Annotated in this window: 194 protein-coding genes, 5 tRNA genes, 1 pseudogene, 1 riboswitch and 1 other annotated feature (1 of these 202 only partly in view); of the genes and pseudogenes, 121 read left to right on the plus strand and 79 right to left on the minus strand. The window is 44.7% G+C overall.

Annotated features, from left to right (window positions below):
• The 5 genes from rsxC to R7093_RS03250 form a co-directional block, all read right to left on the minus strand.
• Positions 1 to 2,147: electron transport complex subunit RsxC (rsxC, locus tag R7093_RS03230; protein ID WP_318146501.1), on the minus strand; the 2,147-nt coding region annotated here is incomplete at its 3' end.
• Positions 2,148 to 2,155: 8 nt separating this feature from the next.
• A complete protein-coding gene (gene rsxB / locus R7093_RS03235) occupies positions 2,156 to 2,752 on the minus strand; it encodes an electron transport complex subunit RsxB (RefSeq protein WP_005380760.1) in 597 nt (198 codons plus the stop codon).
• Between the two features lie 3 nt (positions 2,753 to 2,755).
• Positions 2,756 to 3,334, minus strand: coding sequence for an electron transport complex subunit RsxA (rsxA, locus tag R7093_RS03240; RefSeq protein ID WP_005380762.1), 579 nt, complete (start codon positions 3,332 to 3,334; stop codon positions 2,756 to 2,758).
• A gap of 305 nt (positions 3,335 to 3,639) precedes the next feature.
• Positions 3,640 to 5,937 carry a formate C-acetyltransferase gene (gene pflB, locus R7093_RS03245; RefSeq protein WP_047103457.1) on the minus strand — a complete coding sequence of 766 codons (2,298 nt, stop codon included), beginning with the start codon at positions 5,935 to 5,937 and terminating at the stop codon, positions 3,640 to 3,642.
• A 350-nt stretch (positions 5,938 to 6,287) separates the two neighbouring features.
• Positions 6,288 to 6,363 (minus strand) — tRNA-Asn (locus R7093_RS03250).
• Between the two features lie 559 nt (positions 6,364 to 6,922).
• On the opposite strand from R7093_RS03250, the gene uvrB reads away from it, so the two are divergent.
• The 3 genes from uvrB (at position 6,923) to luxU (ending at position 10,994) form a co-directional block, all read left to right on the plus strand.
• Positions 6,923 to 8,953 (plus strand): excinuclease ABC subunit UvrB, encoded by a 2,031-nt coding sequence (gene uvrB / locus R7093_RS03255; RefSeq protein ID WP_017636056.1) that lies wholly within the window; start codon positions 6,923 to 6,925, stop codon positions 8,951 to 8,953.
• Positions 8,954 to 9,246: 293 nt separating this feature from the next.
• Positions 9,247 to 10,653, plus strand: a complete 1,407-nt coding sequence (gene luxO, locus R7093_RS03260; RefSeq protein ID WP_005380768.1) for a quorum-sensing sigma-54 dependent transcriptional regulator LuxO — start codon at positions 9,247 to 9,249, stop codon at positions 10,651 to 10,653.
• Positions 10,650 to 10,994 carry a quorum-sensing phosphorelay protein LuxU gene (luxU, locus tag R7093_RS03265; protein WP_213866428.1) on the plus strand — a complete coding sequence of 115 codons (345 nt, stop codon included), beginning with the start codon at positions 10,650 to 10,652 and terminating at the stop codon, positions 10,992 to 10,994. The genes luxO and luxU overlap by 4 nt, the downstream gene beginning before the upstream one ends.
• 137 nt (positions 10,995 to 11,131) lie before the next feature.
• On the opposite strand, the gene R7093_RS03270 is transcribed toward luxU, so the two are convergent.
• Positions 11,132 to 12,028: a YvcK family protein gene (locus R7093_RS03270; protein WP_005388931.1), complete on the minus strand. Its 897-nt coding sequence runs from the start codon at positions 12,026 to 12,028 to the stop codon at positions 11,132 to 11,134.
• Between the two features lie 175 nt (positions 12,029 to 12,203).
• Positions 12,204 to 12,338, plus strand: a riboswitch (molybdenum cofactor riboswitch).
• On the opposite strand from R7093_RS03270, the gene moaA reads away from it, so the two are divergent.
• The 11 genes from moaA (at position 12,327) to R7093_RS03325 (ending at position 22,428) form a co-directional block, all read left to right on the plus strand.
• Positions 12,327 to 13,316: a GTP 3',8-cyclase MoaA gene (moaA, locus tag R7093_RS03275; protein WP_017636052.1), complete on the plus strand. Its 990-nt coding sequence runs from the start codon at positions 12,327 to 12,329 to the stop codon at positions 13,314 to 13,316. It overlaps the preceding riboswitch by 12 nt.
• A gap of 101 nt (positions 13,317 to 13,417) precedes the next feature.
• Positions 13,418 to 13,930: a molybdenum cofactor biosynthesis protein B gene (gene moaB, locus R7093_RS03280; RefSeq protein WP_042523114.1), complete on the plus strand. Its 513-nt coding sequence runs from the start codon at positions 13,418 to 13,420 to the stop codon at positions 13,928 to 13,930.
• Between the two features lie 26 nt (positions 13,931 to 13,956).
• Positions 13,957 to 14,436, plus strand: coding sequence for a cyclic pyranopterin monophosphate synthase MoaC (gene moaC, locus R7093_RS03285; protein WP_005380779.1), 480 nt, complete (start codon positions 13,957 to 13,959; stop codon positions 14,434 to 14,436).
• Positions 14,433 to 14,690 (plus strand): molybdopterin synthase sulfur carrier subunit, encoded by a 258-nt coding sequence (moaD, locus tag R7093_RS03290; protein ID WP_017636051.1) that lies wholly within the window; start codon positions 14,433 to 14,435, stop codon positions 14,688 to 14,690. Before moaC ends, moaD begins: the two co-directional genes overlap by 4 nt.
• Before the next feature lies 1 nt (position 14,691).
• The gene (gene moaE / locus R7093_RS03295) at positions 14,692 to 15,147 is read left to right on the plus strand and encodes a molybdopterin synthase catalytic subunit MoaE (RefSeq protein WP_017821374.1); all 456 of its coding nucleotides are present in this window, start codon (positions 14,692 to 14,694) and stop codon (positions 15,145 to 15,147) included.
• A gap of 531 nt (positions 15,148 to 15,678) precedes the next feature.
• Positions 15,679 to 17,355 carry an ABC transporter substrate-binding protein gene (locus R7093_RS03300; protein ID WP_017633862.1) on the plus strand — a complete coding sequence of 559 codons (1,677 nt, stop codon included), beginning with the start codon at positions 15,679 to 15,681 and terminating at the stop codon, positions 17,353 to 17,355.
• 128 nt (positions 17,356 to 17,483) lie between these two features.
• On the plus strand, positions 17,484 to 18,404 hold the full coding sequence (gene oppB / locus R7093_RS03305; protein WP_005380786.1) for an oligopeptide ABC transporter permease OppB: 921 nt from the start codon (positions 17,484 to 17,486) through the stop codon (positions 18,402 to 18,404).
• 15 nt (positions 18,405 to 18,419) lie between these two features.
• A complete protein-coding gene (gene oppC / locus R7093_RS03310) occupies positions 18,420 to 19,322 on the plus strand; it encodes an oligopeptide ABC transporter permease OppC (protein ID WP_017633861.1) in 903 nt (300 codons plus the stop codon).
• Positions 19,323 to 19,349: 27 nt separating this feature from the next.
• Positions 19,350 to 20,321: an ABC transporter ATP-binding protein gene (locus tag R7093_RS03315; protein ID WP_005380792.1), complete on the plus strand. Its 972-nt coding sequence runs from the start codon at positions 19,350 to 19,352 to the stop codon at positions 20,319 to 20,321.
• On the plus strand, positions 20,300 to 21,313 hold the full coding sequence (oppF, locus tag R7093_RS03320) for a murein tripeptide/oligopeptide ABC transporter ATP binding protein OppF (RefSeq protein ID WP_005387265.1): 1,014 nt from the start codon (positions 20,300 to 20,302) through the stop codon (positions 21,311 to 21,313). Before R7093_RS03315 ends, oppF begins: the two co-directional genes overlap by 22 nt.
• A gap of 167 nt (positions 21,314 to 21,480) precedes the next feature.
• On the plus strand, positions 21,481 to 22,428 hold the full coding sequence (locus R7093_RS03325; RefSeq protein WP_318146502.1) for a glutathione S-transferase family protein: 948 nt from the start codon (positions 21,481 to 21,483) through the stop codon (positions 22,426 to 22,428).
• A 114-nt stretch (positions 22,429 to 22,542) separates the two neighbouring features.
• On the opposite strand, the gene R7093_RS03330 is transcribed toward R7093_RS03325, so the two are convergent.
• The 3 genes from R7093_RS03330 to R7093_RS03340 all read right to left on the minus strand — a co-directional run bounded on the left by R7093_RS03330 (position 22,543) and on the right by R7093_RS03340 (position 26,785).
• Positions 22,543 to 22,965 (minus strand): hypothetical protein, encoded by a 423-nt coding sequence (locus R7093_RS03330; protein WP_054576225.1) that lies wholly within the window; start codon positions 22,963 to 22,965, stop codon positions 22,543 to 22,545.
• A gap of 342 nt (positions 22,966 to 23,307) precedes the next feature.
• Complete coding sequence (pta, locus tag R7093_RS03335) at positions 23,308 to 25,452, minus strand: phosphate acetyltransferase (RefSeq protein WP_033905765.1); 2,145 nt, start codon at positions 25,450 to 25,452, stop codon at positions 23,308 to 23,310.
• Positions 25,453 to 25,588: 136 nt separating this feature from the next.
• Entirely contained in the window at positions 25,589 to 26,785 is a 1,197-nt protein-coding gene (locus tag R7093_RS03340) for an acetate kinase (RefSeq protein WP_005380807.1), read from the minus strand.
• 347 nt (positions 26,786 to 27,132) lie between these two features.
• Here R7093_RS03340 and yfbV point away from each other — a divergent pair, with 347 nt between their 5' ends.
• From yfbV to R7093_RS03370, 6 genes are all read left to right on the plus strand, one after another.
• Positions 27,133 to 27,585: a terminus macrodomain insulation protein YfbV gene (gene yfbV, locus R7093_RS03345; RefSeq protein ID WP_005380809.1), complete on the plus strand. Its 453-nt coding sequence runs from the start codon at positions 27,133 to 27,135 to the stop codon at positions 27,583 to 27,585.
• A 330-nt stretch (positions 27,586 to 27,915) separates the two neighbouring features.
• Positions 27,916 to 28,881, plus strand: coding sequence for an ABC transporter substrate-binding protein (locus tag R7093_RS03350; RefSeq protein ID WP_017633858.1), 966 nt, complete (start codon positions 27,916 to 27,918; stop codon positions 28,879 to 28,881).
• Between the two features lie 174 nt (positions 28,882 to 29,055).
• Positions 29,056 to 29,991, plus strand: a complete 936-nt coding sequence (locus R7093_RS03355; RefSeq protein WP_012841584.1) for an ABC transporter permease — start codon at positions 29,056 to 29,058, stop codon at positions 29,989 to 29,991.
• Positions 29,988 to 30,782: an ABC transporter ATP-binding protein gene (locus R7093_RS03360; RefSeq protein WP_005387275.1), complete on the plus strand. Its 795-nt coding sequence runs from the start codon at positions 29,988 to 29,990 to the stop codon at positions 30,780 to 30,782. Before R7093_RS03355 ends, R7093_RS03360 begins: the two co-directional genes overlap by 4 nt.
• Before the next feature lie 141 nt (positions 30,783 to 30,923).
• The gene (gene malZ, locus R7093_RS03365) at positions 30,924 to 32,750 is read left to right on the plus strand and encodes a maltodextrin glucosidase (RefSeq protein ID WP_054576224.1); all 1,827 of its coding nucleotides are present in this window, start codon (positions 30,924 to 30,926) and stop codon (positions 32,748 to 32,750) included.
• 174 nt (positions 32,751 to 32,924) lie between these two features.
• On the plus strand, positions 32,925 to 34,385 hold the full coding sequence (locus R7093_RS03370) for a sensor domain-containing diguanylate cyclase (RefSeq protein ID WP_054576223.1): 1,461 nt from the start codon (positions 32,925 to 32,927) through the stop codon (positions 34,383 to 34,385).
• Positions 34,386 to 34,436: 51 nt separating this feature from the next.
• Here the strand turns inward: R7093_RS03370 and dusC are convergent, their stop codons facing one another.
• Positions 34,437 to 35,396, minus strand: a complete 960-nt coding sequence (dusC, locus tag R7093_RS03375; protein ID WP_017633856.1) for a tRNA dihydrouridine(16) synthase DusC — start codon at positions 35,394 to 35,396, stop codon at positions 34,437 to 34,439.
• A gap of 170 nt (positions 35,397 to 35,566) precedes the next feature.
• Here dusC and R7093_RS03380 point away from each other — a divergent pair, with 170 nt between their 5' ends.
• Positions 35,567 to 36,184, plus strand: coding sequence for a YecA family protein (locus R7093_RS03380; RefSeq protein WP_033905759.1), 618 nt, complete (start codon positions 35,567 to 35,569; stop codon positions 36,182 to 36,184).
• A gap of 79 nt (positions 36,185 to 36,263) precedes the next feature.
• On the opposite strand, the gene dsbB is transcribed toward R7093_RS03380, so the two are convergent.
• A complete protein-coding gene (gene dsbB / locus R7093_RS03385) occupies positions 36,264 to 36,800 on the minus strand; it encodes a disulfide bond formation protein DsbB (protein WP_031779052.1) in 537 nt (178 codons plus the stop codon).
• 83 nt (positions 36,801 to 36,883) lie between these two features.
• Positions 36,884 to 38,470 (minus strand): Na(+)/H(+) antiporter NhaB, encoded by a 1,587-nt coding sequence (nhaB, locus tag R7093_RS03390; protein ID WP_005380822.1) that lies wholly within the window; start codon positions 38,468 to 38,470, stop codon positions 36,884 to 36,886.
• 639 nt (positions 38,471 to 39,109) lie between these two features.
• Here nhaB and fadR point away from each other — a divergent pair.
• Positions 39,110 to 39,949 (plus strand): fatty acid metabolism transcriptional regulator FadR, encoded by an 840-nt coding sequence (gene fadR / locus R7093_RS03395; protein ID WP_005380824.1) that lies wholly within the window; start codon positions 39,110 to 39,112, stop codon positions 39,947 to 39,949.
• Positions 39,950 to 40,059: 110 nt separating this feature from the next.
• On the opposite strand, the gene R7093_RS03400 is transcribed toward fadR, so the two are convergent.
• Positions 40,060 to 40,869: a hypothetical protein gene (locus R7093_RS03400; protein WP_017821380.1), complete on the minus strand. Its 810-nt coding sequence runs from the start codon at positions 40,867 to 40,869 to the stop codon at positions 40,060 to 40,062.
• A 210-nt stretch (positions 40,870 to 41,079) separates the two neighbouring features.
• A complete protein-coding gene (metG, locus tag R7093_RS03405) occupies positions 41,080 to 43,155 on the minus strand; it encodes a methionine--tRNA ligase (RefSeq protein WP_005387290.1) in 2,076 nt (691 codons plus the stop codon).
• 162 nt (positions 43,156 to 43,317) lie between these two features.
• On the opposite strand from metG, the gene apbC reads away from it, so the two are divergent.
• The 3 genes from apbC (at position 43,318) to R7093_RS03420 (ending at position 47,493) form a co-directional block, all read left to right on the plus strand.
• On the plus strand, positions 43,318 to 44,394 hold the full coding sequence (apbC, locus tag R7093_RS03410) for an iron-sulfur cluster carrier protein ApbC (RefSeq protein ID WP_005380830.1): 1,077 nt from the start codon (positions 43,318 to 43,320) through the stop codon (positions 44,392 to 44,394).
• A 180-nt stretch (positions 44,395 to 44,574) separates the two neighbouring features.
• Complete coding sequence (udk, locus tag R7093_RS03415; RefSeq protein WP_005380833.1) at positions 44,575 to 45,216, plus strand: uridine kinase; 642 nt, start codon at positions 44,575 to 44,577, stop codon at positions 45,214 to 45,216.
• Positions 45,217 to 45,405: 189 nt separating this feature from the next.
• A complete protein-coding gene (locus R7093_RS03420) occupies positions 45,406 to 47,493 on the plus strand; it encodes an AsmA family protein (protein ID WP_047103439.1) in 2,088 nt (695 codons plus the stop codon).
• 62 nt (positions 47,494 to 47,555) lie between these two features.
• Here R7093_RS03420 and cobO read toward each other — a convergent pair whose 3' ends face one another.
• Positions 47,556 to 48,161 (minus strand): cob(I)yrinic acid a,c-diamide adenosyltransferase, encoded by a 606-nt coding sequence (cobO, locus tag R7093_RS03425; protein ID WP_005380837.1) that lies wholly within the window; start codon positions 48,159 to 48,161, stop codon positions 47,556 to 47,558.
• A gap of 117 nt (positions 48,162 to 48,278) precedes the next feature.
• On the opposite strand from cobO, the gene R7093_RS03430 reads away from it, so the two are divergent.
• Positions 48,279 to 48,728, plus strand: a complete 450-nt coding sequence (locus R7093_RS03430) for a low molecular weight protein-tyrosine-phosphatase (RefSeq protein WP_047103437.1) — start codon at positions 48,279 to 48,281, stop codon at positions 48,726 to 48,728.
• A 60-nt stretch (positions 48,729 to 48,788) separates the two neighbouring features.
• On the opposite strand, the gene R7093_RS03435 is transcribed toward R7093_RS03430, so the two are convergent.
• Both R7093_RS03435 and rne read right to left on the minus strand, forming a co-directional pair.
• The gene (locus R7093_RS03435) at positions 48,789 to 50,348 is read right to left on the minus strand and encodes a SulP family inorganic anion transporter (RefSeq protein WP_005380840.1); all 1,560 of its coding nucleotides are present in this window, start codon (positions 50,346 to 50,348) and stop codon (positions 48,789 to 48,791) included.
• A gap of 332 nt (positions 50,349 to 50,680) precedes the next feature.
• On the minus strand, positions 50,681 to 53,755 hold the full coding sequence (gene rne, locus R7093_RS03440; RefSeq protein ID WP_047103433.1) for a ribonuclease E: 3,075 nt from the start codon (positions 53,753 to 53,755) through the stop codon (positions 50,681 to 50,683).
• A gap of 639 nt (positions 53,756 to 54,394) precedes the next feature.
• On the opposite strand from rne, the gene rluC reads away from it, so the two are divergent.
• Positions 54,395 to 55,339 (plus strand): 23S rRNA pseudouridine(955/2504/2580) synthase RluC, encoded by a 945-nt coding sequence (rluC, locus tag R7093_RS03445; protein ID WP_021033985.1) that lies wholly within the window; start codon positions 54,395 to 54,397, stop codon positions 55,337 to 55,339.
• A gap of 58 nt (positions 55,340 to 55,397) precedes the next feature.
• On the opposite strand, the gene R7093_RS03450 is transcribed toward rluC, so the two are convergent.
• A complete protein-coding gene (locus R7093_RS03450; RefSeq protein ID WP_025767221.1) occupies positions 55,398 to 55,979 on the minus strand; it encodes a Maf family protein in 582 nt (193 codons plus the stop codon).
• Positions 55,980 to 56,128: 149 nt separating this feature from the next.
• On the opposite strand from R7093_RS03450, the gene yceD reads away from it, so the two are divergent.
• From yceD to R7093_RS03525, 15 genes are all read left to right on the plus strand, one after another.
• Entirely contained in the window at positions 56,129 to 56,653 is a 525-nt protein-coding gene (gene yceD, locus R7093_RS03455) for a 23S rRNA accumulation protein YceD (RefSeq protein ID WP_005387307.1), read from the plus strand.
• Between the two features lie 59 nt (positions 56,654 to 56,712).
• Positions 56,713 to 56,883: a 50S ribosomal protein L32 gene (gene rpmF, locus R7093_RS03460; protein WP_005396978.1), complete on the plus strand. Its 171-nt coding sequence runs from the start codon at positions 56,713 to 56,715 to the stop codon at positions 56,881 to 56,883.
• A 10-nt stretch (positions 56,884 to 56,893) separates the two neighbouring features.
• Positions 56,894 to 57,919, plus strand: a complete 1,026-nt coding sequence (gene plsX, locus R7093_RS03465) for a phosphate acyltransferase PlsX (protein WP_047103428.1) — start codon at positions 56,894 to 56,896, stop codon at positions 57,917 to 57,919.
• 5 nt (positions 57,920 to 57,924) lie between these two features.
• A complete protein-coding gene (locus tag R7093_RS03470; RefSeq protein ID WP_017821385.1) occupies positions 57,925 to 58,875 on the plus strand; it encodes a beta-ketoacyl-ACP synthase III in 951 nt (316 codons plus the stop codon).
• A 75-nt stretch (positions 58,876 to 58,950) separates the two neighbouring features.
• Positions 58,951 to 59,874, plus strand: coding sequence for an ACP S-malonyltransferase (gene fabD, locus R7093_RS03475; protein ID WP_005387313.1), 924 nt, complete (start codon positions 58,951 to 58,953; stop codon positions 59,872 to 59,874).
• Between the two features lie 45 nt (positions 59,875 to 59,919).
• The gene (fabG, locus tag R7093_RS03480) at positions 59,920 to 60,654 is read left to right on the plus strand and encodes a 3-oxoacyl-ACP reductase FabG (RefSeq protein WP_025767222.1); all 735 of its coding nucleotides are present in this window, start codon (positions 59,920 to 59,922) and stop codon (positions 60,652 to 60,654) included.
• Between the two features lie 246 nt (positions 60,655 to 60,900).
• Positions 60,901 to 61,134 (plus strand): acyl carrier protein, encoded by a 234-nt coding sequence (gene acpP, locus R7093_RS03485; RefSeq protein WP_004406112.1) that lies wholly within the window; start codon positions 60,901 to 60,903, stop codon positions 61,132 to 61,134.
• Between the two features lie 93 nt (positions 61,135 to 61,227).
• Positions 61,228 to 62,478 (plus strand): beta-ketoacyl-ACP synthase II, encoded by a 1,251-nt coding sequence (fabF, locus tag R7093_RS03490; RefSeq protein WP_005372948.1) that lies wholly within the window; start codon positions 61,228 to 61,230, stop codon positions 62,476 to 62,478.
• Between the two features lie 107 nt (positions 62,479 to 62,585).
• Complete coding sequence (gene pabC / locus R7093_RS03495; protein WP_042523095.1) at positions 62,586 to 63,401, plus strand: aminodeoxychorismate lyase; 816 nt, start codon at positions 62,586 to 62,588, stop codon at positions 63,399 to 63,401.
• Positions 63,398 to 64,414 (plus strand): endolytic transglycosylase MltG, encoded by a 1,017-nt coding sequence (gene mltG / locus R7093_RS03500; protein ID WP_025767224.1) that lies wholly within the window; start codon positions 63,398 to 63,400, stop codon positions 64,412 to 64,414. The genes pabC and mltG overlap by 4 nt, the downstream gene beginning before the upstream one ends.
• On the plus strand, positions 64,411 to 65,043 hold the full coding sequence (tmk, locus tag R7093_RS03505; RefSeq protein ID WP_005387350.1) for a dTMP kinase: 633 nt from the start codon (positions 64,411 to 64,413) through the stop codon (positions 65,041 to 65,043). The genes mltG and tmk overlap by 4 nt, the downstream gene beginning before the upstream one ends.
• 24 nt (positions 65,044 to 65,067) lie before the next feature.
• Entirely contained in the window at positions 65,068 to 66,030 is a 963-nt protein-coding gene (locus R7093_RS03510; protein WP_047103417.1) for a DNA polymerase III subunit delta', read from the plus strand.
• Positions 66,021 to 66,788: a TatD family hydrolase gene (locus tag R7093_RS03515; protein WP_005372957.1), complete on the plus strand. Its 768-nt coding sequence runs from the start codon at positions 66,021 to 66,023 to the stop codon at positions 66,786 to 66,788. Before R7093_RS03510 ends, R7093_RS03515 begins: the two co-directional genes overlap by 10 nt.
• Positions 66,789 to 67,232: 444 nt before the next feature.
• Complete coding sequence (gene ptsG, locus R7093_RS03520; protein ID WP_005372959.1) at positions 67,233 to 68,663, plus strand: PTS glucose transporter subunit IIBC; 1,431 nt, start codon at positions 67,233 to 67,235, stop codon at positions 68,661 to 68,663.
• Positions 68,664 to 68,875: 212 nt separating this feature from the next.
• Positions 68,876 to 69,277 carry a hypothetical protein gene (locus tag R7093_RS03525; RefSeq protein ID WP_005372960.1) on the plus strand — a complete coding sequence of 134 codons (402 nt, stop codon included), beginning with the start codon at positions 68,876 to 68,878 and terminating at the stop codon, positions 69,275 to 69,277.
• Positions 69,278 to 69,344: 67 nt separating this feature from the next.
• On the opposite strand, the gene R7093_RS03530 is transcribed toward R7093_RS03525, so the two are convergent.
• From R7093_RS03530 to R7093_RS03540, 3 genes are all read right to left on the minus strand, one after another.
• Complete coding sequence (locus R7093_RS03530) at positions 69,345 to 69,440, minus strand: MetS family NSS transporter small subunit (RefSeq protein ID WP_005372963.1); 96 nt, start codon at positions 69,438 to 69,440, stop codon at positions 69,345 to 69,347.
• Complete coding sequence (locus R7093_RS03535; protein WP_005372966.1) at positions 69,437 to 70,903, minus strand: sodium-dependent transporter; 1,467 nt, start codon at positions 70,901 to 70,903, stop codon at positions 69,437 to 69,439. Before R7093_RS03535 ends, R7093_RS03530 begins: the two co-directional genes overlap by 4 nt.
• Positions 70,904 to 71,472: 569 nt before the next feature.
• Positions 71,473 to 72,063 (minus strand): outer membrane protein, encoded by a 591-nt coding sequence (locus R7093_RS03540; RefSeq protein ID WP_047103413.1) that lies wholly within the window; start codon positions 72,061 to 72,063, stop codon positions 71,473 to 71,475.
• Between the two features lie 127 nt (positions 72,064 to 72,190).
• On the opposite strand from R7093_RS03540, the gene R7093_RS03545 reads away from it, so the two are divergent.
• Together R7093_RS03545 and R7093_RS03550 are read left to right on the plus strand one after the other, a co-directional pair.
• A complete protein-coding gene (locus R7093_RS03545) occupies positions 72,191 to 72,283 on the plus strand; it encodes a YnhF family membrane protein (RefSeq protein ID WP_005372970.1) in 93 nt (30 codons plus the stop codon).
• Positions 72,284 to 72,327: 44 nt separating this feature from the next.
• The gene (locus R7093_RS03550; protein WP_005372971.1) at positions 72,328 to 73,479 is read left to right on the plus strand and encodes a patatin family protein; all 1,152 of its coding nucleotides are present in this window, start codon (positions 72,328 to 72,330) and stop codon (positions 73,477 to 73,479) included.
• Positions 73,480 to 73,587: 108 nt separating this feature from the next.
• Here R7093_RS03550 and pyk read toward each other — a convergent pair whose 3' ends face one another.
• The gene (pyk, locus tag R7093_RS03555; RefSeq protein WP_005372972.1) at positions 73,588 to 75,030 is read right to left on the minus strand and encodes a pyruvate kinase; all 1,443 of its coding nucleotides are present in this window, start codon (positions 75,028 to 75,030) and stop codon (positions 73,588 to 73,590) included.
• A gap of 410 nt (positions 75,031 to 75,440) precedes the next feature.
• On the opposite strand from pyk, the gene R7093_RS03560 reads away from it, so the two are divergent.
• Both R7093_RS03560 and R7093_RS03565 read left to right on the plus strand, forming a co-directional pair.
• On the plus strand, positions 75,441 to 76,658 hold the full coding sequence (locus R7093_RS03560; protein WP_005385828.1) for an ROK family protein: 1,218 nt from the start codon (positions 75,441 to 75,443) through the stop codon (positions 76,656 to 76,658).
• A gap of 363 nt (positions 76,659 to 77,021) precedes the next feature.
• Complete coding sequence (locus R7093_RS03565; protein ID WP_005372976.1) at positions 77,022 to 77,975, plus strand: chemotaxis protein CheV; 954 nt, start codon at positions 77,022 to 77,024, stop codon at positions 77,973 to 77,975.
• Between the two features lie 72 nt (positions 77,976 to 78,047).
• On the opposite strand, the gene R7093_RS03570 is transcribed toward R7093_RS03565, so the two are convergent.
• The 4 genes from R7093_RS03570 to R7093_RS03585 form a co-directional block, all read right to left on the minus strand.
• On the minus strand, positions 78,048 to 81,122 hold the full coding sequence (locus tag R7093_RS03570; RefSeq protein ID WP_206970737.1) for an error-prone DNA polymerase: 3,075 nt from the start codon (positions 81,120 to 81,122) through the stop codon (positions 78,048 to 78,050).
• A 27-nt stretch (positions 81,123 to 81,149) separates the two neighbouring features.
• A complete protein-coding gene (locus R7093_RS03575; protein WP_206970736.1) occupies positions 81,150 to 82,553 on the minus strand; it encodes a Y-family DNA polymerase in 1,404 nt (467 codons plus the stop codon).
• Positions 82,554 to 82,557: 4 nt separating this feature from the next.
• Complete coding sequence (gene imuA, locus R7093_RS03580) at positions 82,558 to 83,250, minus strand: translesion DNA synthesis-associated protein ImuA (RefSeq protein ID WP_054577653.1); 693 nt, start codon at positions 83,248 to 83,250, stop codon at positions 82,558 to 82,560.
• Between the two features lie 129 nt (positions 83,251 to 83,379).
• A complete protein-coding gene (locus tag R7093_RS03585) occupies positions 83,380 to 84,126 on the minus strand; it encodes a YciK family oxidoreductase (RefSeq protein WP_005372980.1) in 747 nt (248 codons plus the stop codon).
• Between the two features lie 254 nt (positions 84,127 to 84,380).
• Here R7093_RS03585 and sohB point away from each other — a divergent pair, with 254 nt between their 5' ends.
• The 8 genes from sohB to R7093_RS03625 all read left to right on the plus strand — a co-directional run bounded on the left by sohB (position 84,381) and on the right by R7093_RS03625 (position 93,491).
• Positions 84,381 to 85,442 (plus strand): protease SohB, encoded by a 1,062-nt coding sequence (gene sohB / locus R7093_RS03590; RefSeq protein ID WP_005385819.1) that lies wholly within the window; start codon positions 84,381 to 84,383, stop codon positions 85,440 to 85,442.
• A 208-nt stretch (positions 85,443 to 85,650) separates the two neighbouring features.
• Complete coding sequence (gene cmk, locus R7093_RS03595; protein WP_021033981.1) at positions 85,651 to 86,331, plus strand: (d)CMP kinase; 681 nt, start codon at positions 85,651 to 85,653, stop codon at positions 86,329 to 86,331.
• A 110-nt stretch (positions 86,332 to 86,441) separates the two neighbouring features.
• Positions 86,442 to 88,112 (plus strand): 30S ribosomal protein S1, encoded by a 1,671-nt coding sequence (rpsA, locus tag R7093_RS03600; protein ID WP_005385817.1) that lies wholly within the window; start codon positions 86,442 to 86,444, stop codon positions 88,110 to 88,112.
• A 213-nt stretch (positions 88,113 to 88,325) separates the two neighbouring features.
• Positions 88,326 to 88,607, plus strand: coding sequence for an integration host factor subunit beta (ihfB, locus tag R7093_RS03605; RefSeq protein ID WP_005385816.1), 282 nt, complete (start codon positions 88,326 to 88,328; stop codon positions 88,605 to 88,607).
• Between the two features lie 269 nt (positions 88,608 to 88,876).
• The gene (locus R7093_RS03610) at positions 88,877 to 89,173 is read left to right on the plus strand and encodes a LapA family protein (RefSeq protein ID WP_053304243.1); all 297 of its coding nucleotides are present in this window, start codon (positions 88,877 to 88,879) and stop codon (positions 89,171 to 89,173) included.
• 18 nt (positions 89,174 to 89,191) lie between these two features.
• A complete protein-coding gene (gene lapB, locus R7093_RS03615) occupies positions 89,192 to 90,367 on the plus strand; it encodes a lipopolysaccharide assembly protein LapB (protein WP_005376665.1) in 1,176 nt (391 codons plus the stop codon).
• A gap of 84 nt (positions 90,368 to 90,451) precedes the next feature.
• Entirely contained in the window at positions 90,452 to 91,153 is a 702-nt protein-coding gene (gene pyrF / locus R7093_RS03620) for an orotidine-5'-phosphate decarboxylase (protein ID WP_318146503.1), read from the plus strand.
• Positions 91,154 to 91,652: 499 nt separating this feature from the next.
• Positions 91,653 to 93,491: an extracellular solute-binding protein gene (locus R7093_RS03625; RefSeq protein WP_318146504.1), complete on the plus strand. Its 1,839-nt coding sequence runs from the start codon at positions 91,653 to 91,655 to the stop codon at positions 93,489 to 93,491.
• A gap of 60 nt (positions 93,492 to 93,551) precedes the next feature.
• On the opposite strand, the gene R7093_RS03630 is transcribed toward R7093_RS03625, so the two are convergent.
• From R7093_RS03630 to dsrO, 10 genes are all read right to left on the minus strand, one after another.
• Complete coding sequence (locus tag R7093_RS03630) at positions 93,552 to 93,791, minus strand: hypothetical protein (RefSeq protein ID WP_033905728.1); 240 nt, start codon at positions 93,789 to 93,791, stop codon at positions 93,552 to 93,554.
• Between the two features lie 206 nt (positions 93,792 to 93,997).
• Complete coding sequence (locus tag R7093_RS03635) at positions 93,998 to 94,771, minus strand: hypothetical protein (protein ID WP_042523080.1); 774 nt, start codon at positions 94,769 to 94,771, stop codon at positions 93,998 to 94,000.
• A 102-nt stretch (positions 94,772 to 94,873) separates the two neighbouring features.
• On the minus strand, positions 94,874 to 95,452 hold the full coding sequence (locus tag R7093_RS03640) for a membrane integrity-associated transporter subunit PqiC (RefSeq protein WP_017821657.1): 579 nt from the start codon (positions 95,450 to 95,452) through the stop codon (positions 94,874 to 94,876).
• On the minus strand, positions 95,452 to 97,098 hold the full coding sequence (gene pqiB / locus R7093_RS03645; protein ID WP_017821656.1) for an intermembrane transport protein PqiB: 1,647 nt from the start codon (positions 97,096 to 97,098) through the stop codon (positions 95,452 to 95,454). Before pqiB ends, R7093_RS03640 begins: the two co-directional genes overlap by 1 nt.
• A complete protein-coding gene (locus R7093_RS03650) occupies positions 97,091 to 98,422 on the minus strand; it encodes a paraquat-inducible protein A (protein WP_137282256.1) in 1,332 nt (443 codons plus the stop codon). Before R7093_RS03650 ends, pqiB begins: the two co-directional genes overlap by 8 nt.
• A 303-nt stretch (positions 98,423 to 98,725) precedes the next feature.
• A complete protein-coding gene (locus R7093_RS03655; RefSeq protein ID WP_017633872.1) occupies positions 98,726 to 99,778 on the minus strand; it encodes a c-type cytochrome in 1,053 nt (350 codons plus the stop codon).
• Between the two features lie 8 nt (positions 99,779 to 99,786).
• Positions 99,787 to 100,350: a c-type cytochrome gene (locus R7093_RS03660; RefSeq protein ID WP_411913246.1), complete on the minus strand. Its 564-nt coding sequence runs from the start codon at positions 100,348 to 100,350 to the stop codon at positions 99,787 to 99,789.
• Positions 100,351 to 100,627: 277 nt separating this feature from the next.
• The gene (locus R7093_RS03665; RefSeq protein ID WP_318146505.1) at positions 100,628 to 103,720 is read right to left on the minus strand and encodes a tetrathionate reductase subunit A; all 3,093 of its coding nucleotides are present in this window, start codon (positions 103,718 to 103,720) and stop codon (positions 100,628 to 100,630) included.
• 17 nt (positions 103,721 to 103,737) lie between these two features.
• On the minus strand, positions 103,738 to 104,868 hold the full coding sequence (nrfD, locus tag R7093_RS03670; RefSeq protein WP_318146506.1) for an NrfD/PsrC family molybdoenzyme membrane anchor subunit: 1,131 nt from the start codon (positions 104,866 to 104,868) through the stop codon (positions 103,738 to 103,740).
• Positions 104,865 to 105,632, minus strand: coding sequence for a sulfate reduction electron transfer complex DsrMKJOP subunit DsrO (gene dsrO / locus R7093_RS03675; protein WP_158174056.1), 768 nt, complete (start codon positions 105,630 to 105,632; stop codon positions 104,865 to 104,867). Before dsrO ends, nrfD (R7093_RS03670) begins: the two co-directional genes overlap by 4 nt.
• Before the next feature lie 178 nt (positions 105,633 to 105,810).
• Here dsrO and R7093_RS03680 point away from each other — a divergent pair, with 178 nt between their 5' ends.
• From R7093_RS03680 to R7093_RS03745, 14 genes are all read left to right on the plus strand, one after another.
• A complete protein-coding gene (locus tag R7093_RS03680) occupies positions 105,811 to 107,643 on the plus strand; it encodes a sensor histidine kinase (protein ID WP_318146507.1) in 1,833 nt (610 codons plus the stop codon).
• 25 nt (positions 107,644 to 107,668) lie between these two features.
• On the plus strand, positions 107,669 to 108,271 hold the full coding sequence (locus R7093_RS03685) for a response regulator transcription factor (RefSeq protein ID WP_213911085.1): 603 nt from the start codon (positions 107,669 to 107,671) through the stop codon (positions 108,269 to 108,271).
• A gap of 102 nt (positions 108,272 to 108,373) precedes the next feature.
• A complete protein-coding gene (locus tag R7093_RS03690) occupies positions 108,374 to 108,772 on the plus strand; it encodes a hypothetical protein (protein ID WP_025767242.1) in 399 nt (132 codons plus the stop codon).
• A gap of 64 nt (positions 108,773 to 108,836) precedes the next feature.
• Complete coding sequence (locus R7093_RS03695) at positions 108,837 to 110,948, plus strand: protein-disulfide reductase DsbD family protein (protein ID WP_318146508.1); 2,112 nt, start codon at positions 108,837 to 108,839, stop codon at positions 110,946 to 110,948.
• Positions 110,945 to 111,460 carry a protein disulfide oxidoreductase gene (locus R7093_RS03700; RefSeq protein WP_171344323.1) on the plus strand — a complete coding sequence of 172 codons (516 nt, stop codon included), beginning with the start codon at positions 110,945 to 110,947 and terminating at the stop codon, positions 111,458 to 111,460. Before R7093_RS03695 ends, R7093_RS03700 begins: the two co-directional genes overlap by 4 nt.
• 161 nt (positions 111,461 to 111,621) lie before the next feature.
• A complete protein-coding gene (locus tag R7093_RS03705) occupies positions 111,622 to 112,254 on the plus strand; it encodes a class I SAM-dependent DNA methyltransferase (RefSeq protein ID WP_318146509.1) in 633 nt (210 codons plus the stop codon).
• 25 nt (positions 112,255 to 112,279) lie between these two features.
• Positions 112,280 to 113,035 carry a class I SAM-dependent methyltransferase gene (locus R7093_RS03710; RefSeq protein ID WP_318146510.1) on the plus strand — a complete coding sequence of 252 codons (756 nt, stop codon included), beginning with the start codon at positions 112,280 to 112,282 and terminating at the stop codon, positions 113,033 to 113,035.
• A 19-nt stretch (positions 113,036 to 113,054) separates the two neighbouring features.
• Positions 113,055 to 113,480: a GNAT family N-acetyltransferase gene (locus R7093_RS03715; RefSeq protein ID WP_170893497.1), complete on the plus strand. Its 426-nt coding sequence runs from the start codon at positions 113,055 to 113,057 to the stop codon at positions 113,478 to 113,480.
• Positions 113,481 to 113,483: 3 nt separating this feature from the next.
• On the plus strand, positions 113,484 to 114,044 hold the full coding sequence (locus R7093_RS03720) for a GNAT family N-acetyltransferase (protein WP_222712516.1): 561 nt from the start codon (positions 113,484 to 113,486) through the stop codon (positions 114,042 to 114,044).
• 227 nt (positions 114,045 to 114,271) lie between these two features.
• The gene (locus R7093_RS03725) at positions 114,272 to 115,405 is read left to right on the plus strand and encodes an efflux RND transporter periplasmic adaptor subunit (protein ID WP_005457947.1); all 1,134 of its coding nucleotides are present in this window, start codon (positions 114,272 to 114,274) and stop codon (positions 115,403 to 115,405) included.
• Positions 115,398 to 116,669: a TolC family protein gene (locus R7093_RS03730; protein WP_047103361.1), complete on the plus strand. Its 1,272-nt coding sequence runs from the start codon at positions 115,398 to 115,400 to the stop codon at positions 116,667 to 116,669. The genes R7093_RS03725 and R7093_RS03730 overlap by 8 nt, the downstream gene beginning before the upstream one ends.
• Positions 116,666 to 117,880 carry an ABC transporter permease gene (locus R7093_RS03735; protein ID WP_318146511.1) on the plus strand — a complete coding sequence of 405 codons (1,215 nt, stop codon included), beginning with the start codon at positions 116,666 to 116,668 and terminating at the stop codon, positions 117,878 to 117,880. Before R7093_RS03730 ends, R7093_RS03735 begins: the two co-directional genes overlap by 4 nt.
• Before the next feature lie 2 nt (positions 117,881 to 117,882).
• On the plus strand, positions 117,883 to 119,166 hold the full coding sequence (locus tag R7093_RS03740; RefSeq protein ID WP_047103357.1) for an ABC transporter permease: 1,284 nt from the start codon (positions 117,883 to 117,885) through the stop codon (positions 119,164 to 119,166).
• 22 nt (positions 119,167 to 119,188) lie between these two features.
• Positions 119,189 to 119,893 carry an ABC transporter ATP-binding protein gene (locus tag R7093_RS03745; protein ID WP_025767247.1) on the plus strand — a complete coding sequence of 235 codons (705 nt, stop codon included), beginning with the start codon at positions 119,189 to 119,191 and terminating at the stop codon, positions 119,891 to 119,893.
• Positions 119,894 to 119,958: 65 nt separating this feature from the next.
• On the opposite strand, the gene R7093_RS03750 is transcribed toward R7093_RS03745, so the two are convergent.
• Together R7093_RS03750 and R7093_RS03755 are read right to left on the minus strand one after the other, a co-directional pair.
• Complete coding sequence (locus R7093_RS03750; RefSeq protein ID WP_047103354.1) at positions 119,959 to 120,642, minus strand: hypothetical protein; 684 nt, start codon at positions 120,640 to 120,642, stop codon at positions 119,959 to 119,961.
• 75 nt (positions 120,643 to 120,717) lie between these two features.
• On the minus strand, positions 120,718 to 121,635 hold the full coding sequence (locus R7093_RS03755; RefSeq protein ID WP_318146512.1) for a leukocidin family pore-forming toxin: 918 nt from the start codon (positions 121,633 to 121,635) through the stop codon (positions 120,718 to 120,720).
• Positions 121,636 to 122,736: 1,101 nt separating this feature from the next.
• Here R7093_RS03755 and R7093_RS03760 point away from each other — a divergent pair.
• Together R7093_RS03760 and R7093_RS03765 are read left to right on the plus strand one after the other, a co-directional pair.
• Complete coding sequence (locus tag R7093_RS03760) at positions 122,737 to 123,711, plus strand: DUF1852 domain-containing protein (protein WP_005376733.1); 975 nt, start codon at positions 122,737 to 122,739, stop codon at positions 123,709 to 123,711.
• A gap of 30 nt (positions 123,712 to 123,741) precedes the next feature.
• Positions 123,742 to 124,770, plus strand: a complete 1,029-nt coding sequence (locus tag R7093_RS03765; RefSeq protein ID WP_047103352.1) for a methionine synthase — start codon at positions 123,742 to 123,744, stop codon at positions 124,768 to 124,770.
• A gap of 1,002 nt (positions 124,771 to 125,772) precedes the next feature.
• Here R7093_RS03765 and R7093_RS03770 read toward each other — a convergent pair.
• Together R7093_RS03770 and R7093_RS03775 are read right to left on the minus strand one after the other, a co-directional pair.
• Entirely contained in the window at positions 125,773 to 126,792 is a 1,020-nt protein-coding gene (locus R7093_RS03770; protein WP_047103350.1) for a DUF2955 domain-containing protein, read from the minus strand.
• Positions 126,793 to 126,801: 9 nt separating this feature from the next.
• Positions 126,802 to 127,866, minus strand: a complete 1,065-nt coding sequence (locus tag R7093_RS03775) for an HlyD family secretion protein (protein ID WP_047103347.1) — start codon at positions 127,864 to 127,866, stop codon at positions 126,802 to 126,804.
• Positions 127,867 to 127,965: 99 nt separating this feature from the next.
• On the opposite strand from R7093_RS03775, the gene R7093_RS03780 reads away from it, so the two are divergent.
• Positions 127,966 to 128,826, plus strand: coding sequence for a LysR family transcriptional regulator (locus tag R7093_RS03780; RefSeq protein ID WP_005494676.1), 861 nt, complete (start codon positions 127,966 to 127,968; stop codon positions 128,824 to 128,826).
• Positions 128,827 to 128,976: 150 nt separating this feature from the next.
• Positions 128,977 to 129,519 (plus strand): hydrolase, encoded by a 543-nt coding sequence (locus tag R7093_RS03785; protein WP_005457944.1) that lies wholly within the window; start codon positions 128,977 to 128,979, stop codon positions 129,517 to 129,519.
• Positions 129,520 to 129,558: 39 nt separating this feature from the next.
• On the opposite strand, the gene R7093_RS03790 is transcribed toward R7093_RS03785, so the two are convergent.
• The 3 genes from R7093_RS03790 to R7093_RS03800 form a co-directional block, all read right to left on the minus strand.
• The gene (locus R7093_RS03790; protein ID WP_031777262.1) at positions 129,559 to 130,455 is read right to left on the minus strand and encodes a 1-aminocyclopropane-1-carboxylate deaminase/D-cysteine desulfhydrase; all 897 of its coding nucleotides are present in this window, start codon (positions 130,453 to 130,455) and stop codon (positions 129,559 to 129,561) included.
• Positions 130,456 to 130,564: 109 nt separating this feature from the next.
• Positions 130,565 to 131,851, minus strand: coding sequence for a HAMP domain-containing sensor histidine kinase (locus R7093_RS03795; protein WP_318146513.1), 1,287 nt, complete (start codon positions 131,849 to 131,851; stop codon positions 130,565 to 130,567).
• A complete protein-coding gene (locus tag R7093_RS03800) occupies positions 131,848 to 132,525 on the minus strand; it encodes a response regulator transcription factor (protein WP_047103337.1) in 678 nt (225 codons plus the stop codon). Before R7093_RS03800 ends, R7093_RS03795 begins: the two co-directional genes overlap by 4 nt.
• A gap of 152 nt (positions 132,526 to 132,677) precedes the next feature.
• Here R7093_RS03800 and R7093_RS03805 point away from each other — a divergent pair, with 152 nt between their 5' ends.
• From R7093_RS03805 to R7093_RS03815, 3 genes are read left to right on the plus strand one after another with little or no spacing between them, the layout of a single operon-like run.
• On the plus strand, positions 132,678 to 133,718 hold the full coding sequence (locus tag R7093_RS03805) for a glycosyltransferase family 2 protein (RefSeq protein WP_080960111.1): 1,041 nt from the start codon (positions 132,678 to 132,680) through the stop codon (positions 133,716 to 133,718).
• Between the two features lie 2 nt (positions 133,719 to 133,720).
• Positions 133,721 to 135,127 carry an ArnT family glycosyltransferase gene (locus tag R7093_RS03810; RefSeq protein ID WP_047103335.1) on the plus strand — a complete coding sequence of 469 codons (1,407 nt, stop codon included), beginning with the start codon at positions 133,721 to 133,723 and terminating at the stop codon, positions 135,125 to 135,127.
• Between the two features lie 4 nt (positions 135,128 to 135,131).
• Positions 135,132 to 135,548 (plus strand): GtrA family protein, encoded by a 417-nt coding sequence (locus R7093_RS03815; protein WP_047103332.1) that lies wholly within the window; start codon positions 135,132 to 135,134, stop codon positions 135,546 to 135,548.
• Positions 135,549 to 135,681: 133 nt separating this feature from the next.
• Here R7093_RS03815 and R7093_RS03820 read toward each other — a convergent pair whose 3' ends face one another.
• From R7093_RS03820 to R7093_RS03835, 4 genes are all read right to left on the minus strand, one after another.
• Positions 135,682 to 136,626, minus strand: coding sequence for a hypothetical protein (locus R7093_RS03820; protein ID WP_262640099.1), 945 nt, complete (start codon positions 136,624 to 136,626; stop codon positions 135,682 to 135,684).
• Positions 136,627 to 136,629: 3 nt separating this feature from the next.
• Complete coding sequence (locus R7093_RS03825) at positions 136,630 to 137,580, minus strand: hypothetical protein (protein WP_047103328.1); 951 nt, start codon at positions 137,578 to 137,580, stop codon at positions 136,630 to 136,632.
• A 3-nt stretch (positions 137,581 to 137,583) separates the two neighbouring features.
• Positions 137,584 to 141,105, minus strand: a complete 3,522-nt coding sequence (locus R7093_RS03830) for a T6SS effector BTH_I2691 family protein (protein WP_047103326.1) — start codon at positions 141,103 to 141,105, stop codon at positions 137,584 to 137,586.
• Positions 141,106 to 141,367: 262 nt separating this feature from the next.
• Positions 141,368 to 143,701, minus strand: a complete 2,334-nt coding sequence (locus tag R7093_RS03835) for a YgiQ family radical SAM protein (RefSeq protein ID WP_318146514.1) — start codon at positions 143,699 to 143,701, stop codon at positions 141,368 to 141,370.
• A 425-nt stretch (positions 143,702 to 144,126) separates the two neighbouring features.
• Here R7093_RS03835 and R7093_RS03840 point away from each other — a divergent pair.
• The 3 genes and pseudogenes from R7093_RS03840 (at position 144,127) to R7093_RS03850 (ending at position 147,732) form a co-directional block, all read left to right on the plus strand.
• Positions 144,127 to 146,582, plus strand: a pseudogene (locus tag R7093_RS03840) (EAL domain-containing protein).
• Between the two features lie 86 nt (positions 146,583 to 146,668).
• Positions 146,669 to 147,379 (plus strand): hypothetical protein, encoded by a 711-nt coding sequence (locus R7093_RS03845; RefSeq protein ID WP_054574763.1) that lies wholly within the window; start codon positions 146,669 to 146,671, stop codon positions 147,377 to 147,379.
• Between the two features lie 152 nt (positions 147,380 to 147,531).
• Entirely contained in the window at positions 147,532 to 147,732 is a 201-nt protein-coding gene (locus R7093_RS03850) for a DUF4250 domain-containing protein (protein WP_005376762.1), read from the plus strand.
• Positions 147,733 to 147,753: 21 nt separating this feature from the next.
• Here R7093_RS03850 and metR read toward each other — a convergent pair whose 3' ends face one another.
• Complete coding sequence (gene metR, locus R7093_RS03855) at positions 147,754 to 148,665, minus strand: HTH-type transcriptional regulator MetR (protein WP_005386724.1); 912 nt, start codon at positions 148,663 to 148,665, stop codon at positions 147,754 to 147,756.
• 281 nt (positions 148,666 to 148,946) lie between these two features.
• Here metR and metE point away from each other — a divergent pair, with 281 nt between their 5' ends.
• Positions 148,947 to 151,229, plus strand: a complete 2,283-nt coding sequence (metE, locus tag R7093_RS03860; protein WP_054574762.1) for a 5-methyltetrahydropteroyltriglutamate--homocysteine S-methyltransferase — start codon at positions 148,947 to 148,949, stop codon at positions 151,227 to 151,229.
• A gap of 133 nt (positions 151,230 to 151,362) precedes the next feature.
• On the opposite strand, the gene R7093_RS03865 is transcribed toward metE, so the two are convergent.
• The 8 genes from R7093_RS03865 to R7093_RS03900 form a co-directional block, all read right to left on the minus strand.
• Positions 151,363 to 151,755 carry a GspS/AspS pilotin family protein gene (locus R7093_RS03865; protein ID WP_005386726.1) on the minus strand — a complete coding sequence of 131 codons (393 nt, stop codon included), beginning with the start codon at positions 151,753 to 151,755 and terminating at the stop codon, positions 151,363 to 151,365.
• A 3-nt stretch (positions 151,756 to 151,758) separates the two neighbouring features.
• Positions 151,759 to 152,055, minus strand: coding sequence for a YciI family protein (locus R7093_RS03870; RefSeq protein WP_318146515.1), 297 nt, complete (start codon positions 152,053 to 152,055; stop codon positions 151,759 to 151,761).
• Between the two features lie 115 nt (positions 152,056 to 152,170).
• Positions 152,171 to 152,566, minus strand: a complete 396-nt coding sequence (gene yciA, locus R7093_RS03875; protein ID WP_005376768.1) for an acyl-CoA thioester hydrolase YciA — start codon at positions 152,564 to 152,566, stop codon at positions 152,171 to 152,173.
• Positions 152,567 to 152,791: 225 nt separating this feature from the next.
• Positions 152,792 to 153,355 carry a septation protein A gene (locus tag R7093_RS03880; protein WP_318146516.1) on the minus strand — a complete coding sequence of 188 codons (564 nt, stop codon included), beginning with the start codon at positions 153,353 to 153,355 and terminating at the stop codon, positions 152,792 to 152,794.
• A 198-nt stretch (positions 153,356 to 153,553) separates the two neighbouring features.
• Positions 153,554 to 153,796 carry a hypothetical protein gene (locus tag R7093_RS03885; protein WP_017634694.1) on the minus strand — a complete coding sequence of 81 codons (243 nt, stop codon included), beginning with the start codon at positions 153,794 to 153,796 and terminating at the stop codon, positions 153,554 to 153,556.
• Between the two features lie 111 nt (positions 153,797 to 153,907).
• Positions 153,908 to 156,448 carry a hybrid sensor histidine kinase/response regulator gene (locus R7093_RS03890; RefSeq protein ID WP_115386165.1) on the minus strand — a complete coding sequence of 847 codons (2,541 nt, stop codon included), beginning with the start codon at positions 156,446 to 156,448 and terminating at the stop codon, positions 153,908 to 153,910.
• Positions 156,441 to 157,625, minus strand: a complete 1,185-nt coding sequence (locus R7093_RS03895) for an acyl-homoserine-lactone synthase (RefSeq protein ID WP_318146517.1) — start codon at positions 157,623 to 157,625, stop codon at positions 156,441 to 156,443. The genes R7093_RS03890 and R7093_RS03895 overlap by 8 nt, the downstream gene beginning before the upstream one ends.
• Positions 157,626 to 157,781: 156 nt before the next feature.
• Entirely contained in the window at positions 157,782 to 159,041 is a 1,260-nt protein-coding gene (locus R7093_RS03900) for a dicarboxylate/amino acid:cation symporter (protein WP_318146518.1), read from the minus strand.
• Positions 159,042 to 159,584: 543 nt separating this feature from the next.
• Here R7093_RS03900 and R7093_RS03905 point away from each other — a divergent pair.
• Positions 159,585 to 161,126, plus strand: coding sequence for a long-chain fatty acid--CoA ligase (locus tag R7093_RS03905; protein ID WP_318146519.1), 1,542 nt, complete (start codon positions 159,585 to 159,587; stop codon positions 161,124 to 161,126).
• Between the two features lie 126 nt (positions 161,127 to 161,252).
• Here the strand turns inward: R7093_RS03905 and R7093_RS03910 are convergent, their stop codons facing one another.
• The 8 genes from R7093_RS03910 to R7093_RS03945 form a co-directional block, all read right to left on the minus strand.
• On the minus strand, positions 161,253 to 161,948 hold the full coding sequence (locus tag R7093_RS03910) for a Crp/Fnr family transcriptional regulator (protein ID WP_005376777.1): 696 nt from the start codon (positions 161,946 to 161,948) through the stop codon (positions 161,253 to 161,255).
• Between the two features lie 196 nt (positions 161,949 to 162,144).
• Complete coding sequence (gene trpA / locus R7093_RS03915) at positions 162,145 to 162,951, minus strand: tryptophan synthase subunit alpha (RefSeq protein ID WP_047103302.1); 807 nt, start codon at positions 162,949 to 162,951, stop codon at positions 162,145 to 162,147.
• The gene (trpB, locus tag R7093_RS03920; RefSeq protein ID WP_005445041.1) at positions 162,951 to 164,141 is read right to left on the minus strand and encodes a tryptophan synthase subunit beta; all 1,191 of its coding nucleotides are present in this window, start codon (positions 164,139 to 164,141) and stop codon (positions 162,951 to 162,953) included. Before trpB ends, trpA begins: the two co-directional genes overlap by 1 nt.
• Positions 164,142 to 164,205: 64 nt before the next feature.
• Positions 164,206 to 165,645: a bifunctional indole-3-glycerol-phosphate synthase TrpC/phosphoribosylanthranilate isomerase TrpF gene (trpCF, locus tag R7093_RS03925; protein WP_047103299.1), complete on the minus strand. Its 1,440-nt coding sequence runs from the start codon at positions 165,643 to 165,645 to the stop codon at positions 164,206 to 164,208.
• Between the two features lie 13 nt (positions 165,646 to 165,658).
• A complete protein-coding gene (trpD, locus tag R7093_RS03930; protein WP_047103296.1) occupies positions 165,659 to 166,669 on the minus strand; it encodes an anthranilate phosphoribosyltransferase in 1,011 nt (336 codons plus the stop codon).
• Between the two features lie 37 nt (positions 166,670 to 166,706).
• The gene (locus R7093_RS03935) at positions 166,707 to 167,315 is read right to left on the minus strand and encodes an aminodeoxychorismate/anthranilate synthase component II (protein WP_047103294.1); all 609 of its coding nucleotides are present in this window, start codon (positions 167,313 to 167,315) and stop codon (positions 166,707 to 166,709) included.
• A 16-nt stretch (positions 167,316 to 167,331) separates the two neighbouring features.
• On the minus strand, positions 167,332 to 168,897 hold the full coding sequence (locus R7093_RS03940; protein WP_047103292.1) for an anthranilate synthase component 1: 1,566 nt from the start codon (positions 168,895 to 168,897) through the stop codon (positions 167,332 to 167,334).
• Between the two features lie 126 nt (positions 168,898 to 169,023).
• Positions 169,024 to 169,127, minus strand: a sequence feature (Trp leader region).
• On the minus strand, positions 169,074 to 169,199 hold the full coding sequence (locus R7093_RS03945) for a trp operon leader peptide (RefSeq protein WP_005376787.1): 126 nt from the start codon (positions 169,197 to 169,199) through the stop codon (positions 169,074 to 169,076). (Overlaps the previous feature by 54 nt.)
• A 95-nt stretch (positions 169,200 to 169,294) precedes the next feature.
• Here R7093_RS03945 and rnm point away from each other — a divergent pair, with 95 nt between their 5' ends.
• The gene (gene rnm / locus R7093_RS03950; RefSeq protein ID WP_005386777.1) at positions 169,295 to 170,152 is read left to right on the plus strand and encodes an RNase RNM; all 858 of its coding nucleotides are present in this window, start codon (positions 169,295 to 169,297) and stop codon (positions 170,150 to 170,152) included.
• A 59-nt stretch (positions 170,153 to 170,211) separates the two neighbouring features.
• Positions 170,212 to 170,832: an L-threonylcarbamoyladenylate synthase gene (locus tag R7093_RS03955; protein ID WP_005376791.1), complete on the plus strand. Its 621-nt coding sequence runs from the start codon at positions 170,212 to 170,214 to the stop codon at positions 170,830 to 170,832.
• Between the two features lie 91 nt (positions 170,833 to 170,923).
• Here R7093_RS03955 and R7093_RS03960 read toward each other — a convergent pair whose 3' ends face one another.
• Entirely contained in the window at positions 170,924 to 171,634 is a 711-nt protein-coding gene (locus R7093_RS03960) for a calcium-binding protein (RefSeq protein ID WP_005376796.1), read from the minus strand.
• A gap of 565 nt (positions 171,635 to 172,199) precedes the next feature.
• Here R7093_RS03960 and rluB point away from each other — a divergent pair.
• Positions 172,200 to 173,138 carry a 23S rRNA pseudouridine(2605) synthase RluB gene (gene rluB / locus R7093_RS03965; protein ID WP_005376798.1) on the plus strand — a complete coding sequence of 313 codons (939 nt, stop codon included), beginning with the start codon at positions 172,200 to 172,202 and terminating at the stop codon, positions 173,136 to 173,138.
• 187 nt (positions 173,139 to 173,325) lie between these two features.
• Here the strand turns inward: rluB and R7093_RS03970 are convergent, their stop codons facing one another.
• Entirely contained in the window at positions 173,326 to 173,646 is a 321-nt protein-coding gene (locus R7093_RS03970) for an HI1450 family dsDNA-mimic protein (RefSeq protein WP_005376800.1), read from the minus strand.
• Positions 173,647 to 173,648: 2 nt separating this feature from the next.
• Entirely contained in the window at positions 173,649 to 174,215 is a 567-nt protein-coding gene (yeiP, locus tag R7093_RS03975) for an elongation factor P-like protein YeiP (protein ID WP_005376801.1), read from the minus strand.
• Positions 174,216 to 174,409: 194 nt separating this feature from the next.
• Between yeiP and R7093_RS03980 the strand changes: the two genes are divergently transcribed.
• Positions 174,410 to 175,177: a nucleotidyltransferase gene (locus tag R7093_RS03980; RefSeq protein ID WP_047103288.1), complete on the plus strand. Its 768-nt coding sequence runs from the start codon at positions 174,410 to 174,412 to the stop codon at positions 175,175 to 175,177.
• Here R7093_RS03980 and R7093_RS03985 read toward each other — a convergent pair.
• Positions 175,174 to 177,537, minus strand: coding sequence for a DNA polymerase II (locus R7093_RS03985; protein WP_047103286.1), 2,364 nt, complete (start codon positions 177,535 to 177,537; stop codon positions 175,174 to 175,176). The genes R7093_RS03980 and R7093_RS03985 overlap by 4 nt on opposite strands.
• Before the next feature lie 427 nt (positions 177,538 to 177,964).
• On the opposite strand from R7093_RS03985, the gene uvrY reads away from it, so the two are divergent.
• From uvrY to nspC, 10 genes are all read left to right on the plus strand, one after another.
• Positions 177,965 to 178,609, plus strand: coding sequence for a UvrY/SirA/GacA family response regulator transcription factor (gene uvrY, locus R7093_RS03990; RefSeq protein ID WP_005386783.1), 645 nt, complete (start codon positions 177,965 to 177,967; stop codon positions 178,607 to 178,609).
• Position 178,610: 1 nt separating this feature from the next.
• Entirely contained in the window at positions 178,611 to 180,443 is a 1,833-nt protein-coding gene (gene uvrC / locus R7093_RS03995) for an excinuclease ABC subunit UvrC (protein WP_080960110.1), read from the plus strand.
• A gap of 46 nt (positions 180,444 to 180,489) precedes the next feature.
• Positions 180,490 to 181,047, plus strand: a complete 558-nt coding sequence (gene pgsA, locus R7093_RS04000) for a CDP-diacylglycerol--glycerol-3-phosphate 3-phosphatidyltransferase (RefSeq protein WP_005394805.1) — start codon at positions 180,490 to 180,492, stop codon at positions 181,045 to 181,047.
• Between the two features lie 463 nt (positions 181,048 to 181,510).
• Positions 181,511 to 181,584 (plus strand) — tRNA-Cys (locus R7093_RS04005).
• A gap of 37 nt (positions 181,585 to 181,621) precedes the next feature.
• Positions 181,622 to 181,697: transfer RNA gene (locus tag R7093_RS04010), tRNA-Gly, on the plus strand.
• Positions 181,698 to 181,775: 78 nt separating this feature from the next.
• Positions 181,776 to 181,862: transfer RNA gene (locus R7093_RS04015), tRNA-Leu, on the plus strand.
• Between the two features lie 13 nt (positions 181,863 to 181,875).
• Positions 181,876 to 181,951 (plus strand) — tRNA-Gly (locus R7093_RS04020).
• An 897-nt stretch (positions 181,952 to 182,848) separates the two neighbouring features.
• Positions 182,849 to 185,725 (plus strand): pyridoxal phosphate-dependent class III aminotransferase, encoded by a 2,877-nt coding sequence (locus R7093_RS04025; protein WP_104975453.1) that lies wholly within the window; start codon positions 182,849 to 182,851, stop codon positions 185,723 to 185,725.
• 18 nt (positions 185,726 to 185,743) lie between these two features.
• Positions 185,744 to 186,988 (plus strand): carboxynorspermidine synthase, encoded by a 1,245-nt coding sequence (locus R7093_RS04030; protein ID WP_012841628.1) that lies wholly within the window; start codon positions 185,744 to 185,746, stop codon positions 186,986 to 186,988.
• 103 nt (positions 186,989 to 187,091) lie between these two features.
• Complete coding sequence (gene nspC, locus R7093_RS04035; protein ID WP_053306579.1) at positions 187,092 to 188,225, plus strand: carboxynorspermidine decarboxylase; 1,134 nt, start codon at positions 187,092 to 187,094, stop codon at positions 188,223 to 188,225.
• Positions 188,226 to 188,302: 77 nt separating this feature from the next.
• Here the strand turns inward: nspC and R7093_RS04040 are convergent, their stop codons facing one another.
• Positions 188,303 to 188,815 carry a glycine cleavage system protein R gene (locus R7093_RS04040; RefSeq protein ID WP_005376814.1) on the minus strand — a complete coding sequence of 171 codons (513 nt, stop codon included), beginning with the start codon at positions 188,813 to 188,815 and terminating at the stop codon, positions 188,303 to 188,305.
• Between the two features lie 221 nt (positions 188,816 to 189,036).
• On the minus strand, positions 189,037 to 189,939 hold the full coding sequence (locus R7093_RS04045; protein ID WP_033905662.1) for a DUF3943 domain-containing protein: 903 nt from the start codon (positions 189,937 to 189,939) through the stop codon (positions 189,037 to 189,039).
• Between the two features lie 191 nt (positions 189,940 to 190,130).
• On the opposite strand from R7093_RS04045, the gene R7093_RS04050 reads away from it, so the two are divergent.
• The gene (locus R7093_RS04050) at positions 190,131 to 191,363 is read left to right on the plus strand and encodes a CinA family nicotinamide mononucleotide deamidase-related protein (protein ID WP_258659025.1); all 1,233 of its coding nucleotides are present in this window, start codon (positions 190,131 to 190,133) and stop codon (positions 191,361 to 191,363) included.
• 97 nt (positions 191,364 to 191,460) lie between these two features.
• Here R7093_RS04050 and yfaE read toward each other — a convergent pair whose 3' ends face one another.
• From yfaE to ubiG, 4 genes are all read right to left on the minus strand, one after another.
• Positions 191,461 to 191,742: a class I ribonucleotide reductase maintenance protein YfaE gene (yfaE, locus tag R7093_RS04055; RefSeq protein ID WP_005376817.1), complete on the minus strand. Its 282-nt coding sequence runs from the start codon at positions 191,740 to 191,742 to the stop codon at positions 191,461 to 191,463.
• The gene (gene nrdB, locus R7093_RS04060) at positions 191,742 to 192,875 is read right to left on the minus strand and encodes a class Ia ribonucleoside-diphosphate reductase subunit beta (RefSeq protein ID WP_005376818.1); all 1,134 of its coding nucleotides are present in this window, start codon (positions 192,873 to 192,875) and stop codon (positions 191,742 to 191,744) included. The genes yfaE and nrdB overlap by 1 nt, the downstream gene beginning before the upstream one ends.
• A gap of 83 nt (positions 192,876 to 192,958) precedes the next feature.
• Complete coding sequence (nrdA, locus tag R7093_RS04065) at positions 192,959 to 195,241, minus strand: class 1a ribonucleoside-diphosphate reductase subunit alpha (RefSeq protein ID WP_005376819.1); 2,283 nt, start codon at positions 195,239 to 195,241, stop codon at positions 192,959 to 192,961.
• Between the two features lie 501 nt (positions 195,242 to 195,742).
• Positions 195,743 to 196,450 carry a bifunctional 2-polyprenyl-6-hydroxyphenol methylase/3-demethylubiquinol 3-O-methyltransferase UbiG gene (gene ubiG / locus R7093_RS04070; RefSeq protein ID WP_017636129.1) on the minus strand — a complete coding sequence of 236 codons (708 nt, stop codon included), beginning with the start codon at positions 196,448 to 196,450 and terminating at the stop codon, positions 195,743 to 195,745.
• 475 nt (positions 196,451 to 196,925) lie between these two features.
• Between ubiG and gyrA the strand changes: the two genes are divergently transcribed.
• The 3 genes from gyrA to R7093_RS04085 all read left to right on the plus strand — a co-directional run bounded on the left by gyrA (position 196,926) and on the right by R7093_RS04085 (position 200,981).
• Positions 196,926 to 199,637 carry a DNA topoisomerase (ATP-hydrolyzing) subunit A gene (gene gyrA, locus R7093_RS04075; protein ID WP_017636128.1) on the plus strand — a complete coding sequence of 904 codons (2,712 nt, stop codon included), beginning with the start codon at positions 196,926 to 196,928 and terminating at the stop codon, positions 199,635 to 199,637.
• Positions 199,638 to 199,760: 123 nt separating this feature from the next.
• Positions 199,761 to 200,384, plus strand: a complete 624-nt coding sequence (locus tag R7093_RS04080) for a tetratricopeptide repeat protein (RefSeq protein ID WP_169628538.1) — start codon at positions 199,761 to 199,763, stop codon at positions 200,382 to 200,384.
• Between the two features lie 42 nt (positions 200,385 to 200,426).
• A complete protein-coding gene (locus R7093_RS04085; RefSeq protein WP_017636126.1) occupies positions 200,427 to 200,981 on the plus strand; it encodes a hypothetical protein in 555 nt (184 codons plus the stop codon).
• Positions 200,982 to 201,099: 118 nt separating this feature from the next.
• Here the strand turns inward: R7093_RS04085 and nrfA are convergent, their stop codons facing one another.
• A complete protein-coding gene (nrfA, locus tag R7093_RS04090) occupies positions 201,100 to 202,527 on the minus strand; it encodes an ammonia-forming nitrite reductase cytochrome c552 subunit (protein ID WP_318146520.1) in 1,428 nt (475 codons plus the stop codon).
• A gap of 450 nt (positions 202,528 to 202,977) precedes the next feature.
• Here nrfA and nrfB point away from each other — a divergent pair, with 450 nt between their 5' ends.
• From nrfB to R7093_RS04165, 15 genes are all read left to right on the plus strand, one after another.
• Positions 202,978 to 203,580, plus strand: coding sequence for a cytochrome c nitrite reductase pentaheme subunit (gene nrfB, locus R7093_RS04095; RefSeq protein ID WP_009706898.1), 603 nt, complete (start codon positions 202,978 to 202,980; stop codon positions 203,578 to 203,580).
• A 1-nt stretch (position 203,581) separates the two neighbouring features.
• Complete coding sequence (nrfC, locus tag R7093_RS04100; protein WP_318146521.1) at positions 203,582 to 204,268, plus strand: cytochrome c nitrite reductase Fe-S protein; 687 nt, start codon at positions 203,582 to 203,584, stop codon at positions 204,266 to 204,268.
• Positions 204,265 to 205,236 carry a cytochrome c nitrite reductase subunit NrfD gene (gene nrfD, locus R7093_RS04105; protein WP_005443386.1) on the plus strand — a complete coding sequence of 324 codons (972 nt, stop codon included), beginning with the start codon at positions 204,265 to 204,267 and terminating at the stop codon, positions 205,234 to 205,236. Before nrfC ends, nrfD (R7093_RS04105) begins: the two co-directional genes overlap by 4 nt.
• 9 nt (positions 205,237 to 205,245) lie before the next feature.
• Positions 205,246 to 207,153, plus strand: a complete 1,908-nt coding sequence (locus R7093_RS04110) for a heme lyase NrfEFG subunit NrfE (RefSeq protein ID WP_318146522.1) — start codon at positions 205,246 to 205,248, stop codon at positions 207,151 to 207,153.
• On the plus strand, positions 207,131 to 207,664 hold the full coding sequence (locus R7093_RS04115; protein ID WP_199438083.1) for a DsbE family thiol:disulfide interchange protein: 534 nt from the start codon (positions 207,131 to 207,133) through the stop codon (positions 207,662 to 207,664). Before R7093_RS04110 ends, R7093_RS04115 begins: the two co-directional genes overlap by 23 nt.
• Entirely contained in the window at positions 207,651 to 208,061 is a 411-nt protein-coding gene (nrfF, locus tag R7093_RS04120; protein ID WP_318146523.1) for a heme lyase NrfEFG subunit NrfF, read from the plus strand. The genes R7093_RS04115 and nrfF overlap by 14 nt, the downstream gene beginning before the upstream one ends.
• Positions 208,062 to 208,207: 146 nt before the next feature.
• Positions 208,208 to 208,384: a hypothetical protein gene (locus R7093_RS04125; RefSeq protein WP_020480909.1), complete on the plus strand. Its 177-nt coding sequence runs from the start codon at positions 208,208 to 208,210 to the stop codon at positions 208,382 to 208,384.
• Positions 208,385 to 208,655: 271 nt separating this feature from the next.
• Positions 208,656 to 209,252 carry a GTP cyclohydrolase II gene (locus R7093_RS04130; RefSeq protein ID WP_025767283.1) on the plus strand — a complete coding sequence of 199 codons (597 nt, stop codon included), beginning with the start codon at positions 208,656 to 208,658 and terminating at the stop codon, positions 209,250 to 209,252.
• A 174-nt stretch (positions 209,253 to 209,426) separates the two neighbouring features.
• Positions 209,427 to 210,689: an imelysin family protein gene (locus R7093_RS04135; protein ID WP_053304295.1), complete on the plus strand. Its 1,263-nt coding sequence runs from the start codon at positions 209,427 to 209,429 to the stop codon at positions 210,687 to 210,689.
• A gap of 92 nt (positions 210,690 to 210,781) precedes the next feature.
• Positions 210,782 to 212,164, plus strand: a complete 1,383-nt coding sequence (locus R7093_RS04140) for a di-heme oxidoredictase family protein (protein WP_258489714.1) — start codon at positions 210,782 to 210,784, stop codon at positions 212,162 to 212,164.
• Positions 212,165 to 212,174: 10 nt separating this feature from the next.
• Positions 212,175 to 213,212, plus strand: coding sequence for an imelysin family protein (locus tag R7093_RS04145; RefSeq protein WP_151514963.1), 1,038 nt, complete (start codon positions 212,175 to 212,177; stop codon positions 213,210 to 213,212).
• Entirely contained in the window at positions 213,193 to 214,275 is a 1,083-nt protein-coding gene (locus R7093_RS04150; RefSeq protein ID WP_025998733.1) for a DUF1513 domain-containing protein, read from the plus strand. The genes R7093_RS04145 and R7093_RS04150 overlap by 20 nt, the downstream gene beginning before the upstream one ends.
• A gap of 153 nt (positions 214,276 to 214,428) precedes the next feature.
• The gene (locus tag R7093_RS04155) at positions 214,429 to 215,970 is read left to right on the plus strand and encodes a murein L,D-transpeptidase (protein WP_005376852.1); all 1,542 of its coding nucleotides are present in this window, start codon (positions 214,429 to 214,431) and stop codon (positions 215,968 to 215,970) included.
• 166 nt (positions 215,971 to 216,136) lie between these two features.
• Positions 216,137 to 216,685 (plus strand): DUF882 domain-containing protein, encoded by a 549-nt coding sequence (locus R7093_RS04160; protein WP_031778936.1) that lies wholly within the window; start codon positions 216,137 to 216,139, stop codon positions 216,683 to 216,685.
• A 129-nt stretch (positions 216,686 to 216,814) separates the two neighbouring features.
• On the plus strand, positions 216,815 to 217,471 hold the full coding sequence (locus R7093_RS04165; RefSeq protein ID WP_005376855.1) for an MBL fold metallo-hydrolase: 657 nt from the start codon (positions 216,815 to 216,817) through the stop codon (positions 217,469 to 217,471).
• A gap of 18 nt (positions 217,472 to 217,489) precedes the next feature.
• Here the strand turns inward: R7093_RS04165 and R7093_RS04170 are convergent, their stop codons facing one another.
• Positions 217,490 to 218,155, minus strand: a complete 666-nt coding sequence (locus R7093_RS04170; RefSeq protein ID WP_005376857.1) for a DUF2982 domain-containing protein — start codon at positions 218,153 to 218,155, stop codon at positions 217,490 to 217,492.
• Between the two features lie 273 nt (positions 218,156 to 218,428).
• On the opposite strand from R7093_RS04170, the gene R7093_RS04175 reads away from it, so the two are divergent.
• The 6 genes from R7093_RS04175 to R7093_RS04200 all read left to right on the plus strand — a co-directional run bounded on the left by R7093_RS04175 (position 218,429) and on the right by R7093_RS04200 (position 224,431).
• On the plus strand, positions 218,429 to 218,833 hold the full coding sequence (locus R7093_RS04175; protein WP_005376863.1) for a hypothetical protein: 405 nt from the start codon (positions 218,429 to 218,431) through the stop codon (positions 218,831 to 218,833).
• A 414-nt stretch (positions 218,834 to 219,247) separates the two neighbouring features.
• A complete protein-coding gene (locus R7093_RS04180) occupies positions 219,248 to 220,339 on the plus strand; it encodes a TRAP transporter substrate-binding protein (protein ID WP_158156641.1) in 1,092 nt (363 codons plus the stop codon).
• Positions 220,340 to 220,454: 115 nt separating this feature from the next.
• Positions 220,455 to 220,994 carry a TRAP transporter small permease subunit gene (locus R7093_RS04185; protein ID WP_053306570.1) on the plus strand — a complete coding sequence of 180 codons (540 nt, stop codon included), beginning with the start codon at positions 220,455 to 220,457 and terminating at the stop codon, positions 220,992 to 220,994.
• 12 nt (positions 220,995 to 221,006) lie between these two features.
• Complete coding sequence (locus R7093_RS04190; protein WP_017636111.1) at positions 221,007 to 222,293, plus strand: TRAP transporter large permease subunit; 1,287 nt, start codon at positions 221,007 to 221,009, stop codon at positions 222,291 to 222,293.
• A gap of 151 nt (positions 222,294 to 222,444) precedes the next feature.
• Positions 222,445 to 223,800 carry a cache domain-containing protein gene (locus tag R7093_RS04195; RefSeq protein WP_005376873.1) on the plus strand — a complete coding sequence of 452 codons (1,356 nt, stop codon included), beginning with the start codon at positions 222,445 to 222,447 and terminating at the stop codon, positions 223,798 to 223,800.
• Complete coding sequence (locus tag R7093_RS04200) at positions 223,793 to 224,431, plus strand: response regulator (RefSeq protein WP_017636110.1); 639 nt, start codon at positions 223,793 to 223,795, stop codon at positions 224,429 to 224,431. Before R7093_RS04195 ends, R7093_RS04200 begins: the two co-directional genes overlap by 8 nt.
• Positions 224,432 to 224,471: 40 nt before the next feature.
• Here R7093_RS04200 and R7093_RS04205 read toward each other — a convergent pair whose 3' ends face one another.
• A complete protein-coding gene (locus R7093_RS04205) occupies positions 224,472 to 224,948 on the minus strand; it encodes a MarR family winged helix-turn-helix transcriptional regulator (RefSeq protein ID WP_005376877.1) in 477 nt (158 codons plus the stop codon).
• A gap of 387 nt (positions 224,949 to 225,335) precedes the next feature.
• On the opposite strand from R7093_RS04205, the gene R7093_RS04210 reads away from it, so the two are divergent.
• Both R7093_RS04210 and R7093_RS04215 read left to right on the plus strand, forming a co-directional pair.
• Positions 225,336 to 226,907 carry a BCCT family transporter gene (locus R7093_RS04210; protein WP_047103228.1) on the plus strand — a complete coding sequence of 524 codons (1,572 nt, stop codon included), beginning with the start codon at positions 225,336 to 225,338 and terminating at the stop codon, positions 226,905 to 226,907.
• Positions 226,908 to 227,137: 230 nt separating this feature from the next.
• Positions 227,138 to 229,021, plus strand: a complete 1,884-nt coding sequence (locus R7093_RS04215) for a methyl-accepting chemotaxis protein (RefSeq protein ID WP_005376880.1) — start codon at positions 227,138 to 227,140, stop codon at positions 229,019 to 229,021.
• Positions 229,022 to 229,090: 69 nt separating this feature from the next.
• On the opposite strand, the gene R7093_RS04220 is transcribed toward R7093_RS04215, so the two are convergent.
• Complete coding sequence (locus R7093_RS04220; protein WP_005376881.1) at positions 229,091 to 229,810, minus strand: 3'-5' exonuclease; 720 nt, start codon at positions 229,808 to 229,810, stop codon at positions 229,091 to 229,093.
• A gap of 8 nt (positions 229,811 to 229,818) precedes the next feature.
• Positions 229,819 to 230,686: the 3' end of a DUF294 nucleotidyltransferase-like domain-containing protein gene (locus R7093_RS04225; protein WP_047103226.1), read on the minus strand. Its footprint extends 1,022 nt past the window's final position; 868 of the gene's 1,890 nt are visible here — the last part of the coding sequence; the start codon falls outside the window, past its right edge — the gene reads right to left on this strand; it ends in the stop codon at positions 229,819 to 229,821.

Here is a 230,686-nt window from a genome sequence, read left to right on the forward strand (position 1 = left end):
GCTTGCTTCGCTTTTCGTGCTTTGGCACGTGCAATCGCAGCAGCCACGGCGGCTTTTTTCGGATCGTCGGTTTGCTCAGTAGGTGCTTCAGCTTCTTCCGCTTCAGTTGAGTCTGCTTGCTTCGCTTTTCGTGCTTTGGCACGTGCAATCGCAGCAGCCACGGCGGCTTTTTTCGGATCGTCGGTTTGCTCGGCAGGTGCGTCAGCTTCTTCCGCTTCGGTTGAGTCTGCTTGCTTCGCTTTGCGCGCTTTGGCTCGAGCAATTGCAGCGGCAACTGCGGCTTTCTTCGGATCGCTGTCTTGCTGTGCAGACGTTTCCGATTCTACAGATTCAGTTGAATCTTCTTGTTGTGCTTTTTTCGCTTTAGCTCGGGCGATGGCGGCCGCAACTGCCGATTTTTTATCATCAGCGTTATTGTCTGGCGTTTCGCCTTGTTCTTTTTGCGCTTTACGTTCGCGAGCAAGACGTTTGCGTTCTTCGCGCAGTTTTGCCATTTCTGAGTTATCAGGTTCACTAGAGCCTGCTTTAGCTGCTGCCGCTTGTTTAGCCTTCGCTTTGGCAATGGCTGCCGCTACGGCTGGTTTTACTGCTGGCTCTGCTTTTTCAGTGGTTTCTGTCTTTTGAGCTTTCACTCGTGCGATTGCTGCTGCTATCGCATCATCGCCGCCAGAAGACTTCATCTCTTTACGGCGCTGATCGGCAGCTTTCTTGAAGCGATTTTCACGTTCTGCTTTTTCGCGTTCCATACGCGCTTTTTTCTCTTCAAAACGCAGTTTTGCTCGCTCTGCAGCTTCCGCTTCTTGTGTTCTAGTTCGAATTTCTGCTTTCGCTTGACGGTAGTACTGTACGAGCGGAATTTCACTTGGACATACAAACGCACAAGCGCCGCACTCGATACAATCCTTTAAGTTTAATTCTTCGAGTTTGTCATACTCTTCAGCTTTTGCATGCCATTGCAGTTGTTGAGGCAGCAGCGAAGCAGGGCACGCTTCTGCACATTGGCTACAGCGAATACATTCCATCTCATACTGGTGCGGAGAGATCTCACGACGAGTCGGAGCAAGGATACAGTTTGCTGTCTTGGTAATCGGCACTTGGGAGTGAGGAAGGGTAAAGCCCATCATTGGCCCACCCATAATTAAACGCTGTAACTTCTTATCTGCTTTATAGCCAAACTCATCCAACAGTGCTTGTACTGGTGTCCCTAACAATGCCCAAACGTTGCGTGGTTGTTTGAAGGTTTTACCAGTGAGAGTCACGATGCGCTTTATCATCGGTTCACCGTCGATGACTGCGCGTTTTATAGCGTAAAGAGAACCAACATTCTGAACCAAAATACCAATATCGGCTGGAATCGCGCCACTTGGCACCTCTTTATTGGTTAAAATTTTGATCAGCTGTTTTTCACCGCCAGAAGGGTATTTAGTTGGGATAACGCGAATAACGATATCTTTGTTTATAGCCGCAGCTTCTAGCGCTTTGATTGCTTCTGGTTTGTTGTCTTCAATGCCAATAATCGTGAGCTTTGGTGTCAGGATATGTTCGACAATTTCGATACCTTGAATAAGCTCTTCGGCATGTTCTTGCATGAGCTTGTCATCAGACGTGATGTATGGCTCGCACTCTGCTGCATTAACGATAAGAATCTCGGTACGAGCAAAACCTGATTGGATTTTTTTTGCAGTAGGGAAGCCTGCGCCACCCATACCAGAAATACCAGCGAGACGAATAATATCAATCAGTGCGTCAGGGGTTTCTTGTTGGTAATCTGCGACGGGGTTTCTTTCACACCATGTATCTTTCCCATCAGGCGTGATGACTGCGCACAACTCACTTAACCCAGAAGGGTGCGCGACAGTTCGTGGCTCAATCGCGGTGAGCGTACCTGATGTTGGAGCATGCACTGGAACCGTAAAGCCGGTCTCCGATTGCGTTAATGGCTGACCTTTTAATACGTAGTCACCTTCGGCAACCAGTAGGTTACCCGCTTTACCAATGTGCTGTTTTAGCGGCAATACAATTTCTGACGGGATAGCCGCATGAGCGAGTTCAGTTTTGTTGGACTGCTTTTTATTTTCTGCCGGATGCACACCACCTGGGAAATCCCAAAGCGCGCCTGTACGAATTTGTTCAATCAAAGACAACATGTGAAACCTTACTTAATTGAATCTTTCACGTTCGCTGCATTGTCGGCAGCATCCGTAATGTTAAGTACCGGAATGGAGTGAAGTTGCCACTTCCAGCTTTCTGTGGTCGTTGCCACAGGAATCATTTCAATACAATCAGTCGGACATGGGGCAACACACAAGTCACAGCCCGTACATTCGTCTTTGATTACGGTATGGACCGCCTTTGTTCCGCCTACAATTGCATCCACCGGACACGCCTGAATACACTTAGTGCAGCCAATACACATGTCTTCATGAATAAACGCAACGGTTGGAATTTTGCTGTCGAGATCGTGCGCAGATTCTTCTGGCTCAACACCCATTAAGTCGGCGAGCTTTTCGATTGTTGCCTGACCACCAGGTGGACATTTGTTGATGTGGTCGCCATTTGCAATTGCTTCAGCATAAGGGCGGCAACCAGGGTAGCCACATTGACCGCATTGAGTTTGCGGTAAAATGGCGTCGATTTGATCCACAATAGGGTCCGCTTCAACTTTAAAGCGAATAGAAGCAAAACCAAGTATCGCGCCGAAAATCGCAGCCAGAACCGCTAACGCGATAATCGCAATTAAAATCGTACTCATCGCTTACTTCACCAAACCTGTAAAGCCCATAAAGGCGAGTGACATTAAACCTGCTGTAATCATTGCTATTGATGCACCTTTAAAAGGTACAGGAACGTCGGCGGCGGCTATGCGCTCTCGCATGGATGCAAAAAGTATCAACACCAATGAGAAACCAACAGCGGCGCCGAAGCCGTAGATGATCGATTCAATAAAGTTATGGTTTTCATTAATGTTAAGAAGTGCCACGCCCAATACTGCGCAGTTTGTTGTGATCAGCGGTAAGAAAATGCCAAGCAAGCGATAAAGCGTCGGGCTGGTTTTGTGCACAACCATTTCGGTGAACTGCACCACAACGGCTATCACCAAAATAAAACTCATGGTTCGAAGGTACTCAATACCCAGTGGACGAAGGATGTAGCTTTCCACTAAATACGCACACACTGACGCGAGCGTTAGCACAAAAGTTGTCGCTAAGCCCATACCTATTGCTGTTTCCAGTTTTTTGGACACGCCCATGAAAGGACATAGGCCCAAAAACTTCACCAGTACAAAGTTGTTCACCAGCACAGTGCCGACCAACAACAAAACATATTCGGTCATAGTTATTACGTTCTTAAAATCCGATCTTGATATTATCGTGTTTTGTGACACCAATAACAACCAGTGAACGATGTGGTTTTACATACACGATGGAAAAATAGTCGTCTAATTGATGTATTTTGATGAATCAATAAGAAATTGAATCGTTTGCTGAATGTATTGTTAGCGAGAGGATACTACCTATTAATTTTCATCTAATGTGTGATTTTAAAAAAAGCCCGCCTCTCCCAGGTAGAAAAGAGAGGCGGGCAACGCATATTTACAAGCTAATTATTTAAACTTTCTGAGTGCTTGATGGACTGTGTTTATATCTTACTTGTGAAGGTACGAGTGATGACGTCTTGCTGTTGCTCTGTCGTTAGAGAGTTAAAACGTACCGCATAACCAGACACTCGAATCGTCAACTGAGGGTATTTCTCTGGATGTTCAACCGCATCCAATAACATCTCTCGGTCCAGAACGTTGACGTTAAGGTGTTGACCACCTTCAATCGCAATGCCCTCGTTGCTTGCTTCGTGATGGAAGTAACCATCCATTAGCGCAGCTAGGTTCTTCTTCTGACTCAAGTCATCTTTACCCAATGCGCTCGGCACAATTGAGAAAGTGTAAGAAATACCATCTTTAGCGTAAGCAAACGGTAATTTAGAAACCGATGCCAGAGACGCAACCGCCCCTTTTTCATCACGACCGTGCATTGGGTTTGCACCCGGTCCAAAAGGCATACCTGCGCGACGGCCATCAGGTGTATTACCCGTTTTTTTACCGTAAACCACGTTAGATGTGATTGTTAAAATCGATTGAGTTGGCACTGCTTCGCGGTAGGTGTGCATCTTCTGAATTTTCTTCATGAAGCGCTCAACTAGATCACAAGCGATGTCATCAACACGGGCATCGTTGTTACCAAATTTTGGATAATCACCTTCGATTTCAAAATCAACGGCGATGCCATCTTCATCACGAACAGGCTTCACGGTCGCGTATTTAATTGCCGCCAAAGAGTCAGCGACAACAGACAGACCTGCAATACCACACGCCATGGTGCGGTGCACGTCGCGATCCATCAATGCCATCAGTGATGCTTCGTAGCTGTAACGGTCATGTGAGTAATGGATGATGTTCAACGCTGTGACGTATTGCGTTGCTAGCCACTCCAACATATTGTCGAAACGAAGCATCAAAGCGTCAAAGTCGAGAATTTCATCTTGAACTTTGTCCACTACCGGACCCACTTGCGCTTTCGATTTTTCATCGATACCACCATTGATGGTGTAAAGCAGTGCTTTTGCAAGGTTGGCACGTGCACCAAAGAATTGCATGTGCTGACCAACAACCTGCGGGCTCACACAACAGGCAATCGCGTAGTCGTCATTGTCGAAATCAGGACGCATTAGATCGTCGTTTTCGTATTGAACCGAAGAGGTATCAATCGACACTTTTGCAGCATATTGTTTGAACGCTTCAGGTAATTGCTCTGACCAAAGAATCGTCATGTTTGGCTCAGGAGCAGGGCCCATAGTATGTAGTGTATGTAAGTACCGGAATGTCGTTTTAGATACTAGCGTACGGCCATCAACGCCCATACCAGCCATGGCTTCGGTTGCCCAGATTGGGTCGCCAGAGAACAATGAATCGTATTCTGGTGTGCGTAGGAAGCGAACCATGCGTAGCTTCATGATGAAGTGGTCAATCATTTCTTGCGCTTGTGATTCATCAATCAAACCGTTTGCTATATCGCGTTCTAGATAGACGTCTAGGAAAGTCGAAGTACGGCCCAGTGACATTGCTGCGCCGTTTTGCGATTTAACCGCCGCTAGGTAGCCAAAGTAGGTAAATTGGATCGCTTCTTGTGCAGTTTTTGCAGGTAGCGACATATCAATGCCGTATTTCAGACCCATTTGACGAATGTCTTCAAGCGCTTGAACTTGATCGGCTATTTCTTCGCGCAGACGAAGTGTTTTCTCAAGATCGTTGCCTTGTTCTAAGAACGTTTGTGTTGAGTTGTATTGCTCTTTTTTGTCTGCTTTTAAGAAGTCGATACCGTATAGGGCGAGACGACGATAGTCACCAATGATACGACCACGGCCATAGGCATCAGGAAGGCCCGTGATGATGCCTGATTTACGACACGCCAGAATTTCTTGGGTGTAAAGGTCGAAACACGCTTTGTTGTGAGTTTTACGGTATTCAGTGAAGATTTTTTCAACCGTTGGATCTAGCTCGCGGCCATAAACTTCGCACGAGTTTTTTACCATGCGAATCCCGCCATTGGCGATGATTGCACGTTTTAGCGGTTGATCAGTTTGTAAGCCAACGATCTTTTCCAGATCTTTGTTGATGTAGCCTGCATCGTGGGAAGTGATTGTTGAGGGCAAGTCTGTGTCAAAATCAATAGGGGCGTGTGTGCGGCTTTCTTGTTTTATGCCTTCAAGCACTTGGTTCCATAATGCTGAAGTGGATTCGCTAACTTCAGCTAAGAAAGTCTCGTCTCCCTCATAGGGTGTATAGTTTTTTTGGATGAAGTCACGAGTGTTGACAGAGTTTTGCCATTCACCAGCAGTAAATCCAGCCCATGCATCTAGCATGTCAGTTGTCGGAATAGTCATAAGTAAATCCCTAAGTTATTGATAATTAGAATGGAGGCGACGAGTAGGACGGAACCATTCTTAACCCTTTTAATCGTATGGATTTATTTATTATGAGTAAAATGAATGCTTTTCATTTTTTTAATGATTAAATTGCATTAATAATAGATTCAAATATTTACGATTGTGTTTTGCTAGAAAAGAGACAGAATTAAATGTGTGGTGCTGTGAGAACACTATCTATGACAATGTTATGAGTTCTGTAATTTGAACTTATTTCGGTGTGATTTTATGGCGCCTAGATTGGCTTAGATTTCATGGTGATTAAGATACAAAAAAGCCGTGTCTTGCGACACGGCTTTTCTATAATCTGGCTCCTCCTGCTGGGCTCGAACCAGCGACCTGCGGATTAACAGTCCGTCGCTCTACCAACTGAGCTAAGGAGGAATTGCTTTGCTTGAAAGCGGGAAGAATCTTACCGAGCACTCAAACTACTGTCAACAGTAAAAAAATACATTTTTAGCAAAAAATATTGATTTAAGGGCTTTACTTTTCTGTATGGCTTGCCAGTAAAGGCTCGAGGTTAGTTATCCACTAAATTTGTGGATAAGTATGTTGATGAGATCTGGGTAAAGAAAATTGATATGCAACTAGGTTTTTATTTAATGAATTTTTAGTCGGAGTTATGCGTAAAATAAGCAAATAAAACAGAGATTTATCGATGTTAATCAAAAGGTATTCAAAGTGGATAAAAATCAATCTTTTGGGGATAAGAAAGTTTTAAGCTAATTTTTGGGGAAAAGTTGTGGAAACTATAATGTGAAGAATGTGTGTGGCTCTTCAACTAGGGCGAAGTACTATATCAGAGTCACTTTTGTATGGCTATAGCATTCTAGACAAACAAGAAAATTTATTAACAATGATGGTTAAATTCTCGATAGACGTAGATTTCATTAGCTAAGGTGTATATATATACAGCCTTAGCGCAGTAAAATTGAGGAAGGGTATGAGTAAAGTCTATGAATTGGTTTCCGATTATCAGCCGTCGGGCGATCAACCAGGAGCGATCAATCAGTTGCTTGAGGGGCTCGATGCTGGGCTAGCACATCAAACATTGTTGGGGGTCACAGGCTCAGGTAAAACCTTCACACTAGCGAATGTGATTGCTCAAGCCCAACGACCTGCAATATTACTTGCGCCAAACAAAACGCTTGCTGCTCAGTTATATGGTGAGATGAAGTCATTCTTTCCTAATAATGCGGTTGAGTATTTTGTTTCTTACTATGATTACTACCAACCTGAAGCGTACGTTCCGACCACGGATACCTTTATAGAGAAAGACGCTTCAGTTAACGCGCATATAGAACAAATGCGTTTGTCTGCTACAAAAGCACTACTAGAACGTAAAGATGCCATTATTGTTGCATCGGTTTCAGCTATCTATGGTTTGGGTGATCCGGAATCCTACTTACAAATGATGCTTCATTTGCGACGTGGAGATGTGATTGATCAGCGTGATATGCTTCGTCGCCTAGCGGAGCTCCAATACTCGCGCAATGATGTTGCTTTTGAGCGAGGGCAGTTCCGTGTCCGTGGCGAGGTGATTGATATATTCCCTGCTGAATCAGACCAAGACGCTGTGCGCGTTGAGATGTTTGACGATGAGGTGGATTGCATCAGTGTGTTCGACCCATTGACAGGCGTGGTCAAACAACGAGACTTGCCGCGCTATACCATCTATCCCAAGACGCACTATGTGACGCCAAGAGATCGCATTCTTGAAGCGATTGAAAATATTAAAGTCGAACTAGAAGTGCGCAAAAAGCAGCTTCTAGATAACAACAAGCTACTGGAAGAGCAGCGAATTAGCCAGCGCACTCAATTCGATATCGAAATGATGAATGAGTTGGGCTTTTGCTCCGGTATCGAAAACTATTCTCGTTATCTCAGTGGACGCTCGGAAGGTGAGCCGCCACCAACCCTGTTTGACTACTTACCTCATGATGGCTTGTTGATCATCGATGAATCTCACGTGACAGTACCGCAGATAGGTGCCATGTATAAAGGCGACCGTTCGCGTAAAGAAACGCTGGTGGAGTTTGGTTTCCGGTTACCTTCAGCTTTGGATAATCGTCCACTGAAGTTTGAGGAGTTTGAAGCACTAGCGCCACAAACGATTTTCGTCTCTGCTACTCCTGGAAATTACGAACTAGAAAAATCGGCGGGTGATGTAGCGGATCAAGTCGTTCGTCCTACAGGCTTGCTTGACCCTGAGTTGGAGGTTCGCCCAGTAGCGACCCAAGTCGACGACCTATTGTCTGAGATTCGTATTCGCGCTGCTAAAGATGAGCGAGTTCTGGTTACAACACTCACCAAACGAATGGCTGAAGATCTCACCGAATACCTTCACGAACATGATGTTAAGGTACGTTATTTACACTCAGACATTGATACTGTTGAGCGTGTGGAAATTATCCGTGACCTTCGTCTTGGGGAATTTGACGTGTTGGTGGGAATAAACTTATTGAGAGAGGGCCTGGATATGCCAGAGGTCTCGTTAGTTGCAATTTTGGATGCGGATAAAGAGGGCTTCTTGCGGTCTGAACGCTCACTCATTCAGACCATTGGTCGTGCTGCACGAAACATCGAAGGTAAGGCGATTTTATACGCTGACCGAATCACCAACTCAATGAAAAAGGCGATGGATGAAACTAACCGTCGTCGCGAGAAGCAGGAAGCGTACAACGAAGAAATGGGTATTTCGCCACAAGCGCTCAAACGAAATATCAAAGACATCATGGAACTTGGCGATATCACTAAGTCTAAACGCCAGCGTAACACTAAACAGGTACCATTATCGAAAGTGGCGGAGCCTTCGCAAACTTACGAGGCACTGTCCCCTCAGCAGCTAGAAAAAGAAATCAGTCGACTGGAGGCGGCGATGTATCAGCATGCGCAAGATTTAGAATTTGAGTTAGCGGCACAAAAGCGTGACGAGATTGAAAAACTACGAGCGCAGTTCATCGCAAATAGTTGAACAAACTTACCGATTTAGCTATCCAAGCATTTTAGGTCGCTTGTAAAAAAAAAAGAAGCCAATAGGCAGTCGGGTCTATTGGCTTGTTTTGTGAACATATCGTTCACTAACAACGTCAGTTGGCTAGGTGACCCGAGGGGTCACTATCGTTACAGCATGGTTTGTGCCACTTTTTAAATAATTGATATTATTTTTGAATTTTTTCCTTTGCCCATAATTTAGCTAATGTTATTTGCAAAATGCAAAGCGTAATGCGATTATTGTTTAAAACACAACAAAATAATAGCTAGGTTATGCAACAAAAACCCGAAGGCCCAAAGTCTCGTTACCTTTTAATGGTCGAGGACACCGCATCTGTTGCGGCTCTGTACCGCTCATACCTGACACCGCTTGGCATAGATATCAATATTGTCGGCACAGGTAGGGATGCCATTGAGAGCCTAAATCATCGAATTCCAGATCTTATTTTACTCGATCTCCGTCTGCCAGATATGACGGGGATGGACGTTTTACATGCCGTTAAAAAGAGTCATCCCGACGTACCTATAATCTTTATGACAGCGCATGGTTCTATCGATACCGCGGTCGAGGCCATGCGTCATGGCTCACAAGACTTTCTAATTAAACCGTGTGAGGCAGACCGTTTACGTGTCACGGTTAACAATGCAATTCGTAAAGCGACCAAGCTAAAAAATGAAGCCGATAATCCAGGCAATCAGAGCTATCAGGGGTTTATCGGCAGTAGCCAAACCATGCAGCAGGTTTACCGTACGATAGATTCAGCGGCGAGCAGTAAAGCGAGTATTTTTATCACAGGTGAAAGTGGTACTGGTAAAGAGGTATGTGCTGAGGCTATTCACGCAGCAAGTAAACGTGGTGACAAACCTTTTATTGCAATTAACTGTGCTGCAATTCCAAAAGATTTGATTGAGAGTGAACTGTTTGGTCACGTAAAAGGGGCCTTTACTGGCGCTGCGAATGATCGTCAAGGGGCAGCTGAGTTAGCGGATGGCGGCACACTTTTTCTAGATGAGCTTTGTGAGATGGACTTGGATTTACAAACCAAGTTGCTACGATTTATTCAAACGGGCACATTCCAAAAAGTGGGTTCCTCAAAAATGAAGAGCGTGGATGTGCGCTTTGTGTGTGCCACTAACCGTGATCCCTGGAAAGAGGTACAAGAAGGTCGATTCCGTGAAGATTTGTACTATCGTTTGTATGTCATTCCTTTGCATTTACCGCCTTTACGCGAACGAGGCGAAGATGTTATTGAAATTGCATACTCACTGCTAGGTTACATGTCACACGAAGAAGGAAAAAGCTTCATACGTTTTGCGCCTGATGTCATCGAGCGATTCAACAGCTATGAGTGGCCGGGTAACGTTCGTCAGTTACAAAACGTGCTACGCAACATCGTTGTTCTAAACAACGGTAAAGAGATTACGTTGGACATGTTACCGCCACCGTTGAATCAACCGCTTGACCGTCCGTCGTCTGTGGCTAAATTAATTGAGCCGAAAGCGATGACCGCATCTGAGATTATGCCATTATGGATGACGGAAAAAATGGCAATCGAGCAAGCGATTGAAGCATGTGATGGCAATATTCCTCGAGCGGCGGGATACCTTGATGTCAGTCCGTCGACGATTTACCGCAAGTTACAGGCATGGAACGGCAAGGAAGAGCGGCAAAAAGTATGAGTGTAAATGTATTAAATCAGCAAAAAATAGATGAACTGTCGATGGAAATTGGCAGTGACAACGTACCTGTACTGTTCGATATCTTCCTAGGAGAAATGGATACCTATATCGAGAACTTATCCAAACTGCAGGGGGCAGAGCGATTAGCTTACTCAAAAGAAATCAGCCACGCGTTGAAAAGTAGTGCTGCGAGCTTTGGGGCAGATCGCCTTTGTGAACTGGCGATGTCCATAGACAAAAAAGCGAAAGCCGGTGAGTTGACTGCGGAGTCTGAGGAGTTAGAGGCTATGTTCGATCTTTTGCACGAAACTCGAGATGCTTATCGCTCTTGGCGACAGTAGCTATTTTTTCTATTAACCATTTTTTCTTAGTAAACATCTGTTTTTACTGGATGCCTGAACTAAAACCCTTCGATGACAGAAGGGTTTTCATTATCAATAAACACCTTAAAAGAGGGCGCTAGCCAGGTAACGTGCTCTTAAATAGAAAGTTGTAGCTGATTTTCAATCGCTAGTTTGAGCTTGTTTCTATCGTGACGCCAGTCTCGGTTAGAGGAGGCGAGTGACTCCGTCACTACATTCCATTGACTTAAGACGTCTTGCTCGGTTTTCTCTGCTAGAACCACGTCTATTTTTCTTCCTTGACAGGCACGTTCACACCATTCTAATTTTTGAGCCATCGTCATTCGTCCCGCTGGGCCGTATTCTGGACTCAGGTTAGCAACAAAAATGACTTTTGCTTTTGTGTTTGCTGCAATCGCTTTGCCGAGTTCAGGCAGCAATAAAGGAGGCATGATACTAGTTAAAAAACTGCCAGGGCCAAGAATAATCGCGTCCGCTTCCGCCAAAGCTGTGATGGCTTCTTTGGTAGCAGGTACTTCTGGTGAAAGATCCAAACGTCGCAAGTCTGCTTTCATTTCGTCGACATTTGTTTCTCCCGTAACCCACTTCCCATCTACGGATAACGCGGAAAGATCCGAAGGGTGTTCGGACATAGGAAGGATGTTAACGTCGACTTTTAACATATTGCGAATCAGATTAATGGCATCTAAAGGCCTGACCGATAAGTTATCGAGTGCAGTAAGCATCAAATTACCAAGATTATGACCATCAAGTTCGCCAGTGCCTTTGAAGCGATATTCAAACATCATCGAACTGATTGAAGGCTCTGTAATGAGCTGATTAATACAGTTACGTGTGTCTCCCCAAGCGATTCCTCCTTGGCAGTGACGAATTCTTCCTGTTGAACCACCATTGTCAGTCGTGGCAACAATCCCAGTTGCATTGCTGCCAAAATCTCGTAATGCGGCCAGCATTCGACCTAAGCCATGACCACCGCCAACAGCGACCACTTTTTTATCTGTGTAGATATTCATTATGTTCTTCTAATAATCTAATAAAAAACGGCTACAATTTATCTTAAGGAGTGTCTTAAAGGTACTCACTTAGCGGTAAATTGTGTCTCTAGAGAGTTTTTTATCACTCAAGTCTGGATTCCATTACAAATATTAAGTATTTTACACCGCAAAGCTATCAGAGATTTCATATCTCTGGTTGCCATAACTCCGAGCTCACTATTGCTAAGTCCTTGGATAAGCGTTTTGAGCCAGTGGCATACTGTCACAAGGGCATGATTGGAAATGGCCATGCCTCCCGTGTTTGGAAAGGTGTTCCGTGGCGCAACAATTCGAAGACAAATTTCATCGTAAGTTTTATTACTTGCGTCTGTCTGTGACCGACGTATGTAATTTCAAATGTACCTATTGCCTTCCTGATGGCTATAAGCCTTCGGGCAATAAAAACTCGTCTTTTTTATCTCTCCCTGAAATCAAACGGGTCGTAAAAGCATTCGCTGATTGTGGCACGTCAAAAGTGCGCATCACTGGTGGTGAGCCTAGCTTACGCAAAGATTTTACCGACATTATCCATTCAGTAGCGGCGACGCCTGGCATTCAAAAAGTTGCAACGACAACCAATGGCTATCGCATGGCAAAACAAGTCGCAGATTGGCGTGAAGCGGGTTTAACCCACATTAATGTCAGTGTGGATAGCCTTGACCCGCGTATGTTTCATCAAATCACAGGTGAAAATAAGTTTACTGAAGTCATGAATGGTATCGAACGTGCGTTCGAGGTCGGTTATGAGCAAGTAAAAGTTAATGTGGTGTTGATGAAAGATCTGAACCATCACGAGCTGCCAGCGTTTCTTAACTGGATAAAAGATCGTCCAATCCAACTGCGTTTCATTGAGTTGATGCAAACGGGTGAGATGGATGAGCTATTTAATAAGCACCATGTATCCGGAGTGGCAATTCGTAACCAGCTAATTGCAAATGGTTGGTTGCTGAAAGTGCGCTCGCATAATGATGGTCCTGCGCAAGTATTTGTTCATCCTGATTACAAGGGTGAAATAGGTCTTATCATGCCTTATGAAAAAGACTTTTGTGAAAGCTGCAACCGACTGCGCGTTTCTGCGATGGGTAAGCTGCACCTATGTCTGTTTGGAGACCACGGTGTAGAATTGCGTGATCTTTTGGAACGTGATGAGCAAGAAAGTGAGCTTATTGAACGTATCCAGGCGCAGTTACAAACCAAGTCGGTAAGCCATTTCTTGCATGATGGCAATACTGGTATGACGCCACACCTCGCGTCTATCGGCGGCTAACTTCATTCAATTTTTAGAGCGAGTTCACTGATAAGCTGGCTCTAACTTTTTCCGAATCGATACCAAGCGTATCAAAGCTAATTAAGAGAATAGGTGAACAAATGGGTCACGCTGAAAGCAAATTCCAACCTGCAAATATTGCCGTTCTAACGGTATCTGACACTCGTTCTGAAGAAAACGATACCTCTGGTCGTTACCTAGCTGAGCATGCTCAAGAAGCGGGTCACAACGTAGTAGACAAGCAAATTGTTATTGATGACATGTACAAGATCCGCGCGATTGTTTCTCAATGGATTGCTGATGAAAGCGTACAAGCGATCATGATTACTGGCGGTACAGGTTTCACCTCACGTGATAGCACGCCAGAAGCACTTAAGCCTCTATTTGATAAAGAAGTTGAAGGTTTTGGTGAGTTGTTCCGTATGGTGTCGTACGAAGAGATCGGTACGTCTACGATTCAGTCTCGTGCGATTGCTGGTTTTGCTAACCACACCGTGATCTTCGCAATGCCAGGTTCAACGGGTGCGTGTCGCACAGGCTGGACAAAAATTATTAAACAGCAGTTGGATGCAAGTCATCGCCCTTGTAACTTCATGCCACACCTATCTGTATAACCTTTCCTAAAAGCGAAGGAAAAACAATGACCCAATTTACACATATCAATGCTTCTGGCGAAGCAAACATGGTTGACGTGTCAGCAAAAACGGAGACGGTTCGTGAAGCTCGTGCTGAAGCATTTGTTCACATGGCCCCAGAAACACTTCAACTGATTGTCTCTGGCCAGCACCATAAAGGTGATGTATTTGCGACGGCTCGTATTGCTGGTATTCAAGCTGCGAAGAAAACCTGGGATTTGATTCCACTTTGTCATCCGCTACTACTCTCTAAAGTTGAAGTTCAACTGGAAGCTATCGAAGCAGAAAACAAAGTTCGCATCGAATCAGTATGTAAACTTGCGGGTAAAACTGGCGTGGAAATGGAAGCGCTCACGGCAGCTTCCGTTGCTGCTCTAACGATTTACGATATGTGTAAAGCAGTACAAAAAGACATGGTTATTGGTCAAGTTCGTCTATTAGAGAAAACGGGTGGTAAATCTGGTCACTTTAAGGTGGAATCATGATTAAAGTACTTTTCTTTGCTCAAACTCGCGAGCTGATTGGCATCGACAGTGTCGAGTTAGACGGGCCGTTTGAAACGGTTGAATCAATTCGTGCACATCTAGTGGAAGAAGGCACTGAGAAAGATGGCAAGTGGGATTTAGCGCTCGAGCCAGGAAAGCTACTTGCTGCAGTGAACCAATCCATCGTCCCTCTGGATACACAAGTAAAAGCAGGTGACGAAGTTGCGTTTTTCCCGCCGGTAACTGGGGGTTAAGATGGATTCTCGTGTTTCTGTACAAATTGAAGATTTTTCGGTCGAGCAAGAATATCAACGTCTATCTGAAGGGACGGCTGCCGGCGCTGTCGTTACATTCGTTGGTAAAGTTCGAGATATGAACCTTGGGGATAATGTCATTGGTTTACATCTAGAGCACTATCCGGGGATGACAGAGAAGAGCTTGAGCGACATTTGCGATCAAGCTGAGTCTCGCTGGCCACTATTAGGTGTACGCGTGATTCATCGTGTCGGAGACATGGATAGCGGTGATCAAATTGTATTTGTGGGCGTTTCCAGTGCGCACCGCGGCGCGGCATTTGATGCGTGCGAGTTCATCATGGATTATCTGAAAACCCAAGCACCATTTTGGAAAAAAGAGCGTACGACGAATGAAGATCGTTGGGTTGAGTCGCGCGACACCGATCATCAAGCTGCACAGCGTTGGGAAAAATAGAACTAACCCGCATTCTAGTGAAAAAAGCTAAGTGCTAATGGTACTTAGCTTTTTTTGTATTTATCTTCATTGTATTGCTCACTTTGTTTCAATATTTCCTATCTTTTGTCTGGTGATATTCTTCACAATAAAAGTTTTTTGCCCAATATATAAACAATTATTTGTTAGACTTGATTTGTCATAAATGTTAAATGATGTGTAAATATCTAGCATAAGATGCTAGTAAATGGTTTAAACTCAGATTAATCGAAAGTTTCGCCTGTTAAATGTCGCTTCTGGTCTTTATTTGGCTGGTGAATGCTTTGGGGTTAGAGTTTACTGCTAGATATGTGTGGTTTAGTCAGCATTATTGGTTTTTTTGCTACATTTTTATGGCAAATTACTTCAATGATTGCTAATGTGTGCCGCAGTCTTTGTAAGGTTTTAGACTTTTGTGCTCAGAAAGTGCACTAAAAAAATCTAAAACTCTGACCGTTCCAGGCCCTTACAAAGAAGTCATGGATGCTAACGAAAAAATTTGGAGTTTTACGCATGTATAAGAATAAAATCACGCGCGCTTTATTTATTGGTGCTGGTCTTTCTCTCGCTCTAGCTGGTTGTGGTGAAAAGCCTGCGGAGAAACAAGCTGCTGAGCCTGCTCCGGCTCCAGCCCCTGAAGCTAAATCTGATTCTAAAGAGCCAAAACTTGCTGCTGTTCAAGAATTGGTGCGTGGTAACGGTACAGAAGTTGCGACAATAGACCCTCATAAATCTCAAGGTGTTCCAGAATCCCACGTGATTCGCGATCTTCTTGAAGGCCTTGTAAACCAAGATGCGGACGGTAACACTATCCCTGGTGTTGCAGAATCTTGGGAAACTGAAGACAACAAAACATACACTTTCCACTTACGTGAAGACGCAAAATGGTCAAACGGTGATCCTGTCACTGCAGGTGATTTCGTTTACAGCTTCCAACGTGCAGTCGATCCAGCAACCGCCTCTCCATATGCTTGGTACATGGAATACACCAAGATGAAGAACGCAAAAGACATTGTTGCGGGTAAAAAAGATAAGAGCGAGTTAGGTGTTAAAGCGGTTGACGACCACACGTTAGTGGTTGAGTTAGATACTGCAGTACCATATTTTGTAATGATGATGGGCCACACGACAGTGAAACCTGTTCATCAAGCAACTGTTGAAAAGTTCGGCGATCAATGGACGAAGCCAGAGAACTTTGTAGGTAACGGTGCTTATGTTGTTGACAACTGGGTTGTAAACGAGCGTTTGGTTCTAAAACGTAACGAACAGTACTGGGACAACGAAAACACGACGCTTGACCAAGTGACTTTCTTACCAATCGAGAACCAAGTAGCGGAAATGAACCGCTTCCTAGCGGGTGAAATCGACTTCACGAACGAGCTGCCTACAGAGCACTTCAAGCGTCTGAAGAAAGAGCACCCACAAGAAGTGTCTGTAACCGGTAACTTATGTACTTACTACTACATCTTCAATACGAAGAAAAAGCCGTTTGATGATGTTCGTGTGCGTAAAGCGATTTCTTATGCGATTGACCGTAACATTGTGACTGATGCGATTTTAGGTCAAGGTCAAAAGCCAGCTTACTTCCTAACACCTGAAATTACGGCAGGTTTCAACCCAGAAATCCCTGCATACGGCAAAATGACGCAAGAAGAGCGTAACGCAGAAGCTGCGCGTCTATTGGAAGAAGCGGGTTACGGCGCAGACAACCCTCTTGAATTTAACCTTCTATACAATACATCAGAGAACCACAAGAAACTTGCGGTTGCACTGGGTTCAATGTGGAAGAAGACGCTTGGTCTAGACGTTACGCTAGAAAACCAAGAGTGGAAAACTTACCTATCTACCAAAGATTCTGGCAACTTTGAGGTTGCTCGTGCAGGTTGGTGTGGCGACTACAACGAAGCTTCATCTTTCCTAACGCTGATGATGAGTAATAACACTACTGGTGGTATTCACTACGACAGCAAAGAGTACGATGCGATCATGAACAAAGCATTTGCTTCAACCTCTGACGAAGAGCGCCAAGCACTTTACCTAGAAGCAGAGAAGTTGATGGCAAAAGATATGCCAATCGCACCTATCTACCAGTACGTGAAATCACGTCTACTATCACCGAAAGTTGGTGGCTTCCCAGTAAATAACGCGGAAGACAAGATTTACTCTAAAGATCTCTACATCACAGAGTAATTCGTAACTCGATAGAACTATAAAAATGAGGCTCTACATGTGAGAAATTGCATGTAGCGCCTATCTTTAGTCCAAAAGAATTGGACGACTTCTTTAATTTAACTGTCACAGACTGAAAGAGTGAGTTTATGCTTAAATTCATCGCAAAAAGGATATTTGAGGCGATCCCAACAATGTTGGTTTTGATCACCGTATCTTTCTTTCTTATGCGCTTTGCACCGGGAAACCCTTTCTCGACAGAGCGTCCATTGCCACCCGAAGTAATGGCAAATATCGAAGCTAAATATGGCTTGGATAAACCTGTATTTGAACAATACACCACGTATTTGACCAATGTTATCCAAGGTGATTTCGGACCGTCATTTAAATACCTTGATTACTCAGTAAACGAGCTGATCGCGGTTGCCTTACCTGTTTCGGCTAAAGTGGGCTTCATCGCCTTTATCTTTACTTTGATAATGGGGGTTACCGTCGGTACCATTGCTGCGCTCAAGCAAAATACTTGGATTGATTACACCATTATGTCGACTGCGATGCTTGGTGTCGTAATGCCATCCTTTGTATTGGCGCCTGCGCTTATCTACATATTCTCGCTTCACTGGAATATCTTCCCTGCGGGCGGTTGGCAAGATGGTAGCTGGCAGTATTTAGTGCTTCCTGTTATTGGTATGTCGCTACTGTATGTTGCTACCTTTGCTCGTATCACGCGTGGTTCGATGATCGAAACCCTAAACAGTAACTTTATTCGTACGGCACGTGCTAAAGGTCTAAGTTACCGTTACATCATTATCAAACACGCTCTTAAGCCGGCACTTCTCCCTGTTGTTTCTTACATGGGTCCAGCTTTCGTAGGTATCATCACCGGTTCCGTTGTTATCGAAACCATTTTTGGTCTGCCTGGTATTGGTAAACTATTCGTTAACGCTGCGTTTAACCGTGACTACTCGCTAGTAATGGGGGTAACCATTCTGATTGGTTTCCTATTTATTCTATTCAACGCGATTGTAGATATTTTACTTGCAATGATTGACCCGAAAATTCGCTACTAACAGGGACGTTTGGTTATGTTAACGAAAAAAGAAAACCTAGAAGCGATTGAGAAATTCTCCGAAAACTTGGAGATTGAAGGTCGCAGTCTTTGGCAAGATGCTCGTATCCGTTTCATGCGCAACAAAGCGGCGATGGTGAGCTTATTCCTTCTTGTTCTAATGACGTTGGCGGTTATTATCCTGCCAATGATCGCACCGTACACATTTGATGATACTGACTGGTACGCGATGCACGTTGCACCGAATGCTGACCATTGGTTTGGTACTGACAGCTTAGGCCGTGATTTATACGTGCGTACGCTAATTGGAGGTCGTATTTCGTTGATGGTAGGTGTTATGGGGGCATTTGTAGCGGTACTGATTGGTACGCTCTACGGCGCAGCATCTGGTTTCATCGGCGGTAAAGTTGACCGCGTAATGATGCGTATTCTAGAAATTTTATACGCGGTACCGTTTATGTTCCTGGTGATTGTACTGGTAACATTCTTCGGTCGTAACATCATGCTGATCTTCGTTGCGATTGGTGCTATCGCATGGCTAGATATGGCGCGTATCGTACGTGGTCAGACTCTTAGTCTACGCAGCAAGGAGTTTATCGAAGCGGCACATGTGTGTGGTGTAAGCAACTGGAAAATCATTACTCGTCATATCGTACCGAACGTACTGGGTATTGTAGCAGTATACTCTACGCTGCTTATCCCAAGTATGATTCTAACGGAATCATTCCTATCATTCCTTGGTCTTGGTGTTCAGGAACCAATGACAAGTTGGGGCGCTCTTCTACAAGAAGGTGCACAGACAATGGAAGTAGCAATCTGGCAGCTGGCATTCCCAGCAGTGTTCATGGTTGTGACGCTATTCTGCTTCAACTACGTTGGTGACGGCCTGCGCGATGCGCTGGATCCAAAAGACAGATAATTAAAAGATAAGATTAAGGAAGCAATGATGAGCTTATTAGATGTCAAAGATCTGCGCGTCGAATTCACCACGCAAGATGGTATCGTAACCGCAGTAAACGATTTGAACTTCTCTCTCAACCAAGGCGAAACCTTAGGTATCGTTGGAGAGTCGGGATCAGGTAAATCTCAAACCGTATTCGCAATCATGGGCCTTTTGGCTAAGAACGGTATTATTTCTGGTAGCGCAAAGTTTGAAGGCAAAGAAATCCTAAACTTACCAGAAAAAGAACTGAACAAAGTGCGTGCGGAACAGATCGCAATGATCTTCCAAGACCCAATGACATCACTGAACCCTTACATGAAAGTGAGTGATCAGTTGATGGAAGTGCTTATGCTGCACAAAGGCATGGGCAAAGCGGAAGCATTTGAAGAATCAGTACGCATGCTGGAAGCGGTAAAAATCCCTGAAGCGCGTAAGCGTATCACGATGTACCCGCATGAGTTTTCAGGCGGTATGCGTCAGCGTGTAATGATCGCGATGGCGTTGTTATGTCGTCCTAAACTGCTTATTGCCGATGAGCCAACAACAGCACTTGATGTGACGGTACAAGCACAGATCATGGACTTGTTGAATGAGCTGAAATCTGAGTTCAACACAGCGATCATCATGATCACGCACGACCTTGGTGTGGTTGCAGGTTCGTGTGACAAGGTACTGGTGATGTATGCAGGCCGTACCATGGAGTACGGCAACGTAAACGAAATTTTCTATAATCCAAGCCATCCTTATGCGGAGGGTCTGCTGAAGGCGATTCCTCGCCTCGATACTGAGGGTGAAATTCTGCCGACCATTCCTGGCAATCCACCAAACTTGCTTCGTTTACCGCCGGGCTGCCCTTATCAAGAGCGCTGTCACCGTGTGATGGATCGTTGTAAGCGCGAGGCGCCAATTCTGACACCATTTGGTGATGGTCGTCAGCGTGCATGTTTTTCTGAATGGGAGGCTTGGAACAAATGAACGCAGTAGACAAAAAACTAATTCTGGACATTTCTGAGCTGAAAGTTCACTTCAGCATTGCCTCAAAGTCGGCATGGCCGTGGTCAAAGCCTTCGAGCCTGAAAGCGGTAGATGGCGTGAATGTTCGACTATACGAAGGGGAAACGCTTGGTGTAGTAGGTGAATCAGGTTGTGGTAAATCGACGTTTGCTCGTGCCATCATTGGTCTGGTTGAAGCTACTGACGGCCAAGTAGTGTGGTTGGGTCAAGACCTTACTAAAATGAAAAGCGTTCAGCGCCGTGAGACGCGTAAAGAAATTCAGATGATTTTCCAAGACCCATTGGCATCGCTGAATCCGCGTATGACTGTTGGTGATATCATCGCTGAACCTCTTGAGACATTCTATCCAGAACTGTCTAAGCAGGAAGTGAAAGATCGCGTTAAAGAGATGATGGCGAAAGTTGGCCTATTACCTAACGTGATTAACCGTTACCCACACGAGTTCTCGGGTGGTCAGTGTCAGCGTATCGGGATAGCGCGTGCGCTTATCCTTAAGCCTAAGATGATCATTTGTGACGAGCCAGTATCGGCGCTTGATGTATCTATTCAAGCTCAGGTTGTTAACCTGCTTAAAGAGATTCAAAAAGAGTTAGGGCTTTCTCTGGTATTCATTGCGCATGACTTGTCTGTCGTTAAACACATTTCAGATCGCGTTTTAGTTATGTATTTAGGTAATGCCGTGGAACTTGGCGAGGCCGAGGCTCTGTTTGCTGATCCTAAGCACCCATATACGCGTGCGCTGATGTCTGCGGTTCCGATCCCGGACCCGGATATTGAGCGCAATAAGAAAATCCAAATGCTAGAGGGTGATCTTCCTTCACCTATCAACCCACCGTCGGGTTGTGTATTCCGCACTCGTTGCCCACAAGCAACCGAAGAGTGTGCGAAGACGAAGCCAACCATTTTAGGTAATGACGTTCACGCGGTATCTTGTTTACACGTTAGTGTATAAATTCAGCCTGTGACGGGCTTAAGCGCGACACCTTCATCGGGTCGCGCTTTTTTTATGTGTCTGATTTATACATTCGAATTTCTTGAACATGATGTCCTAAGTTCGATGATTCTCTGTTTGATAGGAAACGCTAATATAGACACAAACAGAACGAGAGGAGAGCAATCATGGGTAAGTTGGTTGAAGGTGTTTGGCAAGATGTCTGGTATGACACAAAATCAAATGGTGGCAAATTTGTGCGCGAAGATGCCGGATTCCGTAACTGGGTTAAAAACGACCCTGATGCGGAGTTTACACCAGAGTCCGGTCGATACCATTTGTATGTCTCTCTTGCTTGTCCTTGGGCACATCGAACCCTCATTTTCCGCAAGCTGAAAGGTTTAGAACCACATATTGATGTCACGGTCGTTTGCCCTGATATGCTCAGCCAAGGTTGGCAAATGGGGCTTCCTGAGCCATTGTTTGGTCACACGCGCATGTATCAAATTTACACGCAGGCCAAACCCGATTACACGGGCCGCGTAACCGTGCCTGTACTTTGGGATAAAAAGACCAATACTATTGTGTCAAACGAGTCGTCAGAGATCATTCGCATGTTTAACTCGGAGTTCAATGCGTTAACAGGGAATCACGACGACTACTATCCAGAACATCTAAAACACGTTATTGATGAGTGGAACGATTTTGTTTATCCGAATGTCAACAACGGAGTGTATCGTTGTGGCTTCGCGACTACGCAAGAGGCGTATGAAGAAGCGTTTGATTCTTTGTTTAATGCGTTAGATAAAATCGATGCTCACCTAGCGACGCATCGTTACTTAGCAGGGAACACAATTACTGAGGCGGATTGGCGTTTGTTTACGACTCTTATTCGTTTTGATGCGGTGTATGTGGGGCATTTCAAGTGTAACAAGCAGCGCGTCGCAGACTACGAAAATATACAAGGCTACTTAAAAGAGTTGTATCAAGTTGAAGGCGTCGAAGATACGACGGATTTCTATCACATTAAACGCCACTACTACTTCAGCCACACTGGGATTAATCCGACGCAAGTTGTACCAAAAGGGCCTGATTTAGACCTAAATACTCCTCATGGAAGAGAAAGGATTGGCTAGTTTGCTGCTTCCATCGCAAATGAAAAAGTACTTAACGGTTAGCAATGCCGTTAAGTACTTTTGTGTCATCTAAATACCGGGAGTAGGAAGTTTACTTTTTCATTCATCGCCACCTTACTTAGCGCGTACGATGTCCATCACTAGCTTTCCGTCCACTTTTACAGGACCGTCCTCTTTAACGCCGAGCGTATACTCAAACACACCAGTCTTCATGCCACCTTTCTCTCCGTGGACCATTAACATCAGCATATCGCCTGATTCTACTGGTTCCATCAAAATTGCATTTACGTTTTCATTCTTTCCCATTTTTAACGGAGCGTAGCCGATAACAGGACCAGGCTTCATTGATTCGTCTGTTCGGTGGACAACCATCCACCCATTGTCATCAGCATGAGCCATTTCAGCGGTCACCGTTCCTCCGGACATATCTTGATCGACGCCTTTAATACTCGGGGCGGAAAAGCTGAATGAAGAAAAACTAATCAGAAACGCAGCTAAACCAAACTTTATCAGTGATGTATTGATGAAATCCTTCATATATATTCCTTAGCAGTCAATGAGTTTGTGCATTGCAGTAGCTTTTACGTATTTCCTAGCAAAAAAGTTTAGCTAAAACGTAAATAATGTCGATAAATTGAACAGGGACCGTGCTGCTTTGGAGCCAATGCATTTTGGGGAGTGGGTCAATCGGTGTAAGAACAAGCACGAGCAATGTCGATTAGGTATGGGGGGCGATAGGAAGAAAAGCTTTGTGCACCAGTAATTATAGGTTGTGCAGTGATTGGTATAAAAAACAAATAAGTGTTCTGGCCAGCAATAGAAAAAGCCCTCGACGAATCGAGGGCTTTGTATCTATATCCAACTAGATGTTAGAAGCGATTATTTAGCTTCTTGGTCTGCTTGGATAGCTGTTAGAGCGATGGTGTACACGATGTCGTCTACTAGCGCGCCACGAGACAAGTCGTTTACAGGCTTACGCATACCTTGCAGCATTGGACCGATAGATACTAGGTCAGCTGAACGTTGTACCGCTTTGTAAGTTGTGTTACCCGTGTTTAGGTCTGGGAATACAAATACTGTCGCTTTACCTGCAACTGGAGAGTTTGGTGCTTTAGAAGCAGCAACGTTTTCCATAATAGCAGCGTCGTACTGTAGAGGACCGTCAATGATAAGATCAGGACGTTTCTCTTGAGCCAGTTTTGTTGCTTCACGTACTTTATCAACGTCTGCACCCTTACCAGATTCACCAGTAGAGTAAGAGATCATTGCAACGCGTGGTTCGATACCAAATGCTGCTGCAGAGTCAGCAGATTGGATAGCGATTTCAGCAAGCTGTTCAGCAGTTGGATCTGGGTTGATTGCACAGTCACCGTAAACCAGTACTTGATCAGGCAGAAGCATGAAGAATACTGAAGATACGATAGACGCATTTGGTGCCGTCTTGATGATTTGGAACGGAGGAACGATAGTGTTCGCCGTAGTGTGAACAGCACCAGAAACTAGGCCGTCAACTTCGTCGTTCTCAAGCATCATTGTGCCTAGGAATACTGAATCTTGTAGCTTCTCACGAGCCACAACTTCAGTCATGCCTTTCGCACCGCGCAACTCAACTAGGCGAGCAACGTAGTTTTCACGAACAGCATCTGCATCAATGATGGTTACACCAGTACCTAGCTCAACGCCTTGTTGAGCCGCTACGCGACGGATTTCATCTGGGTTACCTAGAAGTACACAGTCTGCAATGCCGCGTTCAGCACAGATTGCTGCTGCTTTAACAGTGCGTGGTTCGTCACCTTCTGGAAGAACGATACGCTTACCTGCTTTACGAGCAAGTTCAGTTAGCTGGTAACGGAACGCTGGTGGGCTTAGACGACGAGACTTCTGAGTGCCTTCAGTCATAGACTCGATCCAGTTACCGTCGATGTGGCCAGCAACGTGTTCGTTGATGAACTCGATACGCTCTTTATCGTCTGCAGGTACTTCGATGCTGAAGCTCTGTAGGTTTAGAGACGTTTGCCAAGTGTTACCTTGTGCTTTGAAGATAGGTAGACCAGTGTCGAATGCTGGTTTACATAGGCCTTCGATTTCGCTAGGGATATCGTAACCGCCAGTTAGCAGTACAGCACCAATATCCACACCGTTCATTGCAGCAAGAGAAGCAGCAACGATAACATCAGGACGGTCTGCAGAAGTAACAAGTAGAGAGCCCGGTTTGAAGTGCTCAATCATGTTTGGCAGAGAACGTGCACAGAAAGTGATGCTCTTGATGCGACGAGTGTTGATGTCACCTTCGTTGATGATATCTGCGTTCAGGTGTTTAGCCATGTCGATTGCACGAGTCGCAATCAGATCAATGCTCCATGGCACACAACCTAGTACACGAATTGGAGAAGTGTTGAAAATTTCCATCACTTTCAATTCGTTTTGTTTCGCGCTGTCTGCATCGTCAAAGATTTCAGATAGGTCAGGGCGAGTACGGCCAGCTTCGTCAACAGGAGCGTTTAGCTTGTTGATGATAACACCAGAGATGTTTTTGTTTTTAGTGCCGCCGAAGTTAGAACATGCTACTTCGATACGCTCTTTCAGTTGCGCAGGGTTATCAGTACCTGGAGTCGCAACTAGCACGATTTCTGCACCAAGTGTTGCCGCGATTTCCGCGTTTACTTGGTTTGCAAATGGGTGCTTACGAGTAGGTACAAGACCTTCGATTAGCGTAACGTCTGCGTCTTTGTTGATTTGGTTGTAACGTTCAACAACGGTTTCTAGCAGCTCGTCCATGTTGTCGTTACCGATTAGGCTTTCAGCAACAGACATCGCCATTGGTTCACCGATCTTCATATCGCTGTTACGACCAACGATAGTTGAAGTCAGATCTGGCTGATCACCACCTGAACGTGGCTGACAGATTGGCTTGTAGAAAGAAACTTTAACGCCTTTACGCTCCATAGCGCGAAGAACACCCATGCTAACGCTTGTTAGGCCAACGCCTGCGCTAGTAGGGATAAGCATAATAGTACGAGACATTCGTAGAGTACCTTTAGCTATTTGGGGGATAAAAGCTCAACTCTTATTCCATGAAGCTCGAAGAATAGGAGTTGAGCCCCTAAGAAATTCGTTTGAATGAAAATCTGGCTAGCCGAGTGGCTAGCCAGGAATTCAATTAAAGACCTGTCAGGCGAGCAGTGTCTTCAGCGATGACTAGCTCTTCGTTAGTAGAGATAACCATTGCAGGGATACGGCTGTTTTCAGTCGTGATAACGCCTTCGCCGCCGAAGCGAGCTTTAAGGTTAGCTTCGCTATCTACTTCGATACCGAAGATGCCAAGACGGTTTAGAACCATTTCACGGATAGGGCCAGAGTTCTCGCCGATACCGCCAGTGAAAGTGATTGCGTCTAGACGGCCTTCCATTGAAGCAGTGTAGCCAGCAACGTATTTAGCTAGACGGTGGCAGAACACGTCCATTGCGCGTGTTGCTTCTTCTTTTTGACCGTAGTTGTCTTCAACGAAACGACAGTCAGAAGTCACTTCAGTTAGACCTTGAAGACCAGACTCTTTAGTTAGCATCGTGTTGATTTGATCAACAGAGTAACCTAGAGCGTCGTGTAGGTGGAAGACGATAGCAGGGTCGATGTCGCCACAGCGAGTACCCATTACCAGACCTTCAAGTGGAGTAAGACCCATAGAAGTGTCTACAGATTGACCGTTCTTGATCGCACATACAGATGCGCCGTTACCTAGGTGACAGTTGATGATGTTTACTTCTTCAACTGGTTTGTTTAGTAGGCCTGCAACTTCACGAGTGATGAACAAGTGAGAAGTACCGTGCATGCCGTAACGACGGATACCGTGTTCTTTGTATAGGTTGTATGGAAGAGCGTATAGGTAAGACTCTTCAGGCATAGTTTGGTGGAACGCAGTGTCAAATACAGCAACGTTTTTCAGCTCTGGGAAGTTTTTCTTAGCCGCTTCGATACCGATGATGTGAGCAGGGTTATGAAGAGGTGCAAATGTTGCAGCGTCTTGAATACCTTTTAGAACTTCATCAGTAATTAGTGCAGATTGAGTGAACTGCTCGCCGCCGTGAACGATACGGTGACCGATTGCGCCTAGGTTAGCTTTAAGCTCTGGCTTAGAAGCAAGAATAGTTTCTACCATAAACGCTAGTGCTTCTTCGTGAGCTGCACCATTGCCTAGTTGAGCTTCGTGCTTGCCATCAAGTTTCCACTTGATGCGAGCTTCAGGAAGGTGAAGACACTCAGCAAGACCTGACAAGTGCTCGTCGCCGTTCTCGGCATCAACAACGGCAAATTTAAGAGAAGAACTACCGCAGTTTAAAACTAAAACTAGCTTAGACATGTATGACTACCTGTTATTCGTCTGATAAAAAAATCAGTTAAAGAATGAAAAATTAATCACAAGAATAGCCGATACCCAGAAGGCTGCGCACTAATCCTGGTCAAAAATTGTTCTAATTCCATATAAAGAAATAGTGATGAACCCTTCCATCACTATGATGCGATCCGTGCAGATAGATATCTCGGAGTTGCTTAAATTGTAAATAACAGCAACAATGAGATTGAGGGTCTGCAAAGGATAGCGATAATAAGCAATGATAACAAAAAAAATTTGAAAGAATATTAACTTTCATCAATTTTTTGTACCTTCAGTTGAAATGTTCAACTATTTTTTAGTGAGAGAGCGGTATGAGTAATAAAGTCGGATTGATCCATAGCCTGAAAGATGGCCAGAATTACATGGAGATCTGGCCAGTTCGTAAAGAGCTAAGCGCCATATTTCCGGAACAGCGTATCATTAAGGCGACTCGCTTTGGCATTAAAGTCATGCCGGCCGTTGCTGCGATCAGCGTACTCACTCAAATGGCATTCAACAATTACCACGCGTTACCTCAATCCATTGTTGTTGCCTTGTTTGCGATTAGCTTGCCACTTCAAGGCATTTGGTGGCTTGGTGCTCGATCCAACACGAAATTGCCGCCTTCTTTGGCCTCTTGGTATCGGGAGTTGCATCAAAAAATTGTGGAAACAGGTTTTGCATTAGAGCCTGTCAAAGCTCGCCCTCGTTACAAAGAGCTTGCGATAATACTGAACCGAGCGTTTCGCCAGCTCGATAAATCGTCATTAGAGCGTTGGTTCTAATTTAAATTGTTTGAAATGGAGTGTGCACTGGCCGCTCCATTTTTGATCCTGCCTCTATTACCTACTTTGACGGTCGTTGATGAAGCGAGCGAAGCTTTGTTTACCAAAGATTCTTTCCGGATGAAGAAGTCCCCCCGATCACAAATGTTGCTTTAGTGTTAAATCTTTCTTTTCTTTACTAAGACTTAGTAGTAATAATAAAAACAAGATGCGCAAGAAGTGCACAGTTATATGAACACAACAATACCGCCTTCAAACATTTGAATTCACGAGTCGATACACATATTGAAAGCTCGTGAAACAAGGACGAAGTCACATCAAGGAGTTATGATGAAAACGAAACGTTTATTAGCCACTGCCGTTCTATCAGCTACTGCTATTTTCTCTTCTACCAATGTACTGGCCGCCACTGCAACTGTCGCAGTTTCACAGATTGTCGAACACCCGGCGTTAGACGCGACGCGCCAAGGATTGCTTGATGGTTTGAAAGCGAAAGGCTACGAAGAAGGCAAAAATCTAGAATTTGATTATAAGACCGCACAGGGTAATCCAGCGATTGCGGTGCAAATTGCCCGTCAGTACGTCGGTGAAAATCCTGATGTGTTAGTTGGCATCGCGACACCTTCGGCACAAGCTTTGGTGTCGGCTACTCGCTCTATTCCTGTTGTCTTTACTGCGGTAACAGATCCGGTTGGTGCGAAATTGGTTAAGTCGATGGAACAACCAGGCAAAAACGTAACTGGCCTGTCTGATCTTTCACCCGTTGCTCAGCATGTCGATCTCATCCAAGAAATTCTTCCTCAGGTGAAAAGCATCGGGGTTGTATTTAATCCCGGTGAAGCTAATGCCGTGACTTTAGTTGAATTATTAAAAGAAAGCGCAAAAGCAAAAGGCATACAAGTGGTTGAAGCGACCGCACTAAAAAGTGCTGATGTTCAGTCTGCGACTCAAGCGATTGCAGCGAAATCAGACATTCTTTACGCCCCAACAGACAATACAGTTGCAAGTGCGATTGAAGGGATGATTGTGGCAGCGAATCAAGCGAAGAAACCTGTATTTGGTGGCGCGACGTCGTATGTCGAAAAGGGTGCTATTGCAGGCTTAGGTTTTGACTACTACCAGGTTGGTGTACAAACCGCGGATTACGTGGCGGCGATTCTTGATGGTCAAGAACCAGGCAAGCTGGATGTAAAAGTCGCGACGGGCTCTGACCTTGTAATTAATGAAAGCGCAGCATCTAAGCTCGGTATCAAGCTGCCAAGTTCTGTGGTTGAACGTGCGACAAGCATGCAATAAGTAACGCTTTTTGGGGTTAAGCCTGTCACGTTGGTTGGTAGACGCTTGCCCCAAAATTGATACTCGCCGGATTTCTCGTGTAGAGCATTCTGCTAGAGAAGAAGGGGAGTATACGTTAGAAGTCTTAAGTTCAGGTTGGTATTAGCCAGCCTGAGCATGCAGAAAGGAGCAGTTATGTCTGCATTTGCTTTTTTTGGTGCACTCGAAATTGGCTTGATTTATGGCCTAGTCGCTCTGGGTGTGTATCTTACGTTCCGTGTTCTCGATTTCCCCGATTTGAGTGTGGATGGCAGCTTTCCAATGGGAGCGGCGGTGGCTGCAACGGCGATTGTCGCAGGTATTAATCCTTGGCTTGCGACAATAATGGCGATGATAGCTGGTAGTATGACGGGGTGGGTAACCGCTTTTCTGGCTGTTCGGTGTGGTATTTTACACCTGTTAGCTTCCATTCTTACCATGATCGCTGCATTTTCAATTAATATTCGTATTATGGGCAAACCTAATATGGCGTTGCTTGGAGAGGATACGATTCTCACTCCGTTTGAAGCATTGGGCGATGCGATGTTTATTCGCCCTCTGGTTGTTGGGGTCTTAGTTCTTCTGTCCGCTTTCTTTGTCATTCGCCTGCTGAACAGCGACTTTGGTCTTGGTTTACGAGCCACGGGTGTGAATGCGCGTATGGTTTCTGCGCAAGGGGCGAGCACTGGCTTTTATACCTACTTTGGCTTGGCTTTATCCAACGGGTTTGTGGGATTCGCAGGCGCGTTGTTTGCACAAACGAACAGCTTTGCGGATGTGACCTCTGGCGTGGGCACCATTGTCGTTGGTTTGGCAGCTGTGATTTTGGGGCAGACCCTTATTCCCGGGCGCAAGATTTGGGTTGCGGTATTTGCGGTCATCATCGGTTCGGTACTTTATCGCCTTGCAGTGGCTTTCGCTTTGAGCTCTGGCATGTTTGGTTTACAAGCTTCAGACCTCAACCTGGTTACCGCAGTATTGGTGGCTGTGGCGCTTATTGCTCCAAAGCTAAAACAGAGCATGAGAGCGAAACAACGCGTTACTGATGCTAAACAAGCGGCATCAAAAAATGGTTCTGGGGAGGCATTATGATCGAACTAAATAATATTCAGGTCACGTTCAACCCTGGGACGATTTTGGAAAATCGTGCATTGAAAGGCGTCTCTTTAGAGGTTCCAGAGCATCAATTTCTTACCGTGATTGGTTCTAATGGCGCAGGAAAATCGACGTTGCTTGGTGCGGTGACAGGTGAGACGCCGATGATAGGTGGTCAGGTGATCATTGATGGCAAAGACGTCACCAAGCAGACGGTTGCCCAACGTGCGACGCAATGCGCCCGAGTGTTTCAAGATCCATTGGCCGGGACTTGTGGTGAACTGACGATAGAAGAGAACATGGCTCTAGCGCACATGCGTGGTAAAAAACGCAGCTGGGGGTTGGCGCTCTCTACCAAACGTCGCAAGCTGTTCCAAGAGCGAATTAGCATCCTCGGTCTTGGTTTAGAAGACCGCTTGGGCGATAGCATTGGGTTGCTGTCTGGTGGACAACGACAAGCCGTTAGCCTTGTGATGGCGACGTTATCGGAGAGTAAGTTGTTGTTGCTTGATGAACACACGGCTGCGCTTGATCCTCGTATGGCGGCGTTTGTTATCGACTTAACTAAACGTATTGTCGATGAGTTCGATTTAACCGTGATGATGGTGACGCATTCGATGAAAGACGCATTAGCATGTGGCGATAGGACCGTAATGCTTCACCAAGGTGAAATTGTGCTTGATGTGGCTGGAGAGCAGCGCGCTAACATGCAAGTACCAGACTTGTTGGATATGTTCTCCAAAGTGCGTGGTGAAGAGCTGGCAGATGACAGTCTTTTGTTGAACTAAGCGGTATCCGACAAGTCACTACGCCTACTAAGTGTGATCCTCCTTGCGAAAATTGGCTGATATGTCAACTCGCAGGGAGGATTTCTTGTCTCTAATTCTTCAATAAAATAGTGGCATATCCGATGACGAGGAGTGCCCATAATGAACCTGCCATTTATTTTTCATAGTCAAACTATTGATGGTTTAGCTTTTAATGACGAGCAAGTTACAGTCAGGCTGAAAACCGAGACATTGGATTTTGATTCCGTCTATGTGCGTATTGAGCCGGACAATGAAGAATATCTGGTCGACATGGCTCAAATTGGAACAGCTGGGGAATTGTTACTATGGGAGGCATCGTTTCGACCAAATCGAGATCGAGATGTCACACATTATGTGTTTAAGATCCTCAAAGACGGACAACAATACTGGCTCGATGCACGGGGTGTGCAAAAGCGTATTCCACCCAAAGAGTTCCACTTTAAGTTGAATGTAAACCATCAACCACCAAGCTGGGTCCAAGAGCAAGTTTTCTATCAAATCTTTCCTGACCGTTTTTCTGCTAGTAAAAGTGAGTCTGATATTCGCCACGCTTATGCGCAGTATGATTCTGCATCGATTGTCAAGGCGTGGGGAGACGCGGTAGGCTCTCACCAAAATACCGGGGCGCGTGAATTCTTTGGCGGCGACCTCAAAGGTGTAGAACAAAAGTTGGACTATCTTGAACAGCTCGGCGTTACTGCGCTTTATTTCAACCCGATCTTTTCTTCACCAAGTAATCATAAATATGACACCACCGATTACTTCACTGTTGACCCTATGCTCGGCACCAACGATCAGTTTGCTGAACTGTGTGAGAAAATCCGTGGTAAGAATATGAAGATTGTCTTAGACGCGGTGTTTAACCACACGTCAGTGCATCATCCTTGGTTTGATATCCAACAAAAAGGAGAAGGAGCGTATGGCAATCCGCAGTCAAAGTTCCGTGATTACTACTTTTTCGAAGGTGAAACCAATCACTACATTGGTTGGAAAGGCATTGGTAACTTACCGGTTCTGAACTTTGAAAATGAACAGGTGCGCGACTACATCTACCAAAGTGAAGATTCTGTCATCAAGTATTGGCTGAAGCCACCGTACTTGGTTGATGGCTGGCGGTTTGATGTAATCCATATGCTTGGCGAAGGAGACGGCGCGAAAAACAATGCTCATTATGTGGCAGCGTTTCGTAATGCGACTAAGTCAGTAAACCCGAATGCTTATGTGTTAGGTGAGCACTTTTTTGAAGCAACGCAGTGGTTGCAAGGTGATCAAGAGGATGGGGCGATGAACTACTACGGTTTTGCTCATCCAGTTCGAGCTTTTATCGCGCAGCAAGATATTATGTATGAACCAATCAACATTGATGGTTTGGAGTTTAAAGCATGGTTGGACGAAGCCAGAGCAAAAATTCCATTTTCGAATCAGCTATCGCAGCTAAATCAACTCGATAGTCATGATACTGCTCGTTTTATCACACTGGTTGATGGTGATAAGCGTAAAATGAACATCGCGCTAGCAATGCTTATGACTTACGTTGGCACGCCTTGTATTTACTACGGGAGTGAAGTCGGTCTAGAAGGAGGTCTAGACCCAGATAATCGTCGCTGTTTTCCTTGGAATGAAATTGAAAGTTCACAATGGCTATCGCTTTACCAACAATGGATCAAGATACGTAAACAATGTAAGCCTTTACAGTCGGGCTGTATTCAATGGCTTCATTGCACTAACAACCTGTTGGCGTACGCACGTGTACTGGGTCGTGAAGCAGTCGTTGTAATGATTAATCTCAGTGGTAATGAATGTTCAATCGATTTACCTATGTGGCAACTGGGCTTGGAGGTTAGCCAAGTTGTATCGTTGTTAGATGACACAGAACAGGTTGATTATAAAGGTCATATCTCTGTCAATATGTCTGCACAGAGCTGCAAATTATGGCGACTAAAGTGACACCACACTCTATATTGATTAAACTCCTTTAATATATAAACGGTCTCAAACAGCGCGCACACATTTGTTTGGTCTCTTGTTATCTGGTGCTGCATTGCATGCGTCACCAGATAACGAGTATCAATTTAATAGCAGTCATAAGAGACTATTGACCTTTCATATGTATGGTACTCAATGGTAAACCAAAGGCGATTTAGCCTCTCATTTGTCATCTTTTTTCCTCTGGCGTTATTTGTAGTGGTTTTACTCGTGACAACGAAAAATTACTATGATGCGGTTAACCGCTATATCGATTCTGAGTATTCGCGTATCGAGCGTGCAATGTCTCGCGGTATTAAAGTACTCACGGCTTTAGATTACAGCTTCACCAACTATACCAATTACGCTAACCCACTGTTTGAAGAACATAATTCTTTAGTCAAAGAAGGGCTTTGTTATCTTTGGCCTATAGATGTGTTATTACTCGATAGTGTTTATAGTGAAGGGTTACCTGCGGTTGACCTTGATTATATGATCGTAGGGGACGAAAGCTTATGCCAGCAAGGTTCAACGATTAACCAGTTAGCTGAACAAAAGGCGGGTTTTGCGCCGTCCTTGTCATTTCTGCACGATATTGAATCGCACATTGTTGGAATCCATTACATTGACAAGCGCGGTTACGTTATCTCCTCACCCGATACCTACGCAAAAAATTTCACAAGAGAGCTTTTGTCAACGCTAAAAGCCCGACCTTTTTGGCAAAAAACCGCGCAAGATAAAGTGAACATTACCTTGGCTGGACCAGGGCCTGTGTTGGACTCGATGGAAGGTCAAGTCATTAGTATGACGGTACCCGTCTATGAGAAAGGAGAACATCAAGGTGTTTTGTCTATTGATTTTGACATCAATACGCTCATGGCTTCGTCGCTAGGTCTTGTTGGTCAGTTTCATTTGGTTTCCAATTTACAATCCATTCCTTCAAACAGTACACGAATCAAACCAGTCGAATTAGAGCGATTGAGTGCGAATCACAGCATGTACTACGAGTACAACCTTTGGGATGAAGCTAAGAACCTAGCGGTTTTTGAAAAATACAGCCTTATTGTCGCACTATTTATTTACGTGCTGAGTACCGTCGTCTTGTTCTATGTGAATATGCATAGCGAGCGACGTTACTTTAAAGAACTGGCAGCAAGAGACCCAATGACCAGCTTATTGAATCGTCGAGGTATGCAAACCGTGTGGCGTAATAAGATGACAAAAAAACAGGTTGCTTTGGCAGTGTTCGATATTGATAACTTCAAGAAGATCAACGACACCTATGGTCATGATGTCGGTGATTCTGCAATTCAGCTTGTTGCAAAATGTATACGTGAAAATATTCGCCATACCGATGTTGCCTCAAGGTTTGGTGGCGAAGAATTCGTTTTAGCGATTTATGACGAAGATTCAGAAGGCATTAAACTCATTTTAGACAGAGTAAAAAAAGCCATAGATGAGCGCTCGACACGCGTAACGAAAGAAGGCTTTACGATCTCTGGCGGTGTGGTGTTTAGTAAAGAGAGCCGAGTAGAAAACTTTGATGAATTGTTTAAAGCGGCGGATGAAAAGTTATATCAAGCCAAAAGTACCGGCAAAAATAAGATCTGTTACTAGGATTTAGGTACAAAAAAGGACGAGATATTCGTCCTTTTTTGTGTTCGGGAGTTATGCAACCTGAGAGTTTAAGTCATCGCGGTAGCGTTGAATATGCTCAACAATTGGTGCGGCTTTGTTGAACGTTCTGATTTCTCTAAATAGGTCTTTTGCTTCAGGATAAGCCTGACGTAAGTAAGAGAACCATTGTTTTACGCGGTTTGGGTAATACAAGCCTTTATCGCCTTTCATCTCAAACTTGGAATAATAGATGAGCAACTCAACCACCTCGGGCCATGACATTGGCTGGTGGTTATGTTTTACCATATTGCCTAAGTTAGGGATATTGAAAGCGCCTCGGCACACCATCAAAGAGTTAACGCCAGTCGTTTCAATGCAACGTTGACCGTCTTCATAATTCCAAATTTCACCATTCGCTATCAGTGGGATATCGAAACGTTCGCGAATTTGGTTGATGTAATCCCATTTTATCTCAGAAGCTTTATAACCACCTTGTTTAGTACGTGCGTGTACGGTCAATTCATTTGCGCCAGCAGACTGAATGGCATCGACAATTTCAAAGCAATCTTCAGGGTTCTCCCAGCCAAGACGAATTTTTGCAGTTACGGGAATGGCTTCTGGAACGGCTTCTCGACAAGCTTTAACCACACGGTGAATGAGCTCAGGATGCTGAAGTAGAGCAGCACCACCTTTACTTTTGTTGACCATTTTGGCTGGGCAACCAAAGTTTATATCAATACCTCTGGCGCCAAGATTTGCCGCTTTAATTGCGTTCTCAGCCATCCAGTTTGGTTCTTGTCCCAACAATTGCACATGTACTGGCACACCAGATGCAGTCTGAGAACCTTGCAACAGCTCCGGGCATAAACGGTGAAATACATGATCGGGTAATAGCTGGTCGATTACGCGAACAAACTCCGTAACACACAGGTCATAGTCGTTTATCTCGGTCAGGATTTGGCGCATCAAATGATCTAAAACGCCTTCCATTGGGCCTAGTACTACTCGCATAGCTTGCCTAATACAGTTTGGTGGTAAAAAGGAGGGCGATTGTAGCGATGTAAGTTAAGTTTGTCATTAAAAGAGTCGAAGCGCCCAATGCAGTCAAACACACAACGTTAGGTTACGTGCTTTTGAGCTCTGAGGTATAATGCCGCCAAATTTATGGGAAACCAGATGTCATGCAATACACATTGATTGAAAAAGGTGAAGTTCACGTCGATGAATCTTGCCAATTTATCGAAGGCGCAGTGTTAGCTGCGAATCTGACGACAAAACCACTCGCTCCTGAAAAGTGGTTAGAGCCGCTATTAGGTGAGGGATTCAAAGCGATTCAACCAGCTGTGGAAGAGCAAATTCACAAGCAGCATAACCGAATTCAACGAAACGAATATTCCGTGCTAGAGCTAACAGGCAAAGAACCTGAACAACTTGCTGATTTTGCCGAAGGCTTTATGTCTGTTTGGCCAATGATTGAAGAACAGTGGCAAGACGTTGAGCTCAATGATGGATTACAGCGTATGCTGCAAGCATTACTGACCACTTTGATGCTGGCGATCGATGAGCCAGCAACGCAGCAACAGATGCGTGACGCAGGTATTGAAACGCCACCGGCCCTGACAGATTTAGTCGACCAGCTTGATTTAATGGTCGGTGAAGTCGCGCTGGGCGCGGATGAGTTGATGGTAGGCAATAAAGCTCAAAGCCTAAACCCATTCAAAGGTATCGGGCGCAATGATCCCTGTCCTTGTGAGAGCGGAAAAAAATTCAAGCAGTGCTGTGGTCAATCACGCGGCTAAATCGAATCGCCGCGCTATCCACTTAACAAAAAGCCGACCAGATGGTCGGCTTTTTGTTAATTTTTACGCGTCAGTAGGATTAACGAATTGGATTAACGCGTTTTGCAGGGAAGAATTGTGCAATTACAATTAATGCCAAAGCGATTAAATTGCCTGCAAAAATTACTACTAACCATTGTGGCATTGATAAATCAAGGAGCTGCCACACAACCTTAGAGCAATCACCATATGCTTCAAACATCCAAGGAACCCACTGATTGAGCGGAGCCCAGCTAGGGAATGTGACGAATAAATCGCAAGTCGCGAATGGTGATGGATTAAACTGGTAGTCAACGTGCTGCATTGCAAGTAACAAACCCTTGTAAGCACTTAATCCCCAGCCTATCAAACCTAGCCAGCGGAAAATTGGGTTCTTGGGTGCCAATATACCAACCATTGCAGCGACGCCCACTCCCATCATCGCGACTCTTTCATAAATACACATGACACATGGTGCAAGCATCATGACGTGCTGAAAATAGAGGGCACATGCTTCAAAGAAAACGACGAATAGCAGAAGCAGTAGCCACGATAAACGTCCCTTTGAAAACTGGTTAAGTGAATTTAAAATAGTCACGTTTTTGTTCCTGTCTGAAATAGAAAAAGCTCTGAATACTCAGAGCTTTTTATCGTGGATAAGTTTCCTAATCAACTCAAATTTTAGTGACCACCGGATACTACGGGAGTCAGATCACCACTATGAGGTAAAATCCAACCAGCTTCGTAGAAAGAAGCTGTTGCAGGCTCTAGGAAGAACATGATTCCCATCAGACCGACAATCGCAAGAACGACGGTGTAAGGCAGCGCCATGATAACCATTCGACCGTAAGACAGACGAATTAATGGAGCGAGAGCCGATGTGAGTAAGAATAGGAATGCCGCTTGACCGTTTGGCGTTGCAACAGAAGGCAGGTTAGTACCAGTATTGATTGCCACCGCCAGTAAGTCGAACTGATCACGAGTAATGAGGCCCTCAATGAGTGCAGTTTTTACTTCATTGATGTAAACCGTACCAACGAACACGTTATCCGACACCATAGATAATAAGCCATTCGCCACATAGAACAGAGCTAGCTGAGTACCTTTATCTTCAACGGCAAGCACCGCATCGATGACTGGTTTAAACAGCTCTTGATCAATGATTACAGCAACGATCGAGAAAAATACAGCAAGCAGTGCAGTGAAGGGCAGGGCCTCTTCAAACGCTTTCCCCATGGAGTGCTCTTCAATGACACCAGTAAATGCGGTCGCTAAAATGATCACAGAAAGGCCAATTAAGCCGACAGCCGCTAAGTGCAAAGCGAGTGCAACGATCAACCAAACCGCAATAAGACCTTGAACCCAGAGTTTTGCGACATCTTGATTTGTTCGCGTTTTACGCTCTTCACGGTCAAAATCGACGAGGATCTGACGAACGTTATTAGGAAGCTTCGCGCCGTAGCCAAACACTTTAAGCTTTTCAACTAAAGCACAAGTGATGAGACCACAGAAAAATACAGGTAGTGTCACTGGAGACATACGGATTAGGAATTCACCAAATAACCAACCCGCTTGGTCTGCAATAATTAAGTTTTGAGGTTCACCAACCATCGTGGTTACGCCACCTAAGGCAGTACCTACACCAGCATGCATCAACAAAGAGCGCAAAAAGGCACGATAGTTTTCTAAGTCATCACGCGTTAGTTCAGTGATCGTGTCATCTTGTGTATGGTCATGGTCACCGATAGGGTTACCAGACGCTACTTTGTGATAGATAGAGTAAAAGCCGATCGCCACGCTGATAACAACGGCGATAACCGTCAAGGCATCCAAAAATGCAGACAAAAATGCCGCAGCAAAGCAGAACGCGAGTGATAGTAGGGTTTTAGAGCGAATGCCAAGTAAAATTTTGGTAAAAATGAACAGCAATAGCTGCTTCATGAAGTAGATGCCCGCAACCATAAACACCAGAAGTAGCAGTACTTCGATATTTGCTACTAATTCGTGCTTAACTTGCGCAGGGCTAGTCATGCCGATAGCAATGGCTTCAATAGCAAGTAAACCGCCAGGTTGTAATGGGTAGCATTTTAATGCCATTGCTAGCGTGAAAATAAATTCAGCGACCAACAACCATCCAGCTACAAATGGGTTTATTAGGAAGAATACAATCGGGTTAATTATTAAGAAGGCTATAATGGCAACTTTGTACCAATCAGGCGCTTTACCAAGGAAGTTCTTGATAAAAGCGTTTCCGAGCGATATCGGCATGATAATTCTCTTTATAACAAAATTATGAATAGACACTACAATAGTGCTTAAGTATCTGTTTGTTAGACTTATTAACTAGTCTTTAAAAACAATAACTTAGCAAAACAACAATCCTTTGTTTATTGTAGTCTTGCCAAGTTACTTCCCCTGAACTCAAGCACCGCTCACTTTCGACCGCAAACTCTACACTCAGGCATTTATTAGTCAATAACAAAACGTGATGCTACCGACTAAAATGACTTTTTAAATGTAATAACGCGATCAAAACGGCGTTACTATACCATGAAAGTCTTAAAAAAATCCTCTTGGATTTTAAATGACGGTCAGTGACGAGAAAAGGCAAATTAAGAAAGAATATTAACTGTGATATACAAAGTAATTTTTCATATTTTGAATATAAAAATGTGACACGGTTGTCTTTATTTCTCCGAGATTTGTGAGCTGTTTAATTAAATGAAAATTCATATTTTACTGCTTTCGCTCGCATGTTAGAGCCTCTTAAATTGACACAACATATAGAGTATTAACTCTATGTTATGGAGTCATTTCCACTATTGATCGTAAATTTTCTCAAACCGCTAAGTAGTGGTATGATGAGTAGTATCGACCCTCAGAAATCAATATTGGATAAAAAGTAGAATGGTCATAAAGGCGAAAAGCCCTGCGGGATTCGCAGAAAAATATATTATCGAGAGCATTTGGAACGGCCGTTTTCCTCCAGGCTCAATTTTACCTGCTGAGCGCGAGCTGTCCGAACTGATTGGTGTTACTCGAACGACTTTAAGAGAGGTTCTTCAACGACTAGCCCGTGACGGATGGTTAACTATCCAGCACGGCAAACCTACGAAAGTTAACCAATTTATGGAGACCTCTGGCCTGCATATTTTGGATACTTTAATGACGCTAGACGTTGATAATGCGACAAACATTGTAGAAGATCTGCTTGCGGCACGTACCAACATCAGTCCTATCTTTATGCGCTATGCATTTAAAGCGAACAAAGAGAGCTCTGAGCGTACAATTAAGAACGTAATCGAATCTTGTGAAGCTTTAATGAATGCGGCTTCCTGGGACGAATTCATCGCTTCTTCGCCGTATGCTGAAAAAGTTCTGCAGAATGTGAAAGAAGATAACGAGAAAGATGAAGCGAAGCGTCAAGAAATCTTGATTGCTAAAACGTTCAACTTTTACGATTATATGCTTTTCCAGCGCCTAGCATTCCATTCAGGAAATCAAATTTACGGTTTGATCTTTAATGGTTTGAAGAAGCTCTACGATCGTGTCGGTAGCTACTACTTCTCAAATCCAGCTTCTCGTGAGCTAGCTCTGAAGTTTTACCATCAATTGCTCGAAACTTGTGAAAGTGGCCAGCGTGAGCAACTACCAGTAGTGATTCGTCATTATGGTATGGAAAGTGCGTTGATCTGGAACGAAATGAAAAAGCAATTACCAACGAACTTCACGGAAGACGACAGCTAAGCGCTGACAAGTTGAATAAACGAAAACCGCAGTGCCTTAGGCCTGCGGTTTTTTTGTTTTTATTTATAAGTCGGCGATGAACCAAGCACCAATAATAAGGTATGGAACGTTTATCCTGCTAGTGAGAGTCTGGGTAACGGTAGATATAATGACTCTACGACATCTGAAAGGACATGGTCGTAAGTATTGAAGATGGTCAATGACAAGTCCGATGTGACGCCATAAAGCTCTGCTTCTGTTAAGTCGACATGACTCCCTGTCACGTATTCATTTAGCGTCTGTATTGAGCGCGTGGAAGCAGGAGAGGTAATGCTAAGTGGAGCGATAACCGCTAGTTGGTTTAGCTTACGCATCATGACCGATGCATAATTTTTGAAACGCTCATTTCCGCCTTGCTCTCCTAAATCTTGAATGCTGATTCGTAACTGAGTCAGGGTCTCCAAGCTATCCATAATGTTTTGCCAGTTCATGTGATACTCATTATGCAAGTCATCTCTTTGTTCAACCGCTAGCCATGCGATGGTTACTTCATCCATCAAAAACAAGCAATGACGAATTAACTTACCATGCTCCATCTGGTTTCTTGCAACACTATGGTCATTCCATTGTTCAAGTAGTTTCCCTACTTTAATCTGTAATACGCGATACATGGGTTTGTTTTCAAACCGTGATGTTTCGACTAAAAGATGCAGCTTGTTAGTCAGAGCATCATGAAGAGCGTCCAATTTTTGTTGATCGTTTTGTTGGAATTGAAGCGAGTAGTGAGTAGCAGCTCGGTGGTGTCTCAGAAGGTGAACAACATCTCGCAACAATGTTAACAGCTGATATTTGCGCGCATGTTGCTGCTCTCGTTTAGAAGATAAGTGATATATTCCGGCTAAAATAGCGATGGACAATAGTGTGGAAATCAAAACAAACATAACCAACTCCTTGTTAGTGTTTGGACCTAACAAGGAAGATTGCAGTTTTGATGCCACTAATTAACTTCTACTAAAACAGTGAGTTAGGCTTGTGACGGGAAAGATGCTGTACAAGTTTGGTGCACAAATTTCCCAAAAGTGTGAATTCAGTCAAAAAAAGTCCCCGCTGAACTGGCGAGGACTTTTTAAATTTGATCGTAAAGCTACAACTTACATTACGCGCATGCCAGGTTGAGCGCCTTCGTGTGGCTCAAGGATCCACAGGTCGCTACCACCAGGGCCTGCCGCTAGGATCATACCTTCAGACATACCAAACTTCATCTTACGAGGTTTTAGGTTTGCTACCATTACCGTTAGCTTGCCTTCTAGCTCTTCAGGTTTGTAAGCTGACTTGATGCCAGAGAATACCTGACGAGTTTCACCACCGATGTCCAATTGGAACTTAAGCAGTTTGTTGGCTTTTGGTACTTCTTCACAAGAGATGATGCGAGCGATACGCATATCTACTGCGGCAAAAGCATCGAACTCAATCTCTTCAGCGATTGGTTCTTTGTCTAGCTCGGTTTGGCTAGCCTTGTTCTTTTCCGCTTCAGCTTTCTCTTTCGCCGCCATTTCTGCCGCCGCATCTTCTTTAGACGCTTCGATCATCGCTTCAACATTCTTCGGATCGATACGGTTGAACAGTGCTTTGAACTTAGTGATCTCGTGGCCTGTTAGTGGAGCAGCGATGTTTTCCCAAGTTAGCTCTTGGTTTAGAAACGCTTCAGTACGCGCAGCTAGCGATGGCATTACTGGTTTCAGGTAAGTCATCAGTACGCGGAACAGGTTGATACCGACAGAACAGATGTCTTGTAGTTCCTGATCTTTGCCTTCTTCTTTTGCTACAACCCACGGTGCTTTTTCATCAACGTATTGGTTAGCTTTGTCTGCCAATGCCGTGATTTCACGGATTGCACGACCAAACTCACGCGTTTCGTAAAGCTCAGCGATACGGTCAGCAGCAGCAACAAATTCGTTGTAAAGTTCAGGCTCTGCAAAGTTGTCAGACAGTTTGCCTTCAAAACGTTTCGCGATGAAACCTGCGTTACGAGATGCCAGGTTAACGATCTTGTTAACAACGTCAGCGTTTACGCGCTGAGTGAAGTCTTCAAGGTTAAGATCTAGATCATCGATACGGCTGTTTAGCTTCGCAGCGTAGTAGTAACGTAGACACTCAGGGTCTAGGTGCTCTAGGTAAGTGCTTGCTTTTACGAACGTACCTTTAGACTTCGACATTTTCGCGCCGTTTACGGTTACGTAACCGTGTACGAATACGTTGTTAGGCTTGCGGAAGCCAGAACCTTCTAGCATTGCTGGCCAAAATAGGCTGTGGAAGTAAACGATGTCTTTACCGATGAAGTGGTACAGCTCTGCTGAGCTGTCTTTTTTCCAATACTCGTCGAAATCTAGGTCGTCGCGCTTGTCACATAGATTTTTGAAAGAGCCCATGTAGCCGATAGGCGCGTCTAGCCATACGTAGAAGAATTTGTTCTTCTCACCAGGGATCTCGAAGCCAAAGTATGGTGCATCACGTGAGATATCCCATTGCTGCAAACCAGATTCGAACCATTCTTGCATTTTGTTCGCTGTTTCAGCTTGTAGCGAGCCAGAGCGAGTCCACTCTTTTAGCATGCTTTCAAACTGAGGCAGGTCGAAGAAGAAGTGCTCTGAATCTTTCATTACTGGCGTCGCACCAGAAACCGCAGATTTAGGATTGATCAGTTCTGTTGGGCTGTAAGTCTCACCACAGTTGTCACAGTTGTCACCGTACTGGTCTTCAGACTTACATTTTGGACAGGTACCTTTTACGAAACGGTCCGGTAAGAACATCTCTTTTTCTGGATCGAACAGCTGAGAGATAGTGCGGCTAGAGATAAAGCCATTTTTCTTCAACTCAAGATAAATGTGTGACGCTAGCTCACGGTTCTCATCTGAGTGTGTGCTGTGGTAGTTATCAAAGCTGATATCAAATCCAGCGAAGTCTTTTTGGTGCTCTTCGCTAACTGCGGCAATCATTTCTTCAGGAGTAATACCCATCTGTTGCGCTTTAAGCATGATTGGCGTGCCGTGAGCATCGTCAGCACAGATGAAGTTTACAGTGTTGCCGCGTAGGCGTTGGTAACGAACCCAAATGTCCGCTTGGATATGCTCAAGCATATGACCAAGGTGGATCGAACCGTTAGCGTACGGAAGGGCACAAGTTACCAGCATTTTCCTTGACGGAAAGTTTTTTGGATCGTTTGCCATACTTAATATTCGCTTTTCTTGATAGGTATAAATAAATTTTGATGGATAATACTACCCCATGAACTGACTAACTCCAAGGTGTCAAACTGCGGAATGCCTTAGTTTTTTTGGGGTTCTGGTTGAGCCTGGACGGTGGTAGCATGACATCTAAAAGGAGGGCTTATGCATCAGTTCACTTCAAAACAAGATTTTTGTCACTGGTTTAACCAATTCCAACATCCACAGTTGGTGGAAAACTGGGCAGATATTCATGGCGCAATTTCGATTACGACACAGGGTTCTATTGATATAACGTTGCCATTCGCAAGTAATGAGCTTCAAACCGTACTGCATGACTGGATCAAACAGCAGCAAGCCTCGGGTAAAGTGGCTGAATTCCCATTTAATATTCGCCTTGGAGTTAAAGCTTTAGAAACTCAAGTGGCTAACTCGGTTAAGGGTGTTAAGAACATCATTGCCGTCAGTTCTGCGAAAGGTGGCGTTGGTAAATCTACTACCGCAGTTAACTTAGCGTTGGCGATTGCTCAATCTGGGGCGAAAGTGGGATTGTTGGATGCAGATATCTATGGTCCGTCTGTACCTATGATGTTGGGGCAAGAAGATGCTAAACCAGAAGTTCGTGATGGCAAGTGGATGGAACCCATTTTTGCTCACGGCATCTATACTCATTCTATTGGTTATTTGGTGGATAAATCAGAAGCGGCGATATGGCGCGGTCCAATGGCTTCAAAAGCATTGTCGCAGTTATTAACTGAAACAGATTGGCCAGATTTGGATTATTTGGTGATTGATATGCCGCCAGGTACGGGGGATATTCAATTGACTCTGTCACAACAAATTCCGGTAACAGGTAGCGTGCTAGTCACAACGCCGCAAGATTTAGCCCTTGCCGATGCAAGGAAGGGAGCGGCAATGTTTAACAAAGTCCATGTCCCGGTTATTGGTGTTGTGGAAAACATGAGTTATCACATTTGTAGTCAATGTGGCGCGAAAGAGCATATTTTTGGTATGGGCGGAGCTGAAAAAATGTCGCAAGAATTTGGCTTAGCATTGTTAGGACAAATTCCGCTTCATATCTCTATGAGAGAAGATATTGACGCTGGCGTGCCAACGGTAGCAAGACGCCCAGAAAGTGAGCATGCAGGGTATTATAAGCAACTTGCCGATCGCGTATGTAGCACGATGTTTTGGCAAGGCAAAGCAAAACCAGATGCGATTAGCTTTACAATGGTGAACTAAGTTTACTATGCCTGTTGGTTGATAATTGCACATTTTAACGTTTGCTCGGAGGTTAATCCTCTGAGCAGGCAGAAACTTATGACTAAACCCTAATTCCAACTAGTAACTATGGGGTGAACTCCCTATAATCAGGCAGTTTATCTTTTTATGTGACTAGAAATCATCATCGGGTGCAAACTAATGTCTGATAATAATCAATGCGTCATCGTAGGTATTGCTGGCGCTTCTGCTTCTGGAAAAAGTCTGATCGCGAGCACTATTTATAATGAGCTTCGCGCGAAAGTAGGCGATCATCAAATCGGTGTCATCACGGAAGATTGCTACTACAACGACCAAAGCCACCTAAGCATGGAAGAGCGAGTAAAGACGAACTACGATCACCCGAGTGCGTTGGACCACGACCTACTGTGTGAGCACCTAGAAAAATTGGTACGTGGTGAAGCAGTAGAAGTGCCTGAGTACAGCTACACTGAGCACACAAGAACAATTAACACCACCACAATGACACCTAAAAAGGTGATCATTCTAGAAGGTATCCTTCTTCTTACAGACCCTCGTCTTCGTGATTTGATGCATGCGACAGTATTTATGGACACACCGTTAGATATTTGCTTGCTTCGCCGTGTTAAGCGTGATGTGGAAGAACGAGGCCGAACTATGGAGTCTGTTCTTAAGCAATACCAACAAACAGTACGTCCGATGTTCATGCAGTTTATCGAACCTTCTAAGCAATATGCGGACATTATTGTTCCTCGCGGTGGTAAAAACCGTATCGCAATTGATGTATTAAAAGCTCACATTGCAAGACTTTTGAAAGCTTAAGCCTATAGACGGCTATATCGCTTTATTTTTAGGAGAAGAAGTGGCACCTTAAGTGCCACTTCTTTTTTTTGTTTTTAAATTAGTCAGTTGCAGGTTAAAACCAGACACTTTTCACGCTTTTGTGGAACTGTCAGCGGCAAATGGAGTCTGCGCTTATAATTGTAAAAACACTCGAGCAAGGAAAAACAAATGAAGAAACTGCTCTTAATTCTAGCAATACCGATTGTGGTCATTTTGGTCGCAATTTTAGCGTTAACCATCTTCGTCAATCCGAATCAGTTTAAACCCCTTATTGTTGAGCAAGCGCAAAAGCAAACGGGATTAGAGTTGGTGATTGAAGGGGATATCAGTTGGCAATTTTTCCCATCAATTGGCTTTGAGTTGGGACATACAGAATTGCGAAACCCACAAGGCTTTAGTAAACCCAATTTATTCAAAGTTGATACCGTTGGTGTAGACATCTCTGTTATGCCACTTTTTAGTCAACAGCTTGAAATTGGAAACGTCACGCTTGATGGTGCTGAGTTCTACATTGAAACCAAGAAAGATGGCAGCAAGAATATTGATGCATTGACGAAAGCCCAAACACAACAAGCAGAACAAGAGAGCAATGCTGCGCCTACGCAAAATGGTGAAACGCAAACTTCTGGTTCTGATTGGAGTATCAATCTTGCTGGCGTTACGGTTTCTAACGGTTCATTAGAAATGCAGGATAAGCAAGCCGGTAGTTACACCAAACTTTATGATATTTCATTAAACCTTTCCGAATTCGCTTTTGACAACTGGACAACGGCTGATTTTGGCGTGAAGGGCGAAATGAACGACCAAAAGTTCACCGCGAAAGGTCAGGCAGACTTTAAGCTAGAAAAAGGTTTGGCAAACTACGCGCTAAAGAACATCAACTTTGATGCGACATACTCTGACCCTGCCAATAAAATTGAATCGGCAACGATCGGTTTAGACACGTTTGAATTCGATAAAGTAAATAACCTGACTTATGCCATTAAGGGTGTCGCTGGTGGTATGAAGTTAGATATGCAGGGTGCTGGTCAACTTAGCGTGGACAAGGCTATCAGCAAAGTACAGTTGGATAAGTTAACTCTTAAATCGACTTTTGAGGGTGATGCTTTACCTCAGTCCCCGATGAAAGTCGACATGGTGTCTGATCTGTCTTTCGACCTAACGAAAAACCATCTGAGTTTTGTTCTAGAGAAGTTAACAGCGAATGCTATCGCCCTAGATGGTAAGGCAGATGTGACACTCGGTGATATTCCTAAAGTACGCTTTGCTCTCCATAGCCCCAATATCGATCTTGATGAGTTTTTAGGGTTAGATAAGCAAGCTGCCGAAGGTAATAAGCCTGCTTCTGGTGGCGAGAGTGCTCCTGCCGGACCTGAGGTTGAGCCTGATTTGTCTGCGTTGAAAACGTTAGATGTAAAGGGTGACATTACCATCGACAAATTCAAAGCGGCAAATGCGAAGATGGAAGCGGTAAAAACGAGCTTCACTGTAAATCGTGGCGTGTTTGAGCTTACATCTTTTAGTTCGAAGTTGTACCAAGGCTCAATCTCAGCGACAGCGAAGTTAGATGCACGCCAATCACCAGCGACTTACAGTGTTAAAAAGTCAATCAAAGGCGTGAAAGTTCAACCGCTACTTATAGACGTTGCTGAAAACGACAAACTTGAAGGAACAGGTAACATTGATGTGAATGTTACAGGTAAGAGTCTCACGCCTACCGGTATCAAGAAGAATCTATCTGGTACGGTTGTTATCAATTTTGCTGACGGTGCGGTGAATGGCATCAACGTTGCTCAGTTGATTCGTGAAAACTATGCGAAATTTAAAGGGCAAAAAGTTGAAGGCACCAATGAAGCTAAGAAAACAGACTTCAGTGCGATGACGGCGACATTGAAACTCAACAAAGGTGTTGTATCAACGGATAATATGCAAGCTCAGTCTCCATTGTTACGTGTTCGTGGTAAAGGTACCGCAAACTACATCAATGAAACAGTCGACTTTACTATCAGCACGTCAGTTGTAGGTAGCCTAGAAGGCCAGGGCGGTAAAGATATAGATGAGCTGAAAGACATCACGATTCCAATCAATGTGTCTGGTAAGTGGGCAGATCCTAAATTCAAGCTCGTATTCGATGATGTTCTGAAGCAGAAAGCTCAGAAAGAAATCGACCGTGGCGTAGAGAAGCTAACGGACAAAATCAAAGACGAGAAAACCAAAGATGCGGTCGATGGTTTATTGAAGAATCTTTTCAACTAACCGTGCGTGAAAATCAAAAGGGTTGGCATTTTGCCAACCCTTTTTAAATTACTCTGCGAGTGTTACCAATCGACGCCTTTGAGGGCTTTTACGCCAGATTCAAATGCGTGCTTTACATTTTTCACTTCAGAAACGGTATCGGCCATTTCAATCAGGGTTCGATGTGCGCCACGCCCAGTAATAATAACCGACTGCATTTTAGGTCTGTTGCTCAGTGCTTCGACCACTTCGTCTAAGTCGATGTAGCCGTAGCTCACCATATAAGTTAGCTCGTCAAACAAGATGACATCGATAGAGTCGTCTTGCAGCATGCGCTTACATTCTTGCCATACGCCTTGCGCTGCTTCGGTATCAGCGGCTTTGTTTTGAGTTTCCCACGTAAAGCCGGTTGCCATTACTTGGAATTCAACGCCGAGTTTCTCAAGTAGGTTGCGCTCACCGTTGTCCCAAGTACCTTTAATAAACTGCGCGACAGCACAATTCAAACCATGACCCACTGCGCGTGCGATCGTACCGAATCCTGATGTCGATTTACCTTTACCATTTCCGGTAATGATCAGTAGCAGACCTTTTTCCTCTTGAGCAGCAGCGATTTTTGCGTCTACCTGTTCTTTGACTTTTTGTTGGCGAGCTTTATGGCGTGCTTCTTTATTTTCTTCGATAGACATAATACTTCCTCAATTCCTTTTCGTGCTGTGTCCAAGCTAATTTGGGTTCATTGATTTATCTCGCTATGATAGACCAACATATCGTGAAGAAAAACCACCGATAATTCAGGGAATAAAATGAAGAAAATGCTTGTTGTTTGTATGGGAAACATTTGTCGGTCACCAACTGGAGAGGCAGTGTTAAGAGCGAAAGCTCAAAAGCTAGGCGTTGAAGTAGAGGTTGATTCGGCAGGTACAATTGGCTACCACGCAGGAAACCGACCGGATTCAAGAGCGATGGCAGCAGGAAAGCAGCGAGGTTATTCTTTTAAAGGAATGCAAGCGCGCCAAGTCACCATTGATGACTTTGAAAAGTTTGACCTTATATTAGCCGCAGATAAAGCAAATTTGGCCGATTTATTGGATATTTGTCCGTTGAAGTATCGACACAAAGTATCGTTATTTTTAAGTCATTCTGAGTCAGGTTACGACGAAGTCCCGGACCCATATTATGGTGGGGAAGATGGCTTTGAACTGGTGCTTGATTTAATCGAAGAGGCATCAGACGCAATTTTGAAGAAGCTATAATCGCCGTGCTTGAAGACAATAGAAAAAGGGATGAGCTCAGCTCATCCCTTTTTATTCGTGTTAACCCGCTAGTATGTCGGTTGCGACTTTGTAGCTTGGGTCTTCCTTCACGTTAATTTCAACCAAGCTGCCAGCTTTGTCCAAAAGTTTACGACAATCTGGGCTTAGGTGACGAAGGTGCAGCGTTTTACCTTGAGCATTGTAACGCTCAGCCAGTGTTTCAATGGCTTCAATTGCAGAGTGATCTGTCACGCGAGAGTCTGCAAAATCGACAATCACATCTTTTGGATCTTCAGGCGCGTTAAACAACTCCAGGAAGTTAGCCGCAGAGCCAAAGAAAATAGGGCCGTGAATCTTGTACTCTTTTGAACCTTCCTCGTTTAAGCACGTGTCGGCATAGATGTGCTTAGCGTGTTGCCATGCAAACATTAATGCAGAAACGATAACACCAACCGCTACGGCAACAGCAAGGTCAGTAAGAACAGTAACAACGGTCACAAGAACAATAACGAAGAAGTCTTGCTTCGGTACGCGGCGTGCTAGCTTAAATGTTGCCCATTCGAATGTACCAATGACAACCATGAACATCACACCAACCAGAGCAGCGAGTGGGATCATTTCAATTAGCGAAGAAGCGAATAAGATAAACATCAATAGAGCGATAGCCGCAACGATACCAGATAGACGGCCGCGACCACCTGAGTTTACGTTGATCATCGACTGACCAATCATCGCACAACCACCCATTGCGCCAAACACAGAACACGTCATGTTTGCCATACCTTGACCGATACATTCGCGGTTAGATTGACCACGAGTATTCGTCATCTCATCTAAAACTGTCAGTGTTAGTAGAGATTCAATTAGACCAATGGCCGCGAGAATGATCGCGTATGGAAGAATGATTTGTAGTGTCTCTAGTGTAAATGGTACCGCAGGAATAGAGAAGGTTGGTAGTGAACCTGCGAGTGTTGCAGCTTCATCACCAGACATTGTACGCAGGAAGTCAACAACAGTGCGAGTTTCCAGATCCAAGCCAACCACTAAAGCCGTCACCGTTACGATCGCAACAAGTGAAGAGGGTACAGCTGTTGTGATTTTTGGTAGAAAGTGAATGATTGCCATAGTCAGCGCAACCAAACCAAGCATTAGCAGCATCTGGTCTTGTGGTAGCCAAGTAAGCATGCCGTTGATGTCTGGCGCTTTAAACTGACCCAACTGAGCTAGGAAGATAACAATAGCCAGACCGTTCACAAAACCGATCATCACAGGGTGAGGTACGATACGGATGAACTTGCCCAATTTAAACATACCAGCGGCAATTTGAAGAATACCAGCGAGCATGATGGCTGCGAATAGGTACTGGACACCGTGAGTCGCGACAAGCGAAACCATTACGACTGCCATGGCACCTGTTGCACCAGAGATCATGCCAGGACGACCACCGAAAATGGAAGTAATAAGACCAACGATGAATGCAGCGTAAAGACCGACCATCGGATCTACGCCTGCGACGAACGCAAATGCGACAGCTTCAGGAACCAATGCTAGCGCAACGGTTAAGCCTGATAGCACATCATTTTTTACGGAGTGCTTAGAAAATTGGGGAAATTCGAACATGTTTGTTTTTAAGTTCTCTTTGCAATGAGTTAAACCCGACACATATTCGTATTTGCACAAGCCACTGGAAGGTTGCATTTTAATCAAACATTGCAGTGTAAACCGTAGTATTAAAAGAGCAGCATCAGAATGGTGTCGAAAACTTGAGTCGGCGCATGCTACCGAAAAGTGTGATTAAGTTCAAGAATGATACGAATAATGGCGTACAAATGTGATCACGAATTGGTATTTATATGAACAATTTTTTGGGCAAATATGAAGATAAAAAAGGCTACCAGATGGTAGCCTTTAATTTATTTATGCCGTTAAGCAGTTGAACGTAATGATTTAGCCTAGTTAAAGTTAGGCTTTGTCATCTCTGCCGATGCACGGTTTTTAGCCACTTGGCTACCAGCACCTTTAGCTTGGTAACGTTCGGTTTTGAACGGTGCTGCTGCAACCGTGATTTCGCGTAGCTCTTGAGGGCCAGGTGCTTTTGTCATCGGTGCGCTAGCGTTTAGCTTAGCCGCAACTTTAATGGCTTCGACTTTAGGCTCTGGTTTATCTACTGGCGCTTCGGCTGCAATCTCTTTTGCTGCTTCAACGATAGGCTCTTCAGCAGGTGCCGTTTCTACAATGGCATCAACCGGTTCAGCATGTTCAGTTACAGGAGTTTCAACGATAGGCTCTACCGATGCTGTTTCTACTACTGCCGATTCTGCTTTTTCTGCGATTACTGTTTCAACAACAGGTGCTTCTACTACTGGAGCTTCCACTTTCGCTTCAACGGTTTCTTGAACCTTGTGTTCAACAACTGGCGCATCTGTTACGACAGGTTGCTCGCGACGAATAATCACTTTACCCATTGCCATTTCTGGACACGCAAAGCCACCTTGGATTGTAGGTACTGCTGCTACAGCTTCTTCCTTAACTCGCTCTTCCTTCTTAGGTGCTGGTTTCGGAATGTAACGTGGCATTACTTTACCCATAGCCATTTCAGGAGAAGCGACACCTCCCTTACGTAGGCGGAACGGGTTAGGGCGGCGATCACGGCCACGGCGACGACGCTGGCCGCTTGCACGCAGGTGACGTGGCGAACGACGATTACGACGTTGCTTAGACTCTGCTTGCTTGTTGTCTTGCTGTGCCTCTACCGCTGCTTCTGTTGGCTTTTCAACTTTAGCTTCAACCGTTTCTTGAGTCTTAACCGCTGTTTCTTCGGCTTTCTTCTCAATAGCTTCTTGGTCCTTAACGCGTACAGACTTGTTCAATTTGCGACGTTGGCGGCGCTCTTTCACTTTTTCTGCTTTCGCATTTTGCTGCTTCGGTTTGCTCTCTTCTGGTTTTGTTTCAGTACGAGCTTCCGCTGCTAGCTGCAGACCTTTTTCCGCTACTTTTGCGTTTGCTTTCTGCTCTTGGGCTTTATCTGCCTGTTGAGCTTTAGGTTTACGCTTTTGGTTACGGTTTTGCGGTTTATTTGTTTGTTGTTGAGCTTCGTTTTGCTCATTAGCCTGCTCATCACGAGGCTTACGACGACGTCGGTTATCGCGATTGTCGCGGTTATCACGATTATCACGCTGGTTGTTATTGCGACGACGATCGTTGCGATCACGTTTGTTACGTCGATTATCGCGATTTGGTTTTTTCTCTTCCTGAGGTTTCTGTTCTTCTTTTGTTTCTTCAGAACCACCGAATAGGAAGCTACCAAGTGCTTTAAACAGACGGCTGAACAATCCAGGTTTCTCTTCTTGTTCAACGTTTTGTTCTTTCTTCTTCGCCTCAGGAGCTGGTTTAGCTGCTGGTGCAGGTGCGGTTTGAGACGGAGCAGCAAAGCCTTTAAGAACTGGCTCTTCAATTCGTTTTGGTTTTACGTCAACTTCCGCTGGCTCTTTACCTTCTGCTTCTTTCATTGCTTCCAGTTTCTTAGGAAGTAAGTAAGAAATCAGATCGAACTCTTCGCCTTCACGAACACGGATAACTTCAAAGTGCGGTGTTTCCATATCAGAGTTAGGAACAACCGTAATTTTCACTTCTTGAATGCGTTCGATATGGTTTACTGAACGACGTTTTTCGTTCAATAAGTAAGAGGCGATTGGCACAGGTACGACTGCAAGTACTTGTGCTGTGTTGTCTTTTAGCGCTTCCTCTTCAATTAAACGAAGTACAGAAAGTGCTAGAGATTCGTTGTCGCGAACGACACCAGTTCCGCTACAGCGAGGACAGATGTGATGGCTTGCTTCTGCAAGAGAAGGGCTCAAGCGCTGGCGTGACATCTCCAACAAACCAAAGCGAGAAATACGACCGATTTGTACACGAGCGCGATCAAGACGAACGGCTTCACGTAGACGGTTTTCTACTTCTCGTTGGTGACGAACTGGGGTCATATCGATAAAGTCGATAACCACTAAGCCACCCAAGTCACGTAGACGTAATTGGCGAGCAATTTCGTCGGCTGCTTCTAGGTTCGTGTTTAGAGCTGTTTCTTCAATATCGCCGCCCTTGGTTGCACGAGCAGAGTTGATATCGATAGAGGTTAGTGCTTCAGTTGGGTCAATAACAATAGAACCACCAGATGGCAGACGCACTTCACGTTGGAAAGCCGATTCAATTTGGCTTTCGATTTGGTAGTGGCTGAATAGTGGAACTTCGCCTTCATATTTCTTAACGCGGTTAAGGAAATCAGGGCGGACCAATTGAATGTGCTCTTTTGCACGTTCGTAGATGGTGTTGCTATCAATTAAAATTTCGCCAATATCACGACGCAAATAGTCACGGATTGCACGAACGATAACGTTACTTTCTTGGTGGATTAAGAATGGAGCAGGGTTAGAGTCCGCTGCACCTTTGATTGCACCCCAGTGGTTAAGTAGTACATTCAAATCCCACTCAAGCTCTTCAGCACTCTTGCCAACGCCAGCAGTACGTACGATTAGGCCCATGCCCTGAGGCAGTTCCAAAGTACTTAATGCGGCTTTTAGTTGAGTTCGCTCGTCACCTTCGATTCGACGAGAAATACCGCCAGCACGAGGGTTGTTAGGCATCAGAACAAGGTAACTACCAGCAAGAGAAATGAAAGTAGTAAGAGCAGCGCCCTTGCTTCCACGTTCTTCTTTTTCCACTTGAACAATTACTTCTTGGCCTTCCGTTAGCACTTCTTTGATGCTTGGACGACCTTGGTAGGTGTAACCTTCAGGGAAATATTCGCGGGCAATTTCTTTGAGAGGGAGGAAACCGTGACGCTCGGCGCCGTAATCAACAAATGCGGCTTCTAAGCTTGGTTCGATACGTGTGATACGTCCTTTGTAGATATTCGCTTTTTTAGATTCATGCCCTGGACTCTCGATATCAAGATCGAAAAGTCGCTGGCCATCAACCAGAGCGACACGCAACTCTTCTTTTTGAGTTGCGTTAATTAACATTCTTTTCATTGAAAATTCTCGTTGTCTTTTCTTTTATATCTTTCTTGTCGACTTGCCACTGTTTTTTCGCTCTTTCACGGTGCCTGATCCCATGGCTTGTATTTTGCAGCCTCCCGGCTGGAAGGGGATGCTCTCGGGCACTTCAGTCATCACAAGCCTCTTGTGGTTTCTGTTGGAAACGTAGACTTGTGACCCGCTATTTGGGCGGTAGGTACTCAACGTGAATATGCGAGGAGTAGGGTGGCAAGAGTGTTGAATTCGATGTGTCTCACGCCAATGCTGCACTCGACCTTCAACGATCTACTCACATTGCTTGAGGATAAATGATTGGTAATGAATAAAATGTAACCAAACCTTCCTTAGCAGCTGTGAACTATAGCAGTGCGCGTGGCTATCAGCAATCTGCTTTCACGCAAACGATAGAAAATTTGCCGCCAAACTCAAAATTTCTATTTTATAACTGGCTGTTTCATAAGCAATTGAGATGTGCAAACTGTTCAAGACAGAAAACAAATTGAGAACTTGATTGAGAGTTTTAATAATTTAAACAAAAGCTTGGCGAAATTTAGACCAGTATGTGCCACCGAGTGTTTCTTTTACGACAAGAATAATGTGAAGTCGCACGAAATTGAGTTTACAATACGGCTCATGAACGAAATAAGAACAAAAGTCCAGTTCGTCGACATTGACGAAGATATGGCGGGTCAGCGCATTGATAATTTTTTGCGCAACCAATTAAAAGACATTCCTAAAAGCATGATTTACAGAATTGTGCGTAAGGGCGAAGTGCGCGTAAATAAAAAGCGTATAAAAGCAGAGTACAAGTTAAAAGCAGGCGATCTCGTTCGTATTCCACCGGTTACCGTCGAGAAAAAAGATGACGATGTCGCACCAAGTACGAAACTTAACAAAGTCGCTGAGTTGGAAAATATGATTATCTTCGAAGATGATCATATGTTGATTCTAAACAAACCATCTGGCACCGCTGTGCATGGTGGCAGTGGTTTAAAGTTTGGTGCGATTGAAGCGCTTAGGGCTCTGCGACCTCAAGCTCGCTTTCTTGAACTTGTGCATCGTATTGACCGTGATACTTCAGGGATTTTGCTGGTTGCGAAGAAGCGTTCTGCACTTCGTCACTTGCAAGCCCAGTTTCGTGAAAAGACAGTAAAGAAGTTTTACTTAGCTCTTGTCATGGGGCAATGGAAAAGCAGTTGTAAGGTTGTGAACGCGCCACTGCTCAAAAACGAAGTGAACAGTATTGTTCGTGTTAACCCTAATGGTAAGCCGTCAGAAACGCGTTTTAAGATTTTGGAAAAGTTCGAACAAGCTACATTGATTCAGGCGAGTCCGATTACTGGTCGAACTCACCAAATCCGAGTTCATACGCAATACACTGGTCACCCAATCGCTTGGGATGATCGCTACGGTGATCGTCGCTTTGATGCTTATACAGGTCAAGTTGGTTTAGATCGTTTGTTCCTACACGCGGCAAACATCAAGTTCCAACACCCATCAAATGATGAGTGGATGGAAATCAACGCACCGATGGAACCGAAACTAGAAAAAGTGTTGGCGGGTTTAAGAAACGCGTAACCATGTTTTCCTCGCGGATGCAAAAGGGAGCCACAGGCTCCCTTTTATCGTATTTGGGTTAAAGGACATCGAGTCCTTGAGCATGCAACATATCAATCAAATCAATCAATGGTAGTCCGACAAGTGTGTTCGGGTCTTTACCAACTAATTTCGTAAACAAACAAATTCCCATGCCTTCGCTTTTAAAGCTGCCTGCGCAGTAAAAAGGTTCTTCCCTGTCGACGTAGCGTTCGATTTGTTCAAGCGTTAAATCTCTAAAGTGCACCTCGAAAGAATCAAAGCCGACTTCTGTATGGCTTGTGAAGGTGTTATGTACCGCAAGACCAGTATAGAAAGTGATGACTTTTCCACTTTGAGCCAAAAGTTGATTTATCGCGTTATCTCTATTTAAAGGCTTGCCAACGATTTCACCATTAATGACACAAACTTGGTCACTGCCGATAACTAAACTTGCTTTATCCGTCTGGCAAGATATTGCTTTCTCTTGGGCCAGTCTCTGCACAAGTTCAGTTGGCGTTTCCTGGTCAAAAGGTGTTTCATCGCAATCAGGTGATAAACAAACGAATGGTAGTGAGAGCTTTTCAAGCAGTTGTTTACGAAAAGGGGAGGTTGAGGCTAAAACCAGTTGGTAATTTTTCATTTTGAATTACAATTCGTGGGAGCATTTCCAATAGGATAATCGATCAAAAATGATTCTGGCTAATGCTCTGTATGTTAAGCGTAAAAAAGTACAACTTTTTTGCCTTTTTCTTTGACTAATTTTGATTTGGAAGATAATATTCGCGCCCTATGCAAAAGGTAAAAATACCGCGAACGGTTGACCCAGCTAAAGCTGCACAGAAACGATTGGATTACGATGGCATCATCCAAGCTAGTCTTTTCAAGCGCTTAGTGGAAACAACTGAAGGCGTAAAACGCGACGCAGAAGTCTCATTGTCATTTGGGATGGATGAACAGCGACTCGTTGTTATCTCTGGTAAAGCTAACATCGAAGTCGATTTAGAGTGTCAGCGTTGTAATGAGGTATTCGCACATGAGTGCGAAGTTGAATTCCTTTCTACTCCTTACTACGGTGAGAAAACAGAACAGGAAGCACCAGAAATTTATGATTTGGTAGATCTAAATGAATATGGTGAATTAGACCTCATACAACTTGTTGAAGACGAGTTCATCTTAGCATTACCTCAAATTGCGATGCACGATGAAGCGGATTGTAGCGTTGATTCAAATAACATGGTTTTTGGTGAGATTCCTGAAGAAATTGAGGAAGAAAAACCGAATCCATTCGACGTTTTGAAAAGTCTGAAAAAGTAATAGGTGTGGTAGCCGATTCTTCTTCAGGTTTTTAACCCAATAGTATAGGAGTAGGGTCAATGGCCGTACAGAAAAACCGTAAAACTCGTTCTAAGCGCGGTATGCGTCGTTCACACGATGCGCTAACTACAGCTGCTCTATCTGTAGACGCGACTTCTGGTGAAACTCACCTACGCCACAACGTAACTGCTGAAGGTTACTACCGTGGTCAAAAGGTTATCAACAAGTAAGGTTGAACCTTTGCAAAGTATTACCGTTGCACTTGATGCAATGGGCGGGGATTTCGGTCCACGCGTAACAGTGCCTGCCGCCGTGCAGGCACTGTCTCATTTCCCAGAGCTAAAAGTGATTCTTATTGGTGATCAATCTCTGATCACGTCTCAATTATCTCAACTCGGTACCTCGACCAGTTCCCGCTTGACTATTCTTCACAGCGAGAAAGTTATCTCGAACTCAGAAAAACCTTCATTGGCGTTGCGTAATAGCCAAAATAGTTCTATGCGTATGGCTATCGATTTGGTTTCTGAGCAGAAAGCGGATGCTTGTGTTAGTGGTGGCAACACCGGTGCATTAATGGCACTATCGCGTTTCATTCTTAAGTTACTTCCTGGCATTGAACGTCCTGCTTTAGTTTCCGCTTTACCGACGATTACCGGAAAGCGCACTTGGATGCTAGATCTGGGGGCGAATGTATCGTGCGATGCTGATAGCTTGTTCCAATTTGCTGTAATGGGCAGTGCATTAGCTGAAGAACACTTGGGTCGTCCTCCTCGCGTTGCTGTACTCAATATTGGCGCAGAAGAGATTAAAGGTAACGATTTAGTCAAACGTTGCGCAGAAATGCTTTCTCAGACCGATGCGATTAACTTTGTCGGTTATATTGAAGGTAATCAAATTTTGCATGATGTTGCGGACGTCATTGTTTGTGATGGATTTGTCGGCAACGTATGCTTAAAAGCCAGTGAGGGAACAGCTCAACTTTTTATCGAAAAAATTAAAACCAGCATAATGGCATCAACGATAAGGGGTTGGATAGCTAGAAAGTTGTTTTCTAGGCTGTTTAATGAACTAAAAACACTGAACCCCGACCAGTATAACGGCGCAAGTTTGTTAGGATTGCGCGGCATTGTCATAAAAAGCCATGGAAGTGCGGATGTATCTGCGATTGTCAATGCACTTGGCGAGGCAGTACACGAGGTCAAACGACAAGTACCAAGCCGTATTAGCGATCGTTTGGAAGCGGTTTTACTCGAGAGGCATTATTAGTCTTCATGTATAGCAAAATTTTAGGTACTGGCAGCTACCTGCCATCTCAGGTGCGTACAAACGCAGATCTAGAGAAAATGGTAGATACAAGTGATGAGTGGATCGTTGCTCGCACGGGTATTAAAGAGCGTCGAATTGCTGCAGAAAACGAAACTGTAGCAGACATGGCATTCTACGCAGCTGAAAACGCTATCGATATGGCGGGTATTGATAAAAACGATATCGACCTGATTATCGTAGCCACAACGAGCAGTAGCCATACTTTCCCTTCATCTGCGTGTCAGGTGCAGGCAAAGCTTGGCATTAAAGGTTGTCCAGCTTTTGACTTAGCCGCTGCTTGTTCTGGTTTTGTGTACGCATTATCTGTTGCAGACCAACATATCAAATCTGGTATGTGCAAAAACGTACTTGTGATTGGTTCAGATGCTTTGTCTAAAACGTGTGATCCGACAGACCGTTCAACCATTATCCTATTTGGTGATGGTGCCGGAGCCGTTGTCGTAGGCGCTAGCCAAGAGCCTGGCATTATCTCTACCCACATATACTCGGATGGTCAATTCGGAGAGCTTCTAAGCCTACCTGTACCTGTGCGGGGGCAAGATGCGGATAAATGGCTTCATATGGCTGGGAACGAAGTATTCAAAGTCGCTGTCACTCAGCTATCGAAACTAGTAAAAGATACGCTTGAAGCCAACAACATGCATAAGTCTGAACTAGACTGGCTAGTGCCGCACCAAGCGAACTATCGCATTATTTCAGCGACAGCGAAGAAACTTTCGATGTCACTAGACCAAGTCGTGATTACACTTGATAAACACGGCAACACATCAGCTGCGACGGTGCCAACAGCACTAGATGAAGCGGTACGTGATGGTCGTATTAAACGCGGTCAAACTCTGCTTCTTGAAGCGTTTGGCGGCGGATTCACTTGGGGCTCGGCCCTTGTGAAGTTCTAAGTTTCACAAGAATTCAAAATTTAAGGTGCACTTGGTGCATCTTATTTCTTTTTACTTTGCTTAAAGGAAAACAACATGAGCAAGTTTGCTATCGTATTTCCAGGTCAAGGTTCTCAAGCTGTAGGTATGCTTGCAGAACTAGGCGAACAATATGACGTAGTAAAACAAACATTTGCAGAAGCATCTGACGCACTAGGTTACGATCTATGGGCGCTTGTTCAAAATGGACCTGCAGAAGATTTAAACGAGACTTTCCGTACTCAACCAGCTTTGCTAGCTTCATCTGTTGCAATCTGGCGTGTATGGCAGGAACTTGGCTTAGAGCAACCAGCAAACCTAGCCGGTCACAGCCTAGGTGAGTACTCAGCACTTGTATGCGCGGGTGTTATTGACTTTAAAGAAGCCATCAAGCTGGTTGAATTACGTGGTCAACTTATGCAAGAAGCAGTACCAGCTGGTACTGGCGCAATGTACGCGATTATCGGTTTGGCTGATGATGCGATTGCAAAAGCGTGTGAAGACGCAGCGCAAGGCGAAGTGGTCTCTCCAGTAAACTTTAACTCGCCTGGTCAAGTCGTTATCGCTGGTAGCAAAGACGCAGTAGAGCGAGCTGGTGCGCTATGTAAAGAAGCTGGTGCGAAGCGTGCGCTTCCTCTTCCTGTTTCAGTACCTTCACACTGTGCACTTATGAAGCCAGCAGCGGAAAAACTTGCTGTAGCTCTTGAGTCTATCGAATTTAACTCACCACAGCTGCCAGTTATCAACAACGTTGATGTGGTTGCTGAGACAGATCCTGCAAAAATCAAAGATGCGCTTGTTCGTCAGCTACATAGCCCAGTTCGTTGGACTGAAACAGTTGAACTGATGCACGAACAAGGCGTAGAAAATCTTCTTGAGCTTGGTCCTGGTAAAGTTTTAACAGGTCTAACAAAACGTATCGTGAAAACGCTAACTGCAGCAGCAGTGAATGATATCGCATCGCTAGACGCTGCGAAGTAATCCATCAAGCGATAAATTTGCGATAAGAAAAGGAAACACAACATGATGAATCTAGAAGGTAAGATCGCGCTAGTTACCGGCGCAAGCCGTGGTATTGGCCGCGCGATCGCGGAACTTCTTGTCGAGCGAGGTGCTACGGTTATCGGTACTGCTACTTCTGAAAGTGGTGCGGCTGCTATCAGCGAGTATCTTGGTGATAACGGTAAAGGCTTAGCGCTTAACGTGACTGATGTCGAGTCTATCGAAGCGACATTAAAAACGATCAACGAAGAATTTGGTGTGATCGATATTCTGGTGAATAACGCTGGTATTACTCGTGACAACCTATTGATGCGCATGAAAGATGATGAGTGGAACGACATCATCGATACCAACCTAACGCCTATCTACCGCATGTCTAAAGCGGTTTTACGCGGTATGATGAAAAAACGTGCGGGTCGTATCATCAACGTAGGCTCTGTTGTTGGTACCATGGGTAATGCTGGTCAAACTAACTACGCAGCAGCGAAAGCGGGCGTGATTGGTTTTACTAAATCAATGGCTCGTGAAGTTGCGTCTCGTGGTGTAACAGTGAACACTGTTGCTCCTGGTTTCATCGAAACTGACATGACTAAGGCGCTAAGTGATGACCAACGTGCGGCAACTTTGTCGAACGTGCCAGCAGGTCGTTTAGGTGACCCACGTGAAATTGCATCAGCAGTAGTTTTCCTTGCTTCTCCTGAAGCAGCGTACATTACTGGTGAAACTTTGCATGTAAATGGTGGCATGTACATGGTTTAATGCGACAGTTTATGCAAAATAAGCTATTTTACATTGTGAAAAATAGCCTATAGTTGCAGTTAACTGTCATGAACTTGTCATGCTTATGCGCAAGATTTGTGCATGATTTAAGTCAAAAATGTATTGAAATTCGGTTAAATTCGCTAATTTTGTGGTTTGACCAGCAAGGACCCCCTTGCAACTTTCAATAGTTCGAATAAACTACGGAATCATCGCATTAGGCGAAATCTGTAAAGGAAAAGAAAAATGAGCAACATCGAAGAACGCGTAAAGAAAATCATTGTTGAACAGCTAGGTGTAGACGAAGCAGAAGTTAAAAACGAAGCTTCTTTCGTTGATGATCTAGGTGCTGATTCTCTAGACACTGTAGAACTAGTTATGGCTCTAGAAGAGGAATTCGACACTGAGATTCCTGACGAAGAAGCTGAGAAGATCACTACTGTTCAAGCTGCAATCGACTACGTAAACAGCGCTCAGTAATTAGCTCTCCCAGGCGGTCTCCTAGACCGCCTGTGTTCTTTCTAACTTCTTCTATCCTCTCATAGAAATATTCAATTCCCGGAGAATTATATCGTGTCCAAGCGTCGTGTAGTTGTCACTGGCATGGGTATGTTGTCACCGGTAGGCAACACAGTAGAATCATCTTGGAAAGCCCTGCTAGAAGGTCAAAGTGGTATCGTAAATATCGAGCACTTTGATACTACGAACTTCTCAACTCGTTTTGCAGGTCTTGTTAAAGATTTCGATTGCACAGAGTACATGTCTAAAAAAGATGCTCGTAAGATGGACCTTTTCATCCAGTACGGCATTGCAGCGGGTATTCAAGCTCTTGATAACTCTGGCTTACAAATTACCGAAGAAAATGCGGCTCGAGTTGGTGTTGCTATCGGCTCAGGCATTGGCGGTCTTGACCTTATCGAAACTGGCCATACTGCATTAGTAGACAAAGGCCCTCGCAAAGTTAGCCCATTTTTTGTTCCTTCGACCATTGTAAACATGGTTGCAGGTAACCTATCTATCATGCGTGGTCTCCGTGGTCCAAATATCGCGATTTCTACCGCATGTACTACTGGCCTGCATAATATCGGCCATGCAGCACGTATGATTGCCTACGGCGATGCAGATGCGATGGTTGCTGGTGGTGCAGAAAAAGCTTCTACGCCTCTTGGCATGGCTGGCTTCGGTGCAGCTAAAGCACTATCTACTCGTAATGAAGAGCCTCAAAAAGCGTCTCGCCCATGGGATAAAGGCCGTGATGGTTTTGTTCTAGGTGATGGTGCTGGCATGATGGTGCTTGAAGAGTACGAACACGCAAAAGCACGTGGCGCGAAGATTTACGCAGAACTGGTTGGTTTTGGTATGTCTGGTGATGCTTACCACATGACTTCTCCAAGCGAAGATGGCTCTGGTGGTGCACTTGCGATGGAAGCGGCAATGCGTGACGCGAACATCACAGGTACCCAAGTAGGTTATGTGAATGCTCACGGTACATCTACTCCTGCTGGCGACGTTGCAGAAATCAAGGGCGTGAAACGTGCTCTTGGTGAAGAAGGTGCGAAGCAAGTACTTGTATCATCAACTAAGTCTATGACTGGTCACCTATTAGGTGCAGCAGGCTCTGTTGAAGCAATTATCACGGTTATGTCTTTGGTTGACCAAATCGTTCCACCAACGATTAACCTTGATGATCCAGAAGAAGGTCTAGACATCGACCTTGTGCCGCACACTGCGCGCAAAGTTGAAGGTATGGAATACGCTATCTGTAACTCGTTTGGCTTTGGTGGTACAAACGGTTCTTTGATCTTCAAAAAGTTCGCTGAGTAACACTATCTAACCTTATTTAGATAAGCGAAACTTGTATTCTAACGGCTCGATGCTTAGCATTGAGCCGTTTTGTTTTATTTGTTGTCTGCTAATTTGAAGGTACGTGAATGTTTTGGGTAAATGGAGTTCCGCAAACGCATGTAGAGCTAGGTGATCGCTCATTCCAATACGGTGATGGAGGCTTTACCACCATCCTGACCCAAAATGGAGAGTTGGTTTACTGGCAGGAGCATACTGAGCGCATGAGTGCTTGCCTTGACGCTTTGAAGATCTCTTCACCTGACTGGAAAGTTGTGCATGGTTGGGCAAGCAAAGCGGTTTTATCTGACGCACGAGCGGGGGTGAAGATTCACGTTAGCCGCGGTATTGGCGGGCGAGGGTATAGCCCTAATGGGATTAAAGGCCCTATCGTGACGATTTCCAATTTTGCATTTCCTTCTCATTATTCATCTTGGCAAGAACAAGGTGTGGACTTGGGCGTTTGTAATACTCGTCTAGGGATTCAACCTTTACTTGCGGGACATAAGCACAACAACCGTTTAGAGCAGATTCTCGCCAAGGCTGAAATCGACAATACAGAGTTTGCAGATGCAATAACGTTAAATGTGCAAAACCATGTCATTGAAACTACAATGGCCAACCTTTTTTGGGTTAAAGGTAATAAAGTATTTACGCCGGAGCTGACCTTATCAGGCGTTACGGGCGTAATGCGTCGTAAGGTGCTTGAGTTACTTAAAGTAAGTCATATTGAAGTCATCGAGGGGCGTTTTATACTTCCAGATTTGCTGAGTGCTGACGAGGCTTTCATGTGTAACTCAATATTAGGTGTCGCACCTATTCGCAGCATAGTGACATCGAACTCTAAGACTATATTTCCGATAGGAAAATTGACTCAACGACTGCAAGGGAATTTAACTACGTGATTAAAAAACTGTTGGCTTTTGTTGTGCTGATCGCAGTGATAGGCGCAGCAGCTGTTTTTTATATAATTTCACAGGCTAAACAATACGTTGAAAAGCCTATTCTATTGGAACAACCTCAGCTGTTTACTGTAGAAAGTGGTACAAGCTTTCATCATGTCATGCGCGCCTTAGTTGAAGATGAGGTGATTGAAACATCGGAGTACATCCGTTTAATTCCTCACTTATATCCAGAATTGTTGCAAGTGCGAGCGGGTACTTACCAACTTGAGCCTGGTATGTCACTTTCGCAAACATTGGAGCATCTGAATACTGGAAAAGAATACCAGTTTGCGATCACTTTTGTTGAAGGCAGCCGCTTTTCTGAATGGGTAGATCAACTAAAAAGTGCTCCTTATTTAAAGCATGATTTAACCGATCTTTCAGAAAAAGAAATGGCTGCGAAGCTCGGAATTGAGAGAGAAAAGCTAGAAGGGTTGTTTTTAGCAGAAACCTACCATTACACAGCGGGTGCGAGTGAAAGCCAGTTATTAAAACGAGCGCATCGAAAACTCAATAAAATACTGGATGCTAACTGGGAAGCGCGTCAAGAAAAGCTGCCATTACAGGACAAATATGAAGCCTTGATTCTCGCGTCTATCATCGAGAAAGAGACGGCTATTGATTCTGAGCGTGAGCGCGTCGCTTCTGTGTTTATCAACCGATTGAACAAACGCATGCGGTTACAAACTGATCCGACAGTTATTTATGGTATGGGTGACGCCTACGATGGCAACATTCGTAAGAAAGATTTGCGTACGCCGACACCATATAACACCTATACCATCAATGGTTTGCCACCAACACCGATTGCGATGGCTGGTGAAGCTTCCATTGAAGCGGCTTTGAATCCAGAAAGCAGCAACTATTTATATTTTGTAGCAAGTGGAAAGGGCGGACATGTATTTTCGAAATCCCTTGCTGAGCACAACCGTGCTGTTCGTGCCTATTTAAGAGAACTAAGAAAGAACAAATGATGAAAGCAAACTTTATTGTCGTTGAAGGCCTAGAAGGCGCGGGTAAAAGCACTGCGATTAAAACCGTTTTAGATACGCTAAAAGCGGCCGGTATTGAGGATATCGTAAATACCCGTGAGCCAGGAGGCACACCGCTAGCAGAAAAAATGCGCGCTCTGGTGAAAGAAGAGCACGAAGGCGAAGAACTTAAGGACATGACGGAGTTGCTTCTTCTGTACGCTGCACGTGTTCAGTTGGTTGAGAACGTGATCAAACCAGCTTTGGAAAACGGTCAGTGGGTGGTTGGTGACCGACACGATATGTCGTCGCAAGCTTATCAAGGTGGTGGCCGTCAGATTGACGCATCGTTAATGAAAAATCTCCGGGATACAACGCTTGGTGATTTTAAACCTGCTCTCACTCTCTATATGGATATTGACCCTCGTGTTGGGCTTGAGCGTGCACGTGGGCGTGGTGAGTTAGATCGTATAGAGAAGATGGATATTAGTTTCTTCGAGCGTACACGTGAGCGTTATTTGGAGATTGCTCATGCCGATCCTTCCATCGTTATCATTAACGCAGAACAGACGATTGAAGGCGTGTCGCGTGATATTCGGGACGCTCTAAACGAGTGGCTAGCTCGTCAATAAGTGAAACGTAAATTTAGGTGACTCATGTTAAATGATTATCCATGGCTACAGCCAATATGGGATAACCTCAAAGTAGGGTTAGAGTCGGACAGAATACCAGGTGCGCTTTTATTACAAAGCGAGCAGGGCTTGGGCATCGAAAAACTTATCGAGTTTTTTAGCCAAGCACTTCTTTGCCAAAATTACGCGAGTGAAGCATGCGGTTTTTGTCATAGCTGCCAGCTAAATCAATCTCAAAACCACCCTGATTTACACTGGATCAAGCCAGAGAAAGAAGGAAAGGCGATAACGGTGGACCAAATTCGCGCTTGTAACCGTCTTGCTCAGGAATCATCTCAGCTTAATGGTTACCGCCTATTTGTAATAGAACCGGCGGACTCTATGAACGAGTCGGCATCGAATGCGCTGTTAAAGACGCTAGAAGAGCCTGGGGCAAAGTGCTTGTTTTTGCTCGTTACCCACAATCAGGAGCGTCTGCTCCCAACGATTCGTAGCCGTTGCCAACACTGGGTTGTTGCGCCTCCGTCAGCGGAACAAGCGATGAAATGGATGCACGAACAAGGGGCGAAGCAAGTTCCTGCTTATGCCTTAAAACTGAATATGGGCTCTCCAATAAAAACATTGGATGCGTTAAATAATGGTGAGCTCGAAGCTTACTTGGCTTTTGAACGCAGTTTTATTAAGGCAATGTCTTCGCCTGTTTCAGACGTTTCTGAGTGTGCTTCTTTAATCGCTAAACACTCAGAGCAATCACTAGACTGGGCATGGTATTTACTGACAGATGCTCAGAAAGCGCAGTTTGGTGTATCAGAAGCTCAAATGCTTCCGGGCGCGACAAAGTTTCAACCGGACAACTATAACGGTTTGTACTCATCAGCGAAGGCGCTGATGAACCTGAAAGCTCAGGTGCAAGCCTTTCCTGGCCTGAACCTTGAGCTACTATCAATGAATTGGTTAATTGAATCACGAGAGGCATTATGTTCGTAGATTCTCATTGTCATTTAGACAAATTGAATTACGACGATCTCCACATCAATGTGGAAGACGTTATTAACAAAGCTAAACAAGCAAACGTAACTGAGCTACTTTCTGTTGGAGTAACGCTGGATTCTTTCCCGAAAATGATGGAAATGATCGAGCCTTATGACAATGTTTATGCTTCGTGCGGTGTGCATCCACTTGATGTTGAAAGCGACTTTTCGATGGACGTATTGCGCCACCATGCGTCGAATGCAAAAGTCGTCGCTATTGGCGAAACGGGTTTAGATTATCATTACAAGCCCGAAACGGCCGCGTTACAGAAAGAGCGCTTTGAGCAACACGTTGATCTTGCAGTGGAGCTCAACAAACCTTTAATTATCCATACCAGAAACGCACGTGCGGATACTCTTGATATTTTGCGTAAGGGTGGGGCAGAGAAATGTGGTGGTGTTATCCACTGTTTTACAGAAGATCTTCCATTTGCTGAAGCTGCACTGGAGCTGGGGTTTTATATTTCTATCTCGGGGATTGTTACTTTCCGTCAAGCTACAGAGTTAAAAGAAGTGGTGAAGACTCTACCTTTAGAGAAGCTTCTTATTGAGACAGATTCTCCTTACTTGGCTCCTGTCCCTCATCGTGGCAAAGAGAATCAACCCGCTTATGTTGTCGAAGTCGCTTCTTATATTGCGCAACTCAAATCGTGCTCTCTTTCTGAAGTGGCACAAAAAACCACCGAAAACTTCCGAAATCTTTTTTTGCGATGAAAAAATAATAAGAGCATAAAAAAGGAGCTTAGGCTCCTTTTTTGTTGATAAAAACAACAGATACGCTCACGGGTTTAATGTTTACTAAAAATGTTGATTTAATAATATTCAAAAATCACAAATGTAATTTTGTTACTAAAAATAACATTGAGGAGTATTTTATTTACGCCTTAAAATTAATTTTATAAATAATTAATTCTTTATAAAACAGTAATATAAGTGCAATGCAAACCTTTTCATCGGCTGTTTTTGGGTGTGATCCAAGACTTGTTTTGAAACTAAATTTCGTAACTGTGTGGAAAGTTTGAGGGTCATCAATATATATTTAGAGCCGGAAAATATAATGCAGTTGTGGTTACATTTTCATTGGGTGCTAACCTTTAGGCTACGGGGGTGTGCCGTTAGTGCCCAAATAATACTTATAAATTTATCAGGAGCATAAACATGTTTAAGAACCTTTTTGCTAACCTGCAAAAAGTTGGTAAGGCTCTGATGCTTCCAGTATCAGTTTTACCAGTTGCAGGTATTTTATTAGGTGTGGGTGCTGCCCATCTAAGCTTTATTCCAGAGATCGTTTCTAATCTTATGGAACAAGCTGGTGGTTCAGTATTCGGCCAAATGGCACTTCTATTTGCAGTAGGTGTAGCTCTAGGCTTCACTAACAACGACGGTGTTGCAGGTCTTGCAGCTATCGTTGGTTACGGCATCATGACGGCAACGCTAGGTGTAATGGCGGGCGTTATGGGTGTTGAGAAAATCGATACAGGTGTACTAGGTGGTATCCTTGTCGGTGGTGTGGCTGCTTGGGCATTCAACCGTTTCTTCAAAATCCAACTTCCAGAGTACCTTGGCTTCTTCGCTGGTAAGCGCGCAGTGCCAATCATCACTGGTTTTGCTGCGATCATCCTAGGTGTTATCCTTTCTGTTATCTGGCCACCAATTGGCGGTGCAATTTCTGCATTCTCTGATTGGGCTGCACACCAAAACCCACAGCTAGCATTCGGTATCTACGGTGTTGTTGAGCGTTCTCTAATCCCATTCGGTCTACACCACGTATGGAACGTACCGTTCTTCTTCGAAGCAGGTTCTTGTGTTAACGCTGCCGGTGAAGCTCAAAATGGTGTACTAACTTGTTACCTAGTTGCTGATGAAGCATCTCGTGCTGCTGGTAATGGCTTCGGTCAGCTAGCGGGTGGTTACATGTTCAAGATGTTCGGTCTACCAGCTGCAGCAATCGCAATTGCTCATTGTGCTAAACCAGAAAACCGTGCAAAAGTAATGGGTATCATGGCGTCAGCTGCACTGACTTCATTCCTAACTGGTATTACTGAGCCAATCGAATTCTCATTCCTATTCGTTGCTCCACTACTATACGGTATCCACGCTCTACTAGCTGGTTCTGCATACATCGTTTCGAACACTCTAGGCTTTGTACACGGTACTTCTTTCTCTCACGGTCTGATCGACTTCCTAGTTCTATCTGGTAACGCTCAGAAGATGGTGCTAATGATTGCCGTTGGTCTAGTTTACGCAGTAATTTACTACGTAGTGTTCCGTGGTGTAATCACAGCGCTTGACCTAAAAACACCTGGCCGTGAAGATGAAACGGAAAGTGCAGCTGTAACTTCTGGCTCTGATATGGGCGGTGAACTGGTTGCAGCGTTTGGCGGTAAAGCTAACATTACTGGTCTAGATGCATGTATCACACGTCTACGTGTAGCAGTTGCAGATACAGCAGCTGTTGACCAAGACAAGCTAAAACAACTAGGCGCTGCTGGTGTTGTAGTTGTAGCTGGTGGTGTACAGGCTATCTTCGGTACTAAGTCTGATAACCTAAAAACTGAAATGGATGAGTGGATTCGTAACCACGGTTAATCGCAGTCATTCATAGTAATGCATAAAAGGAGGCTTCGGCCTCCTTTTTTAGTTCCTATTTTATTAACTGACAGTTCCTTTTTAGTGTGATCCTAAACTCATCTTTACTTTTGTCAGCTTTTTCATACATCGAGCTTACCCATCGTTGACATATTGATATGCCAATATGTTTGAATAGCGAATAATGTTTTTTTGAATAATTGATAACGTGTATGAAGAACAAATTCATTTTAGTTTTGGGACTAGTTTCTAGTACGGCAATGGCGGCAAGCGAACCAACGGATCTATCAGTTGGTATGGCTGTCGATCAACAATTAAGTGTTGTTGTAGAGTTAGATAACAAATATCGTGGCATTATCGGAAACGATGGTATGGCGTTTGATTACATCGCTAAGCGTGGAACATTCGATCAAAACATGCCTGTGACTTGGTATGTCGGCGTTGGTGGCTGGTATGAATGGGATGACGAGTTTGGTGTGAGAGTACCACTTGGTGTGAACTGGGATTTATCACGCGGCTGGGACCTTTATGGTCAAATACACCCAGAGCTAGATCTTTACAAAGGTGCTGACTTGCAACTTGGCGGCGCCGTTGGCATCAAGTACAGTTTCTAGAATTGAACTAATGTATGTATAAAAAAACGCCGGTAACTACCGGCGTTTTTATGTGGAACTTAACGTTCTATTGTTTATCCATGGCTCGCTTGATGCAAACGGCAGCGCCGCCCCAAGTGATACCTAAACCAATAACCATCATAATAATTGCGCTGATTGTCATTTTGCTGTCTCCTTGCGGTTCACTGCGTTGATCACTAGACCAAAGATAAAGAGTGCGGCGATAAGTGCCCAGCCTAAAGTTAGATCATAGCCACCGTAGCCTTCAGTAATTAGGGCGTATAGCTTGGTCGCTAAGATAATGGCGAGCATGATTGGTGTAACGAAGCGTAAGCAGATCTCGAACCATTGACCAACAGAGAAATCAGAGCGCTCGTTAACGTAATTACGTACTTCTGGCACGCGCTTCAATAGCCACGCCATCAAGACAATCTCAACCAGACCACCAACCATGATGCCAACGTTGTTTGCAAAGTGGTCTACTAGATCGAGTAGCAGCAGACCGCCATTGGTAGCAAACGCCATAGAGACAACGAAGCCAATACCAATCACAACATTTGCAGCTTTTTTACGGCTCCACTTCAGCTTGTCGATAATGGCTGAAGTTACGGCTTCCATAATTGAAATATGCGAACTTAGACCCGCAACCACCAGTGCAAAGAAGAACAGTGGACCAAGAATATATGGGGCAGGTAGTAGGTTAATTGCCGCAGGTAAAGTAACAAAAGCCAAGCCAACGCCTGCAGATACCACCTCTGTTAACGGCTTACCTTGCTCTTGAGCCATGTAACCCAATACTGAGAAGATCATGATGCCGGCTAGGATCGAGAAGCCACAGTTGATCAACACAGTCATAAACGCGTTATTCGTTATGTCCGACTTTTCTGGTAGGTAGCTAGAGTAAGCTAGCATGATGGCGAAGCCGATACTTAGCGTAAAGAAGATCTGACCATATGCCGCTGCCCATACTTTCACATCCCAAATTTTGCTGAAATCGGGTTCGAACATGTAGTTCACGCCATCTAGAGCTCCTGGCAAGAAAATCATACGTCCGATTAAGAAAATCACCATCAAGAATAGGATTGGCATCATAATTTTAGATGCTCGTTCAATTCCTGATTTCACGCCTTTGGCAATAGCGGTGTAAGTAATTGCCCAAGCAATCACCATGGATAAAGCAATCTTCCATTGAATACTGCCTAAGTCTGTTGGTGAGTTGTCACCTAGCTTTAGGTATTCACTAAAGAAAAATGCGTTGGTATCGGTTCCCCAACCTTGAGTGAACGACAACCCAAAGTAAGAAATCGACCAACCGATAACAGCCACATAGTAAACGGCAATAACTGCAGCCACACCAACTTGGAACCAGCCAAGCCATTCAAATTTAGAATGAATTTTCGCAAGTGTTTTTGGTGCCGAGCCTCGGTATTTTTGTCCCATACTGAACTCAAGGATCATAAATGGAATACCGGCAGTGATCATGGCAAAAATGTAAGGAATAAAAAATGCGCCGCCACCGTTTTCATAGGCCATGTATGGGAAACGCCAAATGTTTCCCAAACCGATAGCAGACCCAACTGCTGCTAAGATGAATCCCGCCCGGGATCCCCATTGTTCTCGCTTCATATTTGACTCCTATAAGACTCCCTGAGGAATGAAGCTCTCTACGTAACACAGTAATAATTGCGCAAACAGTTGGAAGAAAGGACCGCTGTTATCCATCAGCTTTTCTATCCTTAATTCTAACTTATTATAATTTTATAGAGCTATATTCTGTCTACTGTAAGAGAAAGTAGATTATTAATCTTAAAATTTTGATGTGTGTTTGATAAAACTGAAATATTTATCTGTTTTCACTGATCAGACTAACTTCTAATAATACTTAGCGCAATAGAATCTAAATGTTAATTCAGATACGTTGTCTGGTTTTAATCTTGTTAAATTTGAGTTTGATTGTGGTTTTGTGTGGGTAGGTGGTTGTTTGTCTGGAATAAATGACTGGGATCTAATAATTGCTTTGGTGTTTAAGACTATTTTGATTAATTAGGGCGTACGGCTATCTTTTGTGCACCTATCTAGATGATGCTTCGTTACTTTGCCAAACAATGGTGTTTAGACGATATCCTTTATCGGCTCTGTGCAGGACTCGTTCAGCGTTCTTTGTGACGAGTCCTACAAAGGAACATGCATAAAAATTAGAAGCGGAAACTAAAACCGACATTTGATTGGAATTGGTTCATCCAATCAGTATCGAACTTAATGATACAGTTTGAGCCGTCATTAGGTAGATTGCAGGCGCCAGATGTATCGTTATCAACGACCGTTCCTAACCATCTCAGTTGGGCTGTTAATGCAAAGTTCTTTGAAAATTCATATTCCAGCCCTGCAAAAGCGCTAGCCGAAAATCCGTATTTTTTGTCTACCCAATCCACATCGGCATAAGAAGCGCCCAAACCTACACCGATATAGGTTTGCCAATTTTCTGCGACAGGATAGTACATGCTGCTTTGGAAGTGCAGATAATGGATATCTGCTGAGTTGGACAGCTTTTCAAGTTCCGTCGATTGATTGGAGTAAAACAATCCGATCCTTCCTTTTTCTAAGGGAGTCTCGACTGAAAGAGCGTAGTTCACTGCGGGGTCGAGATCGTATGTATTACCACTTTCATCCTCTACTTGGCCGCCTCCTGTATAGCCTATGTATGGTGTAACGATGATATTCGCTTGTGCATTGATAGCAGTACTCATCATCATGATTCCTACTAGCCAGCTGAGTTTTTGGTTCATGCCCTATCTCCTTATTATGACTAAGCTAATTGTGATGGGTTAGTCAAAATTGCGCGACTAAATTAAGCAAATCTTGAACATATTTCACACCGGTGTTATTAATTTGTTACATATTAAGGAGGTGTTTATGGAACACGATCTAAAATCCGCATTAATCATTGTGGTGACTGTTTTTGCAGTGCTTTTGTCATTTGGCATCATTGCTATTACAACAGCTTAAGATAACCACTTTTACCAAACGTTTTAACAAAATGGCGTGAGCCTATGATACGTAACAGCGGTATAATCACAGAAAGCCATGCAGAGCTTGATGTAAAAGTTTATGAGCACTTTAGGCATGGTAAAACTGCTTTAGTCACGCAAGGTGGAGGGCAGAGAGGGATTTTTACCGCTGGCGTTTTAGACGCCTTTTTACTTTCCAACTTCGATCCTTTCGATGAATTCTATGGCACCTCTGCCGGAGCACTTAACTTATGTTCTTACTTGTGTCGTCAACATGGCATGGGCAAAGCTTTTATTACCGAGCTGACAACGTCTCCTGAATTTTTTAATCTGTTTCGCTATATCCGAAAGCAGCAGTACTTAGGTTTAGAGTGGGCATTAGAACGGATTCAAGATTTCCCATACAAGCTTGACCTTGATTTAGGTCGTAGTGCATTGGGAAAACGAGGAGCGTTTGCTGCGGTAACGAATATAGAGACGCTATCAGATCAATATCTACCAATCTTGGATGACTCGTGGTTTAACACTATGCTAGCGACATGTGCGATTCCCAAGTTGTACCACGGACCTGTCGACGTAAATGGCAATAAGTTTGTTGATGGCGGCGTGTCTGCCTCTATCCCTGTTCAAGAAGCGTGGCGTCAGAATGCTCGCAACATTATTGTCATTCGCACAGAGCCGTTTTCAGAGATTGAAGCGAGAGCCCAAAGTGAGGTGGGGGATGTGCCTGTCGAATGGTATCGGGAGTCTATCAACTCAGTACAGCAATCATGGCAGCAAAAAGTGAATCAGTGGAAGCTGGATTGGGCGTCGTTCTTCCAACAAAAAATTAATGCAGCACATCAATCGAAGCTTGCAGGGAAAATGCTGTTAAATGGAGGCCGTTGGTTGTTCGGTGCCGATAACTTGTATCGTTTAAGCCACCTGATTGGTGAGAATTTTGACTCAGGTTTAGCCGACATGCTGATGATTCATTATCAAACATTTGAGCTCACGCAGGCCTTTATATCTGCTCCACCTGACGACACTTTTATTTTACAAGTTGCGCCTAAAGAGGGACTTCGTTCTTCTTCTTTGTTAAGTGACCAAGAGTCACTAGAGCATGACTATCAACTTGGGCTTCAAGCTGGGTTTAACCTAGTTCAACTCTATGACCAGCTGGATGTTGAAATTGATGGTAGAGAGAGTGCATAAACCTTCTTACGTTCACGATGTGCGCAATATACAAAGCATATAAATAAGGCTCCATTTTCGGAGCCTTATTTGCGGGTTCTTGTGGTTAATTCCAGTTAGGTATAACGACTACGCTTGTAGAATGCGCATGCAGTTGGTTGAGCCAACAACATCCATTACATCGCCTTGAGTAATAATGACTAAATCACCTTTGTGCAAGAACCCTTGCTCTTTAAGGCTAGTAATCGCTGCTTGAGCCGTTGGTAAACCCGCATCACTTTTTGACTCGAAATATACAGGTGTCACGCCTCGGTATAATGCTGCTCGATTGAGTGTCGATTCATTCCGTGATAAGGCAAATATTGGCAAGCCAGAGCTTAAGCGAGACATCATCAACGCAGTCCTGCCGGACTCAGTTAACGAGATCATCGCTTTAATTCCTTCCATGTGATTAGCAGAGTACATGGTTGCCATTGCGATGGTTTCTTCAGCGGTTTCGAAGGTTCTATCTAAGCGATAGGTTGATAGACTTGCCTCCGACATTTTTTCTGCCCCCACACATACTTCGGCCATGGATTTGACCGTTTCTACAGGATATTTACCTGCAGCGGTCTCTCCAGAAAGCATCACCGCGTCAGTGCCGTCTAGAACCGCATTGGCCACATCCATCACTTCAGCACGCGTTGGCATTGGGCTAGTAATCATGGACTCCATCATTTGTGTCGCAGTAATCACGATACGGTTTAAACTGCGTGCGCGGCGAATCAGTTTTTTCTGGACACCTATGAGCTCAGGGTCACCGATTTCTACACCAAGGTCACCACGTGCAACCATCACCACATCGGATGCGAGAATAATGTCGTCAATAGACTCATTGGTCGCGACGGTTTCTGCTCGTTCGACTTTAGCCACTAACATGGCTTCAAGGCCTGCATCTCTGGCTAAGCGTCGAGCGTAATGCATGTCTTCGCCGTTACGCGGGAATGAAATAGCAAGGTAGTCTACTTGAATTGCTGCGGCGGTAAGAATGTCGGCTTTATCTTTCTCTGTGAGCGCATCGGCTGACAATCCGCCGCCTTTTTTGTTGATCCCTTTATTGTTGGACAGTGGACCACCGACAATCACACGGGTATGAACTTTATTACCCTCTACTTTGGTAACTTGCAGCTGAACGCGTCCATCATCGAGTAATAAAATGTCATTTGGTGAAACATCTTGCGGTAGTTCTTTATAATCTAACCCTACAGATTCTTGATTGCCTTCACCTTTTGGTAAATCACTATCTAATGTGAATTTATCGCCCACATTCAAAATGACTTGGCCGTCTTTAAACGTTGATACACGGATTTTAGGGCCTTGTAAGTCACCAAGAATTGCAACCTGACGCCCAAGTCTTGCTGCAATGGTACGGACTTTGTTCGCACGTTGAATGTGGTCTTCACTGGTTCCATGTGAAAAATTCATACGGACAACGTTTGCACCGGCTTTGATGATCTCCTCAAGTATATTGTCCTTATCCGTTGAAGGACCTAGCGTAGTGACAATTTTTGTTCGTCTTAATTTGGAAGTCATAGATTCTCCGATGAATGTGTGTGTAAAGGTAACTTGAACTCTATCCTTACTTTACGCAATCGCTCTCAAGGTTAGCCTCGTTGCTGAGCCCACACCTTAAAGCTACTTGAATATAAGTATATGCACAGAATGTTTACATTAAGAGTAACCCCGGTAAAACAGACAGATATTCGACAGGCAATGGCCTTATTGATAAAAATGCGCTGCTTTAAAGGCACTACTTCATAATTTAGTGAATAAAAATAAGTTATTTTTCAAACAATTTAACAGGAGTAGATTCTTCGTTATTTGATTGAATACACAAACAAACAGGTTTATACGTGATGCTTGTCACGGGGATTTATTAATTCACTTCACAATTAGTTCGCAAAGTAAAAAAATTGTCCCGTTATAGAATTTCGGAGTGCAAGATGTACATGGCTCAACCGGGCCATATTGATCATATCAAACAGGTCAATGCTGGTCGTGTATATAAACTAATTGACCTAAAAGGTCCTATTTCTCGAATTGATTTGTCCAAGCAGAGTGAGCTTGCTCCTGCTAGTATCACCAAAATCACTCGAGAATTAATTGAAGCGCACTTGATTCATGAAACGACAGTACAAGAAGCGACGAGTCGTGGTCGACCTGCTGTCGGTTTGCAGGTCAATAATGAAGGCTGGCAATTTTTGTCAATGCGTTTGGGGCGGGGTTATTTAACCATTGCTTTGCATGAGTTAGGCGGTGATGTACTAATCGATACTAAAATCGAGATACACGAGCTTGATCAAGACGATGTGCTTGAGCGCCTGCTTTACGAAATTGATGAATTCTTTCAGACTTACGCGGATCAACTTGATCGTGTTACCAGTATTGCCCTTACGCTGCCTGGTCTCGTGAACTCAGAGCAAGGTGTCGTTTTGCAGATGCCTCATTACAATGTCGAAAATCTTGCTCTTGGACCAGAGATATACAAAGCAACGGGCTTGCCAGTTTTCATTGCCAATGACACGCGAGCTTGGGCATTAGCAGAAAAGCTTTTTGGTCATTCTCAAGATAATGACAACTCCGTTCTTATCTCTATCCACCACGGTTTAGGTGCGGGCATCATTCTGGATGGGCGCGTTTTGCAAGGCCGTCACGGTAACATTGGTGAACTCGGGCATATTCAAATTGACCCAAATGGAAAACGTTGTCATTGCGGCAATATTGGCTGTTTGGAAACCGTTGCCAGTTCTCAAGCAATTCGTGAAGAAGTCGTAAGACGAATCGCTGATGGCGAAGACTCTATTCTTGCTAAACAAGAGGAAATGAGTATTGAGAGCATTTGTGAAGCCGCTGCAAACGGTGATCCTTTGGCCGTCGATGTGATTGAAAAACTTGGACGCTACTTAGGCTCTGCAATTGCTATTGTGATCAACTTATTTAACCCTGAGAAAATCTTGATCGGTGGTGTGATTAACCAAGCAAAAGATGTGCTTTATCCTGCGGTTCGTCGCTGTATCGAAGAGCAGAGTTTACCTGTTTATCACCAAGATCTTGAGCTGGTGGAGTCTCGTTTCTATAAGCAAGCCACAATGCCTGGTGCCGCGTTGATTAAGCAAGCGTTGTACGATGGTCAACTATTGATGAAGGTTGTGGAAGGTTAAGTACTTTTTAACATGATGATGTGCCGGGCTGTTGAGACTGCATTTGTAGGTGATTTAGGGTGAGACTTAACGGCTCACCCTTTTTGATCGCCTATTACTAGAAAGGGAATTTGAGTTATGTTGCATTGCTATATCTGCGCCATTCATGTAATTTCCTAAAAAGCTCAAGTAAATAAACAAAATGGCTTTCAATGTGCTGCGTGACTTTGCGTCTGATGCAAAGAGAAGTAATACGCTAAAACTGTTGTACTTTAAAGCTGTGCTCGAAAAGCCAAATATTTTAAGGTTATTTGGTTATATAACCTTGCTGTGTCTGTACTGATTTCGAGTAAAATAAGAATTATCCATAATTTAGGTAGTAGTATGTCCGGAGTGTTAAATACGGTTGACCAGCGTACAAACTTGGTTGGTGAAAATCGACTAGAGCTTCTGCTGTTCACTTTAAATAGTCGCCAATTATTTGCGATTAATGTGTTCAAAGTGAAAGAGGTCATCAAGCTTCCACCGTTAACCAAGCTCCCTGGATCGCACTACAATATTCGTGGGGTTGCTTCTCTACGAGGTGAAGCGGTACCAGTGATTGATTTACGAGGCGCAATTGGTTTTCCTGCTTTACGTGGTGAAGCGGAAGAAGAAAATTTGATCGTGACAGAGTACAACCGCACGGTGCAGGGCTTCTTAGTCGGTCCGGTTAAAAACATTATTAATACGGCATGGACTGAAATTCAGCCGCCTCCTTCCACGTCTGGTCGCTCGAATTACCTCACGGCTATCACGCAAATCAAAGAGGGGGATGCCTCTCAAATTGTCGAAATTATTGACGTTGAAAAAGTTTTAGCAGAGATCGTACATTACGACGTGACTATCTCGGAGGACATTCTCGATCAAGAATTGGCCCAAGCAATGGTCGGGCGTAATGTTCTGATTGTGGATGATTCCTCTACAGCTCGTAATCAAGTTCGCGATACGCTTTCTCAATTGGGTATGAATATCATCGAGTGCCGTGACGGGCTAGAAGCGTTAACGGTTTTAAAACGTTGGTGTGATGAAGGTAAAGATGTAGAAAAAGAGCTGTTGATGATGATTACGGATGCTGAAATGCCTGAAATGGACGGTTATAAACTGACCCATGAAGTGCGCCAAGATCCACGTATGTCTAAGTTGTTTATCACATTGAACACTTCTCTGAGCGGTAGTTTTAATGAAGCCATGGTACAAAAAGTAGGCTGTGATCGCTTTATATCTAAATTCCAACCGGATCTGCTGGTTGAAGTTGCTCAAGACCGATTACGCCAGATGCTTTCTAAAAGTGCATGATTAGATCTAGTGAAATCAGAGGGAGCGCACCTCTCTCTGATTTTTAACATTTCTCTCCTTAATTCCTCTGTACTAATGGAAATCCCGAGATTTACTTTGTAGATTGTTCAAGTAGTGCGTGCAATCCATCAACTTGCCAGCAATAACGTGTGTGACTTCTCCCTCTTTTTCAAGAATGCCTTTCACCATTAATACTTTAGCGCCTAAATACGCTTGCTTTTGGGCTCGTGCTGTCGCTTGCCAAACGACCACATTAATGTTGCCCGTGTCATCTTCTAACGTAAAAAATGTCACGCCAGCGGCGGTGCCTGGAGATTGTCTTCCTGTTACCACACCTACCACTGTGACCAGTGACTTATGCGGTTTCTCTGTCAGTTGCCTCATGCGGGTAAAGTGAGGGAGTTTGCCCGTTTCTTCTAATAATTTAATTGGATGGCGGCTAAGAGATAGTCCCGTGCTTGCGTAATCCTCAATTAAATTTTCATATTCAGAGGGTTGAGTCTGGTAGCTAACATTGGGTTCTTCGACCTTGTGAAACAATGGTAGGTCAGATAAGGAATCCATTGCTGCCCAGCGAGCGTTATAACGATTTCCCGATAAGGCCTGAAATGCATTGGCTGAAGCCAATAATTCAATGTCACTTCGGCTTCTTAATATCTGCTTTACTTCTTGAATCGATCGGTAACCATTAAGTGGTTTGCGCTCAATAAGCCTTTGTGCGCTTTCTGCGTTAAAGCCTTTCACCAAGCGAAAACCAAGTTGCACGCCGAGCCTGCCATTCGGACGTGAGACGAGATGATGTTGATATTTTGAATGATTGACGCACACCGGCAATACTTCGACGCCATGTCGGCGAGCATCTTGTACTAATTGCGATGGGCTATAAAATCCCATTGGTTGGCTGTTCAATAATGCAGTGTAAAATTCGGCTGGGTAATAATATTTTAACCATGCAGAACAATATGCCAGCACTGCGAAAGACGCTGAATGACTTTCAGGGAAGCCGTACTCACCAAAGCCGCAAATCTGATCGAAAATGCGCTCAGCAAACGCTAAGTCATAACCTCTCTCTTGCATACCATTGATCAGTTTTGGTCTGAATTTAGCGAGATCGCCATTCTTTTTCCATGATGCCATCGCTCGACGGAGTTGATCGGCCTCGCCGCCGCTAAACCCTGCGGCTACCATGGCTAGCTTGATGACTTGCTCTTGGAAAATAGGGACGCCCATAGTCCGCTCAAGAACGCTTTTTACTTCTTCCGATGGATAACTGACAGGCTCTTTGTGATCTCGTCGTTTTAAAAAAGGATGCACCATATCACCCTGAATAGGGCCTGGACGAACAATTGCAATTTGAATCACTAAGTCGTAATAACAAGCAGGCTTTAGGTGAGGAAGCATGCTCATTTGTGCACGAGATTCTATTTGGAATACGCCTATCGTGTCGGCTTTTTGGATCATGCGATACACGTGTGGATCATCTTGTCGGCGAGTGATCTCGGAAATCGAGAGGGATCGCTGGTGATGTTTCTCGACCAGTTGAAAGCACTTTTTGATGGCGTTTAACATGCCGAGTGCGAGTACATCGACTTTTAGTAGCTTCAAGCTTTCTAAATCGTCTTTATCCCATTGAATGATAGTGCGATCTTCCATCGAGGCATTTTCAACAGGTACCAACTCATATAAAGGGCCAGATGAAATTACAAAGCCACCTACGTGCTGAGATAAATGGCGTGGGAAGCCAATGATCTCGTTGACCAATTGGATAAACTGCTGCCCTTTGAGAGATTCTGGTTGTAAGCCAAGTTCAATAATTTGAGCTTGCCAGCCTTGGCTGCGATCTCGGCGATTAACGTTCTTAATGAAAAAATCTAATTGGGTCTCTTCAATCCCTAGTGCTTTACCGACTTCACGCACGGCACTTTTAAAGCGATAGCTGATCACTGTTGCAGCAAGTGCTGCACGCTCACGACCATATTTTTTGTAAATATACTGGATAACTTCTTCACGGCGCTCGTGTTCAAAGTCCACATCAATATCCGGCGGTTCCTTACGTTCTTTACTGATAAATCGTTCGAATAAGACAGCGATTTGTCGAGGATCGACGGCGGTAATTTCCAGGCAATAACACACTACAGAGTTTGCAGCGGAACCTCGCCCTTGGTAAAGAATACCTTGCTGTTTCGCAAACATTACGATGTCGTGAATAGTAAGGAAGTAGTAGTGGTATTTAAGCTCTTGAATAAGCGCCAGTTCATTCTCGATGGTTTGATTGACTTCTGCGGGCACGCCTTCAGGAAAACGCAGCTTTTTACCACGTTCGACCAACATACGTAAGTAAGAGTCGGGTGTATAACCATCTGGGATCAGCTCGGTAGGATATTCGTATTTTAAATCGGAGAGCTTAAACTCGCATAAATCGGCGATGTAAGTACTTTCTTCCAGCCATTCTGGTTTGTAAATCCGAATCAACTTTTTAAAAGGACGAAGCGCTCGCTCAGTATTCGAAATACGGTCAAAACCGAGTTTATCGACGCTACACCCATGTTTTATAGCAGTAAGTACATGCTGTAATGGCAAGCGTTCAACGTCATGCATGAGAACGCCTCCGCAGGCAGTTATAGGTAATTGAAATTCATGTGCTAACTGCTCGCAGTGCGCAATGTACTCAGTATCGTTGTTACTCAAATGGCGCTGAATCGCTACCCACAAACGATTAGCGTGGTGTTGATTGAGCCAGCGCCCCCAATAGTGATCACTCTCTTGATGTGTGGGCAGCCACAATACCAAACAATGTCGAACCGACATCAAATCCCATTCGAACAGTTGATAGTTGCCTTTTTCACTGCGTCTTCTTGCGTTTGTGATGATACGACACAACTCGGCATAAGCCTTGCGACAAGGGCAAAGCAGTACGATTTGGCATTCATCATTTAACCAAAACATACTTCCAACGATTTGTTTGATATCGAGTTTATGTTGTTCGATGGTCGCATGGGCTTTGACAACGCCCGCGACTGAACATTCATCCGTTATAGCTAGAGCTTGATAGCGATAGAAAGCAGCTTGGAGTACCAGCTCTTCTGCATGAGAAGCTCCAGTCAAAAAAGAGAAGTTAGACTGACAAAATAGTTCCGCGTAACTCATAATGACCCAACAAAAATAACTGTCGATTTAACAAAAATAGCCATGAAGAAACCAGTGCTTGTGCTGATCACGAAATATCCATAACCAGCGGCCTTGCTTGGTGTGTGCAATGTAGTAATCACGCATGATCTCATCACCATCCCACCACCCAGAAACTATTCGCTCAGGTCCGTGGACCAAAGAAACTTGCTCTTGCAATACAATGGGAGTCGGTAATTGCATTGCTGGGCGTAGTATGGATGGTATGGCGTGCCCCTTTTCATCCGTAGCATCAGCAGGGCGATACTGACTGGCCTTTTCTGGTCTAGGATCGCAAGCAATATTGGGTTTTAAAACGGCACTTTTCCCCAATTTAGCTTGCAGTAAAGAAAGCAACTCTAAAGCATTCATGTTTCCTTTCTGCCCAGCAAAGAGATCGCGTGATGCACTAAGAGGCTCACCTTGACGGATGACTTTTAACGTTAGCCCTGTGACTGGGCCATTAAGCGAGAGTGACTCTAAGCTCAAACTCGCTAACTGTTGCCAACGCTGACATAGGTAATCACCTTGCGCAGAAGTGAGTTGAAGGTGTTGCTCTTGTTTCTCACGCTGGTGGAGTGTTAAACACAGTTCAAAAGCGACCTTATCTCTTAATTTAAGAAAGATTTCGAGTTGACGAAGTAATTTGGCCAACGGCTTTTCAATCCACTGAACGTTTTCGATCTCAAACAACAGCTCTAAATAAACTTGGAAGGATTCGGTAGGGTGATAAAAGTCGACAGGGTGTTTAAACTGCCCAGTCAGTCGACCAACGTAGTTCACCAAATCGATATCAAAGCGTCGTGCGATGTCTTGCAATGGCAGTTCAAGCAGGTTTTGCAATGTGGTGACACCTACACGTTGTAACTTCTCTACGGTAGCGTTTGATAAATCTGTCAGTTTTAACGGTAGTGGTGATAAAGCTTTTTGTATGGCAGATTTGTCTTCACTGATGACGTTCGCTCCTGATATTGCCATCAATTTGGCAGCAAAAGGAGAAAAACCACATCCGAATTGAAAACTCAGTTTCAGCTCCGATAAGTGAGCTCTGACTTTATTCCAATAGTTTTCAAGCCCTTCATACAGAGCGAGCATTGGAGTAGCACGCAGTAAAATACCTTGGTTTGGCATCAACACAACGTCAGATGTGATCAAATACAACCACTGAGCTACCTCTTGTAATTTATTTAATTCGGTTTGTGGATGATAAGGATGCACTTGTAAATCTCGACACAAGGACGCAGCACTGCCTAGGCCCATACCTGGCTTAATGCCTTGTTGTTCGGCAATCTCGTTGTATTGAATAATCTGGCAACGTTGGCTTTCGACAATCACCACGGGTTGTTCTTGGTTATCACCAAAGAGTGCGTCTAGCTGTAGGCGAGGGAAGTGCAAGTAAATCCACAGAGCCATATCACTAACCTTGGTTCGCCAGTGGGAAATTGACCACAGTCGAGTGCACAGTTTCAGATGATGGTTTCACCAGTTGCGGGTAATGGTGTTGGAAGCCGATACTAACGCTACCTCTATTCCAGCCTCCTTTCCTTTTCAGCACTTCAACATTAATCCCTTGCTCGTCGCCTTTCAGTTTTAAACTGAGTGACACAGGCAAAGACAAGCGGTTGATAGTATCTGTTTTAAGCATAAAGAGCGGGCAACTCCCTTGTTCACTTGCTACCTGTAAGCGTTTCACTTGATGTATTTCAAGCTCTTCTTGCCATAACAAAACATTACTGCATACCCCACTTTTCAGACATTGCTCTGCAGCCCAAAGAGCATCTTTGGGATGAGCTGGATTAACAACCCACACTTGGTTTATATCCAACCCGATGTAGTGTAAAAACAGAGAATTCACTAGCGCAGGTGGTTGAATAAATGCGGTTATACCATTGGTCTGAGTGGCTTTTAAATAGGGAGCGAGCAAACGCAATTCACCAATACTACCAATAGATTCCATCTCCACTACGCCATGAGGTGGAAAGCCTCCGCCGAGCAAATCATCTAATTCAGAAAAACCGGAACTAGTCTGCAACTGCTGAGGATCTGCTTTCGTTAAATTTGCTTGCCAAACAAGGTGTTGGCTTTTTAAGTTCTGAATAATATCTTGCATAATAAATACCTGTATATATGCACAGTATATTTCTGTGGGAGAAAGTCGCAAGATTTTTATGAAGAGAGAAATGAAAAAAGGCAGCGTTTGCTGCCTTTTCAATCGATTATGTGAGGTAACCTGAATGAGTTATTTACGCTTCGGTTGAGCGTCGATGCACTGACCGTTCACATCGGTAACCGCAGGATCCATTAAGTGCAAATATAGCGGCATGATATCCAGTGGCGTTTTGAGAGTATTCGCATCTTCACCCGGATATGCTTTTTCACGCATGCGAGTACGAGTGGCACCAGGGTTAATTGCGTTAACGCGGATCGGTGTATCACTCAGCTCGTCAGCTAAAACTTGCATCATGCCTTCTACGGCAAATTTAGAGATAGCGTATGGCCCCCAGAATGCGCGGCCAGAGTGGCCGACGGTTGAAGAGGTAAAGATAATACGCCCAGCTTCTGATTTACGCATCACAGGCAGTAATGCTTGAGTCATTAGCACTTCGGCTTTCACGTTGATCTGCATGATATCGTCGAAGTCTTCCTCTTTGATTTGATCAAATGGACACAGCGAACTCAAGACACCTGCGTTGTGTAATAGACCATCCAAGCGACCAAACTGTCCTTCGATTGTCTCTGCCATATCAATGTAATTCTGCTGAGTTGCACCCTTGAGATCCAATGGAATGATAGCAGCTTGTGGATAGCCAGCAGCTTCAATCTCATCATAGATAGATTCAAGGTTTTGCACATTTCTACCCAAGAGAATAACAGTTGCACCGTGCTCGGCATAAGAAAGCGCGGCTTGACGGCCGATGCCATTACCAGCGCCAGTAACAAGAATGACTTTACCTTTTAGAGCATCAGCTGAAACGGAGTAGTTCACGGCGATAAATCCTTATTATTGTAAGAGGGTCCATGATAGTTAATTGACGCTAAAAAACGCCTGTTTCTCAATGGAAAATCTTGGTAATCGTGACAAGATGGTTACAATACACCAATTCATGTGTTATACCAATTCCAGAACTTTCGTTAGGTATGCTATCAATCAGAACAAGTGGTTACAAACCGCGCTGCCTTCTCGCTGATGTTTCTGCGTAACATACTAACGTCATCTGAAATGAGATAAAGGAGCTCTCGTTGGAATTTTTATTAGATTATGGTCTGTTTCTGGCCAAAATTATCACGGTGGTTGCTGCGATAATTGTTCTGCTCATTATTGCAAAATCGGCTGGTGGCAAATCGGGTGCGGCGAAAGGGGAGTTAGAGATTACCAACCTTTCAGAGCAACACAAACAATCTGTTGAGCAGTTAGAGCATCATTTGCATGACGATGCTTTCATCAAGGCTCGAGATAAAGCCGTCAAGAAAGAAGAAAAAGAGAAGAACAAATCTCGCGAGAAAGAAATCAAACAAGCGAGCAAAGACGGTTCATTAGATAGCAAGCGTGAACCACACCTATTTGTTCTTGATTTCAACGGTAGCATAGACGCAAAAGAAGTCGCGTCTCTACGTGAAGAAATCACCGCTATTTTGGCTGTCGCACGTGAAGGTGATGAAGTGTTACTTCGCTTAGAGTCTGGCGGTGGTATGGTTCATGGTTACGGCCTTGCCTCTTCTCAACTGGACCGAATCAAAGCTGCGGGTCTTCCTCTGACCATCTCTGTTGACAAAGTTGCGGCAAGTGGCGGTTACATGATGGCATGTGTAGCAGATAAAATTGTTTCTGCACCATTTGCAATTGTGGGTTCTATTGGCGTTATCGCACAGATTCCTAACTTCAACAAACTGTTGAAGAAACATGACATTGAGTACGAACAACTAACAGCGGGTGAATATAAACGCACGCTAACGATGTTCGGTGAGAATACCGATAAAGCGCGCGATAAGTTTAAGCAAGAACTTGAAGAAACACATGTCTTGTTTAAAGACTTCATCCGTGAGCGTCGTCCTAGTTTGGACCTAGACAAAGTAGCCACTGGTGAGCACTGGTTCGGCACACAAGCGAAAGAGCTTGGTTTGGTGGATGACATTAGTACATCTGATGATATCGTTGTTGCGGCATGCAAAGATAAAACTGTACTTTCTGTGCATTATGTACAAAAGAAAAAACTGGCCGACAAGCTAGCAGGTGTGGCGGGTAAAGTCGCTGATAGTGTGATTTTAAAGTTAGCTGAGCGTGGTCAAAAGCCGATTGTTTAATCGAGCTTAAGTTCATGACATTTAAAACGGCGAGGGCGGAAGCTCTCGCCGTTTTTGTTGAACTTTATGTTTATTGATGAATCCAATTACGCATTAGGTGTAATGCTTTACACGACATTTTTCCTCGCTCCAAAGACTGATTACCCGTATAATGTGCGCCTCGAAAACCGAGCAAATTGCTGAAAAGAAACTATTGGTGGAGAAGAACATGTCCTCTCAAACTCCGGTTGTAACCGTAGATGGACCTAGTGGTGCAGGTAAAGGCACTTTATGTATGTTGCTGGCGAAAAAGTTGGGTTTCCAACTCTTAGATTCTGGCGCAATTTATCGTGTACTTGCACTCGCTGCGATTCACCACGGTGTCGACACCGAGTCAGAAGATGCTCTTGTCCCACTAGCAACACACCTAGACGTTCAATTTATCGCGGAAGGTGACTTAGTTAAGGTCATTCTAGAAGGCGAAGATGTGTCAGGGGAGCTTCGTAAAGAAGAAACGGGTATGGCAGCATCTAAAGTTGCGGCTTTGCCACGTGTTCGTGAAGCATTACTACGTCGTCAGCGTGCATTTGAGACCGCTCCGGGTCTGGTTGCTGATGGTCGTGATATGGGCACAATTGTATTCCCGAGTGCGCAAGCAAAAATCTTCCTTGATGCGAGTGCTGAAGAGCGTGCAAATCGACGCCTTAAACAGTTGCAAGAGAAAGGGTTAGATGTTAGATTTGCTGACCTTTTAAGCGAGATCCAAGAGCGTGACGACCGAGATCGTAACCGCCCAGTGGCGCCATTACGCCCTGCTGAGGATGCGCTTGTGCTAGATTCTACGTCGATGACTATCGACGAAGTAGTAGAAAAGGCACTACAATATATCGAATCGAAGCTAGCTGAGTAATAATACTCGACTAGGCTAAGAGCGTTGGTCGCAAGGATGATGACTGGCGAATTTAATAACCCCATGCGGTAGGATACCCGTGGAAGTTTAATTTATTGAAGATTAATTAAATGACTGAATCTTTTGCTCAACTCTTTGAAGAGTTTCTAAACGAAACAGAATTCCAACAAGGCAGCATCGTTAAAGGTACTGTAGTAGCTATCGAGAACGGTTTCGTTCTTGTTGACGCTGGTCTTAAGTCTGAATCTGCTATCCCTGCTGAACAGTTCAAGAACGCTGCTGGCGAACTTGAAGTTGAAGTTGGCGCTGAAGTAGACGTAGCTCTAGACGCTGTTGAAGATGGTTTCGGTGAAACTCAACTTTCTCGTGAGAAAGCTAAGCGTCACGAAGCTTGGATCGTACTTGAGAAAGCTTACGAAGAAGCTGAAACTGTTGTTGGTATCATCAACGGTAAAGTTAAAGGCGGTTTCACTGTTGAACTAAACGGTATCCGTGCTTTCCTTCCTGGCTCTCTAGTAGACGTACGTCCAATCCGCGACACTGCTCACCTAGAAAACAAAGAGCTAGAGTTCAAAGTTATCAAACTTGACCAAAAACGTAACAACGTAGTTGTTTCACGTCGTGCAGTTATCGAATCAGAGAACAGCGTTGAGCGTGACGAGCTTCTAGAAACTCTACAAGAAGGTTCTGAAGTTAAAGGTATCGTTAAGAACCTTACTGACTACGGTGCGTTCGTTGACCTAGGTGGCGTTGACGGTCTTCTACATATCACTGATATGGCTTGGAAGCGCGTTAAGCACCCATCTGAAATCGTTAACGTTGGTGACGAGATCCAAGTTAAAGTTCTTAAGTTCGACCGTGAGCGTACTCGCGTATCACTAGGTCTTAAGCAACTAGGCGAAGATCCATGGGTAGCAATCGCTAAGCGTTACCCAGAAGGTCACAAACTAACTGGTCGCGTAACTAACCTAACTGACTACGGCTGCTTCGTTGAAATCGAAGAAGGCGTTGAAGGTCTAGTTCACGTTTCAGAAATGGATTGGACTAACAAGAACATCCACCCTTCTAAAGTTGTTAATGTTGGCGACGAAGTTGAGGTTATGGTTCTTGAAATCGACGAAGAACGTCGTCGTATCTCTCTAGGTCTGAAACAGTGTAAAGCTAACCCATGGCAGTCATTCGCTGAAGCACAAGCTAAAGGCGACAAAGTTACTGGTAAGATCAAGTCTATCACTGACTTCGGTATCTTCATCGGTCTAGAAGGCGGCATCGACGGTCTAGTTCACCTATCTGACATTTCTTGGAATGTTGCTGGCGAAGAAGCTGTACGTGAGTACAAGAAAGGCGACGAGATCTCTGCAGTTGTTCTAGCAGTAGACGCTGAGCGTGAGCGCATCTCTCTAGGCATCAAGCAAATGGAAAATGACCCATTCAATGCTTACGTTGCTGACAACAAGAAAGGTGTTCTAGTTAACGCTACTGTAACTGCTGTTGACGCTAAAGGCGCTACTGTTGAAATCGCAGAAGGCGTTGAAGGTTACATCCGTGCTTCTGAAGTATCACGCGATCGCGTAGAAGATGCTTCTCTAATCCTAAGCGCTGGTGATGTTGTTGAAGCGAAGTTCACAGGTGTAGACCGTAAGAACCGCGTAATCAACCTATCTATCAAAGCTAAAGACGAAGCTGACGAGCAAGAAGCAATGGCATCTATCAACAAGCAAGATGACAATGCATTCGGTAACGCAATGGCTGACGCTTTCAAAGCTGCTAAAGGCGAATAATATACTCGCTTAAGCAAAAAAGGAGCCGCAAGGCTCCTTTTTTATATTTGGTCATATTTAAGTAGTAATACTAATGACAGTAAACTATCTTAATAAAAGGCATTTCTTCATTGCGCATTTTGCATAAAATTTGTCTAGAATTGTCAGCAAGTGTTTGTTGGAATTAGTATTACTTACTATAATAAGTGATAAAGATACTCAAAGAGGGCAACTATGACTAAGTCTGAACTGATTGAAAGACTCTGCGCTGAGCAAACACACTTATCAGCGAAAGAGGTAGAGGATGCTGTAAAAGATATTTTAGAGCACATGGCCTCTACACTAGAGAGCGGTGACCGTATCGAGATCCGTGGCTTTGGTAGTTTTTCTCTTCATTACCGCGAGCCTCGCGTAGGTCGTAACCCTAAAACGGGCGATAAAGTGGAATTGGAAGGTAAATACGTTCCACATTTCAAACCTGGTAAAGAACTTCGTGAGCGTGTAAATATTGGTTAATGCACTCTTATTAGTTTGAAAAAAGCGGCATACGTTTGTGTATGCCGCTTTTTTGTAATGTATCCAAGTTAGTCATACATCCAAGATCGTTTACTAATCTAATTGTGGATTCAGCTGTTTTCTATACCCAAATAACTTTAACTTCTAAGCATGTCTACAAACTAAGCATCTTGAGGTTACTTGGGTATAGATTATTGCTAATATACGTAGTCTGAAGAAGCATTTTCCTGCATAATCTTACCGACTTACTCCTAGAAGGGTGATGTAACATGAAAATTATAAAAATCGTTGCTGTTTTAGCTCTCTTTTTAATTGCATTGGCGTTAGGTTCCCAAAACCAAGAGCTCGTGACTTTTAACTATCTTCTAGCAAAAGGAGAGTTCCACTTATCTACGCTATTAGGTGTAGTATTTGTGGTTGGCTTTGCTTTAGCGTGGGTTACCTTTGGTAGCATCCAACTGAAAACTCAGCTACAGGTCCGTCGTTTAAAGAAAAAACTGAAAAAGTACGAACCAACTGAATCAAACAACGCTGCTGATAAGCCAGCCATTGAAAAACAGGCATAAGGATAAGGCTTAACTTTAATGCTTGAACTACTCTTCTTGTTGTTGCCTATAGCTGCTGCGTATGGCTGGTATATGGGGCATCGCAGCGCTCAGCAAGACAAGCAGAAGCAATCTCATCAAATCTCTCGTCAGTATATGACGGGTCTTAATCTGTTGCTCTCTGACCAATCAGATAAGGCTGTCGATCACTTTATTGAATTGCTCCAAGTTGATAACGAGACCATCGATACTCACCTTGCGTTGGGTAACCTGTTCCGGTCTCGTGGTGAAGTCGACCGCGCAATCAGAATTCACCAAAATCTTATTTCTCGTTCAGGCTTAACACTGGACCAAAAGAACCTCGCCCTTCAACAGTTAGCGAAAGACTACATGGTCTCAGGTTTTCTTGATCGTGCAGAGAAAATCTTCGAACAGTTAGTCGAAGAGCCAGATTACAAAGAGGCGGCTCTTCAACAATTAGTGACCATTTATCAGCAAACACGAGAATGGGAAAAGGCGATTTATTACGCGAACCAATTGGCTAAGTTAGGTAATAAACGCTCAAGGATGCGTGCAAATATTGCCCATTTTTGGTGTGAAATAGCCATGCTCGACCAAGCTGATGGGAATACTAATAAGGCAATACAGCATTTTAAAAAAGCGTTAGCGGAAGACCCGAAGTGTGTTCGAGCAAGTATTGCTTTGGGACGAATTTACCTAGAGTCTGAAGACTATAAGCACACCATCAAATATCTGACGGGGGTACTTGAGCAAGATAAAGACTTTATCAGTGATGTCTTGCCAACTATTGCAGAATGCTATCATCATCTGGGTCAGGAAGATGAACTTGTCGAGTTTCTGCGAGCTTGTATTGATAAGAAAGCTGGCGTATCAGCCGAGTTGATGTTGGCTCAATTAGTTGCTCATCACGAGAACGTTGGGGCTGCTCAAGAGTTACTGACGAAACAATTGCTGAAAAACCCAACCATGAAGGGCTTCTACCGTTTAATTGACTACCACATTGCAGAAGCAGAAGATGGTCGAGCGAAAGACAGCCTATCAACACTACAAGCGATGGTGGGTGAACAGTTAAAAGTGAAACCACATTACCGATGCCGGAAGTGTGGATTTTCTACCCATTCCCTTTATTGGCATTGTCCGTCCTGTAAAGGATGGGGGACGATCAAGCCAATCCGCGGATTGGATGGTGAATAATTCTTAATGCAGCTGGCAGAGTTTCTGTCCGCTGCATTTTTTTAACTTTTTATTTAATAAGAACCAAAACAGTTAGGAGATGAAATGATCGACCAAAAAGTTATTGTCGCACTGGATTATGATAACCAAGCAGATGCACTTGCGTTTGTAGATAGAATTGATCCTGCGTCATGCCGACTAAAAGTTGGCAAGGAGATGTTTACGCTATTTGGTCCTGATTTTGTACGTGAACTCCATAAACGTGGTTTCTCTGTATTCCTAGATTTAAAATTTCACGATATTCCAAACACCTGTTCGAAAGCAGTTCGCGCTGCGGCTGAAATGGGTGTATGGATGGTGAACGTACACGCGAGCGGTGGTGAGCGTATGATGACGGCATCACGTGAAATTCTTGAGCCATATGGTAAAGATCGTCCACTTCTTATCGGTGTAACGGTACTAACCAGTATGGAACAAAGCGACCTTGCTGGTATTGGCTTGGACGTTGCGCCTCAAGAGCAAGTGATTCGTCTAGCTACGCTGACTAAAAACTCTGGCCTTGATGGCGTGGTATGTTCAGCGCAAGAGTCCTCATTACTGAAGAGCGAACTAGGCCAAGAATTTAAGTTAGTGACCCCTGGTATTCGACCTGCTGGCTCAGAACAAGGTGACCAACGCCGTATCATGACGCCAGTAGACGCTATCCAATCAGGTTCAGATTATCTTGTGATTGGTCGCCCTATCACTCAAGCGTCAAATCCTGCAGAAGTGCTGAAGTCGATCAATGAGAGCTTATCTAACATGTAAGCACTGTCTCGATTGTATGGAGAAAAGTGAGGCTAAGATGCCTCACTTTTTACATCGAATGAAAATACTGATCGCGGTAAACAACCATTCCTTTTAACCAGCTATGTCTGATCATTTACTCGCTTTAACTGGTATATCGGGGCCAATTGAGATAAAGGTTCTGCGGTTTATTCTGAGTAAAGTAGGGCTTGGTACTATGCCGATCACACTTTTGTAACATAACTCACTGTGATGCCTCGAAAATGCAACCATGTGTTATTGATGGCTTGCGTTACAAATGTCTAAAGAATACTATGGCGAAGATGCATTCACTGCGTTGTAAGGTCTAGGATGACCTAGTGAAACTCTTTGAAATTAATATAGAAGCTGGCAGGACGTCACTTCATATTACGTTCCTATTATTTCCTATCTGCGTATTTTAAATCGCAGCTTTCTGTGAGCTTTCACACGCTGTCTTCCTTGTTACGACCTTAGTGCGCAAACACAACAAGGAAGAAACATGACTAAAAAACTGCCATTTTCAGTACTAGCAACACTGACCGCTGCCAGTTTTCAACTGAGTGCGGCAGAATTGCCAGCTGATATCGAATGGATTTCAAACAACAACGAACCTCTATTTGCCTCTGAAGAGGCGGTACGAGGTGGCACCTATCGCACTTACATTCAGAGCTTTCCGCAAACATTACGAAGTGTTGGTCCAGATGCGAACTCAGGTTTGCGCCAATACTTAATGGATGGTTCACCAAAACTGGCTCAGCGTCATCCAAATACTGGCAAATGGATCCCTCAACTTGCTAAGTCATGGGCATTTGGAGAGGACAACAAAACCGTATTCTTTAAACTCGACGAAACGGCCGAGTGGTCAGATGGTGAAAAAATTACAGCAGATGATTACGTCTTTATGATGAAGTACTACACGTCAAAAGACATTATCGACCCGTGGTATAACGACTTCTTCACAAACAGTATTGTGAGTGTTGAAAAAATTGATGACTACACGATCAAAGTCAATCTTGCTGTAGCCCAAAGTCATGACTCACTTATGGTTATGATTAACATGCCAAGTAATGGTTTTCAGCCTCGTCCTGAACACTTCTTTGAAGGAGAAAAGGACGCAAATAACGATGGCATGCCTGATAACTTCGTCAGAAAGTTTAATTTTAAATCTGAGCCAACCGCAGCGCCTTACTACATTGATCAAGTGAAGAAAGGTAAGAGCGTGACATTCAAACATGTCGGTGCAGATTGGTGGGGATACAACAACCGCTACTATAAAAACCGTTATAACGTTGAAAAGGTTCGCATTAAGGTAATTCGCGATCCTGATATTGCCATGAAGCACTTTGAGAAAGGCAACTTAGACTACTTTGAGATGGTGCTACCAAGCTTTTGGCATGACAAAACCAATAGTGATGTGTACAAAAAAGGCTATATCCAAAAGTACTGGGGCTTTAACGAAGCACCGCAAGGAGCTGGTGGTCTTTGGATGAACACAGCGATGCCGATGTTGGATAACCTAGAAGTGCGTAAAGGTGTTATGGCAGCCACTGACTATGACGGCATGATTGAAAACATCATGCGTGGAGATTATTCACGTAAACCGCATGGACTCGGCTTTGGTCATGGCGAATACGATGATCCTAACAATACACCGCCAAAGTTTGATGCTGATGCGGCGGTTAAACACTTCGAAAAAGCGGGCTTTGACAAAGTGGGCGCAGATGGTATTCGTGTTAACGACAAGGGCCAACGCTTGAGCTTTGCCATCACCTACGGATACAACTCTTGGACACCGCGTATTGCATACCTGAAAGAGCAAGCGAAACTTGCTGGTCTTGAGTTCACGTTAAACTTGGTGGATGGCTCATCTGCGTTTAAATACATTCTTGAGAAAAAGCATCAGCTAGCGTTTTTGAATATGGGCTCTGGTGAGATCCCTGCGTATTGGGAATACCTACACTCGGATAATGCAAATCGACCACAAACGAATGCTCACACCAACTACAGCAGCCCTGAGCTAGACAAGTTAATTGAAGCGTATGACTCTGAGTTTGATCAGGAGAAGCGTTACGACTTGTCGCATCAAATCCAAAACTATGTCAGCAAAGCAAATATCATCGTTCCTGGCTACATGGTGCCTTATTCTCGAGTTGCTCATTGGCGCTGGGTTAAAATTCCTAAAAACGGCATGACAAAAGCGACAGAATGGGTGCTTCATCCAATGGATATCGGTAATTTCTGGATTGATAACCAAGTAAAAGAAGAGACAGAAGAAGCGATGGACGAGGGTAAAACCTTCCCAGAACTAACGGTAATTGATGATCGTTACAAATTGTAAATCAGTAGTTTAGATAGAAAATGATAGCCCCGATAATGAATTTTATCGGGGCTTTCTTTTTTACTTAATAAGGTAAGACACTTCTAAAAGGTAGGTTTTTGCATCACCAAGCAAAGAGAACGCTCTATCGATGGTTTTAAATCGATCATCAAGCGAGTCGCTAGATATCAGCTGGCTGAATGTTTGCAACGAAAAAGCTTCGTTTGCTTTGAAGAACTGATGTACGTTTTCAAGCTGAACTTTATGAATATGCTCCACCTTATTTAGGGCGGTGGTTAAATCGGAAATGTTAATCGACATTGCTACTCGGGAACCTTATCAATAAGACCTATATGAGGTCATAGAGTGGGGTTTTATATTTTGCGACAGAGAGTAACACCGAAGAGCAATTTATAGTCTGATGAAGATCAATTTGCCTTATTTAAGCATCTGTAACGCGACACTAGACGTGTACCTAGAGCTAGTACAAGTTACAACGCTTGAATATAGGCTAGGGTTTCACCTGATCAAAAGTAAAAGCCAAGTCCGACTAAAAGCCCTTGAGAAGCTGTATCATATTCAAATACTCCCTCATTTTTGTAATCAACCCAGGTCGACTTGTAAGCTAAGTTGAGATCAGACCATTCGTTAAAACGATAACGAACACCAGTTTGAATGGCATAAGTGAAGTGAGTATCGTTGCCAAGTCCGGCGTCGATGCTGGCATGAAATCGCCAGTTTTCGCTCAATTCATCAATGAGTCGCAAGCCAACTAAAAAATCGACCCAATCTTCTTGTAATGACAGTCTATCTTCTAGTACCCGGTTATCATTACGATACAGCTTGCCGGTGATGTCATTGTCCCACCAACGTAATCCAAACATATAATCCAGTTTACCAAATGAATATTGTTCGCGTTGGAATGCCTTTGCTTCTAGAACACCTTGCCGTATTTCGATGTCCGCACGATAACGAGCGTTAGGCAGAGCGCCTTTGATATTATTAACATCACCACTTAAGTTCATGAAACTATAATCTATGTAGTAGCCCCACTTACTTTGGTAAATACTCTCGAATCGCAACATCGCCCCAATATCGAGGTGGTCTACGATGAACTTAGGATCGACATCCACCTCTGATGAAAAGCGACCAATACTGGTATCCCCGTGGATATTCAGTCCTAGCATGTACACTTCTATGCTATTTCGCCAACGAGATTCTTGTGTCTCGGTTGAGAGCGCTACTGATGTAGGTAATACAAGAATGAGTGAGGAGAGTGATAGCAGGTTACATGGTTTCATCCAATTTCCTTTTCGGCTTTTCGTCAGCTTTCAGCTTAGTAGAAGTCGCTACACTCTGCATAAAAAAGGGAAGCAACTTGCTTCCCTGTAATTAACATTGACTTAGAGTTGTTTGGCAATGTCTGAGGTTAGGCTTTCTAAGCCTATGGATAAAGCGTTGACGAGCGCTTCATAGCCCTCATCTTGAAGCGGCTGTGAGATTTGTATTGGCGCGCTGTTTTCTACCTTACCTTCGGCATTAATGAGTAACCATTCCCCCTCAATTTCGATATTACCTTTGTAGCTGCCATTAAATTTATTTAACGTAAGCTGGAGTTTGGCTTCACCGCTTTGATCCAACAGATTATTCATTTCAGTCGGCCAGTAATGACTTTGCTTGTGACGTAGTTCCGCGACGACTCTCTGAGTGATTTGCTCAGAAATACTGTGCGCCCATTGATTGTGCTTCGCCTGAATAACTTGGGTCTCAGAGGTTCGATAAACAATGCCATTATCATTCAAATAACTCGCCAATGTCACTGGACGAACAACTAAAGTTGGGCGCTGAGCGATATCAGAAGAGCTCAGCGTCACTGGTTCCGCCTTAGGTAGAAGGTACATAGCTCCTTTAGTTTGCGGAGCGCTACTGCAACCCGTTAGACCGACAAATAGCGCGATAGACAGAAAGAATACTCGTTTCATTAGTTTTTGCCTTTAACTGGTATTGGGTCACTGATTTCATCTTCTCCAAACACGAGAGAGTTTGGCTTTTCGTTTAGCTGTTTAAGTACGGGTTTAAACTCTGTCATCACGCTTTCTAATTCTTTTAGCGTGGCTTCCATTTCGCTGTACATGGTTGAGTTGGGCCCATAACCATCGAGTGTTTTTTGTAATTGCTGTAAGCTTTGGCGAATATCTGTTGGGATCTCTTGCGTCTCTTTTTGATTCAAAAGTTTATCAATACTGTCCGCCACGCGTTCTGCTGAAGCTAACGTTTTTTCAGACGTTTTTAACGTTGAATTGAGAGAATCTAGCGTTTCTTCCATCGGTAAGTTATTAATCTTATTTAGGAAGTCGTTCACTTGGCGCTGAACCTGCGCAAAACCACCACGCATGGTTGGGAAAACATCTAAATCAGCAAACTTACTCGGTACGTAAGGCTCGTCGTTTGGATAGAAGTCGGCGTCAACATACAGTGCGCCTGTTAATAAGTTACCTGTTTTTAAAGTACCACGTAGGCCTTTAGCAAACTCACTCTTCAATTTATCTTTTAACATTGGTAAAGATTGGGATTGGAAATCGCCATAAACACGGCCGAGCTCGATACGTACCAATACAGGGATTTTTTTCGCAGAAAAGTTCTCTTCTGGGGTTGGAAGTCGCATTGGTACACGCATCACAGTACCAATTCTCAAGCCTCGATATTCGACAGGTGCCTTACGTTTAAGTCCTCGTACCGATTCATCAAAAAGCATAACGAATTCAATATAATCATCGTACATGCCTTCTCGAAGTTGTTTAATATCATCGTACAAGCGGAAGTTGACCATATTTTCAGTGAGCTGTTCACCGGATTCAAGACCTGGAACGGTATCGAAGGTAACACCACCCGTTAGCATGCTCTCTAATGAGCCAAACTTGACTTCGAACCCTTCAGCATTGAGCTGTAAATCTACGCCAGAATTCAGCCAGAACTTGGTACGAGTGCGCACTAAGCTGTCATAAGGCTTGAAAATAAAGAGTTGGTATAACGCTTTGCGAGTGTCAACATCAAAGCTAGTTTTCTCTACACGACCAACCGTAAAGCCTTTATAAATGACGGGGTCACCAACGCCTAGCTTACCAGCCTCGCGGTGTGTTAACACAAGGCGTAACCCCTCTGCATCAGGAGAGGCCACTGGGGGAACATCTAAGACCGTAAAGCGCTCTTTCTCTATTTTAGATTTACCCGGCTGAAGTTGGATATAAGCGCCAGAGAGCAAGGTCTCTAAACCTGAAACGCCATCACGGCCAATACGAGGCTTCACCACCCAAAACATGGTGTCATCTCGCAGCATGCGTTCTGCATCCTTGTTCATTTGTGCCTTAGCGATGATGTGATCGTAATTTTCACTGAGAGTGACTTCAGTAATCAGTCCGACTTTTACATTCAATGCTCGGATTTCGGTTTTGCCAACCTCAATCCCATCTGCGGTTGGCAGTTGGAGAGTAATTTGTGGGCCTGTACTGTTGATATATTGGAACAGCATCCACGCTCCCATGGCTAGCGCAAGGATCGGGACAATCCATATCGCAGAAATCTGCTTTTGCGGTTTTATTTGAGCGGTTACGTTGTTCTCATCACTCATATTTGGCTTTCTCGTTTAAGTTGTCAGAAATCGGCTCCTGCACTTCGTTTTGTGGCAATTGCCACAACAAACGTGAGTCAAATATCATTGCAGAAAGCATAGTAAAAATGACCACTGCCGCGAAAGAGAGCGCAGCAGGACCTGGATAAATCGCCATTAAGTTTTGCAGCTGAACCAGTGCAACTAAGATCGCGACGACGAAGATATCGATCATGGACCAACGGCCAATAAACTCAGTTATGCGGTAGATCTTTAAGCGTGAAATACTCTCTTCGTGCGGAAGATATCGCGCTTTTTGCGCATTGTAATACAGCCACGCGAGTGCCAGCATTTTCGCCATTGGAATAAATACGCTAGCAAAGAAAATTACCATCGCAATAGGGTAAGAACCTAAATGCCAAAGCAATATTACCCCCTCCATGATAGTCGAACCTTCTGCATGTCCAAGGCTTACGGTGTACATCATAGGGTAGAGGTTCGCAGGGATATAGAAAATGATTGAAGCAAACAAAAGCGCCCAAGCTTTTTGTAAATTGTCTGCGGGGTTGTATTTGTGAATAGGGCTTTTACAACGAATGCAGTGTTGGTGTTTTTTAGCTTCAATAGGGTTGAGCTGGTGGCACGTATGACAACCAATATGGTTGTGGTTATGGTGCGTATCACCCTCTTTTACATCAGGTAGCTCGATAGCTGGAATAAAGTGCCCCCAGAGCCAGCTTTTGTCGACCATTGATATGCATTTGACTACCAGAACGGTATATACACAAAACGCCCAGAATGAAGTGCCCATTCCTATGTCTGCGAGGGAAGCGATTTTAATTAAGCTGACCAACACGCCAATCAAAAAGACATCCACCATTAACCAGGGTTCGACTCGAAACAGAAGACGGCATAAAACTTTTGCCATTCGTTGCTGCTTTCTAGAGGGGGTATGTTTACGTGCTTTTAATGCTTCAAGGTGAAGAAAGAGAATGAGACCAACATAGATTGCAGGCAAAACGATAACTGTTGCGAGTAGCAGCACACCCAAAAGCACATTTTGAAACTCAGCCAGCATTTTGGCAGCGTGCAACAAGGTGATTTCTTGCGACAACCCTTGCACGCTGAACGACATAAAAGGGAAAGAAATGCTTAGCACTAACATGATCAAACATGCCGATGATATGGCGATCACGCTTTGGTAAGGCTTGGCATTCACTTTAGTCAGCGAATGCGAACATCGAGGACATTGTGCTTTTTGCCCCTGTTCGATATCGGGAATGCGAACAACAAGGCCGCACTCTTCGCATGAAATTAACTGACGGGAATTAGGTTGAATACTCATCGGGTAGGTTTTAGATTCATTTGCTTTAAGAATACTCTTTTTTCACTAGGCACGCTTGTTTTGATTCAGGAGTTTACGAGTTTCTTACTTTTGGCATTAGAGGATATGGGAGATCTAAGACATAAACGAAGTCGCGTTTGGTACAAGATTTTACGGCGAAGATGAGTATGTTGGAAGTCGAAAATAATGTGATATTGCTTGTCTGTGGAGGGGGGTAATTACTTGTTTTTAAGGGTAAGTAACCCTGCCCAGATAATCAGAGCAGGGAAAAAGAGCATTTTATTTAAGGTACTTAGTTGTACTTTACTTGACCGTTCCGCTCTTAAAGGCATTGGAGCCGACTTGCGTACCGTTGAGCGTTTTGCCGTAATAGCCTTGGTGCTGGTGATATTTCTCCGCGTTTGCGGTGACATTGCCTTTGAATCGAGGATCTTGTGGACGCTCATGGCTGTTGACGTATGCTGCGACATCCCAAGCTTCTTGCTCTGTCAGCTGTACACTTTTACCAAGCGGCATGTTTTCGTAAATAAAATAGGCCGCTGTGTTAATCCGGTGCATACCTGCGCCCCAGTTATACGCATATTCGCCCCAAAGTGGTGGAATGTATGAATGGTCGTTGGTGTCTTTGATGCCTGAACCGTCGGCGCGATGGCAAGTTTCACAGTTCTTTTCGTAGACCAATGCGCCTCGCTCTATTGATGGTTCTTTCTCAGGGGCGGCGATTTTTGGGTAGCCACGCCCAGAGAGATTACCTCGCTTTTCAACTGGTAATGCTTGTGCGATGGCTTCAGGCAACGGAAAGTCTTTTGCTTTTCCACCAATTTGCAACGCTTTTGCGTCTAGCTCTGGGATGGGTTCATCCGTCATACCATGTTTGTCAAGCAAGCCGCCCATCGCTAACCAGTAGGCGTAAGCACTAAGGGCAACAATTTCTGTCGAATCGTAAGCGGGCGCTTTACCGTTCATGGAATACTCGAAACAACCTTGGATACGGTCAGCATAGCTGTTTACGCGATCGTTTTTCTTACGATATGCCGGGTATGCCATGTAAGCTGCCCACAGTGGCGCAGCGTTTGCTTTTCGTCCTGCCTCCATATGGCAGTTCACACAGTTTTGTTCGTTGCCAACGTATTTTCCGCGCATTTGTTGTGAGTTAACAAAGAGCGAGTAACCGCGTTTTACTTGCTCACCAAATGCGGTGTTTGGGATTGTGCTGAGATCACGCGGTTTTAAGTATTCACCGTGATTTTCTTTTTCTATCGCAGGTAGCTCTTTCTGGCGGTCCGGTAATGGATCGTTAGCTAGTACGAGCGTAGAAATGAAAGGCAGTGCGAACAAAGAATAGAAACGTTTCATGACTGCTCCTAGTAACGTAATGAGGCAAAGTAGTAAGCAAGATTTTCGATCTCTTTGTCAGTGAGATTTTTTGCGATGGTCCCCATCATATTGAGCGGGTCGCCACTGCGAGTGCCGTTTTTCCATGCCATCAATTGCGTTTTTAAGTAATCAGCATGTTGGCTTGCGAGGCGAGGGAACTTGTCGACGCCCATACCGCTGGCTCCATGACAAGTTGCGCAAGCTGGAATATTTCTATCCCAATCGCCTTGGAAAATTAATTTACGATACGGGTTACGAATATCAGCTTGGTCGCCGCGTTGTTCTGGATTCGTGAACTCGTAGCTCGGGAGGTTAGCAAAGTACTCCATAACTTCCTTACGGTCTGCGGGATCGTTGAGTTCCTTCGCCATGCCTTGCATGACCACATTTTGGCGTTCGCCACTAAGGAATAGTTCGATTTGAGTGTTGAGATAGTTCGCGTTTAAACCAGCGATCATCGGCGAGATATTTGGCTGTCCCATGCCATCTTGGCCGTGACAACCGCTACATACGCTGGCTTTTTCCGGAATAGAAGAGGCGCTTGCGCCCATAGTGGTTGCTAACAAACAGGCCACCACCACTGGAAGAATTTTTGACATGCTGACTCACTTTAATTTTTATTAATATGTCTAAGTGCTACTTGGTAGTCACTTGGACGATATTGTCGGCCTTGTCAATAATGAAAGGTATTGTGGATTTCCACATATTTAATAAGTGTAAATGGCCGTATTTGTTTTTATTGGTTGTTCTATAAGCGATAAAAACAAAGTGGTGAAGAGCTGCACAAATCGGCAGCTCTAAGTGGTAGAGACGTCTTAACGTGCGGCGTTACGCTTTGCGGATTTTGGCTGGTAATGATTGACGAGCCGCGGCTCCTACCACCCAATCTAACAACACGCCTTTCCCTTCTCGGGTTGGGTCAATTAATCCGATGTCGTTAATGTTGACGCCATCTTGGCTGCGAGTTTTTACTGGTTGCTGTTTATCGCCGATCCAGTGCGAGCGTTGTCCTAGCTCGGTATGACCAAACCCATGTTCAAATCCGAGTGTGCCAGGGCGAATCCCGCTGACTATCATCGCAAGTGCTTTGGTGCTTGCAGATGGTGTCTCGATAACAAACTCATCACCCGTTTTAATGCCTGCGCGCTCGGCATCGATTGGATGGATGTACACTGGGTTTACGCCTTTAATCGAGTTCAACCTTGGCGATAGGTTGGATACCGCACTGTGAATGTTGGATTTAAAGTTCGTTAGGCTGAAAGGCCATTCTGAGCTTGGGAACTGGTCTTCCATTGGTGTGCCATCGGCCAGTTTTTGTGGATGCCATGTTGGGCAACCCGTGTAGAAATCACCGGTCATGGTGTTTCTTGCGCTGCCGACACGTTCATTCCATATCGCGACAGGTCGTGTCCATTTGTGCTTCATTTGCTCACCTTGATACGCTTCGGTTGCATTTTCAAAACGTCCACCGCGAGCAAAAATAAACGCCACACGTTTCATCTCATCCGCTGTCAGCGTCTTCTGCATGGCTGGCATTAAACGCTCTAGGCCGGACCACGCAATGTCTTCTGCCGAAACTTCAGGCACCCCGCCTTTCACATAAGCCAAGTTTGCCGCGGAACGTAAGTAGAAATCTTCAGCGCTGTGGAGAGCGCGCCAATTCCCTTGCGCATCTTGAATCGCGTTGTCACCAAAGCCGCCCAGTTGCATTTTCTTGGCGACATCAATCAAAAAGTTTTCTAAGCAAATTGAACGACCATCGGCGGTTTTCTCTGTTCGCGCTCCCACAATCGGCCAGCGAGCGGTGACGGTTTTCACCGGAACGTCGTGCCAAGGCGTTGCCATACCCCAGCTTTCGTAGGTGACCGTGTCAGGTACAATATAATCCGACAACGCGGTGGTTTCGTTAATGAACGCATCAACAGACACAATCAAACCGAGTTGTTTTGGATCTTTAAGCTTGTCTTCCAGCAGCGTTTTCAAACCGGGTACACCATACATTGGGTTCGCCATGTGGTTGATCCACGCTTTAACGCGGTATGGATACCCATCAATAGCCGCAGATAGGTGCTCTGTCAGCAGTGGCGCGGCAAACGGATACCAAGGGGCGCGAGTTGGGTAAGGTGATTCACCTGCCTCAACGCGACGTTTGTATTCGCTGGTTTTGTGGTAGGGGAATTTACTGCGCGACAAAAAGACGCCTTTCGGGCCGACTTTGCCAGCAAATTTGGTGAAGTCGTAACGAGGACCCGCAGCGGAAGTTGGGTAGCCACCCGCTTTGGCCATCGCGCCGCCTTTCATATTTATGTTACCAATCAACGCATTGAGCATCATGATGGTAAACGAGTTATAGAACCCATTGGTGTGCATGTTGCCACCGTGGGTATCGACCACCGCTTTTGTTCCGTGACTGGTGAAGCGCTTTGCTAGTTCAACAACTTGTTCGACAGGGATTTCACATTGTTGGCTGTAGAACTCAAGACTGTATTTGAACGCCTCTTCTTTGAGTCTTTGTAGAGACGATTTTACGCGCACTTCGCCCGATGCAAGCGAAACCGTTTTATCGACAAACAGTGCCGCTTCCTCAGCTTGGGTATGAACACCAAATTCGCCGCTTTGCTCATCCACGATGACGTACGGGTCGGAGTCAGACAACGCTTCGCCCTCGAATGGCAGATTCAAGTCGGACGCGCGTAAAAACGTGCCGTTTCTCGGGTGCTGATTATCGCTTATCACGAGATGCGTAGCATTACACCAGTGCGCGGTGCCGGCTCGTTTCATCGCGTTTGCCCCCGGCTGCGCCAAGAAGGTTTTGTTGTAGCGTTGGTTTTCGATGATCCACTGGATCATGCCAAGCACGAGGGCAGAGTCGGTGCCTGGCTTGATTGGTACCCAGCGGTTGTTGTCACCGGCAGCCAAGCTCGATGAACCAGCAGGCAAACTTGGTGTGATGATGGTGTATTCCAAGCTACCTTCTGTTCGCGCATTGGCGAGTTGGCGCGCCTGACGCTTAAAAGGGTTACCCGCTTGAGCTGGTGACATACCGATGAAGATGATGTATTCCGCGTTATCAAAGTCTGGCTTCAAGTGCGCGTTCTTATCTAAATCGTTCATGAATGCGCCGCTGCCAGCACGAAATGCGTAGCCGCAGTAAGAGCCATGATGCCCAAAGTTACGCGTACCATAGCTGTTGAACGCGAAGCGTTTGAATATGTCGTCTCGGCCTTCGTTACCGGCGTTGGTCATTAACAATTGGTTGGCTTTCGGTCCATATTCTGGGTTTTCAGGATCTACGGGCGTTGTTAAATCGCGAATGTTGCGTAAGCCATCAACATGGCCTTCACCAAATAAATCACCACCTTCTACGATTTCTTCTATCAATTGCTCGTAGCTGATCGGAATCCATTTTCCTTCGCCGCGTTTTCCAACTCGTTTCAGTGGCTGAGTAATGCGGTACGGGCTGTTGCGAATTTCTAGCATCCCATTGCCACGTGCGCATGCTGTTGAACGACCGTCAAGGCCCGCTTCTCCTGTCAAACTTAAATAAGCATCTTTGACTGGCGTTTCGAACGGAATGTGTTGCTGATGAGAGAGTGGGTGATATGGGTTGCCAGTAATACGCAAAATCTCGTCGCTGCGGTTATCAATGCGTACACGCAATCCGCACAGTGACCAACAACCAAAACACATCGATGGCGCAACGCGCTGATTTGGATTCGGGATTAGGTTGCCTTTGCTGTTGACCGTGTACTCTGGTTCAAGCGAGTTACCGTGGTGAATATCACGCGTTTTTTCTCCCGCAGTGCCTTCGAGCGCACCCTCGACTATGTGTTTGGTGGTGGTAGCGTAACCCGCAGCGAATGCACCAAGCCCACCCACTGCAATGCCTGATTTCAAAAACTGACGGCGTTTGTTATCCATGATGAAATCCTCTTTGATTAGCGTTCAGTTAAGGTGGGTGATGAGGCTTTTACTTCGATCTTTTGTTTTGGCTGAACCAGCTCCGAACCGAGCAGTGCCAGTGCAAGCCATAATCCGAGCATGCCGATAATGCCTATCCAGCCATTTCCATCCATAGTGAGTTGGTATGGATACAGCCCTGCATCGAACTTGGCGATGGTTTGCACTTCCATGATGGTAAACCAGCGAATCAGCCATGCACTTGCCAGTGCGGCAGCAGACACAAAACTGAGCCCTATGACGTGACGAAATCTGGCTGATGCGGACTTTTTGGTATCGCGCAAGAAGATGAAAGCGAGCAAAACACAACCTAAAACGACAAAAGTGAGCAGGGCAATGTTGTGCATCCATTGTTCGCTAGAATAGAGCGAAAATGTAGAGTTGTTGGATGCCCAAATGGGTAGGAGAATCAGCGTCAGAACACTGCTCGTTACCAGTGACTTTTTGAGTAAATTGTTATCACCAGAAGTGAGAGTTTTCGATTGGCTAGGCAGCAGTAACCAAATCAGCAGAGAAAATCCGACTGCGCCCATAAATGCAGTAACAAACCAAAGAATTGGTGACGCGGGTTGGTGCCATAATGAACGTGATTTTACGATCGCAATTTCAGCTCCAGTATAAAGGGCGATGGTTAAGCCTGATAACACGGTGATTGCAGATATTGTGAGCATCACTTTGTGAGAAATTGTCCACTCACCGAGCGATAGTTTAGATAACAGAGGCAATACTTTTCCCGGTTGGTTTCGTAGTGCAATAAGGTCCTGACGTAGATACAACCATGCAGTTGCAACGGCAAGCGCAGAAAATGCAGGCAAGAATAGTGAGCCTAGAGACATCCATGACCACGGCGTGATGTGCGCGTAAAAATGCCAAGCTCGTCCCGGCTGGTGAAGGTCGCCAGTTAACGCCAACGGGCCTACGATAGCGCCGATGGCCATCGTTAGCACCAGCGCGGCGCGTAACCGATGACTGGTGTGTTGCTCAAATAACAGTGCGATTAGGAACAAAATAGCGGCAGCGTAAGTAGAACCGATGTAAAAGAAGTACTGCACCGCCCACGGGAGCCAAGCCATTGCTTGAGGTTGGACTAACACTTCGGTGATGTTCATGCGCGCTCTCCTTGTGGGTCGTAAATAGCTGGCTGCCCGTCGATGTGGCTGGTGAAGCGTTCATCCATGCCGATGTAAAACACATGCGGCTTGGTCTCTTCATTGGGCTTTAGCACTTTGATATCGTCTTGGTGCTTCGCAATTAAGCGGCGAACTTCACTTGATGGATCATTCAAATCACCAATTACACGTGCTCCGCCAACACAGGTTTCCACGCAGGCAGGCAATAGACCTTGTTCTAGACGGTGAGCACAGAAGGTACATTTATCTGCGGTGAGGGTGTCTTCATTGATAAAGCGAGCATCGTAAGGGCAAGCTTGTACACAATACGCACACGCTACGCAGCGACTGTTATCCACCATGACAATGCCATCTTCGCGCTGAAAGGTTGCTTGAACCGGACACACTGCCACGCAAGGTGGGTTGTCGCAGTGGTTACAAAGGCGCGGTAGCATAAAGGCTTTTGCTTCTCGCGTGGCTGTAGAGCCATCATCTAACGTAACTTCGTATTGCTTTACGGTGGTTCGGAATTGACCGATAGGCACTTGGTTCTCGATGCTGCAACCCACAGTGCAAGCCTGGCATCCGACACATTTACGCAAATCTATCACCATGGCATAACGCTTCCCGACTTGTCCTTTTCGGTCAGCGGACTGGTTATTTCGAATAATGTTTCCCGCAGTTGCCGTGCCAATGCCTGCGACTGGAATTAACGCGGCTCCGGCTGTGACCGCGCTGAGAAAGCGACGTTTGGTGGAATCCATAACTCACCTGCTTTTTTGTTGTATTTGAATTGACTGATTCCATTGTGAGAAATGCACTGCGAGGCTTATATTGTGGATTTCCACATACCCAGATCAAACTTGATCTAAAACAAATGTGGTTTAGGGAAGGTAGCTGTTATTCTTGTCGCACTCTCTTGACGGAACGATTCGACTCATCATGAAAAAAGCACTGTGGCTTCAGTTTTGGATTCTTTGCTTAGTTGCCTTTGCATCTTTGGCTCAGGGCGCTGTTTCTGAACAAGAATATCTGCAAGGAATGCAAGAGCAAAAAGCAGAGCAGCCACAGGTCAAGCAAAAAGTCGAAGTGGGCGTGTTAGCGATACGCGGCCATCTTTATGCTGAGCAGAGATGGCAACCGACCATTGATTGGCTCAATCAGCAAATTTCCGATGTGCATTTTGTCCTTCATCCCCTTAACTTGGATGAAATGGGCGAAGCGGTGAAGTTTCAGAAGATAGATTTCATCTTAACCAACCCAGGTCAGGCAGTGCGATTGGGCAGGCAATACGCGCTGTCGTGGATGGCAACGCTAACCAGCAGAGCACCACAAAACTCGAATTACGGCATTGGTTCGGCGCTGGTGGTTCGAGCCAATTCAAGTTATCAAACGGTGCAAGATGTCTCAGGACGTCCCGTTGCGGCGGTATCAGAAAAAGCGTTTGGTGGTTATCTAACGATGCGCTATCAAATAGTCAAAATGGGGCTTAATCCAAACGATTTCTTTTCTGATGTCCGCTATCTTGGTTTTCCTATTGATGCCAACCTGTATCAATTACGTGATGGTAATGTGGAAGCGGCCGTCGTCCCCGCTTGTTTATTGGAACAGATGTTAAGTGAAGGGCTTTTACAACCGGGTAATTACCGAGTTTTAAATCAACAGCCGAACGAGCGCTCGTTATGCGCTGTTTCCACACCGCTTTATCCTAACTGGTCATTTGCCAAAACAGAGCGCGGCTCAGCTCAGATTGCCAAACAGATTGCGCAAGTATTGTTAGCGATGCCACCTGAACACCCTGCAGTTATTGCGGCAGGCGCGTCAGGTTGGACGTCCCCCGTCAGCTTGCTGAGCATCGACAAACTTTATCAGGCGTTGGATCTCCATCCGTTGCAACAACCTTGGTGGAGTGAGGCTCTACGCTGGCTGCGTAGTCATCAAGAGTGGGCATGGGCGCTGTTCATGTTTGTGATTGTGTTGAACGCGTACCACTTTTGGCTTGAGTATCGATTTAGCAAGAGTAAGCAAGCGTTGGAGCAGACATCGTTACGATTAAAAGAGAAAAGTGAACAGTTAGAACATTCACAAAGGGTCGCGATTGTCGGAGAAATCGGCACTAGTCTTGCTCATGAACTCAATCAGCCACTGGCAGCCATTCGCAACTATAGTGAAGGCGGTTTACTTCGCTTGGCCAAAAAGCGCCCTCATGAAGATATTGTCCCTGTACTTGAGAAAATACAGGGCCAAGTTGAAAGAGCCGATGCAATTATTCAGCGATTAAGAACGTTGATTCGTAAGCGCAGTGTCGACAAAACGTCGTGCGATCTTCAAGTACTCATTGATGACACGATTGAGTTACTCCATTTTCGAATGCAGAAGCAAAACATTTCTATTGTGGCCAGTACAGAAGGGAACATTCGTCCATTACTTGTCGATGCAGTTGGCGTACAACAGGTTTTAGTTAATGTGATCAGCAACGCGATTGATGCGTGTACTTTGTTCCAAGAGAAATATCACTCATCAGGTTATCAAGGTAAAATTGCCCTGCATTGCGATTACCAAATCAGTCAACTCTCTATTCGAGTGTTAGACAATGGTACAGGGTTGCAGCAAGAGAATCCGACTCAAGCGTTTGTGAGTAGCAAAGAAGAAGGGCTTGGGCTGGGGTTAGCCATTTGTCGCGATGTGATGGAAATGCATGGTGGCGAGTTTGTCATCAGCTCGATAGCACCACATGGTTGTTTGGTTGAGCTTGTGTTTCCATATCAAAACTAATCTGAACTAGGCATAGGAGCACTCAATGAGCAGCGGTGAAAAGCAGCTACCTGTTTTTATAGTCGATGATGATGAATCGGTGCGTGACTCGCTCGCTTTTATGTTGGAAGAGCATGACTTCAACGTGACGACTTTTGCTGATGGGCAATCTTTTCTCGATAAAGTGAACATTCATCAGGCCGGATGCGTGATCCTTGATAGCCGAATGCCCAACCTTCGTGGCCAGCAAGTGCACCAAATTTTAAATCAAGCCAACAGCCCGCTAGCCGTTATTTATCTGACAGGGCATGGTGATGTTCCGATGGCGGTCGATGCATTGCAAGCTGGGGCGGTCAATTTCTTCCAAAAACCAGTCAAAGGCGATGAACTGGCACGAGCCATTTTGCAGGGACAGGCGCAGTCTGCCACAAACCTCGATATGGCAGCAGCTAAATCGGCTTATGAATCGCTCACACCTAGAGAAAAAGACATTTTACGTTTGATTATTGAAGGAAAGCGCAACATTCGTATTGCTGACGAACTTTGCATAGCAATGCGAACGGTTGAAGTACACCGAGCTAATCTATTGAAGAAGTTCTCGGCAAAAACCGTCGCAGAGTTGGCATATATTTATGGCAAGCTAGATTAAAGCTTACCGAGTGAAGCCTCTTAAGGCTATTTAGAGGATACAACTTGAGCTTTATGACGACTCGCGTATTATCTTCTTCGTTCTTACTTTATCTGAATTCTTATGAGTTTGTTGACTAAACGACATCACACGCCACATAAGCGGGCAAAATGGCTACTGGCGATTATTGGCTGGGTGGTCGTTGTGTGTCTGATGCAAAATTCAGGCTTTGCATCGTCATGCTCTATGAAATATGAGGCGGAATCGCCCGCGGTTTCACTTGCTGATGAGCGTTCGAGCGTCAAGTCGATTGATACTAAAGAAACCAGCAAGTGCGAATTGTCTGAAAAGTTAATTCAGTTTTCTCAACATCAACTCGATGTATTTATTGTTGTTCTGTTTGTCGGTCTTTTTGCTTCGGCAATTTGGTTGTGCAGTGCCTATATTGGTGCGCAACATTGGACGGAACCGATAGGCCGTAAGTATCGAGTCCATCTGACTTTCTGTGTGTTCCGAGAATAAAAGCGTGCTTTCTGACCACTAGCGTCAGTTATTTAGCACCTTTGTCTTTTAACTAGGAATCACTATGAATCAAATTACTAAACTGACTCAGTTTGCGTTCATGTTTTTTATGACGCTTGCTTTGAGTTTGCTCTCTCTGAGTATTTCAGCTCAAACTACTGATACAGGTTGGCTAACCAACCCACAACATCCTCCAGTGCAAACGCGCTTTGTGCTCACTGGTCAACAAGATCCGCAAGCCAAAACACTTACAGGTTATTTGGATGTCAAGTTAACCGGAGACTGGAAAACTTACTGGCGTTCACCTGGTGAGGGCGGCGTAGCACCATCTATTGATTGGCAAAATTCACAAAATTTATCCAAAGTGGATTGGCAATGGCCGCACCCACAAAAATTCGAACTGTTAGGTATCGAGACTCTTGGGTATAAAGGCGATACTTTGTTCCCCATGACGCTGCACGTCGAAGACATGTCCAGACCTGTCACGATTGATGCGGTACTGACACTTTCTTCTTGTACGACGATTTGTGTGCTGACCGACTATCAAATTCAATTGACGTTCTTGCCTTCTGATCTAACAGTCGATGAAGGCGTGATGTTCAGTTACGCTCAAGCAGTGAGTAACGTGCCGCAGCCATCGCCGTTTATTGATGTTACTCAGGCGAGTTGGGATGCGAACCAATCGAAACTACAAATCAAGCTACAGAACAGTCAGGGTTGGCAACAACCACAAGTGCTGGTGGATGGTGTCGATGAAGCAACGCGAGACTATAGCTTCAAGCTTGAAGGAATGTATCAAGAAGGAAACATCGTCACCGCGAGCTATATCGTTGATACTTGGCTGGGCGATGTGGAGTTAGATGGTCAGTCGCTGTTTGTGACCATCAAAGACACCAATTTACTAGCAGAAGAAACCACTCAAGCAACTGCTGAGGCAATAGTTGAACCGTTGCCGAGCACGTCTCTAACGAGTGTTTTTCTATTCGCGTTGCTCGGCGGTTTAATTCTTAACATTATGCCTTGCGTTCTTCCGGTTTTGGGGATGAAGCTAAGTAGTATTGTTGCCGCTCAAGGTATCGAGCGTCGTCAAATTCGCGCTCAGTTTGTTGCCTCGTCACTTGGTATATTAACGTCGTTCTGGATTCTCGCTGGTCTTATTTTGGTGCTTAAGCTAACAGGTAATGCCATTGGCTGGGGCGTGCAATTTCAAAGCCCTTGGTTCTTAGGTTTGATGGTGTTGGTCACCACTTTGTTTGGGGCCAATATGCTGGGGCTGTTTGAAGTCCGTCTATCATCGGGTACCAATACATGGCTGGCCTCGAAAGGTGATAACTCCCTAGTTGGTCACTATGTTCAAGGTATGTTTGCTACATTGCTTGCGACGCCTTGCTCCGCGCCTTTTCTAGGAACGGCCGTGGCGTTTGCCTTGGGTGCCGACGTATTAACGTTATTTGCAACCTTTACAGCATTAGCATTGGGTATGGCACTGCCTTGGCTCTTAGTCGCTGTGTTTCCAAATATCGCGCTGAAACTACCAAAGCCTGGCTCGTGGATGAATGTCGTTAAAATCGTGTTTGGCATAATGATGCTGGCGACTAGCATTTGGCTACTTTCATTAATGGCAAATCATGTACCGATGTTATGGATTGCACTTATCGCTGTGGTTGCTTTTGTTGTAATGATGGCAAGAGTTAAGAAAGTGTATGGTGAGAAAGCGCTTGCTGTATCCGGAACTGCGTCATTAGTGTTGATAGCTGGTGGCCTGTTACTTGGTAGTGTCACTGCCGACCAATGGGCGACACCGCTTCCTGAGGACTTAGCGTGGCAGAAGCTTTCTAACTCGGCGATTGAAGATCACGTCAATAATGGGCGAGTGGTGTTTGTGGATGTCACTGCGGATTGGTGTGTCACGTGTAAAGCGAACAAGATCGGTGTGATCTGGCAAGATCCTGTCTACTCATTGCTGCAAAGCCCTAATGTAGCGACGTTAAAAGGGGATTGGACACATCCGGACGGCTCGGTAACGGACTTTTTACGAGCTCATGGGCGTTACGGTGTGCCGTTTAACATCGTCTATGGCCCGGCAGCGCCACAAGGTATCCCGTTACCTGTGATCCTGACTGATGATGTTGTTTTAAGTGCGGTGAAGCAAGCGAGTGGGGGAGCTATTCAATGAGTTCGACAAAGCGGCGTAGAACATTCCGATATTGGCTCGTTCAAATCGTACAGATGGTGCTCATTGTCACCGTCATTTCCATCGCGATGGATTGGTATCGCACTAAAGATATTCCTAAACAGGAGGCACCACCATTGAGCTCAGTATTGAGCGATGGTGAACACTTCGATGCAATCGCGCAAAGTTATGAACAACCTGTCGTTGTTTATTTTTGGGCGACTTGGTGTCCCGCTTGTAAATTTGTAAGCCCAAGCGTGAGCTGGCTGAGTGATGACTACACCGTAGTTGGCGTTTCTGGCTCGTCGGGACCGAATGAGCGTGTGGCGCAGTTTATGAGGGCAAAAGAATATCATTTCGAAAACATAAACGATCCTTCAAGCGATATTATGCGCGAATGGAAAATTAGCGTGACCCCAACCATTTATGTTTTAAGAAATGGTGAAATTTCCTCCGTCACAACTGGCGTTACTACTCCGATAGGAATATTAGCGAGAATTTGGTTAGCTCGATAACGCAATAAAAATCCGATATTCAAAATATTGAGTATCGGATTTTTTTGTTGTCCTAAACAACCAGTCGGTCACATACCATAAAGAACTAGTCAACCAATAAGTGTCTAGATGCTTATTGCGTGTTACATTCGAGCATCGTTCTGGTTATCAAGGAGGAAACGATGAACGTAGCAAAAATGTATGATGATGTGTCGGATCGCTATCAAAAGTTGGTGGACGACAGTCACTACGTCGGTCCACGTTGGATTTCTGAGAAGTTAAAAACCTCTCCCATCGAGCAAGGCTCGGTTCTCGACCTAGCCTGTGCGACTGGCAGTATCGGACATGTCGTAAAAAGTCACTATCCAGAACTCGCCATCCATGGCTTAGACATCTCGTCCAAAATGGTTGATAAAGCGCGCCAAACTAACCTCTATCAAGGCGTCGCGGTTCATAACCTCGATGAGCCATTTTTCCCTTTGTTTGAGCAAACCTTCGACCTTATCACCGCACTTGGTTTTACTGAGTTTCTAGCAGAGCCTCAACAACTTCTGGAGTGTATTTCGCATAAGCTAACTGCGAATGGACGATGTTTTATCAGCTTTCAATACCACGATCCGGATGGACAAGATTTGCCTCGAAATACTTATAGTGGATCGGTCGTGCATAAGGCATATACCGAAAGTGAAGTTGAGCAACTCTGTCAGCAAGCTGGGTTGGAAGTGGTTTCCTTAGAAAATGTGATTGGTTACGTATCTGGTGTTGGTTATGTGTGTCGATACTTGATGCTAGAGCTGAAAAAGTCACACCGCTGAAATAAGTAACAAACAAGGACTGTTTTTGAAAACACAAGATTTAACCGAGTTCGGGTCGGGCATTGAATACGATGCTCAATACGACCAGCATTACCATCAAGAAATTGCTTTCATCACAAGGTTAATCGAAGAAACCAATACTCGAAGTGTACTGGATGTCTGTTGTGGTTCCGGCATTGTCACGATTCCAGTCTCTGAGCAACTCAACGAAGCCATTGGCATTGATATTTCTGAAGGGATGCTCAAACACGCAAAGGACAAAGCCAAAAGTAGGAGTAACTTGTGTTTTCTTCATCTCGACGCAACCCAGTTTTCGTTAGGTAAGAAGTTTGACCTAGCCATAATGACAGGGAATGCATTCCAAGCCTTTTTAAGTGATGAGATGCTAGCAGGTGCACTGAGCTCAATATCAAGACACCTCGAAAAAGGTGGGCGATTTGTTTTCGATACGCGGTTACCAACGCCAGAAAATCTAGAATTGGATCATGAGATGGCGCTGTGGCAAACCTATGTTTCTCCAACCTATGGTGAAGTGAATTATTTCGGTATGAAGGCCGAGTATGACTTGCAAGCGTCCATCATGTATTTGAACAAAGAGCGCCATTTTGAAAGTGGAACGATTGAGCATTCCAGCATTGATTTAAAATATCGTCCGCTGGAAGACATAGAGGGTTTCCTTGAACAAGCGGGATTCAGAATCATAGAGAAGTACCAGTCTTGGTCATCGCAAGCATTTGAGGCGAATGCCAACTCGCTTGTCTGTGTGGCTGAGAAAATATAAATCAATGTTGAGGGATACAATGCAAGGGTTTCGAATTACCACGTCGTTAGATGACATGGATTTAGACGTTATCTACCAGTTCATTTCAAACAGTTATTGGGGAAAGGGCATTCCAAGAGAACGCCTGGAGAAGTCATTGCGCCATTCGTTCTGTTTCGCGGTTTTGGATGATGAAAATCAACTCGTTGCTTTTGCTCGGTTAATTACCGATCGTACCACGTTTGCGTACCTTGCCGATGTGTTTGTTATGGAGGTACACCGTGGTAAAGGCATCAGTAAGTGGTTGATCTCAGAAATTGTTGCTCATCCAGAACTACAAGGCTTACGCCGTATGATGCTTGCAACCCGCGATGCTCATGGGTTGTACGAACAGTTTGGGTTCACTCCTATTGCTCCAGTAGAAAACTTTATGCAAATCTGGAAACCGAATGTTTATCAGAGCTAAATCATGATGAGAGTTGAATCTCAACAAGTGGCAATCAGATACCTCAAAACAACAGACGCTGCTCCCCTGTTTGAAAACTATTTAGGCGATGAGCAAGCATGCCGCTTCCTCAATCGCCAAGTCCACCAAAATGTTAATCAAACCCTTGAAGCTATCGAAAGATGGCGTGCTCAATATGATCAAAAGTCTCCCAATCTATTAGTCTTCGCTATTGAAGAACTCACTTCTCAAACTCCTATTGGTTGTCTGGTGCTGATACCTGAGCAAGACAGCAGTGAAATCCATTTTGGTATTTCTGCTCGCTATCGGGGAAAAGGCTATGCAACCCAAGCCTGCAAACTTGGCGTTGTCTACCTGCAAAGCTTGGGTATAACGCGCATTCGCACCGCCCCGCATATTGGCAACCACGCGAGTATCCGTGTGTTGGAGAAATGCGGCTTTATCAGCCAAGGCATTTTAAAAGCGCATGCAGTTTTTCCTGCTCTAGGGCGTGAGGCGCAAGACTGTATGGATATGCAATTGGAGGATATCGAACTGCGCCATTTTGCACATTGTTCAGAATGAAATTGATAGCGGTTGAAACGAGCGGTTACAGAGCATGTTAGTCGCCATCGTAGACAGCGTCTTTGCTGAATGATTCCTCGAGATTTTTTAGTCTTTGATTGTCAGAGGCGACTGACAAAACCATACCAACTGTGACAACCAAACCTCTATTAAAGCAGGATATTATTCCTTCAACTTTGTGTTTTAGGAGTAGTCATTAGACTACCCAATAATTGTTGGAATAAATAATGACGAAACGTTGGCTTGTCTCCGCTGTGAGCATCGCGCTGCTCGGCGGTGGTACGTATTTCTATCTCCAATCTGCTGCTCAACCAGAATTGCTGCCTACATTGATTGTGGAAAAAGGCACGATTGAAAAACAAGCGGTGGCTGTTGGTAAAATTGTCCCTGCACACTCTGTGTCTATCAAGTCACAAATCGACGGTATCGTCGGTGAAGTGTACGCGAAAGTTGGTGAAAAGGTGAAGCAAGGCCAGCCGCTGATCAAAGTGCGTCCAAACCCAACTCCCCAAGCATTAACGGATGCATCGGCAGAACTCATGCGTAGCGAAGCCGATCTGGAATCCGCCAAACAAAAACTGTCCAACTTAGAAAGCTTGGTCAAGCAGGACATTATTCCAAGTAACTACGACGAATACGTAAGTGCGCGCTCGGCAGTCAAATCTGCGCAAGCGGACGTATTGCAAAAGCGCCAGAATCTCGAACTCATCCGCAGTGGTGAGGCGTCTATCGGCGATGCGCGTTTAACGTCGACGATCTACGCGCCAATTGATGGCACAGTACTCAACCAGAAAGTAGAGGTCGGAGAGCCGATCATCTCGACTCAATCAAGCCAAGCCGCGACTGAAATGATGTCATTGGCCGACATGAACAGTCTGATTTTTAAAGGTAGCGTCAGTGAGCATGATGCTGCGCAGTTGTCTCCGGGAATGCCCGTTATGTTGACGGTTGCGCCTTATCCTGATGTGGCGATTTCTGGTGTGCTAACCAAAGTGGCGATTCAATCTGAGAACCTTAACTCACCAGAAGGCAACGCTTCGGCAAAAAGTTTTGATAACGGTTTTGAGGTTGAAGTGGGAGAACTCAAGATCCCACAAGATGTGTTGCTTCGTTCTGGGTTTTCGTCGACGGCTCAAATCATTCTTAAGAAGTCTGAAAACGTACTCACGCTACCGGAGCGCGCTCTGCAATTTGATGGTGACGCACCGAATGTTCTGATCCCCGATAGCTCAGAACAAGGGTTTCATAAACAACCTGTGAAACTCGGTCTGTCAGATGGCATCAATGTCGAAGTGCTTGACGGCGTGGAGCTTGATGAAGAGGTTATCGACAACAGTATGATGGGAGCGGCGCATGGTTAAGCTGCAACGATCAACAATCGCCTTTGCATTGTTGGCTGCCACGCTCAGTTTGCCGACCTACGCAATTTCTATTGAACAAGCTTGGCAACAAGCAAAGCAGAACGATCCAAATTACGAAAAAGCGAAAATCGGCGTCCAGCTTGGCGAGGTTGGCGTACAGAGTAGCCGCAGTGCGTTATTGCCGGGTTTAAGTGCCAGTGCGTCAGCGGATTGGAATGAGTCCTCAAGCCATTCGAACAGTTACGGCGCTACCTTATCTCAAACTATTTGGGATAGCAGCTTGTGGTCGGAACTGGATCAAGCGAATGCCAATTATCTCAAAGCACAGTTAGAGCTATCTCAATCGCATAACGAGCTTGCGCAGAAGTTTCTCACTGCTTACCTAGATGTGGCAAGCGCACAGGGCGACCTCAAATTGGCGCAGTCCAAGCTGGAGGAGGGGAAAGAACTTCTCAACATCATCGAGAAACGCTATCGAGCAGGCAAAGTGAAGTCGGTTGATGTTGAAGAGATGCGAGCGAATCAAGTCTCTGAGCAAGCAAGTATCCTCAATGCAAAAGCCGATCTCGAAGTGAAAAAAGCAGATCTTGCGGCGTTAATCAATCAAATGCCCGAGAGTGTCGACCAAATTCGAACGGATTCTTTGATTCAGCCACCGATGCTGGTGAACTCTCAGGAGCAATGGCTAAAGCTAGCGACAGACAGCAGTCCAGAGCTGTTGGTGGCGGCGCAGATGGTGAAAGCGAGCGAGTTCGCGAAAGATTCAGCTAAAGGTGGATACTACCCGACCGTCAAAGGCAGTGTGGGCTACAGCGATGGTGACAATCGTTCAAACGGCGAGTTTAACGCTGGGATTAGTTTGAGTTTGCCGATTGACCTCAATGGTGCAGTGCGAGCGAAAGTGGACGAAGCATCGTTGAACATTTTAAGCGCCAAGCAAGATATGCGTAGAGTGGAAATTGATATTCAGAAACGAGTTATTCAGCAGTTTACGCAGGTCGATATCAACTGGAATCAAGTTTTGATAGCGAACGAGCTGGTTGAGTCGCGCGCCAGAGTGTTGCAAAGCAAAGAGAAACTTTACGACGCTGGTCTGCTTGAAGTGTCGGAAGTTATCAGCGCACACAACAGCTTGTTTGAGGCGAAAAACAGTCTGCAAACCAACTTGTACAGCTACTGGCGTAAGAGAATCGGCTTACTGCAAACCGCAGGGAAACTCGATGACGATACCATGGCGTTGATCTCTCGGGCTTTTCATTCATGAGCAGCCTATTGCAACAAACTTGGCAAACGTTGATGGCGCACCGCATGAAGAGCGTGCTAGCCATTATCGCGATTGCTTGGGGCGTGATCTCTGTGGTGGTGTTAATCGCACTTGGCGAAGGCTTTTATCGCCATCAGACCCAGTCGTTTTCGTTTATGATCAACAATGTGCAAGTGGTGTTTCCATCGAGCACCAGTAAACCGTGGCAAGGGTTACCTTCAAGGCGACAAATTGATATTCCACAAGAAAAAGTCGACATGATCAAACAGTCGGGCTTCGTGCAACAGGCGTCGAGCGTTTACGCCAAATGGGATGTGAATATCACCAATCTCAAAGGACAGAATTTATCGAGTACGGTCAGCGGTATTGATACGTCTTACTTTCCTTTAATGCAACGCAAGCTGCAATCCGGTTCGAGAAACCTGTCACCCAGTGATATGGACAACCACACTCGCGTGGCGGTGTTAGGCGATCAAATTGCGCAAATGGGCGGAATCCAAATCGGGGATAGGCTCAAAGTCAACGGCATTCCGTTTTTGGTGATTGGGATAACCGTTGGTGAGGACACTGGCATTTCATTCGGCGATAGCCGCACGGTTTTCATTCCTCAAACAACGTACCGCGATTTGTGGGATGCGAAACCTTGGATGGTATTGATGAAGCCGAGAGAAGGGATGGATGCATCGTCGTTTCGACAAAATATCGTGAACTTTTTCGCCAAGCAGTTTCATTTTGACCCAAGTGATAAAGATGCGGTCGAATTACCCGATTTTAGTGAAGGTGCGGCGGTCATCAGTGGAATTTTGCGTGGCATTCAGATTTTTCTCGGAGCGAGTGGCGCGATGACCATGGCGGTCGGTGCGCTTGGCGTTGCCAACATCATGTTTTTATCTGTCACGGAGCGCACGCGTGAAATCGGTGTGCGTTTGGCGATCGGGGCGACTCAAAAATCCATACTCAGTCAGTTTATTCTTGAGGGGCTTATTTTGGTAGCCGTGGGCACGGCATTAGGTCTGATGTTTTCGTATGCAGTGGTATCTGTCCTAAGCAGCATGGCATTACCGGAATGGATGGGTTTACCTGTGATCACGCCAGATTCCATTGCTTGGTCTTTACTTGTGACGCTTATCTTGGCATTGATGGCATCGTATTTCCCAGCAAGGCGAGCATCACGTCTCACACCAGTCATTGCTTTGAATGCGAGGGCCTAGTCATGTTGTTACCGATGAGACAAACTTTCCAAGAAATGGCCGCAGAAAAGTTGAGATTGGGTTTGACCATTCTGGCTGTAGCGTGGGCGACCCTCTGTATCGCTGCTATGTTGGCGGTAGGTGAGGGCATTCGTCAGGGCGTATTGAAAACCGCACAAAATGGTAACGGCAACTTGATCTATTTGACCGGAGGGATGGCCACCGTCGACCACGGTGCTTTTCACCAAGGCAAGTTTCTGACATTAAAAATGGACGATTCAGAGGTCGTTCGAGCGTTACCCGATGTAAAAAGCGTTGCGCCAACGGCGAAGTGGAAAGAGCGTATCACCGTTGGTGACAGAAGCTCGTGGCAAGAGCCGTTAGCGGTCACGAGCGAGTTTCAATCCATGACCAATTTGGTGCCGATGGCGGGGGGGCGATGGTTAAATCCACTCGATCAAAAAGAGACCCGCAAAGTCGTTGTACTGGGTTATGAACTGGCAGCCGACTTATTCAACCCGAATGAGGACTTTAGTTGGTTTGCGACAGTCACATTGCAAGTCAAACCTGTGGGGCAAAAGGTAAAAATCGGCAATGAGGAGTTCACCGTTGTGGGCGTATTGGAGAAAAACAGCGCCCAAATAGAACTGGGGGATCTTATCAACTATTCCAGCTTTGTGCCGTTAGCGACGTGGAAGCGATTTCATGTCAACGGTGAAATTGGTGGCATCAATGTGCAGCCACAAGCGGATGTAGACCGAGAAGCCTTAGCAAAGACGATCAGGCAAGTGATTGCCCGTAAACACGGGGCAAGTGTCAGCGATGAGCAGGTCGTCCAAGTTGACGATATGTTCCTTAAACAAAAGAGTATGCAGCAGTTTCTGATAGGTTTGCAGAGTTTCCTTGGCATTATCGGCTTCGTGACGTTAGCTGTTGCTGGCGTCGGTATTGCCAATGTGATGTATGCCACCGTAAAGCGATCTACGCGTGATATCGGTGTGCGCATGGCAGTCGGTGCAACCCCAACGGCTATTCGCATGCACTATTTAGTACAGTCTTTATTGACAATGATGATGGGGGGGGCGTTTGGGTTAGCCGTGACATACGCGCTGGTGTCTGCCATCAGTTCCATTCCTTTAGAGGGCAATGCCTTTTATGAACAACTGGGTAAACCTGTCCCTGAGTTGTCGTGGATCGTTGTCGCGATTGTCATCCTCACCTTAGTGATAATTGGTGTGGCATCTGCATGGTTACCTGCAAACCGAGCCGCAAAAGTCAGCCCATTGGAGGCGCTACAAAGTGAATAACAACAATAACTCTGGAAAGAACATGTCGAACAAGCCGCTTGTTGAGCTGACCAACATCTGTAAATACTACTCAAGCGGGGAGGCGGAAGTTCGCGCGCTAGACGGCGTTGACTTAACCATTAATCAAGGCGAGTTTCTTTCGATTCTTGGCCCGTCCGGTTCAGGCAAATCAACGTTGATGAACATGCTCGGCTGTTTAGACAAGCCCACCGATGGCAAGTACCAACTTGGCGGCCAAAACGTCGCAAGTTTAAGTGCGAATGAGCTGGCTGGCATTCGTAACCAAAAGATCGGATTTGTCTTCCAAAGCTTTAACTTATTGGAATACGCGACGGCGCTTGATAACGTGGCACTGCCGTTGGTTTACTCTGGTATCAAAGCCAAAGAACGTCGCCAGCGCGCAGCTAAATTGCTAGAGCAAGTCGGGCTAGGGGATCGTTTAGACCATAAACCAAACCAGCTTTCTGGTGGTCAAAAACAGAGGGTCGCGATTGCAAGAGCCTTGGTCAACGATCCGCAAATCATCTTAGCAGATGAACCAACGGGTGCATTGGATTCAAAATCCGGCGCAGAGATTGAAGCCTTGTTCAACCAACTCCACGCCGAAGGTAGAACGCTGATCATCGTGACGCACGATAACGCTCTGGCAGAGCGCACTAAACGCATCATCACCATCAAAGACGGCAAGGTGATTTCGGATAGGGTGCCGGTAAGTAGGGAGAAATGAGCTTTTCTTAATTGAGAACTGAGTTTTAAGGGAAATAGCGATACAGAGGCTATCTCCCTTTACTTTTATTCGCGATGTTCGTTTTGTCTCTCTTTTATCAAGTCATGCTTTTGTTCTTTAAGTAGAGTGATTGCGAGCTTAGTGTCCTCAATCAATTTACTGTTATCGTTGAGATCTTTGCTCTTCAAAGGCAAAACTAGATAATGAATGCTGCCATCTGCATTCTGTACTCCGGTAGCGATGATGACATCACCTTCAGACGCCGTACCAAAATACTCTGATACGACTTTGGTTTCGCTGACACCGTAGCTATCCAAATAGGATGACTCCGTATTGTCAAACAAGATAGGAACCCCTTGCTTAGCTAATGTTCGCAATTGTTTTTGCTTTTTCTCGTCGAATGGATAGTCGGTCGTACTGATGTAACTTACCTGTTCAGCTTCAATAAAATCGTACAGTTCATTGCTCAGTTCATTTAATGGGGCAGATATCCAAGGTGTAGCTGGAATGACGTCGGAAGTATCATCATTGCGACTTAGTGGTGTTGGAGCGGTAACAACCTCTTGAGCAGCATTGCTCTCAGGAGGCGTTACACTTATTGTCGCAGCGTCTTCTGTCTTGATTTGCTCGTCAAGGCTTGCAACAGGTTCGGTCTGGGCATTCTTGTTATTTGAATTAATCAGAAATATGGCGAGTACTGCACCAAGTGCTAGCGCCGATCCAGTCAAGAGTTTTTTGTTACTTGTCATGTGTCATGTCTTACCGTTTATTTCATTAGTAAATGCGGCGGCCACTTATTTATTCCGTGGCCGCAGGCTAATAAGTTAGTGGTAGAGATCGTCATTCCAAGAGATAGTTACGGCTCGGCTAGTCTCTGTCCATTGACTGCTATCACGATTTTTCTTCCAGGTATTTTCTGGTGTGGTATACCAGCTACACCAGTCGCGACCAAAGTAGTAATTGGTTTTTCGCCAACCAGCAACCAGCTTGACCTCTGATGTATCTAGGCCATCTTGAATGTCATTTTTTCTATATACGACGCCGACTTGTGGTTTAAAATCTGAACGCATAACGACAGGTAACTCATTGTAATCTATCAAATTACCCATGTCACAACTGGTCCAACGATACAATAACCAGTCTTTAGCTGGCGTATTATGGCGGATAGTCTTGTTTTCAATTAACCAATTAATGCTTTCGTTAGCTTGGTTAAAATCGGCGACCGTTTGAAACTCGGGCTGGTCGTACGTTACACGGTTGCTCCAGGAGATTTCCCCACTAATATTTGGAGAAGTAGAAGCACTGAATCCAAGGTTAAAATCTAGAGACTCACTGACAGATGCCGTTGCAATGGTGTTTTCTGGAGCATGGCTCATGTGGCGTAAAGGGGCGCCATTTAAATAGCTCAGTGCCAGCTTAAAAGCCGTTGGAACGGTGTAACGGTAATCTCCCCCAGTAGCAAAACCATAGATTTGTTCTTTGTTTGGAACATTAGTCATGTCGAAGCCAGAACCGCCATTTAGGATCAACTTGGCTTCTTTAGCGCCATTTGGTAGCAAAGATTGGTTCCAGACATTTTCTAAAGAATAAATTAAGCGGATTTTTTTCGAGCGTGCATCACCATCATCAAGCTGAAGCAATGTCGAAGTGTAAGATTTCAATGTATCTTCAGCATGTGCTGGTGCTAAAGAACCAAGTAAAGCGAGTGCGATAATACTCGCGGAAAGATGCTGTTTTTCCATTATTTTTTCCTATTAGTCAGCCCATAAAGACTTTTGTTTTAAACCATCTTGATGGGCACTTTATAATTATGGACAGGTTATAAATTCAAGCTCAATAAATGAGCGGTGAAATAGTGCATCTTGTTTTTTATTAAAAAAAGAAAAAGGATAGATTCGTGGGATTAATGTCTCATAGTTTTTAAATTCACCACTCAACTATAATAAATAAGAATTTGGTTATTAAGTCTTGTCTTTTTAAGTTATTGCTTAATTTTAATTTTCTAATGTTGTATTGAGATTTTCTATTGATAAAAGTGAATTTTATAAATGTTAGCCATGTTATTTTTAGGGTTTTTGTTATACCAAATTAAGTAAAGTATCGTTATGTGGTTATCTCGGGTTTATGGGTTTAATTCAAATTAAAACAGTGGCTTATGTTTTTTTTGTTATTATTTTTTTAGAGCTTAATGTAATAGTTTAGTGATAAAGTCCGTCAATGAAGTTGCCATGTTCGTGTATGAAGTTATATGTGCTTTTACAGCAGGAAATTAAACTTTACGTTTAAGATGGTAAAGATAGAAAAAGAAATAAATAAGATTATTAAATAATCATGTTTCGAGAATATAAAATGTAACGTACTTCTAATTAAACGAATGCTTGAATAAACGATGGAGTGTGAAAAGTGCTATTTAAGTTACGCTGCCCTATATTCCAGTTGGTGCCTTGTTCATACAATGCGTTTTCTCGGCTTAAACTGGTTTACGTACTGCTAATCTCTTATCCGTTTCTTAATTACACATATTGGCAATATGCTCGCCAAGTTACGTGTATTGGTGTCAATGAAAAACAGTATCTACGATAGCTCTCTCAGGGTTGGAACTGCCACTATGAATTTCCTTCATGTTCAATGTGAAACAATACCAATATTACTCAACTCGTGAAGCAAGTATAAAAAAAGGACTGCTCTGGTGTTAGGCACTGCGACGGTCGTTTTTTGTACGAACCGTTCGTCGTAAGTGCTGTGCAACCTAACGATTGGGAAAACCAAAAAACAAAAAATGTCCCCATGCACAGAGTTAGGAAAAGTCTGCTTTATCTAAGGAAATAGGATACCAACTCACGATGAATAACGATTTCACATTTGCTATCAAAAGCATTCGCTTTGATGAGAATTACCAACCATCAGACAACACGCGAATCACTACCAACTTTGCTAATCTGGCTCGCGGAAACTACCGCCGAGAGAATCTGCGCAATGCGCTCCGAATGATCGATAATCGTTTTAATGCGTTGGCATATTGGGATAACGCGCAAGGTGACCGCTACTCAGTTGAACTTGAAATCATCTCTGTTGATATGGATATCCAAGGTAGTGGAGAAGCATTCCCATCGATTGAAGTGCTCAAAACTAACATTGTTGACCACAACACTAACGAGCGTATCGAAGGCATTGTGGGCAACAACTTCTCTTCATACGTGCGTGATTACGACTTTAGCGTTTTGCTGTTGGACCACAACAAAAACCAGCCACAGTTCAGTATCCCAGCGAACTTCGGTGATTTGCATGGCAAACTGTTCAAAGCTTTCGTTAATTCTGAGTCTTACAAACAGCATTTCAAAAAGCTGCCAGTGATTTGTCTGAGCGTATCGGACAACAAGGTATATCGACGCACCGAAAACCAACATCCTGTTTTGGGCTTTGAATATCAGCCGAACGAATCTTCGTTGACGGAGCAGTACTTCAAAAAGATGGGCTTACAGGTGCGCTACTTTATGCCGCCAAACAGTGTTGCACCATTGGCATTCTACTTCTTCGGTGACTTGTTGAACGATTATTCAAACCTAGAGCTTATCAGTACGATTAGCACGATGGAGACATTCCAGAAGATTTACCGACCTGAGATTTACAATGCCAACGCGGTTGCCGGTAATTGCTACCAGCCAAACTTAAAAAACCTAGACCACTCGCTAACTCAAATCGTTTACGACCGAGAAGAGCGCAGCCAACTGGCGATTGAACAAGGGAAATTTGCCGAGGAGCATTTCATCAAACCTTATCAATCTGTGCTTGAACAATGGTCTGCAAGCTGCGCGTAATCGATAACGAGAATCTAGAAAGGAATGACGATGAAAACACTATTACCGACTTCAACGGCTGGCAGCTTACCGAAACCTTCTTGGTTGGCCGAACCAGAAAAACTTTGGTCACCGTGGAAACTGCAAGGTGAAGAACTGATTGATGGCAAACGCGATGCGCTACGTGTCGCTTTGCAAGAACAAGAACTGGCAGGCGTTGATATCGTCAGTGATGGCGAGCAAACTCGGCAACATTTTGTGACGACCTTTATTGAGCATTTAAGCGGCGTAGATTTTGAAAACCGCAAAACGGTGACCATTCGCAACCGTTATGAAGCAAGTGTTCCGACTGTGGTTGGCCCAGTAAGCCGCACAAAGCCCGTGTTTGTTGAAGATGCCAAGTTCTTGCGTCAGCAAACTAAGCAACCTATCAAGTGGGCGCTGCCAGGCCCTATGACGATGATCGACACACTTTATGATGATCATTACGGTAGCCGTGAAAAGCTGGCTTGGGAATTTGCAAAGATCCTCAACCAAGAAGCGAAAGAGCTTGAAGCGGCAGGTGTCGATATCATTCAATTCGATGAACCTGCGTTCAATGTGTTCTTCGATGATGTGAACGAGTGGGGCATTGCATGTTTAGAGCGTGCGATTGAAGGGCTGAAATGTGAAACGGCGGTGCATATCTGCTATGGCTACGGCATCAAAGCGAACACAGATTGGAAGCAAACGCTAGGCACTGAATGGCGACAATATGAAGAAGTATTCCCTAAATTGCAGCAGTCAAATATCGATATTATCTCGCTTGAGTGTCATAACTCACGAGTGCCTATTGAGTTACTTGAGTTGATTCGCGGTAAGAAGGTGATGGTTGGTGCGATTGACGTCGCTACCAACGAAATTGAAACGCCACAAGAAGTAGCGAACACATTGCGAGAGGCGTTGAAGTACGTTGATGCCGACAAGCTTTACCCATGTACCAACTGTGGTATGGCACCTTTGTCTCGTGAAGTATCGACCGCTAAGCTCAATGCGTTAAGTGCGGGTGCGGAGATCATTCGTAAAGAGTTGGTGGGTTGATATTAATACTTAGGCTCCGCACCATGAACTAAAATTAGGGTCAATCTAGCGAGTTTAAACGAGACTAGGAATCTGATTACAGCTCGCTAGGAAATGACGATAACTTTTGCACTTCAAAGCACTCGGTGGGTAGATCCTGAATCACGCTCGTCCCTCGCTGTTCAGGATGACGGATGTTGGGAGATATGTTACTCACATACCCAACTATTTGGCTTGTATTCAAATTTGGGTTATGCCAGCGAGTCTAGACGAGACTAGGAATCTGATTACAACTCGCTGGGAAATAGCGATAGTCTACGAACCTCAAAGCACTCGGTGGGGAGCTCCTGAATCACGCTCGTCCCTCGCTGTTCAGGATGACGGATGTTGGAAGATACATCGCTCGCCACAAAACCGATATTTGAGCAGCTCCAAGATAGGGTCATTCCAGCGAGTCTAGACGAGACTAGGAATCTGATTACAGCTCGCTAGGAAATGACGATAACTTTCGCACTTCAAAGCACTCGGTGGGTAGATCCTGAATCACGCTCGTCCCTCGCTGTTCAGGATGACGGATGTTGGAAGATACATTGCTCGCCACAACCCTAGGTATTGGATCTGCTCCAAGATAGGGTCATTCCAGCGAGTCTAGACGAGACTAGGAATCTGATTACAACTCGCTGGGAAATAGCGATAGTCTACGAACCTCAAAGCACTCGGTGGGTAGCTCCTGAATCACGTTCGTCCTTCGCTGTTCAGGATGACGGATGTTAAGAGATACGTTACTCACCTACCCAACTATTTGGCTTGTATTCAAATTTGGGTCATTCCAGCGAGTCTAGACGAGACTAGGAATCTACTAACTCACTGGAAAATGGCGATAACCTCAGAACTTCACAGCACTCGGTGAGTCGATCCTGAACCACGCTCGTTCCTCGATGTTCAGGGTGACCGTTTTAAATAAAAATGCCGCTCACAGTAAAGTGAGCGGCATACATTTCCCGTTTCCAGCCTCGGCCAGATTTAATTCAACTCTACGTTCTTAATCTCAGGATGCTTTAGCAACATCACACGAATCCAGTGATGCACCACCCACATCACCATCGCGGTGAGCAGAACCGCAACGAAAATCGAGCTGAAACGGTACAAGATCGAAAAGAACGCGTCTTTTTGTTCTGGCACCAATGAGGTCGTCAGCGGAACCGATAGGGCAGACATGGCAGAAAACGCGATAGCCGCTTTAATTTGCCCCTTGGTGAGCCACAAGCAGAATGGCCCCATCGCAATGGTAAAGGCGAGCCAAAAGAGTAGCCCATGCCCATACCAACTGCCCAATATGAGCTGAACAGCCATCCCTGCGATGCAGCCTAGTGCGGTGCCGATGATGCGAATTTTTGCCATGGCGAGCGAGCCCGCTAAAGTCATTGGGGTTAGGATGATCAAAATGGAAGCTTGTGCGGATAGCGAGTCATATAAGTCTGCTACTTGGAATACGATAAATGCCGCCATCGCCACTACCCAACCCATGGCAACTTGGCTGATGTAGTCAATATCGCTTTTTACGGGGGTCGATATCTCAATGTGTTCGGCGGAGGATTTTGGCTCAGGGAACAACCAATACGCGAATGCGCAAACAAAAATATTGCTGAACGCCATCACCCACATGTTGACATTGAACTCTTCAATATCCATGAAGTTATAGCTGGCAAAATTCAACACAATTGAACCCACCAACAGCCCCATGTAACCAAACAAATAGGTTTTCTGGTTCATCATTGCAATGCACTTGAACAGCATCATGATTCCGACGGCAATGGTCATTAATGTTGGATGAAACTGCAAGTATTCCAGCAAAAATGTGGCTTGTATGGTTGTCCACACCGCAGAGAAAAACACGATCAATAAAGCCGCTAGATTAAAGTTGTCCATTCTGCCCAATATAAACAGCGGCATCATGATGGCAAAAAATCCGTAAGACCAACCGAAGATCATGCTTAGCGCGAGTCCTAAAGAGCAGCCGAACCAAATTCGTAAGGTTTTCATTGTCGCCGCCTAGTAAATGAAGTGGAACCAGCTTGCGAGGTGAATCTGTGCTTGCGCCATCAACTGCCAGAAAATGCTGTTGTCTGGGTACAAAACAATGGTAGCGCGAGAGCCGACAAACAGTGCTGGTGGTAACTCATCGCTGCTGGTTAGGTTCACTCGTGTACGCTGCGCATCACGTACCCAGCGGTTGTTCACTTCCACTTTGGTTAGTGCGCCATTAGGCGTTTGTTGTGCGGCTGCTACACCGTAATCGCGGCTAGCTAAATCAAAGTCGTACACCGAACCTGGGTTGGCATCAAATGTGACCAAGGCGTGGAAAGTCTTGTCTACGTTCGCGACGGATTTTTCACGAAAATCAGCGGCTACCCAGAGTGATCCTGTTGGTACAAACGTCAGCAATGGCATGTTGGTGTTTGCCATCGTGCCAACTTCTAGTTGCAGGTTGGTCACGACACCATCACTGGGAGCGAGTACCGCGGTATTTGCCAAATCAAGTTGCGCCTTTTCGATGCCGTTTTTGGCAATTCGAACGGCGGTGCTTTGACCTTTTTGGTCGCCTAATTGCGCCTCAATGACTTTTAAGTTTTGTCGTTCCGCTTTAAGCGCTGCACGTGATACCTGATTTTGGGCAAAGGCATTATCGAGTGTCGATTGAGAGATGACTTTCTGCTTCGATAGTGTCAGTAAGCGGTTGTACTCGCGGTGTGCATTATCAAATGTCGCTCGTGCGCGGGCAATATTGGCAAGAGCGGCTTCGCGTTGAGAATACAGTGTTGCTTCTTTTTCATAGGCGGATTGCAGAGACAGCTCCGCCTGTTCAAGCGCTATCTTGTATTTACGATCATCAATCGTAAACAACACATCGCCTTTTTGAACGGACTGGTTATTCTCGATGAGAACGTCGGTCACTTTACCAGATACCTCGGGTGCGACTTGGACAACGTATCCTTGCACTCGTCCTTCGGTCGTTAAGGGTGCGTGGCGGTCAGCAATGATAATGTACAAAAATAGTACGATGAACAGGACAATCAAAGTTCGCATCCAGTGTTTGAATTTTTGGTCAGCCGTCATTACAAGTTCCGTTAAACATATTGGATAGCGGATTATAGAGAAGTCACTCACAATTCAGTAGAATGATAATACGAACATAAATGACCTAAAAATAGGACAATGAACGTTAGTTTTGATGATATTTACCTATTCACTCAGACGGTGGTTCACGGCGGTATAAGTGCAGCGGCAGAGGCGAATCAACTACAACGCTCAAAAGTGAGTCGTCGCCTGCAAGAATTAGAGAAATCACTCGGGGTACAGCTTTTGATTCGCACAACACGCAGCATTGAGTTGACGGAGCACGGGAAACGCTTGTTTGAGTTGGTGGGGCAGCCTATTGACCATATTCAGCAAGGTTTAAATGCCATGCATGAATATCAACAAGAGCTGACGGGCAAGGTGCGTTTAGCCATTCCTTCCGCATTGATGAGCTCTGCCGCGTTTAACGCGATCATCACCGAGTACACAACGCGGTATCCGGATATTTCGGTCGAGATTGAAAACCATCAAGAGAGTGTCGATCTCAAGCGTCAATCGTTTGATTTGCAGCTTCTTCCGAGCGTGGTCAAAGTCACCGATGACAGCTATGTGCAGTTCAGTCTTTTGCCTTATCGTAGTCACTTTGTTGCGTCAAAAGCCTATCTAGAATCGCATCCGCCAGTAAAAACGGTGGAAGATCTTAAGCAGCATCGCCTTTTAACTAATCGTTACAATGCTGATTTGCTCGATTCAGATCTGCATGTTGCGTTGCGCTCGGACGACCTCAACTTGCTGCGCTCGATGGCGATAGCAGGAAACGGCATCGCGTTTATTCCACAAATTCATTCCAAGCCTGCATTGCGAGATGGTTTGTTGGTCGAGGTGCTGCCTCAATTTGCGCATCCGAAGCAGCATCTTACTCTGATTTATCCCTCGGCCTTATTTCTGCCCAATAAAGTCAAAGCCTTGATTGAACTAATTCGAGAGAAATTTAAATAGTCAGTTCAAACCACTCTTACCTAAGGGCAAATGTGTGAGCGAAGGTCATCTTTCTAGGTTTTATTGCTCTAACATGAAAGGGTTCTGATACATTAACTGTTGCTCAACTTGTTGAGTATGGTTTGTGGTCGCACAAGATAGGAGATGGAAATGTTATCGAAAGGAAACACGGGCCTGATTGTGGTGGATGTTCAGGGCAAACTCGCTACATTAATGCATGAAAGCGACGCACTGATTGAAAATATCACGAAACTGGTAAAGGGCGCCAAAGCACTAGATTTGCCTATTCTGTGGCTAGAACAGAATCCAGAAAGGTTGGGCCCAACCGCGGAGCCGATTCGTGAAGTGCTTGAAAGCACGCATTTACCTATTACCAAGTACACGTTTGATGGTTGCAAAGAGGCGACGTTTAAGGTCGCGGTGGAGAACGCGAAAGTTGATACCTGGTTGGTTTGCGGTATTGAATCCCACATTTGCGTCTATCAAACCGCGGTTTCTCTGCGCCAGTCCGGTTATCGCGTTGAATTAGTCACGGATTGTGTCTCTTCCCGAACCGCTGCCAATAAAGCGCTCGCTCTTGCGAAGTTAACCGCTAACGGTGTGGTGCTCACTGGGTTAGAAATGTGTTTGTATGAAATGGTCGAAGATTGCCGAGCACCTGAATTCAAAGAAATTCTGGCGCTCATCAAATAGTGGAATCACTGTAATCAGCAACAACTTTATTTGAACACGCTATTCAAATTCTCGTTGATATCTTGGCAACATCGACTCGTTGCCAAGTAACCCGCCTTGGTGAATATAAATCACCGTTTTATCTGTGTTCTCTTCCAACCAAGGGGTGAGGCATTGCCACATATACGGGTCGTATAACAGGTCAAATTCGAGGTCGGTTTGCTCAAAGAGTGCTTTCCATGTGATGTAATCTTCTTCGTACAAGCGACCAAAATGGTGTTTGTTGCGCACGGTTAAAATGGTTGGGTGGCTGTTTTCACCGAGCTGGTTGAACTGCTCAGTTAAGTAATCTGCATCGCCTACGCAAGGGCAAGTTAGCACTTCTATGCCGTGTGGGCTTAAATGTTTATGAAGATATAAAGCCGTCGTGCCAGTACCTGATGGCAGGGCGACCGTAAACTGCTCTTTACCTCTCAATCGCGTCCAATCAAGAATTTCTCGTGCTAACTGTTTGATGCCAGCTTCAGCGAGGTGGGAACGTCCACCCTCTGGAATCAGCAATGTCGACTCATCTACTCTTCGTACCTGGTGGATGTATTCACTAGGGTGAAGTTCGCTACCGATGTCTTGCATGGCGGTGATTTTCATACCCAAATCGAGAGCGCCGCGATAGTTTCCGATGGGGGAGCTTTTTAGCCAAGATGGAATGTGATGAACATAAAACTCAAATGCCCAACCTTTAATCTGGGCGAGAGCCGCTAGCGAGTACATGGCATTAGATTGAGCGGAGCCAAAGCTTATTAACGTGGTGATGTCGGGATTTTGCTCTTCCATTAACGTCATAAACTTACGTGCTTTGTTCCCAGAAAAGTGGGAGTGGAGCATGTCGTCACGTTTAAGGAAAAATTTGTGCCCATTAAAGCTATGTTGGGTGATAGGACTTTCTGAGAGTTTCATGTCGATGCTGACGGAATAAACCGTGTCACCTTTGCCATTTAAAAAGGGCGCGTAGTGTAACGCCATTAAACCCAGATAAAAAGTCTGTGTTTCAGGTCTTCCATTTCGGTTATTCCTGATGTTCTGTTGCGAGGTTAATTTTTGCCTCACAACCACCTTCTGGATGTGTACCAATCTTAAATTGCCAGCCATAGCGTTGGCACAAATCGTCCACAATCATCAAACCTAATCCGTGCCCATCAGAATGTGGAATGGTCGAAAAGCCTTCACCTTCATCGCGCACCGAGATGGTGTTTTCATCCATATTGATATGAATTGATCCCGAAGGTGTCGCAGCGATGCCGTTGCGAATCAGGTTGCCAAGAATAATGGTCAACACGGCATTGGTCGCGCGCGTTCTAGGGTTGCCGTCGACCTGTACATCAAAGCTGAGTGCTTTCTCATCCGCCTGAGCTTGGCTTTGGAAGATGATTTGGTTGAGTTCTTCTTCGGTGATGCTGCGCACTGGTGAATCATCTGCATTACGCTCGTAACGCACTAAGCCGAGTAGGGCATCTACCATGGTCGACATCTGCTGCGTTGCATCTTGAATTCGGTTCACTTGGCGGGTTTGGAAATCCGTGTTCGCACTTCTCGCCAGTAAGCTGCTTGAGCCTTTCATCACGGTTAATGGTGTACGCAGTTCATGGCTTGCGTATCGTGCAAAGGCCTGCTCGCGCTTGATGACTTGGTTGATTTTGTGGCGGTACTCATTCAACTCATCCGCAAGGGTTTGGAACTCTTTGGCCGAGCCCTCAGGCACACTAAAAGTTTGCGTGGCATCTCCTTGGTGATGGTCGAGTTGAGTTTTGAGCGCATTGACGGGTTCAATCAAGCGTTGTGATAAGCGCAGTAGCAGGCTACCAAACAGGAACACCAGCACGGCGACAATGGACAGCACCATAGCGACGACGAGAATGAATTCCTCTGAGGTGATCTCGATTTCATCAATCAAGGAAACCAGAATCACGGGATGCTCAACGCCTTTATAGGTGTAAGTGCTCATGTAAACCATGCGCGAGTATTCACCGTCTTCTACTTCATCAAGAAAGTGCTTTTGACCAATCAAGTATTTTTGGTAGCGCTCGGCAACCAATGAGATGTCGTTGTATGCGGTGGTGAGCAGGTCAAGCTGAATACTGCCTTGCTCTGGGTGGGACTGGAAATGTTCAATCGCTTCTTTTTTGTCGACCATAATACGACGCTCGCCCACGCGGTCTTCAGACCAAAGCAGGGAGCCGGTAATCAACAAAAAGCAGAAGATGCCAATCACGACCGACACAAAAGAGAAAAACAGAGCGAGTCGCCCTGTCATACTTTGTGTGCTTTGCGTGCTGGCAAGTAAGCGATTTATCATGCACCTGTCTCCAAGCGGAAGCCAACTTTCGGTACGGTGATCAGCACATGTTGTTCAAATGGCTTATCAAGTTGGTTGCGAAGTTGGTAAATGTGGCTGCGCAGAACGTCGTTGTTCGGCTCGTTCTCTTGCCAAAGTTGGAAGGCGATTTCTTCGCGTGTCACTATGTCTGGCGCGCTTTTCACAAGCATTTCCAGAATGGTGTAAGTGGTTGGGTTTAGCGCTAGCAGTTTATCTTGGCGGTAAGCTTTACGTGTTTTTTGGTCGATAGAAACTTCACCGTATTCCAACTTACTCGATGCGACAGTGCCACGGTAACGGCGGATCAGTGCCATCATACGCGCTTCTAGAATATCCAGATCGAAAGGTTTGGTCAGATAGTCATCCGCACCGTGTTGGAAGCCTTTGAGCATATCGTCACGGCTATCGAGCGCCGTCAGCATAAGTACCGGTGTGTTGTTGCCCGCGTCTCGAAGTTTATTACACATGGTCAGGCCATCCATGCGTGGCAGCATGAGGTCGAGCAAGATGATGTCGAAGGTGTTTTCCATCGCCAGTTTCAGGCCGAGCTCGCCGTTGTCTGCATAATCGAGTTCCATACCTGCACACTCAAAATAATCGAACAGCATGCCTGCGATTTCTCGATTATCTTCGACTAAAAGTACGCGTTTCATGTATTTCTCTCCAAGTGGGCGGGTTTTCGAAAATAAGACTTCGTCTTAACCGAACATTATTCACTAAGAACGTGAAAAAGATGTCAACAACATCTCTTTCACATTGATGTTTGTAGACTGGATTCATTCATCGGATTTAGTGGAAGAGTAGCATGTCAACCTTCAACATTCACGCTGCAACCTTTTCAAAGGTGAGCCAACACACTGAGCCTAAAACAGTTTTGTCTGTTGTGGTGCCATTCTTTAACGAGCAAGAAGTCTTGCCTGAATTTCATCGTCGTTTAGCCACCGTTTTGGATGAAATGCCAGAGCGTTGCGAAATCGTTTATGTGGACGACGGTAGCAAAGACGACAGCCTAATGATCGCGCAAAACTTTTCTCAATCTTCTAGCGACGTTCGTTGTATTGCACTAAGCCGTAACTTCGGCAAAGAGTCCGCCATGAGTGCGGGGCTGGAACACTGCCAAGGTGAAGCGGTGATCGTGATTGATGCTGACTTGCAAGACCCGCCGGAGTTAATCCCGCAAATGGTATCAAAATGGCGTGAAGGGTATGACGTGGTGAACATGCAGCGCAGTGAACGCCACGGCGAAACTTGGTTCAAACGCTTCTCGGCCGCTTGCTTTTACAAAGTGCTTAATAGCATGGCGAAATTGGATGTGCCGGAGAACGTGGGCGATTTCCGTCTACTGAGCGCAAAAGTGGTCAAACACATCAATGCGCTGCCGGAACGTAACCGATACATGAAAGGTATTTTTTCTTGGCCGGGTTTCAAGCAAGTGACGGTTCAGTTTGAGCGTGACGCTCGTTTCTGTGGTGAAACAAAATGGAACTACCTCAAGCTGATTGGCCTTGCAATGGACGGCATTACCTCGTTTTCCATTCGTCCTTTGCGCTTAGCGACACTTGCCGGTGCGTTAGTGGCGTTCAGTGCCTTTATCTATGGCGCATTCATAGTGATAAAAACCGTTGTGTTTGGTGAGCCTGTCACTGGCTATCCATCCATGATGGTCGTCCAACTTGCCTTGGGCGGTGTGCAACTGCTGTCGATTGGCCTTTTGGGTGAATACATTGGCCGCATTTTTGTCGAGACCAAGCAACGTCCTCTTTATCTTGTTCAGTCTGTTTACGAGCAGCCTGCAAAACATCAATCCATCCAAACCATGAAGTTTAAATTGGGAGAAACCGCGTAATCATGAGTATTAATAAAACCCATCTGTGGTTGTTGTTGGCGTTTGCTCTTTTACTCCGTCTTATTTCACTTGCCGCTTACCCTTTGATGGACACCACAGAAGCCCGCTACGGCGAAATGGCGCGCTTAATGGTGGAAACCGGCAATTGGCTTACCCCACAGTTTGATTACGGCGTGCCTTTTTGGGGGAAGCCTCCTCTGTTCACTTGGATGAGTGCTTACGGCATTGAGCTGTTTGGATTGAATGAATTTGCAGTGCGCGCGCCTCATTGGTTAGCGGGTGTTGCGACGATTGTTTTTGTTGCTTTCATGGCGTATCGCGCTGGCTTTAATGCAGTCATCGCTGCGTTGGTACTGGCGACGTGTGGCATCTTTTCAATTGCTGCGGGTGCGGTGATGACAGACATGGCGCTGACGTTGGCAATGACGATGGCGATGGTCGGCTTTTACTACTGCTGGCTTGGCAAAGACAAACACAGCCGATTGTGGGGGTACCTCGGTTTCTTTGGCTTGGCTTGCGGGCTGTTAGCAAAAGGCCCAGTGGCGATCGTGATCATGGGCATCGCAGTGTTTCCTTGGCTTGTGATTCAGCATGGTTTCTTCGGTGCCTTCAAAGCCTTGTGGCAGCGTTTTCCAATTGTATCGGGGTTGGCGCTCATGCTGGCGATTGCTCTACCTTGGTACATCATGGCTGAAATGGCGACGCCTGGATTTATTGATTACTTCATTGTTGGCGAGCACTTTAAGCGTTTTGTTGTCAGCGGTTGGGAAGGGGATCTGTATGGCTCCGCTCATGATCAGCCACGTGGGATGATCTGGGTGTTCTGGCTGCAATCAGCTGCGCCTTGGTCAATCGTATTGCCTATCTTGGCGTGGAAACGTCGTAAGGTACTCAAAGTCATTGAAACTGATCATCAAGGTTTGTTTAGCTTCCTGATGTGTTGGCTGATTTCTCCAATGATCTTGTTCACCATGGCTGGGAATATTTTGCCTGCTTACGTGCTACCGGGTGTGCCTGCATTGGGTATCTTGATTGCAATGCTGGTGGATAAACACGATTTCAAATGGCTGACCGGAACGGCAGCGGTGTTGCCAGCCCTGCTTATGATTGCGATGTTGGTTTTGAATATGGGCAAAGCAGACAGTCGCAGCGACCGCATCATCTTCGCGCAAATCAATGACAACGCTCCGGTCTTTTATATTGGTAAGCGCCCGTTTTCAGGCCAGTTCTATAGTTATGGTCAGGCGAAAAAGCTTGAAGATAAGAATGACTTAAACAATCTGAAGAAATTCCACCTGATTGGTAAATCGCAGCAAGTGGATAGCATGATTCATGAAAATGCGTTGAGTTGTACCAACGAGTTCACAGCAAAATCGAAACGCTCACTCTACACCTGTGTGGTTGGGTAACGGAATGCGAAAATTACCAAAGTTTGCTTCGTCAGAAAGGTTTGCTTCGTTAACAAGGTTTGCTCTGGTAGGTGGTGTCGGCTTTATGGTCGACACCCTTATCTTTTCTGTGTTGTTCCATTGGTTTGGTCTGGAGTTGATGCTGGCTCGTGGGATAGCATTTTTGTTTGCAGCAACCACGACTTGGCTTGGCAATCGCTGGCTGACTTTCTCTCAAGCAGAAAAAACCAACCCTTTCGCTCAATGGCAAAAATTTATGGCGAGTGCCTGTATCAGTGCTTTGCCGAACTTTATTGTGTTCAAAGGCGTAACGCTCGCGCTAGGAACGCAAGGGGTGATGGTCTATTTGGCTTTGATCTTAGGCATATTGGCAGGCATGGTGAGTAACTATTTACTCAGTGCAAAATGGGTGTTTAGTTGAGGATAGAAGGTTCGGGCTTACTCTCCTATCCTCGAGTTAAAAATTCGTTATTTGAACCAATTTTTCTTTTTGTACATCAGAGTAAACCTAAAGCTTTTCATGGGGGGATGTAAAAAGGTAAACAAGCCAAGGTTTATACCTTGGCTGCCGTTAGTTCAGATTTTGATTTTTCAATCTCAGATTCCGTTTGCCACTTGCCGTTGTAAAGGTATTCACGTTCTGGGAGCGGGGCTTTTGAAGCTCTTAAATCAAATACCTCATCGGTTTGATATTCTTTATAACAAACTGGCGTGCCAAACAGTCTAGCCTCTGGCTTAGCTTCAAATAGCTTTTTGTGGTCGGCGACTTCCGTACAGTCAAGCTTATATTCTGTAGCTAGCTGATTGACCATAGACTCTAAGTCAGACACGGTTTTGAAAAATACGTAATAGTGGAATCGGTTGTGTAAGCGTGAAATCTTAGTATGTTCTATATTAATATATTCGCATGTGTCATGCTTAAAAAAGAACTTAATTACTTTTCTTTTCTTATTGTAATCAGCAAAGAGCCAGTCTTCACGTTCTCCGACCCTCACTTCTGTTGGTTCATCTGGTTGGCGTTTAAGCATTTTAAAGGAGACTAATATAAAAGCACCAGCGCCTGCTAACGCCATCGGGCCAACCATCGCTACCATCACCACACACACCACTGCACCTATCCAGCCAACGGCTTGCGTGGCGGTATTCACCCACTTAGGCATGTTGCGACGTTTCTTCATCACAAAGCCTTTGTCAGAAAAAATATAGTCATAGCGATAGTCGAGGCCAATCGTAAGGTAAAAGGCTCCAGATACAATCACCGACAAAATAAAAGAAAAAATAGTTACGTCAACCGTGTCACTCGTGTGTATAAACAAAGTTAATAGGAATGGAGCGATCACAAATGGAAGCGCAAAAAGTTTAAAGTAATAGCGAAATGGTTCCTCTACATCATACTTGTGCCATGTTCTGACATTATCGCCTGCGAGTATTTCTTGCTCTTGCGCCTCTTGATAAACTGCTAATTCTTCTGGGGTGACGTAAAATGGTGAATATGCCAAGGGTTACTCCAGAGCTGTAGTTAGTTTAGACTTTGATTGTTCGATTTCAGACTCGGTTTGCCACTTGCCGTTGTAAAGGTACTCTCGCTCTGGGAGCGGGGCATTTGACGCCCTAAAATCAAATACCTCATCGGTTTGGTATTCTCTACTACAAACAGGAATACTAAAAAGCCTTGATTCTGGCTTTGCTTCAAACAGCTTTTTATGGTCATCAACCTCTGTACAATTCAGTTTGTAGACCTTTGACAGTTGCGCGACCATGGATTCTAAATCCGCTTCAGTTTTAAAGAAAACGTAACAATCGAATCGATCTTGTGAGCGAAAGACAATCTTTTGAGCAGTATCTTGGTATTCGCACCTGTCATACTTAAAATAGAATTGGAGTACTTTTCTTTTCTTATTGTAATCAGCAAAAAGCCAATCTTCTCGCTCTCCAACTCTCACTTCTGTTGGTTCATCAGGCTGGCGTTTTAACATACCAAATGAAAGCAAAATGAAGGCACCTGCTCCCGCTAATGCCATTGGACCAACCAGTGCTACCATAACCAAACACACCACTGTACCTATCCAGCCAACGGCTTGCGTAGCGGTATTTACCCACTTAGGCATATTGCGACGCTTTCTCATCACAAAGCCTTTGCTAGAAAAAATATAGTCATAGCGATAATCGAGGCCAAACAATAGGTAGCTGAGTCCGTACCCCATTATTAGCACACTAACAGCAACATACCCCATCATAGGGTCTTGGCCTAAGGTATACCAAAATAAGAAAAGAACCACTGACATGATGGCAATTGGAACTAAGCTGTCAAATATATATGAAAAACGATTCGCTTCCTCGATATCATATTTACGCCATGTTGTTAAATTGTCTCCTGAGAGGATCTCTTGCTCTTGCGCCTCTTGATAAACCGCCAACTCTTCTGGGGTGATATAAAATGGTGAATATGCCAAGGGTTACTCCTGAAAACCTAATGTACCAACAACGGGTGTGAGTGATTTTTTAATGATGTTTTGTTTGGTATTGTCTGAAATCACGCTATGAGTTGCACTCTGTTTTACGCTATTTTGGAACCAATACTCACGCTTTGATGGGGCATCATCTTCCACATCATACGCTACTTGCATGGCAAGGTATTGATCGGTTTCTTTAATCGGTAATGTTACCTTATACACAAGAAACTCTTTGCTAGCTTGGCTCTGTGTTTGTAGCGTGACTAAATCTGCGTTTTGATACCAAGAGCCGGACGTCAAATCACCCTCTGTTGCCTTGGTGTTGGTACTCACTGTAACACCATTTGTTGCAGCACGACGTGGCAGCTGAATATGCACTTCCAAACCAACTAACTCTCGATGCGTATAGCCGGGATAAGCCTGTATTTTTTCAATAGGCTGATGGTATACCGTTGGCTGCTGAATAATAGATTGTAAGTCAAACAGTGCTTGCTGCACCAATGCTGAATTGTGCTTCTCTCTTTCGGGCAAGCTTGCAGATTGGCTCCACTGAGTACGACTCGGGTGATAACCCCAAGGCAGTTTATCTAACCATTTTTGGAAATCATCTTGTTTCAGTTTGTTGAGTTTATAATTGATGGCTAGGTATGCTAACGTGAGAACAGTTAAAACTGCGGTAACAGGTCCACCAAAGGTTAAGTTTAGTGTTAATTTCCCTGTGAATCCTCCGTACGCTTGGATTATACCGACTATCGACATACCGGTTAATGCAGCAGTATTTGCTACATGCAGATATTTTTCTTGGCCATAAGCTTCATCAGCACTCTGCCAAGAACGATATGCCTCAATACCCGCAGCCAACGCTCCTAAAGCCCCTGTAATCGCGAGCCATTTATTGAAGACCTTTAAGTCATCAAGGATCAAGTTTTCAAAGCCATTGGCATTTCGAACGACTAACTTTTTAAGAGTTTTCAGTGAGTGCTTTCTTAGTTTCTCATTCCCTTTAACATTATCCCATAATTTACCCGTCCGAATACCCGTCCAAGCACCGGCCGTGTAAAACAGCTTTTGTTGAATATCCAGGAAATCATCTTGGGTCATGAGCCCAGTTTTTTGAATACTGTTCATTGCATCAGCAAATGCGAGGCAGTTAAAAATCAGAGCTAAGAAGCCCAAACCGCCTACATCTTCAAACCGTTTCTTGAGGTTGTTTAATCGGTTATCCCATATGTCTTTACGCATTCGAATTGTTGCCTCAAGTACGTCATCTGGAAGTTCTATGTACTGAGGGTATTCCAACGTCGCAACGGCCAAGCTTTTTTGAAGGTGCCGCTGTTGCTGGAGAGCCTTCTTATACTGCGTGTTTGATATAGTTTTATCACCCTTGTTGAAGGCTGCTAACACTTCCTTGTTTTGGTTCGATGCGATGAGTTTTTTATCATGATTGGATTTCCAAGAACCAAAACTTTGTGCGTAGCCTTTGTTGATATTGATTGGAGTGTTTATCGACAAACGTTCTACAACGGCAGCTCTTAGGTAAAAACTTGTTCGGGTGAGCGGTTTTGACAATAGAGATATCATTAAGATAGACGCTTGGGCTGTTAGGCTAACGCCAAACTCTATTACCCCCTTGAGTAAAGCGCTGTTAGTCGCTTTGAATATGCTATCTAGCCCATCGAATCCTTTTGCTATATCTCTTAGAAATTCGGTTTCTGCAGTATTTGGGTTAGAAATAAAGTCCATTACTTTTGCATACATACCCACACGGTTACTTGCTGTCGAAACGTAGTCCATAAACTGTTTGTCTGAGCTTTCAGTGTCTGGAACAATTTTGGCGACGTCTACTTCACCTACCTGATTTGAAACTTGTTCAGGAATTAATTTCTCCACTTGTTTAAAGAGACTACGACTAAACCCGGAAGTGTAGAGTGCGAGTAAACTGGTTGGTTTCTCCCATTGGCTTTCTGCCCATTGGCGGTCTTCTTCTTGCATCACCAAAGTAAATGACTCAACCGCTTGCTTGTGCAGTTGATACAAGCTGTACTGCGTGTCTTCGCTGTATAGGTCGAAGGTTCTCTCAAGATGATGAGGTGTTAAGGACTCCATTACTGCGATAAAGTCGCGTTTGACCGAAACCACTTGGGCTAGCATGGTTTCTTTTTGTTCTGACAGCTCTTGCATCTCGCTCAGCATTTGCTTCCAGTTGAGCTGCTGACGCCAGCGTTCAGTCGCTATCCATTGTTCGTATTTACCAAAACGGCTCGCAGAAATTCGATATTTGTCCTGTATCGCTTTAGCAATGTCACTTTGGGTATGTTGGTGTGATTCAATCGCTCCAGCGGAAAATTTAGCAGGATAGCCGGACTGAACTGAGCTTTTGTTCTGCTCTGCCAAATCAAGTTGGTGAGAGGAGTCATAATAGTCAGCCATGTCGGTATAAAACGACAGCTCTTCGCCGTTACGCTTAACGCTAGCTGGCATGTCTATCTCGTCACTTGCACCAAACATACACAGTTGCATGGCGCTCTGCATCAAGTTCCACTGGTTTGAAAACTGGTCAGTGAAAAGGCGGTAAGGGCTTGCGGCATCAACAAAATGCAGTGACATATCTTGAATGTCTGCGGCGTAATCTTTTATCGCGACGAAGTAGCCTGATTCTTCTTCTGGAATCGCAGAGGTTAAATCGCTTTCGACTGCGACAGGTTTAAAGACAGAACCATCTTCATCTGCTTTGGTGGCGATGCCAGAATCCGCAAAGCGACCATCATCGACGGCAGAAGATTCAATATCAGCGACTTGGGTTAACTTATCTATTGGTGCAATGTTGTGCTGATTCTCGTTTGAGGACAGAATAATGGTTTGCATGCGATCGATATGATTACTCGGATTGTTAAGTACGCGCATGAACGTGTGCCATGTCCACCGGTGCTCAGAGAAGCAAATCGATAGTACGCTTCCGTTGACGTAAGTAAGGAAGGGCTTTGCATCTTGTGGTGTCCCACGCTGCTCTGATTTTGGGCTTTCTGATTCTCCCAACTTATAGAGCGTGAATTGCGTTCCTTTGATTTCGTATTCGTCTAAGCTTTTGTTGATTGCATCATAGACATACAGCCAACCGTCGCGCAGTTGACGCAGGGTGTAACTAACGGTATTGAGTTTGGCTGGGCCTTGGCCTTTCCATTCTTCAGGCAAACCAAAAGGTTGTGCCTCTTCTGTTTCTAGCTGATCGATGGCATAGCGGACTGGGATAAAGTGCGCAGGTGATGCTTCCGTTGCTTCTTTCTCAGTTTTTAAATTGAGAGGCTCTGGTTCAGACGGCGGTGGCGGATCGATTTTTTTTGTTTCTCCCTCCCAAAACATACTGCGCTCTGGGGGTGAGCCAGCAAGATCATCGGATTCCGTGGTTGGAACGATATTCAGCGATTTCAGTGTACCATCGCTTTCAAATGCCTGAACGGCCTCCTCATAGGTATAGCTGTTGTCATACCAGAACATAGAAGTTTTTGGAGGAAGTGGATTATTCATCGTTAGCCCATGTTTAAGAGTTTTACTCTGTTACGCAAATATCGCACCAAAATAAAGCAATTAAAAATCAATGAGTTATATTTTTATGGTTTTGCTTCAATCAAATAATTGTTTGTTTTTCCAATAAGTTGGTTGGTGTTTACCATTTTTTGTATTGATTGAATCAAAGTTTGAGTTATTAGTGATGCCTCAATGAGCCGACAAAACAAAAGGGCTCCAGAGTTACCTCTGGAGCCCTTTCTAGTATCTAAGTGCTAAAGAGTTAGCGACGCTTTGGTTTACGTTGACCAGTTGGTTTGCCTTGTGCTTGTGGGCGACCTTGGCCTTGCGGCTTGCTACCTGCCGGGCGGTTTGCACCGTTGCCGCTAGGACGTTGGCCGTTGCTTGCAGGGCGTTGACCACCTGTAGCTTTACCCGAACCGTTACGGTTGCCAGATGGTTTACCATCTTTTGAACCGCCTTCAGAGCGTTTGTTCAAATGACCACCGAAGCCTGGTTGGTTTTTGGTATGTTTGGTTGCAAAGCGGTTTGCCCCGTGACGACCAGATTTACGACGTTGCGTAGGTGTTTGTGCTTCAATGTCTTCTGCAGGAACGAGACAGCCTTGTTTGTCACCAATCAAATGTTTTTTACCCATACTGACTAGGGCTTCACGGATCATTGGCCAGTTTGCTGGATCGTGATAACGCAACAGCGCTTTATGCAGGCGACGTTGACGTTCACCTTTTGCTACAGGTACATCTTCACGTTTTTTGTACTTCACGCGTTTCAGAGGGTTTGTCTCTGAGTAGTACATCGACGTTGCGTTACACATTGGCGAAGGGTAGAAGTTTTGTACTTGGTCACATTCGAAGTTGTTCTTTTTCAGCCACAGAGCAAGGTTCAGCATGTCTTCGTCTTCTGTGCCTGGGTGCGCAGAGATAAAATAAGGGATTAAGTACTGCTTCTTGCCTGCTTCTGCACTGTATTTCTCGAACATCTCTTTAAAGCGATCGTACGTACCCATGCCTGGCTTCATCATTAGATCAAGAGGACCTTTCTCTGTATGTTCCGGTGCAATCTTCAAGTAACCGCCTACGTGGTGAGTCACGAGCTCTTTCACGTATTCTGGTGATTCAATCGCAAGGTCGTAACGTACGCCAGATGCAACCATCACTTTCTTCACGCCTTCAACTTTACGCGCTTCGCGGTATAAATCGATCGTGTGTTTGTGGTCTGTGTTTAGCTTGTTACAGATGCCCGGGAATACACAAGAAGGACGACGACAGTTCGCTTCCGCTTTTGGATCTTTACAGCCCAGGCGGTACATGTTTGCAGTCGGGCCACCAAGATCGGAAATTGTGCCGGTAAAGCCTGGAACTTTGTCGCGAATTTCTTCAATCTCGTTGATGATAGACTCTTTCGAACGGTTTTGAATGATTCGACCTTCATGCTCGGTAATCGAACAGAAAGAACAGCCACCAAAGCAACCACGCATGATGTTTACAGACGTCTTGATCATGTCGTACGCAGGAATTTTTGCTTTCCCGTACATAGGGTGAGGGACACGCGCGTAAGGCAGGCCAAACACAAAGTCCATCTCTTCGGTCGTCAATGGAATTGGAGCTTGGTTTACCCAAAGTTCACGATCACCATGGCTTTGAAGTAACGCTCGACCAGAGTACGGGTTCGTTTCTAAATGCAGTACACGGCTTGCATGCGCATAAAGAATGCGATCGTTTCTTAGCTTTTCAAACGAAGGTAAACGGACCGCAGTCGTCGCAGCATCGTGGCGTGATGGGCGAATTGTGATTGGTTGTGCAACTGGCTCGTCTTTTTTAGTTTCACACTGAGTTTCTACTTCGTATGGGTTCTTTGGTACGAACGCCTCTTTACGAGGTTTTTCAATGCGAGAAGAATCAATAACCGTGTAGCCTTCTGGTGCAGCTGGCAAGTTCACGGCAGTACCACGAATATTGGTCATGGTGCTGATGTCTTCGCCGTTTGCGATGCGATGTGCTACTTCGACAAGTGCGCGCTCTGCGTTACCAAAAAGTAGGATGTCTGCTTTTGCATCAAACAGTACAGAACGGCGAACTTTATCTGACCAGTAATCGTAGTGTGCCACACGGCGTAGGCTAGCTTCGATACCACCTAAAACAATAGGTACTTCTTTGTATGCCTCACGACAACGTTGAGAGTAAACCAACGTTGCTCGGTCTGGGCGTTTACCACCTTCGTTATTCGGTGTGTACGCGTCATCGTGACGAAGCTTTTTATCCGCGGTGTAACGGTTGATCATGGAGTCCATGTTACCCGCAGTGATCCCGAAGAACAGATTTGGCTTACCAAGTTGCATGAACGCATCTTTATTTTGCCATTCTGGTTGAGCAATGATACCGACACGGAAACCTTGTGCTTCTAGCAGGCGGCCAATGATAGCCATACCAAAGCTTGGGTGATCCACATAAGCGTCACCGGTTACAATGATAATGTCACAGCTATCCCATCCTAGGGCATCCATTTCTTTGCGACTGGTCGGCAAGAAAGGTGCCGTACCAAAACACTCTGCCCAGTATTTTTTGTACTCATGAATAGGAGTGATGTTATTGGTCATATTTTGCTCTCTGTTCCAGGGAGCGCGAATTATAGCGATTTGATTATCAGGTATCTATAACAAACTCATCTATTCCAGCTTAGTTCATCGAGTTTTATTTGGTTTGTAAAAATATCAATGCTCTATCGGCGATTTTCTGTCTAATTTCACCTTGAAAGCCTCATGGTTATAGATCGGTTCATGAAAAATGTCGCAATCTTAATACAAAGTATAAGCAATGGTGTGCTTATATGGGGTAAAGCCTATAATCAAATTAGTGCATATTAAATGCAAAAGGCTGAGCTGCTCTGGAAATAGTTCTAAGTCGATAGGCTTATCGTTGACACAATCCATCTATAAAGAGGATCGGCAGGTCCCAACTGGAATGTCGCGAATTGACTGTGAATTTTGAGCCTTGGGCTAATTACAAAAAAAGGGGCTAGGGTATGAGTGAATCTACGACAACAGTGCATCCAAAAATGCAAACGACTTCCAGTCTAACTCCTGTTATAGAGTGGTCTTACGATATTGATACTCGCGAGTTCGAATGTGATCAGCAAGGAATGGCAAAGGCATTTGGGATAAGTACGCCAGTAACCAGCCTAAATAACTTGTTTGATCATATGCTGATGGGGCAACAAGAAACGCTAAAACAACGAATTCTAGAAGTGGAACTCTTTGGCGGACGGGGCGGTTTTCTTGTTGCATGATGCTAAAAAACGTTAACTTAGTGCACGTTACTATTAGTTTTGAAAGGCTCAATAAGCGCATTATCCAAGGCACTATCATTCCACAATTAACAATCACTGGTTGCGAGGAGTTAGCGAAAATCCTCGAAACGATTTTTGATTTGCCGAATGTAGGCGTTTTAGTTGCCGATGAAGATACGCGCATCTTAGGTTGTAACCGTGCCTTTGAGTTACAAATGGGCTATCAAAACCGAGATCTGGTTGGGCTTAAAACTCATATTTTCAGTACCTCTCACCATAGCCAAGCGTTTTATGATCAGCTGTGGCAGCAAATTAATGATGAAGGATGTTGGTGTGGTAACTTGCTGAGCAAAACAGCAAACGGTAGCAACCAAGCTCATCATCTTTGTATTTACCGACTTACGTTTCACTCTGGACGAATTCTTTATCTGGGATTTTCTACGGATATTTCTGCTTCGTTGTTGTGGATGAAAAATCGTTGTGAACAACAGCATGATTGGGCTGCCTTTTTACCGACGAGGAAAGAATTTGAACTCCAATTAGCTACCTTAGCGAATGAAAGCAGAAATAAAGAACTCAACATTGTTATGACACTCAGACCCAAGTTTTCGGAGAGATACTTGCTTGAACAGCAATTAGGTTTTGCAGATTTTATTATGCGAAGTCGTTACACCAGTATTGCGGGGCAGTTATCTCGGGACGTGTTTGTCGTATGCTTGCAGACCCCTCATTGTCAATGGTTGAGCCCGGTTCGTTTGATCCAAATTGCCATGAAAGGGTTCTTTAATGAGCTAAGAAATGAAATGGGCACAAAAATGCATGCCACTATCGTTAAAGGCCAAACTGGTGTGTCAATCCTTGGCTATGATACGAACCGACCAAGACAAGCGCTAGCACATGCAGCGCAAGCGATGTTGTCCTCTATTTCCGGTGAAGGCAGCTATTTCAACTTTTACGACAGTGAACTTCACTCTGAATTAGTGAAGCGCCAACATCTCGAGGCGTTTTTGGAGGCGCAAATAGAGAGTGGGCTAGTGGACGTTTACTTTCAACCGATTATCGACGTTCAAACCGGAAGAGTGGTTAAGTTCGAGGCTCTCGCACGCTTCTATGATGAAAATGATGCGTATTGTACGCAAAAGATGATCGCTATTATTGAAGATCTAGAACTCATAGCGGCACTTGATGATGTGGTCTGCCAAGCTGCGTTGAAGCACTTTCCGCGCTTACAAGAAATTTATGGCGAGGAAGTGGGCGTGACCATCAATCGCTCCCTCAATACGAAATTGGATTCTCTTCAGATCCTTCAGCGGTCGCATGATTTGATTAAAGCCAGTGGTGTAGACCCTAAGCGAGTAACTATCGAGCTAACAGAAACCGCGTATTTTGAACAAGATGAGGAGCATACTCGAGCTCTAGAGGAAGTGCGGAAAGAGGGCATTGAGATCGCGATTGATGACTTCGGTACTGGGTATTCTTCTTTTTCTTATCTAGAAAAAGGGCAGTTTGATTTACTGAAAATAGACCGAAAATTCGTCAAGAACATTCATAAAGGGAGCACTAGCTATAACATTGTGAAAATGGTCACCGAGCTTGCACAGCAAATGAATGTAAAAGTGGTTGCTGAAGGCGTGGAATCTAAGCAAGAACTTCAAGTATTGGCAGAAATCGGTGTCGATTACATGCAGGGCTTTCTATTTTCTGCTGCCGTGCCTGTCGATTTGATGGATAAAGCGGACAGTTATGAGCATCTGTTCTCTGACATCGCGATTGAGTCTAAGCAAAGTGATGTGTTGCAATCTTTGAGCCATGAACAAGTCAGGTCTATGGACCCTGGAGAACCGCTCTCCTTGGCAGTGGAGTACATGAATTTGAATCCAAGCTCGCCTTTAGTTGTTCTCAATGAAAATCGTTGTGTTGGGTTAATTACGAAAGAGACGGTGAATTTACACCTAACGCCTTCGATGGGAACAGAGCGAGAAACTGAACGAGAAAGCCGAATTTGGAAACGTCCTGTTAATCAGATAATGAGCACCGAATTTGTGTTGGTTGATGAGGATTTACCTGTCTCTGTTATTCGAGAGTTGGTTAAAACCGGGATTCGTTTCCCTTGGGTACTGTGTAATACCAAAGAAGAGTACCGTGGAGTTTTAACGCAGGAAGACGCGTTGAAGTATCTTGCTTCTCTGTGAATAAAATTGTCTTACCGTTTTAGCTCATTTGGGGGCCGACTTTCGGTGGTTTGGCGATAGTTGATTTGATATTATCGCCCCCCAAAATGACTTTTGAGCGTGCATTCAACATGATTCAACAATTGCTGGTTACTTTCCCTCCGATGCTATTTGGCGCACAAGCGCTACTGACTTTGCTTCTAATCAAGGGCGATATTTGTCCTGGTCAGCGAGGACGTCTTCATAAAATGTTGCCTGCAGTAGCTGTATTGTGGCTCGCTGTTGCGTCACTTCGCATTGAAGCATTTATGATCGTGTTTGCTATTTTCTACTTCTATTCTCAGGTTCAAACCAAGAAAACGCGTGAAAAAGGGCCACTATGGGCGATGCATTTAGCGAATGGTTTGGCCTTTGCGTATGTGAGTATTCAAGTATTTGAGCAATCAAGCTGGCCAGCATCGATAGCGATAGCGCTAATGATATTTTTCCTTGGGGCGTCATTTTCTCAATTGCTGCTTACGATAGCTCGCAGCAGATTACAGGCATTTCACCGTATTTTACCAGTTACGGGCATTGTGTCTGGAATGCTATTAGTCATCGCAACGTTGTTTGCTTCTTACCAGTTAAATGAAGCTGCACTGAACGCTGCAACACAGCCAATCTTGCTGTCTTTAGCTATGTTAATTTCTTCAATTATTGTGTGGTGTTGGCATATTTTTACGCATAAGAAACCAGAAAAGGTGCAACTGAGCGTTGCCTTGTTGCTAGCACTCGCGTCGATGACGAGCCTGCAAGGTTTATTCTCTCTCGCGGCTTAACCTCTATTCTAAAGACAAAGCTAGACGGCTTATATCCAAGTGCTTTCTTGGTGCTTGGGTATAAGGTGATCACGTTTTAGATCGCACTCACTTTAAATTCGCGTGATTACTACTACGCTTGTTTATATACCTTGTCGAAGAGGAGAGTCGCGATGGATTTAAGCAATGTAGGTAATCTGGACAGCACTATTTTGCTAGGTATCGTCAACGAAAAGCTACGTTTAGAGTGCGACAGTTTTGACGAGTTAGTATCAGTGTATGAGATGGATGTAGAGTCTGTAGTCGGCAAGCTTGATATGCTCGGTTATCAGTACGATCCATTGACTAACCAATTTAAAGCATATCAACGCTAAGCCTTTCATAATCCAAATCTTTTAAGCCACCTTGATTCCGTCAAGGTGGCTTTTACATTGTAGCCTCGCGGTTGCGAAAAAAGCTTGTAAGTAACGCTTTTCTTTCTCTGAGTGACGCGTTGCAGCAAACAAGCGACGCCATAAGCCTTGGCCGAAAGGTTTACTGGTAATAAGACCTTGGCGAGAAAATTCAGAAATCGCCCAATTGGGTAGTGCCGCCACCCCTAATCCAGCAGAGACCATCTGAACTAACATGAGAGTGTTGTCGGCTTGCTTCCATTTCGCAGGTTCTATTCCTGCTGGCTGAAGAAAGTGTTTTACGACGTCTAGCCTTTGTTTTTGAACCGGATAAGAGAGCATGGTTTGATCTGCGAGATCTTGCGGCTCAATAATTTCTTTTTCCGCCAATGGGTGGTTGGTTGCGGTAATTAAACGCATTTCAAAGTCGAATAGAGGCTCGTAGTGGACTTCGGATCGAGGTTGGATATCGGAAGTAATAACGAGATCGAGTTCGCCTGCCAATAGAGCTGGGAGTGGTTCAAAGCCAAAACCAGAGGAAAAGTCCAATGTTACGCTAGGCCAAGCAAGTTGGTACTCCCTAAGTGCAGGCATTAGCCATTGGAAGCAAGAGTGACATTCAATGGCCATATGTAATCGGCCATTGACGTCTTCTTTCAAGCTCGCTAAATCATTTTCTGCTCTTGCGAGTTTCGGAAGGATATCTTCTGCAAGACGCAATAGGATTTCTCCCTCTGAAGTGAACTTCACCGGACGAGTCTTTCTCAGGAACAGTTGCCCTCCAATTCGCGCCTCCAAATCTTTGATCTGATGAGACAGTGCCGACTGAGTGAGATGTAAAGCGGTCGCTGTTGCCGTTAGAGAGCCAGTGTCTCGAAGCGAAGTGAGTGTCCGCAAATGTTTTAGCTCTATCATGAATTCCTTTCATCCTTTGTTGCTCGCTATGAACAGAATAGCAATCGTGTAAATAACTTAACGACAAAAAATGGATATGTAAACGTCTAGACGTCTATTTGTTGTGTTTATTTGCGAATCATGTCGCCTCATGATGAATTTTTTTAATAAACAAGTTGAATAAATGGACGTTGTTCAAACCGCAGATGAGAGCGATAGTTTAGCCATCCAGACATCTTATTCTTTACCGAAAGATGCTCTGATCCAAACAAATTGAACAAAATTGAGAAAGGAATAGGGACATGGCTACAACAACGCACGTACTAGGTTATCCACGCATCGGTGAAAAACGAGAATTAAAATTCGTTCAGGAAAAATACTGGCGCGGAGAAATTGATCAAGCAGAGCTTAAAAAGGTTGGAGCAGATCTGCGCGCTAAAAACTGGCAAACGCAAACAGATGCTGGCTTGAGTTTTACCACCGCTGGCGATTTTGCTTGGTACGATCATGTACTGACGACCACGTTGTTACTGGGTCACGTGCCAAAACGTCACGCAGACGGTTTCCCTGATTTGGATACGCTATTCAAAGTGGGTCGCGGTCAATCTCAAGCGGGTTGCGGCTGTGCGGGCGCTGCAGCATCGGATATGACTAAATGGTTCAACACAAACTACCACTACATCGTACCTGAATTTAGCAAGGACGATACATTTGAAGTGAGTTGGCCTCAACTGTTTGAAGAAGTCAACGAAGCAACCCAAGCTGGGCATAAAGTGAAGCCAGTTTTGCTTGGTCCAGTCAGTTATCTTTACTTAGGTAAAGAGGTAGAAGAAGGGTTCGATCGCCTGACGCTACTGCCACGATTGCTTACGGCTTACCAAGCTATTTTGGCAAAGCTCGCAAGTCAAGGTGTTGAGTGGGTTCAGATTGATGAGCCAATTTTGTCACTGGAGCTAGAAAGCAAATGGGCTGATGCGTTCAAGCTAGCGTACCAAGTGATTCGAAGCGATGTAAAAGTGCTGCTAACGACGTACTTTGACTCTATAAGCGATACGCTAGACAAAATTGTAAAGCTACCAGTGGATGGTTTACATATCGATTTATCTGCCGCGCCTCAGCAGCTTGACGACGTGGTTGCCAAACTACCGGAGGGGTGGGTGCTGTCTGCTGGCGTGGTCAACGGTCGTAACGTGTGGCGCTCGGATTTGAGTGCGCAACTTGAACGTCTACAGCCAGTAAAAGAAAAACTGGGCGACAACCTTTGGGTTGCGAGCTCATGCTCTTTGCTACATAGCCCGGTTGATCTGGAACAGGAAACAGAACTCAGTGAGGAAGTGAAAAGCTGGTTTGCGTTCGCAAAACAAAAAGTAACAGAAGTCGCCTTGCTTGGCCGCGCACTCGATGGTGATCAAGATGCGATTCTCGCTTGTGATACCTACAGCCAGCCAATCAAAGCACGTAAAACGGCAACGCATGTGAATAAGCCACAAGTTCAAGCACGTTTAAACAGTATTACTGCGTCACTTGCCGAGCGCAGCGCACCTTACGCGGAGCGTGCTGCGCATCAAGCTGAAGTATTGGGCTTGCCTCTGTTGCCAACCACGACAATCGGTTCTTTCCCTCAAACGGGTGAAATTCGTGTTCAGCGCAGTGCTTATCGTACAGGTCAATTATCTGAGTCTGAATATATCCAAGCACTTAAAGGACATATTGCTGACGCAGTAAAACGTCAAGAGGCGCTCGACCTAGATGTGCTAGTTCATGGTGAAGCAGAGCGTAACGACATGGTGGAATACTTCGCTGAGAACTTGGCGGGTTTTCAAACGACCAAATTTGGTTGGGTACAGAGTTATGGTTCTCGCTGTGTGAAACCTGCCATTGTAGTTGCTGACATTGAACGTGAAAAACCGATCACAGTTGAATGGTCGACGTACGCACAATCGCTAACCAGCAAACAGATGAAAGGCATGTTGACTGGACCAGTAACGATTTTATGTTGGACGTTCCCACGTGAAGACATCACACGTCAAGAAATTGCGCAGCAACTTGCTTTGGCACTACGTGATGAGGTGTCTGACCTGCAAGATGCAGGCATCAATATCATTCAAATTGACGAGCCAGCCATTCGAGAAGGTTTACCACTCAAAAAACGCGATCACAAAGCGTACTTAGAATGGGCCGTAAATGCGTTTAAGGTCTCTGCGGCAAGTGCAAAACCAGAAACTCAGATTCACACTCATATGTGTTACAGCGAGTTCAATGAAATCATTGATTCGGTTGCGGCACTCGATGCGGACGTCATTACCATTGAAACATCTCGCTCAAATATGGAGCTGCTGAAAGCATTTGAAGAGTTCAATTACCCGAACGAAATTGGCCCTGGTGTTTATGACATTCACTCACCAAACATTCCTACGGAAGAATGGATTGAAGGTTTAATCAAGAAAGCGGCAGAAAAAATTCCGGCTCAACGTTTGTGGGTAAACCCAGATTGTGGTCTGAAAACACGAAACTGGAAGGAGACAGAAGCCGCATTGGCAAATCTGGTTTCAGCGGCGAAGAAGCTCCGTGCTGAGCTGGCGTAACACATCGTTACAGCAAATAAAAACGGAGACTGTGGTCTCCGTTTTTCTATTCTTAATTGTTAACTTTCGTTTTCAGATTATCCAATAATAGCGAATCATCGTCTCATGCCGAAAGCAACAAAAATTACTGTAGCTACTTCACCTGAGTACAAGTCTGTGCGGAAACCAACTCATCTGCCATCAACTGACCGCGAGAATTACGTACCTTAATACGATACATCAAGCCCATATCAATTTGCTTGCGAACTTCTGGGTTGCTGCAGTAGGTATAGATACTGGTATTCAGTACTTGATTTAACGGCTTTGCACCGAGTGCGCCATCGTTATAAATCATCATCATCTCTACAACATTTTTGTTGGATGAGACACGCATTATTTGCAGTGGACCGTACTCTAAAGGGAGGCCCGCAGACAAGACTCCTGCTCGGTTTGATGCCATAAGCTCAAGTTGGCGCTGATTATCATCGGTTGATGAACAGCCAGCCAGAGCACCAAATACCAAGAAAAGACACAGTAATTTTTTCATAAATTAAAACACTTTTTTGAACGGTTTCACGATTACATGATCGTAAACACCAGCCGCTACATAAGGATCGGCTTCTGCCCACGCTTTAGCATCCTTTAGAGAGGCGAATTCAGCGATGACAGTTGAGCCCGTAAATCCAGCTTCACCAGGATTGTCAGAATCTATCGCAGGCATCGGACCAGCTGTAAGAAGGCGACCTTCGTCTTGTAGCTTTTGTAAGCGACCCAAGTGTTGTGGGCGAACGCTCATGCGTTTTTCCAACGAGTTCTCAACGTCCTGTGAAAAGATGACATACCACATAGCATAGTTCCTTAATTGGTAGGGTAAAGTGTTAATTTAACGCCTTTTTTGTGTCTCTCACAAGTGAACAACAGAAAATGTGAGGTCCTTTCTAACTGTTAGCGTTGTAGGTTGACTAATTCTGAACCGGACGTGGTTTACCTTCACTGTCAATGGCTACGTAGTTGAAGGTCGCATCACAAACCATGAAGCGTTCGCCAACACCGTGAGCTTTGACGGGTTTGACCCATACTTCCAAATCGACACTCATGGATGTGCGGCCGATCTTAGTGCATTCGCCGTAGCAGCATACGACATCGCCCACACCAACAGGCTTTTTGAACGTAATGCTTGATACCGAAACGGTGACAACGCGACCACAAGAGATCTCTTTTGCCAGAATCGCGCCTGCTAAGTCGAGCTGAGACATTATCCAACCGCCAAAAATATCGCCATTGGCGTTTGTATCTGCAGGCATTGCAAGGGTACGAAGCAGCATTTGACCTTTCGGAGAGCTAATTTCTTGACTCATTGTGACATCCTAAATCTTAAAGGCGCTCAAACTAAGCGCCAACATAGTAAATACCTAGAACCAAAGGTCCTTAAAAAACCGCAGATACCGGACCAGAGAAAGTTGGTTTACAGCAGCAAGAATGGTCTGAAAACGGTACGTTGTTTGAGCGGTTTACTGATACATGGAGCAAAACAGCGACCCTAAGATCGCTGTGAAGTCGCGGATTATAGCAAAACTGAGTTTTTATTCATCAGTGGACACATCGGATGAGTTATTTTTTTGTTCTTTTGGCATGTGTTTATAAATGTAAAAGCCAGTCGCAATCATGTAAGCAAATGTCGCGATCAACATTCCAAATACTTTGAAGTTAACCCAAACATCCAACGGCAATTCGTAAGCAATATAAATGTTTAGGCCAGCGAAGAATGAGAAGAAGCCAACCCAAGCCCAGTTAATCTTTGCCCAAACAGCGTCAGGTAACGTAATTTCCTTGCCTAGCATACCTTTGATGGCTGATTTTCCCAATGCGTGGCTCACTGCTAAGCCAATCGCCAGAATCGCGTAAATGATGGTGACTTTCCACTTTATAAAATTGTCGTCGTGGAAGAAAAGGGTCATGCCGCCGAAGATAGTGACGATAACAAATGTTATTAGCTGCATCTTTTCGACTTTCTTATACAGCGCATAGGTGACGACAAGCTGAATGGCTGTTGCTACGATCAGTGCACCTGTCGCCACGTAGATGTCGTACAGCTTGTATAAAGCGAAGAAAACGATGAGTGGTATAAAGTCTAGGATCTGCTTCATGATGGCAAAATCTACCTAATTGTTGAATTGAAGACAGTCTAACGGAATCTGACAAGATGTGAATACTGAGGAAGTTAAGGTAAGAATAGTAACGCTTAGTATATCGTACAGCCCGCAAGCTTCTTCCACGTCGAAACAGCAAATGGAAGGAATAAAAATTGCCGCGTGAAGCGGCAATAGAGTTGAGAGTTTTAAACCTTAAGCCACACGTTGATATTGGGAAATAAGCGTTTTTACATCTTCTAAATAGCCTTCCCGCAGTAAGTTATCGACCGTTGCTTCTAGCTCTTCGAGAGACATCGTGAAGCAAGTGGATTTACCAGTCATCAGGGTCAGATATTGATGATACTCTTCTTCTGTATAGTGGCCTAAGCGATCAAGTAACAGTGTTTTGATTCCATGATGAATCAAGCCGTAGTATGTATGTCGATGAAGTAACATGGCGATCTCCTTATCAAGCTCATACGCTACTCATTTGCAGCCTGCTTGACCTTCTGGATAATTCGATTTACTCCAATAATGCACATCTAGTGCCAATTCTATATTTGCAAATTAAAAAGTGTTGGAAGGTGCAAAATTCTCGTTCTGTAACCATCTTTGGATGACGACTTGAAGTGCATTTAACGTGGTGGGCTTTTCGAGCCTGTCATCCATGAGTGTCGAAATTAGCTCCAACTCTCTAGCTCCAGACTCACCAGATAAGGCAATGATTGGAACGGAGGATGTGATTTGCTTAATCCGTTGGCTGGCGTCAAATCCATTCATTACCGGCATTTGGACATCCATAAGAACGAGATCAATCTTGTGAGAGTGGAATAGTTCTACCGCAGAGGCTCCATTATTTGCTTGTAAGCTGTTGACTCCCAATCTTTTTAAATACATCTGTACCAAGGTGCGTTGCACCTCTTTGTCATCAACAATGAGCACTGTTGGTGCATCTTTACATACTTGTACGTGTTGAGCTGAATGATTTTCAGAATGTGATGGAGTTGCTTTCCAGTTATCAAAGTCCGGTGCTCTCAATGTCTCTGGTTTTGGTGCGTTTGGTACGACTGGGAAATACAAGTAGAATTCTGTGAACTCGCTCAATTCAGACTGGCACTCTATTCGTCCTCCGAAGGAGCGCATAACACGTTGGCAATAGCCCAAACCTAAGCCACTGCCTCCGCTTTTTTGATACGAGAAAAAGTCATCAAATATCTTGTGTAAGATACTGCGATCTATACCTGGCCCACTATCTCGGAAGATCAGAATGTTTTCGTAAGCCCCCGCCTGGGTACGAATCTCAATTTGACTGTCGGGATAAGAATCAAAATAGTAGATAGCGTTACGAATCAAATTGAAAATGACAAAGTTAAACAGGGTCTCATTTAACTTCGCGACAAAATCGTGTGCCTGTGGCAGGTTAATTCTCTCAATTATTTGATCGTTTTCAAAACCATAACGGCTTACTGCTTGGTCGATGGCTTTATGTATGGAAGTGAGAGCTAAAGGCTCATGCTCTGGTGAGCTGTCGCTAACTTCTCGTAAAATAATATCGATAAGTTGTCGACCGCGTTGTATAGCGGCTTCACCTTTATCAATTTCTCTTTTTAGCATATCCAGTGAGGCGTTTGACTCTATATGCTGTTTTAAAGCTTCAAATTGTAATTGTACTTGAGCGAGAGGGTTACGCATTTCATGTGCAATGGAGTTAGCCAGCGCACGGCTTTGGCGTACCTTTCTATCGGCTTCAATGGTGCTCTGGATGCGAACTAATAACGTTTGCAGAGCTGAGATTTCTTCATTAGAAAACAGCTTATTATCTATTTTATGTGAAGAAATCAGCAAGTGAGTAACAGATTTTCCACGACCGAAGAGAGGCATAACGAGCGCAGTATTGCTTGAGCGCATACGCTCGTAGAGCTTTCTCATCGACCCTTTAGAAGAGGAGGCATAATCAATTTCTTCAGACAACTCATCAAGCACGAGAACTGACTTGCTTGACGGCAGGTACTCTTCGTAAAACGTTTCTGTGTAATTGCTAGTGACTAGCTGTAGCTTGTTGTTTGGTATGTTAAGTAACGATGCCAACTGACGCATAGCATCATCTATTGAGCGTTTAAACTCTTCCTCTAACCCAAGGATTTGCTGAACGGGAGTGTGTCGTTTCCCATAAATAAAATATGAAGCGAAACGACTGACTCGCTTAAAAAGCAAGTGCCAACTGATACCGATAAGCGCGCATAAAGGTACCGCAACAAGCCATTGGTTATCTTCAGAGATAGGAATAAATATCGCCCCTAGCGGCAGAACAAAAATGGCGCAGACTAAGAGCGCGCTTACCGTTAAGTACGTGAGATATTTAGCGCTGTAGAAGCGAGAGGTAAGTAGGGCATAGCCCACAAACAACATTTCGCTGATTGAAAGTGCTGGTGGTAACCAAGTTAGGGAGAAGTCGCCAAGGAAATACGTCATTCCAAGGTGTATCACTGCCGTAGATAACATGAATACCAAAATGCCAGCGATCATATAGTTGCTTTTTGCTAACGTGAGCTTGCTGCTGTTAGCGCGCATGGCAATCAAGTTAAGCAGCGTTAGTACCACGAAAGCTAGCAAACTAATGAAAAAATATGAGGTATGTGGGCCAAATTTAATGACGAACTGGCTTGGACCACTAATGGTGACATTTTCGACAGTAAGATTCGGTACTAAGTTGATGTACAGTGAATACGTTGCTAGTGCGACAAAGACGACTTTTTGCCAGGCTTTGACCGCTGTTTTTTTAACATCTGCGGTTAACTGGCAAGAAAAATAGAATGCAAACGCAAAGGCGAAAAAAGACGCTAAGTTCGCTAACTTAGCCATAAAAATGCCACCAACAGAGCCTAATTCTGGCAATAAATCGGTATGGAAATAGGCGTTGCTGCTTATCCAAACAATGATACAGCTGGAATAAGCGATGTAAGGCGCGTGATGCGAGCCTAAGATTGATTCACTCTTCTGTTTTAGGCGATAGCAGTAATACAGTAGCCAAGCGAATACTATTAGTACAGTCGCGTACAATGCCATTGCTTTTGGGTAAAAGAGACCGTGCAAATGAACATCAAGCATGCTCATTCACCTTTTTATCCATTCTTTTTGTTCGTACGCAATGTTTGTAGTCGCGAAATTGTATGTCTTGAAATGCTTCAACCATCATACCTAAATTCCAGAAACCGCGGTATGTCTTGGTACCGTCACCGTTAATGTCGCGGTATCCTGAGTGAAAGTAGGCACTTAAATCAATAGATTGATAGAAATTTAACATAAATACTTGCTCAATAATGGTAAAGCCGAGCTTATAGCCTGCTTTATAGAGCTCGCTCATCATAGTTTTTTGCGCCAGATACAAAAAATACAGCTTTTGTTGAATGTTGCCTCCCACCGTAAGACGCAGTACTTCGCAAACCGCTTCACTGTTCTTTACACGAGATTGAAACTGAGCATCAAACTCAATAAGAGTGTGCTCATGAGTTAGAGCACGACACTCCAAAATACCCAGTTGATTGAGAACACTGTACCCATGATTAGGAAAGCAAAACTGCCATTGTTCGTTACTAAACTGTGGTGAGTAACTGAGCCAGTTATTTCGTTGATGCCAGCTTTGCACTAAAGCGGAGGAGACCATGATTGGTGAAGATGACGATTTGAGCAAGAGGGCAAAGTGCTGCCCTTTTTGCGAGAGTGATAAAAGAGGCAAGATTTCAAACCATTGTTCAGTTTGGACGAAAAGCTCAAGATTACTCAGTGTGATCGCTTCGGAAATCGGCATTAACGCTGCATGATTTGGCAGCATTACCTCAAGATCGCAATCTGCGATATCTTCAATTAACACGCTAGTATAGCTGTGGTCGTCAAACGGAAGCGGAGTAGGAATCGCAGCTTCGTTTGAAGGATATTTTTGCTTGATTGCTTCGATCTCGCATTGACACCAGAAAACCATCCAATGCGGGTAACAATCTGCGGCAAGTTGTTCAAGTAAACGAATCTCTTTGGAGAAACCTGTCGGATACTGTTGCACTAAATCTCGATAATCCATTAACTCAAATAGTGCAGAAAGACTTTTTGATGCGTGTTTAGGAAAGAGAGATTTAAGCAGTTTTATTCGATACAGAGCAACCTGTTGAAAAAGAGCATCTCGTTTTTGTTTCGTTAGGGTAAGAATAACTGAGTCAACCAAGGCCTGCTGCTTTGATTCGATCGGCAAATTTGTTTTGGTGAGATAGTCCAAAGATTGCTCAAAACTCATGATATAACCTAGCTCTAACGTTTTGTTATATTTTGTAATGGTTTATATCATTTTGAAAAAATTATGCCATCGGTTTCTATTTGTATAGTTACGTAATGCAAGAAAAGACAAAAAAACCGCTCATTATGAGCGGTTTTTGGTCTATTCAAGAAAGGGTTAGGCTTCTTGCTTTTTTAGCTCAGCTTCTGCCGTTTCTTCTTCAATTAGCGCATCAACGATAACTGCACATGCAGCATCACCTGTGATGTTCAGTGCTGTACGAATCATATCGAAAATACGGTCAAGAGCGAATAGCAGCGGTAGACCTTCAATTGGAATACCAGCGGCAAGAAGCACGGCAACCACTAGGAAAGAAGGGCCAGGAACACCCGCTTGACCAACCGCACCTAATGTAGACGTTACGATAATTGCAATGTAAGCGCCCATGCCTAGATCGATATTGAACAGTTGAGCAAAGAAGATAGCAACCAAGCCATAGTAAATCGCATTACCTGACATGTTGATCGTTGCGCCTAGAGGCAGAACAAATGATGCAGTTGAATTTTTTACGCCCAGCTCTTTTTCACAGGTGTCCATTGTGACAGGCAGTGTTGCCATAGAAGACGCTGTTGAAAGCGCAACTGCTTGCGGTTTCTTCATTGAAGACAGGAATTTCTTCGCAGATGTCTTCGTGAAAACATGCACCATTGCTGGGTAAACAACGAAACCGAAGATTAGGATGGCGGCAACGTAAACAACGAACAGTTTAAACACCACCATTAGCGCACCAAAACCAAACGTACCGACGGCTTCTGCCATCAGACCAAATACACCGATAGGTGCAATGATCATTACTTTGTTGATCATCCAAACCATTGCGTCAGCGATGCAGTTAACACCATTGATGATTGGTTCACGACGCTCTTTTGCTTGCTTAGAAATCGCAATACCAAAGAACATACAGAAAACGAGGATCTGTAGGATGTTTGCTTCATTTAGTGATTGGAAAACGTTGGTTGGGATCATACCAGTGATGGTTGCCCAGAAAGTAGGTAGTTCACCTTTTGAAGCGTATTCTGCTGAGAACATGCCTTCAACGCCAGAGACGTCGATACCCATGCCTGGTTGGAATACTTCACCCATAAATAGTGCAAGCGCAACGGCTAGGGCGGATGTTAAACCAAAATAACCTAGAGTGACGATGCCAACTTTACCTGCTGACTGGCTGTTCCCAAGACCAGCGGCGCCAGAAATCAAGGCTACAGCGACCAAAGGAATAACCAACATTTTGATTAAGTTGATAAAGATAGCACCTAAAGGAGCGAACACTGTCGCATCATGACCCATCATGGCACCAACGGCTGTGCCCACGATCATGGCGATTACGACTTGTACGCCAATGTTGTTTAGCAAACTCTTTTCTTTTAACACTTCCATAACCTCTGTGCTAATAAAATGTAAAATCCTAAAATTACCCACTAACCACAAATGGATTTACGGATAATTATCTCGCCTTGCTTTTTACACTTATCGTTTACAATTGGCAATATGCAGCAAGGTATTATTGATGGATTAATCGATATTTTGTTGACGAACGATAAAGTTTTGTTCAATAGCAAACGTTTGCCGTTGATTTTTCTTATGAGTGTTACGCTTGGGATTGTTCAAGTTTATTTTTCTTTTTTTGTTTTCTTTTTGTTAATTTTAACCGCTTTTGTATTTGCTATTGCAGTCAGAGTTTTTAGTGACTTGGGTTGATATTTATAACAATTCATTTCTTTCAAGCTCACACTTTTATTAATTTACCTTCTGAAATGTTAATTGCTTTACATTCTTAGTCCTGATTGCGTTGTAAACATAATGTTAAATGATAATGGCTGGTGAGACTCAAATGCTGACGATCCAGTGTTAGAGATAACTTGCTTAGTTAATGCTCCTGAGCTGATTAGACGAGAAAGACAAGTAAGAGGTGAAGAGACTATGATGAATCTTGCTGCTGCGTTACAAAGAAATGCTGCGAGTAAACCAGATAAAACGGCGTTGATATGTGGCACTGAAAAGATAAATTATGCGCAGTTTGATGCGATCGCCGGCAAGATCGCAGCGTCTTTAATCAATAAAGGCGTAAAGCCAGGTGACCGCGTTGCGATTTCATGCCCAAACATTCCTTTTTTCGCGTTTGTTTATTATGCAATACAAAAAGCTGGCGCGGTTGCAGTCCCATTAAATGTGCTTTTGAAAGCGCGAGAAATTAAGTATCACTTAGAAGATTCAAAAGCGAAGTTTTATTTCTGCTTTGAAGGGACGAAAGAACTGCCAATGGCAAAAGAGGGTGTCAAAGCCTTTGAACAAGTCGATACATGCGAAGGCATAGTCGTATTGACTCAATCTCAAGATGAAAGCTATTGGAATGGTGTAATAACTCTCAATGCGTTTATAGCCGATGTCCAACCGTTGCCGGATTATATACCGCGTAATGCGGATGATACATGTGTGATTTTGTATACATCAGGGACGACAGGCTTACCAAAAGGCGCTGAACTGACTCAGCAGAACATCATAATGAACGCTCTGGTGGCACAAAACATTATGGGCAGCCAGGCCGATGATATTCACTTAGTAACTTTGCCTTTATTTCATACATTTGGTCAAACCGTCCACTTAAATGCTAGTGTTTTGGGCGGGGCAACATTGGTGTTAGTGCCTAGGTTTGAGCCTAAACATGTTCTTGAGCTGGTGGAAAAACATAGGGTGACGATATTTGCTGGTGTGCCAACGATGTACATCGGTCTGCTTCATGTGCAGCATCAATTTGATACCTCGTCATTGCGTGTTGCAGTAAGCGGTGGTGCGCCATTACCAACCGAAATCTTTCGAACCTTTGAAGAAACATTTAATGTGCCGATCTTAGAAGGATACGGGTTGTCGGAGACAAGTCCTATTGCATGTTTTAATCATTTAGATCAGGAGCGAATACCAGGCTCGGTAGGTCAACCGGTTCAAGGCGTCGAAGTAAGAGTTATCGACATTGAAGGCAATGCACTACCGATAGGCGAAGAAGGTGAGATTGTTGTGCGTGGTCATAATGTTATGAAGGGATATCTTGATCGCCCAGAAGTTACTGAATCTGCGCTACAAAATGGTTGGTTCCATACTGGTGATGTGGGCCGCTTTGACAGTTCAGGTAATTTATTTATTGTCGATAGAATGAAAGATCTGATCATTCGAGGTGGATTTAATGTTTATCCCAGAGAAATTGAAGAAGTTTTCATGACTCATCCTGCAGTTTCAATGGTCGCGGTGATAGGGATTCCAAATGAAGAGTATGGCGAAGAGATAAAAGCCTACGTTGTACTTAAACCAAAAGAATACATTGACGCCGATTCATTACAAAAGTGGGGTAAAGAGCAATTAGCCTCGTTTAAATATCCTCGTTATGTCGAAATTCGTGAACACCTCACGATGAGTGCGACAGGAAAGATTTTGAAACGTGAGTTGAAATCTGAATTGAATATAGCTTAGTCAATTCAATGGTTTTTGTGTCACAGCGCCACTTGCCTAAGTGCAAATGGTGTTGTGCTCTTAACCAATTAGATGCATAAGCTTTTTAGCTGTCGTTAGACAATACTTACCGTTTGTTGAATGGATCTATTGCTCGAGTTCTTTAAAGTATTCTTCTAAGCGTTTCGGATTGGTAATGGTTACTGAGCCATAGTTTAGCTCTAGCATCCCGATACTTTCTAATCGTTTTAGTATCTTGTGTACGCTCTGACGAGTTAGCCCCATCATGTTAGCGATATGTTCTCTTGTTACCCTGACAACGCATGGTCGAGTATCGATCGCTTGATTAAGTTGGTATTCTGCAAGCAGCAGTAACCTTTTGGCGACTCGTTCTTCAATTCCTCTAATCGCGTCATCTTCGATAACAGAAATAGCAGACCACAAGCGGCGGCTAAGTAAGTCGAGTATAGTGGGGTAACTTTGAGGGTATTTGGCGAGTAATTGGCGAAATTTATCTCCAGGAAGCTCCATTACAGTCACGTCAGAATGCGCGGTCGCACCAAAAATACGAGGCATACCGGGAGAAAAAACATTGTCTCCAAACCAGCCACCAGCTTCGAAAATCATCAGTGTGACTTCTTTGCCTTTTGAACTAATTGAGTTCACTCTCACTGCACCTTGAGCTATGACCATAAGAGAAGATTGAAGCGCACCTTTATTGCAAATCAGTGCTTTTTCGTCGAAGCAGCGAACCTTAGTCATTTGCGCTGCTTCACTAAGCCCTTTATCTGGCAGCCCTGATAGTACAGGACATTTGGCTAGCAGTGTTTTGACTTCTTCCATGTAGCAACCTTACTGCACATTGCTTTATTGAGTGAGTTAAGTTACCCAAGCTTAACACTCTTTGAGTGCTCTGCTTGAGATAGATTTGGAAAGTGCGGGCGTTGAACAAAAAATGACGTGGTATAAACGCGATAGTAAGAAAACGCCCACTAAACATAATGTTAAGCGGGCGTTGTTGTGTCATATCAAACTGAAATTATTTTTGAGTGGCAGCTTTCATTGCAGAAACGAATTCACCTAGCTTGTCGAGCATAATTTGTGGCTGATCAACGTTCGCTTCAATGATTTTTACCACGGCTGAACCAGAAATTGCACCAGCGGCGCCAGATTCTAGTGCTTGTTTCACCTGTGCAGGCTCAGAGATGCCAAAACCAAGTAGCGCTGGTGGCGCATCAAACTGGTTCAGTCTATCGAGCATATGACCTACAGGCATGTTTGCTTTGGTTTCTGCGCCAGTAACACCTGCACGAGAGAGTAGGTAAGTGTAGCCGCCACCTAACTCTGATACTTGCTTCAGTGTTTCATCACTTGCCGTTGGTGGTGCGATGAAGATTGGGTGAATACCAAACTTTTCTGCAGCAGCAACAAATTCGGCACTTTCATTAGTTGGTACATCTGCAATCAAAACAGAATCGATACCTGCTTTTGCACAACGCTCATAGAAGTTCTCGATACCACGAGAGTAAACAAGGTTCGCGTACATAAGAAGACCAATAGGTAACTCTGGGTATTTAGCACGGATCTTACCAATTTGCTCAAAGCAGATATCTGGTGTTGCGCCTGAGTCTAACGCGCGAATGTTAGCGCCTTGGATGGTTGGGCCATCCGCTAGCGGATCTGAGAATGGAATACCAAGTTCAAGGGCATCTGCACCAGACTCAACCAGTGTTTCCATGATTTTGTAAGACTGCTCGGCGTTTGGATCGCAAACCGTTACGAACGGTACAAATGCGCCTTGGTTCTTTTCGTTTAGGCGCTCAAACATCTTTTCATAACGGCTCATTAGATTGCTCCTTTTTCTTCTAAGATGGCGTGTACGGTGAAGATGTCTTTGTCACCACGACCTGATAGGTTAACGACCAATAATTGCTCTTTTTCTGGATTCTCACGAGCCATACGCAGTGCATGAGCCAGTGCGTGAGAAGATTCTAGAGCAGGGATGATACCTTCGTGACGCGCAATTTCTTGGAATGCTTCTAGTGCTTCATCATCCGTCACGTTGTCATATTCAGCACGGCCAATTGCGTTTAGATGTGCGTGCTGTGGACCAACTGAAGGGAAATCAAGACCAGCAGAGACAGAGTATGACTCTTCAACCTGACCGTTTGGATCTTGCATCAATGGCGCTTTCATACCAAAGAAGATACCCGTTTTACCATGTTTAAGTGGTGCACCGTGCTGGTCAGTATCGATACCTTTACCTGCTGGCTCAACACCAATTAGGCGAACGCTTTCTTCTTCGATGAAGTCAGCAAACATGCCAATCGCGTTTGAACCACCGCCCACACATGCGATAACCGCATCAGGAAGACGACCTTCACGTGCCAAAATCTGATTCTTCGTTTCTTCACCAATCATGCGTTGGAAGTCACGCACGATTGTTGGGAATGGGTGAGGACCTGCCGCTGTACCTAATAGGTAGTGTGCATCTTCATAAGTTGCAGACCAGTCACGCAGCGCTTCGTTACATGCGTCTTTAAGTGTTGCTGAACCCGAGTGGACAGGAATAACTTCTGCGCCCATTAGCTTCATACGGAATACGTTCGGGCTTTGACGCTCAACGTCTTTTGCACCCATGTACACGCGACACTTAAGGCCAAGCAGTGCACATGCTAGTGCGGTTGCAACACCGTGTTGACCTGCGCCAGTTTCAGCGATGATTTCGTTTTTGCCCATGCGTTTCGCAAGTAGCGCTTGACCCAACACTTGGTTAGTCTTGTGGGCACCACCGTGAAGTAGGTCTTCACGTTTTAGGTACAGTTTGGTTTTCGTACCTTTGGTTAGGTTACGAGTTAGAGTTAAAGCCGTTGGGCGGCCCGCATACTCTTGAAGAAGCGTCATGAATTCGCTGCGGAATTCTGGATCTTCTTGCGCGTCGATAAACGCTTGCTCTAGTTGCTCCAGTGCTGGAACTAGAATTTGCGGAACGTACTGACCGCCGTATTCGCCAAAGTAGGCATTCAGTTTTGCCATCGTTATATTCCTTCTCGTATTTTTCGCTACGAATAGCTTTAAATTTTTTAGCTGATATCCAGCTTTAGTAGTTGCGAATAGCAGTGAATGCCGCGAGCAACTTCTGTGAATCTTTTTTGCCTGGTGCGCTTTCTACACCAGAGTTTAAATCTAATCCCAAGCAACCTAGTGTCGCTGCTTGTTGAGCATTTTCTGGCGACAGTCCGCCCGCTAGCATAATTTGACTTGGGTCGCCGATCAGTGACCAGTCGAACACTTGTCCGGTTCCACCTGTTTGAGTGCCAACTTGTGCATCTAATAGGTGACGGTCAATGTTGTCCGAAAGCAGTTCTGGCTTCGCATCTGTCACACCGTAAGCTTTCCAGATTTCAACACATGCTGGTAGCTCTGCTTTTAGCTGATTAACGTAAGCTTGGTCTTCTTGACCGTGCAGTTGCACCGCTTTTAAACCCAAAGAGGTCACGACAGAAGCAACAAAATCGATATCGTGATTTTGGAACACGCCTACGTAGTTAAGTGGAGCACCGCTCATGGTTAAGCGCGCACCTTCAAGGTCGACCGCACGCTTCGACTTCTCGACAAAAATCAGACCACCAAATACCGCACCAGCTTGGTACGCTTTCGCTGCGTCATCTGGGTGCGTTAAGCCACAGACTTTGTTTTCGCCTAACGTCACTTTACGTACTGCAAGTTCAAGGTTGTCTTCCGCCATCAGTGAACTACCAATCAAGAAGCCGTCTGCGTATTCCGCTAAATCACGAACTTGTTGATGTGTATAAATGCCAGATTCTGAGATTACTGTTGCGTTAGGAGCCAGTTCACGAATGGTCGGTGCCAGTTCTTTCGTACGATTCAAATCAGTACTTAGGTCGCGAAGGTTACGGTTATTAATGCCGATAACGCGTGCGCCTAGCTTAACTGCACGATGAAGCTCTTCTTCGTTGCTGACTTCGGTCAAGATACCCATGTTCAGGCTGTGCGCCGCTTCCTCTAGCGCTTTGTACTCTTCGTCATTAAGGACAGAAAGCATCAGTAGCACGGCATCAGCACTGTAATGACGTGCTAGGTAAACTTGGTAGGTATCTACCATGAAGTCTTTGCACAGAACCGGTTGTTTAACTTGACCACGTACTTGAGGAAGAAAGTCAAAGTTACCTTGGAAGTACTTTTCGTCTGTTAGGACTGAAATCGCATCAGCATGGTTGTTGTAAACCGATGCAATGTAATCCAAGTCGAAGTGATCACGAATCAAACCTTTAGAAGGAGATGCCTTCTTACATTCGGTGATGAATGCCGTCTTTTCGCCACTCAGAGCATTGTAGAAGCTGCGGTCCGATGGCAGCAAATCAGACTGAAATGTGCTTAGCGGTTGAGACACCTTACGGTCTGCTACCCATTGATATTTGTCGCGGACAATTTTCGCCAGTACTTCTGCCATTTCTGCTTCTTTCTTAGAAACGTGTTCAGACAGGTTGCCAGCTTGCTGAGTGTTGAAGTCAGTCATCTTCTTCAATTCCTTAAGCGTGTGCGGCAAGTTGTTGTACCAATTGGTACGCCTTGCCTGAATTCATTGCCTCAATCGCTTGTTGCGTGTTGGCTTTCAAATCTTCGTGGCCGAATAGACGCATTAGCAGAGCAACGTTCACTGCCACTGCGCCCAATTGTGCGTCTGTACCTTTACCCGTCAGAATATTGGTAATTATCGCCTTGTTTTCTTCAGGAACGCCACCTTTGATCGCTTCTAGCGGGTGCGCTTCTAAACCGAAGTCTGCAGGCGTTAGTTTGTATTCTGTGATCTTTCCGTCTTTGATTTCGGCAACGGTTGTTTCACCGTGAATTGCTACTTCGTCCAAGCCACTGCCGTGTACTACAGCGGCGCGCTTCATACCTATTTGTAGCATGGTTTCTGCGATAGGACGAACCAGTTCTTCACTGTAAACGCCCATCAATTCGATGTTAGGACGAGCAGGGTTAATCAGTGGGCCAAGAATGTTAAAGATGGTGCGTGTTTTCATAGTTTGACGCACTGGCATCGCATGGCGCACACCACCGTGGTATTGAGGTGCAAATAGGAAAGCGACACCAATATCGTCTACCGCTTTGCGCGTATCTTCTGCGCTCATAGCTAGGTTGATACCAAATGAATCAAGAAGGTCAGAAGAACCCGATTTGCTGGAAACGCTGCGGTTACCGTGTTTCGCTACTTTTAGACCACATGCTGCAGCAACAAACGCCGCAGTGGTTGAAATGTTGATGGTGTTGTGACCGTCACCGCCAGTACCTACGATATCTGCGAAATCGTAATCTGGGCGAGGGAATGGATTTGCGTTTGCCAGCAGTGCTTTTGCCGCGCCTGCAATTTCGTCTGGCGTTTCGCCTTTGATTTTTAGTGCAGTCAGCGCTGACGCCATCAAAATTGGATCTAGTTCACCACGGATAATGATGTCGAATAGCTGTTGGCTCTCTTCCAGAGTAAGCGATTCTTGCTCGTACAGTTTGGTAATAATAGGGTTGATGATTGCTTCCATATTTCCTCTCCTAAATTTCTTATGTGCCAAGTGCTTTTTAAGCAGTGAGTGGGTTCGCTGAAGTTTGTTCTTCAAGTGCCCATTCAATGGCATTGGCCAACAGTGTTGCTCCGTAGGTCGTCATAATAGATTCCGGGTGGAACTGGAACCCGCAAACTTTATCTTCTTCATGTACAACAGACATTACCAAGTCATCCACTTCTGCTGTGATGGTTAGGCTCTCAGGAACCTTGGTCGCAACTAGCGAGTGGTAACGTGCAATTGCGAGTGGTGATAGTAGGTTTTGGTAAATCGCATGGTTTTGGTGCTCCATCATAGAGACCTTACCGTGAATGATTTCACCCGCGCCAGCAACGGTGCCGCCGTATGCTTCAACAATCGCTTGGTGGCCAAGACAAATTCCGATCATCGGCACTTTGCCTTTCATACGTTGGATAAGCTCTGGCATTGAGCCTGCCTCTGAAGGTGCACCAGGACCTGGTGATAGCAGAACCACTGGGTTTTCAAGCTCATTTACCGCTTGTTCAATGGTTTCTGCTGGGATGTTGTTTCGGTAAATCTTGACTGAGTGACCTAGCGAGCGGAATTGATCCACAAGGTTGTAGGTGAACGAGTCAAAGTTGTCGATAAAAATGATATTAGCCATCTCTGAACCCTATTCCTTATTGTGACTTATGCGCTGCTTGGATAGCAGAGATTACCGCTTGTACTTTGCCGCGCGTTTCGTCTGCTTCCGCTTGTGGATCAGAATCGAACACCACGCCTGCACCAGCTTGAACTTGAGCAATGCCGTTCTCAACGTAAGCTGAGCGGATCACGATACAAGTATCTAGTGTTCCTTCGCCGGTAAGGTAACCCACAGCACCGCCGTAGCTACCGCGTCGTGCGCCTTCTACATCGCGAATCAACTGCATTGCACGAATCTTTGGTGCACCAGTGAGCGTACCCATGTTCATACACGCTTGGTATGCGTGCAGCGCGTCTAGGTCTTCACGCAGTTGACCAACCACACGAGATACCAAGTGCATTACGTGGCTGTAGCGGTCGACTTTTAGTAGGTCAGCTACGTGGCGAGTGCCTGCTTGTGCGATACGGGCAACGTCGTTACGTGCTAAGTCAACCAACATCATGTGTTCTGCGTTTTCTTTCATGTCTGTGCGCAGTTCAAGTTCGATGCGGCTATCTAGGTCGAAATCGATCTCTCCATTCGGGCGTTTACCACGGCGACGTGTGCCTGCAATTGGGTAGATTTCAATTTGGTTGGTATCGGTTTCATACTTAAGCGCGCTTTCTGGTGATGCGCCAAACAGAGTGAACAGCTCATCTTGCATGTAGAACATGTAAGGGCTTGGGTTACTTTGTTTCAGTTCTTTGTAAGCCGCCAGTGGAGAAGGACAAGGTAGAGTGAATCTACGAGACGGTACAACTTGGAATACATCGCCTTTCACTACGAACTCTTTTAAGTCGCGAACGGTTTGGCAGAAGTCTGCATCAGACACGCTAGGTTCTACCGTTACATCTGTTATTTGCTCTGCACTCGGCAACAGTTTTGGCGCTGCACACTGGGCGCTAATTTCTGCAATACGAGTCTCTAACGCTGTTTTCTCTGAACCATCAACAAACAACGTCGCTTGAAGCTGGCAAGATTCCGTTTGATGGTCGACAACAAGTAGTGTTTCCGCGACGTAGAAAACGTAATCTGGACACTGATTTGTTACTTCGGCATTACCAAGCGGCTCAAAGTTTGCGACTAAGTCGTAGGCAAACAGACCACCAAGGAAAATTGCGTGTTTGTCTTGCTGTGAAATATCAAAACTATGCTGAACCAAACGTAGCGCATCGAAAGAAGAGGCTTCACGTAGGCGAGAGTCTTCATCTAACGTGTCGCATGGCTGGTTAAACTGCAAAGTTAGCGTTTCGCCATCGAACTTGCTCTCAACGTCACCACGGATGTTCTGGTTTAGGTGAGACAGTAGGTTTTTACCGTTATTGGTCAAGGCGTGCATGCTAACGGTATGGCCGAAGCAAACAATGCGAACCGCTGAATCTACGATCAGCAGGGATTTTAAATTTTGCTTTGAATCGATCTCAGCAGATTCCAGCAATAGGCTGTCAGTTTTGTTCTCACATAGTGTGTGGAACAAGCGAGTCGGGTCTTGAGTATAAGGGACGGAAGCCGTTAGCACTTCAAGCTGTCCAAGTTTCTTAATTTCAATGGCCTTGTTCACAAGACCTCCTTGTAGCTGTTTAAATCTTCCTGCCGTACATAGTCGCATAAAGCAAACGTTCTCCCAATCTAGAGTTGGCTATATTCGATTAATGTTTAGGCAGTTGAATGTGAAATGAGCAACAAAACAAAAAAGCCCGCTTAAGTAGCGGGCTTTACAACGTTTGGTTCTATAAACTAGAAGTATACGTTTGCCCACCAAGAACTAGTCCAAGTGCGCCACCAAGCAAGATCTGATGAGTTTGCCTTATTAAGACAAACCGCAACTTTCGCTTTTTGGTTTTGGTTAAATTCTTGTAACATGGTGAACCTTAAATTACGTACTTTGTATTTGTGTACTAGTTAACTAGTGCGAGAGTAAAAAGTCAACCCCAAAACGGCATTAAAACGATAAAAATATGAGAATTGATTTACATAGTCACACCACTGCATCGGACGGTCGGTTAGAACCTAAAGATTTAGTGGAAAGGGCGCTGAGTTTTGATATCGAGGTTTTGGCGATCACTGATCATGATACGGTTGACGGTTTGGCGTTAGCTAAGCAATACGTTCAAGATAATAATTTGCCGATAAAAATCATCAATGGCATTGAGATATCGACCGTCTGGCAAAACAAAGATATTCATATTGTCGGCCTGAATATCGATCCGGAAAATGAACAATTATCTGCCCTCATAGAACAACAGAAGCAGCATCGCATAACACGATCTGAGTTAATTGCAGAGCGACTACAAAAAGCAACTCGAGTAGGTGTGCTTGAAGAGGTAAGGCAAATCGCCGGTGATGCTCCAGTGACAAGAGCGCATTTCGCGAAATGGTTGGTAGATAATGGTTACGCAAAAACCATGCAAATGGTGTTTAAAAAATATCTAACGCGTAATAACCCAGGTTATGTACCACCGAATTGGTGTTCGATGAAGGATGCGGTTGATGCTATCCATGCGGCTGGTGGAATGGCGGTATTAGCGCATCCTGGTAGATATAAGTTGACAGCGAAGTGGATTAAGCGTCTTCTAGCAGCGTTTGTCGAAGCGGGTGGTGATGCGATGGAAGTTGCACAGCCACAGCAAGCGCAACAAGAAAGGCGCAACTTGGCTGATTATGCTATACAATACAAACTATTAGCCTCTCAAGGCAGTGATTTTCACTACCCATCACCGTGGATGGAGCTAGGAAGGAACCTATGGTTGCCTGCTGGCGTCGAACCAGTTTGGAAAGATTGGGGAATAGATCCTTCGTTGAATAACACTCAGTAATACGAAGTCGAGAACCCATAAAAATATAGAGCCGAGAGGCTCGATAATGAGGAATTACAATGAGCCAGTTTTTTTACGTTCACCCAGAAAACCCACAGGCTCGCTTGATTAATCAAGCAGTAGCAATCATTCGTAACGGCGGCGTTGTGGTTTACCCTACTGATTCAGGGTACGCACTTGGCTGTCAGTTGGAGAACAAACAGGCACTGGAACGAATCTGTCAGATTCGTCGTCTGGATGATAAGCATAACTTTACTTTACTGTGTCGTGATTTGTCGGAGCTTTCTCTCTATGCGCGAGTGGATAACTCTGCATTCCGACTGCTGAAAAATAACACACCAGGTCCTTACACCTTCATCTTCAAAGGCACAAAAGAGGTGCCGCGTCGTTTGATGAATGCAAAACGTAAGACCATCGGTATCCGTGTTCCAGACAATCAAATTGCCTTGGACTTGTTGGAAGCATTAGGTGAGCCGATGATGTCTACGTCGTTGATTCTACCTGGCAGTGACGTAACAGAATCTGATCCAGAGGATATTCGCGATAAACTAGAACATGCGGTTGATGTGATTCTTAATGGCGGTTACCTAGGTGAACAACCTACGACTGTAATTGACTTTAGCGAAGGTGAACCTGTTGTAGTTCGTTTGGGATCAGGTGACCCTGCACCATTCGAATAGTAGACGCACCACCGCCAAACAAAATAGGAGGCATCGCGCCTCCTATTTTAGTTGTCATATCGAATATCTCATTGAACTTAACTGATTGAGGTTAAGCAAAATCGAAAATGTCGATACCATTTTGTTCTGCATAGTTGATGTATGCAGAGCTCACACCGTTTAGTGTCACTTCAACATTGTATTCATCACTTGAGAATACTGCCCAGCCACATTCATTGTAAGATAAAGTCAGATCATCCGCTGAATCCAAGAACGTATCTCGAATGCCATCGTTATCAGTGTCTCGGCCCATATCAAAGACAAGTTTGTCATGGAAAATATTAAAATCGACAATGTCGGCTTTAACATCAATATCGTTGGAAGACACTGGCTGATCAGGTACACCAATAGCCAGGCGGTTTGTAAGCACGAAGGTGTCGTCTCCACAGCCACCGCTCAGTACTGATTCACCATCACCAACAACGAGCGTGTCGTTACCCCAGCCACCACTCAAGTAGTTGTTGCCTGAATAATCAAAAATTGTGTCGTCGCCGCAGCCACCAAAGAGTTTGTCGTTTCCTAATCCGCCGGATAGGAAATCGTTTCCAAAGCCGCCAGAAACAAAGTCGTTACCTCGGCCACCAAGCAAGGTATCATCTCCCCAGCCACCGAAGACAATATCATTACCTCCGTATCCTACAAACTTATCATCACCACAGAAGCCGAAGAAGATATCGGTTGTTTCAGAGCCTTTTGTGCCTGTCATATCGTCATCTTGAGATGTCCCAAAAATCCAATTTAGGTCGAGATTTAGCATAGACATTGTTCTATTCCTTTTTGTCTGATTTATGCCAATCGCCGAGAGTGCAGAGCGAACCTAGAGAGTCAGAGTACACGATAGCATTAGTGTTATTTTTGATGTGAACTAATGACTTAAAGACAATTTTTGTCTTGTTACCCACGACCTTGTTTTGCTATGAGCGCTCATTGTCTGCGGTGATTGGTATTACTTAGCAGCAAACAGGGACGGCTTATTCTTCGTTGCTTTCTAGCAATACGAACAGTAAACACACCCCAAGTGGTTATTGTTGTAACCCTGACAATTTTATCAGGTACCGCGTGGTTAAAGTGGTTCAGGAAGACCGATATTAGTGGGATTCTCGTTGAGCAATGCCTGCATTAAGTAGTAAAAAAGTTGCAGAATAGGACAAATATTTCGGTCATTTTTGAAGTGAATTTTGGTGTGGAGAATGGCGCCGATTTAGCTTACATTAACTAAGAAAGTTACGTATAATGTCCGACCGAAAAATCCCACTGAAATGGGTAAATAGCAAAATGCAGACCAATCCTGGTCTAGACGTCTGTGAAGACGACACATAGGTAGATAAATGAGCGAAAAGTTACAAAAAGTATTAGCACGTGCTGGTCACGGTTCTCGTCGTGAGATTGAATCGTTAATTAAATCTGGTCGCGTTAGCGTGAACGGTGTAGTCGCTAAGCTTGGTGAAAGACTTGAAGACGAGAGCAGCGTAGTTCGTATCGATGGTCACATTGTCTCTGCAAAGATTCAAGAAGAAGTGATTTGTCGTGTACTTGCGTACTACAAACCTGAGGGTGAACTGTGTACTCGTCACGATCCAGAAGGTCGTCGTACTGTTTTTGATCGTCTGCCAAAAATTCGTGGCTCTCGTTGGATTTCAGTTGGTCGTCTGGATGCGAACACTTCTGGTCTTCTACTTTTCACAACGGATGGTGAACTGGCGAACCGCTTAATGCACCCAAGCCGCCAAGTTGAACGTGAATACCTAGTACGTGTGTTCGGTGAAGTAACTGAACAGAAAGTTCGTAATCTAGTAAAAGGTGTTGAACTGGAAGACGGTTTAGCTCGCTTTGAAGATGTTGTTTACGCGGGTGGTGAAGGCATGAACCACACGTTTTACGTTGTTATCAACGAAGGTCGTAACCGCGAAGTTCGTCGACTATGGGAATCGCAAGAGTGTACCGTTAGCCGTCTGAAACGTGTTCGTTACGGCGACATCTTCTTAGACAAGAAACTGCCTCGTGGCGGTTGGATGGAGCTTGACCTGAAAGAAGTAAACTACTTGCGTGAGCTTGTAGAGCTTCGTCCAGAGAAAGAAACCATGCTTGATCTGAACAAAGACAACACGTCACGCAAACGTGAGCGTGCGCGCAGCCAAAAAATTCGTCGCGCAGTTAAGCGCCATGAAGAGCGTGTTAACACACCAAAAGGTCGCAGCAACAACCCTTCTCGTCGTAAGCCGAAGAAGACTGCTGGTGACCAAGGCGCACGCAACAAGCATCGTTAATCGATAGCAAAACATCAGAAAGGCTTGCCAATTCGGCAAGCCTTTTTCTTATCTGTTACATAACAAAAGGATCTAAAGCCGATATAGAGCAGGGTGTTTTGGATAAACAAATATCTCAGCTAAACAAAAACAGCAGATAAAAAAATACCAGCACTAGGCTGGTATCTTTGTTCATGATGAAGAAACGTTAATCGCGTTTCCAAAGCATATGGCAGAACTTATGTTCAGGGTCTCGGCTGATTAGCATACGAGCAAATACGTCATCAAGAACGTCATTTTCCTCATTTACTAGGCCGATACGAACCTCTGCATATACTTCTTTATCGATCTCGAAGCCAACATGTTCAACCCAGTCATCACCGGTTTCAACAAGTTCTGCGGCACCACGATCTTCAAATTGCGCAGTAAACAGAATCACGTCAGCAGGCTCTAGGTTATCTGGAGCCATCTCAAGGAAAATGTCGTACGCTGCGTCGATGACGTCGTCGTAAGAAATCAAATCAGACATGCTTATGCTCGGCTCATGTATTTACGTTCAGCTGTGTTAATGATAACACGGTCACCAGTTGCAATGTACTCAGGAACCTGGATGACAAGACCTGAAGCGAAGCGTGCTGGCTTAGTGCGAGCAGATGCAGAAGCACCTTTGATTGAAGGGTCAGTTTCTTCAATCACTAGCTCAACAGAAGATGGTAGTTCAATACCCACTGCAGCACCGTTAACAAGGATAATGTGGATACCTTGTGTATCTTCGTTGATGAACAGCATGTCGTCTTCAACTTCATTGTGCTTGAATGTGTATTGTGAGTAGTCTTCGTTATCCATGAAGATGTGCTCATCGCCGTCAGCGTATGAGTACACAACTGCACGTTTGTTCATTTCTACCGTTTCAACAACGTCATCAGACTTGTAACGCTCATCTACACGTGCGCCCGTGTTTAGATCTGTACAACGCATTTTGTAGATTTTAGCGCCGCCACGACCGCCTGGAGTCGTTACTTCGATGTCTTTAACTAGAAGAGTTTTACCATTAGACTCGATTGCGAAGCCTTTTTTGATTTCACTTGCCTTTGGCATTGTATATTCCTATTCATACTTATTAAGCAAAACTCGGTGATTATAGCGCTAAGTTAGCCGCCTAGCATTAAAATTCATTGCAGAAATTTGTTGTTACTCCCATGACTAAACACCTGAATGGACTTGATTCGGTGAGTCGGCTAAGAGAACATATAGCCCAACTTCTTGAACCATCTGAGAACACGTTTTAAGTCATGTCTCTGCCTCTTATCGATCCTAAACAACCATTTCAACCAGAGTTTGCGCCTTTAATTAGGGAAGTCACCGCTTGTCTCAAAGGTGGATTGGGGCAAAACTTACACAGCGTTTATGTATACGGTAGTGTTGCTCGTAAAACAGCGATCGTTGGGAAGTCGAACTTAGACCTGGTTGTCGTTACTCAATCATCCTTTGAGCACAATCGCGCGACTTTGCTCAACACAATTAAGTGGCGTGCGCAGCAGAGTTACCCTCACGTTAATGGTGTATCGGTCCGTACAGCCTTAGTGAGCGAAGTGGCTAATTTAGATAGTATTTTTACTTGGGGCTTTATGCTTAAGCATTGCTGTGTCTGTGTTTATGGTGATGATCTAGCAGACTGTTTTGGTGATTACGTCCCAAGTTGGGAAATTGCTAAGCACTGGAATATGGATGTGGAAGATTGGATTACGGTGTATCGCAAAAAAATCGTACAAGCGAAGACGATAGAAGAGCAGGTGGCCGCCCAGCGCGTGATTGCTAAAAAGTTACTAAGAGCGTCATACTCTTTGGTGATGTATCGAGATAAACGTTGGTTTGATGACCCTATACAATGTGGCAAGGTATTCTTAACTTATCATCCTGAAAAGCAGCTTGAGATCGAGCGGCTAGAAATTTTACTTTCTGGCCGGGGTATTCCCAAGCGTTCTGTTATCGGGCTAATTGATGCGTTTGGTGATTGGTTAGTCAAACAGTACCAGAAAACAGAGTTTCGTATCGGCTAAAACAACCCCATTTGTGGCGCTGAAAGCCTGTCAAAGTCCGTCCCAATGAAAGGGAGAATCGCATCCGCAACGGGTTTGAGTTGTTTATCAATGTAATGTTGATAATCAATCGGGCTATTGAGGTACTCATAAGGTTCAGGGCCGTTCACGGTAATAATGTATTCAATTCGCCCTTTGTTTTGATACTGTAATGGGCGGCCAAGCTTGGCATTTATCTCATCGGCTAAACGAGCTGCACGCACTTGTGGCGGGACGTTCTTCTGATACTCATGCAGTTTTCTTCGCAGTCGCTTTTGATACACCAACTGTTCATCAAATTCACCGTTGTTAGTTTTCTCAACCATCTCTCGGACATAGTCGCTTGGATCTTCACCATGGAAAATCATGCTATAGAGTGTATTTTGAAATTTCTGTGCTAACGAGGTCCAGTCAGTACGGGCACTTTCTAACCCTTTAAATACAATCCGTTCTTGCTCTCCTTCACCGATTAAACCCGCATAGCGCTTTTTCGAGCCAGTTTCTGCGCCACGAATCGTTGGCATAAGGAATCTGCGATAATGGGTTTCATACTCGATTTCCAACATAGATGTTAGGTTGTACTCAGAACGCAGGTGTTCTTGCCACCAAGAGTTGATGTAATCAACTAATTGATTTCCAACAGCGTCAGCTTCTACTTGACTGTATGGTCGATTCAACGACACGAATGTGGAATCCGTATCGCCGTAAATCACTTGATATCCTTGCTCCTCAATCAGCACCTTAGTTTGCTTCATGATTTCATGTCCGCGCATGGTAATACTAGAAGCTAACCGAGTATCAAAGAAACGACATCCCGATGAGCCCAGTACGCCATAAAAGGAGTTCATGATGATTTTGATTGCCTGAGAAAAAGCTTTTTCATTGTTCTTCTTTGCCACATCACGTGCTGCCCAAAGCTTTTCAATCATTTCTGGTAAAAAGTGTTTCGTACGATGGAACTGCCCACCGCGAAAGCCAGGTACAGCCTGATTTTCTTCTTTTCCAATATCGAGCAATAACCCCTCAACTAAACCCATAGGATCAATCAAGAAAGAGCGAATAATCGATGGATATAGACTCTTAAAATCCAATACTAAAACAGAATCATATAGGTTAGGGATGGAGTCCATCACGTAACCGCCGGGGCTGGCAATCCAATTTTCAGGGTGTAGGTTCGGAGCAACGTAGCCTGCTCGGTGTATCTGAGGCATGTATAGGTTTGTGAATGCAGCAACCGAACCGCCGACACGATCCAGTTCGACACCAGTGAGACGAGAGCGCTCTATTGCAAAGTCGAGCAGGTGAGTGTGATTGAAAATCTTATTCACTAACATGCAGTCTTGTAAATTATATTTAGCCAGCGATGGTTTGTCGGAGCGGTACATACGATTGATCTCATCCATGCGGTCATGAACGTTGTGGATTTCTTTCCCTTCCCCTAAGAGTTCTTGAGATACAGACTCTAATGACCAAGACCGAAAGTGATAAGTCGCCGTTTTTAACGTATCGATACCGTCCATTACAACTCGCCCTGGAATGGAGATAAACCCTTGTTGGCTTTGAGATGAACTTCTGAAAAAGCTGGCTTGGTCTGCTCTACCAAGCATTAGCTTCATGTTGTGCCATTCTGCTCGTTTGTGTAGCAGACGAAAGTCAAAATCAATGACGTTCCAACCGACAATGACATCGGGGTCGAATTGTTTAAACCAAACGATGAGTGCTTCTAGAAGCGCTTTTTCATCCTTAACCCACTGTATCGGTCTCTCCGAAGGTTCTGGTTCTCCGATCATGATAACGCGGGAATCCATGACGCTGTCTAATCCGATTGAGTAAAGAATGCCTTTCTCAGAGCATTCTAGATCTAACGAGACAACGTTTAACTTCGGCTCATATTGCCCCGCACGGCATTTTGCGCTCTGGACGCGTTGGTAGCCATTGGTGCGAGTCACATTGCCTGTAAACTCGATACTGCCTTTGATAAAACGCTCCATTAGGTAGCGATCGGCGAGGCGAATATCACTTTCATACGTAGTGATATCTTTTTGAGCGAATGTGTCTTTGAGTGCGAGAGCGTCTTTGGTTACATTGGTATAGCAGGCAGCAAGAGGCGTATGTTCAAACGTTTTGAGATCCAAAAGGCGGATGTCGACGAATATGTTTTTTTCTCGTGCGAGAGTCTTTGCTTGCTCTGAGTGTTTCTGAGCGATGAAAAAGACTGGCTTCTCACCATTAATAAGTAACTGAGTAGGACCTGCTTCTGTCGAAAGCCACAGCTCGATTTGAGTTTGACCTTTGATGTCTCGTGCCTGTCGAGTTAGCAGGAAGCCTTGTTGAATATTCAAATGTGAGAAACCTTAGAAAACTTGAAGAACGTTAGTTTAACACTAAGAACTGTGAAAATAACCAGTAAAGAAAGCGTCTCAAATTTTTGCTGGAATTAGTGATTACAAGTTAGTCTTTGGTGCAAGAGGGACAGTGTCATTTTAAGTTATAGCGTGTTTCTCTGGGCAATATGAAACCTAGTTACTTGATTTATTGTACTTAATGTTGTTAATTGTCTTTTCTTAGATTTCGGTTCTGCTCATCACGCTCTAAAATAATAGAGTGGTTTATGAATAAGTTCTTGCTAAAGTTTGCGTTTCAGCACATATTCATAGAAAGCAATTTTTTGTCGATTACGTTAGTATATAGGCAGTCATACTGATATCCACATTTAACAAATAATGGTTATGTGGGTGCAGAACCAATACAAAGTGTGGAGATACAAGTTTGATAAATGTTTTCCTTGTAGATGATCACGAGCTGGTTCGCACAGGGATACGACGTATTATTGAAGACGTCCGTGGAATGAACGTAGCAGGAGAAGCTGACAGCGGTGAAGATGCAGTAAAATGGTGTCGCAGTAATCATGCTGACGTCGTTTTAATGGACATGAACATGCCAGGAATTGGCGGCTTGGAAGCCACTAAAAAAATTCTTCGCGTGAATCCTGATGTGAAAATCATCGTACTTACCGTTCATACAGAAAACCCGTTTCCAACCAAGGTGATGCAGGCAGGTGCGTCTGGTTATTTAACCAAAGGTGCTGGCCCTGACGAAATGGTGAATGCGATTCGTGTAGTTAATAGTGGGCAGCGTTACATCTCGCCAGAGATTGCGCAGCAGATGGCATTGAGTCAATTTTCTCCAGCCTCTGAGAACCCTTTTAAAGACTTATCCGAGCGTGAATTGCAGATCATGCTTATGATCACCAAAGGCCAAAAGGTAACGGATATTTCTGAGCAACTTAATTTAAGTCCAAAGACAGTCAACAGCTATCGCTACCGACTCTTTAGTAAATTGGACATTAATGGTGACGTTGAGTTAACTCACTTAGCGATTCGCCACGGAATGCTGGACACCGAGACCCTTTAGCGTGAATCCTCCCTTCGATTCGGCTTCCTTTCTCAAGACAGTAACTAATCAGCCCGGCGTTTACAGAATGTACAACGCCGAAGCTGTTGTAATCTACGTAGGTAAAGCCAAAGACCTTAAAAAGCGCCTTTCAAGCTACTTTCGGAAAAAAGTAGACAGTGAGAAAACTCGCGCGCTTGTCAGTAATATCGCCAAAATAGACGTCACGGTGACTCACACTGAGACAGAAGCGTTGATCTTAGAGCATAACTACATCAAGCAGTATTTGCCGAAATACAATGTGTTGCTGCGAGATGATAAGTCTTACCCTTATATCTTTATTAGCGGTCATAAGCACCCACGGCTTTCTATCCACCGTGGCGCCAAGAAGCGCAAAGGTGAATATTTTGGCCCCTACCCAGATTCTGGTGCAGTAAGAGAAACATTGCATTTGCTGCAAAAGATATTTCCTGTGCGCCAGTGTGAAGACACTGTCTATTCCAACCGAACGCGCCCATGTTTGATGTACCAAATTGGTCGCTGTGCAGGACCATGCGTTAATACCATCATTTCTGATGAAGAATATGCAGAGTTGGTTGGCTTTGTGCGCATGTTTTTGCAAGGCAAAGATCAGCAAGTACTCAAACAGTTGATTGAGAAAATGGAAGTTGCCAGTCAGCAATTGCGCTTTGAAGATGCCGCTAAATTTCGCGATCAAATCCAAGCGATTAGGCGTGTTCAAGAGCAGCAGTACGTCTCAGAAGACAGCATGGATGATATGGATGTACTCGGGTTTGCTCAGGAGAATGGTATCGCGTGTATCCATATCCTGATGATACGCCAAGGCAAAGTGCTTGGTAGCCGTAGCCATTTTCCGAAAATCCCACAAAATACAAGCCAGCAGGAAGTGTTCGATAGTTTTCTGACTCAATACTATTTGAGCCATAACGAAGCACGTACAATTCCTTCTCGTATTATTTTGAATCAAGAGTTGGCAGAAGATATTGCGCCAATACAGAAAGCGTTAAGTGAAGTGGCAGGGCGTAAGGTTCATTTTCATACGTCGCCAACTGGCTCTCGAGCAAGGTATCTCAAGCTTTCGAACACGAATGCACTAACGGCGATTACCACAAAAATCAATCACAAGATGACGATTAATCAGCGTTTTCATGCGCTTCGCGAAACATTGAAGTTGGAGTCTATAGCTCGAATGGAATGTTTTGATATCTCCCATACGATGGGGGAAAGCACGATTGCGTCATGTGTGGTGTTCAACAATGAAGGCCCCGTAAAGCAAGAGTATCGTCGCTACAACATTACTGGGATTACCGGTGGTGATGATTACGCAGCAATGGGACAAGCGTTGGAGCGCCGTTATTCGAAGCAATTGGACGTAGAGAAAATTCCCGACATCATCTTTATCGATGGCGGTAAAGGTCAGTTAAATCGTGCGCATGACATCATTTCGCAATATTGGGGGGATTGGCCAAAGCGTCCCATCATGATTGGTATTGCAAAAGGCGTTACTCGCAAACCAGGTTTAGAAACGCTGATTACAGTCGATGGGGAGGAGTTTCATTTACCAAGCGATGCTCCTGCGCTGCACCTTATCCAACATATTCGTGATGAAAGCCATAACCATGCTATAGCGGGGCACCGTGCTAAGCGAGGTAAAACCAGACGTACGAGTGCACTCGAAGGGATTGAGGGAATCGGCCCTAAACGACGTCAGGCGTTACTCAAGTACATGGGTGGGTTACAAGAACTTAAACGTGCAAGTGTCGAAGAAATCGCCAAAGTACCGGGAATAAGTCACTCTTTAGCAGAAATTATTTTCCAAGCATTGAAACAATAAGGAAAATCGCGCAACATTAAGCCGCAATGTGTAAGAGAATAATAAAATGCGTTTGAATATCCCGAACATTCTGTCTCTTCTTAGACTGTTCCTAATCCCTGTTTTTGTGGTTGTCTTTTATCTACCTTATTCATGGGCACCGTTTGCAGCAGCAATGGTGTTTTGGGTAGCGGGTTTTACTGACTGGCTTGACGGCATGTTGGCCCGTAAACTTGGTCAAACTTCTCGTTTTGGCGCGTTTATTGATCCTGTCGCTGATAAAGTGCTAGTGGCAACGGCATTGATTCTAATCACGGAACATTATCATTCAATTTGGGTGACCATTCCTGCGGTAACGATGATTGCGCGAGAAATCATTATCTCAGCATTGCGAGAATGGATGGCTGAAATCGGTAAGCGAGCAAGTGTTGCGGTATCTTGGGTTGGCAAAGTAAAAACTGTTTCGCAAATGTTCGCCTTATGGGTGTTGATATGGCGTTACGATGAATGGATGGTTTGGCTAGGCTTTGCGGCCTTGTATGTGGCAACTTTCTTGACATATTGGTCAATGATTCAATATTTGGCTGCTGCGAAAGACGATCTGTTGAATGAAGAGCACCATTAAATTCTGATGTTAGAAAGCAGGCTTAATAGCCTGCTTTTTTGTATCTAAGACAATCTACAGCATTTTTTGGCTTCTCTCGCTTTTCAATGCTTGCTAACGGCCATGTTTGCAATTTGTATCTGGGGCTTTTGCTTCGATAGGGTTCTATTTGTGATCTAAGTCTTGTTTTTGTCCTTGGAGAGTCTTAGAGAGGCGAGTCTTCTGATTATTAATACTTCAATGCACGCAACGCACGGCCAGCAGTGTAAGGCGTAGCCAAAGTTTTATGATAAACAAGTGTATTTAAGCGATTTTTAGTATTAAAACTAAGCAATCCATCGTCTTTCGCACAAATTCTAGTCAAACGATTTAAAAAAATAAAAATAGTGTTGACTCGATCGCTCGAATCCGTAGAATGCATCCCGTACCCAAGAGAGCACGGCTCGAAAGGGTGGTGAAAAAGCTTAGCTTTATTCACAAATGAGGCGCCTTGGCAGAGTGGCTATGCAGCGGATTGCAAATCCGTGGACCTCGGTTCGACTCCGGGAGGCGCCTCCATTATTCTTTTGAGAGTGAATGGCTTTCGAGAATAAATGCGACACTAGCTCAGTTGGTAGAGCGCAACCTTGCCAAGGTTGAGGTCACGAGTTCGAACCTCGTGTGTCGCTCCAAATTTTATTGATATGGCATTTAGCGGTATCAGATGGTGTTTTACTTTTCTGTAAAGGCATCACAAAGAATATTTGTGTGCCCTGGTGGTGGAATTGGTAGACACAAGGGATTTAAAATCCCTCGACGTTCGCGTTGTGCCGGTTCAAGTCCGGCCCGGGGCACCATCTCATATTAAATGCGACACTAGCTCAGTTGGTAGAGCGCAACCTTGCCAAGGTTGAGGTCACGAGTTCGAACCTCGTGTGTCGCTCCAGATTTAAGGCCTAACATGAAAATGTTAGGCCTTTTTCGTATTTTTTGAAAATCTCAAACTTCTTTTCTGTCACAGGCTTCGTTAAGTAACGAACCCTTTGTCTCATTGACTCAAGTGATTGTTCATTCTGCCATTGCAAAGCATCTTAGCCATTCCTACTAGTCTATGTTTAAACCATCACTTGTGGAGAATAACTACTCTTGATCCAGGCAAAGCTGTGACGAGAATGCTATCTTTTTAAATGTTCCGGATATAGAAAGGAATGTTTTACGATTAAGCAGCACAACCTTAAACCTCTGTTAGATGAGGTGATGATATCTCAAGAATATTTGTTTAAATAACAGCTATTTGAGAGAAGCAGAAAAGCATAGCTCATGAATATGAACATGTGAGTTGCAATGGGGTATGTTTTGTTGTGATTTACATCACTGTTACTAATATGAAAAATCGTTGCCAGAAGATTTTATTTTGTGATAAATTCGCGCGCAATCTCGGAGCGTAATTAACAACGTTTGATCTCTGGGGGATACGCGTAGTGACCATTCAAGCTGATTGTGACACTGCGTAGGGTAGGTATCGGCAAAGCCTTTTGTCGATAGACGGGATACTAATGCTGTAAACGCGGCATATTAATGGGAAACCCAACATTGAAACCTTTGAATAAACACACACTAATCAGCTTCATACTGCCGAAATGTCCTGTTTTACAAAACGGGTGCATTACAGAACCTTGATTAATCCCTTTTACATATAAAGCCGCGAGTATCGTGGCGGATGATCTGTATTTGTCATTTATGCACTGACAAATGCGGAGGGGTATTCACACCTCCTGTAATTTCATTCTAATGATTATTAATACAGGATACAGAATTATTATAATTCAAGGGATTATGTAGTATGAGCACTGCCTTTGAAGTCGATAGCAATATCGCAAACATTTTTTCGTCTCAGGTTCCTATCGTTGAGGGAACGTATGACTTAACGCCAGATCAAGTATTGATTGATCAGGCTGAGCATGAATCTGAAGTACGTTCTTATCCACGTCGTTTGCCGATCGCAATTAAACAAGCCTTTGGGTGCTTGGTTGAAGATACGCGTGGACAGATCTTTCTAGACTGCCTTGCGGGGGCAGGCACTCTAGCTTTGGGGTATAACCATCCTGAAATAAACCAAGCGCTGAAAGAACAATTAGATTCAGGACTGCCATATCAGACGCTAGATATTGCAACATCAGCAAAAACGACGTTTATTCAATCCGTTAAGTCTTTTCTTCCTCAAGAGTTAAGCGAGAACAGCGTTATCCAATTTTGTGGCCCGTCTGGAGCTGATGCGGTTGAAGCTGCTATCAAGCTCGCGAAACAGACTACCGGTCGCAACACTATGTTTGCCTTCCGTGGCGCATACCATGGTATGACTAATGGTACGATGGGGATGATGGGTAACTTAGGCACGAAAGCTCGTCGAACTGGTTTGATGTCGGATGTGCACTTTATGCCTTTCCCATACAACCTGCGTTGTCCTTTTGGGCTTGGCGGTGATGAAGGTGCGAAAGCAAGTATTCGCTATATCGATCGTCTTTTAAACGATGATGAGTCAGGCATTATGAAGCCTGCCGCGATTATCGTGGAGCCAGTGCAAGGTGAGGGTGGTGTTGTTCCTGCGCCAGCATTCTGGCTACGAGAGTTACGTCGTATTTGTGATGAACACGGTATCTTACTGATCTTCGATGAGATCCAGTGTGGTGTTGGTAAAACTGGCTACAATTTCGCGTTCGAAGAGTCGGGCATTGTTCCAGATATTCTGTGTTTATCAAAAGCAATTGGTGGTGGCTTACCAATGTCGCTATTGGTTATCAACAAGCAACATGATACATGGAAGCCGGGCGAGCACACAGGTACATTTCGTGGTAACCAGCTAGCTATGGTCTCTGGTGCGAAAGCATTAGAAATTATCCAGCGTGATAATCTTGTTGAGCATGCCAATATTGCGGGTCAGTACTTGCGCTACGGCCTTGAAAGTATTCAAAAGCGTGTGAACTGTATCGCAGAGGTTCGTGGCAAAGGTTTGATGCTAGGCGTGGAGATTAAAAATCCAGACGGTGAGCTCAATAAATTTGGTGAACCTCAAGCGGATAGTGAACTCACACTTTCTATTCAACGCGCAGCACTCGAGCGTGGCTTGATCGTTGAGAAAGGTGGACGCGAAGGCGCAGTAATTCGTTTCCTTCCTCCTCTTATCATCTCGTTTGAGCAAATCGACTTTGCTTTACGTGTATTTGAAGACGCGATTTTAGCCGCTGGCGGTAGTCACATCGAAACTCAGCCACAAGATGAATGGAAGAAGCATTTCATCCACACTGGAGAGATGGGCAGCAATGAATTTGCTTCGGTGATGAATCACACGACTACGGCAATGAAGTCAGTGTTTGAACAAGTGACTGCACCGTATTCAGGTATGGATCCAAAAGCATTGGAAGCAGCGATTCACGACGTTGATCTTGATAATGGAAATGCGCCTCTTAAAACCGTTATCGACGATGCTGCTGAGCTGGTCGCGAAAAACGCAATTTTTACTCAACATCCAGATTGTATTGCTCACCTACATACTCCACCGTTGATGCCAGCGATTGCGGCAGAGGCAATGATTGCGGCTTTGAACCAGTCGATGGACTCATGGGATCAAGCTTCATCAGCGACTTATGTTGAACAGAAAGTTGTGAACTGGCTATGCGATAAATATGAGTTAGGTGAAAAAGCGGACGGTATCTTCACGAGCGGCGGCACGCAAAGTAACCAAATGGGTTTGATGCTTGCGCGAGATTGGATTGCTGACAAACTCAGTGCACACTCAATTCAAAAGCTTGGCCTTCCTGAATACGCAGACAAGCTACGTATTGTATGTTCGAAAAAATCCCACTTCACGGTTCAAAAATCAGCGTCTTGGATGGGGTTGGGTGAAAAAGCGGTCATGACTGTCGATGCTAATGCCGATGGAACGATGGATGTCACTAAATTAGACGAAGTTCTCAATCAGGCCAAAGCAGAAGGTTTGATCCCATTTGCCATTGTTGGTACAGCGGGTACAACGGACCACGGTGCTATTGATGACTTAGACTTTATCGCCGATATGGCAGCGAGACATGACATGTGGATGCACGTCGACGGTGCATACGGTGGAGCTCTGATTCTAAGTAGCCAAAAAGCGCGTCTGAAAGGTTGTGAGCGTGCACATTCCATCAGCGTAGACTTCCATAAGCTGTTTTACCAAACCATCAGTTGTGGTGCGCTATTGGTAAATGACAAGTCTAACTTTAAATTCCTGCTTCACCATGCAGACTATTTGAACCGCGAACACGACGAACTACCGAACTTGGTGGATAAGTCTATTGCGACAACTAAGCGTTTTGATGCGCTCAAAGTGTTTATGACGATGCAAAGCGTAGGGCCAAAAGCCCTAGGCGATATGTATGATCATTTGCTTGAACAGACGCTTGAAGTGGCGGACATGATTCGAGATAACAAACACTTTGAGTTGTTGGCTGAACCATCACTATCTACGGTTCTGTTCCGCGCGACACATGAATCAGCGGATCTTGATGAACTGAACAAAACGTTGCGCTTAGAAGCGTTAACACGCGGTATCGCGGTATTGGGTGAAACCATTGTCGACGATAAAACTGCATTGAAATTTACGATTTTGAACCCGTGTCTGACGACGGCGGACTTTGAATCTTTGCTCTCAAAAATCAATACGCTAGCGGCAGAGCTAGTTTAACAAAGGTAACGGAAAACTATGGCAATTCTACAGATTGGTGCAGGCGGCGTTGGCTGGGTAGTTGCACATAAAGCAGCACAAAACAACGACGTTCTGGGTGATATCACAATCGCATCACGTACCGTAGGTAAGTGTGAGAAAATCATCGAATCGATTCAGAAGAAAAACAATCTGAAAGATTCAACTAAGAAATTAGAAGCGCGAGCGGTAAACGCGGACGACGTAGATTCTTTAGTTGCTTTAATTAAAGAAGTACAACCTGACTTAGTGATCAACGCAGGTCCTCCTTGGGTGAACATGTCTATTATGGAAGCATGTTACCAAGCTAAAGTGTCATACCTTGATACATCTGTTGCGGTTGACTTGTGCTCTGAAGGCCAACAAGTACCTCAAGCTTACGATTGGCAGTGGGGCTACCGTGAGAAGTTTGAAGAAGCGGGCATTACAGGTATTCTTGGTGCTGGTTTCGATCCGGGCGTAGTATCGGTGTTTGCCGCATACGCAGTGAAGCATCTGTTCGATGAAATCGATACTATCGACGTAATGGATGTAAACGCAGGCGACCACGGTAAGAAGTTCGCAACTAACTTTGATCCAGAAACGAACATGCTTGAGATTCAAGGCGATTCGTTCTACTGGGAAAACGGCGAGTGGAAACAAGTACCTTGTCACTCACGTATGCTTGAGTTCGAATTCCCGAATTGTGGCTCACACAAAGTGTACTCAATGGCGCACGACGAAGTTCGATCTATGCAAGAGTTCATCCCGGCGAAACGCATCGAATTCTGGATGGGCTTTGGTGACCGTTACCTAAACTACTTCAATGTGATGCGCGACATCGGTCTACTCAGCCCAGATCCACTAACGCTTCACGACGGTACGGTTGTTCAACCTTTGCACGTGCTAAAAGCACTACTACCAGATCCAACATCTCTCGCACCAGGCTACACTGGCCTAACGTGTATCGGTACTTGGGTTCAAGGTAAGAAAGATGGTAAAGAGCGCAGTGTATTTATTTACAACAACGCTGATCACGAAGTCGCATACGAAGATGTTGAACACCAAGCTATCTCATACACCACTGGCGTACCAGCGATCACTGCGGCTTTGCAGTTCTTCCGTGGCAAGTGGGCAGACAAAGGCGTGTTCAACATGGAACAACTAGATCCAGACCCATTCCTAGAAACCATGCCATCTATTGGTCTAGATTGGCATGTTCAAGAACTGGAGCCAGGACAACCTGTTATCCATAAATTGAAGTAAGAATTTAGCGACTCTTATTTGTACGTTTAAGCCGATGCACTTGCGTCGGCTTTGTTCGATTTTATAGTGCCTTTGCTAAGGCGAAGGGACGTAAGGTATCAAAATGCAACAAAACGAACTAAAAACGCCATACTTCATGATCAATGAAGACAAGCTGATTGAGAACCTAGAGAAAGCAAAACAGCTAAAAGACATCTCTGGTGTGAAGCTTGTATTAGCACTGAAGTGCTTCTCAACATGGGGTGTATTCGACATCATCAAGCCTTACCTAGACGGAACAACAAGTTCTGGCCCGTTTGAAGTGAAGCTTGGCTACGAAACGTTTGGTGGTGAGACACACGCATACAGCGTGGGTTACAGCGAAGATGACGTTCGCGATGTGGCGGACATCTCTGACAAGATGATCTTTAACTCTCAGTCACAGCTAGCGGCTTATCGTCATATTGTCGAAGGTAAAGCATCGATTGGCTTGCGCCTGAACCCTGGTGTGAGCTATGCAGGGCAAGACTTAGCAAACCCAGCGCGTCAATTCTCTCGTCTTGGTGTTCAGGCTGATCACATCAAACCGGAAATTTTTGATGGTATTGATGGCGTAATGTTCCACATGAACTGTGAGAACAAAGACGTGGATGCGTTTATCGGTTTACTCGATGCTATTTCAGCTCAGTTTGGCGAGTACCTAGATAAGCTGGACTGGGTAAGCATGGGTGGCGGCGTGTTCTTCACATGGCCGGGTTATGACATCGAAAAGCTTGGCCTAGCGCTGAAAGCGTTTGCTGAAAAACACGGCGTGCAAATGTACCTAGAACCGGGCGAAGCGATCATTACCAAGACGACTGACCTAGTGGTCACTGTGGTTGATATCGTTGAGAACGTAAAGAAGACGGCGATTGTCGATTCAGCCACAGAAGCTCACCGCTTAGATACGTTGATCTACAATGAGCCAGCGTCAATTCTTGAAGCATCTGAAAATGGTGAACACGAGTATGTGATCGGCTCGTGCTCTTGTTTGGCTGGAGACCAGTTCTGCGTGGCGAACTTCGAACAGCCTCTAGAGATAGGACAGCGTCTGCATATTCTAGATAGTGCCGGTTACACCATGGTGAAACTGAACTGGTTTAACGGTCTACGTATGCCGTCGGTCTACTGTGAACGCTCGAATGGTGACATTCAAAAACTGAATGAATTTGACTACTCTGATTTCAAACGTTCACTGTCTCAGTGGTCAGTGAAATAAAACGTATTGAGTATTAGAACGACAAAGAGCAGCTGAATTGCTGCTCTTTTTATTGGGGAAGCGTTAAAGGTATGCAGTTAGCTTTCTACAATTACACGAGTGTCTTCACTCAGAGATTCTAACTCATTGGCTATGTCTTCAATTTCTAGCTCGCTAGGTAGTTTTATCGCCATTTTAGCGCTGAATAAGCTAGAGCTTACCCCTCCGCCTCCTGCAATGAATACACGCTGACAATCCATATCTAAAATTGAGATACCTTGATTATCGAGAACGTGAGTAATTTCATTCACAATACCCGCTCTATCGTTGGCATCTAAACGAAGTTGGAAGATAGTGTCTTCACGATATGAATGAGGTTCAGAGTCGACGAACCTAACAACAAGAGTCTGACAAGAAGAGAACGCCTGTTTAACGATGTCGGCATTTTCTCTTGGAAGCTCTACTTTGATGACACCTGCAACTTGGTCTTCGATAAAGTTTACTTTGCTGATCAGCCATTTCCCGCCGTTTTCGTGTGTGATTGCAGCGAGCTCTTTAATCGTGGCGGGTGACGCTTGTCCGACAAAATTAACAATAAATACGGTGTTCATAATGTCCCCTCCTGGAATCAAGGTTTGGACGCAGTACGAATAAACGTGCTACTTAAGTTATTGGAATAAATCCTTTTATTTAGTGTAGGTGCTAAGGGCGGGTAATGTTTGATGAAAGTCAATTTTTAACACTAATTCGTGATGCAAATAATTAAAACAATGTTCAGAGCACAAAAAAGCAGCCATCGTAAGGCTGCTTTTTACCGAGTATCAACTTAGGATTAGAAGGTTACTTTTAACTCGACACCATAAAATTGACTGTCATAGTTTGCGCCTGCGTCCATGGCGAATTTTGCAACATCTTGGTTTCCAAACCAAGGTGATGAATTGAATTGTAGTTCTGCACTACCGCCCCATGCATCAGTTACCCAATAATGAATATGTCCAACAGGGTTTAAGAAGAAGAGCGAAACATCACCTGCGGTTTCAGAGCCCATAACTTCGCCGCCGTTTGCAATAATGTCTTGCTCAGCCGTTAACATCATTTCACCAACAACAGCACCAAAGAATGGTGTGATAAAAATATCCTGCCAAGATGGTACTTCTGCGAACGCCTCCACGCCATACTCCCAAAAGAACGTCGACATAGTTGCGGAGTACAAAAACGACTGAAATTCATTATAGCCAGCGTGACGTGCTGCCGTGTAGTAAACGCCGCCAAAATATGGGTGCATGATGTAGTTGAGGACATGTTCATCGCGATCCCAAACGGGGCCGTCAGAGACATTATCTTTCCACTTTTGCCCCAACTTACTCATGTCTCGGTCTTCTTCGTCCCATTTGGTGATACTTTCTGGAAGAAAAGTCATCATGCCTACGGTCGCGATACTGAGACCTAGAATGGTGTAGGTTTGACCCATCAGATAATCCCAGTCTTTATCTTGAGGGATGATGAGATGTTTAGGCTGAAGCCCTGCGTCAAGGTTTAGCGAATCATCATTATTCTGTTCATACATAACACCGCGATTTTGAGCCTCGAAGGTGTACAGAGTCGTCGTTTCGCAGTAACCTGACAAGCAATCAGGTGTGTAAGAAAACTCTGTATGACGGCTTAGGTCATAGTGACTTGCTTGCGCAAGCGCTGACGAAGCCAAGCAAAGGCCTGTTAGAGTCGTCTTGAACATGGATGATTTTGACACAAAGGTCTCCGAGTTAATGGTGTATGTTCGGGCTCGTAATTATCCCTCAAAACATCAATCATTTAAACACTTGACCCTTATTTAGTCCCAACAAACCTCGGCGAGATTTGTCCAAATAAAAAGAAAAATAAGCGCTATAACGAAAATAGGATTGTGCTTACGTTCAGGAGTCAGTTGTGAAAATAGCAATGCTTAGTACTGGTGAGGAAGTCCTCCACGGTGATATTGTTGATACTAATGCGGCATGGTTGTCTAGCCTGTTTTATCAACATGGATTTGGCTTAACAAAGCGCTCAACGGTTGGTGATAGCCTATCGAGTTTGGTTGAAGAGTTTTTAATGCTCAGCTTTAACAACGATGTGGTTATTGTTAATGGTGGTTTAGGCCCTACAACGGATGACATGAGTGCTGCCGCCGCCGCGAGAGCTGCCGATTGTAAACTGGTGCTATTCAAAGAGTGGTTGCAGCATCTAGAAAGTTTGTATGCTCGACGTGGCATCCCTATGCCGGACAGTAATTTAAAGCAAGCAATGCTGCCAGAAGCGGCAGAGATATTGGACAACCCGATAGGCACTGCTTGCGGTTTCAAAATGCTGATTAATGATGCCATTTTTTATTTCACACCGGGTGTACCAAGTGAATTTAAGCTCATGGCAGAGACGCAAATTCTTCCCGATCTGAGAAGAGTGTTTCCCGATGTTCAAGGTTCATGTTGTAGTCGAATCTACACGTTTGGTCTATCTGAATCCGGTATTTCAGATAAGCTAGATCAGCTAAAACTTCCTCAAGGCTATGAGCTAGGGTATCGCTCTTACTTGCCTTTTATTGAAGTGAAACTTTTTGGTCCTTCAGATCAGATTGAACAGCGTTTGAAACTAGTACAGATAATTAATAAACACCTTGAGAGTAATACCGTTAGTATTGACTTACCTATGGTTGAAAATGTCGGCCAGTTGTTGGTCGATAAAGGACTAACGGTGTCGATCTCCGAAAAAAGTAGCAGGGGATACTTAACGTACTGGCTAAACAGTGATGAAAACGCTGAAAAGCAAGTAGGGCATGGTTGGGTACTACCGAGTCTGACTCAGGCGATGGGCAACAGCGGAGATCCATTAGCAGAAACGTTTGCTCTGGCTGGTGCTACGCGAGAGAAGTGTGGGACGGATTTATCACTTGTCACTGGCCATATTGAAGAGGGTGTTTTTTCCGTCGCTTTATCGACACCGTCAGGCGAGTGGGGAGCATTATATAAACTCTCGAAAAAGTATCAGCGAAATGATCAAGTTAAAGTGATCAGTACGGCAGCACTAGACTTGTTGCGTCGCTACCTAGAACGTAAACCGATGTTTGCGCATTATGCATTTTTAGAGAAAGTTAAAGAGATGCACCTCCCGAGCAGTGCTTTATAACCAAAGCTCTCTACAGTAGCCTGAGAGACAAAAAAACAGAGACAAAAAAGCCAAGGTGATTACCTTGGCTTTTGCATTTTATACCGTCGAGTCAACGTTATGCGCGCTGCTTTTCTTTCATCGCGTAGTTAACGCCGCTAAGTGACAAATCTGATTTTGCTTTACAGATACAAGGTAATATTTCATCACTTTGTGTGTAAGCCATGGCAAAACCAACATACTCCACTTCACCAGACTCCAATTTGCAGCGACAGGCGCCGCAGTGCCCATCACGGCAGTTGTATTCTGGTAATAGGCCAGCTTGCTCCATTGTTTCCAAAATCGTATTGGAAGGGTTGGATTCAATGCTGATCAGTTTGTTGATTTTGAGTGTTGCCATTACAGCTCGAATCCTTCGAAGTCATCTGCGCGAACTTCATTGTCAATTTGACCCACAAGGTAAGAAGAGATTTCTGCTTCTTGAGGCGCAACTTGAACGTTATCTGAAGACAACCAAGCGTTAATCCATGGAATTGGGTTGGTTGTTGCTTCTGGATACGCTGCTGGTAGACCTACCGCTTGCATACGAATATTTGTGATGTATTCAACGTATTGGCTTAGGATGTCTTTGTTTAGACCGATCATAGAGCCATCTTTGAATAGATACTCTGCCCACTCTTTTTCTTGCTCAGCCGCTTCTTTGAATAGGTCAAAACAGTCCTGTTTTGCCTCTTCTGCGATTTGCATGAAAGTGAAGTCATCTTGACCGTTACGTAGCAGGTTGATCATGTGCTGCGTGCCGTTTAAGTGAAGTGCTTCGTCACGAGCGATCAGCTTGATGATTTTCGCGTTACCTTCCATTAGTTCGCGTTCTGCGAAAGCGAAAGAACATGCGAAACTTACGTAAAAACGAATGGCTTCTAATGCGTTAACAGACATCAGACAGATGTACAGCTTCTTCTTAAGATCGTACAGACTAACCTTAACCGTTTCACCGTTAAGGACATGCTCACCTTCACCGTAGCGATGGTAATCATTCGTCGCTTGAATCAAATCGTCGTAGTAGTGCGCGATGTCTTTTGCACGCTTCAGAATGTGCTCGTTCTCAACGATATCATCAAACACCACCGCAGGGTCGTTCACGATGTTACGAATAATGTGTGTGTAAGAACGAGAGTGAATCGTTTCAGAGAAAGACCAAGTCTCAATCCAAGTCTCTAGTTCTGGCAGAGACACAAGCGGCAGCAGTGCCACGTTAGGGCTGCGGCCTTGGATAGAGTCAAGAAGCGTTTGGTACTTCAAGTTAGAGATGAAGATGTGCTTCTCGTGATCTGGCAGTTTGTTGTAATCGATACGGTCGCTAGATACGTCTACTTCTTCTGGACGCCAGAAGAAAGAAAGTTGTTTCTCGATAAGTTTTTCGAAAATCTCAAACTTTTGTTGGTCGTAACGTGCAACGTTTACTGATTGACCTAGGAACATTGGTTCCTTCAATTGGTCATTCTTTTTTTGGTTAAAAGTACTGTAAGCCATAATGCCTCAATTCCTTTTAAACCTCCCCGTAAGGGGGAGGTTATCGATAGTCTGTCTTTACGGGTTCGCTAGGTACGGGAAGATTAAATCTTACAACCGCCGCCAGCACAATCGTCATCTTGTGGTTGAACAGCGTCTTTCTGTTCATCTTTCGCGCCATCACGAGTGTTGTGGTAGTAAAGCGTTTTCACACCAAACTTATACGCTGTTAGCAGGTCTTGAAGTAGTTTCTTCATTGGAACCTTGCCAGTCTCGTAACGTGACGGGTCGTAGTTAGTATTAGCAGAGATAGCTTGGTCAACAAACTTCTGCATAATACCCACAAGGTGTAGATAACCGTCGTTCGAACCGATATTCCAAAGCAGTTCATAGCTGTCTTTAAGTTCTGTGAACTCTGGTACAACTTGCTTCAGGATACCGTCTTTCGAAGCTTTTACTGAAACGTAACCACGTGGTGGCTCAATACCGTTAGTTGCGTTTGAAATCTGAGAAGAAGTCTCAGAAGGCATTAGCGCAGTCAGTGTTGAGTTACGTAGGCCGTGCTCCATAATTTCTTTACGTAGGCTGTCCCAGTCGTAGTGCAGCGCTTCGTCACAAATTAGGTCGATATCTTTCTTATACGTATCAATCGGCAGTAAGCCTTTCGCGTAGTTCGTCTCGTCGAATGAAGGGCACTTACCTTGTTCTTTCGCCAGTGCTACAGATGCTTTCAATAGGTAGTACTGCATTGCTTCGAACGTACGGTGAGTTAGGCCGTTCGCGCTACCGTCAGAGTATTTCACGCCATTCTTCGCTAAGTAGTAAGCAAAGTTAATCACACCAACACCTAGCGTACGACGGTTCATAGTCGATTTGTATGCCGCTGGTAGAGGGTAATCTTGGTAATCAAGCAGTGCATCTAACGCACGAACAACAAGATCGGATAGCTCTTCGAAATCATCTAGAGACTTGATAGCACCTAAGTTGAATGCAGAAAGCGTACACAGTGCGATCTCGCCTGAGTCATCTTCAACGTTAGTTAATGGTTTCGTTGGTAGTGCGATTTCTAAACATAGGTTCGACTGACGAACTGGAGCAACTTCAGAATCAAATGGGCTGTGAGTATTACAGTGGTCCACGTTCTGGATGTAGATACGACCCGTTGATGCACGCTCTTGCATTAGCAGAGTGAACATTTCAATCGCTTTAACCGTTTCTTTCTTGATTGAAGGATCGTTCTCGTACTTCACGTATAGACGCTCAAACTCTTCTTGGTTTTCGAAGAATGCGTCGTACAGACCAGGTACATCAGATGGTGAGAATAGCGTAATATTGCCGCCTTCAACTAAACGTTGGTACATCAGTTTGTTTAACTGAACACCGTAGTCCATGTGACGAACACGGTTTTCTTCAACACCACGGTTGTTCTTAAGTACCATTAGTGAGCGTGCTTCACCGTGCCACATTGGGTAGAACACAGTAGCTGCGCCACCACGTACACCACCTTGTGAACAACATTTTACTGCTGTTTGGAAGTACTTGTAGAACGGAATACAACCAGTGTGGAATGCTTCACCACCGCGAATCTCTGAGCCTAATGCACGGATACGACCTGCGTTGATACCAATACCAGCGCGCTGAGATACGTAACGAACAATTGAGCTTGCTGTTGCGTTAATAGAATCAAGACTGTCGCCACACTCGATCAGAACACATGAGCTGAACTGGCGAGTAGGGGTACGCACGCCAGACATAATTGGCGTAGGTAGAGAAATCTTAAATGTCGATGTCGCATCGTAGAAACGTTTGATGTAATCAAGACGTGTCGCTTTTGGATATTTCGCAAATAAGCACGCTGCTACAAGGATGTATAAGAACTGAGCACTTTCGTAAATTTGGCCCGTAACACGGTTCTGTACGAAGTACTTACCCTCTAGCTGCTTAACTGCCGCGTATGAGAAATTTAGGTCGCGTTTATGGTCGAGGTACGCATCAAGTTCGTCGAGTTCTGCTTTTGTGTAGTCTTCTAGAATATGTTGATCGTACTTACCCATATCGACGAGGCGAGACACGTGATCATAAAGCGTTGGTGGCTCGTATTGGCCATACGCTTTTTTACGCAGATGGAATACCGCTAGGCGAGCAGCTAGGTATTGGTAATCCGGAGTCTCTTCAGAGATCAGGTCTGCCGCAGACTTGATGATTGTCTCGTGAATATCTGTCGTTGTGATGCCGTCGTAAAACTGGATGTGAGCGCGAAGTTCTACTTGAGAAACCGAAACATTATCTAGACCTTCTGCAGCCCAAGTGATAACGCGGTGGATTTTATCCAGATCGATACTTTCTTTACGGCCATCACGCTTGGTGACGGTAAGTTGTTGGTTCATTCTGCTTTATTTCCCTAAGAAAACTGATAAAAGCCGTATTTTTGTTTGTTTATGTGCAATATGAGTAAAGCTTGCGGCGGCTTTGTGATCAAAGTCTATCTATATATTGTCGCTTAAACACAACATATAGGGGTTCATTTGTTTGCGGGTTACAAGATAGTGCTATTACACTGATTTATCAAGGTACAGATCGGGGATGACTTGTGGATAACTGACAAAATGAAAAAAATCAGTAAGTGAACACTAACCGATGAGAAAAGGGCAGACTTGAATGGTTAAAAGTACGGTTTCGAGATCGGTTTAGAAATAACCGCATGCAAAAATATTTTCCTTGATCTTTGGCCGTTTTTATCTACGAAAAATGGCTTGGTCAAAATGGAATCTAGAGCACGAATTTTAGCCATAAAAAGACAAAAAAAGCGGCAACTTTGTGCTACCGCTTCCGATTCATTTTCTTTAAAAAATGTCAATCACAAAACTCATTTTTTAACTTAATAGCGTTCAGTATTTTTTAGTATGAACGATGTAGTTTACATCTACATTACGACCGAGTTTGTAGCTATCATTTAGAGGGTTGTAATGAAGCCCAGTAATGCCCATTTCCGTCAGGTCAGTTTGGTCTATCATCTTCATCATTTCGGCTGGCTTGATAAACTTATCGTGCTCATGAGTGCCTTCAGGAACAATCTTAAGAAGCTTCTCAGCACCGACAATAGCAAATAAGTACGACTTAATGTTTCGGTTCAAAGTTGAGAAAAACACGTGACCACCGGGTTTGACTAGCGCAGCACAAGAGCGGATAACGGAGAGAGGATCTGGAACGTGTTCAAGCATCTCCATACAAGTCACGACATCGTAAGTTCCTGCGTTTTCTATAGCGTGGTCTTCTATTGTGCTCTGAATGTAGGTCAGTTGAGTGCCTGTTTCTAATGCATGTAGTCGCGCGACTTCTAATGGTTCTTTACCCATATCAAGCCCCGTCACAATAGCGCCTTCTTTTGCCATGCTTTCAGCAAGAATGCCACCACCACAGCCGACATCAAGTGTTCGCTTGCCAAACAAGCCATTTGCTTTTTCAAGTACATAGTTCAAACGAAGTGGGTTAATTTGATGAAGCGGCTTAAACTCGCCTTCTAAATCCCACCATCGAGAAGCCATGTCCTCGAATTTCTTAATTTCACTTGGGTCGACGTTTTGTGCTTTAGTCATAATTGGTTTTATTGCATTCAATCTGAGTCCTTTAGAGGGCGCCAGTATACTCCAACGTTTTACACCCAAACAACCTCGATGTGCTTAGTTAAGGGACAATGACAGAGTTCACTGGCGCGGCAATCGAGACAGGTGCCTGTAATTTGTAAAGCGCTAACTATTGTTTTTGCTTCATCCTTGAACTGGTGCCAGTGACAATAACTCTAAAACCTGCATTTTCGCGTTGTGTGGTTAAAGGAATTTACCTCGCTTTTCCGCGTAAAGGGTCCGATTTTGCTCAATATTGACCGAAATATAACCACTAATCAGAAAGATATGGGATGAGTGTGCAAATTCTCGACATTTGATTCATAACCAAGCTCACAACCTGATAAAAGGAGAGGGAAAGTGATGCCGAAGTGATGAATTGTGTGTTATATTTTTGCACCTTACACGTATCGTAATTACGATCAGATAATAGAGGGATAATGGCTCTATGAGCGATTTAGCTAAAGAGATCACGCCCGTAAACATTGAAGATGAGCTTAGAGGTTCATACCTAGACTATGCGATGTCAGTCATCGTGGGTCGTGCTCTTCCAGATGTGCGTGATGGCCTAAAACCAGTACACCGCCGCGTTTTATTCGCGATGAACGTACTAGGCAACGATTGGAACAAACCATATAAAAAATCAGCCCGTGTTGTCGGCGACGTAATCGGTAAATATCACCCACACGGTGATAGTGCTGTGTACGACACAATCGTACGTATGGCTCAGCCGTTCTCGCTTCGTTACATGCTGGTCGATGGTCAAGGTAACTTTGGCTCGATCGATGGCGACTCTGCTGCGGCAATGCGTTACACCGAAGTTCGAATGGCAAAAATTGCCCATGAACTATTGGCTGACCTAGACAAAGAAACCGTAGACTACGTACCAAACTACGACGGTACTGAGCAGATCCCAGCGGTTCTTCCAACTAAAATTCCAAACCTATTGGTTAACGGTGCTTCTGGTATCGCAGTAGGTATGGCAACCAACATCCCGCCTCATAACCTTGGCGAAGTGATTGATGGCTGTCTTGCATACATCAATAATGAAGAAATCACTATTGATGAACTAATGGATTACATTCCTGGTCCTGATTTCCCAACGGCGGCGCTTATCAGCGGTCGTAAAGGCATTGTAGACGCGTACAAAACAGGTCGTGGCAAAATCTACATGCGTTCGAAAGCGGACATCGAAGTGGAGAAGAATGGTAAAGAGACCATTATCGTCACTGAAATTCCTTACCAGGTGAACAAAGCTCGCTTGATCGAAAAGATCGCTGAGCTAGTTAAAGATAAGAAAGTAGAAGGTATCAGTGCACTGCGCGACGAGTCAGATAAAGACGGTATGCGCATTGTTATTGAGTGTAAGCGCGATGCTGTGGGCGAAGTAGTTCTAAACAATCTTTACGCTCAGACTCAGCTGCAAACCACTTTCGGTATCAATATGGTGGCTCTAAACAATGGCCAGCCACAGCTATTCAACCTAAAAGATATGTTGAAGTGCTTCGTTGATCACCGTCGTGAAGTTGTGACACGTCGTACTATCTTCGAACTGCGTAAAGCTCGTGAACGTGCTCATATCCTTGAAGGTTTAGCTCTAGCGCTTGCTAACATTGATGAAATCATTGAGCTTATCCGTAAGGCACCTACACCGGCTGAAGCAAAAGCGGGTCTTATCGCTCGTGGTTGGGATTTAGGCAACGTTTCAGCAATGCTAGAGCGTGCTGGTACAGATGCTGCGCGCCCTGAATGGCTAGAGCCTGAATACGGTATTCGTGATGGTCAGTACTTCCTGACTGAGCAACAAGCACAAGCTATCCTAGATCTACGTTTACATAAACTAACAGGTCTAGAACACGAGAAGATTCTTGGCGAATACAAAACACTTCTAGAAGAAATCGCTGAACTCATGCATATCCTTGCGAGCACTGAGCGTTTGATGGAAGTGATCCGTGAAGAACTTGAAGCGGTTCGTGACGGCTTTGGTGACGCTCGTCGTACAGAAATCACAGCTGCGAGCCATGATATTGACATGGAAGAGCTGATCGCACGTGAAGACGTTGTGGTTACTCTATCTCACGGTGGTTACGTTAAGTACCAAGTACTGAGCGACTACGAGTCACAGCGCCGTGGTGGTAAAGGCAAGAGTGCGACTAAGATGAAAGATGAAGACCATATCGAGCGTCTTCTAGTGGCGAATACCCACGATAACATCTTGTGTTTCTCTACTCGTGGTAAAACATACCGCCTGAAAGTTTACCAATTGCCTCTAGCGAGCCGTACTGCGCGTGGTAAGCCAATCGTAAACATCCTTCCACTCGAAGAAGGTGAGCGCATTACCGCGATTCTACGTGTTGATGAATTCTCTGAAGACAAATTCATCTTCATGGCAACAGGTGACGGTACGGTTAAGAAAACGCCGTTGAACCAGTTTGCAAACGTACGTTCAAACGGCCTAATCGCTGTGAACCTACGTGAAGACGATTCGTTAATCGGTGTGGATATCACTAACGGCGAAAATGAAATCATGCTGTTCTCTAAAGCGGGTAAAGTGGTTCGCTTTAAAGAAGCAGAAGAGATTCCAGTACTTGATGAAAATGGTAAACCAGTTCTTGATGAGAATGGTCAGCCAGAGATCAAGTTTAAAGGTGTTCGTCCTATGGGTCGTACCGCCTCTGGTGTTCGTGGTATGAAACTGGCTGAAAATGACCAAGTTGTATCACTTATTGTTCCTTCGCACGAAGGCGACATCCTAACGGTTACAGAAAACGGTTATGGTAAACGCACAGCACTTAGCGAGTACCCGACAAAAGGTCGTGGCACTCAAGGTGTAGTTTCTATCAAAGTTTCTGAGCGAAATGGCCCGGTAGTTGGTGCTATCCAGGTTGTTGAAGGTGATGAAATGATGATGATCACCGACGCTGGCACGTTAGTACGTACTCGTGTGGGTGAAGTTAGCCAAGTTGGTCGTAACACACAAGGTGTAACGCTTATCCGTACTGCGGAAGATGAATCAGTTGTTGGTTTGCAACGTATTGAAGAAGTTGATGATGAAGAGCTGCCTGCTGATGAAGATGCAGAAGCGTTAGAGTCAACAGACGAAAATACGCAGCAAGACGCTCCAGCTGCTGATGATGCAGAGGAAGGTAACGAAGAGTAATCTTACATCGTTATCCTGATATGAAAAGCCGAGCCTTAGTTGCTCGGCTTTTTTGTATCTGTATCAACGCATTTAAAGTAAGAAATGCGTACACTGACGTTATCTTTGTTTACAGGACGTGTTATGTCTGTTTGGTTTTTCGCTGCCATCACTCTGATGGGGCTGTTTATCGTACTCTTATCACTGAGTGCATCAAAAGTTAAACCTGCTCAATGGTTTGGCTTTTGCCTGTTAGTACTTGTCGTGACGAGTGCCAGTTTCTTATTGCTGCATCAAACTCCGCCTAAATCAATACAAGCGGAAATGTCACGAATGATGACTGCTCGTGACATCATGAAAGAGATTCAAGACCAGTTGCGTGAAGATCCGAACAACGCTGAATTGTGGTTCCAACTCGGGCAGGGCTACCTGCTAGAGGGGGAATTTGATGGCGCGCTGATTTGTTTTGATTACGCGATCCAACTGACTGAGCCAGTCAGTGCCACGCAACTTGCCGCAAAAGCGACGACCTTGTACTACATTCACCAGCAATCAATGACGCAAGAAGTTAGCTTGCTTTTGGAGCAAGCTTTGCAGATAGAACCGCACAATGAAGCCGCTTTGTCTTTGATCGCAAATGATCATTTTCTGTCATTCCGATTTCAGGAAGCGATTGATGCCTGGGTACTATTATTAGATTCTAATGATCCAAATATAGATAGGGTGCAAATCATTAACTCTATTAACAAAGCAAAAGAGCTGTTGTAAGCGTACAATTTAACAAGCAATAGAGGGAAAGGTGGGCAACGAATGAAAAATAAAGCACTAAGCATATTGGTTTTGCTGTGCGGCTCTGTGCTGGCGGGTTGTAGCTCTTCCGATCATTCTGGCTCTTCCTCTACGGTTTATTATTCATCGGGTTACTACGACCCGTGGTGGTACGATCATGACGACTACTGGATTTATTACTATCCGGGCTGTTGCGATAACGACGATGAATACAAAGAGAAACTGGAAGAGTGGTGGAATGGTTTAGATGAAGACCAACAGCAATCCATCAAAGACAAAATCGAAGATTGGAAAGACGACGATATGTCCGCCAATATCGATAACATGAAACGCCAACTTGACGATCATTGGCAATCACTGCCTGACGAGCAAAAGCAAGAGATTCGAACCCAATGGGAGAATCGTCCGGAGCATATTGAACCAGCGACTTTACAAGGCAAGGCGGTGAAAGAAAAGGTTCAACAAAGAAAAGCATTACCGGAAACGAAGATCCAGCGTCCAGTTGCTCGTCCAAATGTGCAGATACCTAAAGCACGTCCAAATATTCAACCTAGACCTAGGCTTCCTCGTCGCTAGTACATTCGATTTTTGTCTCTCGATAGAATCAGGATGAAGAGATAAAGATAATAAAGAAAGAAAAGGGGCGTTCAGTACGCCCCTTGTTGTATCTATAAGTTAACCGTTGCCAGTTAGACTAATACGTGGCTTCGCGTTCAGCTGCTGCTTTATCCCACTCTGGCGCTACTGTTTCTAGGAAGTGTTTCTTGTCTGCGTTCATCTTATCCATATCCATGCCCAGTGCTTGTTGTGCTTTCGCTTTGGTCGAGATATCTGGAATTTGAACAGGGTCAGTAATGCCTTTGGTTGCCAGTAAACGAACCAATTTGGTACGGGCGTCAGCAGCGCGGTCAACTGCAGTACCTAGTACTTCAAGTGCTACCTCAGGAGCATGCATGTGAATACCGTGAGAAGCAATCGCGTAGTCCCAACGCCATTGTGCATGGCGAATATCTTGTAGGATAGGTTCCATCTCTGCTTCTGTTGCACCTGCTTTCCACGCCGCGCCTGCTTCAAAGTGTGCCGCTACGATTTGCTTCTCGGCGGTTAGCTTCATGTTCAGTACTTGCGCTTTGCGAGTCGAGACGATGCCTTGTAGCTGCTCTTTAGTTTGGGTATGGCATTGCGCACAGGTGTCTTCAAAACGATCAAATGGGTTACCCACTTTGTGGTCTGTGTACACCGTACCGTCTTCTTTGGTCACTTTAGGCATGTGGCAGTCCACACACACCACTTTGTTTTTACCATGAATACCCGCTCTCCAAGTTTCGAAACCTGGATGTTGCGCTTTTAGCATCGGCGCTTTAGATACGGCATGCGTCCAATCTTTGAAATTCAACGCGTCGTAGTATTTCTCCATGTCATTAACGGTGGTGCCCATATCCCATGGGAATTTAACCGCTTTAGTTGGGCCGGTGAAGTAGTATTCAACGTGACATTGAGCGCAGACCGATGCTTGCTTATCTAGGCGAGACTGTTCATCAAAGTTTTTACCAATAGTATCAAAAGCACGCTCGACGTATGGGCGAGTCAGTGCTAGCGCAGGTTCGCCTTTCTTGAAGGCTTCAGAGCCTGTGTTGTGGCAATCGGAACAACCGATAGGGTTGACGATTTCTGAGCCTAAGCGTGCCCATTTACCTTCGAAATAACCGTCTTCACCACGTTCATCAATCACGCGAGCAACGTCAGGGCTTTTACAGCTCCAACAGGCCATTGGCATAGGGCCGGATTTTTCATCAGTCGGTGCGCCGGTACGTAAGGTTTGACGAACATCATCAAGTGCGTAAAAGTGACCGCGCGCTTTGTTGTAGTCTTTTGCAAAGCCATAGCCAGCCCATAAGATCACCATGTTTGGGTCTTCACTTAGGGCATCTTCAATGTGCTCGCTTTCGGATGTTGCTTTCCAAGAGTGGTATTGGTCGGGATGGTTCTGTTCAAAGGCGTCATTACGAGGGTCAATGAGGCCTTTTTCTTCTGCCGCCAACGGAGCGCCGACCAAAAATAATTGGCTGGCGAATAAGGTCGCAACCGCGATAGGTGCGCTCATCCAGTGTTTTATGCTCACGGTGTTATCTCCATATTCGTTTTTATTAGCAGCGTTGTGAGAAGCTATTCCAAATAAGAACTGGAGATCTACGATTAATAATATTGCTTAATTGGATAGATGAAATAGTGAGCGAATCTTGTCTTGTTTTAGATCAATTTACACCAGTGATCTCAGTCATGTTTGAATTTATATACCCCTAAAGTGGTAGTGGTTAAGTCCTTGTTCGTCAATGTATTGGGCTTTTAACCTTTTTAAAAATAGGGTGATTTAGTTCGCTTTTTGAGCAGGTGTTTCTACCCCTTATGAATAATAGAGGTATTATAAATATAGGTTTAGCGTTGTGGCTTTCCGAAATAAGAATTGATGTCATTTGAAGGTTTGAAAAATATCTTCAGAGGAAATTAATTGTCGCTCAAATAAATAATTGAGAATAGTTATCAATTATTATCGAGCTAAGGAAAGAACAATATGGGCAATATAAAATTGACCATAGAGACAATGCTGAAACTTCTCTTCGTCTTTGCCATCTATGGTTTCTCCATCGCCGCCCATGCGACTTCTTCAGAGCCGATTGAAGGTGCTCAAGCTGAGCGTCATCAAGTCGAGTTGATCCGTGACCGAGACTACAAGTGTCTGCAATGTCATAAGGATGCCAAAGAGACTCTGAACCTTTCGCATGACCCGCAAGCTCTACTCAGCCAAGGGAAGCAACTTAATTGCACCAATTGCCATAGCAACATTGGTCCCGACCATCGTGAAGGCGCGCCTGATGTGATTAAGTTTTCTGCCGCGCAATCGAAAGAGGTACACGACAAAGTGTTCCTTGATCCAAGCATGATTCTTAAAGCTAACAGCCAATGTGTGGATTGCCACGCACCGACACAGCTAAGAGAAAGCCACTGGACGCACGATGTGCACGCCAAAAACCTCACTTGTTCAAATTGTCACGATGTACACGCAGCGAAAACGAAAGCGTTGTCGTACGACAGAAAACAACTGATCAAGCAGTGTGTGGATTGTCACTCTGAATTTGCCGTCGAACCTGAACTTGCCAAAGAAGAGGAGAGATAGCATGAAATGTTCGAGAAGAAACTTTTTAGCCGGCAGCGGCGCGTTGATTTTAACTACAGGCGTTGCAGGCACTTCCGTTGTTAGCTCCTCTCTTTATGCCAGCAACAGTGAACAAGCGAAACGCATGGGTATGGTTCATGATGAAAATGCCTGTATTGGCTGTACCGCTTGTACTGATGCTTGTCGCGAAGTAAATAACGTCCCTGAAGGCGTGACCCGACTTAAAATTCATCGCAGTGAACCGATTGGCGAATTCCCAGATGTGGAATACCAGTTTACTCGCGAATCCTGTCAGCACTGTGAAAACCCTCCATGTGTATACGTTTGTCCAACAGGCGCTGCATACAAAGATGAAGCGACCGGCATCGTGGATGTACACAAAGAGAAATGTGTCGGATGTGGTTATTGCCTTGCTGCTTGCCCTTACCAAGTGCGCTTCTTTAATCCAGTCGATCACTCTGCGGATAAATGTAACTTCTGCCGTGATACTAACCTGGCGCAAGGTAAGCAGCCAGCTTGCGTGGAATCTTGCCCAACAAAAGCACTCATCTTTGGTGATTTAAATGATCCAACTAGCGAGGTGAGCAAAGCTATCGAAAGCCATGTTGTCTATCGCGATAAATCGCATTTAGGTACGCAACCTAAACTGTACAAAATTCCGCATAGCAAAGGGGAGGTGTCATCATGAACGGCTTCGAAAGTGCATTCCACTTTGACTCACTAGTCTGGGATTGGATCATCGCGATTTACTTATTCCTTGCTGGGATGTCAGCAGGTGCGGTGATGATTTCTATCTATTTAAAACGCAAAGTGATTGAAGGTGATCCCGCAAACAACGGCATCATGAAAGCGATGGCTTGGCTCGCACCATTTGGCATCATTGCTGGGTTGGTAATTTTGATTTTCCATTTAACCAAGCCTTTAGAGTTTTGGAAGATCATGATCTACTACAACCCGACGTCTGTGATGTCGATGGGCGTGATCTTGTTCCAAGTGTACATGCTAGTGCTGTTTGTTTGGATCGGCGTTATCTTCCGCCATCAAATCATCAGCTTTTGTGAGGGTAAGTTACCGAGCAAATTGTTGGATTTTGCTGACGGCATTTTAATTAAGGCGGGGAAAGCCAACAACGCAATTGAATTGTTCTTGGGCTTCTTAGCCATCGTGCTTGCGGCATACACCGGCTTTTTATTATCTGCATTGAAGACTTACCCAATGCTAAACAATCCAGTACTGCCAATCTTGTTCCTGTTCTCTAGTTTGTCCTCGGGCGCAGCAGCATGCTTGATGTTCGGTATCTTGGTGTTTAAAGAGTCGACCAGCAGCCCAAGTGTGTCTTGGGTACACGGATTTGAACGCCCAGTAGTATTGTTTGAGCTGTTTGTCTTAGTGACCTTCTTTACTGGACTGATCTTCAGCGGTGGTCAGAACGAAGTCGCGGCTTGGAATGCTATTTCGAGTGGATTCTGGGCTCAATGGTTCTGGGTTGGGGTAGTGTTCATCGGCATGATTACGCCTTTGACTCTCAATTGGTTAACGCCTTCAGAAGTGCGCCATAAAGGCAGTTACGTTTTTGTGGTCACGACGTTGAGCTTGGTTGGCGTACTTATGCTGCGCACTTTCATTCTCTATGCCGGTCAAATGACCATAGTGTAAGGGGGAAAAATGGAGGCTGAGCTAGGGTTCTTCTTACTGATATTGGTGGCTGTAACATCGACTTGTGCATCGCTGCTGCATTGGCTACGGCGTACTATAGGTAAGAAGGCGACATTGCCACATCAAGTCGCGATGTCCCACATCATTAGCTTAGCTTCCATCATTTGTTTAGCACTTCTGATCGTCTGCTTCGTGCAAGACAACTTCGCGTTGGAATATGTTGTTACGCATTCCAACAGTCAACTTCCCGTGGCATTCAAAATTGCTGCCGCTTGGGGTGGGCACCAAGGCTCCATGTTGTTTTGGGTCGTCACCTTGAGTTTATGGGCGTCGTTTATTGCATTTAAGTCACCGCTCAATGCCCAATATACTTGCGACTGTTTAGGAATCATGAACGTTCTGATTGGGACGTTTGCATGGTTCACGTTAATGACCTCTAACCCGTTCGAATATGCCCAAGTATTGGCGTCGGAAGGGCGAGATCTAAATCCAATGTTGCAAGATGTTGGGCTTATCATTCATCCACCATTGCTTTATCTCGGTTATGTTGGTTACGCAGCAATATTAGCTTTTGCATTAGCGGCGCTATTGGGTAAACAACCGATGAGCGATTGGTATGTGGTCGCTCGAAGCGCAGCGTTTTTTGCATGGGGAACGCTCACGTTGGGTATCTTGGTGGGATCATGGTGGGCGTACAATGAACTAGGGTGGGGCGGCTGGTGGTTTTGGGACCCTGTGGAGAACGCTTCTCTACTCCCTTGGCTTACTGGTACTGCTTTGTTGCACAGCGGTGTTGTCGCAACACGTAACAGAGGCGCAATTTGGAGCTCCTATGCACTGGCGTTTGCTACGTTCAGCCTAAGCATTTTAGGGACATTCGTGGTGCGCTCTGGCGTGCTGACTTCAGTGCATGCTTTTGCGGTGGACCCAACTAAAGGTTTGGTGCTGCTTGGCGTATTGAGCTTGCTTGTCATCATCACTTTTGGCGTATTGATTTTGCGAGGAGAACAACTCCCTCGCTTCAAACTTCAATCTCTAACGAGCCGAGCTTACACTGCTTATATCGCCAAAGGTCTGCTGGTTATTGCGACTGCCATCGTTTTTCTTGGCACTTTTTACCCGATGGTTTATCAACTGCTCGGCTTAGGGAACATTTCAGTTGGCGCACCTTACTTTAATAGTCTGATCTTCCCATTAAGCATACTGGCTCTAATTGCCTTAGCTTTGATGCCGGTGCTGAAATGGACAAAAGGCACAGTTCCGAGTGTAAGCGCTGATATCGCGATCAGTATTGCGTTATCTCTTGTCGCTGGGATCGGGTTTATCTTCTTAGTGCACGCACTGCATTTCGAAGTATTGCTAACCATAACATTGGCTACTTGGGTGATTGTGGCGCATCTCGTTATGCTGTTTCGCTGTTCCAATAAGCGTAAACTCATGCCAATCGTGATGTCACATATCGGTTTTGCACTGGCGGTGAGTGGGGCTGTATTCAATAGTCTCTACTCTTATGAATACAATTTACGTGTCGAACCCGGCAGTTCTCAACAAAGGGCGGGGATCACTATCGATTATCATGGTATCGAATGGCTGGTGGGGCCAAACTACACCGCGGAACAAGGACAGATCACCTTACACTTGGAAGATGGCCGCATGCTCAATTTCAACCCGCAAAAGCGTCATTACCCTGTGCGAGTGATGAATATGACCGAGCCTGCGATTCGTTCACTATGGCATGGCGATTATTACGTGACATTGGGTGACAAAGTCGATACTCATGCTTATGCGATTAAAGTTCAGTACCGCGCAGGTATTTGGTGGATATGGTCTGGCGGGCTACTAGCTGTGTTTGGTGCGCTATTAACAGGCCTAAAGAAAAGGAGAGAGGCTATCAATGCGATCGAGAAATACGCTTAAACTCGCAGGTCTGTTTGTGGCTGTTGCCGTGTTTGCTGTAGTTACTGCGGTGGCCTTGTCTGAGCGACCACATGTCGAATTGTCCCCACAACGAAATTTAGAGACACCTAATTTTCGATCTACTTCTCTGATCTCTGATGACATAGTTTCTGAGCAATTGTTCAAAAGCGACGGATATAAATTATTGAATGTTTGGGCATCTTGGTGCGGGGTATGCAAGCGAGAGCATGAAGAGTTATTGCAGTTAGCAGAACTCGGAGTGCCTATTATTGGGCTGAATTATAGAGATCAAAAACAAGCTGCTCGTGAATATTTGAGCTCTAAACGAAACCCATATATTGAAGTAATTAGTGACCCTAATGGAAAGCTCGCTGTGGAGCTAGGTGTTATTGGAACGCCGGAAACTTACTTGATTGATCAAAATGGTCGTATATTGATCAAATATCGTGGAGAGCTAACGGCAGATAAATGGAACGATATATTTTCAGGGTATTTGAATGTTTCGATTTAATAGTCTTCTCCTCACAATAATTCTATTTACACTATTTTCTCCTTTTACGAGAAGTGCGGATTTAGAACAGAATGTTGATCTGTTTGAGTTTCATTCTGTTGAAGTGCAACAGCGCGCAACCTCATTAGCCAAGACATTACGCTGCCCGCAATGCCAAAACCAAAACCTTGTAGAGTCCAATGCACAAGCCGCCAAAGACCTTAGATTGAAGGTGTACACCATGGCTAATCAAGGCAGTTCAAATCAAGAAATAAAAGACTACCTAGTCGCTCGTTATGGGAATATTGTTCTGTATCAACCGCCATTTAATTATACCACCGCGTTACTGTGGATCTTTCCTGCTCTATTTTTGATCCTTTTTGTCTTATATTCGATCCGAATGGTGAAGCGTAATTAATGTGACCGTTATTCCACTATTAAAAATAAATTGTGCACTTAACAAGCAGAATGTTATCATTTTTCCGAATTTATGAAGTTTCCAGTATAAAGAAAATAAAAATTTTGAGCTGGATAAGTAATAAAAGAACGAAATAGGTGCACGCAGTGGATTCAGTTATATTACAACTTAAAAAAGACTTCTATTCGCAGATTCGTGCATTGCAATCACCGAACCTGCCTCAAGTTACTTCAACGCTCGCCGTGTTGACCGACGAGGAAATCCAAGAACTCGAAGCAGTTTGGATTGAACTCGCCGTTTGGAAGCGCAGTCAGACCCATTAAAAGATAGACCAAACGACCTTCTTGAAACCCCAGACAAAATTTGTCTGGGGTTTTTTATTGTAGTTTTTTTAAATTGTTATAATATAACAATTGTTCAGTTGGAGAGTGTTTCTCTTTTGCTGTCTTGAGTGGATAACTGCCCTCAATTGTGATCTCTATATTGCAAAATGCGGTATCAGTCCCCATAGTTGAAGAGCAACGAGTAAATCCCATGAATGCAATAACGAAAACGCATCAAGCGCATCAAGCAATAAATCGAGTGAGTATAGATATGGCGGAAGTACGTGCCAGAGTAGATTTTAAAGTCGGGGCAAAAAGTAACATTGATGCCGAAATTCTGTCTTTCCATGGTCTGAAGACAGACAAAGAGCATGTTGCTATTATCTTTAAACAAGCGGACCAAACTCAGGACATGCCTTTAGTTCGTATGCACTCTGAGTGTTTGACAGGCGATGTGTTCCACTCTTCACGCTGTGACTGTGGTGAGCAACTAGAAGAGACGATCAATCGCATGGGCGAGTCCGGTGGTATCATCTTGTATCTCCGTCAGGAAGGTCGTGGTATTGGCTTGTACAATAAGATCGATGCATACCGCTTACAAAGCCAGGGCATGAACACGTACGAAGCTAACAACCATTTGGGCTTTGATGATGACCTGCGTGATTTCACAGAAGCAGCACAAATGCTAGAAGCTTTAGGCGTGAATAAGATCCGCCTCGTGACGAACAACCCTAAGAAAATCCGTGAGTTATCTGAGTACGGAATTGAAATTGGCGAGGTTGTCAATACCTCTGCACATATCAAAGATGGCAACGAAAATTATCTGAAGGCAAAAGTCTCTCACGGAAAACATGACCTAAAGGTTTAATCCTAAAGATAAAACTGACAATAAAGTCTGTGAAAAACCTCATTTTTATGAGGTTTTTTTGTATCTGGAGTTGCAAATAAATTGTAAATTTGTATTATCTCGAGACTAAAGTGCAAATAAGAATAATTAGCACTACCAATACGATAATTGAAAAGCTCAACAAGGATGCTTCAGATGAATGCAAAAAAAGTTTTAGTCCAATCTATTGCTGCATCACTCCTCATTGCCAGTGGTTCTACCGTTGCTGCCACAGTAACTAAACAACAAGTAGTCGAACATTACGCGGACGTTGCCCATGCTGTATTTGCTGATTCAGTAACAACAGCGAAAGCGCTTGATGTGAAAATCGACGAATTTCTACAATCACCATCAGCGAAAAAGCTTGAAGAAGTAAAACAAGCTTGGCTAGATTCTCGCGTGCCTTACCAACAGTCTGAAGTTTTCCGTTTTGGTAACGCGATTGTTGATGATTGGGAAGGTCAACTGAACGCATGGCCACTTGATGAAGGTTTGATTGACTACGTAGCGGCTGATTACCAATACGAATTGGGTAACGAGGGCGCTGCTGCCAACATCATCGCGAACACAAGTCTGCAGATTGGTGCTTCTAAACTGGACGTTTCAAAAATCACTCCAGAATTGCTAGCGGATCTAAACGAAGTAGGCGGTTCTGAGGCAAACGTTGCATCAGGTTACCACGCGATTGAATTCTTGCTTTGGGGTCAAGACCTAAACGGCACTAACGCGGGTGCAGGTCAACGTGCTTACACTGATTTCGTCGTTGGCTCTGAGTGTACGAATGGTCATTGTGATCGTCGTGGTGAGTACCTAAAAGCGGCCGCTGATCTACTGGTTCAAGACCTAGAGTGGATGGAAAAGCAGTGGTCTGCAGAAGTGAAAGGCAACTACCGTGAAGAGCTATTGAACGAATCTGCTGACAATGGTCTTCGTAAGATGCTATTCGGCATGGGTTCTCTTTCTCTAGGTGAGCTAGCGGGTGAGCGCATGAAGGTGGCACTAGAGGCAAACTCGACTGAAGACGAACACGATTGTTTCTCAGACAACACGCACAACTCTCACTACTACAATGAGCAAGGCATCTACAACGTTTACACAGGTACATACAAAGGTGTAAACGGCAAAGAGCTATCTGGTCCAAGTATCGCTGACCTTGTTGCTCAAAAAGACAAGAAAGCCGCGACCGAAATTCAAAAGCAGTTTGATACAACACGTAGCCAAGTTGGTGAGCTAGTGACTTCTGCAGAGAAGAACAACCAGCACTTTGACCAACTTATTGCAGCGGGTAACGCACAAGGCAACGCGCTAGTAAACGACACCATCATGTCGTTGGTAGCACAAACCGGTGCGATTGAGCGTGCGGCAAGCATTGTCGGCATCGACAGCCTAAGCCCTGATACTGCTGACCACGAGTTTTAATAAGAAAACCATAATAAATAAGGGCTCTTTGTGAGCCCTTTTGACGTTTGAGCTCGTTGTTATCACCCTTGTTGTCTATGTAGAGCAATGATATGAAGCCATACCTAATTTCTGCGCTAGCCGCGATCCTTTCTTCTTCTGCCATGGCTTATGATGTTAAGTCTGGTGGCAAAACCAGTGTTAAAAAAGACGGCGCGAATGCCTATTCTCTTCCTGCTGCTAACTTGCCAATGAGCAAACGCCTCGACTTTAGCGTAGGTAACAGCTTTTTCCGTAACCCTTGGGTACAAGCGCCAGCGTCAACGGACGCTCGTGATGGCCTAGGCCCGCTTTTTAACACCAATGGTTGTCAGAATTGTCACATCAAAGACGGTCGTGGTCATCCGCCAGAGAAAGATGATTTACATGCCGTGTCTATGTTAGTGCGCTTAAGCATTCCTGCGATGACGCCAGAACAAAAGAAAGCTTACATCAAAGATGGCGGCATACCTGAGCCGACTTATGGTGGCCAGCTTCAAGATTTCGCTCTGCAAGATCAAACGCCAGAAGGCAAAATCGAAATCACTTACACCGATGTCCCAGTGAAATTTAAAGACGGTACGACGGTGACGCTAAGAAAACCTCATTTGAACATTACCGATCTGGGTTACGGCGATATGCACCCTGATACCGAGTTCTCAGCACGCGTGGCACCGCCAATGATCGGCCTTGGTTTGTTAGAGAGTATTCCCGACGAAACGCTACTTGCTTGGGCTGATGAACAAGATGCCGACAAAGACGGTATCTCAGGCAAAGTCAATAAGGTGTGGGATATTGAGAAGGACAATTTCTCGATTGGTCGTTTTGGCTGGAAAGCAGGACAACCGACGTTAATGCAGCAAAATGCAGCAGCATTCAATGGTGATGTGGGTCTTACGAGCCATTTATTCCCAAATGAAAACTGTACCTCGAAACAAAGCATTTGTGACGACATGCCAAATGGCGGCAAACCTGAAGTGAGTGAAAATATTCTCGACTTCGTAGAGTTTTACAGCCAACACTTAGCCGTACCTATTCGCCGTAATGTCAATGACCCTAACGTGAAACTTGGTCAGCAAATCTTTGCTGCGTCTGGCTGTGAAAGCTGCCACAAGACCAGTGTTAAAACGGCGAAACGACCAGAGTTACCAGCGCTTTCTGAGCAGCTTATCCACCCATACACCGACATGCTTTTGCATGACATGGGTGAAGGCTTAGCCGATAACCGTCCGGAATACCTAGCAAACGGCCGCGAGTGGCGAACAGCACCGCTATGGGGCATTGGTTATACCGAAGAAGTAAACGGACATACTTACTTCTTACATGATGGTCGCGCTCGTAACCTGATGGAAGCAGTGTTGTGGCACGGCGGCGAAGCTGAAACGGCGAAACAAAACGTCTTAGCACTGAACAAAAAAGAACGTGACGCATTGATTGCGTTTCTGAATTCTCTATAAGGAAGCAACCATGAAAAAAACACTATTAGTGAGTGCGATTGCCGCAACGTTAAGTTTGGTTGGTTGCCAATCGACCATCGGTTCGAGCTCTGCCAAGCCTGAGAGTACAAGTCATATTTCTCAAAGCGTGTACGAGGTGGAGTTTCAATCAGCTCAGACGTTTTTAGCGCAAACCACAGAACTTGAACAACGCTTCGCAGATTACTGCGCATCAGAGTCGAAAGATGATGCACAAGTAAAACAGCAATGGCATCAAACTATGCTTGTGTGGATGGCATTACAAGGTCAAGAACGTGGCCCTGCTACGGCGCTGGAGCAAAGCTGGAATGTTCAGTTTTGGCCAGATAAAAAGAACACCACTGGTCGTAAAATGTCCGTACTGACAAAATCTGATCAAGCTTGGAGTGCAGAAGATATCTCCACCCAAAGTGTCACCGTACAAGGTTTAGGTGCATTGGAATGGCTGCTTTACGATAAAGCGTCGACCTTATCTAGCAACGGCAATACTTGTGCGACAGGCGTTTCGATTGCTGAAAACCTTGATGACAAAGCGCAGATCATCGCGGATTCTTGGGCAGAGAACCCTTGGAAATCGCTAGAGATGACGGAATGGGAATCTGAGTACATTTCACTGCTCTCGAATCAGCTTGAATACAGCATGAAGAAGTTGAGCCGACCGCTAGCGAAGATTGGTAAGCCTCGCCCGTATTTCTCAGAATCGTGGCGTTCCGAGACCTCGCTTTCAAACTTAAAAGCCAACCTTCAAGGGATGGAAGCGTTGTACTTTGCTAACGGGAATGGTTTAGATGCGCTACTTAGAGGGCAAGGCCATGCAGATCTCGCAGACCGTGTCGTTCATCAGTTTGAAATGGCGTTAGAAACTTGGCCAGAAGATAAGAGCTTGTTTGCTGCACTACAAACAAAAGAAGGCTATCGCATGGTGCTCTCTCAATACAATAAGCTAGAGCAATTGAAGTACCTGATTCACGAAGAAGTGGCGATCGAGCTTGGCGTAGTTATAGGATTTAATGCAACCGATGGTGACTGATCAAACCCGCCGAACCTTGCTGAAAGCCGCTCTATTCGGGGCGGCTATACCTATGATGCCATTTGGTTGTGCTTCAACAAGCTCACGTGAACCTGCGTTGATCGGCTGTTCTATCATTGGTCGAGATAAATTCGCAGCGGTGGTGGCGGATGAGCATGGTATGCCGCTATCTTCATTGCCGATTCCTGAGCGTGGTCACGGTGTAGCAACCAACCAACAAGGCCACGCCGTAGTTTTTGGTCGTCGACCTGGTACTTTCTTCATGGTGTTTGATTATCGCTCAGAGCAGATGATCAAACTGCAACTAGCAACGCCAAATCGTCATTTTTACGGACATGGTGTTTACTCCCATGACGGCACGTTGCTATTTGCCACAGAAGGGGAGAGGGGGACAAGCCGCGGGATCATTGGTGTTTATGATGTGCAGAAGCAATATCAAAAGATTGATGAGTTAACGGGTTTTGGCCTTGGTCCTCATGAAGTGATCATGATGCCTGATGGTGTATTGGCGATTGGCGTCGGTGGCGTACACACTAACGGTCGTGAACCTCTCAATCTTGATAGCATGAAACCCAGCCTGAGTTACCTTTCACAGAAGGGTGAGCTACTGGATCAAGTGTCTTTACCGGATCATAAGTTGAGTATTCGCCATTTAGCTCATGATGGTGCGGAAACCGTGCTTTGTGGTCAGCAATATCGTGGTGAGCCGGACGAGTATCCAGCCTTGATCGCCATGCACACGCGTGGTGGTGAAATGCAAGATCTTCAAGCTGAGCCTGAAGAGTGGGCGCGTTTCAATCACTACGTTGCGAGTATTGCAGCAACCGATGAATGGATCTTAGCCACTTCGCCTCCGGGCAGTTGTTATGGTATATGGTCTAAATCTACGGGCAAATTGGTCGAGCTAAGTGCGTTACCAGATGCCTCTGGTGTTGTGGTCTATGGCGATGAGTTCCGAGTCAGCTCTGGGGCGGGAAAAGTGGTAGAGCAAAGGCCTGAAGAGTCAAAAAGTACCTTCGCAAGCGGAGTGCAATGGGACAACCATTGGTCGAGAATTATCTAGAAAGATCATTGAGTAATTACTTATAGAGAGTTTTGTTGTCGTTTTCGGCATCAGATTCTTAATTTTAAACCTGCAAGCTGTGAGATATTTGCCATACTTTTTATTATGGCAAGTAGCGCAAGGATCATTTCAGTGTTTGCTAGGGTTTTAATCATGACGGCACTTCTGGTGCCGTTTTGCAGCTTTTCCACCGTCGTTTCTCTCGAAGCTTCAGCGCAAGTCGAGCAAGAGGGAGCGGTACAAAAGCTGTCTGTAGAAAAAATGATCCATTATCCAGAGGTGATTGATCAACTGTATCAAAGCACCAATTACCGTTTGAACTGGGAAAATGAAAGTGATATTGAGCAGTTTCTTTTTCAAGTAAACCTGGTTGCACTTGCGGATGTCACCGATGAATTCGAAAATCAACTTCACCGGATAAACCAAGTAAGGTGGCAGGGAGATAATCTCGACTTCGATTTAGTGATGACAGATTCACTCTTGATGTACCTTAGTTATCTTGAGCAACTCCCCGAAGAAGGGATTAATTGGCTATTTACAGACAAAGCCCATGTTACGTTACCCGCTCCTAGCATCGATACTTTATCGGTTTTGAGTAATGAGATTACGGTTGGCAAACTTGGTCAGTTTTTGGCAAGTCTCCGGTCTCCATTACAAACAGATGATGCTTTCTACTCCGCCTATTCTTCGCTATCGGAACATTCTCAGTACCAATATCCTGCCTATCAACAAACTGGGCTAGCACGTGTTGGCGATATATTAGAAAACAGACCCCTATTGATTGAGCGAATGGAGATCGTAGGCGTAGATGTTTCTTACTTGGATTTAGTCACTGAAGAATATGACGAACAATTAGAGCTTGCGATAAAAGAGTTCCAGCGTATTCATGGTTTGAAAGAAGATGGCGTTATCGGCCCGAATACCATTCGATGGATCAACTTTTCTCCTCAAGAGCGATTGCATCTGCTGGCGTTGAATTCTGAGCGTTCAAGAATTTGGTCGAAAGAAAGGGATAATGTTGTCTTTGTTAACGTGCCTGGATACGAAGTCACGTATTGGCATGACGGTCAACCCTTGTTTGAGTCTAAAGTTGTGGTAGGGAGAGCATCAAGAAAAACACCCATCATGTCGGTGGCATTGGATTCAGTTATTCTCAACCCAACTTGGAACGTGCCTTGGACTATCATGGTTAAAGACATTATTCCTAAAGTAAAACGTAATCCGATGTATTTGATTAACCATAACATTCAAATCATTCGGTCTTGGACTTCGAACGAAATTATTGACCCTACAACCATCAATTGGGCAACGGTGAATCCGAGAACATTTCCTTATCGTATGCGACAGGCGTCGGGCTTACAAAATGCACTGGGATTGTACAAGTTCAATATGCCTAACCCACAAGCTATTTATTTGCATGACACGCCAAGTAAGAACTTGTTTGAACAGGACAGACGCGCATTCAGCTCAGGATGTGTTCGTGTAGAACATGCAGACCAGTTAGCAGAACTTCTGTTCAAAACTCAGGGGTTGGAAGAACGTTTAGCGAAAAAGCGAGAAAGTTCTCGTCGGTCTAACACGTCAGTTCCTTTGGGAGAGCGCATTCAAGTACACATCATTTATCAAACAGCATGGTTGGAAGAGGGAACGCTTTACTACCGTGATGATATCTATAAGTACGATCACCGCAGTTGAAATCTTTAAGGAAAATTTACAAAACGAAGAATTCTCTTTTCGTTCAATAATTAATCAATAATTACTGCATCTGAATATCAAGATGGAGCATTTTATGCATTTGACGTGACAAATGTGTTTGGTTAATGTCCACGACTTGTCTAGTTGTTGAGCACTGTATTTTGAAATGGTAAGTCGTAACTTTTCCCGCCGAGATTTCCTTAAAATGACCGCTGGTGGTGTGGTGTTGGCGTCTGCCCTGCCATCATTTTCTTGGGCTTCACTCCCTGACGAGCCACGTGCGCTGGCGATGAACAATCTTAATACTGGAGAGATCCTCGAAACATGCTATTTCGATGGAAAACGATACATTAATGATGAACTTCAAAGGCTGAATGAGTTTTGTCGAGACCATCGACGAAATGAGGTTCATCCCATGGATAGACGCTTGTTCGATCAAATAAGTCAAATTCAAAAGTTAATTGGTACAGAAGCAGAGGTGATCGTCATTTCAGGTTACCGTTCTCCTGCCACTAACGCCTCGCTGCGCAACGGGTCTTCTCGTGTAGCGAAAAAGAGCATGCACATGGAAGGAAAGGCCATTGATTTTCGTTTAGACGGCGTGAAGCTTTCAACGGTTCGTGATGCTGCATTAAGCCTAAAAGCCGGTGGCGTGGGTTATTATCCAGGTAGTAACTTTGTTCATATCGATACGGGAGCTGTTCGTTCCTGGTAGTGCTAGTTGAGACAAGGTTTCTAGTCTCAGAACGTCGTCGATTACCCACAGTTCAAAGCTTGAAGTCGCTAGGCCTTAGTGTCATAGTTGCGGCAGTTTTCACGCAAATTTATTCGGTATAGGTTATCTATGGCTCTGAAATACCAAGTTGTTCCAGTAACATCTTTCTCTCAAAACTGTTCTATTGTCTGGTGTGACGAAACCATGAAAGGCATTGTGGTTGACCCAGGCGGCGATGAAAAGCAGCTCGCTATGCTTATCAAAGAGCTGGGTGTTGACGTGGTAAACCTAGTGCTAACACACGGTCACTTGGACCACGTAGGTGGCACGGAACCGCTGTCTGCACTGCTTGGCGGTACAGAGATTGTTGGTCCTCACAAGGCAGATAACTTCTGGTTGCAAGGTTTGGAAGGTCAGAGCCAAATGTTTGGTTTCCCGCTGACAGAAGCGTTTGAACCGCACCAATGGCTAAATGAGGGTGACACTGTCACTTTTGGTAATCAAGTGCTGAACGTATTCCACACACCTGGTCATACACCTGGTCACGTTGTGCTTTACAGTGAAGAAGCGCGTTTAGCGTTTGTGGGTGACGTTTTGTTTAACGGTAGCATTGGTCGAACTGACTTCCCACAAGGTGATTTCAATACGTTGATTAGTTCTATCAAAGAGAAATTGTGGCCTTTAGGCAATGATGTCACGTTTGTCCCTGGTCACGGCCCTCAATCGACTTTCGGTCATGAGCGTAAAACTAACCCGTTCGTTGCTGACGAGATGCCGCTTTACTAAAAGTGCGTGTACTAAGCATTATTCTGGCTCGGCGGCAGCTAAGTATCGCCGAGTCAGTCCCACAAAATCCTCAGCCTCACGATCTAGATCACTTGCTGATATAAATAGATCGTAGCCGTAGAAACCTCTCTGATACTTCATCCGGTTGGCGAGCATCGCTAACAAACCTTTGTACTCAATCCCATCTCTGTTTATATACGGTTTAGGGTCAAGCACCATATCCTCAAACTTATCTTCACACTGATTTTGTTTCGCGCCTAAGTAAAGCAGTGCTCGCTGGCTGAGGAGAATTTCTGTCGCTATACGAGGGCAGATTGAATTTAAGTAGGGTGAGTAGTGTTTTAGACGAATACCGATCCAAGGTAGCGGTTGGTGCCACCCTTCCTGTTGGTAGCTACAAATACCGATTGACTCAATATTTCGCCATCGGACGACCCAACCTCCTTTAAAAAGGTGTTGCTGAAAGTGAGAAGCTGTCAGCGTAAAAGTGACTTGGCTTTTCTTAATCATCAAGATGGCGAAACCAACGATTGCAGACATCAAAATGACCGACAACATGGCTTGCTTCCATCCCGGAGAAATGGCAACCAAAAACAAAGTGATGAGTGCAACGAGCAACAAAAGTATTCTGTTGATAGGGGAGTCGGGTTTGAAATGTGAATTTGTTAGGTGCAGCGTTTCCATGCTTATAACCTCATCGAATACTTGTTCAAAAATGAGTGGGCAGTTTTATATGCATTGATTTGCATTTAAAATAAAACAAACCTCTGTTTTTATACCCAGTATTCAATAAATCCGTTCATAAAATATCTGATTAAATAGTAGACGTTCTATGCTTTGAGCGCATTTTTCATCGCGTTTCGCCGCTAAAACCTACAAATTGCTTGTGAATTTTGGTATAAAACGCGCTTCAAATTTTCATCCCTGCTGAGATGCAGTGAACTGGAGAAATATTCAATGAGACTTGCTCATAAGCGTAAAGTGCAGATGAAACTGCAAAAACGCATTAAAGCGACAGTAGCAAACTTAGCTGCAGCACCTAAAGCAGTGAAGCCTGTTGCGGAAAAAGCAGTAGCACCTTCTGTTGCTGAAAAAGCTGTTGCGGAGAAAGTAGTAGCTGATAAAAAAGTAGCTGCAGTGAAAACAGTTGATGTTGCCCTTACTCCTAAGCAACAACAAGTATTAGACATCGTTATGGCGAATGCTGAAGGTATTAACCCTAAAGGCATCGGTCTAGCTGCAGGTCAAGAAGATACTAAAGCGGCATCATGGGCTACTGGCGCACTAAAGAAGCTTCTTGAAGAAAACCTAGTTCAAAAAGAGCAGTTAGCAGGTAATAAAGTTATCTACAAAGCAGTTTAATTACCGCTACCGTTCTAGATTGAATACCTCGGCCGATGCCGAGGTATTTTTTTATCTTGGTATTGGAAATAATGCATTAAGTACTGACTTTAACACTACCAATAAGTGGTTTGTCACATTTTCTTAAATACTATGTAAATTTTTTGGCAGAAAAATACGTAAGTATTGTCTTTTATTTTTATTCATAGATAAAAATATAATTTATTGATTTTGCTATTATTAGTCTTTTGTCATGACGGTTTTCCTACGTACTTGTACGTAATACCTTAGGCTAATGCCTTATTGATGAATTACTCGCTTCCGTGTTCATGCCCATTTCGCATTAGACAACATTGTTACATCTTTTATACCGAATACAGCCAATCCTAATGAAATGGATGACAACAATAACCTTGGTGATAAAGGACGTGAACGATGAGTCTAATCCAAAAATCTTTAAAACGAGTGCTCAAAACAACCGCTGTCGCTGCCGCGATGGCACTCGCAGCGACTTCTGTAAACGCTGCTGAAAAAGTCTATCGTTTAAAGCTTGCTGAAACTTGGGGGCCTAATTTCCCAATTTTTGGTGATACCACAAAAAACATGGCCAAAATGGCGGAAGAGATGTCCAACGGACGTTTGCAAATCCGCATTGATTCCGCAAACAAGCATAAAGCGCCTTTTGGGGTGTTTGATATGGTTAAGTCGGGTCAGTATGACATGGGTCACTCAGCGTCTTATTACTGGAAGGGTAAGGTTCCAAACACACTTTACTTCACTTCTATGCCCTTCGGTATGTTGCCAACTGAGCAGTATGCATGGTTTTACTACGGCGGTGGTATGGAGCTGATGGAAAAAGTGTACTCTCCACATAACTTGATGTCTTTCCCTGGCGGTAATACCGATACTCAGATGGGCGGGTGGTTCCAAAAAGAGATCAAGTCCGTCGAGGACTTACAGGGTTTGAAAATGCGTATCCCAGGGTTTGCTGGTGAGATTTTGGCTGAGTTAGGTGCCAAGCCAACGAATATCGCCCCTGGTGAGCTATATACTTCTCTAGAGCGTCGCACAATTGATGCCTTGGAATGGGTTGGTCCATCGCTGGATCTACGTATGGGCTTCCACAAAATCGCGCCTTACTACTACACAGGTTGGCATGAGCCAGCGACTGAGCTTCAGTTCCTCGTTAACAAGCGTACCTGGAATCGTCTACCTGATGATCTAAAAGCGATTTTGCAAGTAGCCATGAAAACGGCCGCTTACGATATGTACACGCAATCGAAACACGAAAGCGGCAAAAACTGGGCATCTATTAAGTCTGAATACCCAAATGTTGAAGTAAAAGATTTCCCACCTGAAGTAGTAACTGCGTTGCGAGAAGCAAACGATCGTTTGTTGAAAGAACATGCAGAAAAAGATGCTTTGGCGAAAGAGATTCAAGAGTCGCAAGCGAACTATATGAATCAAGTTCGACCATGGTCAGATATTTCGCACCGAGCGTACTTAAACAGTCAAGCTCAACAATAACGTTATGAAGCAGGCGATGCCGAGAGGTTTAGCCTGCTATCGAAGCCCAAGAAAACTTCATAATGAATGCTCCGCACCATAGCGGAGCGCATCTAAACGTTCCACGGAGTTCGGAATGAGAAGTCTTATTTATATTGAGCGATTATTTAACCGCTTTAGCGATTTTCTCGGATGGTTATCCAGCATCCTGTTTATTTTGTTGTTAGCAAACGTTGTGTACGACGTTGTCATGCGTTACGTGTTTAATGATGTGTCTATCGCATTCCAAGAAATGGAATGGCATCTATTCTCTGCCGTGTTCTTGCTTGGTGTGCCTTACGCAATTAAGTCCGGTGGCCATGTTCGCGTCGACATTTTTTATGAACGCTTATCTTACAAAGCACAATCCATCATCGACATCATAGGCACACTATTTTTCTTATTCCCTTTTTGCCTACTGGTAGCTTGGTTTGGTGTTGATTTCGCTAAGGAAAGTTACGCGTTAGGCGAGACGTCTGGTGACCCAGGTGGCTTACCATATCGTTGGATTATCAAAGCGATGATTCCGCTGTCATTTTTCTTTATGGCGGTGAGTGGTATTGGATTGTTACTTCATTCAATCAACAAAATTGTCAACCCTCATCTCATCTATGCCGGTAATAACGGTAAGTCGTAAAAGGAAGTCATTATGATCGGTATAGTGATGTTTTTTGTTGCGCTCTTTGCGCTTCTATTGGGATTTCCCGTTGCCTTTACTTTTGGTGGTATCGCGCTGATTTTTGGTGTTTGGGCTGAAGGCATCGAGATGTTTGCTTTTATGCCATATCGAATTCAGTCCATTATGGAAAATACGGTGCTAATGGCCGTACCGCTGTTCGTTTTTATGGGGCTAGTGCTACAGAAAACGAAGCTTGCTGAACAGCTACTAGAATCAATGGGGCGTTTGTTCGGTGGCGTTCGCGGTGGTATCGCTATTTCTACCGTGTTAGTTGGCGCATTGCTTGCAGCTTCAACGGGTGTGGTAGGCGCATCAGTTGTTGCGATGGGCTTAATATCTCTTCCTGTGATGCTCAAGTACAATTACGACAAAGGTTTAGCGTGTGGGACTATTTGTGCGTCTGGCACGTTGGGTCAAATTATCCCACCTTCTATCGTGTTGATCTTGTTGGGTGATGTACTTGGCGTACCGGTAGGGGACCTATTTCAAGCTGCGATCTGGCCCGGTATTACACTTGTTGGCGCCTATGTGATCTATATTCTCATCTACGCGAAGTTGAACCCTCAAGCCGCACAGGCGATAGAGCGCGATGAGTCGATCAGTCGTAAACAAGAAGTGCTCACCGCACTGAAAGCTGTATTGCCACCTTTAGCATTGATCATCGTGGTATTGGGCTCCATCTTTGCAGGGATTGCAACACCAACAGAGTCAGCGGCACTGGGCGGTGCAGGTGCGATAATTTTATCACTATTGTATAAACAGTTTAGTTGGTCGATGATTTATGATGCATCAAAAGAGACAGTTAAAGTAACCGCAATGGTCTTTGCGATCTTACTTGGTGCGACCGCCTTTTCAATGGCATTTACCTACACTGGTGGTGATTATTTAGTTGAAGAGTGGATGTTAGAACTGCCGGGTGAAAAGTGGGGATTCCTTATTATTACCATGGTGGTGATTCTGATTTTAGGTTTCTTTATCGACTTCGTTGAAATCTGTTTTATCATCGTGCCAATTATTGCGCCAGTCGCTGAATTGATGGGCATTAATATGACGTGGTTTGCGATTCTTATTGCGATGAACTTGCAGACGTCGTTCCTCACACCGCCATTTGGCTTTAGTTTGTTCTATCTAAAAGGTGTCGCTCCAGCAGGGGTTACTACGCGTGATATCTACAAAGGTGTGATGCCATTCATCGCGATTCAGATTGTTGTGTTGACGTCTTTGCTGTTTTTCCCAGGTTTTTACGGTATGAGTTAATCACTCGATAATAAAGAGATTTTGTGAACTGAGAGTTTTTACCTTTTGAGACAAGTTGTTAAGCTGTTAATTATGTCTATGCAGACACAATCGATTAGTTTGTACTGCTAAGATAGTAAGCTGTAAAGGCAGCGTTTCATGGAGGGAAGGGATGCCTCTCAAAGCAAAGTTAATTCTGCTGACACTGATACCCGTGGTATTGGTGTCAGCGAGTATCAGCTGGATCTCTATCTATCAAACCAAGACCCTTGGCAAAAGGGAGGTAGAGATCTTTCATCAAAACCTGATCCAATCAAAAGAAGCGGCGCTGAAAGATACGGTCGACGTCGCTTTTGACTCCATTTCTTACATCTACAACGATCCGACATTAGAAGAGAGTGTTGCCAAAACGCGTGTGAAAGCGATTTTAAATCGTTTGAGTTATGGGTCTGACGGCTATTTTTTTGCTTATGATAAATATGGTACCAACCTTGTACACCCAGTTCTTCCAGAGCTTGTCGGGGAAAACTTACTCTATCTTGAAGACGAAAATGGCGATCGCTTAATCGAAGCTTTATTGTATCAAGCGCAATCAGGTGGCGGATTTCATCAGTACCTGTGGCAAAAGCCATCTACGGGTGAAGTCGTCCCTAAGCTTAGTTACGCTGCATGGCTCGATAAGTGGGAATGGATGATAGGGACTGGGCTGTATATTGAGGATGTCAGCCGAGAAGTCGCCAATATGCGCGCGGCAGTGAACAAAAATATCGAAACGACATTTTTCTCAGTCGTCGTGATCTTAGCGGTGACCGTTGCTGTAATCATTGTTCTCACTTTGGCGATCAATCTGCACGAGCATCGCCTCGCTGATAAGAACCTGAAAGAATTGGCACATAAAACCGTGATGTTCCAAGAAGATGAGAAAAAGCATTTAGCGCGAGAACTGCACGATGGAATCAATCAGTTGTTAGTCTCCAGTAAATGTCATTTAGACTTAATGAGTCATAGACTGGAAGACGAAAAACTCAAATCCCACTTAGATAAATCACAACGATCGCTCGTCACCGCGATAAATGAGGTGCGGCATATTTCTCATCAGCTCCGTCCAAGCGCCCTCGATGATATCGGTTTAGAAGCAGCACTGACGACCTTGCTACAGGATTTTCATTCCCATTCCGGGATTGATATCGAGAGCAATTTCGATACTCAGCAGCACAAACTGACTTCGGAAGTCGCAACGACGCTATATCGCGTCGCTCAGGAGTCTTTGAATAACATTGAAAAACATGCGCGAGCGAAAAAAGTAACGGTTACTTTGCAAAAAATGGGCAATATGCTGCAATTACTCATACGTGACGATGGGGTTGGATTTGTGGTTAACCATGCAGTGCACCAACAAGGGATTGGGTTAAGGAACATGCAAGAGCGTGTAGAGTTCATCGGTGGTGAATTTGAGCTAATGAGTGAGCTTGGCTTGGGAACAGAGATTACTGTGCTGCTTAATTTGGATGAAATAGTTTATGGATAAACCGATTAGTGTAGTGATTGTCGATGATCATCAAGTGGTATTGGATGGCTTCATGGCTCGTTTGGAGTTAGAGTCTGACATCGAAGTGGTGGGTACAGCAAGTAATGGCTTGGAAGCGATAGAGGTCGCAAAACACTTGCAACCGGACGTCATATTGATGGATATCAGCATGCCAATAATGAACGGTATTGAAGCGACTGGTGTAATTAAAGAAGCTCGCCCAGAGAGCAAAATACTTATGTTGACCATGCACGATAATCGCGAGTACATCATGAAGGTCATGCAAGCTGGTGCCGTAGGATATATGCTCAAGGAAATCTCGGCCGAGAAAATGGTGCAAGCAATAAAAACGGTGAACCAAGGCTCGACGTATTTCTGTGAATCCGTCACACAAACACTCTTTACCCAAGAAGTGGTGCCTGCCACGCAAAAAACGAATCCTCTCAGCCGCAGGGAAGAAGCGGTACTTAAATTAGTTGCTCAAGGAAACAGCAGCAAAAAAATCGCCACTTTACTCAATATTAGTTATCGAACGGTAGAGACGCATCGCCATAACATTAAGCACAAGTTGGACTTACATTCGACGGCAGAGTTAGCAAAATATGCGTTTGAAACTGGCTTGACTGAGTAGGAGAGTAGTGCCCGCAAAAAGCGAGCACGTGGGAGCGAAACTAATCGGCTTTGGTAATGCTACCAAGCTCTAGCATTGGAGCAACATCGATGTCCTCTGCATTCATCATCGTCGAGATGCGTTGAACGGAAGATAGTAGAAGGGATTGCTCCCATTCTTCCAATTTTTGGAATCGATTAATGAAGTGCTCTTGCAGCGGCGTTGGTGCTTGTTTTAAGGCTTCTTGGCCCTTGCTCGTAAGTACAGCATGCACTTTACGCTTGTCTTGAACACTGCGCTGACGCTCAACAAACTGGCCTCGTTCTAGTCTATCTAGAATGGTCGTTGCGGTCGCTTGGCTCATGTTAGTGTGGCTAGACAACTGTTTAATCGTCACGTTATCTAAGTCATTGATAGCGCGCATCAAAATCAACTGTGGAGCAGTCAATCCAGACTCTTTGCTCAGCTTTTTAGAATGTAAATCAATAGCGCGGATGATCTGACGAATCGAGACCAATACTTCTTCGTACTTTTCCAATTTATTCATCCAGTCTGTAGGGAACATTTATCGAGGCGACACTAACTTAAATGCGCCCTTATTTAAAGGGGGGAAATCAAAAATTACCCCTACAATTTTACGCCGTGTCCTCAATACCATTTTGTCGCGCCTTTTCGACAAAATAAGAAGAGCTAAAATTATTATAGCAATAAATGTTTGTGGTCTAACTATTGTAGTAGTGATTTGTTCTATCAAAGGCCGTAACCACACAGTGAAAAGTAAGTTATTGGATTTTTTAATAGCAAAAAGATAGACAAAAACGTGTCAAATGATAGGATCTTGCGCCTTCACGGAATGCAAAACGTATCGTGTTCGAAAGATTTTTTTGTTTGGTACGTAAAAACACTACAAAAATAGAGAGGAACGATGACAAAGGGTATAGATAAGTACAGTATCGATAGTACCGACTATACGGTAGGTCAGGACAACGTTCAAAAATGGGGTTTTGATGTTCATAACCCAGTTTTTGGTATTAGTGCAGGTTTAATTGCGCTGTTTCTTGTCGCTGCATTAGTTCTAGATGCACATACCGCAAAGACGGCACTTGATGGGCTGAAGTGGAAAATTATTGGTTCATTCGATTGGTTGTTCATTATTGCAGGTAACATTTTCGTTATTTTCTGTTTGGCGCTTATCGTCTCACCAATGGGTAAGATTCGACTAGGTGGTAAAGACGCTGTTGCCGATTACTCGTTTATGTCATGGCTTGCAATGCTATTTGCAGCTGGTATGGGTATCGGTTTAATGTTCTGGAGTGTTGCAGAACCTGTCGCTTACTTCACCGGTTGGTATGAAACGCCACTTGGTGTTGAGGCAAATACACCAGAAGCCGCGAGATTGGCACTGGGTGCAACGATGTTCCACTGGGGCCTTCACCCATGGGCAATTTACGGTGTTGTAGCACTTTCTTTAGCATTCTTTGCCTACAACAAAGGTTTACCGCTATCTATGCGTTCGATCTTCTACCCACTTCTGGGTGATCGTGCATGGGGTTGGGCTGGCCACATTGTGGACATTCTGGCTGTGCTTGCGACTTTATTTGGTCTTGCTACATCCCTAGGTCTAGGTGCGCAGCAAGCAGCAAGTGGTATTCATCACGTATTTGGTGTTGAGCCAGGCCTTGGCCTACAAATCGTCGTCATTACCGTTGTAACTTTGCTTGCTGTTGTTTCAGTGGTACGTGGTATTGATGGTGGCGTTAAAGTCATTAGTAACATCAACATGGTTGTGGCGTTCTTGCTACTTCTCCTTGTTGGTCTTATCGGTTGGGCGGCGAGTTTAGGCTCGATTCCAACCACACTTATGGCATACGTAGAGAATATTATTCCACTAAGTAACCCGTTTGGTCGTACAGATGAGGCATGGTTCCAAGGCTGGACTGTATTCTACTGGGCTTGGTGGATTTCATGGTCACCATTCGTAGGTATGTTCATTGCGCGTGTTTCTCGCGGTCGTACCGTTCGTGAATTCATTACAGCCGTTCTACTTGTTCCAACCGCTGTTACTGTTATTTGGATGTCAGTATTTGGTGGCCTGGCGATCGAGCAAGTTGTTGATAAAGTAGGTGAGCTGGGCACAAATGGCTTGACTGACGTATCTCTCGCTATGTTCCAAATGTTTGATGTTCTTCCATTTGGTAGCATGCTTTCTATCATCGCTGTTGTGCTGGTACTTGTGTTCTTCATTACATCTTCTGACTCTGGTTCACTTGTTATCGACAGTATCACGGCAGGTGGTAAAGTCGATGCACCTGTACTTCAACGTGTCTTCTGGGCATTCATGGAAGGTGCAATTGCGGTTGCTCTGCTATGGATTGGTGGCTCCGAGGCGGTTCAAGCTCTTCAGGCTGGTGCCATTTCTACAGCACTGCCATTTACCTTCATTCTGCTTGCAATGTGTGTGAGCTTATTGATGGGTATGCGAACTGAGCGTCAGTAATTCGGCATTTTATAAAACCGTTTACTAACAATTAATCAAAAGGCCAGCAATTTGCTGGCTTTTTTTGTGCGGTTTTTATGACGATCGAGACAAAAAAATGACACATGAAAGTTCATATTTTACAAAGAGTTAATGTGCTATTTTGTTTTTTAAAAATTAGTGAATAGTCGTAAAAAAGTGTGTAATATTCATGCACCTTAACTGTTCTCCCAACTCAAAAAACTATAAATATGAAATTATCATTAAAACAAAAGCTTATAGGCGCAAGCCTTTCTGCTGTTGTTGTGATGGCAACAGCACTTACTTGGTTGTCGGCTGGTCAATTATTTGATCAGACTCGTTCAGGTGTCTATTCACGTGCGCAAAGTCTTAGTACTACTGCGTCAGAGGGAATTTCTGATTGGGTCAATATCCGTAAAGATATTGCCACTGCGTTCAACGACTACTCGACCGAGCAAGACGTTGTTCCTTTCCTACAACAAGCTCGCAAGGCTGGTGGCTTCGATGACATCTTCCTTGGTACACCAAACGGTGATATGTACCGCTCTCATCCGGAGCGTAACCGTGCTGATTATGACCCTCGCACACGTCCTTGGTACAAGGATGCTGATGCCGCGGGTAAGCAAATCATCACAGCCGCATATCAAGACGCAATCACGAATGCACTACTTGTGACCATTGCTGAGCCAGTAATGAAAAATGGTCAGTTTGTTGGTGTTGTTGGTGCGGACGTACTGATCGATCAGCTTATCAGCGATGTGATTAACTTAGATGCAGGTGAAAACGCGCATGCGATGCTAATCGACATGAATGAAGGCACCTTCTTAGCGCATCCAGATAAAAGCTTGACGCTTAAGCCTATCACCAGTGTTCTAAAAGATTTTTCAGAAGAGGCAATTGAGCGCGCCGCCGATGAAGGTCGTATCGAAGATACGGTAATCAAAGGAAAAGAGAAGCTTTACTACTTCAATAAAGTTCCTGGTACGCATTGGATGTTTGCGATTGAAATGGATCGCGCAACAGAAGAAGCAGGTCATGCGGTATTGCTACGAGATCTATTGTTTACTGCTGTGGCGATCACGATTGTGGTTATTCTTGCAGTTTCTTGGCTAGTTGGTTTCTTGTTCCGTGACTTGAACCGCGTATCAAATGCACTGGAAGAAATTGCATCTGGTGAAGGTGACTTAACGCAACGCCTAGAACCACGCAGTGATGATGAAGTAGGTAAACTGGCGGAAAACTTCAACCGTTTTGTTGGCAACATGCACACAATGGTTACTAAGCTTAGCCACGTATCTTCTGCGCTTTCAGAGCAAGCACGCACGACAGCACAGCAAGCTGAGGAGCGTAGTCAGCGTATCTCTTACCAGCAAGATGAAATCAACATGGTGGCGACGGCCGTGAACGAAATGGCAGCAGCGACACAAGAAATTGCAGGTAATGCTGATAGCACGGCAAGTAACTCAGAAGAAGCGGTTCAAGCTTGTTCACACGGTTCAAGCCAAGTAACTCAAACGCAAGGCTCTATTCAGAACTTAGCGCAAGAAGTTCAAGTTGCTACTGATGTGATTCAAGAGCTAGAAGCACACGGAAATAGCATCAATACGATTCTATCAACGATTCAAGGCATTGCAGAGCAAACGAACCTACTTGCACTTAACGCGGCGATCGAAGCGGCACGTGCAGGTGAGCAAGGCCGTGGTTTTGCTGTGGTTGCAGATGAAGTCCGCGTATTGAGCCAACGTACTCATGCTTCAACGCAAGAGATTCAAGAAACTATCGAGATGCTACAAGGCACAACAGCCAAAGCGGTCGGTATTATGGGTGACAGTCGTCGTCTAGCTGATACCAGTGTTGATGATGCCAATGCGGCTGCAGCGAGCTTGACGCAAATCCACACTGCTGTTGAGCGTATCAGTGATATGGCAACGCAGATTGCTTCAGCAGCAGAAGAGCAAGCATCGGTAACCACTGAGATCACTCGTAACACTGAAGGTATTCGTGACGTGTCTAACGAGTTGTCAGTCGAAGCTCATCAAGCAGCAGAACAAGCTGCTCACCTGTCTGAGCTATCACACGAACTTGAACAAGAGATTCAACGCTTTAAGCTGTAATCTTGTCTCAACCTAAGTAAAAAGGAGCCATCTGGCTCCTTTTTTGATCGCTATTAAGCGTGAAGTATACTACAGCCAGAACTCACTGATGGGTTGCTCTTCACTGTAATGATGGGCGATTTGCGCTTGCAGTAGCTCTGCGGTAGCAATTGCATCGGTTAATGCATGGTGAGGCGTATAGTCTGGCAGCCCATAACGGCGTCGAGATTGCGCTAGCCGAACCGATTCTGGTTTTTTCCCTTTTAAACGCTCCCAGAGAGAGCCTGAACGTTTCTGTTGAATCGTTTCTTCAAGGTGCAGCGTATCTAAAACAGGAAACTCAATACCTTCCCCTAAACGGCTTTTGAGCGCTTTATCCAGAAACTCTCTCTCGATACGACGGTAATGAACAACAATGATTTTCCCGCTTAAGCATGGTAGCAGCTCGCTTAAGATATCGCCTAAGTCAGGCGCATCGATCAATTCGCTGTGAGTAATACCGTGTATAATGACTGAGTCTTCATCGAGTGCACGCTGTGGACGTACCTTCCAATGACGCGAGTTACGTAGGAAAATTCGCTTCAGGTTAAACGGCACTAAACCAATAGTAATGATGTCATGTTTTTCAGGATTCAAACCCGTCGTTTCGAAATCTAACGCCACGAACTCCACCTCAGATAACGGTGTTTCTGGAGCAGGCGGCTTGTTGCTATAAAACGCAATTAAATTCTCATCCTTCGCCATCTCCAGCTTTTGTTCAAACTTCGTTGGCCACTGAATGGTTGGCTTCTGAAAGAGCTTTTTAATCATGCTAAACCTCACTTAAAGCTCTTGTTCGCTTGGTAGCGGAACTTAAGGAAATTTTGACCATTGCTTAGGATCTGGAATGCATCCTTTAGGTTGCGACGTTCAAACTCAGAGAGGTTTTCCGGTTCGATATTGTTATCAGGATCAATGCCTAGTTCCACGTCCGTCGCTTGGTGACGAATACGCACCATGGAAATAAACTCTAACGCGTCTTTTAAGTCTTGTGCTCGACCTTTTGGCAAAATGCCAGCGTCAATGATGTCGTCGAGACGCTCAAACGAGTTCTGTGCACGTGAGCCAACTGCCAGAGAGTGAACACGAATTAAGTCGACCAGAGGAGCAGTACCGCGACGTTTGAGGTTGATGGAGTTGTTGTGTCTGCCATCTTTTTCCATCACGAAGTCTTTAAAGAAGCCCAGAGGTGGTGTTCTGTTTAGTGCGTTACGAGCCAAACACGCTAAGAAGCGGTTGTTCTTTCGAGCGCGACGAACAATAAAGCTGGTTAACTGTTCTGCCCATTTTAAGCGGCCATAGACGCCATCCAAATCGAAAAAGATGGAGGCGTTGAGTAGTGCTTTCGGGTTCGGGTTATCAATCCAGTCAGCAAAACACTCTTCCCACTCTGAACGAGTCATGCGCCATAGTGGGTTGGTTGCCATAATATCGCCTGTGCAATATTTGTAGCCACAGGCATCTAACCCATCGCTGACGTATTTTGCTAGGGCTTCGAAGTATTTACCATGTTTCTCCTCTTGATAAGTCTCATCTAGAATGATGGCGTTATCTTGGTCAGTCACCAACAGTTGCTCATCTCGCCCCATTGAGCCAAGTGCAAGGAAACAATAAGGAATTGGCGGTGGGCCAAGCTCTTCTTCTGCC

Source organism: Vibrio sp. 1580 (genome assembly GCF_033340055.1).

What these genes read in the sequence shown, in the direction of transcription:
- rsxB (WP_005380760.1), bottom strand. Translation starts at nt 2,752, where the DNA reads ATGAGTACGATTTTAATTGCGATTATCGCGTTAGCGGTTCTGGCTGCG.
- rsxA (WP_005380762.1), bottom strand. Translation starts at nt 3,334, where the DNA reads ATGACCGAATATGTTTTGTTGTTGGTCGGCACTGTGCTGGTGAACAAC.
- pflB (WP_047103457.1), bottom strand. Translation starts at nt 5,937, where the DNA reads ATGACTATTCCGACAACTGACATGCTAGATGCATGGGCTGGATTTACT.
- uvrB (WP_017636056.1), top strand. Translation starts at nt 6,923, where the DNA reads ATGAGTAAAGTCTATGAATTGGTTTCCGATTATCAGCCGTCGGGCGAT.
- luxO (WP_005380768.1), top strand. Translation starts at nt 9,247, where the DNA reads ATGCAACAAAAACCCGAAGGCCCAAAGTCTCGTTACCTTTTAATGGTC.
- luxU (WP_213866428.1), top strand. Translation starts at nt 10,650, where the DNA reads ATGAGTGTAAATGTATTAAATCAGCAAAAAATAGATGAACTGTCGATG.
- R7093_RS03270 (WP_005388931.1), bottom strand. Translation starts at nt 12,028, where the DNA reads ATGAATATCTACACAGATAAAAAAGTGGTCGCTGTTGGCGGTGGTCAT.
- moaB (WP_042523114.1), top strand. Translation starts at nt 13,418, where the DNA reads ATGGGTCACGCTGAAAGCAAATTCCAACCTGCAAATATTGCCGTTCTA.
- moaC (WP_005380779.1), top strand. Translation starts at nt 13,957, where the DNA reads ATGACCCAATTTACACATATCAATGCTTCTGGCGAAGCAAACATGGTT.
- moaD (WP_017636051.1), top strand. Translation starts at nt 14,433, where the DNA reads ATGATTAAAGTACTTTTCTTTGCTCAAACTCGCGAGCTGATTGGCATC.
- moaE (WP_017821374.1), top strand. Translation starts at nt 14,692, where the DNA reads ATGGATTCTCGTGTTTCTGTACAAATTGAAGATTTTTCGGTCGAGCAA.
- R7093_RS03300 (WP_017633862.1), top strand. Translation starts at nt 15,679, where the DNA reads ATGTATAAGAATAAAATCACGCGCGCTTTATTTATTGGTGCTGGTCTT.
- oppB (WP_005380786.1), top strand. Translation starts at nt 17,484, where the DNA reads ATGCTTAAATTCATCGCAAAAAGGATATTTGAGGCGATCCCAACAATG.
- oppC (WP_017633861.1), top strand. Translation starts at nt 18,420, where the DNA reads ATGTTAACGAAAAAAGAAAACCTAGAAGCGATTGAGAAATTCTCCGAA.
- R7093_RS03315 (WP_005380792.1), top strand. Translation starts at nt 19,350, where the DNA reads ATGAGCTTATTAGATGTCAAAGATCTGCGCGTCGAATTCACCACGCAA.
- oppF (WP_005387265.1), top strand. Translation starts at nt 20,300, where the DNA reads ATGGGAGGCTTGGAACAAATGAACGCAGTAGACAAAAAACTAATTCTG.
- R7093_RS03325 (WP_318146502.1), top strand. Translation starts at nt 21,481, where the DNA reads ATGGGTAAGTTGGTTGAAGGTGTTTGGCAAGATGTCTGGTATGACACA.
- R7093_RS03330 (WP_054576225.1), bottom strand. Translation starts at nt 22,965, where the DNA reads ATGAAGGATTTCATCAATACATCACTGATAAAGTTTGGTTTAGCTGCG.
- pta (WP_033905765.1), bottom strand. Translation starts at nt 25,452, where the DNA reads ATGTCTCGTACTATTATGCTTATCCCTACTAGCGCAGGCGTTGGCCTA.
- R7093_RS03340 (WP_005380807.1), bottom strand. Translation starts at nt 26,785, where the DNA reads ATGTCTAAGCTAGTTTTAGTTTTAAACTGCGGTAGTTCTTCTCTTAAA.
- yfbV (WP_005380809.1), top strand. Translation starts at nt 27,133, where the DNA reads ATGAGTAATAAAGTCGGATTGATCCATAGCCTGAAAGATGGCCAGAAT.
- R7093_RS03350 (WP_017633858.1), top strand. Translation starts at nt 27,916, where the DNA reads ATGAAAACGAAACGTTTATTAGCCACTGCCGTTCTATCAGCTACTGCT.
- R7093_RS03355 (WP_012841584.1), top strand. Translation starts at nt 29,056, where the DNA reads ATGTCTGCATTTGCTTTTTTTGGTGCACTCGAAATTGGCTTGATTTAT.
- R7093_RS03360 (WP_005387275.1), top strand. Translation starts at nt 29,988, where the DNA reads ATGATCGAACTAAATAATATTCAGGTCACGTTCAACCCTGGGACGATT.
- malZ (WP_054576224.1), top strand. Translation starts at nt 30,924, where the DNA reads ATGAACCTGCCATTTATTTTTCATAGTCAAACTATTGATGGTTTAGCT.
- R7093_RS03370 (WP_054576223.1), top strand. Translation starts at nt 32,925, where the DNA reads ATGGTAAACCAAAGGCGATTTAGCCTCTCATTTGTCATCTTTTTTCCT.
- dusC (WP_017633856.1), bottom strand. Translation starts at nt 35,396, where the DNA reads ATGCGAGTAGTACTAGGCCCAATGGAAGGCGTTTTAGATCATTTGATG.
- R7093_RS03380 (WP_033905759.1), top strand. Translation starts at nt 35,567, where the DNA reads ATGCAATACACATTGATTGAAAAAGGTGAAGTTCACGTCGATGAATCT.
- nhaB (WP_005380822.1), bottom strand. Translation starts at nt 38,470, where the DNA reads ATGCCGATATCGCTCGGAAACGCTTTTATCAAGAACTTCCTTGGTAAA.
- fadR (WP_005380824.1), top strand. Translation starts at nt 39,110, where the DNA reads ATGGTCATAAAGGCGAAAAGCCCTGCGGGATTCGCAGAAAAATATATT.
- R7093_RS03400 (WP_017821380.1), bottom strand. Translation starts at nt 40,869, where the DNA reads ATGTTTGTTTTGATTTCCACACTATTGTCCATCGCTATTTTAGCCGGA.
- metG (WP_005387290.1), bottom strand. Translation starts at nt 43,155, where the DNA reads ATGGCAAACGATCCAAAAAACTTTCCGTCAAGGAAAATGCTGGTAACT.
- apbC (WP_005380830.1), top strand. Translation starts at nt 43,318, where the DNA reads ATGCATCAGTTCACTTCAAAACAAGATTTTTGTCACTGGTTTAACCAA.
- udk (WP_005380833.1), top strand. Translation starts at nt 44,575, where the DNA reads ATGTCTGATAATAATCAATGCGTCATCGTAGGTATTGCTGGCGCTTCT.
- R7093_RS03420 (WP_047103439.1), top strand. Translation starts at nt 45,406, where the DNA reads ATGAAGAAACTGCTCTTAATTCTAGCAATACCGATTGTGGTCATTTTG.
- cobO (WP_005380837.1), bottom strand. Translation starts at nt 48,161, where the DNA reads ATGTCTATCGAAGAAAATAAAGAAGCACGCCATAAAGCTCGCCAACAA.
- R7093_RS03430 (WP_047103437.1), top strand. Translation starts at nt 48,279, where the DNA reads ATGAAGAAAATGCTTGTTGTTTGTATGGGAAACATTTGTCGGTCACCA.
- R7093_RS03435 (WP_005380840.1), bottom strand. Translation starts at nt 50,348, where the DNA reads ATGTTCGAATTTCCCCAATTTTCTAAGCACTCCGTAAAAAATGATGTG.
- rne (WP_047103433.1), bottom strand. Translation starts at nt 53,755, where the DNA reads ATGAAAAGAATGTTAATTAACGCAACTCAAAAAGAAGAGTTGCGTGTC.
- rluC (WP_021033985.1), top strand. Translation starts at nt 54,395, where the DNA reads ATGAACGAAATAAGAACAAAAGTCCAGTTCGTCGACATTGACGAAGAT.
- R7093_RS03450 (WP_025767221.1), bottom strand. Translation starts at nt 55,979, where the DNA reads ATGAAAAATTACCAACTGGTTTTAGCCTCAACCTCCCCTTTTCGTAAA.
- yceD (WP_005387307.1), top strand. Translation starts at nt 56,129, where the DNA reads ATGCAAAAGGTAAAAATACCGCGAACGGTTGACCCAGCTAAAGCTGCA.
- rpmF (WP_005396978.1), top strand. Translation starts at nt 56,713, where the DNA reads ATGGCCGTACAGAAAAACCGTAAAACTCGTTCTAAGCGCGGTATGCGT.
- R7093_RS03470 (WP_017821385.1), top strand. Translation starts at nt 57,925, where the DNA reads ATGTATAGCAAAATTTTAGGTACTGGCAGCTACCTGCCATCTCAGGTG.
- fabD (WP_005387313.1), top strand. Translation starts at nt 58,951, where the DNA reads ATGAGCAAGTTTGCTATCGTATTTCCAGGTCAAGGTTCTCAAGCTGTA.
- fabG (WP_025767222.1), top strand. Translation starts at nt 59,920, where the DNA reads ATGAATCTAGAAGGTAAGATCGCGCTAGTTACCGGCGCAAGCCGTGGT.
- acpP (WP_004406112.1), top strand. Translation starts at nt 60,901, where the DNA reads ATGAGCAACATCGAAGAACGCGTAAAGAAAATCATTGTTGAACAGCTA.
- pabC (WP_042523095.1), top strand. Translation starts at nt 62,586, where the DNA reads ATGTTTTGGGTAAATGGAGTTCCGCAAACGCATGTAGAGCTAGGTGAT.
- tmk (WP_005387350.1), top strand. Translation starts at nt 64,411, where the DNA reads ATGATGAAAGCAAACTTTATTGTCGTTGAAGGCCTAGAAGGCGCGGGT.
- R7093_RS03510 (WP_047103417.1), top strand. Translation starts at nt 65,068, where the DNA reads ATGTTAAATGATTATCCATGGCTACAGCCAATATGGGATAACCTCAAA.
- R7093_RS03515 (WP_005372957.1), top strand. Translation starts at nt 66,021, where the DNA reads ATGTTCGTAGATTCTCATTGTCATTTAGACAAATTGAATTACGACGAT.
- ptsG (WP_005372959.1), top strand. Translation starts at nt 67,233, where the DNA reads ATGTTTAAGAACCTTTTTGCTAACCTGCAAAAAGTTGGTAAGGCTCTG.
- R7093_RS03525 (WP_005372960.1), top strand. Translation starts at nt 68,876, where the DNA reads ATGAAGAACAAATTCATTTTAGTTTTGGGACTAGTTTCTAGTACGGCA.
- R7093_RS03530 (WP_005372963.1), bottom strand. Translation starts at nt 69,440, where the DNA reads ATGACAATCAGCGCAATTATTATGATGGTTATTGGTTTAGGTATCACT.
- R7093_RS03535 (WP_005372966.1), bottom strand. Translation starts at nt 70,903, where the DNA reads ATGAAGCGAGAACAATGGGGATCCCGGGCGGGATTCATCTTAGCAGCA.
- R7093_RS03540 (WP_047103413.1), bottom strand. Translation starts at nt 72,063, where the DNA reads ATGAACCAAAAACTCAGCTGGCTAGTAGGAATCATGATGATGAGTACT.
- R7093_RS03545 (WP_005372970.1), top strand. Translation starts at nt 72,191, where the DNA reads ATGGAACACGATCTAAAATCCGCATTAATCATTGTGGTGACTGTTTTT.
- R7093_RS03550 (WP_005372971.1), top strand. Translation starts at nt 72,328, where the DNA reads ATGATACGTAACAGCGGTATAATCACAGAAAGCCATGCAGAGCTTGAT.
- pyk (WP_005372972.1), bottom strand. Translation starts at nt 75,030, where the DNA reads ATGACTTCCAAATTAAGACGAACAAAAATTGTCACTACGCTAGGTCCT.
- R7093_RS03560 (WP_005385828.1), top strand. Translation starts at nt 75,441, where the DNA reads ATGTACATGGCTCAACCGGGCCATATTGATCATATCAAACAGGTCAAT.
- R7093_RS03565 (WP_005372976.1), top strand. Translation starts at nt 77,022, where the DNA reads ATGTCCGGAGTGTTAAATACGGTTGACCAGCGTACAAACTTGGTTGGT.
- R7093_RS03570 (WP_206970737.1), bottom strand. Translation starts at nt 81,122, where the DNA reads ATGAGTTACGCGGAACTATTTTGTCAGTCTAACTTCTCTTTTTTGACT.
- R7093_RS03575 (WP_206970736.1), bottom strand. Translation starts at nt 82,553, where the DNA reads ATGGCTCTGTGGATTTACTTGCACTTCCCTCGCCTACAGCTAGACGCA.
- imuA (WP_054577653.1), bottom strand. Translation starts at nt 83,250, where the DNA reads ATGCAAGATATTATTCAGAACTTAAAAAGCCAACACCTTGTTTGGCAA.
- cmk (WP_021033981.1), top strand. Translation starts at nt 85,651, where the DNA reads ATGTCCTCTCAAACTCCGGTTGTAACCGTAGATGGACCTAGTGGTGCA.
- rpsA (WP_005385817.1), top strand. Translation starts at nt 86,442, where the DNA reads ATGACTGAATCTTTTGCTCAACTCTTTGAAGAGTTTCTAAACGAAACA.
- ihfB (WP_005385816.1), top strand. Translation starts at nt 88,326, where the DNA reads ATGACTAAGTCTGAACTGATTGAAAGACTCTGCGCTGAGCAAACACAC.
- R7093_RS03610 (WP_053304243.1), top strand. Translation starts at nt 88,877, where the DNA reads ATGAAAATTATAAAAATCGTTGCTGTTTTAGCTCTCTTTTTAATTGCA.
- lapB (WP_005376665.1), top strand. Translation starts at nt 89,192, where the DNA reads ATGCTTGAACTACTCTTCTTGTTGTTGCCTATAGCTGCTGCGTATGGC.
- pyrF (WP_318146503.1), top strand. Translation starts at nt 90,452, where the DNA reads ATGATCGACCAAAAAGTTATTGTCGCACTGGATTATGATAACCAAGCA.
- R7093_RS03625 (WP_318146504.1), top strand. Translation starts at nt 91,653, where the DNA reads ATGACTAAAAAACTGCCATTTTCAGTACTAGCAACACTGACCGCTGCC.
- R7093_RS03630 (WP_033905728.1), bottom strand. Translation starts at nt 93,791, where the DNA reads ATGTCGATTAACATTTCCGATTTAACCACCGCCCTAAATAAGGTGGAG.
- R7093_RS03635 (WP_042523080.1), bottom strand. Translation starts at nt 94,771, where the DNA reads ATGAAACCATGTAACCTGCTATCACTCTCCTCACTCATTCTTGTATTA.
- R7093_RS03640 (WP_017821657.1), bottom strand. Translation starts at nt 95,452, where the DNA reads ATGAAACGAGTATTCTTTCTGTCTATCGCGCTATTTGTCGGTCTAACG.
- pqiB (WP_017821656.1), bottom strand. Translation starts at nt 97,098, where the DNA reads ATGAGTGATGAGAACAACGTAACCGCTCAAATAAAACCGCAAAAGCAG.
- R7093_RS03650 (WP_137282256.1), bottom strand. Translation starts at nt 98,422, where the DNA reads ATGAGTATTCAACCTAATTCCCGTCAGTTAATTTCATGCGAAGAGTGC.
- R7093_RS03655 (WP_017633872.1), bottom strand. Translation starts at nt 99,778, where the DNA reads ATGAAACGTTTCTATTCTTTGTTCGCACTGCCTTTCATTTCTACGCTC.
- R7093_RS03660 (WP_411913246.1), bottom strand. Translation starts at nt 100,350, where the DNA reads ATGGGCGCAAGCGCCTCTTCTATTCCGGAAAAAGCCAGCGTATGTAGC.
- R7093_RS03665 (WP_318146505.1), bottom strand. Translation starts at nt 103,720, where the DNA reads ATGGATAACAAACGCCGTCAGTTTTTGAAATCAGGCATTGCAGTGGGT.
- nrfD (WP_318146506.1), bottom strand. Translation starts at nt 104,868, where the DNA reads ATGAACATCACCGAAGTGTTAGTCCAACCTCAAGCAATGGCTTGGCTC.
- dsrO (WP_158174056.1), bottom strand. Translation starts at nt 105,632, where the DNA reads ATGGATTCCACCAAACGTCGCTTTCTCAGCGCGGTCACAGCCGGAGCC.
- R7093_RS03680 (WP_318146507.1), top strand. Translation starts at nt 105,811, where the DNA reads ATGAAAAAAGCACTGTGGCTTCAGTTTTGGATTCTTTGCTTAGTTGCC.
- R7093_RS03685 (WP_213911085.1), top strand. Translation starts at nt 107,669, where the DNA reads ATGAGCAGCGGTGAAAAGCAGCTACCTGTTTTTATAGTCGATGATGAT.
- R7093_RS03690 (WP_025767242.1), top strand. Translation starts at nt 108,374, where the DNA reads ATGAGTTTGTTGACTAAACGACATCACACGCCACATAAGCGGGCAAAA.
- R7093_RS03695 (WP_318146508.1), top strand. Translation starts at nt 108,837, where the DNA reads ATGAATCAAATTACTAAACTGACTCAGTTTGCGTTCATGTTTTTTATG.
- R7093_RS03700 (WP_171344323.1), top strand. Translation starts at nt 110,945, where the DNA reads ATGAGTTCGACAAAGCGGCGTAGAACATTCCGATATTGGCTCGTTCAA.
- R7093_RS03705 (WP_318146509.1), top strand. Translation starts at nt 111,622, where the DNA reads ATGAACGTAGCAAAAATGTATGATGATGTGTCGGATCGCTATCAAAAG.
- R7093_RS03715 (WP_170893497.1), top strand. Translation starts at nt 113,055, where the DNA reads ATGCAAGGGTTTCGAATTACCACGTCGTTAGATGACATGGATTTAGAC.
- R7093_RS03720 (WP_222712516.1), top strand. Translation starts at nt 113,484, where the DNA reads ATGATGAGAGTTGAATCTCAACAAGTGGCAATCAGATACCTCAAAACA.
- R7093_RS03725 (WP_005457947.1), top strand. Translation starts at nt 114,272, where the DNA reads ATGACGAAACGTTGGCTTGTCTCCGCTGTGAGCATCGCGCTGCTCGGC.
- R7093_RS03730 (WP_047103361.1), top strand. Translation starts at nt 115,398, where the DNA reads ATGGTTAAGCTGCAACGATCAACAATCGCCTTTGCATTGTTGGCTGCC.
- R7093_RS03735 (WP_318146511.1), top strand. Translation starts at nt 116,666, where the DNA reads ATGAGCAGCCTATTGCAACAAACTTGGCAAACGTTGATGGCGCACCGC.
- R7093_RS03740 (WP_047103357.1), top strand. Translation starts at nt 117,883, where the DNA reads ATGTTGTTACCGATGAGACAAACTTTCCAAGAAATGGCCGCAGAAAAG.
- R7093_RS03745 (WP_025767247.1), top strand. Translation starts at nt 119,189, where the DNA reads ATGTCGAACAAGCCGCTTGTTGAGCTGACCAACATCTGTAAATACTAC.
- R7093_RS03750 (WP_047103354.1), bottom strand. Translation starts at nt 120,642, where the DNA reads ATGACAAGTAACAAAAAACTCTTGACTGGATCGGCGCTAGCACTTGGT.
- R7093_RS03755 (WP_318146512.1), bottom strand. Translation starts at nt 121,635, where the DNA reads ATGGAAAAACAGCATCTTTCCGCGAGTATTATCGCACTCGCTTTACTT.
- R7093_RS03760 (WP_005376733.1), top strand. Translation starts at nt 122,737, where the DNA reads ATGAATAACGATTTCACATTTGCTATCAAAAGCATTCGCTTTGATGAG.
- R7093_RS03765 (WP_047103352.1), top strand. Translation starts at nt 123,742, where the DNA reads ATGAAAACACTATTACCGACTTCAACGGCTGGCAGCTTACCGAAACCT.
- R7093_RS03770 (WP_047103350.1), bottom strand. Translation starts at nt 126,792, where the DNA reads ATGAAAACCTTACGAATTTGGTTCGGCTGCTCTTTAGGACTCGCGCTA.
- R7093_RS03775 (WP_047103347.1), bottom strand. Translation starts at nt 127,866, where the DNA reads ATGACGGCTGACCAAAAATTCAAACACTGGATGCGAACTTTGATTGTC.
- R7093_RS03780 (WP_005494676.1), top strand. Translation starts at nt 127,966, where the DNA reads ATGAACGTTAGTTTTGATGATATTTACCTATTCACTCAGACGGTGGTT.
- R7093_RS03785 (WP_005457944.1), top strand. Translation starts at nt 128,977, where the DNA reads ATGTTATCGAAAGGAAACACGGGCCTGATTGTGGTGGATGTTCAGGGC.
- R7093_RS03790 (WP_031777262.1), bottom strand. Translation starts at nt 130,455, where the DNA reads ATGAAACTCTCAGAAAGTCCTATCACCCAACATAGCTTTAATGGGCAC.
- R7093_RS03795 (WP_318146513.1), bottom strand. Translation starts at nt 131,851, where the DNA reads ATGATAAATCGCTTACTTGCCAGCACGCAAAGCACACAAAGTATGACA.
- R7093_RS03800 (WP_047103337.1), bottom strand. Translation starts at nt 132,525, where the DNA reads ATGAAACGCGTACTTTTAGTCGAAGATAATCGAGAAATCGCAGGCATG.
- R7093_RS03805 (WP_080960111.1), top strand. Translation starts at nt 132,678, where the DNA reads ATGTCAACCTTCAACATTCACGCTGCAACCTTTTCAAAGGTGAGCCAA.
- R7093_RS03810 (WP_047103335.1), top strand. Translation starts at nt 133,721, where the DNA reads ATGAGTATTAATAAAACCCATCTGTGGTTGTTGTTGGCGTTTGCTCTT.
- R7093_RS03815 (WP_047103332.1), top strand. Translation starts at nt 135,132, where the DNA reads ATGCGAAAATTACCAAAGTTTGCTTCGTCAGAAAGGTTTGCTTCGTTA.
- R7093_RS03830 (WP_047103326.1), bottom strand. Translation starts at nt 141,105, where the DNA reads ATGAATAATCCACTTCCTCCAAAAACTTCTATGTTCTGGTATGACAAC.
- R7093_RS03835 (WP_318146514.1), bottom strand. Translation starts at nt 143,701, where the DNA reads ATGACCAATAACATCACTCCTATTCATGAGTACAAAAAATACTGGGCA.
- R7093_RS03845 (WP_054574763.1), top strand. Translation starts at nt 146,669, where the DNA reads ATGACTTTTGAGCGTGCATTCAACATGATTCAACAATTGCTGGTTACT.
- R7093_RS03850 (WP_005376762.1), top strand. Translation starts at nt 147,532, where the DNA reads ATGGATTTAAGCAATGTAGGTAATCTGGACAGCACTATTTTGCTAGGT.
- metR (WP_005386724.1), bottom strand. Translation starts at nt 148,665, where the DNA reads ATGATAGAGCTAAAACATTTGCGGACACTCACTTCGCTTCGAGACACT.
- metE (WP_054574762.1), top strand. Translation starts at nt 148,947, where the DNA reads ATGGCTACAACAACGCACGTACTAGGTTATCCACGCATCGGTGAAAAA.
- R7093_RS03865 (WP_005386726.1), bottom strand. Translation starts at nt 151,755, where the DNA reads ATGAAAAAATTACTGTGTCTTTTCTTGGTATTTGGTGCTCTGGCTGGC.
- R7093_RS03870 (WP_318146515.1), bottom strand. Translation starts at nt 152,055, where the DNA reads ATGTGGTATGTCATCTTTTCACAGGACGTTGAGAACTCGTTGGAAAAA.
- yciA (WP_005376768.1), bottom strand. Translation starts at nt 152,566, where the DNA reads ATGAGTCAAGAAATTAGCTCTCCGAAAGGTCAAATGCTGCTTCGTACC.
- R7093_RS03880 (WP_318146516.1), bottom strand. Translation starts at nt 153,355, where the DNA reads ATGAAGCAGATCCTAGACTTTATACCACTCATCGTTTTCTTCGCTTTA.
- R7093_RS03885 (WP_017634694.1), bottom strand. Translation starts at nt 153,796, where the DNA reads ATGTTACTTCATCGACATACATACTACGGCTTGATTCATCATGGAATC.
- R7093_RS03890 (WP_115386165.1), bottom strand. Translation starts at nt 156,448, where the DNA reads ATGCTTGATGTTCATTTGCACGGTCTCTTTTACCCAAAAGCAATGGCA.
- R7093_RS03895 (WP_318146517.1), bottom strand. Translation starts at nt 157,625, where the DNA reads ATGAGTTTTGAGCAATCTTTGGACTATCTCACCAAAACAAATTTGCCG.
- R7093_RS03900 (WP_318146518.1), bottom strand. Translation starts at nt 159,041, where the DNA reads ATGGAAGTGTTAAAAGAAAAGAGTTTGCTAAACAACATTGGCGTACAA.
- R7093_RS03905 (WP_318146519.1), top strand. Translation starts at nt 159,585, where the DNA reads ATGATGAATCTTGCTGCTGCGTTACAAAGAAATGCTGCGAGTAAACCA.
- R7093_RS03910 (WP_005376777.1), bottom strand. Translation starts at nt 161,948, where the DNA reads ATGGAAGAAGTCAAAACACTGCTAGCCAAATGTCCTGTACTATCAGGG.
- trpA (WP_047103302.1), bottom strand. Translation starts at nt 162,951, where the DNA reads ATGAGCCGTTATGAAAAGATGTTTGAGCGCCTAAACGAAAAGAACCAA.
- trpB (WP_005445041.1), bottom strand. Translation starts at nt 164,141, where the DNA reads ATGGCAAAACTGAATGCCTACTTTGGCGAATACGGCGGTCAGTACGTT.
- trpCF (WP_047103299.1), bottom strand. Translation starts at nt 165,645, where the DNA reads ATGACTGACTTCAACACTCAGCAAGCTGGCAACCTGTCTGAACACGTT.
- trpD (WP_047103296.1), bottom strand. Translation starts at nt 166,669, where the DNA reads ATGGAAGCAATCATCAACCCTATTATTACCAAACTGTACGAGCAAGAA.
- R7093_RS03935 (WP_047103294.1), bottom strand. Translation starts at nt 167,315, where the DNA reads ATGGCTAATATCATTTTTATCGACAACTTTGACTCGTTCACCTACAAC.
- R7093_RS03945 (WP_005376787.1), bottom strand. Translation starts at nt 169,199, where the DNA reads ATGTTACAAGAATTTAACCAAAACCAAAAAGCGAAAGTTGCGGTTTGT.
- rnm (WP_005386777.1), top strand. Translation starts at nt 169,295, where the DNA reads ATGAGAATTGATTTACATAGTCACACCACTGCATCGGACGGTCGGTTA.
- R7093_RS03955 (WP_005376791.1), top strand. Translation starts at nt 170,212, where the DNA reads ATGAGCCAGTTTTTTTACGTTCACCCAGAAAACCCACAGGCTCGCTTG.
- R7093_RS03960 (WP_005376796.1), bottom strand. Translation starts at nt 171,634, where the DNA reads ATGTCTATGCTAAATCTCGACCTAAATTGGATTTTTGGGACATCTCAA.
- rluB (WP_005376798.1), top strand. Translation starts at nt 172,200, where the DNA reads ATGAGCGAAAAGTTACAAAAAGTATTAGCACGTGCTGGTCACGGTTCT.
- R7093_RS03970 (WP_005376800.1), bottom strand. Translation starts at nt 173,646, where the DNA reads ATGTCTGATTTGATTTCTTACGACGACGTCATCGACGCAGCGTACGAC.
- yeiP (WP_005376801.1), bottom strand. Translation starts at nt 174,215, where the DNA reads ATGCCAAAGGCAAGTGAAATCAAAAAAGGCTTCGCAATCGAGTCTAAT.
- R7093_RS03980 (WP_047103288.1), top strand. Translation starts at nt 174,410, where the DNA reads ATGTCTCTGCCTCTTATCGATCCTAAACAACCATTTCAACCAGAGTTT.
- pgsA (WP_005394805.1), top strand. Translation starts at nt 180,490, where the DNA reads ATGCGTTTGAATATCCCGAACATTCTGTCTCTTCTTAGACTGTTCCTA.
- R7093_RS04025 (WP_104975453.1), top strand. Translation starts at nt 182,849, where the DNA reads ATGAGCACTGCCTTTGAAGTCGATAGCAATATCGCAAACATTTTTTCG.
- R7093_RS04030 (WP_012841628.1), top strand. Translation starts at nt 185,744, where the DNA reads ATGGCAATTCTACAGATTGGTGCAGGCGGCGTTGGCTGGGTAGTTGCA.
- nspC (WP_053306579.1), top strand. Translation starts at nt 187,092, where the DNA reads ATGCAACAAAACGAACTAAAAACGCCATACTTCATGATCAATGAAGAC.
- R7093_RS04040 (WP_005376814.1), bottom strand. Translation starts at nt 188,815, where the DNA reads ATGAACACCGTATTTATTGTTAATTTTGTCGGACAAGCGTCACCCGCC.
- R7093_RS04045 (WP_033905662.1), bottom strand. Translation starts at nt 189,939, where the DNA reads ATGTTCAAGACGACTCTAACAGGCCTTTGCTTGGCTTCGTCAGCGCTT.
- yfaE (WP_005376817.1), bottom strand. Translation starts at nt 191,742, where the DNA reads ATGGCAACACTCAAAATCAACAAACTGATCAGCATTGAATCCAACCCT.
- nrdB (WP_005376818.1), bottom strand. Translation starts at nt 192,875, where the DNA reads ATGGCTTACAGTACTTTTAACCAAAAAAAGAATGACCAATTGAAGGAA.
- nrdA (WP_005376819.1), bottom strand. Translation starts at nt 195,241, where the DNA reads ATGAACCAACAACTTACCGTCACCAAGCGTGATGGCCGTAAAGAAAGT.
- ubiG (WP_017636129.1), bottom strand. Translation starts at nt 196,450, where the DNA reads ATGACTAAAGCACAAAACGTCGACCCAAGTGAAATTAAGAAATTCGAG.
- gyrA (WP_017636128.1), top strand. Translation starts at nt 196,926, where the DNA reads ATGAGCGATTTAGCTAAAGAGATCACGCCCGTAAACATTGAAGATGAG.
- R7093_RS04080 (WP_169628538.1), top strand. Translation starts at nt 199,761, where the DNA reads ATGTCTGTTTGGTTTTTCGCTGCCATCACTCTGATGGGGCTGTTTATC.
- R7093_RS04085 (WP_017636126.1), top strand. Translation starts at nt 200,427, where the DNA reads ATGAAAAATAAAGCACTAAGCATATTGGTTTTGCTGTGCGGCTCTGTG.
- nrfB (WP_009706898.1), top strand. Translation starts at nt 202,978, where the DNA reads ATGGGCAATATAAAATTGACCATAGAGACAATGCTGAAACTTCTCTTC.
- nrfC (WP_318146521.1), top strand. Translation starts at nt 203,582, where the DNA reads ATGAAATGTTCGAGAAGAAACTTTTTAGCCGGCAGCGGCGCGTTGATT.
- nrfD (WP_005443386.1), top strand. Translation starts at nt 204,265, where the DNA reads ATGAACGGCTTCGAAAGTGCATTCCACTTTGACTCACTAGTCTGGGAT.
- R7093_RS04110 (WP_318146522.1), top strand. Translation starts at nt 205,246, where the DNA reads ATGGAGGCTGAGCTAGGGTTCTTCTTACTGATATTGGTGGCTGTAACA.
- R7093_RS04115 (WP_199438083.1), top strand. Translation starts at nt 207,131, where the DNA reads ATGCGATCGAGAAATACGCTTAAACTCGCAGGTCTGTTTGTGGCTGTT.
- nrfF (WP_318146523.1), top strand. Translation starts at nt 207,651, where the DNA reads ATGTTTCGATTTAATAGTCTTCTCCTCACAATAATTCTATTTACACTA.
- R7093_RS04130 (WP_025767283.1), top strand. Translation starts at nt 208,656, where the DNA reads ATGGCGGAAGTACGTGCCAGAGTAGATTTTAAAGTCGGGGCAAAAAGT.
- R7093_RS04135 (WP_053304295.1), top strand. Translation starts at nt 209,427, where the DNA reads ATGAATGCAAAAAAAGTTTTAGTCCAATCTATTGCTGCATCACTCCTC.
- R7093_RS04140 (WP_258489714.1), top strand. Translation starts at nt 210,782, where the DNA reads ATGAAGCCATACCTAATTTCTGCGCTAGCCGCGATCCTTTCTTCTTCT.
- R7093_RS04145 (WP_151514963.1), top strand. Translation starts at nt 212,175, where the DNA reads ATGAAAAAAACACTATTAGTGAGTGCGATTGCCGCAACGTTAAGTTTG.
- R7093_RS04150 (WP_025998733.1), top strand. Translation starts at nt 213,193, where the DNA reads ATGCAACCGATGGTGACTGATCAAACCCGCCGAACCTTGCTGAAAGCC.
- R7093_RS04155 (WP_005376852.1), top strand. Translation starts at nt 214,429, where the DNA reads ATGACGGCACTTCTGGTGCCGTTTTGCAGCTTTTCCACCGTCGTTTCT.
- R7093_RS04160 (WP_031778936.1), top strand. Translation starts at nt 216,137, where the DNA reads ATGGTAAGTCGTAACTTTTCCCGCCGAGATTTCCTTAAAATGACCGCT.
- R7093_RS04165 (WP_005376855.1), top strand. Translation starts at nt 216,815, where the DNA reads ATGGCTCTGAAATACCAAGTTGTTCCAGTAACATCTTTCTCTCAAAAC.
- R7093_RS04170 (WP_005376857.1), bottom strand. Translation starts at nt 218,155, where the DNA reads ATGGAAACGCTGCACCTAACAAATTCACATTTCAAACCCGACTCCCCT.
- R7093_RS04175 (WP_005376863.1), top strand. Translation starts at nt 218,429, where the DNA reads ATGAGACTTGCTCATAAGCGTAAAGTGCAGATGAAACTGCAAAAACGC.
- R7093_RS04180 (WP_158156641.1), top strand. Translation starts at nt 219,248, where the DNA reads ATGAGTCTAATCCAAAAATCTTTAAAACGAGTGCTCAAAACAACCGCT.
- R7093_RS04185 (WP_053306570.1), top strand. Translation starts at nt 220,455, where the DNA reads ATGAGAAGTCTTATTTATATTGAGCGATTATTTAACCGCTTTAGCGAT.
- R7093_RS04190 (WP_017636111.1), top strand. Translation starts at nt 221,007, where the DNA reads ATGATCGGTATAGTGATGTTTTTTGTTGCGCTCTTTGCGCTTCTATTG.
- R7093_RS04195 (WP_005376873.1), top strand. Translation starts at nt 222,445, where the DNA reads ATGCCTCTCAAAGCAAAGTTAATTCTGCTGACACTGATACCCGTGGTA.
- R7093_RS04200 (WP_017636110.1), top strand. Translation starts at nt 223,793, where the DNA reads ATGGATAAACCGATTAGTGTAGTGATTGTCGATGATCATCAAGTGGTA.
- R7093_RS04210 (WP_047103228.1), top strand. Translation starts at nt 225,336, where the DNA reads ATGACAAAGGGTATAGATAAGTACAGTATCGATAGTACCGACTATACG.
- R7093_RS04215 (WP_005376880.1), top strand. Translation starts at nt 227,138, where the DNA reads ATGAAATTATCATTAAAACAAAAGCTTATAGGCGCAAGCCTTTCTGCT.
- R7093_RS04220 (WP_005376881.1), bottom strand. Translation starts at nt 229,810, where the DNA reads ATGATTAAAAAGCTCTTTCAGAAGCCAACCATTCAGTGGCCAACGAAG.